This window comes from Candidatus Methylomirabilota bacterium, from assembly GCA_003104975.1.
Lineage (GTDB): Bacteria > Methylomirabilota > Methylomirabilia > Methylomirabilales > Methylomirabilaceae > Methylomirabilis.
In genome coordinates this window covers 1-230,686 of record PQAM01000010.1, presented here as the reverse complement: position 1 = coordinate 230,686, position 230,686 = coordinate 1, and the positions used below count along the sequence as shown (strand labels likewise).

Annotated in this window: 220 protein-coding genes, 3 tRNA genes, 9 pseudogenes and 2 riboswitches (1 of these 234 cut by a window edge); of the genes and pseudogenes, 113 read left to right on the top strand and 119 right to left on the bottom strand. The window is 59.7% G+C overall.

What is annotated here, in order from left to right; translation table 11 throughout:
* The 4 genes from C3F12_07990 to C3F12_07975 all read right to left on the bottom strand — a co-directional run.
* A protein-coding gene (locus C3F12_07990; protein ID PWB45998.1) for a hypothetical protein crosses the window boundary here: on the bottom strand, positions 1-555 show its 5' portion. The gene continues 57 nt to the left of window position 1, outside the view; the window shows 555 of its 612 coding nt (coding positions 1-555); it begins with the start codon at positions 553-555; its stop codon lies off the left edge, out of view.
* An 83-nt stretch (positions 556-638) separates the two neighbouring features.
* A complete protein-coding gene (locus tag C3F12_07985) occupies positions 639-986 on the bottom strand; it encodes a hypothetical protein (protein ID PWB45997.1) in 348 nt (115 codons plus the stop codon).
* A gap of 81 nt (positions 987-1,067) precedes the next feature.
* The gene (locus C3F12_07980) at positions 1,068-1,469 is read right to left on the bottom strand and encodes a VapC toxin family PIN domain ribonuclease (GenBank protein ID PWB45996.1); all 402 of its coding nucleotides are present in this window, start codon (positions 1,467-1,469) and stop codon (positions 1,068-1,070) included.
* Positions 1,469-1,726, bottom strand: coding sequence for a hypothetical protein (locus C3F12_07975; protein PWB45995.1), 258 nt, complete (start codon positions 1,724-1,726; stop codon positions 1,469-1,471). Before C3F12_07975 ends, C3F12_07980 begins: the two co-directional genes overlap by 1 nt.
* A 217-nt stretch (positions 1,727-1,943) precedes the next feature.
* On the opposite strand from C3F12_07975, the gene C3F12_07970 reads away from it, so the two are divergent.
* Both C3F12_07970 and C3F12_07965 read left to right on the top strand, forming a co-directional pair.
* Positions 1,944-2,171, top strand: coding sequence for a hypothetical protein (locus tag C3F12_07970; protein ID PWB45994.1), 228 nt, complete (start codon positions 1,944-1,946; stop codon positions 2,169-2,171).
* Positions 2,172-2,192: 21 nt separating this feature from the next.
* A complete protein-coding gene (locus C3F12_07965; GenBank protein ID PWB45993.1) occupies positions 2,193-2,450 on the top strand; it encodes a hypothetical protein in 258 nt (85 codons plus the stop codon).
* 86 nt (positions 2,451-2,536) lie between these two features.
* On the opposite strand, the gene C3F12_07960 is transcribed toward C3F12_07965, so the two are convergent.
* The 5 genes from C3F12_07960 to C3F12_07940 form a co-directional block, all read right to left on the bottom strand.
* Positions 2,537-2,752: a hypothetical protein gene (locus C3F12_07960; GenBank protein ID PWB45992.1), complete on the bottom strand. Its 216-nt coding sequence runs from the start codon at positions 2,750-2,752 to the stop codon at positions 2,537-2,539.
* 2 nt (positions 2,753-2,754) lie between these two features.
* A complete protein-coding gene (locus tag C3F12_07955; GenBank protein ID PWB46399.1) occupies positions 2,755-2,952 on the bottom strand; it encodes a HicB family protein in 198 nt (65 codons plus the stop codon).
* Between the two features lie 452 nt (positions 2,953-3,404).
* A complete protein-coding gene (locus C3F12_07950; protein PWB45991.1) occupies positions 3,405-3,977 on the bottom strand; it encodes a hypothetical protein in 573 nt (190 codons plus the stop codon).
* Positions 3,978-4,087: 110 nt separating this feature from the next.
* A complete protein-coding gene (locus tag C3F12_07945; GenBank protein PWB45990.1) occupies positions 4,088-4,642 on the bottom strand; it encodes a hypothetical protein in 555 nt (184 codons plus the stop codon).
* A 120-nt stretch (positions 4,643-4,762) separates the two neighbouring features.
* Positions 4,763-5,839: a hypothetical protein gene (locus C3F12_07940; GenBank protein ID PWB45989.1), complete on the bottom strand. Its 1,077-nt coding sequence runs from the start codon at positions 5,837-5,839 to the stop codon at positions 4,763-4,765.
* 376 nt (positions 5,840-6,215) lie between these two features.
* Between C3F12_07940 and C3F12_07935 the strand changes: the two genes are divergently transcribed.
* The 11 genes and pseudogenes from C3F12_07935 (at position 6,216) to narH (ending at position 18,024) form a co-directional block, all read left to right on the top strand.
* The gene (locus C3F12_07935; protein PWB46398.1) at positions 6,216-8,453 is read left to right on the top strand and encodes a DNA helicase II; all 2,238 of its coding nucleotides are present in this window, start codon (positions 6,216-6,218) and stop codon (positions 8,451-8,453) included.
* The gene (locus C3F12_07930; protein PWB45988.1) at positions 8,454-9,470 is read left to right on the top strand and encodes a hypothetical protein; all 1,017 of its coding nucleotides are present in this window, start codon (positions 8,454-8,456) and stop codon (positions 9,468-9,470) included. It abuts the gene before it with no gap.
* Positions 9,467-9,757: an Asp-tRNA(Asn)/Glu-tRNA(Gln) amidotransferase subunit GatB gene (locus tag C3F12_07925; protein ID PWB45987.1), complete on the top strand. Its 291-nt coding sequence runs from the start codon at positions 9,467-9,469 to the stop codon at positions 9,755-9,757. Before C3F12_07930 ends, C3F12_07925 begins: the two co-directional genes overlap by 4 nt.
* A 4-nt stretch (positions 9,758-9,761) precedes the next feature.
* Complete coding sequence (gene gatA / locus C3F12_07920; protein ID PWB45986.1) at positions 9,762-11,222, top strand: Asp-tRNA(Asn)/Glu-tRNA(Gln) amidotransferase GatCAB subunit A; 1,461 nt, start codon at positions 9,762-9,764, stop codon at positions 11,220-11,222.
* 31 nt (positions 11,223-11,253) lie between these two features.
* The gene (locus C3F12_07915) at positions 11,254-11,697 is read left to right on the top strand and encodes a hypothetical protein (GenBank protein ID PWB45985.1); all 444 of its coding nucleotides are present in this window, start codon (positions 11,254-11,256) and stop codon (positions 11,695-11,697) included.
* A gap of 14 nt (positions 11,698-11,711) precedes the next feature.
* A complete protein-coding gene (locus tag C3F12_07910) occupies positions 11,712-13,205 on the top strand; it encodes an Asp-tRNA(Asn)/Glu-tRNA(Gln) amidotransferase GatCAB subunit B (GenBank protein PWB45984.1) in 1,494 nt (497 codons plus the stop codon).
* A complete protein-coding gene (locus C3F12_07905) occupies positions 13,202-15,217 on the top strand; it encodes a hypothetical protein (protein PWB45983.1) in 2,016 nt (671 codons plus the stop codon). The genes C3F12_07910 and C3F12_07905 overlap by 4 nt, the downstream gene beginning before the upstream one ends.
* Positions 15,218-15,227: 10 nt before the next feature.
* Positions 15,228-16,274, top strand: coding sequence for a glycosyl transferase family 1 (locus C3F12_07900; protein ID PWB45982.1), 1,047 nt, complete (start codon positions 15,228-15,230; stop codon positions 16,272-16,274).
* A gap of 9 nt (positions 16,275-16,283) precedes the next feature.
* Positions 16,284-17,198 carry a LysR family transcriptional regulator gene (locus C3F12_07895; protein PWB45981.1) on the top strand — a complete coding sequence of 305 codons (915 nt, stop codon included), beginning with the start codon at positions 16,284-16,286 and terminating at the stop codon, positions 17,196-17,198.
* Positions 17,199-17,271: 73 nt separating this feature from the next.
* Positions 17,272-17,862 carry a hypothetical protein gene (locus tag C3F12_07890; protein PWB45980.1) on the top strand — a complete coding sequence of 197 codons (591 nt, stop codon included), beginning with the start codon at positions 17,272-17,274 and terminating at the stop codon, positions 17,860-17,862.
* A 6-nt stretch (positions 17,863-17,868) separates the two neighbouring features.
* Positions 17,869-18,024 (top strand): annotated as a pseudogene (gene narH, locus C3F12_07885) (nitrate reductase subunit beta).
* A gap of 100 nt (positions 18,025-18,124) precedes the next feature.
* Here narH and C3F12_07880 read toward each other — a convergent pair.
* Both C3F12_07880 and C3F12_07875 read right to left on the bottom strand, forming a co-directional pair.
* A complete protein-coding gene (locus C3F12_07880) occupies positions 18,125-18,943 on the bottom strand; it encodes a hypothetical protein (GenBank protein PWB45979.1) in 819 nt (272 codons plus the stop codon).
* Positions 18,944-19,042: 99 nt separating this feature from the next.
* The gene (locus C3F12_07875) at positions 19,043-19,456 is read right to left on the bottom strand and encodes a hypothetical protein (GenBank protein ID PWB45978.1); all 414 of its coding nucleotides are present in this window, start codon (positions 19,454-19,456) and stop codon (positions 19,043-19,045) included.
* Between the two features lie 221 nt (positions 19,457-19,677).
* Between C3F12_07875 and C3F12_07870 the strand changes: the two genes are divergently transcribed.
* Complete coding sequence (locus C3F12_07870; GenBank protein PWB45977.1) at positions 19,678-20,268, top strand: hypothetical protein; 591 nt, start codon at positions 19,678-19,680, stop codon at positions 20,266-20,268.
* Between the two features lie 36 nt (positions 20,269-20,304).
* Here the strand turns inward: C3F12_07870 and C3F12_07865 are convergent, their stop codons facing one another.
* From C3F12_07865 to C3F12_07840, 6 genes are all read right to left on the bottom strand, one after another.
* Entirely contained in the window at positions 20,305-21,210 is a 906-nt protein-coding gene (locus C3F12_07865; GenBank protein ID PWB45976.1) for a hypothetical protein, read from the bottom strand.
* Between the two features lie 20 nt (positions 21,211-21,230).
* Positions 21,231-22,142 (bottom strand): hypothetical protein, encoded by a 912-nt coding sequence (locus tag C3F12_07860; GenBank protein ID PWB45975.1) that lies wholly within the window; start codon positions 22,140-22,142, stop codon positions 21,231-21,233.
* 36 nt (positions 22,143-22,178) lie between these two features.
* Positions 22,179-23,000 carry a hypothetical protein gene (locus C3F12_07855; protein PWB45974.1) on the bottom strand — a complete coding sequence of 274 codons (822 nt, stop codon included), beginning with the start codon at positions 22,998-23,000 and terminating at the stop codon, positions 22,179-22,181.
* A 22-nt stretch (positions 23,001-23,022) separates the two neighbouring features.
* A complete protein-coding gene (locus tag C3F12_07850; protein ID PWB45973.1) occupies positions 23,023-23,931 on the bottom strand; it encodes a hypothetical protein in 909 nt (302 codons plus the stop codon).
* A gap of 188 nt (positions 23,932-24,119) precedes the next feature.
* Positions 24,120-25,034, bottom strand: a complete 915-nt coding sequence (locus C3F12_07845; protein ID PWB45972.1) for a hypothetical protein — start codon at positions 25,032-25,034, stop codon at positions 24,120-24,122.
* A gap of 140 nt (positions 25,035-25,174) precedes the next feature.
* Complete coding sequence (locus C3F12_07840) at positions 25,175-26,398, bottom strand: hypothetical protein (GenBank protein PWB45971.1); 1,224 nt, start codon at positions 26,396-26,398, stop codon at positions 25,175-25,177.
* Between the two features lie 140 nt (positions 26,399-26,538).
* On the opposite strand from C3F12_07840, the gene C3F12_07835 reads away from it, so the two are divergent.
* Entirely contained in the window at positions 26,539-26,769 is a 231-nt protein-coding gene (locus C3F12_07835) for an AsnC family transcriptional regulator (protein PWB45970.1), read from the top strand.
* A gap of 18 nt (positions 26,770-26,787) precedes the next feature.
* Here C3F12_07835 and C3F12_07830 read toward each other — a convergent pair whose 3' ends face one another.
* The 17 genes from C3F12_07830 to C3F12_07750 form a co-directional block, all read right to left on the bottom strand.
* Complete coding sequence (locus tag C3F12_07830) at positions 26,788-28,305, bottom strand: leucyl aminopeptidase (GenBank protein PWB45969.1); 1,518 nt, start codon at positions 28,303-28,305, stop codon at positions 26,788-26,790.
* Positions 28,306-28,499: 194 nt separating this feature from the next.
* Positions 28,500-29,858: a Pup--protein ligase gene (gene pafA / locus C3F12_07825; protein PWB45968.1), complete on the bottom strand. Its 1,359-nt coding sequence runs from the start codon at positions 29,856-29,858 to the stop codon at positions 28,500-28,502.
* 157 nt (positions 29,859-30,015) lie between these two features.
* Positions 30,016-30,417 (bottom strand): hypothetical protein, encoded by a 402-nt coding sequence (locus C3F12_07820; protein PWB45967.1) that lies wholly within the window; start codon positions 30,415-30,417, stop codon positions 30,016-30,018.
* Entirely contained in the window at positions 30,414-30,752 is a 339-nt protein-coding gene (locus tag C3F12_07815; protein PWB45966.1) for a hypothetical protein, read from the bottom strand. The genes C3F12_07820 and C3F12_07815 overlap by 4 nt, the downstream gene beginning before the upstream one ends.
* Complete coding sequence (locus tag C3F12_07810; protein ID PWB45965.1) at positions 30,749-31,063, bottom strand: hypothetical protein; 315 nt, start codon at positions 31,061-31,063, stop codon at positions 30,749-30,751. The genes C3F12_07815 and C3F12_07810 overlap by 4 nt, the downstream gene beginning before the upstream one ends.
* Positions 31,047-32,615, bottom strand: coding sequence for a hypothetical protein (locus C3F12_07805; GenBank protein PWB45964.1), 1,569 nt, complete (start codon positions 32,613-32,615; stop codon positions 31,047-31,049). The genes C3F12_07810 and C3F12_07805 overlap by 17 nt, the downstream gene beginning before the upstream one ends.
* Positions 32,616-32,633: 18 nt before the next feature.
* Positions 32,634-35,642, bottom strand: coding sequence for a restriction endonuclease subunit M (locus C3F12_07800; protein ID PWB45963.1), 3,009 nt, complete (start codon positions 35,640-35,642; stop codon positions 32,634-32,636).
* A 334-nt stretch (positions 35,643-35,976) separates the two neighbouring features.
* Positions 35,977-36,201: a hypothetical protein gene (locus C3F12_07795; GenBank protein ID PWB46397.1), complete on the bottom strand. Its 225-nt coding sequence runs from the start codon at positions 36,199-36,201 to the stop codon at positions 35,977-35,979.
* Between the two features lie 106 nt (positions 36,202-36,307).
* A complete protein-coding gene (locus tag C3F12_07790; GenBank protein PWB45962.1) occupies positions 36,308-36,709 on the bottom strand; it encodes a hypothetical protein in 402 nt (133 codons plus the stop codon).
* Positions 36,710-36,762: 53 nt separating this feature from the next.
* Positions 36,763-36,990: a hypothetical protein gene (locus C3F12_07785; GenBank protein PWB45961.1), complete on the bottom strand. Its 228-nt coding sequence runs from the start codon at positions 36,988-36,990 to the stop codon at positions 36,763-36,765.
* Positions 36,984-37,667: an RNA polymerase subunit sigma-70 gene (locus C3F12_07780; protein ID PWB45960.1), complete on the bottom strand. Its 684-nt coding sequence runs from the start codon at positions 37,665-37,667 to the stop codon at positions 36,984-36,986. Before C3F12_07780 ends, C3F12_07785 begins: the two co-directional genes overlap by 7 nt.
* A gap of 278 nt (positions 37,668-37,945) precedes the next feature.
* On the bottom strand, positions 37,946-38,635 hold the full coding sequence (prcA, locus tag C3F12_07775; GenBank protein PWB45959.1) for a proteasome subunit alpha: 690 nt from the start codon (positions 38,633-38,635) through the stop codon (positions 37,946-37,948).
* A 4-nt stretch (positions 38,636-38,639) separates the two neighbouring features.
* The gene (gene prcB, locus C3F12_07770) at positions 38,640-39,461 is read right to left on the bottom strand and encodes a proteasome subunit beta (protein PWB45958.1); all 822 of its coding nucleotides are present in this window, start codon (positions 39,459-39,461) and stop codon (positions 38,640-38,642) included.
* Positions 39,462-39,493: 32 nt separating this feature from the next.
* Complete coding sequence (locus C3F12_07765) at positions 39,494-40,978, bottom strand: proteasome accessory factor PafA2 (protein PWB45957.1); 1,485 nt, start codon at positions 40,976-40,978, stop codon at positions 39,494-39,496.
* A 153-nt stretch (positions 40,979-41,131) separates the two neighbouring features.
* Positions 41,132-42,910, bottom strand: coding sequence for a proteasome ATPase (gene arc, locus C3F12_07760; GenBank protein ID PWB46396.1), 1,779 nt, complete (start codon positions 42,908-42,910; stop codon positions 41,132-41,134).
* Between the two features lie 349 nt (positions 42,911-43,259).
* The gene (locus C3F12_07755) at positions 43,260-44,396 is read right to left on the bottom strand and encodes an aminotransferase (GenBank protein ID PWB45956.1); all 1,137 of its coding nucleotides are present in this window, start codon (positions 44,394-44,396) and stop codon (positions 43,260-43,262) included.
* Positions 44,374-45,201: a tryptophan 2,3-dioxygenase gene (locus C3F12_07750; protein PWB45955.1), complete on the bottom strand. Its 828-nt coding sequence runs from the start codon at positions 45,199-45,201 to the stop codon at positions 44,374-44,376. Before C3F12_07750 ends, C3F12_07755 begins: the two co-directional genes overlap by 23 nt.
* Before the next feature lie 809 nt (positions 45,202-46,010).
* Here C3F12_07750 and C3F12_07745 point away from each other — a divergent pair.
* From C3F12_07745 to higA, 12 genes and pseudogenes are all read left to right on the top strand, one after another.
* Positions 46,011-46,982 carry a pyruvate dehydrogenase gene (locus tag C3F12_07745; protein PWB45954.1) on the top strand — a complete coding sequence of 324 codons (972 nt, stop codon included), beginning with the start codon at positions 46,011-46,013 and terminating at the stop codon, positions 46,980-46,982.
* A gap of 188 nt (positions 46,983-47,170) precedes the next feature.
* Entirely contained in the window at positions 47,171-48,142 is a 972-nt protein-coding gene (locus C3F12_07740) for an alpha-ketoacid dehydrogenase subunit beta (protein PWB45953.1), read from the top strand.
* 9 nt (positions 48,143-48,151) lie between these two features.
* On the top strand, positions 48,152-49,345 hold the full coding sequence (locus C3F12_07735; protein PWB45952.1) for a hypothetical protein: 1,194 nt from the start codon (positions 48,152-48,154) through the stop codon (positions 49,343-49,345).
* The gene (locus tag C3F12_07730) at positions 49,251-50,795 is read left to right on the top strand and encodes a serine/threonine protein phosphatase (protein PWB45951.1); all 1,545 of its coding nucleotides are present in this window, start codon (positions 49,251-49,253) and stop codon (positions 50,793-50,795) included. The genes C3F12_07735 and C3F12_07730 overlap by 95 nt, the downstream gene beginning before the upstream one ends.
* Before the next feature lie 65 nt (positions 50,796-50,860).
* Positions 50,861-54,001, top strand: coding sequence for a hypothetical protein (locus C3F12_07725; GenBank protein ID PWB45950.1), 3,141 nt, complete (start codon positions 50,861-50,863; stop codon positions 53,999-54,001).
* Positions 53,973-54,329, top strand: a complete 357-nt coding sequence (locus C3F12_07720; GenBank protein ID PWB45949.1) for an Hpt domain-containing protein — start codon at positions 53,973-53,975, stop codon at positions 54,327-54,329. The genes C3F12_07725 and C3F12_07720 overlap by 29 nt, the downstream gene beginning before the upstream one ends.
* Before the next feature lie 17 nt (positions 54,330-54,346).
* Entirely contained in the window at positions 54,347-54,694 is a 348-nt protein-coding gene (locus tag C3F12_07715; protein PWB45948.1) for an anti-sigma factor antagonist, read from the top strand.
* A 3-nt stretch (positions 54,695-54,697) separates the two neighbouring features.
* Complete coding sequence (locus C3F12_07710) at positions 54,698-55,171, top strand: ATP-binding protein (protein ID PWB45947.1); 474 nt, start codon at positions 54,698-54,700, stop codon at positions 55,169-55,171.
* Positions 55,172-55,174: 3 nt separating this feature from the next.
* Entirely contained in the window at positions 55,175-57,670 is a 2,496-nt protein-coding gene (locus C3F12_07705) for a glycogen phosphorylase (protein PWB45946.1), read from the top strand.
* A 166-nt stretch (positions 57,671-57,836) separates the two neighbouring features.
* Positions 57,837-58,118, top strand: a complete 282-nt coding sequence (locus tag C3F12_07700) for a hypothetical protein (GenBank protein ID PWB45945.1) — start codon at positions 57,837-57,839, stop codon at positions 58,116-58,118.
* Entirely contained in the window at positions 58,115-58,549 is a 435-nt protein-coding gene (locus C3F12_07695; protein PWB45944.1) for a VapC toxin family PIN domain ribonuclease, read from the top strand. The genes C3F12_07700 and C3F12_07695 overlap by 4 nt, the downstream gene beginning before the upstream one ends.
* Positions 58,550-58,551: 2 nt before the next feature.
* Positions 58,552-58,760 (top strand): annotated as a pseudogene (gene higA / locus C3F12_07690) (addiction module antidote protein, HigA family).
* Between the two features lie 287 nt (positions 58,761-59,047).
* Here the strand turns inward: higA and C3F12_07685 are convergent.
* The 5 genes and pseudogenes from C3F12_07685 to C3F12_07665 form a co-directional block, all read right to left on the bottom strand.
* Positions 59,048-59,269 carry a hypothetical protein gene (locus C3F12_07685; protein PWB45943.1) on the bottom strand — a complete coding sequence of 74 codons (222 nt, stop codon included), beginning with the start codon at positions 59,267-59,269 and terminating at the stop codon, positions 59,048-59,050.
* 176 nt (positions 59,270-59,445) lie between these two features.
* On the bottom strand, positions 59,446-59,868 hold the full coding sequence (locus C3F12_07680) for a twitching motility protein PilT (GenBank protein PWB45942.1): 423 nt from the start codon (positions 59,866-59,868) through the stop codon (positions 59,446-59,448).
* Positions 59,865-60,119, bottom strand: coding sequence for a hypothetical protein (locus C3F12_07675; protein PWB46395.1), 255 nt, complete (start codon positions 60,117-60,119; stop codon positions 59,865-59,867). The genes C3F12_07680 and C3F12_07675 overlap by 4 nt, the downstream gene beginning before the upstream one ends.
* Positions 60,120-60,946: 827 nt before the next feature.
* Positions 60,947-63,459: pseudogene (locus C3F12_07670) on the bottom strand (N-6 DNA methylase).
* A 10-nt stretch (positions 63,460-63,469) separates the two neighbouring features.
* Positions 63,470-66,010 carry a restriction endonuclease subunit R gene (locus tag C3F12_07665; protein PWB45941.1) on the bottom strand — a complete coding sequence of 847 codons (2,541 nt, stop codon included), beginning with the start codon at positions 66,008-66,010 and terminating at the stop codon, positions 63,470-63,472.
* Between the two features lie 533 nt (positions 66,011-66,543).
* On the opposite strand from C3F12_07665, the gene C3F12_07660 reads away from it, so the two are divergent.
* A complete protein-coding gene (locus tag C3F12_07660; protein ID PWB45940.1) occupies positions 66,544-66,828 on the top strand; it encodes a hypothetical protein in 285 nt (94 codons plus the stop codon).
* A 3-nt stretch (positions 66,829-66,831) separates the two neighbouring features.
* Positions 66,832-67,059 (top strand): hypothetical protein, encoded by a 228-nt coding sequence (locus C3F12_07655; GenBank protein ID PWB45939.1) that lies wholly within the window; start codon positions 66,832-66,834, stop codon positions 67,057-67,059.
* 161 nt (positions 67,060-67,220) lie between these two features.
* On the opposite strand, the gene C3F12_07650 is transcribed toward C3F12_07655, so the two are convergent.
* Positions 67,221-68,027 (bottom strand): hypothetical protein, encoded by an 807-nt coding sequence (locus C3F12_07650; protein PWB45938.1) that lies wholly within the window; start codon positions 68,025-68,027, stop codon positions 67,221-67,223.
* A gap of 409 nt (positions 68,028-68,436) precedes the next feature.
* On the opposite strand from C3F12_07650, the gene C3F12_07645 reads away from it, so the two are divergent.
* Entirely contained in the window at positions 68,437-68,667 is a 231-nt protein-coding gene (locus C3F12_07645; GenBank protein ID PWB45937.1) for a hypothetical protein, read from the top strand.
* Positions 68,667-69,083: a VapC toxin family PIN domain ribonuclease gene (locus C3F12_07640; protein PWB45936.1), complete on the top strand. Its 417-nt coding sequence runs from the start codon at positions 68,667-68,669 to the stop codon at positions 69,081-69,083. The genes C3F12_07645 and C3F12_07640 overlap by 1 nt, the downstream gene beginning before the upstream one ends.
* Before the next feature lie 48 nt (positions 69,084-69,131).
* Here C3F12_07640 and C3F12_07635 read toward each other — a convergent pair whose 3' ends face one another.
* From C3F12_07635 to gcvT, 7 genes are all read right to left on the bottom strand, one after another.
* Positions 69,132-69,902 (bottom strand): short-chain dehydrogenase, encoded by a 771-nt coding sequence (locus C3F12_07635; protein ID PWB45935.1) that lies wholly within the window; start codon positions 69,900-69,902, stop codon positions 69,132-69,134.
* Between the two features lie 116 nt (positions 69,903-70,018).
* Positions 70,019-70,696, bottom strand: a complete 678-nt coding sequence (locus tag C3F12_07630; protein PWB45934.1) for an endonuclease V — start codon at positions 70,694-70,696, stop codon at positions 70,019-70,021.
* A complete protein-coding gene (gene thiD / locus C3F12_07625) occupies positions 70,696-71,493 on the bottom strand; it encodes a bifunctional hydroxymethylpyrimidine kinase/phosphomethylpyrimidine kinase (protein PWB45933.1) in 798 nt (265 codons plus the stop codon). Before thiD ends, C3F12_07630 begins: the two co-directional genes overlap by 1 nt.
* Before the next feature lie 257 nt (positions 71,494-71,750).
* The gene (locus C3F12_07620; GenBank protein ID PWB45932.1) at positions 71,751-73,298 is read right to left on the bottom strand and encodes a glycine dehydrogenase (aminomethyl-transferring); all 1,548 of its coding nucleotides are present in this window, start codon (positions 73,296-73,298) and stop codon (positions 71,751-71,753) included.
* Complete coding sequence (locus tag C3F12_07615; protein ID PWB45931.1) at positions 73,295-74,644, bottom strand: aminomethyl-transferring glycine dehydrogenase; 1,350 nt, start codon at positions 74,642-74,644, stop codon at positions 73,295-73,297. The genes C3F12_07620 and C3F12_07615 overlap by 4 nt, the downstream gene beginning before the upstream one ends.
* 1 nt (position 74,645) lies before the next feature.
* Entirely contained in the window at positions 74,646-75,032 is a 387-nt protein-coding gene (gene gcvH / locus C3F12_07610) for a glycine cleavage system protein H (GenBank protein ID PWB45930.1), read from the bottom strand.
* Between the two features lie 185 nt (positions 75,033-75,217).
* On the bottom strand, positions 75,218-76,327 hold the full coding sequence (gene gcvT, locus C3F12_07605) for a glycine cleavage system protein T (GenBank protein ID PWB46394.1): 1,110 nt from the start codon (positions 76,325-76,327) through the stop codon (positions 75,218-75,220).
* Between the two features lie 339 nt (positions 76,328-76,666).
* Between gcvT and C3F12_07600 the strand changes: the two genes are divergently transcribed.
* Positions 76,667-77,212 (top strand): hypothetical protein, encoded by a 546-nt coding sequence (locus C3F12_07600; GenBank protein PWB45929.1) that lies wholly within the window; start codon positions 76,667-76,669, stop codon positions 77,210-77,212.
* 45 nt (positions 77,213-77,257) lie between these two features.
* Here C3F12_07600 and C3F12_07595 read toward each other — a convergent pair whose 3' ends face one another.
* Together C3F12_07595 and C3F12_07590 are read right to left on the bottom strand one after the other, a co-directional pair.
* Positions 77,258-77,443: a hypothetical protein gene (locus C3F12_07595; GenBank protein ID PWB45928.1), complete on the bottom strand. Its 186-nt coding sequence runs from the start codon at positions 77,441-77,443 to the stop codon at positions 77,258-77,260.
* Between the two features lie 168 nt (positions 77,444-77,611).
* Positions 77,612-78,505, bottom strand: a complete 894-nt coding sequence (locus tag C3F12_07590; protein PWB45927.1) for a hypothetical protein — start codon at positions 78,503-78,505, stop codon at positions 77,612-77,614.
* A 207-nt stretch (positions 78,506-78,712) separates the two neighbouring features.
* Here C3F12_07590 and C3F12_07585 point away from each other — a divergent pair, with 207 nt between their 5' ends.
* The 3 genes from C3F12_07585 (at position 78,713) to C3F12_07575 (ending at position 81,828) form a co-directional block, all read left to right on the top strand.
* Complete coding sequence (locus C3F12_07585; GenBank protein ID PWB45926.1) at positions 78,713-79,738, top strand: hypothetical protein; 1,026 nt, start codon at positions 78,713-78,715, stop codon at positions 79,736-79,738.
* Positions 79,732-80,475 carry a hypothetical protein gene (locus C3F12_07580; protein ID PWB45925.1) on the top strand — a complete coding sequence of 248 codons (744 nt, stop codon included), beginning with the start codon at positions 79,732-79,734 and terminating at the stop codon, positions 80,473-80,475. Before C3F12_07585 ends, C3F12_07580 begins: the two co-directional genes overlap by 7 nt.
* A 99-nt stretch (positions 80,476-80,574) precedes the next feature.
* The gene (locus C3F12_07575) at positions 80,575-81,828 is read left to right on the top strand and encodes a hypothetical protein (GenBank protein PWB45924.1); all 1,254 of its coding nucleotides are present in this window, start codon (positions 80,575-80,577) and stop codon (positions 81,826-81,828) included.
* Here the strand turns inward: C3F12_07575 and C3F12_07570 are convergent.
* Positions 81,821-82,249 (bottom strand): hypothetical protein, encoded by a 429-nt coding sequence (locus C3F12_07570; GenBank protein PWB45923.1) that lies wholly within the window; start codon positions 82,247-82,249, stop codon positions 81,821-81,823. The two genes, C3F12_07575 and C3F12_07570, sit on opposite strands and share 8 nt — an antisense overlap.
* A gap of 132 nt (positions 82,250-82,381) precedes the next feature.
* Between C3F12_07570 and C3F12_07565 the strand changes: the two genes are divergently transcribed.
* Together C3F12_07565 and C3F12_07560 are read left to right on the top strand one after the other, a co-directional pair.
* Positions 82,382-83,764, top strand: coding sequence for a transcriptional regulator (locus tag C3F12_07565; GenBank protein PWB45922.1), 1,383 nt, complete (start codon positions 82,382-82,384; stop codon positions 83,762-83,764).
* A 6-nt stretch (positions 83,765-83,770) separates the two neighbouring features.
* Positions 83,771-85,576, top strand: coding sequence for a PAS domain-containing sensor histidine kinase (locus C3F12_07560; protein ID PWB45921.1), 1,806 nt, complete (start codon positions 83,771-83,773; stop codon positions 85,574-85,576).
* On the opposite strand, the gene C3F12_07555 is transcribed toward C3F12_07560, so the two are convergent.
* Positions 85,573-85,809, bottom strand: coding sequence for a hypothetical protein (locus C3F12_07555; GenBank protein ID PWB45920.1), 237 nt, complete (start codon positions 85,807-85,809; stop codon positions 85,573-85,575). The two genes, C3F12_07560 and C3F12_07555, sit on opposite strands and share 4 nt — an antisense overlap.
* Positions 85,810-85,873: 64 nt before the next feature.
* On the opposite strand from C3F12_07555, the gene C3F12_07550 reads away from it, so the two are divergent.
* The 7 genes and pseudogenes from C3F12_07550 to phnE all read left to right on the top strand — a co-directional run bounded on the left by C3F12_07550 (position 85,874) and on the right by phnE (position 90,049).
* Entirely contained in the window at positions 85,874-86,074 is a 201-nt protein-coding gene (locus C3F12_07550; GenBank protein PWB45919.1) for a hypothetical protein, read from the top strand.
* A 285-nt stretch (positions 86,075-86,359) separates the two neighbouring features.
* Positions 86,360-86,710 (top strand): annotated as a pseudogene (locus C3F12_07545) (response regulator).
* 81 nt (positions 86,711-86,791) lie between these two features.
* Complete coding sequence (locus C3F12_07540) at positions 86,792-87,031, top strand: hypothetical protein (GenBank protein ID PWB46393.1); 240 nt, start codon at positions 86,792-86,794, stop codon at positions 87,029-87,031.
* 340 nt (positions 87,032-87,371) lie between these two features.
* Positions 87,372-87,503 (top strand): annotated as a pseudogene (locus C3F12_07535) (putative selenate ABC transporter substrate-binding protein).
* Positions 87,504-87,515: 12 nt separating this feature from the next.
* Positions 87,516-88,334, top strand: a complete 819-nt coding sequence (locus tag C3F12_07530) for an ABC transporter ATP-binding protein (GenBank protein ID PWB45918.1) — start codon at positions 87,516-87,518, stop codon at positions 88,332-88,334.
* Positions 88,285-89,175, top strand: coding sequence for an ABC transporter permease (locus C3F12_07525; protein ID PWB45917.1), 891 nt, complete (start codon positions 88,285-88,287; stop codon positions 89,173-89,175). The genes C3F12_07530 and C3F12_07525 overlap by 50 nt, the downstream gene beginning before the upstream one ends.
* A complete protein-coding gene (gene phnE, locus C3F12_07520; GenBank protein ID PWB45916.1) occupies positions 89,168-90,049 on the top strand; it encodes a phosphonate ABC transporter, permease protein PhnE in 882 nt (293 codons plus the stop codon). Before C3F12_07525 ends, phnE begins: the two co-directional genes overlap by 8 nt.
* A gap of 12 nt (positions 90,050-90,061) precedes the next feature.
* On the opposite strand, the gene C3F12_07515 is transcribed toward phnE, so the two are convergent.
* From C3F12_07515 to C3F12_07485, 7 genes and pseudogenes are all read right to left on the bottom strand, one after another.
* Positions 90,062-90,595, bottom strand: coding sequence for a hypothetical protein (locus C3F12_07515; protein PWB45915.1), 534 nt, complete (start codon positions 90,593-90,595; stop codon positions 90,062-90,064).
* 171 nt (positions 90,596-90,766) lie between these two features.
* A complete protein-coding gene (locus C3F12_07510; GenBank protein PWB45914.1) occupies positions 90,767-92,998 on the bottom strand; it encodes a nitric-oxide reductase large subunit in 2,232 nt (743 codons plus the stop codon).
* Between the two features lie 422 nt (positions 92,999-93,420).
* Entirely contained in the window at positions 93,421-93,798 is a 378-nt protein-coding gene (locus tag C3F12_07505; GenBank protein ID PWB45913.1) for a hypothetical protein, read from the bottom strand.
* 777 nt (positions 93,799-94,575) lie between these two features.
* A complete protein-coding gene (locus C3F12_07500) occupies positions 94,576-95,241 on the bottom strand; it encodes a serine protease (GenBank protein PWB45912.1) in 666 nt (221 codons plus the stop codon).
* 197 nt (positions 95,242-95,438) lie between these two features.
* Entirely contained in the window at positions 95,439-95,786 is a 348-nt protein-coding gene (locus C3F12_07495) for a hypothetical protein (protein ID PWB45911.1), read from the bottom strand.
* Positions 95,787-96,113: 327 nt separating this feature from the next.
* Positions 96,114-96,521, bottom strand: a pseudogene (locus tag C3F12_07490) (methyltransferase).
* Positions 96,460-96,888 (bottom strand): hypothetical protein, encoded by a 429-nt coding sequence (locus C3F12_07485; GenBank protein ID PWB45910.1) that lies wholly within the window; start codon positions 96,886-96,888, stop codon positions 96,460-96,462. Before C3F12_07485 ends, C3F12_07490 begins: the two are co-directional and overlap by 62 nt.
* Positions 96,889-97,020: 132 nt before the next feature.
* Between C3F12_07485 and C3F12_07480 the strand changes: the two genes are divergently transcribed.
* The 17 genes from C3F12_07480 (at position 97,021) to C3F12_07400 (ending at position 115,460) form a co-directional block, all read left to right on the top strand.
* Positions 97,021-97,521: a hypothetical protein gene (locus C3F12_07480; GenBank protein PWB45909.1), complete on the top strand. Its 501-nt coding sequence runs from the start codon at positions 97,021-97,023 to the stop codon at positions 97,519-97,521.
* Positions 97,512-98,447: a methionyl-tRNA formyltransferase gene (locus tag C3F12_07475; GenBank protein ID PWB45908.1), complete on the top strand. Its 936-nt coding sequence runs from the start codon at positions 97,512-97,514 to the stop codon at positions 98,445-98,447. The genes C3F12_07480 and C3F12_07475 overlap by 10 nt, the downstream gene beginning before the upstream one ends.
* The gene (locus C3F12_07470) at positions 98,398-99,816 is read left to right on the top strand and encodes a 16S rRNA (cytosine(967)-C(5))-methyltransferase RsmB (GenBank protein PWB45907.1); all 1,419 of its coding nucleotides are present in this window, start codon (positions 98,398-98,400) and stop codon (positions 99,814-99,816) included. Before C3F12_07475 ends, C3F12_07470 begins: the two co-directional genes overlap by 50 nt.
* Positions 99,813-100,343 carry a hypothetical protein gene (locus C3F12_07465; protein ID PWB45906.1) on the top strand — a complete coding sequence of 177 codons (531 nt, stop codon included), beginning with the start codon at positions 99,813-99,815 and terminating at the stop codon, positions 100,341-100,343. Before C3F12_07470 ends, C3F12_07465 begins: the two co-directional genes overlap by 4 nt.
* 614 nt (positions 100,344-100,957) lie before the next feature.
* Positions 100,958-102,202 carry a hypothetical protein gene (locus tag C3F12_07460; protein PWB45905.1) on the top strand — a complete coding sequence of 415 codons (1,245 nt, stop codon included), beginning with the start codon at positions 100,958-100,960 and terminating at the stop codon, positions 102,200-102,202.
* Between the two features lie 81 nt (positions 102,203-102,283).
* On the top strand, positions 102,284-103,501 hold the full coding sequence (locus C3F12_07455) for a hypothetical protein (GenBank protein ID PWB45904.1): 1,218 nt from the start codon (positions 102,284-102,286) through the stop codon (positions 103,499-103,501).
* 18 nt (positions 103,502-103,519) lie between these two features.
* The gene (locus C3F12_07450) at positions 103,520-106,615 is read left to right on the top strand and encodes a CusA/CzcA family heavy metal efflux RND transporter (GenBank protein PWB45903.1); all 3,096 of its coding nucleotides are present in this window, start codon (positions 103,520-103,522) and stop codon (positions 106,613-106,615) included.
* Between the two features lie 83 nt (positions 106,616-106,698).
* Positions 106,699-107,031 carry a hypothetical protein gene (locus C3F12_07445; GenBank protein PWB45902.1) on the top strand — a complete coding sequence of 111 codons (333 nt, stop codon included), beginning with the start codon at positions 106,699-106,701 and terminating at the stop codon, positions 107,029-107,031.
* Between the two features lie 71 nt (positions 107,032-107,102).
* On the top strand, positions 107,103-107,342 hold the full coding sequence (locus tag C3F12_07440) for a hypothetical protein (GenBank protein PWB45901.1): 240 nt from the start codon (positions 107,103-107,105) through the stop codon (positions 107,340-107,342).
* A complete protein-coding gene (locus C3F12_07435) occupies positions 107,342-108,316 on the top strand; it encodes a hypothetical protein (protein ID PWB45900.1) in 975 nt (324 codons plus the stop codon). The genes C3F12_07440 and C3F12_07435 overlap by 1 nt, the downstream gene beginning before the upstream one ends.
* The gene (locus C3F12_07430; protein ID PWB45899.1) at positions 108,282-108,695 is read left to right on the top strand and encodes a copper resistance protein; all 414 of its coding nucleotides are present in this window, start codon (positions 108,282-108,284) and stop codon (positions 108,693-108,695) included. The genes C3F12_07435 and C3F12_07430 overlap by 35 nt, the downstream gene beginning before the upstream one ends.
* Positions 108,692-109,888: a hypothetical protein gene (locus C3F12_07425; GenBank protein ID PWB45898.1), complete on the top strand. Its 1,197-nt coding sequence runs from the start codon at positions 108,692-108,694 to the stop codon at positions 109,886-109,888. Before C3F12_07430 ends, C3F12_07425 begins: the two co-directional genes overlap by 4 nt.
* A 505-nt stretch (positions 109,889-110,393) precedes the next feature.
* A complete protein-coding gene (locus tag C3F12_07420) occupies positions 110,394-110,612 on the top strand; it encodes a DNA-binding protein (protein PWB45897.1) in 219 nt (72 codons plus the stop codon).
* 131 nt (positions 110,613-110,743) lie between these two features.
* Positions 110,744-111,127 carry a hypothetical protein gene (locus C3F12_07415; protein PWB45896.1) on the top strand — a complete coding sequence of 128 codons (384 nt, stop codon included), beginning with the start codon at positions 110,744-110,746 and terminating at the stop codon, positions 111,125-111,127.
* Between the two features lie 553 nt (positions 111,128-111,680).
* Positions 111,681-113,993: a TonB-dependent receptor gene (locus C3F12_07410; protein PWB45895.1), complete on the top strand. Its 2,313-nt coding sequence runs from the start codon at positions 111,681-111,683 to the stop codon at positions 113,991-113,993.
* Between the two features lie 65 nt (positions 113,994-114,058).
* The gene (locus C3F12_07405; protein ID PWB45894.1) at positions 114,059-114,928 is read left to right on the top strand and encodes a hypothetical protein; all 870 of its coding nucleotides are present in this window, start codon (positions 114,059-114,061) and stop codon (positions 114,926-114,928) included.
* Between the two features lie 193 nt (positions 114,929-115,121).
* A complete protein-coding gene (locus tag C3F12_07400; GenBank protein PWB45893.1) occupies positions 115,122-115,460 on the top strand; it encodes a metal-binding protein SmbP in 339 nt (112 codons plus the stop codon).
* A 54-nt stretch (positions 115,461-115,514) separates the two neighbouring features.
* On the opposite strand, the gene C3F12_07395 is transcribed toward C3F12_07400, so the two are convergent.
* Positions 115,515-119,249, bottom strand: a complete 3,735-nt coding sequence (locus C3F12_07395) for a methionine synthase (GenBank protein PWB45892.1) — start codon at positions 119,247-119,249, stop codon at positions 115,515-115,517.
* Between the two features lie 395 nt (positions 119,250-119,644).
* Here C3F12_07395 and C3F12_07390 point away from each other — a divergent pair, with 395 nt between their 5' ends.
* Both C3F12_07390 and C3F12_07385 read left to right on the top strand, forming a co-directional pair.
* Positions 119,645-120,487, top strand: a complete 843-nt coding sequence (locus tag C3F12_07390) for a putative selenate ABC transporter substrate-binding protein (protein PWB46392.1) — start codon at positions 119,645-119,647, stop codon at positions 120,485-120,487.
* Positions 120,488-120,703: 216 nt separating this feature from the next.
* The gene (locus C3F12_07385) at positions 120,704-122,230 is read left to right on the top strand and encodes a hypothetical protein (protein ID PWB45891.1); all 1,527 of its coding nucleotides are present in this window, start codon (positions 120,704-120,706) and stop codon (positions 122,228-122,230) included.
* Positions 122,231-122,304: 74 nt separating this feature from the next.
* Here the strand turns inward: C3F12_07385 and C3F12_07380 are convergent, their stop codons facing one another.
* From C3F12_07380 to C3F12_07355, 6 genes are all read right to left on the bottom strand, one after another.
* Positions 122,305-125,034, bottom strand: coding sequence for a hypothetical protein (locus tag C3F12_07380; GenBank protein PWB45890.1), 2,730 nt, complete (start codon positions 125,032-125,034; stop codon positions 122,305-122,307).
* 84 nt (positions 125,035-125,118) lie between these two features.
* A complete protein-coding gene (locus C3F12_07375) occupies positions 125,119-125,595 on the bottom strand; it encodes a hypothetical protein (protein PWB45889.1) in 477 nt (158 codons plus the stop codon).
* 19 nt (positions 125,596-125,614) lie between these two features.
* Entirely contained in the window at positions 125,615-126,076 is a 462-nt protein-coding gene (locus tag C3F12_07370) for a hypothetical protein (GenBank protein ID PWB45888.1), read from the bottom strand.
* A gap of 68 nt (positions 126,077-126,144) precedes the next feature.
* Positions 126,145-126,882, bottom strand: coding sequence for a hypothetical protein (locus C3F12_07365; protein ID PWB45887.1), 738 nt, complete (start codon positions 126,880-126,882; stop codon positions 126,145-126,147).
* 62 nt (positions 126,883-126,944) lie between these two features.
* The gene (locus tag C3F12_07360; GenBank protein PWB45886.1) at positions 126,945-127,367 is read right to left on the bottom strand and encodes a hypothetical protein; all 423 of its coding nucleotides are present in this window, start codon (positions 127,365-127,367) and stop codon (positions 126,945-126,947) included.
* Between the two features lie 426 nt (positions 127,368-127,793).
* Positions 127,794-128,081 (bottom strand): hypothetical protein, encoded by a 288-nt coding sequence (locus C3F12_07355; GenBank protein PWB45885.1) that lies wholly within the window; start codon positions 128,079-128,081, stop codon positions 127,794-127,796.
* 475 nt (positions 128,082-128,556) lie between these two features.
* Here C3F12_07355 and C3F12_07350 point away from each other — a divergent pair, with 475 nt between their 5' ends.
* The 10 genes from C3F12_07350 to glmS all read left to right on the top strand — a co-directional run bounded on the left by C3F12_07350 (position 128,557) and on the right by glmS (position 139,234).
* Positions 128,557-130,041 carry a hypothetical protein gene (locus tag C3F12_07350; protein ID PWB45884.1) on the top strand — a complete coding sequence of 495 codons (1,485 nt, stop codon included), beginning with the start codon at positions 128,557-128,559 and terminating at the stop codon, positions 130,039-130,041.
* A 17-nt stretch (positions 130,042-130,058) separates the two neighbouring features.
* The gene (locus C3F12_07345; protein ID PWB45883.1) at positions 130,059-131,126 is read left to right on the top strand and encodes a zinc ABC transporter substrate-binding protein; all 1,068 of its coding nucleotides are present in this window, start codon (positions 130,059-130,061) and stop codon (positions 131,124-131,126) included.
* A 7-nt stretch (positions 131,127-131,133) separates the two neighbouring features.
* A complete protein-coding gene (locus C3F12_07340; GenBank protein PWB45882.1) occupies positions 131,134-131,904 on the top strand; it encodes a metal ABC transporter ATP-binding protein in 771 nt (256 codons plus the stop codon).
* Entirely contained in the window at positions 131,880-132,767 is an 888-nt protein-coding gene (locus C3F12_07335) for a hypothetical protein (protein ID PWB45881.1), read from the top strand. Before C3F12_07340 ends, C3F12_07335 begins: the two co-directional genes overlap by 25 nt.
* Positions 132,768-132,926: 159 nt before the next feature.
* Positions 132,927-133,535 carry a peroxiredoxin gene (locus C3F12_07330; protein PWB46391.1) on the top strand — a complete coding sequence of 203 codons (609 nt, stop codon included), beginning with the start codon at positions 132,927-132,929 and terminating at the stop codon, positions 133,533-133,535.
* 39 nt (positions 133,536-133,574) lie between these two features.
* Entirely contained in the window at positions 133,575-133,862 is a 288-nt protein-coding gene (locus C3F12_07325; protein PWB45880.1) for a hypothetical protein, read from the top strand.
* Positions 133,843-134,325 carry a hypothetical protein gene (locus C3F12_07320; GenBank protein PWB45879.1) on the top strand — a complete coding sequence of 161 codons (483 nt, stop codon included), beginning with the start codon at positions 133,843-133,845 and terminating at the stop codon, positions 134,323-134,325. The genes C3F12_07325 and C3F12_07320 overlap by 20 nt, the downstream gene beginning before the upstream one ends.
* Positions 134,326-134,520: 195 nt before the next feature.
* On the top strand, positions 134,521-135,918 hold the full coding sequence (locus tag C3F12_07315; GenBank protein PWB45878.1) for a bifunctional folylpolyglutamate synthase/dihydrofolate synthase: 1,398 nt from the start codon (positions 134,521-134,523) through the stop codon (positions 135,916-135,918).
* A gap of 87 nt (positions 135,919-136,005) precedes the next feature.
* Positions 136,006-137,394 carry a bifunctional UDP-N-acetylglucosamine diphosphorylase/glucosamine-1-phosphate N-acetyltransferase GlmU gene (glmU, locus tag C3F12_07310; protein PWB45877.1) on the top strand — a complete coding sequence of 463 codons (1,389 nt, stop codon included), beginning with the start codon at positions 136,006-136,008 and terminating at the stop codon, positions 137,392-137,394.
* 4 nt (positions 137,395-137,398) lie between these two features.
* Positions 137,399-139,234 (top strand): glutamine--fructose-6-phosphate transaminase (isomerizing), encoded by a 1,836-nt coding sequence (gene glmS, locus C3F12_07305; protein PWB45876.1) that lies wholly within the window; start codon positions 137,399-137,401, stop codon positions 139,232-139,234.
* 55 nt (positions 139,235-139,289) lie between these two features.
* Here glmS and C3F12_07300 read toward each other — a convergent pair whose 3' ends face one another.
* The 6 genes from C3F12_07300 to C3F12_07275 are packed head-to-tail and all read right to left on the bottom strand — an operon-like array spanning position 139,290 to position 145,319.
* The gene (locus tag C3F12_07300) at positions 139,290-140,033 is read right to left on the bottom strand and encodes a succinate dehydrogenase/fumarate reductase iron-sulfur subunit (protein ID PWB45875.1); all 744 of its coding nucleotides are present in this window, start codon (positions 140,031-140,033) and stop codon (positions 139,290-139,292) included.
* Complete coding sequence (locus C3F12_07295) at positions 140,033-141,835, bottom strand: fumarate reductase/succinate dehydrogenase flavoprotein subunit (GenBank protein PWB45874.1); 1,803 nt, start codon at positions 141,833-141,835, stop codon at positions 140,033-140,035. The genes C3F12_07300 and C3F12_07295 overlap by 1 nt, the downstream gene beginning before the upstream one ends.
* Positions 141,835-142,578 (bottom strand): succinate dehydrogenase, encoded by a 744-nt coding sequence (locus C3F12_07290; GenBank protein PWB45873.1) that lies wholly within the window; start codon positions 142,576-142,578, stop codon positions 141,835-141,837. The genes C3F12_07295 and C3F12_07290 overlap by 1 nt, the downstream gene beginning before the upstream one ends.
* Positions 142,579-142,620: 42 nt before the next feature.
* A complete protein-coding gene (locus C3F12_07285; GenBank protein PWB45872.1) occupies positions 142,621-142,893 on the bottom strand; it encodes a hypothetical protein in 273 nt (90 codons plus the stop codon).
* Positions 142,894-142,938: 45 nt separating this feature from the next.
* On the bottom strand, positions 142,939-143,868 hold the full coding sequence (mdh, locus tag C3F12_07280; GenBank protein ID PWB46390.1) for a malate dehydrogenase: 930 nt from the start codon (positions 143,866-143,868) through the stop codon (positions 142,939-142,941).
* Positions 143,869-143,900: 32 nt separating this feature from the next.
* Positions 143,901-145,319: an NADP-dependent isocitrate dehydrogenase gene (locus C3F12_07275; GenBank protein PWB46389.1), complete on the bottom strand. Its 1,419-nt coding sequence runs from the start codon at positions 145,317-145,319 to the stop codon at positions 143,901-143,903.
* A 620-nt stretch (positions 145,320-145,939) separates the two neighbouring features.
* On the opposite strand from C3F12_07275, the gene C3F12_07270 reads away from it, so the two are divergent.
* The gene (locus C3F12_07270; protein PWB45871.1) at positions 145,940-146,221 is read left to right on the top strand and encodes a hypothetical protein; all 282 of its coding nucleotides are present in this window, start codon (positions 145,940-145,942) and stop codon (positions 146,219-146,221) included.
* Positions 146,221-148,488, top strand: a complete 2,268-nt coding sequence (locus C3F12_07265; GenBank protein PWB45870.1) for a hypothetical protein — start codon at positions 146,221-146,223, stop codon at positions 148,486-148,488. Before C3F12_07270 ends, C3F12_07265 begins: the two co-directional genes overlap by 1 nt.
* 255 nt (positions 148,489-148,743) lie before the next feature.
* Here the strand turns inward: C3F12_07265 and C3F12_07260 are convergent, their stop codons facing one another.
* From C3F12_07260 to egtD, 3 genes are read right to left on the bottom strand one after another with little or no spacing between them, the layout of a single operon-like run.
* Entirely contained in the window at positions 148,744-150,288 is a 1,545-nt protein-coding gene (locus tag C3F12_07260) for a glycine/betaine ABC transporter substrate-binding protein (GenBank protein PWB45869.1), read from the bottom strand.
* Positions 150,275-151,042, bottom strand: coding sequence for an ABC transporter ATP-binding protein (locus C3F12_07255; protein PWB45868.1), 768 nt, complete (start codon positions 151,040-151,042; stop codon positions 150,275-150,277). The genes C3F12_07260 and C3F12_07255 overlap by 14 nt, the downstream gene beginning before the upstream one ends.
* Positions 151,043-151,101: 59 nt before the next feature.
* Positions 151,102-152,073: an L-histidine N(alpha)-methyltransferase gene (gene egtD, locus C3F12_07250; protein PWB45867.1), complete on the bottom strand. Its 972-nt coding sequence runs from the start codon at positions 152,071-152,073 to the stop codon at positions 151,102-151,104.
* A 221-nt stretch (positions 152,074-152,294) separates the two neighbouring features.
* Here egtD and C3F12_07245 point away from each other — a divergent pair, with 221 nt between their 5' ends.
* The 3 genes from C3F12_07245 to C3F12_07235 all read left to right on the top strand — a co-directional run bounded on the left by C3F12_07245 (position 152,295) and on the right by C3F12_07235 (position 153,344).
* On the top strand, positions 152,295-152,783 hold the full coding sequence (locus C3F12_07245) for a hypothetical protein (GenBank protein PWB45866.1): 489 nt from the start codon (positions 152,295-152,297) through the stop codon (positions 152,781-152,783).
* A 13-nt stretch (positions 152,784-152,796) separates the two neighbouring features.
* A tRNA-Leu gene (locus C3F12_07240) sits at positions 152,797-152,883 on the top strand.
* 152 nt (positions 152,884-153,035) lie between these two features.
* A complete protein-coding gene (locus C3F12_07235) occupies positions 153,036-153,344 on the top strand; it encodes a hypothetical protein (protein PWB45865.1) in 309 nt (102 codons plus the stop codon).
* A 40-nt stretch (positions 153,345-153,384) separates the two neighbouring features.
* Here C3F12_07235 and C3F12_07230 read toward each other — a convergent pair.
* From C3F12_07230 to C3F12_07210, 5 genes are all read right to left on the bottom strand, one after another.
* A tRNA-Met gene (locus C3F12_07230) sits at positions 153,385-153,461 on the bottom strand.
* Positions 153,462-153,469: 8 nt separating this feature from the next.
* Positions 153,470-154,537: a 23S rRNA (adenine(2503)-C(2))-methyltransferase RlmN gene (gene rlmN / locus C3F12_07225; protein ID PWB45864.1), complete on the bottom strand. Its 1,068-nt coding sequence runs from the start codon at positions 154,535-154,537 to the stop codon at positions 153,470-153,472.
* A 31-nt stretch (positions 154,538-154,568) separates the two neighbouring features.
* A complete protein-coding gene (locus C3F12_07220) occupies positions 154,569-155,321 on the bottom strand; it encodes a hypothetical protein (protein PWB45863.1) in 753 nt (250 codons plus the stop codon).
* A complete protein-coding gene (gene mltG, locus C3F12_07215; protein ID PWB45862.1) occupies positions 155,318-156,331 on the bottom strand; it encodes an endolytic transglycosylase MltG in 1,014 nt (337 codons plus the stop codon). Before mltG ends, C3F12_07220 begins: the two co-directional genes overlap by 4 nt.
* A 2-nt stretch (positions 156,332-156,333) precedes the next feature.
* Positions 156,334-156,765: a Holliday junction resolvase RuvX gene (locus C3F12_07210; GenBank protein PWB46388.1), complete on the bottom strand. Its 432-nt coding sequence runs from the start codon at positions 156,763-156,765 to the stop codon at positions 156,334-156,336.
* Positions 156,766-156,822: 57 nt separating this feature from the next.
* On the opposite strand from C3F12_07210, the pseudogene C3F12_07205 reads away from it, so the two are divergent.
* A pseudogene (locus C3F12_07205) lies at positions 156,823-157,446 on the top strand (endonuclease).
* Between the two features lie 36 nt (positions 157,447-157,482).
* On the opposite strand, the gene C3F12_07200 reads toward C3F12_07205, so the two are convergent.
* From C3F12_07200 to C3F12_07170, 7 genes are all read right to left on the bottom strand, one after another.
* A complete protein-coding gene (locus tag C3F12_07200) occupies positions 157,483-159,342 on the bottom strand; it encodes a threonine synthase (GenBank protein ID PWB45861.1) in 1,860 nt (619 codons plus the stop codon).
* Between the two features lie 91 nt (positions 159,343-159,433).
* Entirely contained in the window at positions 159,434-159,865 is a 432-nt protein-coding gene (locus C3F12_07195) for a hypothetical protein (protein PWB45860.1), read from the bottom strand.
* Positions 159,826-160,521 (bottom strand): rhomboid family intramembrane serine protease, encoded by a 696-nt coding sequence (locus C3F12_07190; protein ID PWB45859.1) that lies wholly within the window; start codon positions 160,519-160,521, stop codon positions 159,826-159,828. The genes C3F12_07195 and C3F12_07190 overlap by 40 nt, the downstream gene beginning before the upstream one ends.
* Before the next feature lie 25 nt (positions 160,522-160,546).
* A complete protein-coding gene (locus C3F12_07185) occupies positions 160,547-161,182 on the bottom strand; it encodes a protein-L-isoaspartate O-methyltransferase (protein ID PWB46387.1) in 636 nt (211 codons plus the stop codon).
* 299 nt (positions 161,183-161,481) lie between these two features.
* Positions 161,482-162,342 carry an RNA polymerase subunit sigma gene (locus C3F12_07180; GenBank protein PWB45858.1) on the bottom strand — a complete coding sequence of 287 codons (861 nt, stop codon included), beginning with the start codon at positions 162,340-162,342 and terminating at the stop codon, positions 161,482-161,484.
* A gap of 92 nt (positions 162,343-162,434) precedes the next feature.
* The gene (locus C3F12_07175; GenBank protein ID PWB45857.1) at positions 162,435-163,262 is read right to left on the bottom strand and encodes a hypothetical protein; all 828 of its coding nucleotides are present in this window, start codon (positions 163,260-163,262) and stop codon (positions 162,435-162,437) included.
* An 8-nt stretch (positions 163,263-163,270) separates the two neighbouring features.
* Positions 163,271-163,663, bottom strand: a complete 393-nt coding sequence (locus tag C3F12_07170; GenBank protein ID PWB45856.1) for a thioesterase — start codon at positions 163,661-163,663, stop codon at positions 163,271-163,273.
* A gap of 82 nt (positions 163,664-163,745) precedes the next feature.
* Between C3F12_07170 and C3F12_07165 the strand changes: the two genes are divergently transcribed.
* The 3 genes from C3F12_07165 to msrB all read left to right on the top strand — a co-directional run bounded on the left by C3F12_07165 (position 163,746) and on the right by msrB (position 164,719).
* Positions 163,746-163,832: transfer RNA gene (locus C3F12_07165), tRNA-Leu, on the top strand.
* Between the two features lie 31 nt (positions 163,833-163,863).
* A complete protein-coding gene (locus C3F12_07160) occupies positions 163,864-164,310 on the top strand; it encodes a hypothetical protein (protein PWB45855.1) in 447 nt (148 codons plus the stop codon).
* Between the two features lie 13 nt (positions 164,311-164,323).
* Positions 164,324-164,719, top strand: a complete 396-nt coding sequence (gene msrB, locus C3F12_07155; protein ID PWB45854.1) for a peptide-methionine (R)-S-oxide reductase — start codon at positions 164,324-164,326, stop codon at positions 164,717-164,719.
* A gap of 52 nt (positions 164,720-164,771) precedes the next feature.
* Here msrB and C3F12_07150 read toward each other — a convergent pair whose 3' ends face one another.
* The 23 genes and pseudogenes from C3F12_07150 to C3F12_07040 form a co-directional block, all read right to left on the bottom strand.
* Positions 164,772-165,158, bottom strand: a complete 387-nt coding sequence (locus C3F12_07150; GenBank protein PWB45853.1) for an exosortase system-associated protein, TIGR04073 family — start codon at positions 165,156-165,158, stop codon at positions 164,772-164,774.
* A gap of 82 nt (positions 165,159-165,240) precedes the next feature.
* Positions 165,241-165,579, bottom strand: a complete 339-nt coding sequence (locus tag C3F12_07145) for a hypothetical protein (GenBank protein ID PWB45852.1) — start codon at positions 165,577-165,579, stop codon at positions 165,241-165,243.
* Positions 165,580-165,644: 65 nt separating this feature from the next.
* Entirely contained in the window at positions 165,645-166,421 is a 777-nt protein-coding gene (uppS, locus tag C3F12_07140; protein ID PWB45851.1) for a di-trans,poly-cis-decaprenylcistransferase, read from the bottom strand.
* Positions 166,422-166,428: 7 nt separating this feature from the next.
* The gene (locus C3F12_07135) at positions 166,429-167,517 is read right to left on the bottom strand and encodes a site-2 protease family protein (GenBank protein PWB46386.1); all 1,089 of its coding nucleotides are present in this window, start codon (positions 167,515-167,517) and stop codon (positions 166,429-166,431) included.
* A 114-nt stretch (positions 167,518-167,631) separates the two neighbouring features.
* A complete protein-coding gene (locus tag C3F12_07130; GenBank protein ID PWB45850.1) occupies positions 167,632-168,564 on the bottom strand; it encodes a hypothetical protein in 933 nt (310 codons plus the stop codon).
* 70 nt (positions 168,565-168,634) lie between these two features.
* Positions 168,635-169,471, bottom strand: a complete 837-nt coding sequence (locus tag C3F12_07125) for an iron dicitrate ABC transporter ATP-binding protein (GenBank protein PWB46385.1) — start codon at positions 169,469-169,471, stop codon at positions 168,635-168,637.
* Positions 169,468-170,520 (bottom strand): iron-dicitrate ABC transporter permease, encoded by a 1,053-nt coding sequence (locus tag C3F12_07120; GenBank protein ID PWB45849.1) that lies wholly within the window; start codon positions 170,518-170,520, stop codon positions 169,468-169,470. Before C3F12_07120 ends, C3F12_07125 begins: the two co-directional genes overlap by 4 nt.
* Entirely contained in the window at positions 170,517-171,410 is an 894-nt protein-coding gene (locus tag C3F12_07115; protein PWB45848.1) for an ABC transporter substrate-binding protein, read from the bottom strand. The genes C3F12_07120 and C3F12_07115 overlap by 4 nt, the downstream gene beginning before the upstream one ends.
* Positions 171,407-173,440 carry a hypothetical protein gene (locus C3F12_07110; GenBank protein ID PWB45847.1) on the bottom strand — a complete coding sequence of 678 codons (2,034 nt, stop codon included), beginning with the start codon at positions 173,438-173,440 and terminating at the stop codon, positions 171,407-171,409. Before C3F12_07110 ends, C3F12_07115 begins: the two co-directional genes overlap by 4 nt.
* A 26-nt stretch (positions 173,441-173,466) precedes the next feature.
* Positions 173,467-173,756, bottom strand: a riboswitch (cobalamin riboswitch).
* 32 nt (positions 173,757-173,788) lie between these two features.
* On the bottom strand, positions 173,789-175,360 hold the full coding sequence (locus tag C3F12_07105; GenBank protein ID PWB45846.1) for a cobyric acid synthase: 1,572 nt from the start codon (positions 175,358-175,360) through the stop codon (positions 173,789-173,791).
* Between the two features lie 170 nt (positions 175,361-175,530).
* A riboswitch (cobalamin riboswitch) is annotated at positions 175,531-175,797 on the bottom strand.
* Between the two features lie 99 nt (positions 175,798-175,896).
* Entirely contained in the window at positions 175,897-176,145 is a 249-nt protein-coding gene (locus tag C3F12_07100; protein ID PWB45845.1) for a histone, read from the bottom strand.
* Between the two features lie 55 nt (positions 176,146-176,200).
* On the bottom strand, positions 176,201-176,440 hold the full coding sequence (locus C3F12_07095) for a histone (protein PWB45844.1): 240 nt from the start codon (positions 176,438-176,440) through the stop codon (positions 176,201-176,203).
* 363 nt (positions 176,441-176,803) lie between these two features.
* Positions 176,804-176,896: pseudogene (locus tag C3F12_07090) on the bottom strand (histone).
* Positions 176,897-177,137: 241 nt separating this feature from the next.
* Positions 177,138-179,159 carry a transpeptidase-transglycosylase gene (locus C3F12_07085; protein PWB45843.1) on the bottom strand — a complete coding sequence of 674 codons (2,022 nt, stop codon included), beginning with the start codon at positions 179,157-179,159 and terminating at the stop codon, positions 177,138-177,140.
* Between the two features lie 560 nt (positions 179,160-179,719).
* Positions 179,720-180,556, bottom strand: coding sequence for an ABC transporter (locus C3F12_07080; protein ID PWB45842.1), 837 nt, complete (start codon positions 180,554-180,556; stop codon positions 179,720-179,722).
* A 266-nt stretch (positions 180,557-180,822) separates the two neighbouring features.
* Complete coding sequence (locus C3F12_07075; GenBank protein ID PWB45841.1) at positions 180,823-181,941, bottom strand: sorbosone dehydrogenase; 1,119 nt, start codon at positions 181,939-181,941, stop codon at positions 180,823-180,825.
* Entirely contained in the window at positions 181,941-182,909 is a 969-nt protein-coding gene (locus tag C3F12_07070) for an NADPH:quinone reductase (protein ID PWB45840.1), read from the bottom strand. The genes C3F12_07075 and C3F12_07070 overlap by 1 nt, the downstream gene beginning before the upstream one ends.
* Positions 182,910-183,046: 137 nt before the next feature.
* Positions 183,047-183,286: a hypothetical protein gene (locus C3F12_07065; GenBank protein PWB45839.1), complete on the bottom strand. Its 240-nt coding sequence runs from the start codon at positions 183,284-183,286 to the stop codon at positions 183,047-183,049.
* Complete coding sequence (locus C3F12_07060; protein PWB45838.1) at positions 183,286-183,702, bottom strand: VapC toxin family PIN domain ribonuclease; 417 nt, start codon at positions 183,700-183,702, stop codon at positions 183,286-183,288. The genes C3F12_07065 and C3F12_07060 overlap by 1 nt, the downstream gene beginning before the upstream one ends.
* The gene (locus C3F12_07055; GenBank protein ID PWB45837.1) at positions 183,699-183,962 is read right to left on the bottom strand and encodes a hypothetical protein; all 264 of its coding nucleotides are present in this window, start codon (positions 183,960-183,962) and stop codon (positions 183,699-183,701) included. The genes C3F12_07060 and C3F12_07055 overlap by 4 nt, the downstream gene beginning before the upstream one ends.
* A gap of 61 nt (positions 183,963-184,023) precedes the next feature.
* Positions 184,024-184,719 carry a hypothetical protein gene (locus C3F12_07050; GenBank protein ID PWB45836.1) on the bottom strand — a complete coding sequence of 232 codons (696 nt, stop codon included), beginning with the start codon at positions 184,717-184,719 and terminating at the stop codon, positions 184,024-184,026.
* A gap of 5 nt (positions 184,720-184,724) precedes the next feature.
* Positions 184,725-186,257: an Rne/Rng family ribonuclease gene (locus C3F12_07045; GenBank protein ID PWB45835.1), complete on the bottom strand. Its 1,533-nt coding sequence runs from the start codon at positions 186,255-186,257 to the stop codon at positions 184,725-184,727.
* Positions 186,254-188,806, bottom strand: a complete 2,553-nt coding sequence (locus C3F12_07040) for a B12-binding domain-containing radical SAM protein (protein PWB45834.1) — start codon at positions 188,804-188,806, stop codon at positions 186,254-186,256. The genes C3F12_07045 and C3F12_07040 overlap by 4 nt, the downstream gene beginning before the upstream one ends.
* Before the next feature lie 177 nt (positions 188,807-188,983).
* Here C3F12_07040 and C3F12_07035 point away from each other — a divergent pair, with 177 nt between their 5' ends.
* From C3F12_07035 to C3F12_07025, 3 genes are all read left to right on the top strand, one after another.
* Positions 188,984-189,490: an inorganic diphosphatase gene (locus C3F12_07035; protein ID PWB45833.1), complete on the top strand. Its 507-nt coding sequence runs from the start codon at positions 188,984-188,986 to the stop codon at positions 189,488-189,490.
* The gene (locus tag C3F12_07030) at positions 189,459-190,670 is read left to right on the top strand and encodes an MFS transporter (protein PWB45832.1); all 1,212 of its coding nucleotides are present in this window, start codon (positions 189,459-189,461) and stop codon (positions 190,668-190,670) included. The genes C3F12_07035 and C3F12_07030 overlap by 32 nt, the downstream gene beginning before the upstream one ends.
* A gap of 195 nt (positions 190,671-190,865) precedes the next feature.
* Positions 190,866-193,421: a hypothetical protein gene (locus tag C3F12_07025; GenBank protein PWB45831.1), complete on the top strand. Its 2,556-nt coding sequence runs from the start codon at positions 190,866-190,868 to the stop codon at positions 193,419-193,421.
* Here the strand turns inward: C3F12_07025 and C3F12_07020 are convergent.
* Together C3F12_07020 and C3F12_07015 are read right to left on the bottom strand one after the other, a co-directional pair.
* Positions 193,418-196,081: a hypothetical protein gene (locus C3F12_07020; GenBank protein ID PWB45830.1), complete on the bottom strand. Its 2,664-nt coding sequence runs from the start codon at positions 196,079-196,081 to the stop codon at positions 193,418-193,420. The two genes, C3F12_07025 and C3F12_07020, sit on opposite strands and share 4 nt — an antisense overlap.
* A 243-nt stretch (positions 196,082-196,324) precedes the next feature.
* On the bottom strand, positions 196,325-197,164 hold the full coding sequence (locus C3F12_07015) for an ABC transporter substrate-binding protein (protein ID PWB46384.1): 840 nt from the start codon (positions 197,162-197,164) through the stop codon (positions 196,325-196,327).
* Positions 197,165-197,469: 305 nt separating this feature from the next.
* Here C3F12_07015 and rpsU point away from each other — a divergent pair, with 305 nt between their 5' ends.
* Positions 197,470-197,751, top strand: coding sequence for a 30S ribosomal protein S21 (gene rpsU / locus C3F12_07010; GenBank protein ID PWB45829.1), 282 nt, complete (start codon positions 197,470-197,472; stop codon positions 197,749-197,751).
* Positions 197,752-197,799: 48 nt separating this feature from the next.
* Here rpsU and C3F12_07005 read toward each other — a convergent pair whose 3' ends face one another.
* From C3F12_07005 to C3F12_06970, 8 genes are all read right to left on the bottom strand, one after another.
* Positions 197,800-198,906 carry a hypothetical protein gene (locus C3F12_07005; GenBank protein ID PWB45828.1) on the bottom strand — a complete coding sequence of 369 codons (1,107 nt, stop codon included), beginning with the start codon at positions 198,904-198,906 and terminating at the stop codon, positions 197,800-197,802.
* 27 nt (positions 198,907-198,933) lie between these two features.
* Positions 198,934-199,824: a hypothetical protein gene (locus C3F12_07000; protein PWB45827.1), complete on the bottom strand. Its 891-nt coding sequence runs from the start codon at positions 199,822-199,824 to the stop codon at positions 198,934-198,936.
* Positions 199,825-199,837: 13 nt separating this feature from the next.
* Positions 199,838-201,106 carry a hypothetical protein gene (locus C3F12_06995; GenBank protein PWB45826.1) on the bottom strand — a complete coding sequence of 423 codons (1,269 nt, stop codon included), beginning with the start codon at positions 201,104-201,106 and terminating at the stop codon, positions 199,838-199,840.
* A 30-nt stretch (positions 201,107-201,136) separates the two neighbouring features.
* Entirely contained in the window at positions 201,137-201,622 is a 486-nt protein-coding gene (locus C3F12_06990) for a hypothetical protein (protein ID PWB46383.1), read from the bottom strand.
* Positions 201,623-201,878: 256 nt separating this feature from the next.
* Positions 201,879-203,009 (bottom strand): ABC transporter permease, encoded by a 1,131-nt coding sequence (locus C3F12_06985; protein PWB45825.1) that lies wholly within the window; start codon positions 203,007-203,009, stop codon positions 201,879-201,881.
* Positions 203,006-203,998 (bottom strand): multidrug ABC transporter ATP-binding protein, encoded by a 993-nt coding sequence (locus C3F12_06980; GenBank protein PWB45824.1) that lies wholly within the window; start codon positions 203,996-203,998, stop codon positions 203,006-203,008. The genes C3F12_06985 and C3F12_06980 overlap by 4 nt, the downstream gene beginning before the upstream one ends.
* The gene (locus C3F12_06975; GenBank protein PWB45823.1) at positions 203,991-205,019 is read right to left on the bottom strand and encodes a hypothetical protein; all 1,029 of its coding nucleotides are present in this window, start codon (positions 205,017-205,019) and stop codon (positions 203,991-203,993) included. Before C3F12_06975 ends, C3F12_06980 begins: the two co-directional genes overlap by 8 nt.
* Positions 205,020-205,077: 58 nt before the next feature.
* On the bottom strand, positions 205,078-207,129 hold the full coding sequence (locus C3F12_06970; protein PWB45822.1) for a DNA ligase (NAD(+)) LigA: 2,052 nt from the start codon (positions 207,127-207,129) through the stop codon (positions 205,078-205,080).
* A gap of 170 nt (positions 207,130-207,299) precedes the next feature.
* Here C3F12_06970 and C3F12_06965 point away from each other — a divergent pair, with 170 nt between their 5' ends.
* The 27 genes and pseudogenes from C3F12_06965 to C3F12_06835 form a co-directional block, all read left to right on the top strand.
* Positions 207,300-207,557: a hypothetical protein gene (locus tag C3F12_06965; protein ID PWB45821.1), complete on the top strand. Its 258-nt coding sequence runs from the start codon at positions 207,300-207,302 to the stop codon at positions 207,555-207,557.
* A 315-nt stretch (positions 207,558-207,872) separates the two neighbouring features.
* Positions 207,873-208,787, top strand: coding sequence for a hypothetical protein (locus tag C3F12_06960; GenBank protein PWB45820.1), 915 nt, complete (start codon positions 207,873-207,875; stop codon positions 208,785-208,787).
* 92 nt (positions 208,788-208,879) lie between these two features.
* Complete coding sequence (locus tag C3F12_06955; GenBank protein ID PWB45819.1) at positions 208,880-209,956, top strand: bifunctional UDP-4-keto-pentose/UDP-xylose synthase; 1,077 nt, start codon at positions 208,880-208,882, stop codon at positions 209,954-209,956.
* 29 nt (positions 209,957-209,985) lie between these two features.
* On the top strand, positions 209,986-210,726 hold the full coding sequence (locus C3F12_06950) for a glycosyl transferase family 2 (GenBank protein ID PWB45818.1): 741 nt from the start codon (positions 209,986-209,988) through the stop codon (positions 210,724-210,726).
* A 20-nt stretch (positions 210,727-210,746) separates the two neighbouring features.
* On the top strand, positions 210,747-212,258 hold the full coding sequence (locus C3F12_06945; protein PWB45817.1) for a hypothetical protein: 1,512 nt from the start codon (positions 210,747-210,749) through the stop codon (positions 212,256-212,258).
* Between the two features lie 175 nt (positions 212,259-212,433).
* Complete coding sequence (locus C3F12_06940; protein PWB45816.1) at positions 212,434-212,715, top strand: hypothetical protein; 282 nt, start codon at positions 212,434-212,436, stop codon at positions 212,713-212,715.
* A 17-nt stretch (positions 212,716-212,732) separates the two neighbouring features.
* Complete coding sequence (locus C3F12_06935) at positions 212,733-213,182, top strand: hypothetical protein (protein ID PWB45815.1); 450 nt, start codon at positions 212,733-212,735, stop codon at positions 213,180-213,182.
* Between the two features lie 172 nt (positions 213,183-213,354).
* Entirely contained in the window at positions 213,355-213,903 is a 549-nt protein-coding gene (locus tag C3F12_06930) for a bifunctional pyr operon transcriptional regulator/uracil phosphoribosyltransferase PyrR (GenBank protein PWB45814.1), read from the top strand.
* 11 nt (positions 213,904-213,914) lie between these two features.
* Positions 213,915-214,847 (top strand): aspartate carbamoyltransferase, encoded by a 933-nt coding sequence (locus tag C3F12_06925; GenBank protein ID PWB45813.1) that lies wholly within the window; start codon positions 213,915-213,917, stop codon positions 214,845-214,847.
* Positions 214,848-214,987: 140 nt separating this feature from the next.
* Positions 214,988-216,349: a dihydroorotase gene (locus tag C3F12_06920; GenBank protein PWB45812.1), complete on the top strand. Its 1,362-nt coding sequence runs from the start codon at positions 214,988-214,990 to the stop codon at positions 216,347-216,349.
* Positions 216,350-216,424: 75 nt separating this feature from the next.
* Positions 216,425-217,600: a carbamoyl phosphate synthase small subunit gene (locus C3F12_06915; protein ID PWB45811.1), complete on the top strand. Its 1,176-nt coding sequence runs from the start codon at positions 216,425-216,427 to the stop codon at positions 217,598-217,600.
* Positions 217,600-218,259 carry an O-methyltransferase gene (locus C3F12_06910; GenBank protein PWB45810.1) on the top strand — a complete coding sequence of 220 codons (660 nt, stop codon included), beginning with the start codon at positions 217,600-217,602 and terminating at the stop codon, positions 218,257-218,259. The genes C3F12_06915 and C3F12_06910 overlap by 1 nt, the downstream gene beginning before the upstream one ends.
* Positions 218,260-221,535 (top strand): carbamoyl phosphate synthase large subunit, encoded by a 3,276-nt coding sequence (carB, locus tag C3F12_06905; protein PWB45809.1) that lies wholly within the window; start codon positions 218,260-218,262, stop codon positions 221,533-221,535. It begins immediately after the preceding gene.
* 19 nt (positions 221,536-221,554) lie between these two features.
* Positions 221,555-222,442, top strand: coding sequence for a dihydroorotate dehydrogenase electron transfer subunit (locus tag C3F12_06900; GenBank protein PWB45808.1), 888 nt, complete (start codon positions 221,555-221,557; stop codon positions 222,440-222,442).
* Positions 222,439-223,905, top strand: a complete 1,467-nt coding sequence (pabB, locus tag C3F12_06895) for an aminodeoxychorismate synthase, component I (GenBank protein PWB45807.1) — start codon at positions 222,439-222,441, stop codon at positions 223,903-223,905. The genes C3F12_06900 and pabB overlap by 4 nt, the downstream gene beginning before the upstream one ends.
* A 9-nt stretch (positions 223,906-223,914) precedes the next feature.
* Positions 223,915-224,823, top strand: coding sequence for a branched-chain amino acid aminotransferase (locus tag C3F12_06890; protein ID PWB45806.1), 909 nt, complete (start codon positions 223,915-223,917; stop codon positions 224,821-224,823).
* Between the two features lie 5 nt (positions 224,824-224,828).
* Positions 224,829-225,800, top strand: coding sequence for a dihydroorotate dehydrogenase (locus tag C3F12_06885; protein PWB45805.1), 972 nt, complete (start codon positions 224,829-224,831; stop codon positions 225,798-225,800).
* A complete protein-coding gene (gene nth, locus C3F12_06880; protein ID PWB45804.1) occupies positions 225,788-226,462 on the top strand; it encodes an endonuclease III in 675 nt (224 codons plus the stop codon). Before C3F12_06885 ends, nth begins: the two co-directional genes overlap by 13 nt.
* A 55-nt stretch (positions 226,463-226,517) precedes the next feature.
* Positions 226,518-226,841, top strand: coding sequence for a hypothetical protein (locus C3F12_06875; protein ID PWB45803.1), 324 nt, complete (start codon positions 226,518-226,520; stop codon positions 226,839-226,841).
* Entirely contained in the window at positions 226,838-227,272 is a 435-nt protein-coding gene (locus C3F12_06870) for a VapC toxin family PIN domain ribonuclease (GenBank protein ID PWB45802.1), read from the top strand. Before C3F12_06875 ends, C3F12_06870 begins: the two co-directional genes overlap by 4 nt.
* A gap of 272 nt (positions 227,273-227,544) precedes the next feature.
* Positions 227,545-227,760 (top strand): HicB family protein, encoded by a 216-nt coding sequence (locus C3F12_06865; protein ID PWB45801.1) that lies wholly within the window; start codon positions 227,545-227,547, stop codon positions 227,758-227,760.
* A gap of 140 nt (positions 227,761-227,900) precedes the next feature.
* Positions 227,901-228,125: a HicB family protein gene (locus C3F12_06860; GenBank protein ID PWB45800.1), complete on the top strand. Its 225-nt coding sequence runs from the start codon at positions 227,901-227,903 to the stop codon at positions 228,123-228,125.
* Positions 228,122-228,310, top strand: a complete 189-nt coding sequence (locus tag C3F12_06855) for an addiction module toxin, HicA family (GenBank protein PWB45799.1) — start codon at positions 228,122-228,124, stop codon at positions 228,308-228,310. Before C3F12_06860 ends, C3F12_06855 begins: the two co-directional genes overlap by 4 nt.
* 23 nt (positions 228,311-228,333) lie before the next feature.
* Positions 228,334-228,606 (top strand): transcriptional regulator, encoded by a 273-nt coding sequence (locus tag C3F12_06850; protein PWB45798.1) that lies wholly within the window; start codon positions 228,334-228,336, stop codon positions 228,604-228,606.
* 27 nt (positions 228,607-228,633) lie between these two features.
* Positions 228,634-228,930 (top strand): annotated as a pseudogene (locus tag C3F12_06845) (hypothetical protein).
* 522 nt (positions 228,931-229,452) lie between these two features.
* On the top strand, positions 229,453-230,094 hold the full coding sequence (locus tag C3F12_06840) for an integrase (protein PWB45797.1): 642 nt from the start codon (positions 229,453-229,455) through the stop codon (positions 230,092-230,094).
* Positions 229,965-230,686, top strand: a 722-nt coding sequence (locus C3F12_06835; GenBank protein PWB46382.1) for a hypothetical protein, incomplete at its 3' end; no start/stop codon positions are given. The genes C3F12_06840 and C3F12_06835, both read left to right, overlap by 130 nt.

The window sequence follows — 230,686 nt, the reverse complement described above, 5'->3', positions numbered from 1 at the left end:
CTTCAGAACAAGCCCATAGTGGCCAGGCGGGAATTGACCGACGGTACGAATCGGATCGTTGTCTGCAGGGCCGACAATCCTGACCGTTGGGTCATCCGCACCCCACGTAGCCTCAATGATACCGCCCGCGACCGCATCACCACCCGCATTATACGTCGTCCACTGAGCCAGAAATTTAATGGGGCGGCCCGGCGCCGCACCAGACGTGAGTCGCGCGTCCCAGTACAGCCACTGGCGTGTTCCGCTCGGAAAACTGCCGGCGTATGAACGTTGCTTGTGAGGGGGAATCTCGGACAGAATTCTGCGAGGCGCCAGAGCGGTCCGGTCGAATGGCTTCACCTCCGGATACCACGCAAATACCTGTATCTCAGATTCGCCGATCCGAGAGATCGAGCAGAACATATTCATCCGGTGCTCATAGCACAGGTGATCCCTGACCGCCGGTACGGTCGCAAGTGCTGCCCCTGCTGCAATAAGGGAAACGACCGCTGCAACGCAGGCCACCGTCAATCGGTACCGGCGCTTCTGTGCGGGGTGAAGAAATTCGGTGTTCATTCAGGCTTTCCTGTACAGCCGCTGAAATGTCTCATGCCTTTTGCTCGTTCAGCCTTCCTCATGGACTCTCCGGGTAAGTCGCCCTAGAGCTGGACCCCAAGTTTTTGCAATACAAGCACCATCAGGAAGTAGCCGGCTACCGTCACGCCAATGGAGACGGAAAGGCTGACAAAGAAGTTGATGCCGCCTCGCAGCAGAATCGGGAAGCTGAAAAACAGCAGCAACGAGGGGATAACCAGCCAGAAGATGTTGCGCGCGAGCCCCGCCACTTTATCAACATCTCGCGTATCCAGGTACAGCCAGACCATGGCCAACACCGACACCAGCGGGAGTGAGGCCAAGACCGCCGCGACCAGGGAGCTTCGCTTGGCCACCTCGGAGATGGCGACGATCAGCGCGCAGGTCACAATCAGTTTTGTCAGATAGTACACCGCTCGGCCTCACATCACGCTCACTCTAATCGAATCTGACTGCACCGTCCTCGCGTGCCTCCACTTCAGCTTCGCATAGTATCAGTAGACCTCAAAATACTCCACGAGGATTTGGTCGACCTTCTGATAATGCGCATCCACAGTCAAAAGGCGACACCCGTGCTGCATGGCGCTGGCCGCGATCCAGATATCGTTGGTAGGTATCGGCGTGCCCGCCTTCCAGAGCGCATTGAGGATCACCGCGTACCTCTCGGCGGTTTCCTCATTGACATCCACGATGCTCACCCGTGGTGATGTCACGAACTGATCCAGCTCCATTTGGTTCTTTTTTCTGTGCCGTCCTCGCATAAAACCGGCGAGCAGTTCGCCTATAATAACGGGATTGAGATAGATTTCGTCGGCCTGCTGGAGTGCATGCGTGAGGTCCTGATGACCTCGCATAAACGCCGAGTAGGCCGATGTATCGACTATCACCCGCATCATCACCACAGATCCGGATCAATGGTACGCTGCTTAGCTAGGGCCTTGTTAAAGGCGGCTGCCTCTTCGCGCGACCATGATCCGGCTAGCGCATCCAGATCGTGGTGCAGGACCATTTCGTGCTTCTTGCCTCGGACACCCACGCTTTTTTCCAGAAGACTGATGACCACTTTGTTGATGCTCGCATGTTGCTCATCGGCCTTCCGGCGGATGATCCGGGTAAGCTCAGGCGGAAGGTTTCGTAATGTGATTGCCTTCATTGGCGCCTCCTACAATGTTGCAGATAGTGCATCGTTGTGATGCAATTCTAGCGGCATCTACCCGGTAGCGTCAAGGTGCTTGGTGACGCTTTTCTCGAAGGGTGCCTATTCCGGCTCAGCCTCCTATTTTTGTCACTTACGACGCCTTCGCTTCGCTCGATCATGCAGGCGTGCTATAATAGCGACGCTCGAGACACCAGCAGCCAGAAGATCAGCGATGCCAGTGGCTAACCATGCGGATCGGTACATTCGCGAAGCTTTGAAATACGCGGAAGAGCAAGGATGGACGATCAGAAAGTCCGGTCCGCGTGCCCATGCGTGGGGTGTTATCTTCTGCTCCTTGGGACATCGAGCGTGCTGGATGGCGATTTATTCTACCCCGAGGAACCCCGAAAAGCACGCGCGAGACATTCGACGCACGGTGGACCGGTGCGCTGGTGTATAAGCGTAACAGGAGACCTTAAGGATGACCGCGTATCAATTCTCCGTGATTATCAGAACGTCGGCCCTAACACCTGATGACATCCTCGATGCCACCGATGCGCTGGGCAACGCAGGGTGCACTGATGCGTCGATCCGTGGACATGCCGACGGCATCGAATTGCTGTTTGAGCGCACGGCGGAATCATTGCAGGCCGCTATCGCTTCGGCGATCTGCGATGTCGAACGCGCCGGATATCGGGTCTCAAAAATCGAAATGGACCGCGAAGCCATCTCGGTGTAGCGGGTAGCAAGCGTTATCGGGATAAAAGCGCCTCTCTGGCCCCTCTCCTGTTACACCGCCTTATTTGCAACGACGACTCTCTTATTTCACCGTAGTAGCTCTTTGAACTGATCGATCGTCAGGCCGGCGTCCACCACGAGCCCGCCCATGGTGTAGGCGTTTACCGGATTATGACGCGGGATGGTGAGGATGCGGATCCCATCGGACATCATGATGTGCTTGCCTCCACGAATGATCCGAAATCCTGCCTTCTCAAAGGCGCGCACCGCATGAAGGTGACTGATACCCGGCAGCTTCGGCACGGTTAAACGATCACCTCGACCTCGCGGGTCTCCTGGTCCTTCATCACCGCGTCACGGGCCTCCAAATACTCCCGAATGGCCTCGCGGATATTGGCAAGGGCCTCCTCCTCTGTTTTCCCCTGCGACCAGCACCCTGGTAAGCCAGGGCATGAAACGCTGAACCCCTCTTCAGATTCCCGAAGAACGACTTTGTACTTCATATACTCCCTCACTTTTCTGCGCATTGACTGTGGTCGCACTTCCTCTCAGATAGCATACCATACGGCCGCGAGACGTATGGCGATTTAGTCAATTCTCTAAGAGCGCCGCAGACAGGCTTCTGACTTATTTCTGACGACCTGCTTCTAGTTCTCTCGTATTCGCTAACGCCCAACCCCCCAACCTCTCCCCTCTCGACGCCGCCCTGCCGCCTCGGGCTGCTCGCGTATTGGCTTGAGACGATGCCGATCCAGCGCCGCGGTCGTCTCGATCCTTATTGCTTTGAAAGTCTCTCGTGTCATTGCGAGGCGAAGCCGAAGCAATCTCACAGTCCTTCAGGACAACCACGGTGAGATTGCCGCGCTCCCGCTGGTCGCTCGCAATGACGGAGGCAAAGGGACGTGTTTATGGCCATGGGTGCGCCACCCACGTATGGGTTATTGATTAGACGGTTCTATTTCCATCCGGGGTCAATGTTAGGCGACAGCAGCACCTCGTCAAGGGGGGCAAAGAAGTCGGCAGCCCTTTTGAGTGATGGACTAAGGCCGTCGGAGACAAACCACAGAACTACGCGCCGACCTTCGCCCTTAACAGCTTCGACCAAGGGCACGTAGTCTTCGTCGCCTGCTACGAGCACTGCAATCTCGTAATTCTTTCGAGCAGCATGCGTGAGCATGTCCGTAGCCAGCGAAATGTCTACTCGCTTGGACCCCTTGTTCTTTGTCTTCTTGAAGACGTTCGGAGCTTGGATGCCAGCGGCCTTTAGCATGTCAATGGTTTCTGTAATCTTGGCGGCGTCACCCCCTACTGAGGTGTAATAGTGGCGGCGTATAACGCCATTCCAGTAACATATATTATTGAGACCTGTGGACCATACATACACGCCAGGCTCGTAGATCACATGTGTTGGAGCGCTTTCAGACTTGGAGCGCAGGAGATTGCCGTACCGGACGGCAAGGTTCTCACCATCCACAAAGACCATCGAGGGTACCGCCTCCTTGTTTACCCTGGGGAAAAATCGTGCCATGAGTTAAGCCTCAAATCCTGACGGCGACTGTCCCGCGCACATGATAACCTGCGCGGCTCAGGAGCGAGAAGCTGCCGTCGCGTTCATTCAGGTTCGACAGTCCTGCATCTTCAGAGTTTGGCCCTTGCCTCGGTAATGAACCCTTGAAGGTCTTCCAGATCTCGCATCTCGATGAAGGCCTGCGTACGACCGATCGTCCCGCTTGTTATTGCCGCCGAAATCTTCCCACTTGTCTGGTTGTAAACCGTAATGCGGAGATCTCCTTTCGTTCTGTACTCTGCCTCGAAGTTTACATGCATCGTGGCGTCTCTGCTTATCTTTGCAATGTATTCGATACCCTTCAGCAGCGACTCGATCTCGTCCGCATCTACAAACGACGTATTTTCACGCTCCAGACGGCCGGTTTCTTTCACCGCTATCGAGATGCCGGTGGCGCGTGAGTTCGGGTTCCCAGCGTCGCGAAACTCTCTGGCGTCTACCGTGATGGTGGCACCAATACCACGGATCATTCCAACGGGTGTGTACCCACGGATCAACACCACACCGGTTCGCGCCTGGAACGCTTCGAGTTTTGTGGCCGGTCTCCTCGGCTGTTCGCTTTGTTCCTGAGCTGCAGCAACCGAGCATGTCAACAGGAACCAGAATGTAACGAGGAACAATCTCATGATTCGCCTCCCATGGGGAATGCGTTTACTGCAGCCGACACTAGCCCTCACTGCCACGCGTCTTTTTGCGCGTTAAGCCCATGGCCTTTGTTGGACCGTACCTTTCCCTTTAGTGAGCGTTCATTCCTCTTGTACAGGTGAGATGTCCCATAGCGGAGGATCCGGGTACCACAAGGACTTGGAAGGAACCTCGGATCCAAAGAGGCATACACGGTTCGGACGCGCGGGAAAGCGCCCGAAGGAGCAAACACCGGGAATCTCTACAGCCGCGGCTGAATCCAGCGTCTTCCGAGCCGCCTCGGCTCCGAACCAGCCAGTTAAATGCCGGAGCAGATACATGCAAAACCGGCCAATCGACACGCGAGCGCCAGTCGGATGCTGGCCGTACGCAGCAAACCCCGGAGCGTTGTAGGATCCGTGCTCGCACTCAACCATCACATGTGTTTGTTCCAAAGAGGGTCCGTCGGCAACGCATATTGCATCAACCATATTTATCCATCGCAAGTCCTCCCCGGAATGCTCTAACGCATTCTTGGCATCCTCGCCGAACCGCTCACGATAGAATTCCGTAAGCTCCGAAAATATGCTGCTAGTGGTACCCCCGCTGCCAAAATCACTGGTGAAAGCAAAGACTCCACGAAACGGAACATCGGGCACCTGTTGCACGAGGCCAGCACGAGAACTCTGCGAGGTGTATCGCCAATTCACCCACCATGGCGGGCTCAAGAGTGCGAGGGCGTCGCGTAGTTCCGCAGCGTTCAAGATCGATTTCACCTCGATGATCGCAGCGACGGATTCGACAGAAAGGATCGCGAGTTCGCCTTCTTCCAACAGCGCGGAGCATCTTTGCGCGTCCCAGACTACGATATCCAGTTGGCGGGTGGGCTGTTCGCTCCACCGATAGATAAACCCCGTCGAAACTCGGAACCGATCGGGTAGAACACGGCGAAGAAGTCTGCGAAGTAACGCTTCCCGGTAACTGCCCTTCGTAAGCTGATGGCGGTTGCCGATGAGATAGTGAATCCGGTCGGTCGCCGACAACAGTTCCTCCGACCAGGAATGGAGGAGGCGCAGCCAGCCGTCGTTAGGTGTTTCACTCATGAACTTGTCACTACCGAACGATTGAGTAGATTGGTCACCCTTGTGCCTTATTCGTAATAGTCTCTGACGGTTGCGGCGATTCTCCGGCGTTTCCATTGGCTTGTCAAGATTTTCAATGACATGCTATTGGCTGGTGAACGCTGCAGGGCCAGGCAAGCCGCTTCGCGCGCTTGACGTCCTGGCTCAGGCTGGTCTCTTCTTCCCTGGAACGCAATGCGATACATGACCACCTACGTCAAGGGCAGCGTATCATTCCGGGTTTGGCCCCGGATCGAGTCCGGGACAGGCTCTGGAATCCAGTGCGTTTCTGGATTCCCGCTTGCGCGGGAATGACGCCCAGTATTGTGAATTGCGACGCGATGATAGGCGAGGCTGCACGCGCGAAATTCGCTTGTCGCATGGGGCGGGTTCGCCTATGATGAGGACTGGATTACTGGCGTATATCGACCAGCCGAATGAGGGATATGTTGACGTGAACTCCCACGCGATCATCACCGATCTGAACCCGCGACAGGCGGAGGCGGTCCTGCATACCAAAGGACCGCTCCTGGTGCTGGCGGGGGCCGGTTCGGGGAAGACCCGGGTGATCACCCGGCGGATCGCCTATCTGATCGGCCACTGCGGGGTCCCGCCCTGGAACATCCTGGCGGTGACCTTTACGAACAAGGCCGCCGGCGAGATGAAGCGGCGGGTGGCGGATCTGTTGGGACACACCGATATGAGCCCTGCCCTGAGCAGTCCAGCCGCATCCTTCGACAGGCTCAGGACGAGCGGATGGGGCATCGATGGGGTCTGGGTCGGGACGTTTCATTCTACCTGCGTCCGGATTTTGCGGAAGCATGGCGCGGCGCTGGGCATCAAGGGTTCTTTTGTTATCTATGACGACGGCGATCAGTTGAGCCTCATGCGGGACTGTCTGCGAGCGCAGAATCTATCCGAGCGCTCTCTGAACCCTCGCGCCATCCTCTCCCGCATCAGCCGCGCGAAGAATGAACTCCTCTCCGCCGAGGAGTATGCCGTGCAGGCGAACGACCGAATGGAGGAGCGAACCGCCAAACTGTACCTTATGTATCAGGAGCGGCTGGATGGCCTTCAGGCGCTCGACTTCGACGATCTGCTGATGGCGACGGTACGCCTCTTCGAGCGCCATCCCGAGGTGTTGGCGGCCTATCAGGACCTGTGGCGCTACATCCTGGTGGACGAGTATCAGGATACCAACCACGCCCAATACCGCCTGATCCATCTGCTGGCGAGCCGATATGGCAATCTCTGCGTCGTGGGCGACGACGACCAGTCGATCTATCGGTGGCGCGGCGCAGATCTCAACAACATTCTAGACTTCGAACGGGACCATCCGGGTTGTACGGTGATCCGGATGGAGCAGAACTATCGATCGACCCAGCAGATCCTCCAAGGGGCGGGCGGCGTCGTCGCGCACAACTACGGTCGAAAGGGAAAGATCCTCTGGACCGAGAACGAGGTCGGCGAACCGATCGTCCTGTATCGGGCGCTCGACGAAACCGATGAGGCCCTGTTCGCTGCGCGCACCATCCAAAGCCGGGTCGCCGATGACGGATCAGGTTACGACGACTATGCCATCTTCTATCGAACCAACGCACAGTCCCGGGTCCTGGAGGAGGCGTTGCGGCAGGCCCTGATCCCGTACGTCATCGTGGGCGGGCTTCGCTTCTATGAACGGAAAGAGATCAAGGATCTGTTGGCCTACCTGCGTTGGGTTGTCAATCCGGCCGACAGCGTCAGCTTCAAACGACTGGTGAATGCGCCGGCCCGCGGGATCGGACCGGCGACGATCGCGAAGCTGGAACTGCTGGCGATGCAAGGGAAGACCACGATCTGGGAGGCGTGCGGACGCGCAGTACGGGAGAAGCTGCTCAACACCAAGCAGCAGGCGGCTATGGAGGGATTGCTGCGCCTGATTGGAGAGGTTCGGACACAATCGGCCGTCGTCCCGATTCCGGATCTGATCACGGAACTGATTACTCGGTCCGGGTACGCCGAGGAGTTGGCGCAGGAGCGGACGCCGGAGGCCGAGAACCGTCTGGAAAACCTGAAGGAGATGGTGACCGCTGCCCAGGAGTTTGCCGAGCGCAATGCAGACGGCGGGCTGGCGGCGTTCCTTGACTCGGTCGCCCTGATCAGCGACCTCGATGAGTACGCTGATGGCCGGGGCGCGGTGACGCTCATGACGCTTCATACGGCCAAGGGCCTGGAGTTTGACACGGTCCTGATAGTCGGACTGGAGGAGGGGATCTTCCCGCACGCCCTTGCTATGCCCGATGAGCGGGAACTGGAGGAGGAGCGGCGGCTCTGTTATGTCGGCATGACCAGGGCCAGGCGACGGCTGTATCTCGCGTCGGCGCGACAGCGCCGTCTGTACGGCAACCGGAGCTTTAACCTCCCGTCACGATTCCTGGATGAAATCCCGCCGGACGTCCTGCAGGTCCGCGATCCCTGGGAATCCCGATCGGCGGGTCCCCCACCCTCTATCGTTTCCCGTGTCCGACGTGACGACGACGAGCCGTTCGTCGATCGCCTCTACCCCGGCGCCCGTATCCGACATCCCGACTTCGGCGTCGGGGTGATCCGGGAGCGAACCGGCAGCGGCGACGATCTGAAGGTCGTCGTGAGGTTCAACGGCGCCGGTGATAAGAAGCTGATGGTCAAGTATGCTCAACTGGAGCAGGCGTAGGTGATCGTGGCCATGGTCGGCGCACATTCAGTGGGGGCCGGCAGCCATCCTGCCGGTTACCGATTGACGGACTCGGCGACGCTTGATGCCGGGATCAGGGCGCTGGTCATCTCCAGCGTGGGCCTGCTGGCGACCTGTATCGTGCAGATCGCGGTGGTGTGGGTCGGCCAAAGCGCGGCGCTCCTGGCCGATGCCCTTCACAATCTGGTCGATGTCTTTACCTCGATTCCGCTCTGGATCGCCTTCGCCCTCTCCCGCCGTCTGGCGACGCGACGGTTTACCTACGGCTACGCCCGCGCCGAGGACGTCGCCGGCGTGACCATCATTCTTTTTATCGCCGCCAGCGCGATCCTGGCGGGCTATGCCGCGCTACACAAGTGGTCCATCGGGACGCCGACGACCCACCTGGGGCTTGGAATGGCGGCGGCGCTGGTCGGCGCGGTCGGCAATGAGCTGGTGGCCATATACAAGATCCGGGTCGGAAGGACGATCGGCAGCGCCGCGTTGATCGCCGATGGTCAGCACTCCCGCGCCGACGCATTGACCTCGGTCGGGGCGTTCGTCGGTATCCTCGGGGTCTTTTGGGGGGCTCCATGGGCCGACCCGCTCATGGGTCTTCTGATCGGCGCAGCCATCCTGTATATCGCCTGGGAGGCCGGCCGTGACGTGTTCGCACGGATCATGGATGCCATCGAGCCGGAGACGGTCAGCCGGATCGAGCGGATCGCCGGCGGCGTCGGCGGCGTACACCGGGTTGATGAGGTGCGGGCCCGATGGATCGGACATCATGTGATGATCGAGCTCTCGATCGAGGTCGACCCTCGCTTGACCGTCGCCGAAGGACACCAGATCGCTGAAACCGTACGGCACGAACTGTTCCATCACATTCCTCGGCTGGCCGATGCCGTCGTACACGTCAACCCGGCGTGGGAAGGGACCGATCCCTATCACGCCTTGACAGCCGATCACCAATTGGAATCTCAGAGGCTTCCTGTTTCGGAGAGGGATACGCCATGAAGATTACGCCTGAAGAGGTTGAGCACGTCGCCCGCCTGGCCCGCCTGGAGCTGACCGTCGAAGAGAAGGAGCGGATGCGGGCCCAACTCGACTCCATCTTAAGCTATATCGACACACTGAATGAGCTCGATACGTCGGCCGTCGAGCCGACCTCTCATGTCCTGCCGATGACCAACGTCTTTCGTGAGGATAAGGTCACGCCGTCGCTGGTCCAGGAGGCGGTCCTGGCCAATGCGCCGGATCGCCACGACCTCTTCTTCCGCGTCCCGAGAATCCTGGAGGAATAACACGGTGGACCTCACCCGACTCACCATCCATGAGATGCAAGAGCTGCTGACACGGCGCGAGGTCAGCGCCGTCGAACTCGTCCGCTCGGCGCTGGATCGGATCGAGCGCGTCGATGAACAGGTCAAGGCGTACATCACCCTGACGGCGGAGGCGGCTCTGGCGCAGGCGGAGACGGTCGATCGGCTGCGCGCCGCCGGTACGCCGCTGCCGCCGTTGGCCGGTATCCCGCTGGCGATTAAGGATGTCATCTGTACGCAAGGGGTGCGGACCACCTGCGCCTCGCGGATCCTGGAACCATATGTGCCGCCCTACGACGCGACGGTGATCCGTCGGCTCAAGGCGCAAGAAACGGTCCTGCTGGGCAAAACCAATATGGACGAGTTCGCCATGGGCTCTTCGACGGAGAACTCAGCCTTCTTTCGAACGCGCAATCCCTGGGCGCTCGACTATGTCCCGGGCGGCTCTTCGGGTGGTTCTGCCGCCGCCGTGGCGGCCGACCTCTGCGCCGCCTCGCTCGGCAGCGACACAGGGGGATCGATCAGGCAACCCGCCAGTTTCTGCGGCATTGCAGGCCTCAAGCCGACCTATGGCCGCGTCTCCCGCTACGGGCTGGTCGCCTTCGCCTCATCCCTCGATCAGATCGGACCGTTTACCAAAGATATTCGCGATGCCGCCATGATGCTGCAGGCGATCGCCGGGCATGATCCGCACGATTCGACCTCGGCGGAGCTGCCGGTTCCCGATTACTGTGCCGCGCTGACCGGGGACGTTCGCGGGGTGCGCATCGGGATTCCCAATGAGTACTTCGTCGAGGGGATGGACCCGGAGGTCGAGGCGGCCGTCTGGACGGCCATCCGGACGCTGGAGGAGTTGGGCGGACGTCAGGAACAGGTGGCGCTTCCCAGCACCCCGTACGCCATCGCGACCTACTATCTGGTGGCAACCGCCGAGGCCAGCAGCAACCTGGCCCGCTACGACGGCGTCAAGTACGGCTATCGGACCTCAAGGCCGGCCGACCTGCTGGAGATGTACCAGCGCAGCCGTCGGGAGGGGTTCGGACCCGAGGTCAAGCGTCGGATCATGCTTGGGACCTATGCGCTGTCGGCCGGGTATTACGATGCCTACTATCTCAAGGCGCAAAAGGTCCGAACGCTGATCCGTCGCGACTTCGAGCGGGCATTCGAGGCGTGCGAGGTGATTGTGACCCCGACCTCGCCGACGCCGCCATTTAAATTCGGCGAGAAGATGGACGATCCGCTTCAGATGTACCTTTCGGACATCTTTACGATCTCCGTCAACCTGGCAGGTCTGCCGGGCATCTCGATCCCGTGCGGGTTCACCAAGGCGGGACTGCCGATCGGATTACAACTGATCGGCAAACCGTTCGATGAGGCGACGATCCTGAGGGTGGCGCATGCCTATGAGCAGGCGACCAACTGGCGCCGGCACACGCCCCCGTTGTGAGATGACGCACATACCGGAGGAGACCGGTCGAATGCTCTACTTCGCCTACGGTTCGAACATGGAGCGGTTCCAGCTTAAGCGGCTCTGTCCGAAGGCAAAGTTTGTCGCCGCGGTGGTGCTGGCAGACTACGAGCTCGCCTTCTCCGGCAACTCCCCGATGTGGGGCGGCGGGATTGCGGATATCCGCGAGCGGCTCGGCAAAACGGTCGAAGGGGTCGTGTGGGAGATCAGCGAGGCAGAGCGAAAGGTCCTGGATGAGTACGAAGGCTACCCTGCCCTTTACCTCCACAAAGAGGTTCAGGTACGGAACCGTGCCGGTAAGGTCATCACAGCGTTTGCCTACATCATGGCGAATCCGGGCCGAGAGATGGCGCCGTCGAAACGGTATAAGCAGTTGCTGATCAGCGGCGCCGAAGAGCACGGACTATCGGATGAGTATATTGAGTTTCTCGAATCCATCCGACCACTCACGTAATAAGGAATCGACCCATGAGCCCCAATCCCCAATCCCCAATCCCCAATCCCCAATTTGAGGCGGTCATCGGGCTGGAGGTGCATGCCCAGCTCTTGACCAGATCCAAGGTCTTCTGCGGCTGCAGCACCACCTTCGGCGCCTCGCCCAACAGCCAGACCTGTCCCGTCTGTCTGGGGATGCCCGGGTCGTTACCGGTCCTGAACAGACGGGCCATCGAGTTCGCCATCCGGACCGCGCTGGCCCTGGGATGTGATATTACCCCGACGTGCCGTTTCCACCGGAAGAACTACTTCTATCCCGACATGCCGAAGAACTATCAGATCTCGCAGTACGAGCTTCCGCTCGCCTGGCGCGGATCCATCGAATTTCCCGTCGATGGGATAACCCGGCGTGTCCGCATCCATCGCCTTCACCTCGAGGAGGACGTCGGCAAGCTGCTGCACGCCGGCACACTCCAGGAGGCGGACTACAGCCTGGTGGACTTTAACCGCAGCGGCGTCCCATTAATGGAGATCGTCAGCGAGCCCGATATCCGCACCCCCGAGGAGGCTGCGGAGTACCTCCGGCAGCTTCGGGCGATCCTGGTCTATCTGGGCGTCTGCGACGGCAACATGGAGGAAGGAAGCCTGCGTTGTGACGCCAATGTGTCGTTGCGCCACGCCGGAACCGAAGGACTCGGGGTCAAGGCCGAGGTCAAGAACATGAACTCCTTCAAGAGCGTACAGAAGGCCCTGGCCTATGAGATCCGGCGGCAGGCACAGGTCCTGACGGAAGGGGGAAAGGTCGTCCAGGAGACGCGGTTGTGGGACGCCGATCAGGAGTTGACCCTGTCGATGCGCAGCAAAGAGTACGCGCATGACTACCGCTATTTCCCCGAACCCGACCTGGTCCCGTTGACCGCCTTGCCGGAGTGGATTGACGAGATCCGCACCACGCTCCGGGAGCTGCCGCAACAACGACGCGCCCGGTTTGTTCAAGAGTACGGGATCCCAGACTATGATGCCACTGTGCTTACGGCTTCCAGGCCGCTGGCCGATTATTACGAGGCGGTCGCCATGCCCTCCGGGGAGCCGAAACTCGCCAGCAACTGGGTGATGGTCGAGCTCCTGGGCCATCTGAACAAAGATGGCCGGGACATTATCGACAGCCCGATTCCGCCCGCGGAACTCACTGCACTGCTGACGCTGTTGCAGCGTGGAACCATCAGCGGCAAGATCGCGAAAACGGTCTTTGAGCAGATGTATCAGACCGGAAAATCGGCCGAGCTGATCGTCAGGGAGCAGGGACTGACCCAGATCTCCGACCAGGACGAACTGCGCCGGATTGTCGAGGAGGTGCTTGCCGCGCACCCTGGGCCGGTCGCCGACTACCGAAAAGGGAAGGTGCAAAGCCTCACCTTCCTGGTCGGCATGGTCATGAAGGTCAGCCGCGGAAAAGCCAACCCGCGGGCGGTCAATGAGTTGCTGATCGCGCGGCTCAAGGGTGAAGAACCCGGAGGAGCGGGGTGACGAGACGCGGGCAGCGCCGGCTCCTTTGCTTGTTGCTGATCTTGGGTGGGATCGTCGCCATCCTTCTCGCCGGGCCGCTTTTGCTGGATCAGGAGCGCTATCGGGGCATCCTGATCGGCCGGGTCAGTCAACTACTGAACCGCAAGGTGACCGCAAGCAGCCTGCGCCTACACCTTTTGCCGTCGCCGGAGGTGACCATCCGGGACGTCGTCATCGCCGATCGTGCCCCCTGGTCCGAACCGTTCGTGGACGCCGAGCAACTTCATGTCGCGCTCGAACTGTTCCCGCTGCTCAAGGGCGACATTCAGGTCGGCAACATCCGGATCGACCGACCACGCATCAGACTGGCCAGGGGACCGGATGGATGGAATCTTGAGGACTTGATCTGGCCCTCTGCGCGAGCCGCATCGGCCGAACCCCACCGGGCTGACGGTGCGCGCGCGGCCAAGGGACAGCCTCCTGTTCTGCCGGCCTTGGCGGCAGGGACCCTGGCCATCCGCCATGGCACCCTTGTGCTTGATCACCCGCTGTACCCGCGTGGACCGGCCACCCTCGAACTGAAGGACATCGACCTCGATATCCCGGCCCCCCTTACCTCTGCCCCGTTTCGCGTCCGCGCCAGCGGACAGTTGCCGGGCAAGAGTTCCGGTTCGTTTGATATCGTTGGAAGCGTACAACGCGCTGACGGCGACCGGATGCCGACTGAGGTAGAGTTTCATGCGCGGGGCGTCGAGGTCGCACACCTGGCATCATTCATCGGTGTGCCACGAGCCTCCGCCGGCGCGGCGTTCACCGGCACCATCGATCTCACGGGAAAAGCGGTTGGCGAATGGCCGCGTCTCGACCTGGAGACGTACGTCGATCTGCAACGCCTCGGTGTCACACTCGCCAAGGATACCGGCAAAATCCCAAAAGAGAAGGCCTCGCTACAGGCTAAGGGGCGATGGGATGGCAGCGTGCTCGACCTTTCCGATATGAATCTGCTCTGGAAGGGACACACCATCACAGGGCGCTTACACCTCGCAACCCAGCAGTCCCCTCGTCTCCAGGTCTGGCTCCATGCCCCAGATTTGGCCGTCGAACCCCTTATGGCACTGGTTACAGCGACGAGCGACACGACCGATCCGGCTGATCCCCTACACCCTACACCCTACACCCCACACCCCACTGCCTCTACGCTCCCACCCTCGCCCTCCCCCCTCCGAGGGGGAGCAGGCGGTGGGCGGGATAACGGCCTTCAGATCGAGGTACACTTGCGCTCCGATACACTGCGTTGGGGGAAGCTGGTCCTGACCGCCGCCGAAAGCGACCTGGACTATTGTTGCCGGCTCCTTACGATCCGTCGACTCCGCGGCGGCCTGTACGGCGGAACCCTGTCAGGCGGCGGCGCCATCGATTGGCGCGGGTCGACCCCCCGCACCACGGTCGCAACGCATCTCGACGGGGTCCAGACCGAACCGTTGCTCAACGCCATTCAGGAGCCGCGATGGACGCTGCACGGCGTGATGACGCTGGACTCCAAGATAGAGATCGCCGGGCAACTCGGATCCGGGGCACTTGCCAGGACGTCGGGTCAAACCGATGTCGCCGTCACGAACGGCCGCGTGACCGGCTACACGCCCCTGGAGCGGCTTTCCAAAACTGCGGATCCTATCCTGAAGGGGTTAGGTCTCCCGCCCTTTGCCCTGAACGAGTTTGATCGACTCAGCGCCCACTTCACCCTCGACAGCGGGATCCTGCGAACCAGGGATCTGACGCTGCTTCGAAACGGGGGAAGGCTCTATGCCTCCGGAAGTTTTAATCTGCTCAGCCAGACCATGGACTTCGACGTAACCGCCAAGGCGGCGAAAACGACGATTGAAGCCAAGGTGGCGGGACCGTCGTCCGATCCAAAGGTGACCCCGCAGGCCGGCAGTATCGAGGGGCGGATCACAACAGAGGTCGGCAAACTTCTGGAGAAGGGCGGGAGCAAGGAACTGGGGAAGATGCTGCAACAACTCTTCAGCCGCTGAGGAGACCACGATGCGAGTGGGTATGATTACGCCCTCCTATTCTCCATCTGTGCGGGGGAACGCAATTACGGTCCAGCGGATCGAATCGGGGCTGCGCGAGCAAGGCATGATCGTTCGGGTGTGGTCCATGGAAGAGCGCCCATCGCCGGACGAGATCACGCAGGGATTGGAGGCATTCGCTCCCGATCTCGTCCATGGATTCCATATCAGTTCGTCGGGATCAATCGTGACCGAGGTTGCGTCTCGCTTGAGTATCCCGTCGATTCTCAGCGTGACCGGAACCGACGTCAATACGGACCCCTTCAACCCTCATCGGAGGACAGAGGTCATCGACGCCCTTCGGCACGCCACGCGTATCGTCGTCTTTCACGACTGTATGCGGGTCAAACTCATCGGCGAACTCCCCGAGGTCGAACACCGAATCCGGATTATCGCCCAGACGGTCCGCTGTCGAGAGGTCCCCTTCGATCTGCGACACCATCTGGGTCTCGCACATGATGACCTGATCTTTCTGATCCCCGCAGGGATCCGCCGCGTCAAAAATGTCACCTTCTGTCTGAAACCGCTCGATGCGCTGAGGCTACAGTACCCCAATATTAAGGCCGTCTTCGTCGGACCGATCATCGAGGAGGCCGAAGGGACCCGTTTGCAGGAACTGTTACAAGACTACCCATGGGCCACCTACCTGGGCGCTGTCCCTCATGAGCAGGTCTGCGCCATCCTCAAATCTGTCGATGTCGTCATCAACTCGTCGCTCTCCGAAGGGGGAATGGCCAACAGCATCCTGGAGGCGATGCATTGCGGACGACCCGTCCTGGCCTCGGACATCGAGGGCAACCGATCGGTGGTGCGAGACGGGGTCGAAGGGCTGCTTTTCGCCTCAGAGTCGGAGTTTGCCCAGAAGGCCGAGCGGCTGATTGCGGAGCCGAGCCTCCGCCGTCAGCTCGGGCAACACGGCAAGGAGAAGATTGCGCGGGAGTTCTCTTCAGAACGGGAAATTCACCACTATCTCCGACTCTATCAGGAGGCGGTCGACGCCTGCACCCGGCGATTATAAGACCTCCATATGGATCTTCACGTCCTGCAACTGTTCTGTCGAATTGTTGAATCCGGCAGCTTCTCTAAGGCGGCCGACGCGATGTATCTGACCCAGCCTACGGTCAGCGGCCACATCAAGAAGCTGGAGAAGGATGTGGGGGTCCGGCTCCTCGATCGCCTGGGACATCGAGCGACACCGACGAAGGCCGGCGAGCTTCTGTATCGCTATGCCAAGCGGATCCTGACACTCCGTCAGGAGGCCCAGCAGGCCCTCGATGAGTTCAAGGGAGGACTGAAGGGAGAACTGATACTGGGCGCCAGCAGCATCCCTGGCGGCTATCTGCTCCCGCCTCTGATCGGACCGTTCAGGACGAGCTATCCGGACATCTCGATTGTCCTCAAGGTCTCAGATTCCAAGGCGATCATCGAGGCGGTCATCGACGGCGCCTATGAACTGGGCGCCGTCGGCGCCCAGTTCGATGACGGCAGGATCGAGTATCGGAAATTCGCAGAGGATGAGATGGTCCTGGTCGTGCCGCCTACGCACTCCTGGGCATCCCGTAAGAGCGTCACAGCCAAGGAACTACCCGGTCAGCCGTTTCTCATCCGGGAGCGCGGCTCGGGAACCCGCAAAATTCTGGAGCAGGCCCTGACACGACGCCGTTTATCCATCGGCAACCTGAAGATTGTCGGAGAGATGGGCAGCAACGAGGCAATTCGACAGGCGGTCAAGACGGGCGGCGGAATTGCCATTATCTCCAGGCTCGCCGTAGCGAGCGATATCAATTGCCGTGAACTCTACGCCATCCCCGTCGCCGGCCTCACCCTGACTCGATCCTTCTACCTCATCACCCACCGCCACCGTTCGCGGTCACCCATCTGCAGCGCCTTTCTCACGTTTATCGGCGCCGCCACCCGCCCACACGAGTCTGATCATCCCTGATTCTGCTTTCAATGGGCACATCCCTTGACGTACGTATCGTATCATCTTACTCTGTGTCTGAAGGAGAACGAGCATGGTAGAGCAGCTTGTCATCAATGTAGGGAAGAACATCAGGGAACTGCGCCGGCAACGAGGCCTTTCCCTGCGTCAGCTCGGCCAGCGGATCGAGGTCTCGCCCAGCGCGATTCACAAGGTCGAGCAGAACCTCATCTCGCCGACCCTCGGGACCGTCCTCAAGATCGTCAAGGGTCTGGGGACCACCCTCCAATCACTCCTGAACGAGCATACCGAAACACGAGAGGTCGCGTATGTCGCAGCGGCCAAGCGACGAAATACCTTCGTTCCCGACCTCGCACTGAACATTCAGTCGTTGACGGGCGGATTGCCTGATGAAGCGTTCAGCGCGGTGTTGCTGACCATCCCCAAGGGCGCCAAAATGAAAGAACGGGAGTTCCACCATCGCGGGGAGGAGCTTCAGTTCTGCATCAAAGGGAAAGTACGGTTCACGATCCAGGATGACACGTATCTCCTGAGACGAGGCGACGTCCTTCACTTTAAGAGCTATCTTCGACACTTCTGGGAAAACGTAGGAAGCTCGGAGGCTCAACTGCTTATGATCTGCTCTCCGCCGATGCATCTGGGGAGGGGTTCACACAACGGTTAGGCGCCCACAGCGACCGGCGCCCCGAACGAGCGTCTGGTGGACGCCCAACGGGAGATGGTGCTCGATCCGCACGATGAACAGGTCGTCGCCGCCGCAAAGCGAAACGGCATCGGCGACGACATGATCGAGGCGGCGCGCAACTCCCCTGTCTATAAATTCTTCGGGGAGACCTGCAAGCGCAGTTACTTTCTGGTTACGTTGAACGTGCATGACGCTGAGCACGGATACGACTGCGCACCGGAACTTCCCGGACATCGTTTTCCTAATGTTGGCGAGCGCTGTGCTTCTCTAACAACTCGATAACGCGAGACTGCCTATTCCAAAACGCGTGCTTCAGGGCTGTTCCACCGTCTTTGGTGCTCGCGTTGATATCGGCACCGCTGTTGAGGAGTATCTTCGCAACCCTGGCGCGACCCGTCTCAGATGCACGCATTAACGCCGTCACGCCATCCGTGGTGCTCGCGTTGATATCGGCACCTTGTCTGAGAAGGACCTCAACGACGCCCGCCTGACCCCTCTCAGACGCACGCATTAACGCCGTCACGCCATCCGTGGTGCTCGCGTTGATATCAGCACCGCTGCTGAGAAGCCACTCTGCGACTGCGACATGCCCTCGCCATGATGCACGCATCAGGGCTGTCCACCCGTCTTTATCCTTCGCGTTCACATCAGCGCCGGCATTCAGAAGGATTTCGACGACTCTCGTACGCCCATTCCAAGACGCGTACGTCAGGGCCATCCCACCGTCCGTGCTCCTCGCGTTCACATCAGCGCCTCTATTGATAAGTAGCTCCACGACCTCGGCATGGCCTCGCCACGATGCACGCATCAGGACCATGAAGCCGTTATTGTCTCTCAGGTTCACATCAGCGCCGTGATTGAGAAGCCACTCCACGACCTCGGCATGGCCTCGCCACGACGCATGCATCAGAGCGGTCCAACCATCTCTGTCGCGCGCGTTGACGCCTGCACCTGCAGCCAGCAGTTGCTTAACTATTTCGGTCTCTCCGGATTGAGACGCCTCAACAAGCCTTTCGCTCAGCTTCCCATTGCCCCGAAATAATGAATTGAGCAAACTCATATGACCTCCTCTCCACTCGTGCCCTACCAAAGGGTCACTTATGGGACCATCGCTCCGGTAGGGCGGCATACCTGTCCACCCGACAGCCTGGAAGCAGGTTCATTGGAAGGCGCTCTCCTTAAACTCAGCAATCTTCCAGGCACCATCAATCAGATCTACGGAGAGATGGACCCGTTTTCGAACGGACCCGGCCGCCTTCGAGGTGATAGTCGCCTCGTAGATGGCATAGGAGTGCGTTCCATTCCGGTTCGTCTCTTTCAAGGTATACGCAATTTCGCGTGTCCCGCCGATGTTGCCAGAGGTAGCCCCGGCGGATGATCTAAAGGTCTCGTCGATCTTCTCAGCCAGCGCCGGGATGGCCAACGTTTTCGCCTCCCCGAGGTCGGCTCGGTTATAGTATCGATCCATGAACTGCTCCGCGACGGCAGTCGGATCTCCCCCTCCGGCCTGGCAGCCGAATAGGCTCAACAGGGTGATGGCGACCGCTCCCATGACCACATTGCGCAGCTTCACGTTGCCCTCCACCTAACGAAGACGACTCTTCGCTGGGAGAAATCAATCGGTTTTGCAAGCCCTAGCCCATGAGGGGCAACTCTCGATTACGTTATGTGAAGGCCCTGGTCGCACAATCTGTGTCCTATATGATACACTATATCGTATTGTAGACATCTGTCAAGTATAAAGCTTGACGTACGTATCATACACTCCTATAGTGTATCGTAAAGAGGACAATTATGGTTGAGCAGCTTGTCATCAACGTAGGGAAAACAATCAGAGAGCTTCGCCAGCAAAGAGGTTTCTCGCTACGACAGCTTAGTGAGCAGATCGAGGTCTCACCAAGCGCCATCCACAAGATCGAGCAGAACCTCATCTCTCCAACCCTTGGGACCGTTCTCAAGATCGCAAAGGGTCTGAGGACGACCCTCCAATCTCTCCTGGATGAGCAAGGCGCCACGAGAGAGGTCGTCTATCTCCCGAAGGCTAACCGGTGGCGCACCCCCGTTCCTGATCTCAAAATCAGTATTGAGTCGGCAACAGGCGGGTTACCCAACGAAGCATTCAGCGCAGTGTTGTTGACGATTCCGAAAGGTGCCAAGATGAAAGAGCGGGAGTTTCATCATCATGGCGAGGAGCTCCAACTGTGCGTGAAGGGAAAGGTACAGTTCACGGTTGGAGACGACACCTACCTTTTGGGACGTGGAGACAGCCTTCATTTCAAGAGCTATCTTCGACATTACTGGGAAAATGCAGGACAGGCGGAAGCCCAGCTTCTGATGATCTGTTGTCCACCGATTCATCTGAGCAGGGGATCCAACGAAGGCTAGACGTCCACTGCGCGGGAACCGGCAGGGCTACTTTTCTTAGTCCTCGCGGGCGCCGTGCTTCTCCAGCAGCTCGGCAACCTCTGGGTGTCCATGCCACAAGGCGAACTTCAGGGCTGTCCCGCCGTCTCTCGCCTTGACATTCACCTCGGCGCCTTTCGCGAGCAACGCCTCCACTATCCCGGTATGCCCCTTATCTGACGCATACATCAGCGCCGTCACGTTATTACTATCCCTGACGTTCACCTCGGCGCCTCGATCGAGCAATACCTGCGCTGTCGTGAAGCGTCCGTGTGAGGCTGCGCGCATGATGGCGGTTCCACCGTCCTTATTGCATGCGTTGACGTCGGCGCCGTTCCCGAGCAACAGTTCGGCCACCGCGGCATGCCCCCTCTCGGACGCGCGAATCAGGGCGGTCGCGCCGACCTTGTCACGCGCATCAACCTCGGCACCCTTAGCGAGTAACCGTTCGACAGCTCCGGCGTGTCCTTCGGTAGATGCCATAATCAGGACCGTAGCGCCATTCACGGCCCTTGCGTTGACGTCGGCGCCGCGATGCAGCAGCAGTTCCACAACCGCAATATGCCCGTTTTCAGCCGCATACATCAGGGACGTGAACCCGTCTCTATCCTTCGCGTTGACATCCGCGCCCTTGTCGACCAACGCCTCCGCAATCACGGCATGCCCATGCCAGGAGGCGCGTATCAACGCGGTGAGGTCATTATGATCCCTCGCGTTCACGTCGGCGCCGTGACCAAGCAGTTGCTCCGCTACCTTAGTATGGCCATTCCACGCCGCATGCATCAACGCTGTCCAACCCTCTCTATCCTTCACATTGACGTCTGCACCGGCAGTCAGCAGACCCCTGACCTTTTCCGTGTCACCGGATGCAGCCGCCTCTACAAGCCTCCCACTCCCCCCCAAAAATGAGCCAAACAATCCCATCGAACCTCCTTGCAGCCGTTTCAGCGTGCCCCGTGCTTCTCCAGCAGTTCAGCTATCCTGGAATGCCCATTTGAGGATGTATACATCAAGGCGGTTACGCCGTCATTGTCTCTCGTGTTGACGTCGGCGCCGTGATGCAGCAGCAGTTCCACCACCTTCGCGTGTCCGTTCTTCGAGGCCCGCATCAGGGCTGTGCCACCGTCGCTCGCCCTGGCATTGACGTCGGCGCCGTGATACAGCAGGACCTCAACTACCCCCGCATGCCCATTCAAAGAGGCTCGTATCAGGGCGGTCCCCCCGTCATCAGGCCTGACATTGACATCGGCGCCGTGACGAAGCAGAACCTCGGCCACCTCAGTGTGGCCGGTCAAGGAGGCCCGTACCAGAGCGGTCCCCCCGTTGAGGTCTTTTATATCCACATCGGCCCCACCACGAAGCAGCACCTCTGCAACCTTCGCGTGGCCGTTCCACGCCCCCCGCACCAGGGCAGTCCAACCCCATTTATCCTTCGCGTTCACATCCACGCCATGATTGAGCAGCATCTGGACGGCATCGGCATGCCCATGCCAGGAACCCCGCATCAGCGCGGTAAAGCTGTCTTTATCGTGGGCGTTCACGTCGGCGCCTCGAGTCAGCAGCAACTCGGCAACCGTCGTATGTCCGCGCCATGCCGCCCGCATCAGGGCCGTCCCGCCGTTATTGTCCCGCTCGTTGACCTCGGCGTGGTGACCGAGCAGCGCCTCCGCAACGCCGAAATGCCCCAAAAAGGACGCATGTATCAAGGGCGTCCAGCCGAATTTGTCCTTGGTATTGACATCGGCGCCTCGGGTCAGCAGCTCTTTGATCTGTTCGGTATTCCCAGATTTGGAGGCCTCGATAAGCTGGTCGCCAAGCTTCCCGCCACCCCCAAATAATGAGCTCAGGAAACCCATTGTCTCTCCTTCGAATAATCCGTACGGCCCGGCATCTTACCTGATAAGCTCCTTATGTCGCTCCAGCATCTCGGCAATCTTCGAAGCCCTATCGCGCGATGCATACATCCACGCCGTCGCATTCATGTTGTCCTTCATATTAATATCGGCGCCCTTGTTGAGCAGGAGCTCCGCAACCCTGGTATGCCCGTGCCACGCCGCGCGGATGAGGGCGGTGGCGTTGTTGTTGTCCCGCGCGTTGACATCCGCCCCGTGATTGAGCAGCAACCCCACAATCCCGGCCTGGCCATGCCACGCCGCGCGGATGAGGGCGGTGGCGCCGTCTTTCGCCCTCGCATCAATATCCACGCCGCGGGTGAGCAGCAACCCCACAACCCCGCCATGCCCTTTTTCAGCCGCGCGGATCAGGGCCGTCGCGCCGTTCAACGCCTGTGCGTTGACCTCGGCGCCGTGCTGCAGCAGCAGCTCCACCGCCTTACTGTGACCGCGCCAGGCGGCGTGGATCAGGGCCGTCCAGCCGTCATTGTCCTTCACATTGACTTCGGCGCCTTTGGCGAGCAGCAGTTCGAGTACTCCCGCATGGCCGTGCCCGGCCGCGTGCATCAGGGTCGTGACGCCCTCGTTGTCCTTCGCGTTGACGCCGGCGCCTTTGGCGAGCAGTATCTCCACCACCCCCGCATGGCCGTGCCCGGCCGCGTGCATCAGGGCCGTTACACCGTTTCTATTGCAGGCGTTGACGTTAATGCCTCCAGCCAGCAGACTCTCCACCTTTTCGATGTTGCCGGACTTAGACGCCTCAATGAGGCCCTTTCCCAGCTTATCCTCACTCTCAAAGAATGAGCTGAAAAACCCTACCATGTAACCTCCTGCGTTTCAATTCTTAGCGCGTCATATGTTTTTCCAGTAATTCGACAATATTCTGATGCCCGTTTCCGGACGCATAAAATGCGGCCGTCCCGCCCTTGGCGTCCCTGGCATTGACATCGGCGCCGCTATTGACAAGCAGTTCAATAACCTTTAGACGCCCATACCATGCTGCGTTCATCATGGCCGTACTGCCGTCTTTCGCCTGCGCGTTCATATCGGCGCCTCGATCGATCAGCAGCTTGAGGATCCCGTATTGGTTTTCCGCGGCCGTCCGCATTAACGCTGTCCAGCCCTTTTTATCCTGCATATTGACATTGGCCCCTCGATCAAGCAGCAGTTTGACGATCTCGGTGTGCCCTTTGCCGGATGCGTTGATCAGGGCGGTCCCATCGTCATTCGCCCGCGCGTTCACCTCGGCCCCTCGATCAAGCAGCATCTTGACGATCTCGGTGTGCCCTTCCGTGGACGCGATGATCAGGGCGGTGCTGCCGTTGCTCGCCCTGGCCTCCATATCGGCGTTATTGCCAAGCAGCAGTTTGACGAAGTCGATATGCCCCTTATCAGATGCATACATCAGGGCGGTCCAGTCATGCTTATCAGCCACGTTGATATCGGCGCCCTTATTCAGTAACGACTCCGCAATTCCGGTATGTCCGAGCCATGACGCATGCGTCAGGGCCGTCCAGCCATTATGATCCCTGACATTGACATCGGCGCCCTTATTAAGCAGCAGGTCCACAACCCCTGCGTGCCCATTCCGTGAGGCGTGCATCAGGGCCGTCCAGCCCTCCCTGTCCGGTGCGTTTACGTCAGCGCCAGAAGACAACAGGCTTCCGACCTGTTCGGTATTACCGGAACCCGACGCCTCGATAAGCTGTCCACCCTTCCCGCTGCCCCCAAATAGTGAACCAAGGAAACCCATAGAACCTCCTTTCATGTCCCATATGTCAGTCCCATTATCATATTCGATAGAGGCGGCCGTGACCAGTCCTGCGTATACACGCCGAATCCAAGACGACCGCTGTACACCCTCGGACCTCAAGAAGGGTTCGGACCACTCAAGTATACAATTTCATGCAAGATTTCCAATTAAAATTGGGTGGTACGCCCTCAGTGTGCGCTGTGCCGATCCAGCAGTTCAGCCACCTTGGGATGTTCCAGCGCAGACACATACAATCTCGCCGTCTGGCGGTCATGATCTCTGGCGTTCGGATCAGCGCCTTGATTCAGCAGCAGTCCGACAATCCGGGAACGCCCCCGCTCGGCTGCGCGCATCAGGGCGGTCCTCCCTCGATTATCCTTCGCGTTCACATCCGCGCCCCGCTTGACTACTTGCTCGACCACTCCGAAATGCCCTCTCCAGGACGCGCGCATCAGGGCGGTCGTTCCACTGTGGTCCTGTGCATTCACATCGGCGCCCTGCTTGAGCAAGAGATCTACGATACTCCCATGTCCGTTCCACGCCGCGCGCATCAGGGCCGTCCAGCCGTCCTTGTCTCGCACATCGATCTCGGCGCCGTGATCGAGTAATTGTTCGACCACTGCGGTCCGCCCGTGCCCGGACGCGTGCATCAGGATGGTCCAGCCATCCTTGTCTTTCACATTGACCTTGGCGCCCTGCTTGAGCAAGAGCTCGACCGCGCCGGAATGGCCGTTCCATGACGCGCGCATGAGGGCCGTCCAGTCGTTGTGATCCTTCGCGTTGACGTCGGCGCCGTGCGTGAGCAGCAGCTCCACAATCTTCGGATATCCCTTCGCGGACGCGCGCATGAGGGCCGTCCAGTCGTTGTGATCCTTCGCGTTGACGTCGGCGCCGTGCTTAAGCAGCAGTTCTACCACCTTGAAACGTCCATGCCAACAGGCATGCATCAGAGCCGTCCAGCCATGCCTGTCGCTCGCGTTCGTGTCAGCGCTGTCGGCCAACTGCCGCTTCACCTGCTCGATGGTGCCGGTTTTGGATACCTCAATAAGCCTCTTGCCCGATTTCCCCCCGCCACCCTCAAATAATGTACCAAAAAGCCCCATGGACCTCCCCCTTTCACACCCGACACGCGATACGCTTGCCCGTCCATTCGGTCGTTACGACATCAGCACGATGCCGGCTTCCGGCAGATACCGACTTCGCGAGCGCGGTGAGATCCGCCTGCCGCCCTCAATTCTGTATACTACCGTTGCATCCGTGCGCTGTTTTGAGTACGGAATAATACCACGACCGCGGTGATCACGATCACCGACGCCAAGAAATAAATCAGCCGGTAACCGAACCGCTCTGCGATCACGCCAAATATGAACGACGCAAGCGCATGGCCCAGCAACATGGCGGTACTGAATGCGCCCAGCGAGCGCCCGCGTCCCTCAGAATCCGCCAGGTCTATCGTATAGGCACTCAAGGCCGGAAACAGTAAACCATGTGCCATCCCGGTCAGCGTTCCGACCACCAGCAGACCGACCGGGGAGACAAGCCCAATCAGACCCAGGGTGCCTGATCCCATGAGCAGCAGGGCCGGAAGGATCACGCGCTGCCGCCCCCATCGATCAGACAGCCTGCCGCATGTCAACCGAATGCCGATCGCCGCCACACTGTACGCAATATAGAACGCGCCGATACGCGACAACCCCACCTGCGTCGCATAGGTCGGCAGGAAGACGAACACTGCGCCGGAGGCCAGTCCGAACACCAGCGCAAGGAGAATCGGTGGGAGGATACGTGTCGGCGGGATGAAGAACGCGAGACCGGACGCCACGGCGTCTCGTGGCGCAGACGACACGTTACGCAACGCAAGGCTGGTCATCAGACAGCCCGCAGCGGCAGCGGCAGCGGCGAAGAAAAACATTGAGTAACCCGCACGGTAGATCATCTGCTCCCCGATGGCAGGAGACAGCGCGATCGTAATAAGACCGGAGATTCCAAAGAGGCCCACCGCCTCTCCGCGACGGCTCGACGGAACCATCTCGGACACCAGCGTGAGATTCGCGATATAGAATGTGGAGTAAGCAATCCCCTGCAGGATGCGAAAGAGTATGAATCGCGCATCCAATTGATTCGACAACGCAAAGCCGAGCGCCGCCACGATCCCCGATGCCGCTCCGATCAACAGGAATCGCTTGCGCCCGAAGCGGTCGGCAAGGGCTCCGGCCAGCGGCTGCCCAAGAATGGCCGTCACGCTGTAGCTCCCCATGATCCAGCCGATCTGCGACTCGGTTCCTCCAAGCGTCTTGATGTACAGCGGGAGCAGGCTGAAGGCATTGAGACTCGCGAAAAAGAAAAAATTGGACAAAGAGGCAATGAAGAAATTAAAGCTGGGAATCGTGTCGCCAACAGCGCTGTCCCGCGCCTCACGGGTTGACCTCGACAATATTGCCAGTTGACTCTTGCCTGATCGGTCCATCGGTCTACGGCCGGCCCCCCATCTTTCTTCTTGTCTGCCGTTGCAATATATCGTATACCTTGATCGAGTCAAGGTCGTTCATCCGCCGGGTTGCACAACTGACCGGACTATCGAAATCACCCCACAAGGAGGGATGCGCGATGACCACCACTGCGTATGTCCTGATCGAAGGCGCGTCGGATCAGACGGCCAACATTGTCAAGGCGTTACAGAAGATCAAAGGGGTAAAATCGGCCCACGCCGTGACCGGCCCCTATGACGTGATCGCATGCGTTGAAGCGACCGACGTCGGAACGGTCGGATCGGTCGTCCTGTCGAAAATCCGCACCTTGAAGGGCGTTACGCGAACGGTGACCTGCGTGGCCGTGTAAGACGGCCGCTCGCGCCCATCACTTCTTCGATCCGGCAAAGTTCATCGCCAGATGAATCAGGGTGCGGACCATTGCTCCCGTTGCACCCTTGACCTGGTATCCGAACTCCTTGTCGGCCTGGGCGGTTCCGGCAATATCCAGGTGAACCCACGGGGTCTTTCCGACAAAGTTGGCCAGGAGCTTTGCGCCGGTGATCGGCCCGGCCTTCCGGCCGCCGATGTTCTTCATATCGGCACAGTCGCTCTTGATCTGCTCGCCGTACTCCTCATCCATCGGCAGCTCCCAGATCTTCTCATCGGCCGCCTCACTGGCCCGCTTCAACTGCTGCATGAGTTCCGCGTTGTTGGTAAAGGCCCCCGTCCGAATCGATCCCAATGCGATGATGACGGCTCCCGTTAACGTCGCTACATCGACGAGATGCGTAAGGCCCTTGTCGCATGCGTAACAGAGAGCGTCTGCCAGGATCAATCGCCCTTCAGCGTCGGTGTTGATCACCTCAATCGTCTTCCCGTTCATGACGGTCACAATATCACCTGGGCGCTGTGCCGTCCCACTGGGCAGGTTTTCAGTCGCCGGCACAATCGCCGTCACGTCCACCGGCAGCCTCAGTTCTGCGATCCCTTTAATCGCCGCGAGGACGACTGCGCCCCCGGCCATGTCGCCCTTCATCGCCTCCATCCCCTCGCTCGGCTTGATGGAGATACCTCCGGAATCGAATGTGAGCCCTTTGCCCACCAACCCAAGACGCGGACCGACCCCCTTTCCTTTTCTCCCTTTGTAGCTCACCTCGATGAGTTTCGGCGGCTCCTGGCTGCCCTGCGCAACCCCCAACAGCGCCCCCATGCCGAGCCGCTTCATGTCGGCGCGCTCCAGGATCTTGACGGTGAGGCTCGATCCGCTCGCCATCTTCCTGACCCGTACTGCCATCTCCGACGGCGTGAGCATATTCGCCGGCTCGTTCACCAGGTCGCGGGCAAAGCTGACGGCCTCAGCCATGATCCGGCCTCGGCGTATCCCCTCCTTCATTGCAGCCACCTTTGCGTCGTTGCGCTCCAACAGCGTCAGCGTTCTGATTATCTTCGGCCCGTTCTCTTCCAACTTTTTATATTTATCAAACCGATAGAGACCCAGCAATGCGCCCTCGGTGAGCGCGCAGGCCGCCTGATCGGCTGCCAGCCCCCCGATGCCCGCACCGTGAACGATGGATCCGACCATCTGCGCCCCCGCGCCTCGCAGATGGCGCATCGCCTCCGCCGAAGCCGAGCGCACACGCTCAAGGGTCAGCTCCTCCGACTTACCCAGCCCGATCACCAGGACCCTGGCGACCGGAAGCTGTCCGGTCGTATGTAGCAGCAGCCGCTCATGCAGTTTCCCCTTGAACTCCTTCCTTTGGATCGCCGCGGCGATCGACCCGCCGAGCGCCCGATCCACTGCCCCGGTCGCACCGCCCGGCTGCCCCACCCCCTCAAAGAGATTAACGATCAGCGCATCTCCTGCATAGGAGAGCAGATCCTGTGCCCTGATCTCTACTTTCACTCGCTCACTCCTTTCGCACGCTGCGCCTTTCTCTCGGGCGCAAAAATAGGAGGGATGGCGACCGCCACCCCTCTCTGTCCATTCGCATCACCGTCTGTATGGCGATCTCGTCAGCGATTCCGCATGACTCCATCCTTATCCTTACGCCGGCATCTCACGATTGTGTCTTGGAGTGTGTTGGGACCTCGACCACATTACGACAAACCGATCAGTTCATCGACACGCGGATCCCAGGGCTTGAACGGATCCTTACAGAGGATGGTACGCTGATACCGGTCGTTCAGCTTAAGATAGCTCCAGCCCACATCGTACGACTTGTTCCGCTCATTCGCGTATTTGATGAAGTCGCTTCGCACCTTGGCCCGCGTCGTCTGCGGCGGCGTGGTCATGGCCGTCTCAATCTCATCCTCCGTGATCACCCGATCGATCAGGTCGTCCTGCAACATCAGGTAGTACAGCCCGCGAGTCCGCTTGATATCATGATACTGCAGATCCAGCATGAAGACGCGCTGGTCGTCGAAGGAGCAGCCCTTGCGCCCGATGTAGGAGGTGATGAGCCCGTGCTTGATGACCCAGTCCAGCTCGCGGTTGAGCGTCAGGGGGTCCTCCGCCAGCTTGTCCAGGACGTACTGCCACTTCTCGAGCAGATCGGCGATCTGGGGCGAGCGTTCGCGGCCCTGGTAGTACTCGAGGGCGAGGTCGAGGTACTCGCGCTGGATCTCGACGGCGGAGAACTCTTTGCCGCGTTTGAGGCGGATGCGGCGGCGGCAGGTGATGTCGTGGGAGATCTCCTTGATGGCGCGGACGGGATCCTCGATGGCGAGATCGCGTTTGATCACCCCGTCCTCGACCATGGCGAGGATGATGGCGGTCGTCCCGACCTTCAGGTAGGTTGCGAGCTCCGACATGTTGGAGTCGCCCACAATGACATGCAGGCGGCGGTACTTCTCCTCGTCGGCGTGCGGCTCGTCGCGGGTGTTGATGATTCCGCGCGAGCTGGTCGTCGCACCCGAGATCTCCTGGTAGATGTGCTGCGCCCGCTGCGAGATATAGTAATGGTTCCCCATCCGCGTCCGAAGGACCTTGCCGGCGCCCGCAAACACTTGTCGCGTCACGAAGAAGGGGATCAACTGCTCGGCCAGCTTGTGGAAGTTCACACCGCGCTGCACCAGGTAGTTCTCATGACAGCCGTATGTGTTTCCCACAGAATCGGTGTTGTTCTTGAAGATGTAGATTTCGCAGCAGATGCCGTTCTCTTGCAACTTTTGCTCGGCGCTCAGTAACAGCTCCTCCACGATCCGCTCGCCCGCCTTGTCGTGGATCACCAGGTCCCGCGGGTTGTCGCACTCAGGGGTGGCATACTCGGGATGACAGCCGGTGTCCTGATAGAGCCGCGCACCGTTGCGCAGGAAATCGTTGGTCCCGCGCTGGCGCGAGACCACCTTTTCAAAGAGATAGCCCAACGCACTCTCAACCGACAGGTTCACCCGCCCGCCGACCGAGGACGAGATCAGACCGTATTCGCTTTCCAGCCCAAGGATGCGCTCCTGCATGACAGCAACTCCATAATTATCGTACCGGAAGGCCATATGGGGGTCAATGGAATTCATCGGGAGAGTACGGGGGAATTTGAAGAGAGAGTTATAGAAGGGGTGCTAAGGGATGTTAAGAGTCCCTATTGCGGAAATGAGCACCTAAGGCATTGCGTGTCTATCCGTCCAAGTTAATCCCAATACTCTTCAGGTACACCCGAATGCGTTGAACAAACGCACCGGCCTCTTCCACAAGACGCAACGACTCTGCCGATTCCCACGAAGCGGTTATTCCGTAATCGGCCGCGATCCGGCGTCGGTGTTCTCTGGCAAGCACATCTGCCCATTCCGCTTCGATGATTCCAGGGCGAACCAGGACCGAACCAAAGAGGCGTCCGACGGCGGCGTGCGATTCAGCGACGGCATCATGGAATAGCAGGGCCGCCTTGGCGGCGTGCATGACGGCGTAGTAGCTGCGCGAGACCGCATCCTCATACAATCCATCCTCGTACAGGTTTCTTGCCGCCTGCAATGCCCGTTTCGCACGCTCGAACTCCGCCAATATATTGTCGGGATTCACGGCACGGCTACCCCATCACGAGTGACCGTCAGCCAAAACGGAGCCTGTCGCTTTCGGTGTGTTTCCCATTCCTCCCTCGTAAGGACGATGATCGACGGCACCACGTCTGTCCCTATAGCTAGATGGTCACCGGATTGTGCAACGGCGTCCTTCAGCCGCCAGTCCCCCTCTCGAATCACCACCAAGAGATCAAGGTCTGAATCGGCTGTCGCCGTTCCTCTCGCCTTTGACCCAAAGACAATGATCTCTTCGACGAGGGCTGGAAACCGCTCCGCCAACGTCCGGCGATAGGCATCTAGCCAGGCCTGCTCTGCAGGGCTTAGCTTCATCATCATATCTCGTCCACCGCGCACGTCTGTAGCGCGTCCTCCTTGAAGAGGTTACTCACTTTGACCGCAACCAGCTTAGACCAAGCCTGCCATCGTGTGCAACGTGCTCTAGTGTCCTGAATCAGAAATCCTATGAAGAAGTCGATACTCCATGTGTCGTCATTCCCGCGCAAGCGGGAATCCAGAACCCCCGTTATTTCCTGGATTCCGGCTCGCGCCCGCGATGCGGGCTTGGCCGGAATGACGGCTACAAATCTGGAAAAGCACAATAATGAAGCCAGACCGAACGCTTCGAGGATTTCACCGCTTCCAGTCATCGTCCCATGTATCCAGCCGCATGGGCATAACCATGTTGTTAAAATCACGACCCTTTGCTCTGTGATGTTCCTCAGTATGAACCCCAAGAGATAAATAGATCAATGCTGCCCGCGCCAATCTCATGATAGAGATGGCGCTCATTTCAAAGTCACGTCTGTAAACCGAAAAAGCCAGTGAATCCGTCATCGCTTTGCCAACGGTGTCTTGGAAGGCGAGGGGTCCCGCCCACTCATCCATGTGAAGCTTGAGGTACTTATGCTCCAAATGGTTACGATACTCGTTCAGGGCGCGTGCATCCGGCTCTATTGCCTCTCGAAACCCTTCGTCGTCGCAGAACAAATCTTTACTGAGCCAATACAGTCCTCTCATGGGCCAATTTTCTTTCGATTTGAACCGTGAAAGCAGGTCTCCGTTTTTCTTCCCATTGTTGAACCAAATAGTCTTTAGATAAATCTGGCGCTCCGGAATTTGAAGCCCCAAATAATGGTTCAGGAAAAAAGCAACCTTATCAAAGATCGAATACGCCATACGAAATGCAATCTTCACCTGCTCTGTGGCCAGTCCATAAGCAGGGTAATCAAGCGTATTGTACAGAAGCACGTCACGATCAGAAAAATGAGGGCCAGCCGCTTCTATACCGGCATAGAGTAAAAACCGAGCCGACACGTACTCCTGTTTGAGAGCATTGAATAGTGCGGGATAGTAGGGCCCTTCGTTAAGCCCGACTACAATGGATGGTGCTGTGAGGATATCTCGATTCGCAATTGGGTAATTCCCCAGGTCATTGAGGGGATTCAGGAATAGCCGTTCTCGCAGACACCAGGCCCGATAAGCCTTTTCCTCCTCGTTCTTTCCCATGGGGAAATTGTCCAGGTCCGTTGGTGTCGATAGAAAATCTGGTCGGAGAAAAGACTCGATCCGATTTTTTCCTCGGGTGAACGCCTCCCTGGCGTCCGGTTCCAGCGGGTGCTCCACCGCAGATTTCAGCAGACTGTGCGCTTCTCTTAGAAATATGCTCGTATGTCCATTATCGTAGAGTGTCCGCGCATAATCCGATAACGTGATGGCCTTATTGCCCTGGGCCATTCCAAAATCTGGAACGATACCCAGCGCCTTATCGTAATACCATAGCGCCTCTACGAAACGCCCAATGTGAGAGAAACAGTTGCCGAGATTCGTGTATATTTGGCAAAGGCGCTCTGGAGGGAAGTCGACGACTCCCACGGCCTTCGCTGCAAGACGCAGACAAATGATTTCTTTCTCGAACTCTATTTGCTCCCATTCCCAGACATCGCCCCCATCCTTGTGGCGCAATTGGCGAATAGCTGACCATGCATTGCCTTCAAAATAGCAAAGCGTGGCTTGTTGGCCGGGGGACAGGGCACTTGTCTTCAACTGCTCACACCAGTCTATCGCCCTATGCAGGCCATCTTCTCGTCCTAGGTCGGTAGAAAGATCGACCAAATCCCCGATACGACTTATGGCGTCATCCGGCTCAAGTTGCAAAATATCGCTCGCCGCTAGAAGTTCATTGTAGGTCTTCTCATGCATCAGAGTCCTCTGGTCACATTATTGATCAGTTTGGATGGCCTGCTTGTGGACCTTTCTGTTAATGGACGCCACTCGCTGTCCCGTAGTTGCCTCCTCGACCAGCCGAACCTCTTCTTCTGTCAGGCCGTAGAGGTCGTAGACGAGCTGATCAATCAGCCGGTCGGTCGCACCAATCTGACGATGCAGTCGCGTCTTCTCATCCGGCGTCTTCGCTGCCGCCAATTGCTTGTGCAGGCCCAGCATCTGCTCGACCAAGCCGGATAATCGGGTATGTCTTAAAAGGCTTGGGTTCACCGGCAGCTTGTTCATATGCTGATTGGAAAGCCGATAAGCATCACCTCGATTGGCCGGGCAGTGCTGAGTGATCCAGTACCACGCCAGTTGTGAGTTCAGATAGCCCAGAAGAGCAAGACTGTCACTTGGGATACAAAACACCGTGTTATTTGGATACATGCCGTCGACATTAAGAGCGAACCGTGACTTGGAACAGAGGTCAGGGTAAACCAGCTTTGGATTATCATAAACCTCGGTGTTGGCCACCTGACGAATAACCCACCAATCGTAGTCTCCACGTTGGACCTCATATCTTGCACGAAGGCGGGCTTCGAACTGTTTCAAATACTCCTTGACTGACGGATAATTTTCGATGTTCAAAGATTCCCGTGCACAGATTAGAAAATCTCCATTAGTAGTTGAAAACCAATTCCGAATATCCCTGCCCCGGCCATAAGGCTTCAATACTTCACGCGCCCCACTGTGAGATCGAACCAGGGCATGAGCAACGTCGGGTTTAACAACAAACGCTTCATTAAGACTTGTCTTGATCCCAATCTGTGCAGGTCCGCCTACTTGAGACAACGGTGACGACTGGTCTGTCATCTTTGTGACGATTCGTTGTCCTCGCTTGGTCGTAAAAATCCATGGACCTGAAGTGAGGGACTTGCACGATACGGATTTTCCGTAATCGAGGATCGTCTCCGGCAGTACACCAGTTTCACTGGCAGCACGACCATACCGAAAGTCCCTCGCAACACTTCCATGAGTTTTCTCGCCAATCACAACAATAGGGTAGGTGGTAGCCCCCTTAAAAATTTGTACGTCCCCATAGTCCACCACGCTCAACGGGCGTAGGTGTTGGGAAAGCAGATCCCGCAACCCGGTACCGTAACCCGTATGCAAAAACTTACTTGAGCTGATGTAACCAAGCAATCCACCGTCTCTCGCAAGCTGCAGACCGCGTTCGTAAAAATACACGTAAAGATCGGCCAGTCCGTGATAAGCATTATAAGAAACTGAAAAATAGTGCTTATAGTCTGAAACTCCCTCTTGCCGCACATACGGCGGGTTGCCGATGACGGCGTCGAAGCCGCCTGCTTGCATGATTGATGGAAACTCCGCCTGCCAGTCGAAGACGTTGATGTGATAGCGCTCGTCTTCATCGAGCAGGCTCATCTGCTGGTGCTCGTAAAAGTCCGGACCGATGAGGCTGTTGCCGCACTTGATGTTGTTGCCGAGGTCAGGCAGGGCGCGCTCGCGCCACATCTGCAACTGGCGGGTCAGCGAATCCTGGTTTTCCCCTTCCAGTACCTTGAGCAAGAGGCTCAGCTTGGTCACCTCGACCGCCTGGCTGTCGATATCCACGCCGTAGATATTATTCAGCAGGATCCGCTTTTTCTCCTGGGTGGTTAAGAACCACTGTCCGCCGATCCCTTGATAGATCTCCTTGGTGTGCCGTTTGGGGTCATCCTTCACATACCAATCGCGGTGATAGTTCAGAAGGGAGGAATACGCGCTGATCAGGAACGAGCCGGAGCCGCAGGCCGGATCGAGGATTCTGAGCTTGGCGACCTGCTTGGGCGTTTTCCCCTCGCAGAGCTTGCCGACGGTGTGGGTGACGATGTAGTCCACGATGTAGGCAGGGGTGTAATAGACGCCCCCGGCCTTCTTGACCTCGGGCTTGTCCTCTACGACGGCGCGGTGGCCGGGGGTCAGACGGATCACCTTGCCGAGGAACTGCTCATAGACGTTGCCGAGGATGTCGGCCCCAAGGACAGAGAACTCGTAGGGACTCTCAGGATAGTAGAGGCGGCGAATGATCTCTTTCAGGACCTTGTCGTCGATGGTCAACGTGTAGGCCAAGGCATCCGGCGCTTCAGCCCGTCCCTTCTCCGGCTTGAAATGAAAGAGGCCAGAGTTGTACCGATCATCCGCGATCCCATACAGGTAGCGCAGCCGCTCATAGGTATGCTCGCCGTTCAGCAACGTCTGGAGCTGGCCGTAGGGCTCGATGCCCCGATCTTCGCACATCCGGAGGAAGATGATCCGGTCGATGGTCCGCTGGACGGCGAAGTTGAGTTCCTGTTGGGTGAGGTCGGGATTGCGAAGGGCCAGATTGCGGGCGAGCGATTCCCGCCAGGCTTCAATCTCCTTCAGGAAGGCCGCGTCAACGGCGGCGGTCCCTTTCTTCCCCCTGCTCGACTCGGCATATCGGTCGAACGAGCCTTTCAGAACGGCATCGCGGGAGAAGATAGCGGCAATCTCGTCCCACCGCCGGACATACTCGGAGTAGGTCAGGTACAGGACGCGGGCGGTGGAGGCGCGATCGGCCTGGTCCGGTTTGATCCGGCAGTCATAGACGGCGAACTCCTCAAAGTCCGTCAGGATACTGAGCGGGAGTTTGGCCGACCAGGCATAGCGGCGCAACTGAAAGGCGGGGTTGGTGTCGCCCTTGATGTTAGTCGCGGGTTTCTTGGCTTCCAGGAAGAACTTGCGCGTACCGCCGATACGAAAACAGTAATCGGGGGCCTTGGTGGCGCCGCCGATCTTGATGGCGTCCTCGTGGATGACGTCCTTGTAGGCTTCGGCGTAGCCGGTCCGATTGGCAACATCCCAGCCGAGCGCCTCAAAGAACGGGTTGATAAATTCCACCCGTACCTCGGTCTCACCGTAGGTGGCGGCGTGATACGCATCGAGGTGCTGGTCGAACTTCGCGATCAGCTCCGCTATCTGTTTCGGAACCTCGGCCATGGTACGCCTGTCCAGAGTCGTGCGTTTGAAATTGGCAGCCTATCCACGGACGTCATTCCGGCCAAGCCCGCGCAGCGGGCGCGAGCCGGAATCCAGGAAATGGCGGGGGGTTCTGGATTCCTGCTTTCGCAGGAATGACGATTCGCGGGGGGGCGCCGATCCCTTCGTCGAACTTCTCTTCGGGACTCTAGCCGAGATGTGACTTTTCAGGCAAGGAGAATCTTCGGCGAGGATTTTACCAGATTGTCGGAGCAAATCGTCGCAGTTGCAATTCATTAGCGAGAGGCGCCCGATCATCGAGCGCCTCATCCCGGCCATTGTACTCTCGAGCGAGTTAAGACTTGCCCTCGAGTTGCGGCTCTGCCTTGTAGCCTTGCGTCTCGATGACCTTGACGATCCGATCGGGTGTGACCTTGGCATCGTCGTAGATCACAGTAGCCGAGCCGTTACTGAGACTGACCGTTGCGCTTCTGACCCCGTCCGTCTTTTTCAGTGCCTGTCTGATCTTGGTTTCACAGGCATTGCAGTACATTCCTGTCACCTTAAAGGTTGTTGTCATGTCGGCCGCCAACGCAACGCTGGCCAGCAACAGCATCATGACTGCCGCTATCGTGACTTTCGTAGTGCGTGATCTTGTCATTCTTTTCCTCCTTGGAAATACCAGACTATCCAATAGCCTCTAGAACCGGTCCAAGCAGATACGCCGAAAACAGACCGATGAAATAGATCCCTGTCGAGGTCCATAAAATCGTCCGACTGACGCGGCTTGCCGTAGTGCAGGCGCTCGGCTGATCGACAGGGCAGCTTCGTCCGGTCTGCTGAAGTCCGGGCGCGATGCGATAGATATAGACGGAATTAACGGCGATCAGCAGGCCCGCAAGCGCAAACGTCAAGTTCTTGTACCGTGACAGGGCAATAAGCCAGGGTAACGTTGAGACGAGCGATGCGACTGTCGCGCCCATCCCAACCAGTACCATCAACGATGGCAATGCACAGCACAGCAGTGTGCCCAGTGATGTGAACAATGAAATATAACCCAATGATCGGGTTTTCCATGTGGCGCTCATACTCCGACTCCTATCTACACGATGCGCGACGGCGGCAAGGGTTACCGTAGCCGTCAGAGGTGCCGATCGATGAAGGCATGCAGCCGTTCGCTGTATCCGGCTGGGATCTCAAACGTCCGCTCGTCGGCCACAATCACCAGCATCTTGCGCAGGCTGTCATACAGCACCGAACAGCGACGGCACCTTACCAGATGCGCCTCGATCTCGGCGCGCAGGGCAGGATCGACATCCCGGTCGATGAAATTCGACAGCTCTTGCAGTACCTGTTCGCAGGTCACCATGGTCTTTTGCCCTTGAATGAAAGCACACGGTCGAGCCACCCGCGGCGCAGCACCGATGCAAGCTGTTCACGCATCATCAGCCGCGCCCGGTGAAGGCGCACCTTTACGGCCGCCACGGTAATCTCTAACGCTGCCGCTGTATCGGCCGCGCTCAGTTGTTCCACATCGCGCAGAATGAAGGTCTCTCGATAAATATCGGGCAATGCATCTAAAGCCCTGGCAATCTGATCCCTGAGCTCCTTCCGTTCAGCGATGTCGGAAGGGAGTTCGCGCCAGTCGGCGAAGTCGCGCGGCGTAAAGGGTTCTCTCGAACTCGATTGGGCCTTATCGAGCGGCTCGAAGAGATGTGCATGTTTGTTGCGCCACTTGAGCCGAGCTTCGTTGACAGCGATCCGCAACAACCACGCCTTAAATTTCTCCGGCGCCGTAAGCTGATCCAGGCGCATGAGCGCCTTCAGTATGGTGTCCTGTGCCACCTCTTCAGCATCGGCATAGTCGCGCAGGATTCCATAAGCCGTAGTGAAGACAGCGCGCTCATACGGACGGACCAGCTCGTGGAAGAGGCGGCGCTCTCCAGCCAGGACCCGTCTTAGCAGTTCAGATTCACATTGTGATGGGGACGGAATCGATTCGATAACCACCGGCCACGCCTCCCCTTTATTTATAAGATACCGCAGGCTGACCGGAGGTTACCAACTTTGGGCAGCGTTACGGCAAAGGCGGGAGCTTCAGCGATTGTCTATCTGGGGTCACAGAGGGATTCCGAATCCCGGACATGGCCAAAAGAGGGAGGACTGGGGGGGCGAATGAAGGGCGTTGATGACTGGTCGAACATTGCGATTAGCTCCGTGATCTGCTTCAGGACTTCGGGCATGATCCGCAAGTCCAGGCCAAGGCGTGATTTTTCAGGTAAGAATAATTTTTGACGGGAACGAGAAGAAAAAACGATGATAGGTTACTCGGTCTCGGTGAGCATCGTTGCGAGGTCATCCTGGGACAGGCGGCGGAATTTACGGCCGGTACGATGGCGCTCCAGGACCGCCACCTCCAGGCTTCGCGGTTCGATCTTGGCGTTGCTCACGGCCTCCAGCGCACGGACGGCCAGCCTCAGCGCAGCTTTTTGATCAAGCCCGGTTTGATAACTATCCTTCAAGTACTGCCTCAACTCGTCGGCCTGTCCGCCGATGGCGGCAAACCCCTTTTCGTCGCCGATGCTGCCGTCAAAGGCGATCCGGTATAACTCATTCGGTATCTCCCCATCGGCGACCTCAACCACCAGGATCTCCACCTCCAACGGCTTCATCGCCTCGCTGAAGATGTTGCCGATGGTCTGCGAGTAGGCGTTAGCCAGCGACTTGGCCGTCACATCTTCCCGATCGTACGCAAACCCCTTCAGGTCGGCATACCGAATCCCCGCCTTACGCAGGTTCTCGAACTCGCTGTATCGCCCGGCACCGGCAAAGGCGATCCGGTCATAGATCTCCGAAATCTTGTTGAGCGAGGCGCTGGGATTTTCCGCCACCAGCAACATCCCGTCGGCGTACTCCAGAACAATGATCGATTTTCCGCGGGCGATCCCCTTTCGGGCGTACTCCGCCTTATCCTGCATCATCTGTTCCGGCGATACATAATATGGAAGCGCCATCAGCCTATGCTCCTCGCTCGACCGACTTGCGGCGATCGATAATGGCCTGGCAGACCTCTTTGATACGGGTCTCCGGCACATCCTGCAGGCCGGATCTGACCGCGATCTTCACCGTCGGGAAGAGCCCGCGAACGAAGTCGGGACCCCCGGTCCCCACATCCTCTTCTGCCGCGTCGATCAATGCCTCCAGCCCCACCGCGATCGCCTCGTCCTCGGTCATACCGTCCCGATACAACTTTTTCATAGTCGAGCGGGCATCCTTCCCGCCGGAACCCGTGGCGTAGTAATCGGTCTCCTCATACCGACCGCCCGTCACGTCGTATTTGAAGATCTTCCCCTCCCGACCCCTGACATCGTAGCCGACAAAGATTGGGATCACCACTAACCCCTGCATCGCCATCGGTAGATTGGCCTTGACCATCTGCGACAACTTATTCGCCTTTCCCTCCAGCGAAAGCGGCATCCCTTCCAGCTTTTCGTAGTGGGTCAGCTCGACCTCAAACAGCTTGGCCAGTTCGATGCACGGACCGGCAACACCCGCAATGGCAATGGCCGAGTAGGCATCCGCCTTGTACACCTTCTCGATCCGCCTCGACGAGACCTGAAACCCCTCGGTCGCCTGCCGGTCCCCTGCAATCAGCGACCCGTCCCGGAATCTCAGGGCCAGAATCGTAGTTCCGTGAGGCGTCTCTTTCAACTCCCGGATCTCAGCCGGCGACAACCCGTCCGGCTTGATCTGCATCTGGGGCAATAGGTCAGACCGAACCTGCCGCAGCAGGTCAAAAAAACTCGAACCTGGAACCATCGAATCGAACAACAAGCGCATGGGTAGAATGTCCCGAATGGAGCGCGTCTGTGCTAGACCGCGATGTTGTCCAACAGCTCCACGGCGGTGTCGGATCGGTCCAGCAGTTCGGCCGCCAACTTCCGCGTCCCCCTCAACGGATCGACCATGGGAACCCGTTTCACCGTTGCCTCGCCGGTATCGAAGATCACCGAACTCCAGCTTGCCCCATAGACCTCATCGGGGTACTTCTGTAGACATGTCCCGCGGAAATAGGCCCGGGTATCCGCGGGAGGGGTAGTGATGGCGAGCAGAATTTCCTCGTCCGTGACGATTCGTTCGACGTATCCCTGGCGCTCCAGGGTGAAGTACAGGCCCTTGTCCCGTCGAAGATCATGATACTGCAGATCCAGCATGAAGACGCGCTGGTCGTCGAAGGAGCAGCCCTTGCGCCCGATGTAGGAGGTGATGAGCCCGTGCTTGATGACCCAGTCCAGCTCGCGGTTGAGCGTCAGGGGGTCCTCCGCCAGCTTGTCCAGGACGTACTGCCACTTCTCGAGCAGATCGGCGATCTGGGGCGAGCGTTCGCGGCCCTGGTAGTACTCGAGGGCGAGGTCGAGGTACTCGCGCTGGATCTCGACGGCGGAGAACTCTTTGCCGCGTTTGAGGCGGATGCGGCGGCGACAGGTGATGTCGTGGGAGATCTCCTTGATGGCGCGGACGGGATCCTCGATGGCGAGATCGCGTTTGATCACCCCGTCCTCGACCATGGCGAGGATGATGGCGGTCGTCCCGACCTTCAGGTAGGTCGCGAGCTCCGACATGTTGGAGTCGCCCACAATGACATGCAGGCGGCGGTACTTCTCCTCGTCGGCGTGCGGCTCGTCGCGGGTGTTGATGATCGGTCGCTTCGCCATCGTGTCGAGGCCGATAAAGGTTTCAAAGAAGTCGGCCCGCTGCGAGATCTGAAAGTCGCAGCGCTCGGCGCCATTTTCCGCCCCGACCTTGCCCGCGCCCGCAAAGATCACGCGGGTAACCAGAAACGGCGCAAGCCCCTGGACAATCTGGTCGAATGGGATCCGCCGTTCCATCAGGTAGTTTTCATGGTGGCCGTAGCTGTTCCCTTTCCCGTCGCTGTTGTTCTTGTAGATAAAGATCCGCTGCCGCTCCGGCAGGGTCAGGTTGGCGGCGGCCAGACACAGTTCGAAGATCCGCTCGCCGGCCTTCTCATAACAGACGACATCCCGGGCATTGGTACATTCCGGCGTGGAGTATTCGGGGTGGGCGCCGTCGACATAGAGCCGGCCGCCGTTTCGAAGGAGCTTGTTGATCGTGCGGTTATCCTGCTGGCTTGGCCGCTCGCGCTCCCCGCTTATCTCGAATCCTCTGGCATCCAGGAGCGGGTTCTCACCCGCGTAATCCCAGATCGACTTGACCTCGGCGATGGGGCGATGGGCGTTGATCAACAGGATGGAGCCGGATACCGGATCGAACCCGCGGGGATCCCTGGCGCTGATCCCCAACTCGGTCTCGGTCCCCATGATCTTTTCGATCGCCATGTATCCTTGCGGTGAAGCAGCAATCAGTCGTCGGCACTCAGCAGGTCAAGACCGATCAACATGCTCCACTCACATCCTCATCTCAAGAGCTTGCAAGCCGTTTCTCGCGTCGACAGTCTCGCTGAAGGTGACGGCTGATTGCCGAAGAGAGCATCACAGATAGTGGCCGGTAGAGATAGTCTCGACCTTACGAGACTTCTTCTCTTTCTCTTCACGGTCGAAGACGGTCCGCACATTGACGATGCGCTCGCTTCGGCGGCCGGCAATCTTGGCCCAGTCGTCCGGATTGGTCGTATTCGGCAGATCCTCATTCTCTCTGAACTCAGTCCGGACCGCATCAAGCAGGTCTTCAACCGTCAGGCCCTTGACGCCGGTCGCGATCATCCGTTTTACCGCCCGCTTCTTGGCCCTTGTGCAGATCGATTCAATCATGGCCCCCGAGGCAAAATCTTTGAAGTAGAGTGTTTCCTGCTGGCCGGAGGCGTAGGTCACCTCCAGGAAACGATGCTCCGGAACCGTCGCGTACAGCAGGTCGATGGCCGCCGCGGTCATGGCCGCCGCTACCTTTTCCGGCGTCCCATGCGCCTTGATCTCCGTCGCCGCGAACGGCAGTGCCGGCGTCAAGTACTTTGCGAAGATCTCACAGGCTGCGCTCCGGTCTGGGCGGTCGATCTTGATCTTGACATCGAACCGCCCCGGCCGCAGGACAGCCGGATCGATGAGGTCCTGACGGTTCGAGGCCCCGATTACGATCACATGCCTAAGCCCTTCGACGCCGTCCAGTTCCGCCAGGAACTGGGGGACGATGGTCGACTCCATGTCCGACGAGATGCCCGACCCGCGCGTCCGGAAGAGCGAATCCATTTCATCAAAAAAGATGACCACCGGCGATCCCTCGGTCGCCTTCTCCCTGGCCCGGCCGAAGATCTCCCGGATCTGCCGTTCCGTCTCGCCGACATACTTGTTCAGCAACTCGGGACCCTTCACATTCAGGAAGTAACCCTTGACGGCCTGCCCGGTCTTCTTGGCCAGTTGCTCGGCCAGTGAGTGCGCCACCGCCTTCGCGATCAACGTCTTCCCGCAACCCGGCGGCCCATAGAGCAATACGCCCTTTGGAGGCTGAAGCTGATGTTCCCGGAAGTAGTCGACATAGAGATGCGGCAGCTCGATCGCGTCCCTGATCATCTCGATCTGGGGACCAAGCCCGCCGATGGCCTCATAGCCGATACTCGGAACCTCCTCGAGGAACAGCTCCTGGACATCGGTCTTCGGCAGCTTTTCCAGAATGTGCCCGGACCGCGAGTCGAGCAGCAGACGATCGCCCGCCTTAAGGGGTTGCTGCCGCAGCGGATCGGCCAGTTCGACGACCCGCACCTCATCGGCGCGCAGCGTGACCACGGCCCGACCCTCATCGAGCATGTCTTTCAGTGTCACAACCTCGCCCTGCTCGTCGAAGCCTGCCGCCTCAATCACATTGAACGCCTCATTCAGGATCAACTCCTGGCCCTTGCGCAACGACTCCGGCCGAATCGAAGGATGGAGGTTCACCTTCATCTTTCGACCGCCCATAAAGATATTGGCGGTCTTATCGGGGTTCATCGATGCGAAGATCCCGTACGGACTCGGCGGGGCCGAAAGCTTCTCCACCTCTTCCCGAAGGCCTTCGATCTGCTCTTTGGCCTGCTGCAAGGCCTCGACCATCCGTTGATTCTGATTGTGCGCCTGGCCCAACTGTTCACGCGACTGGTCGAGTTTGGATCGGAGGAATTCGAACTCTTTCGGCGTCTGATCCAGCCGTCGCTGGAGGTGATAAATCTCCTCTTCGAGTGTCTTTACCTGTGCCTGAAGAGACTCGATTTCCTCCTCGTACCGGGTCAGCTTACGGCTGTACGTTGTCTCGTTCCCCGGAAGCTGTTCGGAAAGCTTCCGCATCGTCTTTCTGAAAGAACTTAACCGGGCCGAGCCTTTTTCCGGGTCGCTCATCGTCGTCTGACCTCCTTGCACCCCTGGTCATGACCACCACATCATCTTATACGATCCAAGGGCTGCACATCGCACTATCTGACTTTTATATTAGCGACGATTCTAAGGCTGTCAAGTCTTTTTCCTGAACACTACATCGGCGAAATCCGCTCTCCTAGCCCGTTTTCGACCTCGAGACACGTAGCATATCGCTGAGCGTCTCGACGTCCTGTCATCAATCTGTTTTCGATTGCCTGAGAACAGAAATTGATCGCGCCAGCCGTGGCGGGAAGCGCCGTCGAACCCGAAAACGAGCGCCTTAATGCTTGCTGACCACTGCGCCGATCAGACGCGCAGCTCGCTCGAGCTCCGCCTCGGAGTTAAGCATATCGGGGCAGACGCGCAAGTACTCGCCGCGCGCGTCGACCTTTACCCCTTTCTCGTGCAGTTGCTTCGCGATCGTACCTGACTCGGGATGTACGACGGTGAGGAAGGCGCCGTATGCGTCGCCGACGCCAGCGACCGTGACGCCTTGTTCGGCGAGGAGCGAGGCGAGGTGGCTCTTCTGAGCGAGGTTGTGCGCGCGTACACCCTCGACGCCGAGTTCGAGGGTAAGCTCGAGACCGGCAAGCGCCTGCACCGGCGCCAGCACTGGCGGCGTAGACTCGAGCCACGCGTCCCCGCCGCGCCCGTACTTCGGGGGGTCGGGCCGCGCGTAGGAGAAGGCGTCCTGTTTCGAGAACCAGCCGGTGTCGAGCGTGCGCAGAGTCTCGACGAGCCCCGGGCGCACATAGAGCCAGCCCGCGCCAGGCCCGCCGCGCGTGTACTTGTACGAGCCGCCGACTGCAAAATCGACGTCGAGCGCGTCGAGATCGAGCGGCAGCGCGCCGACGTGGTGGTAGACGTCGAGCAGCACCAGCGCGCCCGCGACGTGCGCGCGGTGGACAATGTTCGGCAGGTCCTCGACGATCTCGCCGGTACGGAACATGACGCTCGAGAGGACGATCAGATCCGCGCCTGCGATGCTGAGCTCACGCCAGGGCGCGAGGTCGAGATCGATTCGCCCCTGCTCGCGGTAGACGCGCAGGATAAAGTCCAGTGAGTCGAACTCGCCGTCGCTGGTCGCGACGCGCGGCTTGCCCGGCAGCGCGTTCAGCACTGCCCGCAAACCCTGGCCGGCACTGGTCTTGGGGACGATACAGTCGGCGCGTGGCGCGCCCACCAGGGTCGCCGTGAGTTCTCGAAATCGTTCTTGCTGCTGAAGCCAGAACTGCCAGGCGCCCTCCATGTCGCGATACCACACGTCGAGCGCCGCGCGTACGTCTTCGGCCATCCGGTCGGGCGGCCGGCCGAGCGAGTGATTCGCGAGGTAGATCTCCTCTCTGGCGAGTACGCGCGAAAAGCGCGGCCACACTGCGTGCCGCAAGTACTCCTCAGTGAATCTCGGTGCGGACATCGACCAGCTCCGGGAAGAGCGACGTCTCCAGCGTCCGGCGCAGGAAGGCAACGCCGGACGTGCCGCCGGTGCCCGGTTTGAAGCCGATGATGCGCTCGACCGTCTTCACGTGGCGGAAGCGCCAGAGCTGAAAGTTCTCCTCAACGTCGACCAGCTTTTCGCACATATCGTATTCGGCCCAGAACTGCTGTGTGTTTTGATAAATGGTCCTGAAGACGGCAGTCACGCCCCGATGCCCCTCGTAGGGTTGCGACCAGTCGCGCTCGACGCGCTCGAGCGGAATCGGCATACCGCGGCGCGCGAGGTAGCGCAGGAACTCATCGTACAGGCTCGGTGAGGCGAGCAGCTTCGCGAGCCGCTCATAGACCGGCGCATCGTGGCGATGTACCTCCATAAAGCGCGCGTTCTTGTTGCCGAGCAGGAACTCGACAGCTCGGAACTGGTAGGACTGCAGCCCCGAGGCGGGCCCCAGCACGTCGCGAAACTCAACGTATTCCGAAGGCGTAAGCGTCTCGAGCACCGACCACTGCTCGAAGAGCTGGCGCTGTACCTGCTTCACGCGCGCAAGGATCTTGAAGCACGGCTCGAGGCGGTCGGCGCGGACGTGCACGATCGCAGCCTCAAGCTCGTGGATCATCAGCTTCATCCACAACTCGGATACCTGATGCTGGATGATGAAGAGCATCTCGTCGTGGTGCGAGGAGCGCGGGCGCTGCGCCGCGAGCAGCTCGTCGAGGCAGAGGTAGCCGCTGTAGGAAGTCTGAGCGGTGAGGCCTGTAATAAACTTATCGTCGTCCTCTCGCATAGCTCCTATAATACCACACAGGTGATCCCGGCCTTTTCACACTCTTCGTCCAGAATATCTGCGATCGTCCTCCCGCTGAGCCGGTAAGTGGTCTGCCGCAACACGCTCATTTGTTCGTCATTGCGAGCGACCGAAGAGAGCGTGGCAATCTCATCGCACTTGAGGTGACGAACAACGGTGGGATTGCTTCGGTCGCAGCGCTCCCTCGCAATGACGCGGGTTGGTGGCTTTGTGGGCAAGAATGGATCGCCATCCCTCTTTTTGAGGAGTGATCTGCTGTGGCGGAGGCCAAGCGCCGTATGCTATGGTGAGAGTAGATTCGGGGCGGGTTGTAAGAAACGAACCATGCTGCGATGGAGGAAGAGGTGTCACACCGACGGGTAGACAAATACGCACGAAGCGCCACCCGTCTGCTCCTGATCGTGGCGGCGGTCGTGACCGCGCTTGTCGTCCTGATGATGTTCGCCATGGGGCGCTGAGAACAATCCAGTGGAGTACCCCAGAAATGATTCGACACTGAATCCGTTCGAGCGGAGCCCTTCGACACCGTTCGTCCTGAGCCTGTCGAAGGAACGAACGGTGCTCAGGACAGGCCTGTCGAAGCCCTATTTACGCACCCTTCGACTAGCTCAGGGTGAACGGAATGTGTAAACGCATCCAAGAATCAGTGCGCCAGGATAGCCTGGTTAGCAGACGGCGGAAGATGTTCGTGTGCGTGATGAAATGATTTACAAATTTGGTTTGTGCGGATTATACTACGACCTATTGAGGCGAAGCCGCTTGACACAACGGAGGGGAGAAACGGCGTAATGGGGATTCGGCAGCCTGCACCGGCTGAGCTACTGAATATCTATTATCACCTCACGCTCGCTCGCGGGCTGGAACAGCGGGTGATTACCCTCTACCGACAGGGTAAGATCGTCGGGGGCGTCTACCTCGGAACCGGCGAGGAGGCTATTGCAGTGGGAAGCGCCGCCGCACTCGAGCCCGACGATGTGATCGCCCCTACTCATCGGGACCTCGGCGCGAATCTCATGAAGGGGATTACGCCGAAAGAGTATATGGCTCAGTACCTGGCCAGGCAGACCGGACTGACCCATGGACGGGACGGGAATGTCCATTTCGGCGATATCACCCGGGGGATCATCGGCTTTATCAGTCCGATGGCCGACCTGCTTCCAGTAGCGGCAGGTGTCGCCCTGACCTTTAAGCTTCGGCGCGAGCGGCGGGTGGTGGCGGGATTTTTCGGCGACGGCGCGTCAAGCCGCGGTGATTTCCACGAGGCGCTGAACTTTGCAGCGGTACTGAAACTGCCCGTCGTCTTCATCTGTCACAATAATCAGTACGCCTACTCCACCCCGCTCTCCCGCCAGATGGCGATCGAACATGTGGCTGACCGCGCCACGGCCTACGGAATGCCGGGCGTCATCGTCGACGGCAACGATGTGCTTGCCGTCCGCGATGCTGTAGCCCAGGCGGCCGCCCGTGCAAGGACAGGCGAAGGCCCCTCCCTCATAGAGGGTAAAACCATGCGGATGCGGGGACATGCGGAGCATGACGACGCCTCGTATGTTCCGCCTGGCCTGCTCGAAGAGTGGCGAGCGCGGGATCCCATCGATCGATTTGCAGCGTACCTGCGGGCCCAGCACGTGCTTGACGACGCATCCGCGAAGGCAATTGAGGATCGTATTGCGCGGGAGATCGAGGAGGCGGTCCAATTTGCGGAATCCAGCCCGCCTCCGGATCCGAAAGAGTTGCTTGAAGGCGTTTACGCCGCTTAACCAAGTGAATAGTGGATAGTTGCTAGTATTTAGTTGCGAGAGTTCGCGCACATAAGCCGTCATACCCGCGACAGCGGGTATCCAGTCAAATCAATGGATTCTCGCTTAAGGACTGCGGGAATGACGGCACGGGTATTATTGCAACCAGGTACTAGTGACGAGTGACTCGTTCAGAGTTCAGAGGGAAGATGGAAATCACCTATCTCGAAGCGATCCGTCAGGCCTTGTGGGAAGAGATGGACCGAGACGAGCGCGTCTTCTTACTCGGCGAGGACATCGGGGTCTACGGCGGTGCCTTCAAGGTCACCAAAGGTTTCCTGGATAAGTTCGGACCGGAACGGGTCATCGATACGCCGCTCTCCGAGTCGGCATTCGTCGGGGCTGCCATCGGCGCAGCCCTTATGGGGATGCGGCCGATCGTCGAGATGCAGTTCTCCGACTTCATCGCCTGCGCCTTCGATCAGATCGTCAATATGGCGGCCAAGCACCACTACCGCATCGGCGAATCAATCCCCCTGGTAATCCGGGCCCCATATGGCGGCGGCATTCATGCGGGGCCGTTCCATTCCCAGTGCCCGGAGGCGTGGTTCTTTCATGTCGCCGGTCTGAAACTGGTGGCCCCCTCCACACCAGCCGATGCGAAGGGCCTGCTCAAGGCCGCAATCCGCGATCCCAACCCGGTCATCTATTTCGAACATAAGTACCTGTACCGGCACATTAAAGGCGAGGTACCTGAGGGAGACTCCATCGTACCGATCGGCCAGGCCGAGATAAAAAGACCTGGGCGCACCATCAGCGTCATCACCTACGGCGCGATGCTCCAGCATTCACTGACAGCGGCGGAGCGACTCCTCCCAGACGGGATCGATCTGGAGGTGGTCGATCTCCGGACCCTTCAGCCCCTGGATATGGCTACCATCTCTACCTCGGTCAAGAAGACCGGACGGGCGATGGTGGTCCATGAGGCGCCGAAGACCGGCGGTATCGGAGGCGAAATCGCCGCCCGAATCGCCGAAGACCTGTTCCAGCATCTGGATGCCCCAATTATCCGCGTGGCGGCCCCCCATACCCCCGTTCCTTTCAGTCCTGTGCTGGAGGAGGCGTATCTGCCGAATCCCGACACGATCGCCGATAAGGCGCGAGAGCTGGCCGGCTTCTGAGCCTTGACCATGTCCACCCCAGTCGTCATGCCCCAGATGGGTGAGAGCGTTGCGGAAGGAACGATCGTCACCTGGCTCAAGAAGGTCGGGGAACCGGTGGCCAAGGATGAGCCGCTGGTGGCTATCTCGACCGATAAGGTCGACGTCGAGATCCCATCAGCCGCTGCCGGGGTATTGGCAGAGATCGTCGTGCAGGAAGGACGCACCGCGCCGGTCGGGGCCGTCCTGGCTTATATCGACGAAGGCTCTACAATCGCCGCTGTTCCGACAGGAAGTCCCCCGCAGGAAGATCTGCGAGAGGGCATCCGGAAAGCGGCCTTGGCTGCACGCTGGTACTCCCCCGCCGTCCTCGACCTGGCAAAGACGCACAACATAGACCTGACCCAGGTGAGAGGAACCGGCGCAAAGGGTCGAATTACCAGAAAGGATCTGCTGGACGTCATCGCACAGCGGTCGCAAACGGCCGATATTACGGCCCAAGTCCCCCCGCAGCCTCCGGTTTCGCTCGCCGAAGACCAGATCCTCCCGATCAGCCCCATGCGGAAGGCCATCGCCGAGCATATGGTCCGGAGCAAGCGGACCGCTGCCCACGTCACGCAGATCCATGAGGCCGACATGACGGCCATCGACCGATACCGGCAGGCCAATCACGAGACCTTCATCGAGCAGACCGGGATCGCGCTCACCTTCCTCCCCTTTGTCGTAAAGGCCGCCGCCGATGGGCTGAAGGCATATCCGCTGATGAACGCCTCGTTTACCCGTGAGGGGATCATCGTCAAAAAGGCCGTCAACATCGGGATCGCCGTCGCCCTCGAGGAGGGTCTCATCGTCCCGGTGCTGCGGGATGCGGACAAGAAGAGCTTCCTGACCCTGGCGAGGCAATTGGCCGACTTGGCCGCGCGAGCGCGCGACAAACGGCTCGGCCTGGAGGAGGTTCACGAGGGCACCTTTACCGTCAACAACTTCGGCGCACTGGGAACCATGATCGGCACACCGATTATTGTTCAGCCGCAGGCGGCCATCCTGGGATTGGGCAAGGTGGTCAAACGACCGGTCGTGATTGAGGATGCCATTGCCATCCGCTCGATGGCTTACCTCTGTCTCTCGTATGACCATCGCCTCATCGACGGCGCCTACGCCAGCGCCTTTCTCACCCACGTGCAGACCACGCTCCAGGGGTTCGATTTTTCGATCATCCGGTAAGATCCCGGCGGCTTCGGCAACACACGGGGGGCGACGCCATGATGCATCCAGCCAATCTTCTTACGTAGTCGCGTCCTGGCCCGTCTCGCCCCAGAACATTCCGACAGTCCCCTCTTGTGAAAAGAGAAGCGAGGGAGGATGTGGCGCTGACCCCACGACCGGCGTCATTATCTCATTCCGGATACTCCCGTACTCCTCGAAGCGGTTGCGCGCGAACATCCATCGTCATACACTAGTATTGTTACAGGAGCACCCAATGCGGATTCTGATTGTTGACGATGATGTGGACATGCGGAGACTCCTTTTGGGAATCCTCCAGCGATGGGGATACGATGTCGTCCCGGCATCCGACGGGGCCGAAGCATGGGACATTCTCCAGAACCAATCGATCAGTTTCGTGATTACCGACTGGATCATGCCGAATCTGGACGGCCTGAAGCTCTGTCGGCGGATCAGGGAAGGGCGGCTCGACCGATACATCTACATCATCCTCCTGACTGCCAAGAACTCCAAAGACGAATTGATTAAGGGGATGGAAGCCGGTGCCGATGATTTTCTGATCAAACCCTTCAACGTCGGAGAGTTAAAGGTCCGCATCCGGGCCGGGGAACGGATCGTCTCGCTGGAGCATAATCTGGAGGAGCAGAACAGAAAGCTGCAGGAGGCCTATTCCAGGATTCGCGAGGACCTCGATGCGGCCGTGGCGATGCAGCGATCGCTCCTGCCCAACCACACGCTCGTGGTCCCCGGATTTGCCTTTGAGTGGATGTTTGCGCCCTGTCATTTCGTTGCAGGCGATATCTTCAATGTCTTTCAGCTCGACGACCACCGGGTCGGCTTTTACATCCTTGATGTGGCCGGTCACGGGATTCCCGCGGCGATGTTGTCGGTCACGCTCAGCACACTACTCTCACCTGCCGTCAGGCAGGGCAGCCCACTGATGCACTTTATCCCAACCCCCCCTCACTATGCGGTCGCGATGCCTGCTGACGCCGTGCAAACACTGAATCAAGAGTTCCAGTCCGAAGACGGCGCGATGCAGTATTTCACAATGATCTACGGTATCATCGACACCCATACTGCCCGACTGCGCCTGACTCAGGCCGGCCATCCATCCCCGATCTATCAATCCAAGGGGGCCACAGCCAGGCTGCTGGGAACGGGAGGGTTCCCTGTGGGGCTGTGGCCGAATGCCGAGTATTATGAGGAAGAGGTAGACCTGCTGCACGGCGACAGGCTCTTGTTCTACTCCGACGGCATTCCGGAGTGCACGGGAAAAGAGGGGGAGCGTTTTTCGGTCCAGCGTCTTATGACCCTCGTCGATGAGTCGCGGGATCGTCCATTGCGCGACGTCATGGCGAGCATTCAACAGACAATCGAACGCTGGAGGGGCAGCGAAGAGTTTGAGGACGATATCACCATACTGGCGATCGAAAGGGAAGTGACGTAGCGTTCAGCGGTCGGCCTTCACGCTGTGCGCTGATAGCCGACCGCTTCAATCACGTGAGAACATCGATGCAACCGAGTTCACCCACAGCAGCGGTTATTGACGAACTCAAACGACTGGCCGGCAGTCTGAATGAGTGTGCCGTAAGCAAGTGTCCCGCGGCGCCGCGAGTGATTGACGAACTTGGCCGTCTGGCCGCCAGTCTGAATGAGATACTCAACACGCTTGCCGAAAGCGAGGCCAAGTTTCGCGGGCTGGTCAAGGATGCGCCGGATGCGATGTTGCTCGTCGACAAGACGGGACGTATCATGCTCGCCAACGATGAAGCGGAGCGGCTGTTCGGCTATACGCAGCAGGAGCTGGTTGGCGCGCCCCTTGAGATGCTGGTGCCCGAGCGTCTTCGCACCCAACACGCCGCGCATCGCGCCACCTACCTCACGCACCCCGTGACGCGGCCCATGGGGACGGGACTGGACTTACACGCCGTGCGCAAAGATGGGCGTGAATTCCCCGTCGACATCAAGCTGAGCTACTATCCCACCAAGGATGGCGGCATCTCCATGGCCGCGATTCGTGACACCACCTTTCGCAAGCAGGCGGAGGTCCAACTCCGCCTGCAAACCACCGCGTTGGAGGCTGCCGCCAACGGCATCGTCATCACCGACCGGGACGGGACCATCGTCTGGGTCAATCCCGCTGCCACCCCGCTGACCGGCTATACGGCACAGGAGCTGCTCGGGCAGAATCTCCGCCTTCTCAAGTCCGATCGCCATGACACCGCCTTCTTCCAAGATCTATGGCGGACGATTCTCACCGGGCAGACGTGGCACGGCGAGATGATCAACCGACGGAAAGATGGAAGTCTGTACACCGAAGAGCAGACCATCGCCCCCGTCCGGGACCACCGAGGCGAGATCACCCATTTCATCGCGATTAAGCAGGACGTGACCGCCCGCAAACAGGCGGATGCCGAGTTGGCCGCCGCTCACTCCGAACTGGCCGGGCTGTACGAAACGACGAAGGACCTTGCCGCACGATGGGAGGCGCTCTTTACACTGAGCCGGCTGGTCAACCGTTCGCTCCAACTCGACGAGGTCTTCGACACGTTCGCCCGGGCGGTAGAGTCGTATGTCCCATACGATCGTCTGGGGGTCGTCCTGCCTGAGGGCGACCGGCTCGTCGTCGCGTACTCCGTCGCTCACCCTCCCCTGGCGTCTCACCAGGGGCAGAGCTGGCCGAAGACGAACGATACGGCCGTAGAGTGGATACTCACCCATAGGGAGCCTCGACTTATACGCGATCTTGACACACCGACCGGCTTCCGTGACGACACCTATCTGGCGCAGGAGGGGGTCCGGTCGGTCCTGGGTCTGCCGCTGCTGGCGGGCGGAAAGGCGCTCGGGGTCTTTTTCCTCGATAGTCTGGTGACCCAGGCCTACTCCTCACGCGATATTGAGCGGCTGCTTCCGTTGGCCGATCAGGTGGCCATTGTGGTCGAGCACAGTCGGCTGTACAGTTCGGTGCAGCGTCAGGCCGAAGAGCTGAAGCAAGAGGTCGAGGAGCGCAAACGGGCGGAGGCGGCCATGCAGCAGGCGAAATCGGTCGCCGAAGCGGCCAACCGGGCCAAGGGTGACTTTTTGGCCAAGATGAGCCATGAGATCCGGACGCCCCTGAACGCCATCATCGGGATGACCGAACTCACGCTTGACACTACCCTCACCGCAGAGCAGCAGGAGTTCTTGCACGTCGTTCACTCCTCCTCGGAGGCGCTGCTGACGGTCATCAACGATATCCTCGATCTCTCCAAGCTCGAGGCCGGCCAGATGACGATCGAGGAGGTAGACTTTGATCTGCGGGACGTCGTTGAAGGTGTGGCCGAGATCCTAAGCGTCCGGGCCCAGAAAAAGGGTCTGGAGTTGACCTGTGATGTCGATCCCTCGCTCCCCTCGAGCGTACGCGGCGATCCCACCCGGCTGAGACAGGTGTTGGTCAATCTGGTGGGCAACGCGATCAAGTTTACAGAGCATGGGGAGGTCACCATCCAGGTTGAGCAGACCACGGTTGATGCCCCGGGACGGATCGGTCTACATATTGCGGTGACCGATACCGGCATCGGCATTCCCAGCCATCAGCAGACCAGAATCTTCGATCCGTTTGCTCAGGCTGATGCGACCACCACGCGACGGTTCGGGGGGAGCGGCTTGGGCTTGAGCATCTCGAAGGCCATCATCGAACTGATGGGCGGGCGGATATGGGTGGAGAGCGAGGTCGGCAAAGGCTCGACGTTCCATTGTGATCTTGTCGCGGACGCCGCTGCGCCTGAGAAGCAGACCCGCGAGCGAGGGGAGGAGGCGTATCCTGATCTGCGCGATGTCGCCGTACTGATCGTCGACGACAATACGACCAATCGCCTGATCGTGCGCCGAACGCTCCAGACCTGGGGGATGTCGGCCGACGAAGCGACCAGCGGTGAGGAGGCCCTGGCGCTGCTGCGGGCGCCGCACGCCGACTATCGGATCGTCATCCTGGACCATCAGATGCCCGACATGGACGGGGCGGCCGTCGCAGACGCCATCCGACAAGATCCACGACTACGGCAGATCAAGGTGATCATGCTCTCATCTTGGGAAGGGTTGTCCGCCGCCAAGCGAGAAGAGCTCGGCATTGCCGTCGTTCTGACGAAGCCGGTCAAGCAGTCCAAGCTCTTGGATGTCCTGCTGTGGCTCCTTCGAAGCACAACGGAGGTCGAGGCGCCCGCTGGGCCGATCGCGCCTGAGGCGGAACGCGCCGCGCTTCAACGACACATCCTCCTGGTCGAGGATAACGTCGACAATCAGTACCTGGTCAGCCGGATTCTGACGAATGCCGGGTACTGGGTCGTGACCGCCGACAACGGAGTCGCAGCCGTGAATGCGGTACGGCGGACCCGCTACAACCTCATCCTGATGGACGTACAGATGCCGGAAATGGATGGGTTCGAGGCGACGCGCGCGATCAGATCATGGGAGCGCGAGCATGATGTCGGGCGGACGCCGATCATCGCCATGACGGCCTATGCGGCCACAGGATACCGGGAGCAATGTCTGCAACAGGGAATGGATGATTATCTCGCAAAGCCGCTCAAGAGGGATCTCTTGCTTCAGACGGTCAGACGCTATCTGAACGATACGTCGGGACCCGATGACGCAACCGTCGCGGCGACCCCGTAAGGAGGAGCGGAGGATGGCAGAACAGACGACCATCGTCTATATCGACGAGGAGATTGCAGACCTGGTCCCGGAGTTTTTGGCGAATCGACGTCGGGATGTCGAGCAGATCCAGCAATTGTTGCAGGCGGGCAAGTACGGGGAACTCACGCGATTAGGCCATACCATGAAAGGGACGGGGGGCGGCTATGGGTTCGCTGAAATCAGCGCCATCGGTAAGGAGATTGAAGAGGCCGGCATACGCGGCGATCATGAGGCCATCACAAGGCTGGGTCAGCGGCTGTCCGCGTACCTTGCGACGGTTACCGTTGAGGTCCGGCAGGCCGAATAGGCAAAGGAGCCCACACGATGCAGCTTGACCAGCGGACAGTAGACCATACGCTGATTGTCACACCACTGGAGGATCGGCTGGATGCCAGGATTGCCGCCGATTTTAAGGAACGGATGATCGAACTGATCGCGTCGGGCCATACCAAGATTGTGCTGGACCTGTCACAGATCGAGTTTATCGACAGCAGCGGCCTGGGGGCAATCGTCTCCAGCCTGAAGCGAATGGGAGGGCAGGGGGAACTGGTCGTCTGCGGGTTGCAGGAAACCACCATGACGCTATTTAAGCTGACGCGAATGGATCGTGTGTTTCAGGTCTTTGAAAGCGAGCAACAGGCCCTATCGGCCCTAGGCGACGATAAAGGGTAGTATATGGCGAGCACGCGACGGATCACATTGGCCATCAGCAGCGATCTGCAGAATGTACCGCTGATCGGTCAGACGATACGGGAGCTCTGTTCGCTTGTTCCACTGTCCGATATTGAATCACATCAGATCGCGTTGTGTGTCGTCGAGGCGGTCAATAATGCCATCGTCCATGCGTATGATCGCGAGGCCGAACACGAGGTTGAGGTGATCTTTGACCAACATGCCGACCGATTGATCGTGCAGATCTGCGACGCGGGAAGGACCATGGACTCCACATGCCTGACACCTCAGGCCGGGTCACCCTTCGATTTCGACCCCAAGTGCGTAGAACGCCTGCCCGAGCGGGGGTTGGGGCTTGCGATTATCAGGCATACCATGGATGAGGTCACGTATACCACCTCGCAAGGAAAGAATATCCTGACGCTCACGAGATTTCTGAGATCCTGTCAATCCAGACAAGGGCGACTAAAGGAGTGACCGATGTCGACCGGCAGGCTTGAGCAGGATCCGCGTCCGGAGTCGGGAACGTATCGCCATGTCGCCCTCACGGTCTCCGCCTTTCAGGACGCCATTCGCCATCATGCCCGGTATTCGCTGGGGAAAAAATGGGAGCGCTGCTCCAGCCGTGAGCTGTTTATGGCCGTGGCGTTTGCCGTCCGCGACGTCCTCATCGATCGGATGCTGGCCACCGAGGATCGGTATCAGCAGGCCGATCCCAAGCGGCTGCATTATCTCTCTATGGAGTTTCTGCTGGGTCAATCCCTGAGAAACAACCTGAGCAATCTGGGAATGCTGGATCCGTGCCGGGAGGCGCTCCGTACGATGGGCGTCGATCTCGACGAAGTGCTGGAGGGCGAGGCCGAAGCGGCGCTGGGAAACGGCGGTCTCGGTCGCCTGGCGGCCTGCTTTCTCGATTCGCTGGCCACCATGGGAATACCGGGATACGGATACGGCATCAACTATGAGTACGGGCTGTTCAAACAGGCTATCGACGGCGGGTATCAGAAAGAAAAGCCGGACAACTGGATGGCCCACGGCAACCCCTGGCAGATCGAGCGTCCCGATGAGGCCTGCATCGTACCGGTCTATGGGCGCGTCGAACACGGCATCGACCGGACCGGGGGGTACAACCCCATGTGGATGGATTGGAAGATCATCATCGGCGTTCCGCACGATATGCCGATTGTCGGATACGGTGGGCACACGGTCAACGTTTTGCGACTCTACTCGGCGCGATCATCCGAAGAGTTTGATATGCAGATCTTTAATGAGGGGGACTACCTGAAGGCGGTCGAGCAGCAGATCGCGTCGGAGACGATCTCCAAGGTCCTCTACCCCGCCGACTCGATCGAGGCGGGCCGGGAGCTGCGGCTGCTTCAGGAATACCTCCTCGTGGCCTGCACCCTGCGGGATATCATGCGACGGTACAGTAAGAGCCACACCAGCTTTGATCAGTTCCCTTCCAAGGTCGCCATACAGCTCAACGACACCCATCCCGCCCTGGCCGTTGCGGAACTGATGCGGATGCTCGTCGACGAACACGCCCAACCGTGGGAAGCCGCTTGGGAGATCACCCAGGCGACACTGTCGTACACCAACCACACCCTGATGCCGGAGGCGCTGGAGAGATGGTCGGTCTCACTCCTCGAATCCGTTCTGCCGCGTCACCTGCAGATCATGTACGAGATCAATCGCCGCTTCCTGGCGCAGGTGGCCTCGATGTGGCCGCGCGACCACGAGCGACTCCGCCGTATGTCCCTGATTGAGGAGGGCGAGCCAAAGCAGGTGCGGATGGTCAACCTCGCCCTGGTCGGCAGCCATGCCGTCAACGGCGTCTCGACGCTTCACACCCAACTGGTCACAACCTATTTGGCGCCCGATTTCGCTCAACTCTGGCCGGACAAATTCAGCACCAAGACGAACGGCGTGACACCGCGACGCTGGCTGCTTCAAGCCAACCCGCTGCTGGCCGATCTGATCACGAATACCATCGGCAGCAACGGATGGATTGGCGACCTGGGGAAGCTGAGGGCGCTCGAGTCCCATATTCAGGATAGAGACTTCCGGCACGCATTTATGGCCATCAAGCGGGTCAACAAGGTGCGATTGGCGCGGCTTATCTACGACGTCAGCCGGGTCGTCGTCAGTCCCGACGCGCTATTCGATGTCCACGTCAAACGGATCCACGAGTACAAACGGCAACTGCTCAATGTCATGCAGATCGTCCACCAGTACCTGCGCATCGTGGAGGACGGTCTTGAGCCGTCGAGCCCTCGCGTCTATATCTTTGCCGGGAAGGCAGCGCCGGGGTACTGGACCGCCAAGCAGATCATTAAACTGATCACCAGCGTCGGCCAGGTCATCAATAACGATCCCCGCGTGAAAGGGCTGATCAAGGTGGTCTTCCTGCCCGACTATCGCGTCTCCCTGGCGGAACAGATCGTTCCCGCCGCAGATGTCAACCAGCAGATCTCCATGGCCGGGACCGAGGCGTCGGGAACCGGCAGCATGAAGTTCGCGATGAACGGGGCCCCCATCGTGGGCACCTACGACGGGGCCAATGTCGAGATCATGCAGGAGGTGGGCGAGGAGAATATCTTTCTGTTCGGACTCCAGGTCGACGCGGCCAGGCAGATGCGGGAGCGCGGCTCGCACCATCCTCGAGACCATTATCATCGCAACCCCCATATCCGACGCCTCATGGACGTATTGGGCTCCACCCTGTTTTGCCCGAACCAGCCCGGTCTGTTCCGCTGGGTTGGGGAGTCGGTGCTGGATCGCGGTGATCCGTACTTCCACCTGGCCGATCTGGAGTCGTATATCGACACCCAGAACCGGGTGGCTCAGGCATTCGAAGATCCTGCCGGTTGGGCCTCAAAGGCGATCCTGAACGTGGCGCGTATCGGAAAGTTCTCCAGCGACCGCGCCATCACCGAATACGCCCGGGAGATCTGGAATATCCAACCCGTCCTCTAGGATATCAGCGGAGCAGCCCCGTCAGGCTCGAACACCCGCGCATGATGACACGCACACACCTGATTACGATTCAGTCGCAAACCGCTGAAATACAGTATGCTGCTTTTCGCTTGCATCGTCATCATAATGTGGATACAATGGCTACATTATATCAAGAGGAGGTCTGATGCCGTTCGTAGGAATTCGTGAATTGAAGAATCGTCTGACGTACCATCTGCGCCTGATCAAACAGGGGAAAGAGGTCGTCGTGACCGATCGTGGAACACCGGTCGCCGTACTGAAACCGATCGAGGGACTGGAGAAGCATCCGGGATTGGAGGAGCGTTTGGCCTTTTATGCCGAACAGGGACTGATCACCTTACCCCGAGGCAAGTTCGATTTCACAACGCCTCCGCTCTCACTGAAAGGCAGACCCCTGTCGCAAACCGTCCTTGAGGACCGGGGATGATCTATCTCGATACCAGCGCCCTCGTAAAAAAATACGTAAGAGAACCGGGAACCAGCCACATACGTCAGCTCATAGAGAGCGCTACCCACAGTTTTACCTCGAAGATCGCTTATGCAGAGATCCAGGCAGCCTTGGCCCGCCGCTACCGGGAAGGAGACCTGTCGAGAGATCGCCTGGCCAAGATCGTGAAAAGTTTTGAGCAGGATTGGCAGGCCGTTGCGCAGGTCGAGGTCAGCAATGAGATCCTGGCGCACACGCGGCATCTGGTTCGCCGGCATCCACTTCGAGGTGCGGATGCCATCCACCTCTCATCCGCCCTCTGGGTAGCCAAGGCATTGAAACATCCTCTTCAGTTCATCTCCTCCGACGACCGACTTCTCGAGGCAGCCGCCAGGGAACGATTGGATACCCTGGTACCTCGAGAACCGTAAGAGTTCTTGGCGCCTGCCGCGCCACCCTGTCCGATGTTACCAACGGCAAGGCGGCTGTTTCGGCGGAAATGGCCCTGCGGCTGGGAAAGGCGTTCGGCGTCAACATGGACTGCTGCTGAAGATGCAGGCCGGATACGATGCCGCCCAGGCCCGCCTGCACAGCGGCCGCATCAAGGTCAAGCGCTTTCACCCGGTCGGCACAGGGGCGTGATAGCGACTTAGATTGCGTCCTGAGAATTGTTTCAATCTGCCATTGCGCCACCGAGAGAGATGACCAACCCGCATACGCCAATCCAGGAGTCTTGCTCTCAACCGGCAGCCGTTAGGCATCGTGGAGGTGATCATCGGAGAATGGATCGAAACAGCGCGAGAGCTTGGGCGTGCGATTCCGGAACCGAAGGGACGGCTGCTGTACGCCTGACGCGCAGGCTTCGGATTCTGCAGCTTCGCGACTACCTTCCAACCGCATGACCGCGAAGCTTGGCTTTGACCCGTCTATTATGCCGCACTGCTCGCATCGTCCGATCCGTACTTCGCGCGCAGCGCCTCGTGCAGCTCGAACATCGGCTTGTGCTCGGGCCGAGTGGCGACGGATTCGATGTCGAAGCCCAGGCAGATCTCGATGTCCCTGCCGAAGCCGATCAGGCCCATCGCGAAGTCCTTGGGCTCCGTCTGCTTGATCTGCCAGATGTTGAAGTAGACGAAGCTCATGGTGAGCATGTGGTAGGCGAGGAACGCGAACTGGTACTTGCCGTGCGTGTAGTTCGTCTCGAAGGCGTCCCAGAGGAATTCGATGTACTCCTGCTCCTTCGGACTCTTGAAGGAGAGCGGCAGGTAGTTGCCCAGTTCGGCGGCTTCATCAATTAGGGATACATAGAAACGGAAAACCCTTGTAACTACGATTGGTCACGTTCCTCCTTTGCCGTAATGACCTCTAGAGACGTGATACCCTCGAAGTCCTTTGCATTATGCGTAACAAGTGGCACAGTGTGGCGTGCGGCACAGGCGGCAATCCAAGCATCATTGGGACTGATAGGCTGCCCGTTGTGCTTTCGCTCCGCCATCAGGCGCCCATAGCAACGGGCGATTTCATGGTCGTAAGGAATCACAACAAAATTACGGAGCGTAGTTTCAAGTTCCCTACGCTTCTTTTCGCCCCAGTTATTACTCTCCGCACCAAAGTACATCTCGCCTACTGTGATAAAGGCAATCGCAAGCAATTTCCCCTGGACATGCGGCGCATAGGCCTCTGCCAACGGGCCGCCCTTCATCAGGTAAGAGACGACATTCGTGTCAAGGATGATCTTGGCGTCGCTCATGACAATCCGCTTTTTCCCATTTGCGAATGCCGCAGTTCGTCAATAGCCTCCTCGAAGCCGTCGTTCATCTCACCAGGCCACGTACCGAAGAGCGCCTTCACATCCGCCATCGGTCTCACGTTCTGAGCCTGAGCCAATTCATCCAACGTCGGTGATTCCCAGAAATCCCGGGAGAGCGGAGTGCCCTGCGGGAGCAAATCGGCAGCCTCGCCTTCTCGATCCTCCAACCGCTCGATGTCGTGAATCTTGATACTGGCGATTCTGCCGGTCATGGGGTCCTCCTTCGCCTCGCCCACGATACGAACGTAGCGCAGGATGTCTTCAAGCACTTCGTCCTTCTGGTCTTCGTCGAACAGGCACAGCACCGGTTCGCCAACAGATGGATGCACACGGCAGCGCGTTCCATGTTCCTTGAAATCCGCCATGAGCAAACGGCCTTCGATGGTACGGATATTTGTCTGCGGTCCCTTAATGCGTTCCTGTATCCGCGTGAAGCCCTCCGGGGTGAAGGTTGTTGTCAGTGGCGTTTTCCTGTGGTTCAGGGTGAAATCGATTTTCGTGATCCCCTGACTGAAGAGCGTTCCTGCGTCTCGCCACGCCATCAGAACGCCTGCATCGTAACCTGCCGGAAGTTTATCGTCCGCCTCCTGTACAGCAGACAGCCCACTTAGCGCCTTCTCCAAAATTTCAAGGCCCCGGTCCAAAGTCGGTAATGCTTGCATCTGCCGCCGCTCGAAGCCCAGTACTGCCGCCGGACTGCCGTGTGTCAACAACACCAAGTCGAGGGCCACCTCCTCCTTGATGCTGCGTGGCTGCGGTCCCCGGCGCACACTTTCGGCATTGCCCGTCAGGACGCGCCCCGTCCGTTGAAGCGCCTTGTTCATATTAATCAGAAAGCGCAACAGATGTGCCACCGGTATCTTGCCCGGTCCAACGGCTTGACCGTCGAAACGAATCTTCAGCAATGGACCGTTTCTATTCATGGTTTAACCTCCTATTGCGCCAGCTCTGAGGGACATGTGTACACAAGTCAGCATTATCGGCGCGAGCTATGTCAATAATCTTACTACGGGTATCTCTACCTTGTACATACGCTTGGTTCCTCCCCCCATACCCGCGCGAGGGTGGCTTGGATCTTCTTCTCGAAGCGGGCCATCAGCTCGCGGTTGGCGGCGACAAGGGCTTGTTCGGCTTCGATCTCGGCCACGATTTGTTGCTGCGTAGCAAGGGGTGGGAGCGGGATTTCTACCGTCTTCAGAATCTCGATGTTGATGTTTTTTTGGGCGGCTTGCGGTGCGATGTCGTTCAGGTGCTGTTTCTTCGTTCGCATGGCCAATTCCAAGTAGTGGGCATCGGTTCCTTGCTTCGGGATGAGGCCAACGACGCTGTCTGGAAAGCAGGACGGAAAATCGAGAACGGCAGTGTCGCCGATATTTGCGGCAATCGTAATCACCACAAGTGGCGGCTGGAATAACTTGCTCACGGACAGCCCCTCCTCATTCAAAGTCTGGGTGTAGGTGATCTTCCTTCCGCCGGCGCGGACGATGTCACCTGTTTGAATGAAGGGATACTTCCCACCGTAAAATCGAGGCTCGTTTCGTGGACGATGAGAGAATTTCCCGCGCTGGATTTCGCACGTTTCTTCGAGCGGCACCATCGGCCAGTCGGGGTGGATGGGGATGTGGGGGCGGTAGTGGTCGAGGACGGCGCGGGCGCCGTCGATGACTTTCTGGTAGCCCTCGATCTCCGCCACGATCTCCTTCTGCACCTCCAGCGGCGGCAGGGGAATCTGAAACTGCTCGACATAGCCTTTGGGTACCCGCTGAAGTCCTCCCGTCCCAGTCATCTGCGCAATGGCCGGCTCGCGAAAAGCTCTGCTTGTTACGCAGAAGTAGACGTACTCGGCTAGAATCCGATCGCTTGGGCGCAGGATGTAGAACTCGCTTGATCCGAATCCCGCGCCGTTGGTCAGGCCCCTGGCGACTCCAGCCTTTCCATTCTCGAAGCACGGGGTGACCTTTGCAACGAGCACGTCGCCGTCCGCGAAGTACGTGTAGCTCGTTCCCAGTTCGTCAATCCGCTTGGTCTCTTTTGCAATAAAGGCGAGTCGATTCTCGCCAAGGTCAGACATTGGGACAAACGAGACGAGGGTGTCGGGCGGCAACGCGAGCGCTTCGCGCTTTGCTGGGTTGATGGTGCACACATCTCCGAGTGGTACGAGCGGGAAAGCGTGACTTCTCGCTCCATTCTCCCGATACCGCTCTCCGCCAGGTTGTACTCGCCATTCCCCGCGATCCTCTCCTTCGATACGACGAGGCCGAACGTGGGCTGGAAGTCCTCGATCGACTCGCGGGCGCGCAGGCGGCGCAGGTACTCGGCGATCTCGGCGCGGGCCTGGGGCAGGTCGTCCCTATCGATCGGGCGGCGCTGGGCGCCGAGGCCGAAGCCGTCGTTCTCGATCTTGAAGAAGGCGATGGTCTGTGCCTGCCGGGCGAGCGACTTGTCCAGGATCAGGATAGAGGTCTTGACGCCGGAGTAGGGATTGAAAACGCCGGCGGGCAGGGAGACGACGGCGACGAGGTACTCCTCCACCAGCATCTTGCGCAGTTGGGTATAGGCGGTCTGGCTCTGGAAAATGATACCCTCGGGCACGATGATGCCGGCGCGGCCCTGTGGCATGAGGTGCTCGGCCATGTAATCTACGAATAGCACTTCGCTGCGCTTGGACTGCACCGAGAAACGGTTGTGCGGCTTAATGCCGCCCTTCGGCGACATGAAGGGTGGATTCGCAAGGATGACGTCGGCGTGCTCTTTCCAGCGCTCCTGGCTGGTGAGCGTGTCGTACTCGAAGATGTGCGGATCGGTGAAGCCGTGCAGGTAAAGGTTCACCAGCGACAGGCGCACCATATCCGGCGAGATGTCGTAGCCCTTGAAGTTCTGCGCGAGACGGCCCTTGTCATCTGGCGTCAGCGTGTTGTGCCCCTCAGCGTCCGTGTTAGCCTTGAGGATGTGTTTGTAGGAGGAGATCAGGAACCCGGCGGTCCCGCAGGCGGGGTCGAGGACAGTCTCATGCTTCTTCGGGTCGACGATGGCAACGATGAAGTCGATGATGTGCCGCGGGGTGCGAAACTGCCCGGCGTCGCCCTGCGAGCCGAGCACCGAGAGCAGATACTCGAAGGCGTCGCCCAGCCGTTCGGAATGGTCGTAGGTGAACTCGTCGATGATCTTGAGAAACGCGCGCAGCGTCTCGGGGTCGCGATAGGGCAGGTAGGCGTTCTTGAAGATGTCGCGGAAGAGCGGCGGGATGCCGGGATTCTCCGGCATCTTGGCGATGGCCTCGGCGTAGAGGTTCAGGGTCTCGAAGCCGCCCAGTCCGGAGCGCATCAGCTTGGCCCAGCCGTAGCGGGCGAAGTCGCCGGCGAAGAACTTGCGCTTGCCGCCCAGCTCCTCGGCCTCGGCGTCCATGTCGTCCATGAACTTGTAGATGAGCGCAATGGTGATCTGCTCGACCTGGCTCTTAGGGTCGGGAACCTTACCCACGAGGATGTCGCGGGCGGTATCGATGCGGCGTTTGGTGTCGGTATCGAGCACGCGGTCTCCTTCAGGCGGCGAACTGGTTTAAGGACACGTAGTCCTTGACGTATTCCGGGATGAGCGCCCGGTACTTGGCCGGCACGGCCTTGAAGTCGCGGGTGGAAAACACCGGATTGGTCGCCAGATCGGTGAACTGCTTGCTCTCGATGATGTCGCGGATGCGGCCACTGGTGACATAGGCCTTGAAGTAGGTCTTGATGGCCGGGATGGCCGTAGCCTCTTCGGGCTTGTAGTCGGCGACGAACTTGGCGAACTCCTCTTCCAGCAGCTCATCCTTGGACTTAAAGCGCGGGATGAGGCCGAAGATCTTCTCCAGGATCTCGCGCAGGGTCAGGCGGCGGTCCACGGCGGCGGCTTTACGCAGCTTGTCGAGGGTGTAATACTCCTCGGGCTTGTCGAAGACCTCGCGATTCACATAGTCGATCACCCGGTCCCACTGCCCGGCCTCGACGGCGGCAGCGATAGTGTTATCGGCGCGCACAGTGTCCTCGAACTTCTCGAAGAACATACGATCGATCTTCATGCCCTCGGCGCCGATGATCTCTTCCCTGACCGAGGCCAGGATGTCGGCGCCGAGGTGCTCGTAGGCGCCTTCGTAGACCACAGGGCCTTCGCCCCCGCCATCGTCAGTCGGCTTACCGGTTGGCCGCGGGAGCTTGAGCACCTCGTCGTAGTTGAACTCCTCCTCGAAGTATTCGCAGTTGGCGAAGAAGTCGAAGAGCTTGAAGGCGGTCTTTATTGGAGCTTGCACGCCGTCCTTGCGGCTGTCGTCGAAGAGCTGCTCCAGGAAGTTGTGCTTGCGGGTGCCGCGCCCCTTGATCTGGATGAAGTCGGTGGGTGAAAAGATCGGGCGGAACAGGCCAAGGTTGAGAATGTCCGTACAGTCATAGCCGGTGGTCATCATGCCGACCGTCACGCAAACGCGCGCCTTGCTGGTCTTGTAGGCGGGAATGAAGTTGCCCGAGCCGAGCAGGTTGTTGTTGCTGAAATTGACGGTGAACTGCTGGGCGTCGGGAACCTGAGAGGTGACCTGCACGGCAAAGTCGGACTGGTACTTGCCCGGGTACATGCGGTCGGCCATCTGATTGAGTATCTGCGTCAGCTTGGCGGCGTGGTTCTGGCTGACGGCAAAGATGATCGACTTACCGACCTCGCCGCTGACGGGGTCGCGCAGGGCATTCTCGAGGAACGTCTTGCAGAAGAGCCGGTTGGTGGCGTCGGCAAAGAAGCGCTTCTCGAATTCGCGTTGTTTGAATGCCTGCTGCTGATCCTCGCCGGTGTCGTCTGTAAACGAGACGACGAAACCCTTGTCGGACAGCAGCTCGGTGGTAATCTCAGTGCGGGCGTCTACCACTGTGGGATTGATCAGGTAGCCCTCCTTCACGCCGTCTAGCAGGGAGTAGCGGAAGGTCGGCTGGCTGTTGTCGCAGCCGAAGGTGCGGTAGGTGTCGAGCAGCAAGCGACGCTCGGCCTCGCGCGGGTCGCGTGTTCCCGGGTTCGTGCTGTCGAACCGCCGGAGGTAGTCGCGGGGCGTCGCGGTGAGGCCGAGTTTGTAACCGATAAAGTAGTCGAACACGGCGCGCGCGTTGCCGCCGATGGAGCGGTGCGCTTCATCGGAGATCACGAGATCGAAGTCGGTCGGCGAGAAGAGCCGCTGGTACTTGTTGTTGAAGAGCAGGGACTGCACCGTGGTGACAACGATCTCCGCGCGCCGCCAGTCGTCCCGGTTTTCCTTGTAGATGACCGTCTGAAAGTCGGCGGACAGCAGCGCAGCGAAAGCCTTCTTGGCCTGGTCTTCCAGTTCGAGGCGGTCCACAAGGAAAAGCACGCGCCGAGCGTTGCCCGAGCGAAGAAAGAGCTTAACGACGGCGGCAGCGGTCAGGGTCTTGCCGGTGCCAGTGGCCATCTCGAAGAGGAAGCGGTCCTTACCGTCTCCGACCGCGGCCTGAAGGCTGTGAATGGCCTTGAGTTGATAGGGCCGGAGGAAATGGAGCTTGTTGGCTTGGATGTAGCCGTGGCGTTCTGCTTCATTCCGCCACGCAGCCTCGGATTGGTAGTTCGGGCGCCGGGTGAGAACGATATAGTCCTCCCCCACTTGCTCTGCGGTCAGCCGCTGCGGGTTAGGAGTGACCTTCTGGTAGCCGATGACGGAGTCGGGCGTCGGAAACGAGGTGATGATGTAGGGGTTGCCTCGCTCGAGGTCCCAGAAATAGTGCAGGTTGCCATTTGAGAGGATAACGAATCGGCAGTTCTGCGAGCGGGCGTACTTGCGAGCCTGTTCCTTGGCGGCCAGCGGATTCTTGTTCTCGGCCTTGGCCTCGAGGACGATGAGCGGAAAGCCCTTGGCGTCGAGCAGCAGGAAATCGACGAAGCCTCTTCCGGTCTTCTCGAAGTTGTCGCCGAGCGCGTCCAGGTCGGTAGACGTGACGGCAACAGTCGGTTCGAGCCGGATGTTGGCAGGCTGGTCGCCATTCGGAAAGAAGCGCCAGCCGGCAGCTTCGAGCAGCTTGTTGATCTTGATGCGGGCTGTGGCCTCCTTCTCGGACACTCAGGCTCCTGTCTCAGCGATGGTGGTCAGAGGGCATAACTATTATGTAACCTGATCAACCTATCCCAACCAGCCGTCCCGGAAGCTGGTTCCAACTCTATAATCTTTTCCGCCAGTTAACAAGGAAGTTGCATGAATTCTGACCACGGCAAACGCGCCGGCACGTCAGCCTATTCAGCCTTTCGGTAGCGAACCGCTCGAACCACATCTGACGCTCTCAAACGAGCTGCAGACGCCCGCGCCTAGTCGGTTCACCGGAAGGCATCGATCATCGTCGCGCTGAGATCGGTGTGGCCCCAAAGGTTGCTGTTATACGTAGCGCCATCAACTGCAACAATAGCCGTCATTTTTGTGAAAGCGTGAATCCCGAAAGGCACTGGATTCCGGGTCAAGCCCGGAATGACAAACGTTCGAGACAGGGATCGTCTAAAAGGAAACATGAGCCAAGCATAGACTGGCTCCCTTTCTTTCGCCCGCTTGTTTTCCTTCTCCTTTTCTGATACAAACGAGAAAAGAGGGAGGGAGGAAGACCGATGGCCATTATCCTCAAAGAGCGCGCCACTGCCTTGACGGCTATTGTTGAGCCTTCTGATGGCAAGTACGTCATTGTCTGTCCGGAACTTGATCTGGCCGCAGAAGGGGATACGCCTGAGGCCGCTTTCGAGGATCTCATCGAGATGGCGATCGATTATGCGGAACAATATATGGAAGAGTATGAACTATTCAGCAAAAGCCCCAATCGAGCGGTCCATGCTCCCTTTATTCAGGCGATCCATGCCATGGGATCGAAGGAAAACGTCAAGACCCTCTTCACCTGACGGATGCCACCTACCTATGCTGATTTTCGAAGGGTCCTACACGCGGCCGGATTTCTGTTAGTTCGAACGAAGAAACACGAAACCTGGCAGAAGGTTCTCGCGGATGGAACGATTCTTCAGGTGCGGGTAAGCCATCAGCATGGTCGAGACATCCCGACCGCCCTGTTCCATCGAATGCTCCGACAAGCCAATCTCACCGACGCTGAATTCACCAGACTCCTGAAATCGTAATGCCAATCCGCCTGATGGCACGCGATTTCAGTGTCCCACCGACTCAGCACCACGAAGCACGCCAGCGGTCCAGCCTATAATGCAGCCTCTTACCCGAAACCCGCTTTGTTACCAGATCGGAATTCGGTATCGTGTCCCAGGAGTCCCGGCTATTAGGCGCTCTAATGCTGCCAGCACATCTGTCCTGCTCCCCTCACGGGGCGATCGCAGAAGCCATAATTCTTGAAGTCCTTGCATGCGGCGCCGCAAAGATGCTTGCCGTCAGCCTCCCGCTGCTTCTTGTGAAAAATATCCCGCTTATCGAGACTGTCACGCACTTGGCGGAGGGTCAACTGGGAGTTCCCAATGATGGAGATCATCTCTTTGAAGGGTACGGGACTCTCCTTCTTCTTGATGACATCGTATCCACGTCTGCAGGCCTCATCGACAGTACATCCTGAACCAAAAGCCTCAAAAAAGGCCTCCTGGAAGGAATCAGATCCGAACCCGGCCATGGTGGCATCAAAGTTGAAACCAACAAACACCTTGGTTCTGCTTTGAGGCAAGATGCCGAAACCTGCTGCGTACTTTTCCTTCCCTGTCTGGCAACCGACATACAGGATGACGCTGGGGCCTGTGTGCTCGTCTTTGGGAAACCCTAAGCCAGCAACGCGAATATCTACCCGGTCGCTATGTACGCCAGTCGTCAGCACACCGCCGTGGTTATGTATGTAGCCGACTGTACAGTTTTCGAGTTTGCTAAGACTTTCCGTGTCCGGAAAGAGATGCACCTCCTCTGTGTCCCCTGCACATTGCCGCAGCTTGCCCTGATTGTCCCAAATGTCCAACTTGGCGGTTCGACCACCGATCCACGTGAAGATGCTTATTGGATGCCCCTTCCCGATGAACCCGATCTTGATGGTTCCGCCGGCAATGTCCGGTTCAGATTGGCTGACGCCCTCATATCCTGTAACCAGCTTGCTGTTCATATGCGTCCTTCCGATATATGTCGATAGTGCGGCCTAACCATTAGGTAAGCTGATCAGCCTAGCCCGACCAGCCGTCCTGGAAGCTGGCACCAACTCTATAATCTTTTCCGGCAGTTAACAAGGAATTTGCACGAATCGAGACTACGGCAAACGCGCAACTACGTCAGCCTATTCAGCCTTTCGGTAGCGAAACCGCTCGAACCGCATCTGACGCTCTCAAAACGAGTTGCTGACCTACGCGCCTCGTCGGTTCACCAAGAAGGCATCGATCATTGTGGTGCTGAGATCGGTGCGGCTCAGGTTAGTCGGTTGTAAGACGACCGAACTCGTCGAAGGGTATTTCCACGCACAGTTGAATTCATTCACGATGATATGCTAGCATACGTATGCGTGACAACAAGGAGGCAACATGAAACGAACAACGATTTTTGCGGACGAAGACGTACTGAGAAAGTTACGCGAGATTGCACAGCGTGAGCACGTCACCTTGTCGGAAATCATCCGCACCGCACTCGAAGGCTACGTCTCGCGGCGACGACCCAGGCGTTCCAGTCTCTCATTGATAGCAATTGGTCGAAGCGGACGAAAGGATGTCGCCGAGCGCGCTGAGGAACTGCTCGGTAAGGGGTTCGGCCGCTGATGCCGTCGATCCTCGTTGATACTGGCCCCCTTTATGCGATGGCCGATCAGGATGACGACTGGCATGCTCGTGTTGTCGGCTTTATCAAGCATTCAGATGGTGAGCTTATCGTCCCGGTCGCCGTACTGCCGGAAGCTGCCTATCTACTCACCACTCACCTTGGACCAGAGGCCGAGCGGAAGCTGGTTCAGTCCCTCATCAACGGAGAGATGGCGTTGGAACAGCTTACACTCCAAGACCTTCGACGCACCCTCGAACTCCTTACTCGCTATGCGGCTGCGCGAATCGGCTTTGTTGACGCATCCGTCGTAGCGACGGCCGAGCGTCTGAGAATCTCGCGCATTCTGACGACCGACCGGCGTGATTTTTCACTCATACGTCCACGCCACTGTAAGGCGTTTGAGTTACTCCCGTAAATCCTTGCCTGCCAACTGGTACACTCGCGCACATTTGGGCGCGAGCGGTCAGATGAGCGAGCGCGACTGACAGCCGTCGACGGTGACGCACGCGCCGGTCACCAGGCTGGCCTTTTGGGATGCCAGGAAGACGACGACAGCAGCGACCTCCTCGGGACGACCGAATCGGCCCAGCGGCAATTCATTCTTGACAAACTCGGCGATCTGCTCCGGATTCTCACGTTGCCGCCGGTCCCACGAGCCACCCGGAAAGAGCGTCGAGCCCGGCGCGACACTATTGACCAGGATATTGTGGGGGGCCAGCTCCCTGGCCAACGCCTTGGAGAGGCTGATCACCGCCGCCTTAGATGCGTTATAGGTCATCGCCCCGCCCGCCTCCCGCCCCCAGATCGAGGCGATGTTGATGATCCGTCCTCCCCCTTGTCGCTTCATGACCGGTACCGCCAATCGAGCCGTCCGGAGCGTCGAAAAGAAGTTCAGGTCGTACATGTCACGCCAATCCTGCTCCGAGAGGGCCTCCAACTCCCCGCGACGCGACCCGCCGACGTTGTTCACCAACACATCGATCCGGCCATACCGATCCAGCGTCGCCTGCACCAACTGCTCGGCCCCGTGCGATTCGGTGAGATCGGCGCGGACCGTCAGGAGTTCCACCCCCGAGGGCTTGATGACGTCTGCGACGTCGTCCAGCGTTGCCTGACTGCGACCACAGAGGCTGAGCCGGCACCCCTCCTCGGCAAACCCCATCGCAATCGCCTTGCCGATCCCCCGGCTTCCGCCGGTGACTATTACGACCTTCCCACGCAGTCCCAACTCCATATGATCTCCTCCTTTACGCTCGAATGTTCCCAGAAACAAGCTTTCAGCGGTTAGGAGTTTAAACTGAAGTCTTTTAGTAAGAGGCCCACTGCTCCTTCAGCCTTCAGTCTATCTACCTAAGCTTGGGCGGCTAGCCGCATCTTCGTCACCAGCAGATGGGCGCGCCGCTGAGGCTCTGGGAGTCGATAGCCACAGCAGGTGGCGAGTATCGTCTGGACGGCGGCATCCAGACTGATTCGATCGCCCTGTGAAACAAAGACCGGCGTCACACCATCCTTCGTCCGAAGGACCACGCCGATCTGCTCGTCCTGATCCATCAGCGGCGCCATACTCCCGCGTCGTTTCCGCGGTTCCTGGTAGGTCCCCACCAAACGGCTCTTGGCACATCCGATTGAGGGACGCTCCAGCAAAAGCCCCAGATGGCAGGCAAGTCCGAAGCGGCGGGGATGGGCGAGGCCGTGACCATCGCAGATCAGGCAGTCCGGCCTTGTCCTGAGCTGTTTCCAGGCCTTGACCACCGTCGGGATCTCCCGAAACGAGAGCAGACCGGGAATGTACGGAAACTCTGCGGTCGCTGTCGCTGTCGCACAATCCAGCTCTTCACGACCATCACCGTTCATGACGACGATGCCGGCAAACATCAGCTTCGAACGCTTGTCATAGGCCACATCGATCCCAGCAACCGTCGCGAACGGTCCGGACCCGTACAGACGAAGTTGGGAGCGTAGCGTAAGCTGGATTGCCATCGCCTCTTGCGGCGTGACGGTCCAGGGATGAAGGGTTCGGACGCGCATCAGGGCGATGCGAGGCCTTTCGCAGCCGCTATCGGATCGGTCGGACCGAATCCCTTGCCAAGCGGAAACCCGTGGCGGATGGCGGCAGTAACGAACCGCTTAGCGGTTGCAATCGCTTCCGGAACCGGACGCCCCTTGGCCAGCTCAGCAGTGATGGCCGCGGAGAAGACGCACCCGGTCCCGTGGGTGTGCGGCGTATCGATTCGCTCGGCATCAAGCAGGGTGAAACTGCTGCCGTCGTACACAAGATCGATCGCGCGGATACCGAGGTGCCCACCCTTCACGACGACATACTGTGGACCGAAACTGTGGATCCGCCGCGCCGCCTCGTGCATCTCATTCAACCCCTCGATCCTCCCACCCCAGAGGGTCTCGGTCTCCGGCACGTTCGGCGTGACGACGAGGGCGAGCGGCAGCAGATGCTTGATGAGTGCCTCTACGGCATCAGGTTGCAACAGCGCTGCCCCACCCTTGGCCACCATGACCGGGTCGACCACCAGGCGCTCAATCGCATACGCCTTGACCTTCGCTGCGACCATTTCAACAATCGCGGCGTTCGACAGCATCCCGGTCTTGGCTGCGTCGATGGCGATATCTTCCAGAATCGAGTCGATCTGGCGGCCGATGAACTGCGGCGGCAGATCGTACACCCCCTGCACCCCGACCGTGTTCTGGGCCGTCACGGAGGTGACGGCCGACGTCCCGAAGACCCCCAGCGCTGCGAAGGTTTTCAGATCGGCCTGGATCCCTGCGCCCCCGCCGGAATCGGAGCCCGCAATGGTCAACGCCCGCCGCATCGCCTTCACTCCTTCCATGTTACACCGCAAATCCCTCTGTTGCCCCCCTTCATGAAGGGGGGCAACAGAGGGATTCCGCGGGGTGGACGGCGGGTGGCGACGCGTCGTCGCTGGCAGGCGAAGCACGGACAGTGCAGCCTGCCAGCGCCGATTTGAGCCGTACAGGGACGTACGGCGAGATTAAGCGGAGTCACTCACCGTCCTCCTCGCGGACCCATAGGCCCCATACCCCGCACGGGGCGCAGCAAGCGGCGCCCCTACCCGCTTGCGGATGATTTCCCTTTCCAACGCAGATTCGGCTGCCGGGCGGCTTTGACCTCGTCGAGGCGTGAGACCTTCGTCTTATGGGGAGCGGACCGGACCAGATCCGGATCGTCCTTGGCCTCTCGGGCGATCCGCTGCATGGCGGCGATGAACTGATCGAGGGTCTCCTTGCTTTCGGTCTCGGTCGGCTCGATCATCATGGCGCCCCTGATGATAAGGGGGAAGTAGATGGTCGGCGGATGGAAGCCGTAATCCATCAGCCGCTTGGCAATATCCAGGGTCTGGATACCGTGCGGAAGTTGATGCGCGTCGGAAAAGACGCACTCGTGCTTGCAGAACTTATCGTAGGGCAGATGGTAGGTATCCTTGAGCTGATGCATGATGTAGTTGGCATTGAGGACAGCCACCTCGGCCACCCGGCGCAGTCCCGATGGGCCCAGCGAACGGATGTAGGCGTAGGCCCGCACCAGCGCCGCAAAATTGCCGTAGAAGGCCCGCACCCTGCCGATACTCGACGGCAGGTCCTCATTGAGAACGAATCGCTTCCCCCTCTTCTCAATGACCGGAACCGGCATGAAAGGCGCAAGATGCGCCTTGAGACCCACCGGTCCCGCGCCAGGACCGCCGCCTCCGTGCGGGACCGCAAATGTCTTGTGCATGTTGAAGTGCAGGACATCTACCCCCGTGTCGCCCGGTCTCGAAATGCCGACGATGGCATTCAGGTTGGCCCCGTCGCAATAGACCTGCCCCCCCCTGGCATGGACGATCTTCGCGATGTCGGCAATCTGGTCTTCAAACAACCCGAGGGTATTGGGGTTGGTGATCATGATGGCGGCGACATTTTCGTCCATCGCATCGGCCACCGTCTGCGACTCGATCCTGCCCCTCGGACCGGACTTGATCTGGACACACTGATAGCCACAGATCGCGGCGCTGGCCGGGTTGGTCCCGTGGGAGGAGTCGGGGACCAGGACCCGCTTCCGTGGGTTTCCTTTCGACGCCAGGTACGCTCGGATCAGCATCATGCCCAAGATCTCGCCCTGGGCGCCGGCGGCCGGCTGAAGCGACACCCGGTCCATCCCGCTGATCTCGGCCAGAAGCGCCTCCAGTTCATACATCAGCTCCAGAGTGCCTTGAATCAGGCTCTCCGGCTGATACGGGTGGACCTGACTGAAGCCTGGCAGTTGCCAGACCTCCTCATTGATCTTCGGATTATATTTCATCGTACACGAGCCGAGCGGATAGAACCCGAGATCAACCCCGTAGTTATGCTGCGACAACCGGGTGAAGTGCCGGACCACCTCGACCTCCGACAGCTCCGGAAAACCGGGGATATCGTGCCGGAGCAGCTTTCTGGGCAGCAACCGCTCCGGTTTCAGCTCCGGGACATCACACTCCGGAAGCGTGCAACCCGTTCGGCCGGCAGACCCTTGATCAAACAGCAGCGGCTCGTCAAAGACGAGTCCCCGCACACCGACCCCCTCCTCCTGGACCTGTACACCCTCCACCCTACACCCTCCACCCTGCGCTTCATCCGTCATCGCCCACTCCCCATCATCTTGCACAGCGCGTCGATCACCTCTCGGCTGTTCTGTTCCGTCACGCAGAGGAGCAGACAATCCGAAAGCTCCGGATAGAATCGACCCAACTCCAGGCCCCCGATGATACCCTTGGCGAGCAGCGCGCGATTCACCTGAGCGGGGGTTCCTTTTTTGACCCGCACGACGAACTCATTGAAGGTCGCACCTGTAAAGCGAAGCTCACAGGTGCGGAGCGTGGAGATCGCCTTTTTGGCATACGCCGCCTTGCGCAGGTTCAGCAGGGCCAGCTCCCTCAGTCCGGATCGCCCCAACAGGGCCAACTGAACCGTCGCAGCCAGGGCGCAGAGCCCCTCGTTCGTGCAGATGTTGGATGTCGCCCGCTCCCGTCTGATATGCTGCTCTCTGGTGGCCAGCGTCAGCACGTAGCCCGGTCGACCGGCTGTATCCGTCGTCTGGCCGACCAGGCGACCCGGCATGTTACGCAGATAGGCCTCTCTGGAGGCAAACATACCAAGGTAGGGTCCGCCGAAGTTCAGGTGGTTCCCGAACCCCTGGCCCTCACCCACCACGATATCCGTCCCGTACTCGCCGGGGGATCGGACAATACCGAACGACACCGGCTCGGCCACAGCCACGATCAGGAGTGCCCCGGCGCGGTGAGCGGCCTCGGCCAGCTCATCCAACGATTCCAGGACGCCGAAAAAGTTCGGGCTCTGGACGACAACGGCGCAGGTACGGTCCGACAGCGCCGCCTTCACCCGTTTCAGGTCGGTCGTTCCGCGACTCGTGTAAGGAACCTCGTGCAACTGCAGGCCGAGGTTACTTACATAGGTGCGGCATACCATCCGGTACTCGGGATGGACGGCCACGGGAAGCACAACCTCCGGTCGTCCGTTGATCCTGTAGGCCATCAGGATCGCCTCTGCCAGGGCGCTGGAGCCGTCATACATCGAGGCGTTCGCCACGTCCATACCGGTGAGCTGGCAGACCAGCGTCTGGTACTCGTAGATCGCCTGCAGCGTCCCCTGGGACAGCTCCGGCTGGTACGGCGTATACGCGGTGTAGAACTCGGCTCTGAACACCAGGTGTGAGACGGCGGCAGGGATGAAGTGATGATAGGCGCCGGCCCCCAGGAACGAGGCGTATTGCTCCACGTCCGCATTCCTGCCGGCCAACTCCTTCATATGCCGTCGTAATCCGGCCTCAGACAGCGGCGGCGCCAGGTTCAGTCCCCGTTTCAGCCTGAGCTTCGAGGGAATGTCGGCGAACAGCTCGTCGCTCGACCGGACGCCGATGGCGTCCAACATGGCGCGGCAATCGGCCTCCGTATTCGGGATGTACTGCATCTCAATGATCCTCCGCCGCCAGATAGGTCTTATACGCCTCAGCGCTCATCAGACTGCCCAGTTCGTTCGGATCGGCGATCCTGGCCACAATCATCCACCCCTCGCCGTACGGGTCGGTGTTGATCTGTTCAGGATGCGACTCAAGCGTGCCGTTGACCTCGATCACCTCACCGGTCAACGGGCAGTACAGATCGGAGACCGCCTTGACCGACTCGACGACGCCGAACGCCTCCATCTGGCGCAGGACCCGCCCCACCGGCGGCAACTCGGCAAACACGATGTCGCCGAGCTGACTCTGAGCAAAGTGGGTAATCCCGATCCGTCCACGATCCCCCTCGACCTTGATCCATTCATGCGCCTTCGTATAATACAGCCCCTCTGGGATCATCGCACCTCCCTATACGGTTCACAGCTCCCATTTGACAGCTAATGTAGTAAGTCTAACGCTTCTTTGCATTTGCCGTTCACCCTGAGCCTGTCGAAGGGTGAAGCATGTCGGCCATTTCCGTTCATGGTTCGACAAGCTCACCACGAACGGAATGTAATCCGAAACACTGAACGTTGAACTCTGAACTATGAACGCCATTGCCGCTTATAGAACGGGGTCCGAACAACCCTTGCGGTCACAGGCTGGCCGCGAATCACGATGTCAAACTCGGTTCCGATAGCTGCGTGCGGCACCGCCACGTATCCCAGTCCGATGTTCTTCCCGAGTGAGGGTGCGGGGCCGCCGCTGGTCACCTCGCCGATCGACCTGCCATCCTTGACAATCGCATAGTGGGGTCTGGCAATCCCCCGACCGACCATCTCGAACCCAACCAGTTTTCGGCTGATCCCCTCTGCCTTCTGTCGCGCCAGCGCCTCACGGCCGATAAACTCCCCCTTGTCCAGCTTCACGATCCAGCCGAGATCCGCCTCCAGGACCGTGTGCCGGTCATCAATATCCTGACCGTACAGGGCCATCTTGGCCTCGAGGCGCAAGGTATCGCGGGCGCCAAGTCCGCACGGTTGAAGGCCAGCCGGCGCCCCGACCTCCAGAAGCCTATTCCAGAGGGTCGCCGCGTGTTGTGGGGGAATATACATCTCAAAGCCGTCCTCCCCGGTATACCCTGTCCGGGAGATACAGCAGTCGATGCCCGCAATCTTCCCCTCAACGAAGCGGTAGTACGGGAGCCTTGCCAACTCGACAGGCGTCAGCTTCTCCAGGATCTCCTGCGCCCGCGGTCCCTGGATGGCCAACAGCGCGAGGTCATCGCTGGCATCCCTGACCGCAGCGGATGTGATCTGCTTGCGAATCCAGGCGAGGTCCTTCTCGATATTGGCGGCGTTAACCGTCAACCAGTAGCGATCATCGGCAAACTTATAGACGGTCATGTCGTCCACAAATGTCCCCTGGGGGGTGGTGAGGGCGGAGTATTGGATCTCCCCGACGGACAGACGGGACGCATCATTTGACGTCAGGCGCTGAACCGCCTCCAGGGCGGCGGAACCGGAGATCTCGATCTCCCCCATATGTGAGACATCGAAGAGGCCCGCGCGCTCCCTCACCGCCCGGTGCTCCTCCAGGATCCCGGCATACTGCACCGGCATCTCCCAGCCGCCAAAGGCCACCATCTTGGCGCCGAGTCGGTGATGGACCTCAAACAGCGGGGTGCGTTTCAAGGGTCTCTCAACCGGGTTCATCGGCCGACCCTCACTGTCGCCCGCATTGACGGACACGTGCGCAAGGCATGGCAGACATCGATCACCGTATGTGGCATCATCGAATCAGCGTGTATTGGTGTTATCGGCGGGAGATCGCGAGGCGCCTCACCTCAAAAATACGCGGCGATCTTCAAATATGAGGTCATCCTTGTCAAGTGAAATATGCGAGTCCTGAGAGAAGCCCCTTTCCCGGATTAATTCCTTGACAGTCGCCTGCGAGAAGATAAGACTATTTGTAGAGCCTCTCGGGCAGAGGTTCGACAGTAAGGGAGCAGGCAAATGGCAAGACAATGGTTACGAAGATGGGGACCGATCGGTGTGGCGGCCGCCATACTTTGGACGGGTCTCACGGTGATTGACCTTGCGTCTGCTGAAGCGGGTAGGGGCGGATCCCGCGGCGGTGGGTTTGGAGGCGGATTTCGAAGCGGCTCCCACGGAGGTATCGGGCACGGGTTCCGTGGCGGCGTTTCGCATGGGTTCCGTGGTGGTGTTGGGCATGGGTTTCATGGTGGCCTCCACGGAGGTATCGGGCACACATTCGACCATGGGCTTCACCACCATGGACACAACCATTTCTTCTTTAGTGTAGGGGTCGGCGCGTTCTACCCGTTCTACTCCTACCCCTACTATCCCGTCGCCTATCCGTACCCGGTGTATTACCCAGCCTATACCCCGGTTTACCAGTACCAGCAGTACTCGCCGTGCGGGTACTACGACCCGAACGGCGTGTGGGTTGACGCCCCCTGCCCGCAGTATACGCCGCCGGTTTCAACACCCCAGCCGGAGAACTCGTCGCAGGGTGTCTCGGCCGCGCCCGCACAGCAGAGCAGTGAAGGGGCAGTGGGACCGCCGTCACCATATTAGCAATACCTGATACGCGAGCGCGACCGGCAGGTGGCGAAGCTTCACTCATCGGTCCGCTTGCCACCGTACACACTCGATTTCGTCGGCAGAGAGATGGCTGTTCTGCACGACGGCGATGGTGCCGTCGTACGCTTCGAGCCGCTCGTTGACGATCAGGCGTTGCCGGCGAAACCCCTGGGTCATCGGTGTGCGCAGATACGGGGTCGGGTGCCGGATGAACGGCCAGTCCACATACGCTCCGGCAAACTCGAGCTTGGCCTCGAGGGAAGCGCGAGCGACGTGAGCACGGCATTCGGCATCCGAACGGCCACTGCCGGCATGTGCTCGAATGAATCGGGCATGGAGAGCAGCAGGACGTTCATGACAGACGGTCGGGGCTTCGCTCCTGCAGGGGCAGTTTTATTGCTTCTCTACCAGGAAGTAGACATAGCGAAGAAAGCCTGTATCATAGCCGACCTTGATGTAGAGGGCTGCCGGAAACTGCTCTTTGATGAGCCTGATCCCCTCGCTCCCGAGTGCCAAACGTTTCCAGATAAGGCGCCGAAAATCTTTGCGGGAGAGTGTCTTGATACCCCGCAACGCGGACACATACCCAAACTCCCAGTTTCGCCTGACCTGATCGTTAAGATCGGTCATCTCAAGTATGTTGAAATGGCCTTGCTCAAAATATTTCCTGTAATTGTCCGCCGTTTCAAGACTTGGGATGGCCCAGTATTTCATAAAAGGATATAAGACCAGTTCCTCCTGAATACGGTTCAGCCCGCCCTGTTTGCACCATCCAAGCAGAAGAAGGCGAGCGCCCGGCTCCATCACGCGTGAGATTTTTTTTACGGCAACTCTTTTATCCGGCAAATAGCATTCGGCGTCCATGCACACGACCGCATCGAACATCTGTCCCAGTTCGTCAACCTTCATGATGTCGTGGTGCTTGAAACGCAGGTTCGGGCGCTTGAATCGACCGGCGTGTGACAGTTGCGCGCGAGAAATATCAATTCCCAACACCTGGCCGGACGTATGTTCGGCGAGGAGATTGGTAAAACTGCCTCTCCCGCAGGCCAGTTCGAGCACAGAACGCGCGTCGCGTATCCGAAGCGCTTCCAGGTATTTGTTGTGGGTATTGGCGAAAGCGGATTCCCAACTTTCCTGTTCATCCTGGAACAGTGCAAAATGAAAAAAGTCGTTCCAATATTCGGCGTAGAGATCGCTGACCGCCGCAAACATGCGTTCCATGCTCTCGTCGTATTTTTCCTCAAAATATCGAAACTCTTTTGTATAATTCTTTGTGGTCAACATTGAACCGATTCCACGGTGAGTTGAGTTCCGCAAAGTACGCGCGCCGTCATAAGATCAACCAACACGGTCCCGTTCGAGCCGATTGACTGATACGCCTCACTATGGCACACCTTCGTTGTGGGATCAATCCATGTAACGGCGAAAGCCGAATAATTGCTTGACAGCTCCCTGCGACGGGACAACAATGAAAAAATAGGAGGCGTACCCATGGCCAACCCCAGGATCGTCGCGCTTGAAACCGCTAATCCCGTCACGTCCTTTTCCCAAGAAGAACTCCTGGCCTTCACACCTTACACCGATGGGCGACGGCGAGGCTTCTTCCTCAACAGCGGAATCGAATCCCGTCATCTCTACCTGGACCCGGCGACCTTTCGCCCCACTGAGACCACCGACGAACTCAACGCCCGGTACCGCAAGGGGAGTGTTGAGATCGGCTGTCAGGCTATTCAACGCGCCCTGGACAAGGCGGGATGCTCCGGGCGGGACATCGACTTTGTGGTGACCACCACCTGCACGGGCCGCCTCTGTCCCCACCTGGATGCGCAGTTCGTTCGCGAATTTAAAATGAAGGAGCAGGTCCAGCGCGTGCACGTCGGCGACATGGGCTGCGCCAGCGGGATGATCGCGCTGCAGCAGGCGTACAACCATCTGCGGGCCTTTCCCGACCATCGGGCACTGCTCGTCTCCGTGGAGATCTGTTCCTCAACCTATTACTTTGACGACTCGCTTGAGACCGCGGTGGCCAATGCCATCTTCGCGGATGGGGCCGCTGCGGCCGTCCTGACATCCGATGGGGGCGGGGTTGAGATCATGGGCCACATGAGCCTGGTTCGCTCAGAGCACCTTGATCTGATGGGGTTTACGTACCCGAACGGACGGCCGCGCATCCTGTTGTCCAAGGAGATCCGGGGGATCGGCGGCACTATGATGAAGGGGCTGACGCAGGCGATACTCGACCGCTACCACCTCAAACAGGAGGATATCCGCTTCTGGGTTCTGCACTCGGCCGGCCGTGGCGTCCTCGAACGGGCGCAACGGACGATGGAGCTTGGTGATGCCGACCTGGCCTTCTCCCGCCGGGTGCTCCGACGATTCGGAAACATGTCGTCGGCTACGGTGCTGTTCGTGCTGAACGAGGTCATCAACTCAGGACAGACATCCGCGGGAGACCTCGGTGTCATGATGGCGCTTGGCCCGGGCTTCTGCGCAGAGGGGGCGCTGTTGCGATGGTAACGACCTTGCTGCCTCCCCCCCGTTTGCAAGGGGCGGCAGAATTACTGGACCGCCTGGACAACACCGATGAGGAGATCCGCGGGAACCTGCGCGACCTGCAACGGCTGAACCGATATTTCGGCGGTGTGCGTACCGTCCTGTCGCATCTCGGTCGAATGATGGGTACGCATCCGCCCGATCCGATCACCGTCCTGGACATCGCGACGGGTGGGGCCGATATTCCTCGAGCCATCTGTCGATGGGCCAGTAGGCGTCAACTGGCCGTCGCTCTCGAAGCCGTGGACCAGGGCGACCAGGTACTGGCGGCCGCGGCCGAATGGTCGACCGACTTTCCGGAGATCCGACTGCGACGGGCGCATGTGCCTCCCCTACCGTACCCAGATCGCAGTTTCGACTACGTCATCTCCTCCCTGTTCTTTCACCACTTAAACGAGGCGCAAGGAATTGTCCTACTGCGGGAGATGGCGCGGGTGGCGCGACGCGGGTTACTGGTGAGCGACCTGCTGCGCAGTCGCGTCGCCTGCCTGCTGACCGCGATCACCACACGGCTGCTGTCGGGCAACCGCCTGACGCGCCACGACGGCCCCATATCCGTCCTTCGCGGCTTCAGAACGGAGGAGTTGCGTCGGATGGCGGCTAAGGCCGGTCTTACCGATGCGCACGTGAGTCACCATCTGTGGTTCCGCATCGCCCTTGTATCCACTCAGACAGATAGCCTGAAGACCGAAGGCTCTTAGGAGTAGGAACCAAGAAGATCGTACATGGCTTGATTCGGGCCTTGCGAGATAATGTATCACCTTCAACCTTCAGCCTAAACACCTCAGTGGTTACAAATTATGGCGCAGATCCAGGTCATCGTCGTCGGGGCCGGTCCGGCCGGCTCCGTCCTGGCCGGTCTCCTGGCCCGGCACAGGATTGAAACGATACTGCTCGACAAGGCACATTTTCCCCGCGAGAAGGTCTGCGGCGACTATCTGAGTCCGGGAACCGTCAGTGTCCTGGATCAACTCAACCTGCTCGACCTCGTATGCTCGGCCGGCGCGAGACGCCTGCGGGGAATGATGGTCGTCTCCCCGGACGGCACAACGTTCACGGCCAGGTTTCCCGCCTCCATGAAGAACACGAAGGATCGCCCCTTCGCGCTTGCCATACCACGGGCAACGCTCGACAGTCTGTTGCTGAGATGGGCCAGAGACTTCGGTGTAAAGTGCGTCGAAGGATTCCGTGTCACCGATCTGACTTGGGAGAACGGGCGTGTCCGCGGCGTGACGGGAATGGGACCGGCCGGCCCGGAGACATACTATGGACAGATCGTTGTAGGAGCGGATGGACGGGACTCGGTGGTGGCCCGACGACTCGACCTGCATCAGCCCCACCCTGCGCTCCATCGGATGGCGCTGGTCGCCCACTATGAGGTGGTAGGGGCACGTGGCAACGTGCCCCTAGAGGATCACGGCCTGATCTCGGTCGGCGATCGGTCATATTGCATCCTCAACCCGATCGGCGAACGGCTGATCAACGTCAGCCTTGTGATGGACCAAAGGATTGTCCAGGACTGGAGGGGACAACGTGACGAGTTGTTCGACCGAACACTGCAATCGTTTCTCCAGGCGCTGAATGCGCTCCGCGGGACGAGACGACGCGGGTCGGTTCGTTGTCTTGGTCCTTTGGCATTTCGATCACGTCGTACCGCCATGGCCGGGACGTTATTGATTGGAGATGCGGCCGGCTTTTACGATCCTTTTACCGGCGAAGGGGTCGGTCACGCGCTGTACAGCGCCCGGCTTGCAGCCCATGCCATCGTCTCAGCCTTTGCCGAGGGCGATGAGGGTCTCACCGAGGCTCGCCTTGCGCAGTGTGATCGGCAGCAGCGTCAGGCACAGAAGGGCAGGGAACGGTTGGGCGTCGCACTACAGGCTGTCATCCGCCGACCGCACACCGCCAATGCCGTCGCGCGGTTGCTGCGCCGGCGTCAACCGCTTGCGAACCTGCTGCTCGGCGTCATCGGCGACCTGCTCCCGCCCCGCGCCCTCTTTTCGGTACATGCTCTGAGCCGCATCTTCTATCACACCCAATCTGATGCTACTTGATGGCGAGCTTGCCCTTGTGGTCGAACGGGCTGATCCACGGAAACCTGGTACAGCCGAACGCAAAGACGCCGGAGCGCTCCGCCAGGAACTCGACGGTAGTGTCCTCCCCCGGCTCGATATACCGCCTGACCTCCAGGTTGGGGATCGAGAAGATATGTCTGGCGCCTTCGCTGTGAATCGTCACCTCAACCAGCGCCGATCTTCCCTCCCGGTCTACCGCTATCACCGAGGGCTCACAGCGATAGCCCCGCGCCACCATCGTAAAGGAGATCCGCTTCGCTTCGGTTGGAATACCGGCAGGAGGAGAAATCTCGGGGAAAAAGGTCGTGCAGCCGGTCAGGATCATGGCGGAGATCACCAATGGCCCGATCTGGAATCGTGCTGACAGCTTGCCGATTGTGAGAGTTCTCAGGCTACGCATCCAGTCTCGCACATTACCATAGGGCGAGGAGGGTTTTCAAGTACGGGAGCAGTGGCTACTTCACAAAATCCGAGAAAGCCCTTATGATAAATATAAATAAGATTGGCGTAGACTTCATCTGTGAGGATCACCATGACAAAAGCAAAGATCTTAGTTGCCGAGGATGAACTTGCTTCCAGAACGGGGCTACAGGAGCTACTCGCGGGCTGGGGGTATGAGGTCGCCGTGGCAGCCGACGGTCAAGAGGCGCTGGAGAAGACGAGCGAACTCCAGCCGTCCCTTATCATCGCCGACCTCGTCATGCCGAAGATGGACGGAATCGCCCTCCTCCGTACGCTTAAGGCAGATACAGCCCTCCCCTCGCTGATCATTCTGACCGGACAGGGAACGATTGAGACCGCAGTCCAGGCGATGCAAGAAGGGGCCTACGACTACCTCACCAAACCGGTCGACGTGGGGCGGCTCCGCGTCCTTGTGGAGAAAGCCATCGAGCGTGGGGCGGTCTTGAAGGAGGTCAGCCTGCTGCGCCACCAGGTCCGTCATCTGGGCCGGTTCAGCCGATTGGTGGGCAACACGCCGGCCATGCAAGAGGTCTACCGGCTGCTGGAGCTGGCCGCACCCAGTACGGCACCGGTCTTCATCTGTGGGGGGAGCGGCACCGGAAAAGAGTTGGCGGCTCGGACGATTCACGATCTCTCTCCTCGTAAGCACGGTCCCTTCGTTCCGATCAACTGTGCGGCTATTCCGGAGACGCTGCTGGAGAGTGAGATATTCGGCCACGAGAAAGGGGCCTTCACCGGCGCGACCGAACGGAGGATGGGATGCTTTGAACTGGCGGACGGCGGGACCATCTTTCTTGATGAGGTCGCAGAGATGAAGGTCGCGACTCAGGCCAAGTTTCTCAGGATCCTTCAGGAGGGAACGTTTCGCCGCCTCAGTGGAAGTAAAGAGATCCACGTGGATGTCCGGGTGGTGGCCGCAACGAACAAGAATCCCGCTCAAGCGGTCGAAGACGGCCTTATTCGCGAGGACCTCTACTATCGTCTAAATGTGTTCAACATCTATCTTCCCCCTCTTAGAGAACGGCCCGAAGATATCCCCCTCCTTATTCGAGCGTTCCTTGAGGAGTTCAACGACAAATACGATAAAGCGGTCCGGAGCGTGGATGCCGGGGCGCTCGCCCTCTTGACCGAGCACGATTGGCCCGGCAATGTCCGTGAGCTTCGGAACGTACTGGAACGCGCCGTCCTCGTGGCTCCGGAATCCTTAATCACCTCAGCCGACCTGCCGACCCATTTTTCTACCCCACGTCGTGGGCCGGCTGCGGGCTTCAATATCCCCGCGGGGACGACGATCGATGCCGCCGAAAAGGCACTGATTTTCACAACGCTGGAGCGGACCAACCAGAATAAGACCCGGGCCGCGGAGATGCTGGGGATCAGCCTGAAGACACTGCACAACAAGTTAGCCCGCTATCGAGAAGAGGCCTCCTCTTCACCAACCGTACAGGAATAAGGGGAGATGACGCTCGGCATCCGAGGCAAGGAAATCCTCGGCATCAGTCTGCTGGTTTTTTTGATCGTCTCGGTCGCTTCGATTGTCCACCTTTCTACGACGACCCGCCTGGTACTGAAGGACGCCGCGGAGAAAGGGACGTTCCAGGCGCAGCAGATCTTCTCCGGCGCCACTCGGGCCGTCGCCAGGGCGCGTCGAGCCCGTCCCGAGGCGACGCTGCAACGCGACCGGGAACTCCGCGCGCTTCTCGATGCCAGCATCGGCTATTCGCCGCACCTCGTCTATGCGATGATCACCGATCGCTCCGGTACGATTCTGGTGCACAGCGAGCGCTCCCGCGAAGGGCAACCTGCGATCCCTCGGCAACAGATCGAGCAACTGCTGGAGATGAACCCGCTGCGGCAACTCGGGGTGCTGGCCCACCAGCACCAGGTATTCGAGACAACCTTCCCGCTCAGCCTAAACGACCGGCCTTTCGGAGCGATCCGGCTCGGGCTGGCCGGGAGCCTCATCTGGCGCGAGCTCTCCGCTGCGGTTCGGCGGAGTGTCCTGCTGGCGGTGCTTGCGTTCCCGCTTGCTTGGGTTGTCGCCTTCACCCTCTCAAACCTCGTCGTAGTCCCCTTGCGTCAAATCGCCCAAGACGTTGATCGGATGGCACGCGGCGAGTTTGACACAACCTTTGCATCCCATCGGGACGACGAGGTGGGACAGATTGCGGCAAAGCTCAACCTCCTGGGACGCCAAATCCAGCAGGATCGATCCTCGCTCATGAGCGAAAAGACCAGACTTGAGGGGATCATGCACTGCCTGGAAGACGCCATCATTCTGCTGAACCGGGAGCAGGCGGTCATTTTCGCCAATCCGGTCGCCGAGGCCCTCTTGGCCTGTCCTCTTATGCACGCCGCCGGTCAACCGTTGCATACCATCCTTGGCGGCACCCATCCCCTAGCTGCAGCAGTGGAGGAAGTCTTCCGACGACGGTCACCGGTCAAACACCTCTCCCTTCAGGTGCCGGGCGACCGCGATACCCCGCTGGATGTCTTGGCCTCCGCCTACCCTGTGCTGGATCATGGCGATGTGGTGGGAGGTATGGTGATCCTCACGAATACCGAACCGCTTCGGCAGATTCAATCGCTTGTTGACTACTCCCAGAAACTTGCGGAACTGGGAAAGCTCACGTCGGGTGTTGCACACGAAGTCAAGAACCCGTTGAATGCGATGATCATCCATTTGGAGTTGTTGAAGCAGAAGCTCAACGATCCGTCTGAGGAGGTCAGCAAGGGCCTGGAACTGCTTGGAGGACAGGTCCATCGCCTGGATCGTGTCGTGCAAGGCTTTCTCCGTTTTGTCCGTCCACAGACGCTTCAACTGAAGCCGATGGACCTCAACGGGCTCCTCCGAGAGATTACGCAAACGGTTGATGCGCAAGGCGCAGCAAATCGGATCACCTTCGCCTTTCGGCTTTACGACGGACTCCCCCCCATCAATGGTGATTCGGAGTTGCTTCAGCAGGTCTTCCTCAACTTGATCCTGAATGCGTGTCAGGCGATGCCCGATGGCGGAACGGTGACGCTTGCAACAGATCGGACCGCCGAGGGGATCATCCGCGCACATGTCAGCGATCAGGGGATAGGTATCCCTGTCGAAGACCTCGACAAAATCTTTCGACTCTACTACACTACAAAGTCGGAGGGGAATGGAATTGGACTGTCGTTGGTGTATCGGATCGTCCAGATGCATGGGGGAAGGATCGAGGTCGACTCGAAGGTAGGACAAGGGACGACCATGACGGTCTCTTTTACACCGGCCTAGCGGAGGAGACAGGATAGTCTCGTGATTGCGCCACGTGTCATCGTTCTGTTGCTGGGCCTTGTTGTCACGGCCGGCTGCGCCGAGATTGAGGGGTACTTCAAATCGATTCCTCCACCCCCAGCCTCCGTACGTCCGGCGCCGCCCTCTACCCCTGCCGCACGTCCGGCGCCGCCCTCTACCCCTGCCGCACATCCGGCGCCGCCCCCAGCCTCCGTACGTCCCGAGGCACCCACACCGCGACTGTCCCCTCAGGTGGACGCTGATCGTGAGACACGGCTGACCGACGAGGTTCATACCATGATCCAGGGCGTCGAGCGGACACTCCTCTCGATCGATCAACAGAAGCTGAAGGTTGATCAATCGGAGACTTATCAAACCATTAAAAGCTTTCTCGCACAGGCAAAAGAAGCGGTCACGAACAAGGACTTCCAGCAAGCGAAAAATTTGGCCCAGAAGGCTCACGTGTTGTCCGACGAACTTTCCAGCGTAGTTCGCTGACAAGTAACAATTACCCTCTCGCACGGGCCCAATCGATTCCCTCGTTCCCGAGGCGATACCATGTAAAATTGGGCCATTTAACCTCCGTTCTCCTACCCATCAAGAAAAAATTACTCATCGATCTTCCAGTTCTGACATGCCGCCGGAATCGATAGAAATCAGCGAATGTACGAGACATACGTGTAACTTACCGTATTGATTGTGTTCACGGGCTATCCGAATCGAGATGAGATTTGTGGCATGCCGCTTGCTCAACGACTCCTTCAGAGAGAAGGAGAAAGCACAATGAGTACGCAGCCGTTACCCAATACTGGAGGAAAGGTTCTCGTCGTTGATGACGATCCGGTCTTCAGGGACCTCCTTACCGATCTGCTTAAAACAACAGGCTACTACGTCTGGAGTGCGCATGACGGTTTGGCCGGCTTGGATGCGCTGCACAATGGTCCTTTCGACCTCATCTTAGTAGACTATCGAATGCCCGGGATGACCGGTCTTGAAATGGCGGCGTTTATACGGCGGTCCGATACGATCACCCCTATCATCCTGATCACCGGCGACTGCTATAGCCTGGACCCTGAGATCGTGGCACAGGCGGGTGTCACCAGGCTACTGCCAAAACCGCTCAAGATTAATGAGTTTTTGAATATATGCTCCACGGAGAGTCAGAAGAAAAAGGTCAACGACATCTCGATGCGTCGACAAAAGGAGACCATACGGATGAGCAGGGCAATATCCAAACCGATCGCGCTGGGGCTGGTGGTGGTCGCCCTTACCACGGGATGTGCCGGGATGTCGCCACGACAGCAGCGCGCCTTAAGTGGAGGCGCCATCGGTGCAGCCGGCGGTGCGGCGATTGGGGCCATGGCCGGCAGTCCGACCACCGGCGCCATCGTGGGCGGTGCGGTAGGCACAGCCACCGGCGCCCTATGGGATGATCTTAAGAAATCGCTGAAGTGACCGTCCGATACTGACCCTGCCACCCCCCCCGGCAGGTCAGTCCTCACGACCTTTCCGATCGGCCTCTCCTGTCCGCATCGGAAAGGTCGTCTTATTTGTTCCTCAACCCGATCTTCCTTTCGATCGCCGGATCAGGGCGTTCAATATCGGCTTATCAGTGCGAGACGAACGATACCGCAATCGCCGGCCGATAGACCGATGCGTTGAGTTGAGTATATCGGATTTTCCTATTTGACTTATAGTAACGAAGCCTCTACTGTCCGTAAAAGGAGTAGATCGTTTTGCAACCGACTGTAGAGGCAGCCATCGGAAGGGTGTTTTGTCGGGTTACCCGGTTATGAAGCTGGACTACACGAATTCGACCGATCGGGCGCTTATGGATCTTCAACGTACAAAAAAATATGTCCGCGTACAGGTCGGGCAGTTTAAGGCGGCCGAGGAAGCCGCAATTGCCGCCGGACTGCTCCAGTAGGGCGATCGCCCCATGTACCTCCTTGATCGCATTTGTAAGGTCTTCGATGGTCGAACGGTCGCTGTGCGCGAACTCAGCTTGGAGATCCAACGGGGCGATCGAGTAGCCCTGATCGGTCCAAGCGGGGCCGGCAAGACGACGCTGTTTCGTATGTTGAACCTGACAATCCCCCCGACCTCCGGCACCATCCTGTTCGACGGATTGGACAGCAGGCACCTGTCCGGAGGGCACCTCCGCGAGGTCCGACGCCGGATCGGCACGATCTATCAGCAACACAACCTGGTTCCGCGCCTGCAGGTCGTTCATAACGTACTGTCCGGCAAACTCGGGTCCTGGCCGATGTGGCGAGCCATACAATCGTTGATCCGACCTACGGAGATCGAACTGGCCTCGAACGCACTCAGTCAGGTCGGTATCGCCGGCAAGCTGTACGAGCGGACCGACACTCTCTCCGGCGGCCAACAGCAGCGGGTTGCTATTGCCCGCCTGCTGGTCCAAGATCCCGAGGTCATCCTGGCCGATGAGCCGGTCTCTTCCGTCGATCCGGCATTGGCAACCGGCATCGTCAAGTTGCTGATCGATCTGAGCCGGACCTGCCGTAAGACGTTACTCATGAATCTTCACAGTGTCGATCTGGCCCTGGCCTACTTCCCCCGCGTGATCGGACTGAGGGACGGAACGATCCTGTTCGATCTGCCGGCTGCGGCGGTAACGGATGAACACCTGGCAGCCCTCTACGTCGGAGTTCAGGCGGAGGCCGCCGAAGAGGAGATCCTTGGCCGTGCAGAGCAATCGTTCGCCCGTTCCTGCCAGCCTTATCTTACCGGCTAGACGCTTTTCCACTCTTCAGATTGTCTGGTCCGTCCTGTTCATTCTGACGTTTCTGGGAAGCTACAGGCTCGCGCAGGTCAAGCCCTTGCTGCTGTTTGAGCCCGAGGGACGTCGACATATCCGGACATTCGTTGCCGGCATGTTCCCGCCCGACCTGTCCTGGGACTTCCTGAGCCTCCTGGGTCGCCCGATCATCGAAACGATCCAGCTTTCCGTGATGGGCACCTTCATGGCCGTCGTCATCGGATTGCCTCTCGGCCTTGCGGCGACTCGGTCGCTGACCTTCACCGGTATTCTCAACGCGCGCAAGGGGGAGGACGGCCGTCGCCGTATCGTCCTTATCCGTAAAGGTGGTTATCTGCTGGCCAGGGCGACCCTCAGTCTGTTCCGGACCATCCCTGAATTCGTGTGGGCCTTCATGTTTGTCCGAGCCGTCGGCCTGGGACCGTTCCCGGGTGTCCTGGCCATTGGGATTTCGTATGCGGGGATGCTCGGGAAGGTCTACTCGGAGATCCTGGAGCATGCCAATCCAGGACCTCTGGAGGCGCTGCAGGCGACCGGCGCCTCGCGGTCCGCCATTCTCCTGTACGGCCTGTTGCCGCAGGCACTGCCGAATCTGGTCTCCTATACCCTCTATCGGTGGGAATGCGCCATTCGCGCATCAACGATTCTCGGCTTTGTGGGCGCAGGGGGGATCGGCCAGCAACTCGAGATCTCGATGCGAATGTTCAATTTCAACCAGGTCCTGACCCTGGTCGCGATCCTGTTCGTCATGGTGGCCGGTGTGGATACCTTGAGCGCGAAAATCCGCAGTGCGATTCTGGGTCGATCGAATGTCTGAAAGGATGGAGCGTTCTTCCCTGGCGGCGATACCGGCAGGGACTCACAGGCGCGATCACCCCTTCGCCCGGAGCCTCATGATCCTTGTCGGGCTCCTTATCCTCATCGCCTGGAGCTATATAGGAACGGAGTTCTCGCTGCGCAGCCTCTTAGGCGGTGAGAGTGTCATTCAGATCCTCGCCTATGTCAGCAAGCTCTTCCCGCCGGATCTGTCTGCCCGGTTCCTGTGGAATACCGGTTATTGGGCGCTCGAGACCTTTGCCATGTCGTTTCTGGGGACGATCCTGGCGGTCCTGATCGCCTGCTCCCTGGTCGTTCTTTCCAGCCGTAATCTGATGTTCACCGGGCTCTTGTTTGAAATGGGCCAGAGCCGTCCATGGATGCGCGGGCTCCGGACCGCTCTGTATCTTTGCGCCAAGGCCGTGCTCAATCTCCTGCGGACTGTTCCCCACCTGGTCTGGGCGTTGATTCTTGTCTTTGCGGTCGGCCTCGGCCCGTTCCCGGGGATGCTTGCGCTCGGGATTCACACCGGAGGCGTCCTGGGACGGCTGTTTGGCGAGGTAATGGAAAACGTCGAGGTCCAGCCGATCGAGGCATTACAGGCGACCGGCGCCGGCCGTCTGCAGATTCTGTTCTACGGTATCCTGCCCCAGGTCTTGCCGGAATGTGTCGCGTATACCCTGTACCGCTGGGAGGTCAACATCCGGGAGGCGGTCATCCTCGGCTACGTGGGGGCCGGGGGCCTGGGCCAGCAGATCCAGATCGCCATCAGCCTCTTCCTGGAGCACCGGCTGCTGACCCTGATTCTTGCCATCTACCTGATCGTCACCGCCGTCGATGCCCTCAGCGCCCACCTCAGAAGCCGCCTCATCTGATGCGCTCCGAGCCTACTTTTTCTCCTCCGGCAGACAGTTGAATTGGAAGATATGAACGTTTCCGCCATCCCAGTGCGTGACCGGCGCATTTTTCCGGCCATCGGCCGGCTTTTCAGGGAGGATCGGATGGCCCTTGCCGAACTCAACGGTGGGCGTCTCGCTTAGCAGCGTAAGTTGTTTCTCGTTAGCCCGAACCTGAAAGGAGGCCTTCCAGGGATTATCGCCCATTTTTTCGACGCGCAATTTCAGTCTGGAGCAGTCGTCGGTTGTAATGGGAACGATGATTCTGGAACCGGCCCAAGGCGCCCTCCTGTAGTTGTAGGCGTCCGGCTTTAAGACCCAGTTGCCGAAGTGCCAGCCGGAATCATAGACCACGATCTTGTCGTCTTTCAGGATTTGAAAATTAATCGGTTCGCCTTTATCTTTGTCGTCATCTTTAGTATTGATCTCAAAAAGCAAATCGATGATATTCGCCGCTAAGGCCGCTTGAAATGGCCCCAGCACAAGAACGCCGGCGACGGCGCCCGCGGTGAGGTGTCTCAGCATCAATGTCTACTCCTTGTTCAAGTCGTTGCCATTCGGTAGTTGGTCGGTATCTCGTCAGTCAACAGTGTCGGGGATCCGGGTAATTGTGCTGTCTTTTTCAGAACTTGTCAAGCGCTCGCAGCATTGTTGTGACCGACAATGAATAGGATCGATCGACCGGTTTTCTGCCTGTCACGACGAAGACCACGACGACAGCGAATCGATATTATTCCGTGAGTGACGCCTTCTGCCGACGAGGACGGACCTCCAGGTCAGAACCGCCGCCCACGCCATCGGCGCAGCGCCGAACACGATAAACACGGCATCCCCGGGAAGGCGCAGCCATTCCAGCAGGCGCACGAACGGCCGGTTCATAAACTCAGGACCGCGCGCATGCCAATAACCGTTGGTCAATACATCCCACAGTTGCAGGATGCCTCCGGGAAAGAGGCTCAGAATGACCATCATCGCCAGACCGACATTCAGTCCCCAGAATGACACGCGCACAAGTTTCTCTATCCGCTGCCACTGCGGTTCATCCAGCACCTGCCGGAAGGCAATCACCATCAGCGCGAGCGCGAGCATCCCGAATACGCCCATCATCGCCGTATGCCCGTGGTTTGATGTCAGGATCGTCCCGACCTCATAGAAACTGACGACCGGCAGGTTGATGAGGAAACCGAACACGCCCGCGCCGACGAAATTCCAGAAGCCGACCGCCATCAGGAAATAAAAGGTCCACTTGTGCGGAAACGACACCGGCAACTCGCACACCCCGCACTGACTTCGGGTGAGCTTGATGAAGTCCCACGCATCCAACGTCAACAGGGTCAGCGGGACCACCTCCATGGCCGAGAAAACAGCCGACAGGGCCATCGTGATGGTCGTCTGGCCGGTCCAGTACCAATGGTGTCCGGTGCCGATGATGCCGCTACCCAGATAGAGGATGGCGTCAAGATAGACGACCCGTGCCACGTTCGTCTGCGACATCACGCCCAACTCCAGAAAGATCAGCGCCACCATGACCGTCACGAACAGTTCCAGAAATCCTTCGACCCAGAGGTGGACGATCCAGAACCGCCAGTTATCCACAACCGATAGGTGGGTGGTGCTGTCGAAGAACATCGCCGGCAGGTAAAAGAGGGGGATCGCGAGGGCGGCATACAGAAACAGCGAGGCGATCTGACGCTGTTTCGGGTTCTGCCGCGCCGACGCCGTAGCGCGTACCAGCAGCATCAGCCACAGCAGCAGCCCGACGACCAACAGGATCTGCCACAGCCGCCCCAGGTCCAGATACTCCCAGCCCTGATGCCCCAGCCAGAACCACAGCGAGCCGAACACCTGCTGCACCCCCAGCCACTCGCCCAGGGAACTGCCGACCACAACCACCAGCAGAGCGGCCCCCAACAGATTGATGCCCAGGACCTGCCCGCGCGGCTCGCTGTTGCCCAGCGTCGCAGCCAGGAACAGCCCGCCTGCCACGTAGGCGGTTGCGATCCAGAAGATCGCGAACTGCAGGTGCCATGTCCGCATGATGTGGCTCGGCGCGATCTGTGCCAGATCGATCCCGTAGAACTTGCCGGGCTCCGCCCGGTAATGCGCGGTGGCGGCGCCGACAATCACCTGCGCCAGAAAGAGCAACGCGACAATGACAAACAGCTTGATTGTTGCTCGCTGGCTCTCCGACGCCATACCGGGCAGCATCATCGGGTGCACATGTCCGCTCCCCCCCTTCCAGCCCAGGAAATCGAACTTGCCGAATGCGACCAGCACCCCCGCGATCCCCGCCAACAGCGCAATCAGACTCAGCGCGCTCCACAGAATTGCGTCAGCCGTCAGTGTATTCCCGGCCAGCGGTTCGTACGGAAAGTTGTTCGTATAGGAGTAGGGCTTGCCAGGTCGATTCGCAACCGACGCCCAGGCCGTCCATGCGAAAAAGGCCGTAAGCTGCCGCAACTCCGTGGGGTCAACGATGTATTTGGCCGGCAACCCAACATTCCCCGCCGGCTCTGCGAAGTAGTCCGTCCACTGGGCTACCTGCTTCTCGAATACGGCTACCTCGGTCTCCGTAAACGTTAAGGCGCCAGTCTGCGGATCATAGCGATTCTGTTTCAACGCCGGTCCCGCCTGTACCGCCAATGCGTGCAGATACGCCGCCGAAAAATCCGGTCCCAGGTACGCCCCATGTCCCCAGACGGAGCCGTTCTCCATCAGGCCGTACTTCAAGAACACTTCCTGTCCGGCGCGGATGTCATCGGCTGTCAAGATGACCGCGCCGCCCGGTCCAACGACCCTCTCTGGAATCGGCGGCGCGTACTGATAGGTGCGTACCGCCAGCCAGATCAAGACCGTCAACCCGACCAGCAAGACGATAGCGAGCGCGTACCGCCACCACGGGGACAGCCCATTAGGGTGTGCCATCATGAATTGCTCCTTTGGCTTATGTCGCGGTTTTTCGGATTCAGCGGGCCAACCCGGACGTGCTCCTCCCAGACTCTGCGCAGCTTCTCGCGAGAGACCTTCCCGACCATACTCTCGGCTCCTTTCGTTTCTCCAGACGGCTCGAGCCCGATTTGTCCGCAAGCACCCGTCCGGCGACATTACAGGGCCTTCCTCTCCTCGCCATGTTTTCGGATGCGATTTTCAGACTCGCTTCGTTCTTACCTGGCTAATGGACCATTATACGGTAAAGAAGTAATACGGCAATACCGTAACAATGCTAAATTGACGGGTGTTAACGCTCGCGCTCAGCGGCGCCGAGCGAAGTGAGGAAATCTTCGGGAAGCAGGGGGTCGGAAGGCGCGTTGTTGGGCCAGAACCCACTCTCCATCAGAATTGAGCCACCTCTATCCCTCTTTTTCTCGGTACGAAAGGATAAGTAACGAGAGCGCAGACCCCAGAAGGCCTGCGTTGCGAAACGTCACAGCATCGACCCCGACAAAGATGAAAATGAGTGTCATTTCGAGAGCAAGCAGCGATGATGCCGCACGTACACACCAGCGTGGGAAAAACCATCCAAAGAGGCAGATTGCGATCATGATCTCTCCAAGTCCCTGCAGTCGCAGGTAGATATCAACTGAAGCGATCGCGTTGGCAACGTGGCTCAGCCAGCTGGGCACGTACTTGTGGAAGACTGCAGGATCAGTCAGCAGGAAGAAGCCCGCGTAGAGGTTTGCAAAGCCGCAACCCAGTCGTAAAGGCCATTCTGGATGTATCCTCATCATGGCCCTCCAGAAGAGCACGTGCCAAACAACACCTTACGCTCTATCTCGTTGCCGGGCACAACCTTCCACTCAACGCCGCCTACCCACCAGGTCCACCACCTGGATCTTTTCCGGATGCCGGGTCAGCCTCAGCCGTCCCAGAACACCCGTCATGCGCTTTCGTCCCGCACTTCCAGAGTCCTCGCACCTTCCATGTCCTTCGCGATCGCTGACATGCTCGGCCCTCCTTGACTCCCCTTGCGGGGGCTACGAGGTCGGCGCCAACGGATTCCCTTCGCGGTACAGCCTACTCGGCTTGCACCTCCTTCTTACTTAGAGAGGAATGTTTCGCTTCACCACACCCGGTTGCCCAGATGCCGTGGTGCTTGCGGAAAGGGTCTGGTCTCTTCCCTCAGCTTTGTAGCGGAACCGGCGGCACGGTTGTGGTTAGGTTAGACACTCGACATTCAGTCCACATGCGTGTCTCCTTCCGCACTGCAGGACTATCCGGTTCATTCTACCTCTCCGATGTCCGCATGTCTAACGCGGCTGCGGATCAGCGACAGGCAGATGCGCGAGAGTACCCGCGTGGACAACCGGCCACCGCGGCCGCTTGATGACCAGTACGAGGGCACCGTACAGAAAGCGGATGGCAAGCCGCAGCCGCGATGGCACGGCGCGAAGCGCTCGCGTCATCGCTCCGGTTCAGCGGCCCGAGCAGCGGCTTTGCAGCGACGCTTCATCAGACCCTGACGCCCATTTTGCTCCTGCCATAATGATGGCGCGATTCCGGCGGCGTCAGCATGGTTTCTTGTCAATGAGATTCCCAGGCGGGTTGTAGTTGCAGACGATGACCAACCAGCCTTTCCTCTCGCCCGTCTGGATGATCGCCTTGCCGGCTCCGATTTCGGTCGTGTCCTTCCAAACCATTTGGGTGTAATGCCCTGCCTTGAAGTTCCCGAACGAGTCCGGAATCGGAGTTCCGGGAGTGTAGAACTTGATTGCGGCGTACCAGCGTTCGGCACCAGACAGTACATCATGAGCGCCGCCGAATCCCCACGCGATATTCTCACCGTATTTCTGCTTCCACTTACCCTCTCGTGGCCGATGTCTCACCTCTCCGGTCCTAGCCACTTCATTTGCCCACTGCTGCGCAAATGTGGCCACTATCGGCGACCATTTGACAGGTCCAACACCCACCTCCACGCGAACCTTGTTGTGATACTGGACTAACTTGTTGGCTTCTTTGGTGGTGAGCGTAGAACCGGTATCGGTCTGTGCCGCGCTACTGGCGATCGCCGGCAGGTTAAGCGACGCCATCCCAAGCAGGATTACGATCCAGCGAATCCCGGTCCTGCTGATATCGGGGCAGCTAAACCGATTGTGCACAGCGCGAACGCCCGTCTGTAGGTCGCACGGAGACAGGTCCCCTCGCATCTTTGAATTGGACTTCTCCTTCGGCATCCTCCCTCACGGTGACGCTCGTACCCCTCTGCTCGCCTCCTGCCTGCCAGCAGGCAGGTCAGCTCAGCGATCACTTGGCGCGAGGACTCTCACCTCGCTCCTTTATGTCATACGTGGCACACACGTTGGACGTCTCCCATTTTGTGATGCGAAGTCGGCTGGACACTGTCTGTAGGCGGCCAGGCCAAAAAGAACACCTACACGGGCAAGCCTTTTATGTCGTCGAGCAGCTCGCTGAGAATCCGGTTACTTTTGCCCCAGTCATATAACTGACCCTTAATAACCGTGGCAGCTTCAACAGACGTGCCCCGCCCCTGTCGTTCAATGGTAATCACAAGATCGCCCGCGAAGCTCCATATATCCGAAGGGAGATCCGCCTTGAGCAAACAACCGTCTTGACCTTGCTGAACTTTATTGAGCGGCTGTCCATGACGGGCAAGCGAGCAAATTGTTGCGACGAGTACCTTACCGGAGGGCCCGCCAACAAGTTCCTTGCGCGTCTTACCTGTTTTGATGCCAAGAGCGGCATAGAATAGGTTGCACAATCGCTCCGATCTTGGCTAAAGACACACCCGCAATGGGAACAAACGCCTTGTCGCACAGTTCAAGAAAATCCTCCGCAGACATACGCTTCTGGGATTGTGAGGCGTGACGCGCAATTAAATCTCGCACCTCAGGTTGGCGCAGAAGAACCTCATATCGAATTTCGTCAGCCCAATCTTGCGAGAGTGGTTCAGGATCGTTATCAGCAATGATTAGCTTCGTCCCGCAGTGAGAGCAGTAGGCGCCGTAAGCTGTTGCACCACATTGATGGCAATACATCTCCTCATCCTCCCCACCCTTGCGGGGTTGTCGAGCCGTCTAACGGAACTAAGGAACTTCGACCCGTTCTCGACCTCGTAGGATGCATTAGCAATCTTGTGCCAGATGATCGGGTTGAGGTTATCGAATCCGATACGCCGGCACATGACGCAGATGTCGGCGTGCAACGGGAAAACCAGGTGGCGTCCGAAATCCCGCCTTGCGACGCACACATCCCCGACAACGCACACCATACGACCACCGGGAACAAGTATTCGGTAGACGTGTCGCCAGACCTTCTCCAACTCAAAGAGGAATCCTTCATAGTCCTGGATATGGCCGAGTTGGTCAGGGTTCTCATTGTACCGCTTGAGATTCCAGTACGGGGGCGAAGTCACGACAAGGTGAACCGAAGCGTCACTGAGAAAGGACAGGTCGCGCGAATCGGCATTGAGCAGTCTGTGAACAGTCTTTTCCATGTAGCCATCCAAGCCCGCCCAGATGGGCCGCGAGAACCCTGGCAAAACGTTCAAGAGAAAGGTCTTCCGCCGGCGTCGAGAAATGTCCCAGGATCCCCCCGTCAGCTGTTGAGGCAATGAAGGCCGCCGTGGTGTAGTGTCGCTCAAGCACGAGCTTCCGACAGAAGAGTTCATACCGACGCAGATACGACGCGCCCATGAATTCCGGGAATACCGTGAAATGCGGCTCCTGCACCTTGACCGGTCGGTTGGACGCCTCGCAGTCTTCCAGCCGGTGGCGAATGATGGACTGCACCGTTCGGATTCTGATCCCATCCTGACCCTGACACAACTGATCTTCGAGGAAGATTAGCACAAACTTTTCCATTTCCCAATCCAAGTCTGTGTTGTGGTAGAGGCTGGGAGGGTCAAGGATCGTGTGCGTGTGCTATAGTGACAGTGACGCGGCGCATCTTCCGGGCGTCAAGGACGTAGAAGATCGGGGAAGGACGGTACAACAATGCGGTTTGTGGCCGATGCGATGTTGGGGCGGTTGGCCAAGTGGCTTCGCCTGGTGGGATATGACACGCTGTATTGGCGAGGCGACGATGCCAGGCTGGTGCGCCTGGCCCTGGCGGAGAACCGGGTGGTGCTGACCCGCGACACCCGTATCGCACCACGGCTGCCGCCCCACCTGACGCTATTGATCACCAGCGACCACTACGATGAGCAGATTCGCCAGGTTATTGTTCACTTTGGGTTACCGCCTCGGGTCGGCCGTCTGTGCCTGCGCTGCAACCTACTCATTGAAACGGTCGATAAGACCGAGCTGCAGGGCGAAGTTCCCGAGTTCGTCTGGCGCACACAGGAACGGTTTACGCGGTGTCCCGGGTGCCGCCGGATCTATTGGGAAGGAACGCATTACGTTCGGATGCGGGAAACCATCGAGCGGATAGCAGCCCACGGGACAATACGATCTTCGATGGAACCATACATGAAAGGGAATGGACGATGCGCCTAAGCTTCATGGGGACGCCGATCTTCGCCCTACCGTCACTCAAAGCGCTCATGGCTGCCGGGCACGAGATCTGCCTGGTCGTCACCCAACCCGATCGACCGGCCGGACGCGGCCGCGTCTCTACCCCGCCGCCGATCAAACTCGCCGCCCAGGAACTCGGCCTGCCACTACTGCAGCCCGAAAAGGTGGGCGAGCCGACAGTCATTGCCGCGCTGCAGGCGGCCCGGCCTGAGGCGATCATCGTCGTCGCCTATGGCCAGCTTCTCCCGAAGTCGATCCTCACACTGCCGCCCCATGGCTGTCTGAACGTTCATGCGTCGCTTCTACCTAAATACCGCGGCGCGGCGCCGATTTCGTGGGCGATCATCAGAGGCGAGACCGTAACGGGGGTGACGATGATGCAGATCGAAGCGCGAATGGACGCCGGGCCTCTATTGCTGCAGCGGGCCGAGCCGATTCGACCGCACGATACGACCGCAACCCTGTCCGAGCGACTGGCCGTGCTGGGAGCGAAACTGTTGTGCCAGACCCTTGATCAGGTAGCGCGCGATACCGTCCACTTGGTCCCACAGGATGAGTGCAGAGCGACCTATGCGCCGAAGCTGCTTCCCACCGATACACACCTGGACTGGGCCCGCGATGCCTGGACGCTCGATTGCCTGATTCGGGGTCTCTGCCCGGCACCGGGCGCGGTAACGAATTTTGGCGAACGGCACATCAAGGTCCTGCAAGCCGACGTCGAGGCGGCGGTCGACTCTCTCCCAGGTACCGTGTGTGCAGTGGATCAGAAAAAAGGGATACTGGTGGCCGCCAAGTCCGGAGGGTTGTGGCTGACGCAGGTCCAGCCGGAGAACCGCCGCGCCATGGCCGCGACGGAGTTTGCGAGAGGATATCGTGTCCGTGTCGGTGACGGCTTTGGCACGTTCTAGCGCCCCGCCATTCCACGCAAGGCGGCTTGCGTACGAGGTATTGACCCGGGTAGAGGAACAGCGGGCATACGCCGGCCTGCTGCTGGACGCAAAGCTCGACAAGGCCGGTCTTTCGCCACAGGACCGGGCGCTGGCGACTGAACTGACGTACGGCGTCCTCCGCTGGCAGGGGCGTCTCGACTATCTGCTGGCCGCCATCGTCGATCGGCCATGGGAGCAGGTCGATCCGGTGCTCCGCCGTCTCCTGCGTCTCGGCGCCTATCAGATCCTGTTTCTTACGCGCATCCCCGCCTATGCCGCCGTTCACGCGACGGTCGCCTTGACTCACGACATGATCCGCAGTCCGGTCAAGCGGGGCGCCACAGGCTTCACCAATGCGATCTTGCGCCGATTGCTGGCGCAATACGATACCATCGCGTTCCCGGACCCCTCCGCCGATCCGGTCGGCGCCCTCGCAACGCGCTGGTCGCATCCGGCTTGGCTGGTCAGACGGTGGCTCGTTCGCCTGGGGCCGACGGAGACCGAGGCCCTGCTCAGGGCCGACAACGACGCCCCGGCACTATCCGTCGTCGTGAACCGGCTCAAGAGTCGCCCGGAGGCGGTCGAGGCCCGTCTGACCACAATTGCAGGATCGGTGACGCCTGGTCGGTTCGTCCAGGGGACCTTTCACCTGACCGATGGCGCCGAGGTCCTGCGCGATCCGGCCTTCGCCGACGGGTGGTATTTCCCCATGGATGAGGCAGCCGCCCTACCGGTCGTCCTGCTGGATCCTCGACCGGGCGACGTCGTATTGGACGCCTGCGCAGGAGGCGGCGGGAAGACGGCTCTGATTCTCGGACAGCTTGCCGGGATCGGGCGGGTCATCGCGCTCGATCCGAGCGCTCGCGCCCATCGACGCCTCCGAGCCGCCGCGGCGCGCCTGGGCCTTAATCGGGTGATCCAGATTCAAGCCGATGCCCGACAGGCGTCTCGGTTGTTGACCTGTCAGATCGATAAGGCATTGGTGGATGCGCCGTGCAGCGGTCTCGGTACGCTGCGGCGCCATCCTGAGCGGAAGTGGCAGCAATCAGAGGCGGGTCTGGCATCCCTGGCACACCTGCAACTGGAGTTGCTTCACGGCGTGGCGCCGCTGATCAGACCCGGAGGCATCCTGGTCTACAGCACCTGTTCCCTTGAGTCCGAGGAGACCGACGCCGTCATTGAAGGCTGCCTGCACGACTTCCCGGATTTTGCCGTGGATGAGGCCCCCGCCGGCCTTCCCGCCACCGTTGCCACACTGATCGATTCACAGGGTGTGCTTCGCACCTGGCCGCACCGCTGCGGACTCGACGGCTTCTTCGCCATCCGACTCCGCAGGCGTAACAGATGAGATTGCTCCGTCTCCTCGCCAAGGGACTTACCGCTGCCCTCGTCCTGATCGCCGTCGCCGTCGTCAGCGGCGCCATCACGGTGTGGCTGATGACAGACAAGGATAAGGTCCAGCTCCCGCGGGTCATTGGCATGGACTCGACGGCCGCGATGGAGCTGCTGCGTGAACAGGGGCTTCAGCCGAAGGTCAGCGGGCGGGAGCACAACGAAGAGGTCCCACAAGACGCCGTCCTGTTCCAGCGACCCGCCAGCGGCTCATGGGTGCGGAAAAACAGCGAGGTCCGTCTGGTGGTCAGCCAAGGGAGCGATGCGGTCGCGCTCCCGAACCTGTCGGGCCTGGCCTTGCCGCAGGCCGAGCAACTCCTCCAGCGATACGGCTTCACACTTGGCCGGGTGGCGCGGGTTCACTCGTTCGAGCGCCAGAGCGGAGAGATCATCGCCCAGGATCCTGAGGCCGGCGCCGTGATCCGGAGGGGTAGCTCGGTCGCCGTCCTGCTCAGCCTTGGCCAGTTTGACACTATGCCGTGACCCAGTGGAACTTGACACAGCAGCAGATCGACTGATAGACTGCGTGCTATGTTGAAAGATGCCCCGAATCGCGAAGGCCGTTCACAGAGGTCACCAAGTCCTCGGGGATTGCGTTCCGTGCAAGTCCGACGATTCGTTGCCCGTATGCTCGTGATCGTATGCGTCAGCCTTCTGCCCCTGCACAGCGGGGCGATCGGGGTTGATGGCTACTCTTTGTGGACCCTCAGTCAGGTTTCGCTCCTCACTAGTGATCAGCCGGACAATTTATTCGCCCAAGCCCCAGTCATGAAAGCCCCGTCGGACGGTAGGCATGCTCCCACTACGACAGCGATCCCGCACTGTGATTTTGAGGTCAGTCCGATTGATCATCCGCCTCTCTGTCTCTTCGCCCCGCCGGAATCCGTCAGGACGCGCGACCGGCAATCTTTCCCCACCCCCCGCTTTTTTACGAGTGATCCAACGTCCCCGCCGCCTCGCCACGCGTAATCTTCCTTCCAGCTTCGAGACCCCTTTTCAGTTTTGAAGCTGTCAGTTTTTCGTGAGAGTGAGGAGTGGTCTCAGTATTACCCAACCTCACCACTCAAAACTTCTCTTTTTTTGAGGAGAACGGACAGATGAAACAAAAGGACCTTTGCAGGATAATGATCCCTTTTCTGGTCGGGTGCAGCATACCGCTGTCCGCCGGCGCCCAACTTCAAGAGGTCCCGCGAATGCTTTCGCTGACCGATGCCCTACAGATTGCAGGGCGGCACAACCCCGGACTTCAGACAGAGGCAACGGCCACACAGATCGCGCGTGGAGACGCAACCACCGCCGCGCTGCTCCCCAACCCTGAACTTCAGCTCAGGTCGGAAGGGTTTCGCGGGGGATCGTTTAAAGATCGACAGGAGCTGTTCGTTGAAGTCAGCCAGGAGATTCAGACAGCCGGCAAGCGTTCCCAGCAGATCGCTGTCGCGGGTGCGAACCTGCGCGCGATCGAGGCCGACGTCGACAATACGGCACGTCTACTCCGGTTTGCGGTCAAGCAGGCGTATTACCAGATCGTGCTGGCCAAAACCGATCTCGCAGCAGCCCGCGGCCTGCTGGCCGACGTTGACCGGACCATCCGCGCCAAGGAGGAGCAGTTTCAACTCGGCGAGATCTCCGGTGCGGAACTACGGCGGGTACAGGTCGAGCGCTTCAGGGTCTTTGACGACGTCGTCGCCGGAGAGTTGAACCTCAAGCAGGCCAGGGCCGCGCTCCTGGCGCTGCTCGGCCATCCCGACTCCGCAGCCGAATTTGATGTGACAGAAGAACTGGTGAAGGGCGAACCGATCGGCGGTTTGGCAACGTTGCATGCCGAGGCCCTGCAGGCCCGCCCCGACCTGAAAGCCCAGCGTCAGCGGATCGTCCGGGCGCATGAACAGAGGGGACTCGAGCAGGCGAGGCGCTTCCCGAATCTGTTCCCATTTGTCGGCTACAAACGGGACTTCAGTGAAGACAGCGTCGTATTCGGCGTGACGGCGCCGCTCCCCCTGTTTAATCGCAACCAGGGGGGTATCGTTCGGGCCCAGGCAGAACAAGAGCGGGAATCGTTCCAATCCAGGCGGCTCGAGACCCAGGTGCTTTTGGAGGTCGATCAGGCATTCAACCGATTTGAGAGCGAACGACGGCGCCTCGAGGGACTGGAGACCGAATACCTGCCGAAGGCCCGCGAATCGCGAGAGATCGCCGAGGCTGCCCATAAGCTGGGAGCCATCGATCTCACCGCGTTTCTGGATGCACAACGGACCTTCCGTGAGGTCCAGCGGCTTTACAACCGCTCCTTATACGAACTGAGCATTGCGAGATTTCAAGTCGAGGCGGCCGTCGGCCGTTAGGGGTACATCGTGATCGCACATTTATTTTCTAGCTTCAGCCGTCAGCCGTCAGCCGTCAGCCTTCGGAACCTTGCATTGCCAATGATATTCATTGCGGCGGTCTTGGCGCTGGTCGCTTGCAGCCGCGCCCCCGAACAAAAACCGGTGAAGCCCACGAGTAAGCCTGACCCGGACACGGTCACGATTTCGGCCGAGACTCAGGCCAGGTTCGGCTTTGCCGTCGCCCGGCCGCAGCGTATCACGCCGGTCCGGCTCATTGAAGCCACAGCGGCCATCGCGCCGGATCCTGCCCGTGTCGCCCACATCGCCCCACTGGCCAAAGGACGGCTGGAGCGCGTTCATGTACAGGTTGGGGATTCGGTGAATCAGGGTACCCCGCTTTTCGAGTACGACAACATCGAACTGGGCGAGGCCATTGGGGACTACCGCAGTGAGTTGGCTGAACTGCGGAAGGATCGCGCGCACCTGGAGCACGCGCAGCGAACATTGGAGCGAGGCCGGTTGTTGCTCGAAAAGGAGGCCGTCGCTGCAAAGGAGGTTCACATACGGGAGGCTGAGTATCGGGCTGCCGAGGCAACAGTGGAAAATCGGAATGCCAGGATCGCACGAATTCAGGAGAAGCTTGTTCGCTTCGGGATGACGACTCAGCAGATCGAGGACCTCGCATCCAGACAAGAGGGCGGTCTTCCCCCTGAAACTTCGCACACGATGGTCAGGGCACCGATCGCCGGAGTCGTGATCGAGCGCGAGGGGGCACCCGGCGAGGTGGTCGGTTCCGAGAAACAACTGTTGGCGCTCGCCGACCTCTCCAATGTCTGGACGCTGGTGGATATTTATGAGAAGGACCTGGGTCAGGTTCGACGCGGGACACCTGCTGAAATCAACGTCGAGGCCTATCCGGGGGAAACCTTTCGCGGCACCATCAGCTATATCAGCGATCTGCTCGACCCCGACACGCGGACAGCCAAGGCGAGAGTGGAGATCCCCAACCCTCAACGCAAATTGAAGCTCGGAATGTTCGCAACCGTCCGACTTCGAGCCCGGGTTGCCGATGGGGCTGCGACGGTAACGGCCATTCCCTTAGCGGCCATCCAGCAGATCGATGGACAGCCGTCGGTGTTTGTCAAGCTCGACGCGGTCAGGTTTGCGCGGCGAAGGGTGAAGCTTGGCCCCGCGTCAGGAGACCTCGTTGAGATCGCCGAAGGCCTGAAAGGGGACGAACAACTCGTGACCACGGGCAGCTTCACACTGAAATCCGAGTTTCTGAAGGAACAACTCGCCCAGGGGCAGGGTCAATAACCCCCAGAAGGATCTTTCATGCTTCAGCGTATCTTTGAGCTGTCTCTGGAAAACCGATTTCTTGTCCTGATCCTGACCGGTCTCGTTATCCTCGGGGGCATTATCGCCTTGCGCGACCTGCCGATCGACGCCGTCCCGGACATTACGACGGTGCAGGTACAGGTCCTGACCAAAACAGCGCCCATGGGTCCGGTAGAGGTAGAGCGATATGTCACCTTCCCGATCGAAGCGGCCATGAGCGGCCTGCCGGACCTGGAAGAGCTTCGCTCGGTGAGTCGATTCGGTCTCTCGGCCGTCACCGCGGTGTTCAAGGACCACGTTAACCCCTACTTTGCCAGACAACTGGTGGCCGAACGGCTCGCGACGGCCAAAGAACAGATCCCCCCCGGCTTCGGAACGCCGGAACTCGCGCCGGTCACGACGGGGCTGGGCGAGGTGTACCAGTTCGTGGTCAAGGGCGAAGGGTTCACGCCGATGCAACTGCGCGAGATCCTCGATTGGCAGATCGCCTACAGGCTGCGCGCGGTCCCCGGCGTCGTAGAGGTCTCGCAATGGGGCGGGTACGCGAAGCAGTACCACGTGGTTGTAGACCAGAGAAAACTTGTCTCGTATCGAATTCCTATCGGTCGGGTGTTTGAGGAGCTTGAGAAGAATAACGCCATCGCCGGAGGCGGTTATATCGAGCACAACAGCGAGGCCTATGTGATTCGAGGTGAGGGACTGGTCGAAACTCAGGAGGACCTCTCCCGCATCTTGGTGGGCACCGGACCGGGCGGCACACCGATTACAATGGCGCAACTGGGTCAGGTGAGAATCGATGCCATGCCCCGCATCGGCGCTGCAACGCAAGACGGCGTCGGTGAAACGGTTGTCGCCATGGCGCTGATGCTTCGCGGCGGCAACGGTCGTGTCGTAGCCGAACGGATTAAAGACGCGGTCGAGCGGATGAAGCCGAGTCTGCCGCCCGGGGTCTCCATTGAGCCATACTACGACCGATCAGACCTTGTCAACAAGGTCATCCGAACCGTCACCATCAATCTGACCGAGGGCGCGCTCCTCGTGATCGCAGTGTTGCTCCTCTTACTCGGTAATCTGCGCGGTGGTCTGATCGTCGCCGCAGCGATCCCCCTCTCCATGCTGGTGGCCTTCACGGGAATGGTCCGGACAGGGATCTCCGGCAACCTTATGAGCCTGGGCGCGATCGATTTCGGACTGATCGTGGACGGCGCCGTCGTGATGATTGAAAATATCGTCCGGCATCTGGCGGAAGCGCGAGGGGTGCGGAAAGCGGAGCGTCCCCTCATTATCCTCCGAGCCGGGCGGGAGGTCCTGCGGCCAATCTTCTTCGCGGTCAGCATTATCGTCATCGTCTACCTGCCGATCCTCACATTACAGGGCGTCGAGGGGAAGATGTTCAAGCCGATGGCGTTCACGGTCATTTTCGCCCTTCTCGGATCGCTCATCTTATCGTTTACCCTGATGCCGGTCCTGGCGTCTCTCTTTCTGCGGGGGACAATCAGCGAGGGCGATTCGTGGGTGCTGCGCCGCGTCAAGATCCTGTACCTGCCGCGACTCGCGTGGAGCGTCCATCACCCGAAGATGACGGCCCTCATCGCGGGATCGGCCTTCGCGCTCAGCCTGATATTGGTGCCCTTCCTCGGCGGGGAGTTTATCCCGCAGCTCGATGAGGGTGACCTGGTGTTGCAGACCTGGCGTCTACCGAGCACTGCATTGAACCAATCCATCAAGGACTCTCTTGAAATTGAACGTGCCCTCCTCCGCTTCCCTGAGGTGCGGCAGGTCGTGTCGAGGATCGGGTCGCCGGAAATCGCGACCGACGTCATGGGAATGGACATGTCCGATGTCTTCGTGGCCCTCCGACCGCCGCGGGAGTGGAAGACCGGCATGACCAAAGAGCAGTTGATCGACCAGCTTGCCGCAGCCCTCGCGTCTGAGGTTCCCGGCGTGGGGATCAGCTTTACCCAGCCGATCGAGATGCGTTTCAATGAATTGATCGCCGGCATCAAATCCGACATTGGGCTCAAGATTTTCGGGGACGATCTCAAGATTCTCAAGGCAAAAGGGGACCAGGCGGCCCACATTCTGCGACAGATCCGTGGGGGCGAGGATGTCCGGGCCGAGCAGGTGGCCGGTCTCCCGGCGCTGCGGATCCAGGTAGACCGACGACGGATCGCCAGATACGGGATCAACACAGCCGATGTCCTGGCCGCTGTGGAGGCTGCCGGCGCCGGGCGGGTGGTGGGAACGGTCTTTGAAGGGCAGCGACGGTTTGCCCTGGTTGTCCGAGCGGTCGGCGGCAGTCCGACCGATCTCCCCTCCTTTCAGAACTTACCGGTCGCGGCGCCGAACGGCGCCCTCATCCCCCTGGCCCAACTGGCCTCTGTCAGTATCGAAGAGGGTCCCGCCCAGGTCAGCCGGGAGGATATCAGCCGGCGGATTGTCGTGGAAGCCAATGTGAGGGGCCGCGACCTCAGCTCGTTCGTGCGCGAAGCGCAGGACCGAATCGCCAAAGAGCTCACATTGCCGCCGGGCTATCATGTCAAGTGGGGCGGACAATTTGAAAACCTGGCGCGGGCAACAAGTCGCCTGGCCATCGTCGTTCCGCTCTCGCTGTGCCTGATCTTTGTCCTGCTGTATACCACTTTCAATGCGGTCCGACCTGCGCTGTTGATCTTTCTGAACGTTCCGCTGGCGGTAACCGGTGGAGTACTTGCGTTGGCCGTTCGCAGTTTACCGTTCAGCATCTCGGCAGGGGTCGGCTTTATTGCGCTATTTGGCGTGGCCGTCCTGAACGGCGTGGTGTTGATGAGTTATATCCTGCACCTTCGCGAAGAGGGGCTATCCGCGCGTGATGCGGCGTTGAGGGCCGCTGAGATCCGTCTGCGACCGGTCCTGATGACGGCTTTGGTAGCCGGTCTCGGCTTCATCCCGATGGCGCTGTCCCACGGCGTCGGCGCCGAAGTGCAGCGTCCGCTGGCCACGGTCGTCATCGGCGGCCTTATTACCTCGACACTACTGACACTCCTCGTCCTCCCGAGCCTCTACTACTGGTTCGAGCGTGAGCCCGGAAACGACGTGTCGTTTTCTGCTTGACAGCGGTAATCCGGCTTCGATAATTTAGTTGCACCTAGTAAAGAGAATTTCGAGACCGCACGGCAACCGGAAGTAGAGTTTTCATGCAAAGATCAGATCAAAGGTCCCCGGTTCGCTTACGCCTTACATCTTTTGTGGCGGCATCTATCAGCCTGTACCTGCTCCTCAACGCGTTCCTCATTCTCTGTCTCATCCATCCGCACAACAGGCACGTGCAACACCAGGCCAATGGTCACCTCGCCTCGATCTGTGCATGGATTCATAAGACCGTTGCCCCTCACGCGCCATCAACGGGAGTGATGCTCCCTGTCGTTGCGGCAACACTACTGATCCTGATACCGCTTCTCCCGCGCTTTTCCCAAATCCGGATTATTCGGTGCACCGGACGTTCCCCACCCCAACTCTGTCTCGCCTGATTGTAACTCGACAGTTTCGGCATCCACCAACTACTGATAACAGTAGAACATGCTTTGCGGGCGGCGCGTGAATGCGTTTGTCACGCAAGTCCGTTTTCTTAATTGGTTGGAAAGTCCCCCGTGCCATTGCGAGGCGAAGCCGAAGCAATCTCATAGTCCTTGAGGACAACGACGGTGAGATTACCACGCTCGCGCTGGACGCTCGCAATGACGAGCCAGTGGTTGGCGTGGTCTCGCGACACACGCCCATGCTCATGGGCGCGCCATCGGCGCATGGGGTATCGCAAGTCTATTTTCAGGAGGGAAGATGATGCATCAACTGACCGGTTGGCTCAGTATTCGCTCATTGCTGTTGGGCATGGCTGTGGTGATCGCGTTACCGACCACCGGCTGGACCCACGGCGTCGTGGGTAAGCGGTGGTTTCCATCGACATTGGCGGTTGAAGACCCGTTCGTCTCCGACGAGTTGAGTACGGTGGTCGAGCACATCAGGGAGCCAGAAGCTTTAGAGACCGAGATCGAGATGGAGCTGACCAAGCGGTTGACCCCGAACCTGGCCATCGGGGTGGGCGGGACGCGCAGCATCATCAGGCCTCGCGGTGAAGAGGGCGAAGAACACAACCATGGTGAGGCGACCGGCACGGCCCACGGCTGGCAAAATCCGGAGTTTATGCTCCGTTATCAGTTTATTCGCGATCCGAAGCGCGAAATCGCCGCGACTGCCGCCCTGAACGTTTCGCCGGGCGGCGTCGGCAACAGGTCGGTCGGCAGGCTCTCCGGGACGACCGTCAGCCCGGTTGTACAGATCGGTAAGGGGTTCGGCGATCTCCCAGACTGGGCCGACTGGTTTAAACCGGTAGCGGTCACAACGTCGCTCGGCTTTGACCTGCGCACCAACCGGAATAATAGAGAAGAAGACGCCCAGCATGCTTTCGCCTGGGGAGCAACCGTGATGTACAGTGTGCCGTATCTGCAGTCGTTTGTAAGAGACGTGGGGCTCCCATGGCCGTTTAACCGCTTATTCCCCATCGTGGAGTTCGATGGGGAAACCCTGGTCAGCGGGCATGAGAAAGGCAGCCACACCGCCTTTGCGAACCCCGGCCTGATCTGGGCCGGGCGATATATGCAACTGGGCGTCGAGGCCAGAATTCCCCTCAACAGTACATCGGGCAAGAGCGTCGGAATCTTAGGGATGGTGCACTTCTTCCTCGACGATATTGCGCCTGATATCTTTACCTGGACACCGTTCCATGGCGTACTGGGACCGCAAACACTTCCACGATAACCGTTCGTGGGGATCATGGTGCAGCGCGACAGCGCTTGCGATAGGGCTGATTCTGACGGCCGTATCGTCCTGGGGTCATTCGTTTCCCGACCACTCGGAGCCTCGCGTGGGCTGGGCGGTAGACACGCCCCCGGCTCAGGTCAGGATCTGGTTTGACGTTCCTATCGAGTCGATCTTCAGCACCATCAAGGTGGTCGATGCCAACGGGCAACAGGTGGATAAACTCGACGGACGCGTCAATCCGGCGGACCACACGCTCCTGGAGGTGAGTCTCCCGACGCTGCCGCCGGGACGATATCGAGTATTCTGGAACGTGATCTCCATCGACACGCACCGCACCGAAGGCGACTATCCGTTCACCATCAGGCCGAAGCCATGATCGATCTGCAGCTCCTTCCACCGATCATTGTCCGCTACCTGGGGTTTGTCAGCCTCACGATGCTGGTCGGCGGCTTCGGCTTTGTATGTCTGATCCTTCCGCCTGGTCTGTTATCGCGCGAGGGCTATCAGATCCTGGATCGACATCTTGGACGGGTTCAAGCCGGCTCAATTATATTGCTGGCGCTGACGAGCGTGGCGGACTTGATTCTCAGAACCTTGACGATGAGCGGCGGGAGCCTGTCCACATTGGGCGTCACCCTTCCGATGGTTCTTCGGCACACCCACTTCGGGACCATATGGATGGTCAGGATAGCACTGCTGGCGTTGCTGGCCGCAGCCTGGTGGCTCCGCATGCAGGGGGCATCCGCTCCCTCGCGGTTCGCCTGGATCGCCGCGGTCCCCCGCGTGGGACTGTCAGGCATGACGTGGTGGCTCAGACTGCTGGGGACGACAGCCGGCCAGAGTTTCGCGTGGGTGTCCTTCTTCGGCGCCTGCTGCGTCGCGCTGACCACGACCCTCTCAGGCCATGCGGCCGACTGGGGTATCGTGGCAGTGCCCGTACTGGTCGACTGGGTCCATCTCATCGCCATTTCGATCTGGATCGGCGGGTTGTTCGCCTTCGGGTTCGTCCTCAAGCGTTCTCTGGCAGCGCCGGGTATGGAGGAGATGGTGCGCGTGCTGTCGTCCATTGCCAGGCTCTTTTCGAGAATAGCAGCCGGCTGCGTTGCCGTCTTTCTGACGACCGGTTTTTACAGCTCCTGGCTGCAGGTCGGCTCCCTCTCCTCTCTCGTCACCAGTCCATACGGGTGGACCCTGCTGGCGAAACTCTCGGTCGTGGCGCTCATCCTGATGATCGCCATGGTCAATCGGGTCTACTTTCTCACCCGGTTGGGACCGAGCACAACCAGGCACGGCCGACCGGTCCTCAGAGCGGTTCGTCATGCCGAGAGCAATCCACAAGCGGTCAATGAAGTTGGGGACGACCGGCGTATGCGTTACCGATTCTCCCGGTTTGTCCGATTGGAGTGGGTCATGGTGATGATCACGCTGGCCTGTTCGGCCTTCCTCACCCAACTGATGCCGGGCCGCCATGTACGTCACCTTGAACATCTCAAACTGCATCAGCATCATAGCAGCCATTCCCCGACGCACGACCAGGATGCGGCGATACCGCCGTTAGCGCAAAGGTAGGCGAGCATGAAGACAGTCGACTGGTCCCGCATACGATATGCCACAGTGCCGGCCCTGGCCCTGGTCCTGTCGTTACTTACATTCGAGACGGTGCGGTACTCGGCTCACCACCTCGGTCATCTGAACCGGCCGAACCAGTGTGCGGTTGCCTCAGCCGCCGCACACTTAGCCGGCACCGTCGTCGAGTCCGTGGCCGTCGAGCAACCTGGTGTACTCTGTGAAATCATCTCAGAAGCCCGATCGACTGATCCTTCTACCACCTCTCTCGGTCCTGCCAAAGGACGCGCTCCTCCTCCTCCTTTCGCTGCCTGAACCTCACGCCATTAGTTCGCAACTCCCCTCACCCGCGCCCTCTCCCCAAAGGGCGAGGGACACGTACACATCTCCTCTCCTCCACTGGGGGAGAGGATGAAGGTGAGGGGGCACGAGGCCCGACATTCCATGATGCATGAGTGAGCCGAAGGGGGATGGCAACCTGCAACGAATCTTGGGAGGAGTCACCGCTATGAACAAGTGTTTGTTGCGCGTCGATGAAGCGGCAACGCTGCTGAGCGTCAGTCGTTGGACCATTTATCGGTGGGTGCAGGAAGGCCGCCTGGAAGCGACGAAAGTTGGAAAAGGCAGTCTCCGTATCTTTCAGACCTCTGTGGCTGAACTGATCGAGCAGAACCGGATCTGGGACGCCACACTCAGCGAAGACCGACTGAACCTTCCGGTGCGCTAGCGTAGGAAAGGTTGTCACGGACGGTTTTCCTCGCCAGAGGAGGGGGATGGGCGTGAGTGAGAAATATTTTGTAGCAATCGTGAGCAGGCGTCTGTAGACATCCCCGTACGAAGCACGTAGAAGGTTATTGAATGAGGATTGCGACTTCGGCATATAAGACTATGAGGAGTTCGGTATTTGCCATGGCGCTCGTAAGGAGACCTTTCCACGAACCTCGGCCTCTCAGACCCCTTGCGGTATCGGCGCTCGGGCTGTATCTGCTGGTTCATGCGTTCCTTATCCTGTGTCTGGTCCACCCCCACAATACCCACCTTCAAGGGCAGGCGGATAGTCATCCCGTCTCTGTCTGTAACTGGGTTCACAAAACCGTCGCCTCTCATGTCCCATCGTCAGGGATTGTCCTACCCCTGATCGCGGCTACGCCGCTCGTCCTCCGACCGTTGTTGCAGCGCATTCCCGAGAGCTGCCTTATCAGGCTGACCGGCCGCTCTCCTCCCCTGCTCGTCCTCGCATAACTCTTTCCAATCACGCACTCAAGCAGCAGACACCACGATCATCTCGTTGCGCTTCGACCTCTGAGTCCGCTCCAGGGCTGAGGCGGGTCCTGCGAACGATGAACGCTGTGTAGGCAGCCATCGGGCTTCGGCCCGCGTGTGCGCCCCAGCGTCGCAACAGCTCTTACTCGCTATCCTCCTGCATTGGGCTTAAGGATAACGAACATTGGAGGTGCCATCGTGAACATCACACACGTGGGAAGACCGCGTCGAGTCACGAGCCGACGCCTATCCGGAGAAAAGCAAGCCTACTCGTCGCGTGACTACTTCGGTGAAGCGCTCCGTATCCTCGACAACGATTTGACAATCGTGCCTCAACGCGAGCATCTGGCGGCACTTTGGGGGTTGGTGGTCGGCCTGACGCGCAGGCTGACGCAGACCCTGGTCGAATACCGGGATTATCAGTCTCCTGCTATATCAGAGATACCCGTGGCAGAGCGAGACGCGAGCGTTGTGAGGCGTAACGGGAATCACTGCAAATAGGTCATCCTGCACATTCGTACTGGAGAAAACGATGGGACGACGCAAATGTAACCGTACGTACAAGCGTGTAGCAGCCCTTGTCGGCCTGATCACGCTCCTGACATGGGGCGCCCGCGCAACAGCAGAAGAGGAAAAAAAGGAAGAGGTGACAACACTCAAGGAGGTGGTTGTTACTTCCACCGCTATCGACAGTGTCTTTGTGCCGCTGAACGCATCCATTGTCGACGGGCCAAAGCTACAGTCCCTGTCGTCCGCCACCAACGATACGGCCAGCCTGCTGAAAGAGCTCCCTGGCGTCAGCCTCTACGGCGCAGGCGGGATCTCCAGCCTGCCGGTCGTGCACGGTCTCGCCGACGATCGTCTGCGCATCAAAGTTGACGGCATGGACCTGATTTCAGCCTGTCCGAACCACATGACCCCGCCGCTTTCGTACGTCGATCCTTCCGACATCGGCAGCCTCAAGGTATTCGCGGGTATCACGCCGGTGAGCGTCGGCGGCGACAGCATCGGCGGCACGATCCTGCTGGATTCCCCGATGCCGATCTTTGCGGCCCCCGGCGAGACCTACAGGCTGAGCGGTCATCTGAGTTCGTTTTATCGCAGCAACAATAAGGCCCGCGGCGGCGACTATTCGGCGTCCTTTGCCACAGAGATCTTCAGCGCCACCTACAGCGGGTCGGTCGTCCACGCCGATAACTACACGGCGAGCGGCACCTTCAAGCCGGCAGGACCGGCTGCGGTCGATAAACCCGGAAATATTCTCGACGGCGATGAGGTCGGCTCCAGCTCGTATAAGGCCGAAAACCACAATCTGGCCTTTGCGTTGAGACAGGCCAACCATCTGTTCGAAGTGAAATTAGGCTATCAGTATATTCCGGAGCAGGGCTTCCCCAACCAGCGCATGGACATCATCAGCAACACCCAGTGGCGGCAGAACCTGCGCTATCTCGGCCAGTTCGACTGGGGCTCGCTGGAGGCCCGCGCCTACCATGAGACCGTACGGCACGATATGGATTTCGGCGATGACAAACAGTTCATCTACGGGGCGCCTCCCGGCATCGTCTCGCCGGGTATGCCGATGAATGCCGACAGCCGGAATCTTGGCGGCGCCCTCAAGACCAGCATCGATCTGACCAGGCAGCACACCCTCCGTCTTGGAGGTGAATATCAGTATTACCGGCTGCACGACTTTTGGCCGCCGTCCCCCCGTACCTTACCGCCAGGCTTTACGTTCGGAGGCATGGCGCCGAACACGTTTCTGAATATCAACGACGGTACGTGCGTGCGACAGGCGCTGTTCACCGAATGGGAAACGCGTCTGCATCCGCAGTGGCTGACGCTGCTCGGCGCCCGTTACGAGCGGGTCAAGATGGACACCGGCGACGTACAGGGTTACAACAACGTGGCCCAGGGATTTGAGTTTGCGGCCGATGTCTTCAATGCCCGCGATCACGACCGCACCGACCATAACTGGGACCTCACGGCGCTCACCCGTTTCACGCCGACCCCGATGCTGAGCCTCGAATTCGGCTACGCGCACAAGACGCGCTCGCCGAACCTGTATGAGCGATACACTTGGTCGACCAATTCCATGGCCATGGTCATGAACAACTTCAAGGGCGACGGCAACGGCTATGTCGGCAATCTGGATCTGGATCCGGAAAAAGCGCATACCATCAGCGGTACCGTTGACGTGCACGCCGCCGACCGGACATGGGAATTCAAAGTGACGCCGTACTATACCCACGTCACCGACTATATCGATGCCCGACGGTGCCTGCAAAGCGGAGCGAATGTCATCTGTGGGGTGCCGGTCAGCAACACCCCGACCAATCAATTCGTACTTCTGCAGTACGTGAACCAGACGGCCAGGCTCTGGGGCGTTGACGTGTCGACCCATATGCCGCTCGCCAGGATCGATCGTGTGGGTGAATTCAACCTCGCCGGCCTCTTCAACTACACGAACGGAAAGAACCGCGCCACCGGCGATGATCTGTACAACATCATGCCGCTGAACGGCAAGGTAGCGCTGCGACACCGACTCGGCAGCTTCGACAGCAGCGTCGAGATGGTGATGGCAAAGGGAAAAAATAATATCTCCGATGTACGAAACGAGATCAAGACATCGGGCTACATCCTGGCCAATCTGCATGCGGCCTACAACTGGAAGACGATGCGGCTCGATTTCGGCATCGACAACCTGTTCGATAAGTTCTACTCGTTGCCGCTTGGTGGCGCCTATACCGGCCAAGGCATGACCATGGGCCTCAACTCGATCCCGTGGGGGATTGCCGTTCCCGGGATGGGGCGGTCGTTTAATACCAGACTGACCTACAGATTCTAATTCACATTCTCACACCACAACGCGAATTTTTGAACATGCACGACCCACACACAAGGAGAACACAAATGCACCGAGCAAGAACGGTCCTTTTCTTGTCCCTTCTGGCGGCCTCTTTGATCGCCACCCAGGCATGGGCATTTCCACATGCCAATGTCCAATCCAAAGATACCCTCGATGCCTATACCGGCAGGAACTACCAGGAAGGGACGAGTGCTGTCTTGAGTATTTCCATAGGCCACGGATGTACCATGTCCGGGGAGTCGTATTCCACGCGGATGGTCACAGCGCTCTTCCCCAACGGTCTTGACCCCGATCTCGGCGGTATCGCGTATACCACCGATGGAACGACCAACTATGAAGGTAATGCGGTATATGGGATCAAGCCGGTCGTCGATTACGATTGGAAAGAGATCATACCGATTACCGGTGATGTCCCGCATTATTACAACCATGGCGTGAAGACCACGGACGTCCGCGCGGTACATTGGCGCTGGGGCTACATCCCGGATAACTTCGTAGGGTATGCGGACGTCAGTGTCAGTTTCCCGAAATTTCTGCCGAATACATGCTACAACAAGATCGTCGTCGATATCCCGGTGGCGCAGTACTGCTCGGCAGACTCCAAGCATCAGCAAGATCACGAGTGGAGACGGGACCGCCTGAAGAAGAAGGATCTGCATCGGACCTATGTCTGGATGAAGGAACCGACCGCCATGTTTCCCACCGAGACGATTGTTGCCCCAGGTTACGTCGCCTCTTTGACCGTCGTCAGAAATCTGACCGCCAATCCGCTCCCGGTCTCCTGTAATGGCGTAGGGCAAACAATCGAGTTGTATCCGACAGCGGCCGATATAGATATGTATCTGCCACCACTCGATGGGAACGCGCCCGGCAGCAGCAGTGGTGGTAGCGGGGGCGGCGAACACGTGCATTAAGAGCGGGTTGCGTTGCCTCTCATAAGGGAATCAGCCGACCTGACGCTGTTACGCACCTTCGTCCTTATCTTGACACCTGAAAAAAAATCGTGATACAGTCGTTTCCCCTACCTCAGGCTGAAAGCGGCTTCGAGGGAAGGACAGCGCGTCGAGAGAGGGACGGTCGGCAACTTATTACGAGGAGGAAGGAAGGATGAGGCGAAAGCTCGCAGCAACGGTACTGGCTCTTGGGATGATCACATTTGTCGGTAGCGGCATGGCTTGGGCAGCGAAGACGCATATGGTCGAGGCGACCGAGCATACCCAGGCAGCCGTCGACCACGGTAAGGCTGGACATGCGAATGTCGTGGTAGAACATGCGACAGCAGCCCTTGCGCACACTGAGGCCGCACAGAAGGAGAAGGCCGATCCGCATAAGGAGGCGGCCATCAAGGGATTGAAAGAGGCCATCGAGCATGGGAAGGCCGGGCACGCCGATGTCGCGGGTAAGGCTGCGGCCGGAGCCCTCGAACACCTCAAGGCCGTAAAGTAAGGGCAATCAAAGATACGTAATGGGCAAGAGGCTGGCCCTCTTGCCCATTTTCTTTTACCGGCCGGGAGAATCCGGATCATAATTCAGGTGGGGCGAAAGCCACCGCTCTATCATCCGCACATCCATCCCCTTTCGCCGCGCATAATCCGACACCTGGTCCCGTCCGATTGTGCCCACCGCAAAATAGGTCGCTTGAGGGTGCGCAAAATAGAGTCCGCTCACCGAGCTGGCCGGCACCATCATACAGGTCTCCGTCAGAGAGATGCCGGCGTTGCGCTCCGCCTGCAGCAGATCGAAGAGCGCGCGTTTCTCAGAGTGATCCGGACAGGCCGGATAGCCGTGAGCAGGACGGATCCCGCGATACCGCTCCCGGATCAGATCCTCATTGGTAAGCTGTTCTCCGATCCCGTACCCCCACTCCGCCCGAACCCGCCGATGCAGGCATTCGGCAAAGGCCTCGGCCAGACGATCGGCCAACGCCTTGGCCATAATCGAGGAATAGTCGTCATGGGAGGCTTCATATCGTTGACAGAGATCGTCAAGACCATGGCCGGTCGTGACGGCAAATGCGCCGAGGTAGTCCGGACGCCCGGTCGATCTGGGCGCAATAAAATCGGCCAGCGCCAGATTGACTTGCCCTTCGCCCTTCTGCAATTGTTGGCGGAGCGTGTGAAAGGTCGCCAGCACCTGTGACCGCGAGTCATCGGTGTACAGTTCAACGTCGTCATCCACGCTGTTCGCCGGGAAGAACCCATAGACTGCCCGGGCGATGAGCGAACGCCGGCTGACGATCTGCTCCAGCAGATGTTGACCGTCCTCGAACAGTTCCTTGGCTTTAGGATTCTGCATGACCTCAGGATACCGGCCCCGCATCTCCCACGCATGGAAGAACGGGGTCCAATCGATATACGGCACGATCTCATCGAGCGGAAACCCGTCCAGCGCGCGGACACCGGTGAAGGATGGCGCGGGGAGGTCCGACGCCGCCCAATCAAGCTGAAGTCGCCGACGACGCGCCTCGGGCAGCGTCAGCAGCGCCCTCGGCTCACGCTCCTCATGTGCCAGCCTCACCCGCTCCTGATCCAATCGATTGCGTTCGACAAATGCCGTCCGCTGGTCCTGACTCACGAGGTTTCCGGCAACCACCACGGCCCGTGAGGCATCCGCAACATGGATCACCGGCTGGCTATACAGAGGGGCGATCTTTACGGCCGTGTGGGTTCGACTGGTGGTCGCACCGCCGATCAGGAGCGGAATCTGCAGTCCTTCGCGCTTCATCTCTCGTGCCACATGCATCATCTCATTGAGCGACGGCGTGATCAGGCCGCTCAGCCCGATCATGTCCACCTGGCGGTCCCGAGCGGTCCTCAGGATCGTCTCGCACGGCACCATCACCCCCAGGTCGATCACCTCATAGTCGTTGCAGCCGAGCACCACCCCGACAATATTCTTGCCGATATCATGCACATCCCCCTTCACCGTCGCCAGCAGGACCTTTCGCTGCGCGTGCGTACGATCGGATGCCCGCCGCTCGGCTTCAATAAAGGGCAGGAGGTAGGAGACCGCCCGTTTCATCACGCGCGCGGTCTTCACGACCTGCGGCAGGAACATCTTTCCAGATCCAAAGAGGTCACCGACCAGATTCATGCCGGCCATCAGCGGGCCCTCAATGACAGTCAGCGGCCTGCCGTACTTCTGTCGCGCCTCCTCCACATCCGACTCGATATAGTCGCCGATTCCCTTCACCAGCGCATGCGTGAGCCGCTCCTCGACTGTCCCCTGTCGCCAGGCCTCATCTTTTGCGGCCGCTCGCCCCTCCGCCTTCACGCCTTTCGAAAATTCCACCAGGCCGTCGGTCGCGTCAGGGCGCCGGTTCAGCAGGACGTCCTCAACCAGCTCAAGCAACTCCTTGGGAATCTCCTCGTAGACCGTCAGTTGCCCGGCATTGACGATCCCCATATCCAGACCGGCCCGGATGGCATGATAGAGGAACGCCGAGTGCATCGCCTCACGGACCGGGTTATTCCCACGGAACGCGAACGAGACGTTACTGACACCGCCGCTCACCTTGCAGTGCGGTAGATTGGCCTTGATCCAACGCGTCGCCTCGATGAAGTCGACTGCATAGCGGTTATGCTCCTCGAGCCCGGTCCCAACCGTCAGAATGTTTGGATCAAAGATAATGTCTTGCGGCGGCAACCCGACCGTCTCGGTCAGCATTCGGTAGGCGCGGGCGCAGATCTCGATCTTGCGCTCCAGCGTATCGGCCTGCCCGCGTTCATCAAACGCCATCACGATGACGGCAGCCCCATACCGTTGGACGAGCTTGGCGCGTCGGATAAAGATTTCTTCGCCCTCTTTCAGGCTGATGGAGTTGACTACCGGTTTCCCCTGCACACACTTCAGGCCCGCCTCAATCACCGACCAGTCGGAGCTGTCGATCATGATGGGGACCCGAGCGATATCGGGCTCGCAGGCTATCAGGTTCAAAAACTGCACCATCGCCGCCTTCGCGTCGAGCATCCCCTCATCCATGTTGATATCGATGATCTGCGCCCCGCCCTCCACCTGCTGCCGTGCGATGGCGACGGCAGCCTCGTAGTCGCCGCTCCGGATCAGCTTGGCAAACGCCGCCGATCCGGCGATGTTGGTTCTTTCCCCGACATTGACGAACCCAACCTCGGGACAGATCGTCAGCGGCTCCAGTCCGCTCAATCGGGTATGTGGCTGACGACGAGGAGGAACGCGCGGTTGGAACTCCTGCATCGCATTTGCAATCGCCCGAATGTGAGCGGGGGTTGTTCCGCAGCAGCCGCCGACGATGTTCAGCCAGCCGCTCTTTGCAAAGTCGCTGAGATCGTCCGCCATCATCGCCGGCGTCTCATCGAAGCCCCCGAAGGCGTTGGGCAGACCGGCGTTGGGATAGCAACTAAGACGTACCGGAACAAGCTGCGCGAGCTCCTCAACGTAGGGGCGCATCTGTTTGGCCCCGAACGCGCAGTTGATGCCCACGCTCAACAAAGGCATATGAGCAACAGAATTCCAAAAGGCTTCTACCGTCTGTCCGGATAGCGTGCGTCCGCTCTTGTCCGCAATCGTCACTGAGACCATGAGCGGTACGCGCCGTCCGATTACCTCGAAATACTGATCGATTGCAAACAGGGCGGCCTTGCAGTTCAGCGTATCGAAGACCGTCTCGACCAGCAGCAGGTCCACGCCGCCGTCCAGCAGCCCGCGGACCTGCTCGGTGTAGGCCGCGACTAACTGATCGAAGGTGATCGCGCGGCTGGCGGGATTATGGATATCGGAGGGAATCGACGCGGTACGATTGGTTGGGCCGATCGACCCGGCTACGAAGCGCGGATGACTCGGATCGTTGACCATCGCCGCCTCAACGGCGTTGCGCGCGGCCCGTGCACCAGCGACGTTCAGGTTGTAGGCCAGCGACTGCAGCCGATAATCGGCCATCGAGATCGTCGTCGAATTGAAGGTGTTGGTCTCGATGATATCAGCCCCGGCGTCCAGGTACTGGCGATGAATCGCCTCGATAATGGCCGGCTGCGTGATCGACAATAGATCGTTGCACCCTTTCAGATCGCAGGGGTGGTCGGCGAACGCCTGCCCACGGAAGTCGGCCTCCGAAAGGTTGTACGTCTGGATCATCGTGCCCATCGCACCGTCAAGGACAATAATGCGACGCTGCAAGATCTGCTCAAGCGCCGTCGCCTGATGCACCCCTTCAGCTACGATGTCACGTACCTCGCGTCTGTTTTGCGTTCCGTCGCCCATCCCGCCCCCAATGGCGATCTACATCCTTGCGATTTCACTCTGTCCACTATACTGGAATCTCCACGTCCTCGCAAGGTACGCCCTGTGACTCCGACCACGTATCTGGTTCACGTACGAACACCGTGCAGCACTACAGGAACGGTATCCGACACCACCGATACTCGGCCCGCCGAACCGCATCAGTCGATACCGTCGCCCGCGGACGACGCACAGGCGACGCTTCATCGATGCGGCTCGTTTACGGCATAGTTATTTCCTATTTGACCTATTGGATATCATCGACTACTTTTACACACATTGAAATGCATACGTGAAGTCTGCGCTGCGGCTGACCCGTCACCCGCCGGTCCCACAACTACGCTGGAGGAGCGGTTATGAACATGACTCGATTCGTTATGACGTGCGTTGCCGTCGCCCTGGTGAGTATTCACGCCTCAGCCTGGTCTGAGATGCCAAAGGAGCTGCGGATCTCGGCCATCCCGGATGAGAATCCTACCGAGCTGATGCGGATCTACACACCCTTCGCCGAATATCTGAGTCGAGAGATCGGCATTCCTGTCAAATTTTATCCAGTCGTAGACTACGCGGCCACCGTCGAGGGGCTGGCAGCGAAAAAGCTGGATATGGTCTGGTACGGGGGATTCACCTTCGTTCAGGCTCGACGGCGGACAGGCAACGCGATCCCCCTGGTCAGCCGAGAGGAGGACTTGCAGTTCCATAGTAAGTTCATCACCAGGCCGGATACGGGAATCAAGACGTTGGCCGACTTAAAAGGCAAGACCTTTTCGTTCGGCAGTGTCAGTTCGACGTCCGGCCATCTGATGCCGCGCTATTTCCTCCTGCAGAACGGGATCAATCCGGAGCGGGACTTTACGACATTCAGCTTCAGCGGGGCGCATGATGCGACGGCCCTATGGGTCGAAAGCGGCAAAGTGGATGCCGGCGCTTTAAATGAGGCGGTGTGGGATAAGCTGGTCGACCGCAAGAAGGTCGATCCCAACAAAGTGAAGGTCTTTTGGACGACCCCCCCGTATATCGACTATGTCTGGACCGTGCGGGGCGATCTGGACCGTGCGCTGGTGGACAAAATTGCCGCAGCCTTCATCCGGCTGAACTATACGAATCCTACGGACAGGGCGTTAATGGACCTACAGCGAACCAAGGGATACGTCCGCGTCACCGTTGAACAGTTTAAGCCGGCTGAAGACGCCGCCATTGCTGCGGGACTTCTGCAGTAGCGCGAGCAGACCGCTCGATTCACCCGATCGAGCTTGAAAGGTTTTGCCCGCCGCAACCTATCCGTACAAGCGTTTGGCCTGACGATTCAATAAGACGAGCCGGACCGTCTCGCGTCATAGCTTGGCAGATCGGCAGTGTCGGTGATACAATGCGCACCTGCTAACCTCCCGCCTTGGAGCATAGCGGTTCACCTAAAAAGTAGGGGGAAAAGAATCATGGCTCAAAGATGGCGATGGATTCGTAGTGTCGTTTTGGGCAGCGCCCTGCTGCTCGCCCCGGTAGGGGCGTGGGCCGACAAGCTCACCGAGCTGGAGCAGGCCTTTGAGGCGCAGCAGCGGTCGTTGCAGCAGTTACGGCAGGAGATGCAGCGGCTGCGGCAGGAGCGCACCACGCAACAGGACGAGGTGACCCGACGTATGATGGAGGTGGAGAAGCAGGCCGCGGAGGCTGCGGCGCCCTCCCTCCAGACCGGATATGACCCCGTGCCCGGAAAGGGGTTCTTTCTGAAATCGGCTGATGGCCAGTTCAGCCTCAGCCTGCGTGGGTTCATGCAGAACTGGTTCATCGTTGAAGGGGCGCGGAAAGAGGAAGGATTCCCGGGCGTCGTCGATGGACAAGACCTGACGAAAGCCGGGCTGGCGCGACACGATCCGAGCACCTTTCGGATCCGCCGCACCCGGCTGATCATCAGCGGCCAGGTCTTCAGGGACTTCGGCTTTCTGATCGAGCCGGAGATTACGGGCGGCTCCATCGGTACGCGGCTTGAGGAGGCCTACGCCAACTATACATACGCCCCGTGGGCGAAGGTGACCCTTGGACAGTACAAGGCCCGATTCGGCCTCGAGATGCTCACCTCGTCACGGGACCTGGACTTTGCCGAGCGGGCGGTGATTTCACGGGCATTGTCCCCGGAATATCAAGTCGGCGCCACCGTCGAGGGCAACCTGAAGCTTGCTGCCGTACCGGTCTACTACGGGGTGGGGATCTATAACGGCTGCGGCCGGGTCGACCAGTGCCCCAACAGCATCGACAACGACGGCGATAAGGAGTTCACCGGCCGCGTGACCTTTGCACCGCCGGTCCCCGTTGGGACGCTCACCATCGGTCTGAATGCCGATCACCGCACCTTTCGGGTCGTACGAGGCAATGGCGCCACCGATCCCGCGGGGGTGACGAGACCGGTCGGGGGCGGTTCGCCGTTTCACCGCTTCAATCCGGTCGGCCCGACGAATGTCAGGCTGGCCGGCAACGGCGAAGGCGGGACGCAGAACGGCTTCTTGATCAACGGCAATCGGGTCACCGGCGGCGGCGATATCGTCTTCGACCTCTACCCGTTCGTCATCAAGGGCGAGTACGCCTACGCCTCCCAGGAACGTGACGGCCTGGGCGCCGGAGACGGAAACCTCGATAACCTCATCATGCAGGGCGGGTATGGGTCGATCGGCTACTGGGTCTTCGGCAACAAGCTGAAGGGCCTGCTGGTCAACGGCCGCTATGAGCATGTCCGCATCGATGATAACAAGGGTACATTTACGTCGCCGGTGACGGCCGCTAACGAGCGACCGATGGAGTTGCGCTCCGGTACCATCGGTCTGAACTGGTATATCAACCACAACGTCCGCCTGCGGGGCAACTATATCGTCACCAACCTCAGCCCGCACAGCAATGCGGTCGGATTGAGCAATGCCGAGGACGGCGGTGTCGCCCATCAAGGGATCGCCGAACTGCAAGTCCAGTTCTAAGCCCATCATGAAAGTACGCGGATCAGCTTTCGACACACTCAGGTTGGTCAGGTGGTGGTGTACCGCGGCTCCCCTTACGTATGCACAGATCCCCGATATCCCCTTTTGCCCGGCGTCACGCCGAATTGGATGCGGTGGACAAATCCTGCCTCATTGATCGATACGGTTGTGGGCCAACAATTCACGCCGAATAACCGGGCGATGCGCCGGTCTGTATCCGCAACAAAATTGAAGGTGAAACCGTTTTCCTTCAACAGCTCCCGAGTGCGGTGTGAATCTTTTTCATCGTTGATGGCCAGAATAACCCAACCATCGCGAGCGAATCGATCATACAGTTTCTGAAGATGCCGCAGCTCGGCCAGGCATGGCTCAGACCAGGATTTCCAGAAGTTCAGGAGCACGGGTCGTCGGCGTAACCTACGAAGCGCGATCCACTGACCCTTCAGATACTCAAAGATGAAGTCGGGAGCGGGCTGGCCGACTCGCACCTTCAAATGACGTTGCTGCCAGCGGAGCGGCCTTCCCGCCACGAGGTGTTCGTCGAAGACGGCTTTGAGAGAAGCGACCTCTAATGGGCCGACCTGCTGCCATACGGTCTTGCCCTGGGGATTCACCAGGAACGTCACTGGCGTCTCCGTCACGCGAAAGGCCTTCGCCCAACCCCCCTCAGCATCCTCAGTTCTGGCCCACCCTACGTTGGCATCCGCCCTCAACGGCTGTACACGCAGCCCCCGCGGCACGACTGCGATCACAAACACGGCGGAGTCCTTCCGTCTCCGCGCAACCAAGGCATCGCGCAATACCGGCCAGGTTGAGGTCGACGGAGAGCCTGAGAAGTGCACGAGTAGATGTGCTCCGAAGGGATGTCGCGGTCGAGGCCCACCTGGCCGCAACTTCGGCGGCCACACCTCGATGTGTGCAACGACGCCGCCTTCGGAGTCCGGGACCTCGACGACAAACCCACCGCCTCCGACTTCCTCAAGCAGTCCAGGGCCCACCGCCGGTGCACCGATACCACACGACCAGCCCGACACGTCCCTTGGCGGAGCGCCTTGAACCCCCGACACTTCCAGGCACCACCGTAGCGGCTGGAGTCCATTTTCCCCAATCTCTCCACCTAAGCGACCGATAAATCGAGCGATGAACTGGTGTGCCTTTACGATCTCTTGTTCAACTCGCTCCTCACTCCCATGCACCCATCGAAATCGCCGGACGGTACCGCCGGGGATCCAACTGTTAAGGGCGTTGAACTCATAATCGATCGCGCTTGGATCAACTGAATTGTATAGGTTGAGCGCTTCACCTGCCCTGATGACAAGGTATGTCTTACCGAGATCATCTATCCGCCATCGATTGCCTTCCTCCTCTGTGATAATGGCAGGGTGATCTGAAGGGGGAAAGCCCTGGAGTTCCTCTAGTACTCTCCGGAACTCTTGCGAAAGAACTCCCTGTTCCAGATCATCCTGGAACGTCAACCCAATGCGAATCAACAATACTGGTGTCCGAGAGGGCCAGGTGGATATCGTTTCAAAGGTGGCAACTACGTCCTGCCACGGCCCAAAGTCCAGCGCGCCCCGCACGATTACGCCCTCAGATTGGATCTCAGTCGCCATATAGATCACAGTGGGGTCGGGGGTTCGCAAGCCTGGAAGAATATCGCGAAATGCCGCCGGCGGGCCCCCCACCAAAGGGCCGGCATCCCGAAGGATCTGATCGCGTGCCGTGCGCACTCTCCCCACCATTTCGTCAGTAACGCGTCCCTCAGCGAATTCCAAAAAGAAAGGGAGGTTGAGGTCCAGGTCCACATGCGGGTCGTCGGGCGCATCAAGACTGATGTTGTCTCCGTCCGCGTTCAGCCTGAAATCTTGGGTCACCGTAAATGTGCCGCCACGGTTGTTAACCGTCAGCTCGCCGCCAACGCTCAGCCGAATTCGTCCCTCGCCCAGTTCCACGCGCACGCTGTCCAGGTCTAAGCTCACAGAGTAGTTGACCGTTACACCAAATATCCAGAACCCTATCCTTGCGGTACCTATGATGCTGCGCGGCAGCCTGTCTCGCATGACGTCAAGCAGGGTTGCGACGAGGAAATCCCGGCCAATAGCGATGGCGAAGTCATCCGCCTCCTGTAGAAACACCTCGGTAACCCCGGCGAGGTCTTCCGGGGAAGGCGCCTGATCCGTCACATTCAGCAGTACAGCAACCGCCGGTTGCTGATCGTCGGGCATCGTCCTGAACCGCCAATGATGAACGCGGAGCGGCTCCCCCCGTGCCGGCAACCTCACAACGGCATTCACGGGCTCGAAGCCGGTCCTCACAATCTCACGGATGATTTGATTGACGAGATTCGTCTCCTCGTCAGATAAGGCAACGCCATCACCCTCTTCCGAGCCGGCACCAGGATCCGGGGTGAATGTGACTTCCAGGTCGTCAGCGCCAAAATCGATCGCAATGACGTTCTCCGTCTCAGAGGTGGTCTGTACCACGTCAAGCGTCACCGCTATCTCGCCGTGGACAAATTCTGGCACGGCAGCACTGTCGTGACTTGCCGCCATGTACGCCATAAGCTGACAGTGGATCGTGATCTTCGACGCATTCTCGCCCGCCGGGAGTGTTACTGTGGGAGTCGACACTTGAATCTGCGCGGTCCCCCGCACCGCCGTTTCAGCATCGTCAATTCTTATAGCAAAGGTGTGGAAATACACCTGGGGATCCTGACCCTGGTGCTGAACGGCAAGGACACGATTCACGGCCTGCATGCCGAACTCGGCAACGACATCAAATTCGCCCGTTAATGCATTAGCCATCTCAACCGTCCCCTTTCACGTGCCCGCCCTTCTAATGTCGCGCTTTCAGCACTGGACTTGTCTGGCAGTCTTGATGCCAGTCGCTTATGAATCGGGGCACCCCCCAACACTCGACCGAACTTCAAATCCACCATCATCAAGCCGGCCAAGCTCGAATGAAACCTTGTACTCTTTGATTCCCTCAACTGGAAATGGGCAAATCGCTTCTCCCCACCCTTGCCAAGTTCCGTCCTGCGCAAGGGTCAAAAAACGGCACCGCACTACCCACTCCCCTGGCCTCGCTCCTTCGATAGCGTGTCGAAACAGGTTCACTCCCGCTGATTCCGGATCTGGTGCTGGGTCCATCAGGGGAACCGGGTCCGCAGCCTCCTCATCAATGGTCCAACTGAAAACCACCTGCGGTTGTTCAGCAATATCCGCAATTTCATATCTGAAATTCATGGTCACCTTTGGAAGGGGACTAACGGCCCCTCCCAATTGGGCCGTACAACCGACAAAGCTGAAGAGCAACACAATAGGCACCAACAAAAATGGTGTGAGCAGCACGAACCAGTCGATCATTATTTCGGCTCCTTGTCACTCACTCGCATCCGGTTACAGTCAACATTTCGGCTCCTGCCGCGGCATCAAAAGAGACTTGGCGATCGCCGTCAACCATCAGAGTGCAAGGCCCGGACCCAATGATTTGGCCTACAGCGTTGCCGGGTAATACGGTGCACTGGACTGTGTATATTCCAGTACTCAATTCCGTCTCGAGCTCGTATAGGTACCATTGATCCTCTTGGGTATCGTCTGGGGCACCATCCTTATACAATGGGATTACGTCTCCATCCTCTGGAGTGATGTTTATGAGTACAATGAACTCAGTGACGCCCGGTTCAGCGAGCGAGGGATGAAATCTGACGACGAAAGAGACTTGATACGGTACAGGCACGGGAGGAACCCCAAGCAGTGGAGATTCGTTTAAGGTACAGCCGATAAAAACGAAAAGGATCACGATAGGCAGTACGAGCAGAGGTGTCAATATTGTAAACCAATCCATTAGGTGTATTCCTCATGTCTGCAATAGCAACCAATTCATCATGATTCCCTTTTCAGGTGATATCGCTTCTATCTGTACCACACCACCACAAAAGCTGTTGCGGCCAGTCCGACTATGGCCGCCGAGATCACGTGATTGATAGACAGTGTCCCCACTTTATTCTGTTGCTCACGGGTAGACTCCAAACCTAAGCGCCCGATGCCATAACCGGCCAGACAGTACAGGAACAGCGCACCGGGAAAGGGCAGCCGACTCGATAACCCAACGGCCCCGACCAGGAGCAACATTGCCCATCCCGCATCCAACACTTGAGTTGGGATGCGCCGTTTCCATATGCCGCGATGATCGGGGAGATAGAGGGCCAAGCGTCCTTCGGTCGGTCGGCCACTACAGCAGCCGTTCAATAGACACCCAATGCGGCCACAGATCATCCCGATCAAAATGGTGAAGGTCGCCACGTCCCAGAAGGCTCCGAAGGACAGTCGAAGGAAGCTGAGCAGCGGCACGGAGGTCAACAAGGCGAACGGCAAACCACCATACATCGCCATGCCGCCTTCTGAGCGACGCCAGATCCGCGCGGGTGCCCGACGGTAGGTTTTCCAATGTAAGGCCACATGCCACAGCCTCGCTCCAACCAGAGCCGGAACAAGCAATAAGAACGTCGCCAAAAAGATGGCAGCCGAGTTCAACCCAGCCCGATTAGCCGCATAATTTCCCCCAACAATCCCGAAGACCAGTCCAAGATACTGCATTGCGGGGTAACTATAAATCGTAATTGTCCGCCAGCGCCATAGAACGCGTCGCATTCCAGCCTCCCGATTGCCTCATCAGAGCGATTGACCCCTCGATACCAGTCTAAGGGAAGCGATTAACGCATGAACCAGAAGGCGATTGTCACGCCCGAGACGATAGCAATATCCGCCAGGTTGAATACACGCCGGAAGCCAATGTCAATGAAGTCAATCACGGCCCCGCGGCTAAGTCTGTCAAGGACGTTGCTGGTTGCACCGCCGAGAGCTGCGCCGAGACCCACGCGAGCAACGTGATTCCCGAAGAATGGCCCATACTGAACCAGAATCATAAGGCTGAGAGCAGTCAGTCCCCACAGCAGCAACCACGCAAGCCGGTTTCTTATAATTCCCGCGCTCCCTCTCGAATTTGTGACGCACCTGAGCCGCAGCAGTGGTCCTAGCGAGAGGAACTGCCCTTTCACAAGAAGCCTCACAATCATCTTCTTGCTCGACTGATCAATCGCTATAACCGAACCCGCGGATAATAGCACTTCTATCACGTGATCATCGCCCTCGAGCCGAACCCCAACTCCGTATGCTGATCAGTACATTCGAATTGCTGAACTTCCTGCGCATAGGCGGACGTTCCGGGCTTTCTAAGGATCAGACTGTAGCTCCTGAAAATACGACGGCCCTTCAGGGCTCACTTGCCCCAAAGGGCCGTACATACGTATTCCTTCACCTGAACGCTGATCTGGCTCGGATGCGGAACCCCGCCGACCGCCATCTCCGTATCCTCCTCTTGCGCAGCACAGGAGGCACCGTTGAAGCAGCACGATGGTAATGCCCTGATCGGGTGGAGGTCAAGCCCAAAGTGCAGCCGGCTGTTTCGTGGGAGTCAGTTTTACCTGTCAGTTTTACCTTGACAGGGCTGAAGTGCCTTGGTATGAGTTGCCCGAATTCTGGAGGCTAGGAGGCGCAAGCCGTTAAGCCATGCGTGGCGGCAGGCAGGCATGCAAACCAATCTCGGATGGGGGAAGGTGAAAAGACGCTGGCAGGGCGAGGGGCGGCGCAGAAACGAACGTTTGGCGGCGGCCCTTGTAGTGTTGGCCATCGGCTTTCTGCTGTTGGCCCCTGATCCCCATGATCATGGGGATGCCGGCTCGCTCGGCGGGCTGCTTCGGCTGCTGCTGCCCAGTTCCACTCAGACCCATGATACTCATCACTCCGAAGACGAACCTCAGCCGGAAGCGAACGGGTCTTGCCCGATCCATTTCTGGCATCAGGTCGCCGCAACCGGCCTTCTTGTTGCACTTCTACTACAGTTTTTCTTTGGTTCACTTCCACACAATCCTCCATTCGTTACACTTCTCTACGTCACCGATCTCGGATCGTCTCACAGCCGCGCCCCGCCCGTTTTCCTCTCATAGTGAAATCATTCTAGAGTCCTGTTTCTGAAATTCGTTGCCTATTTTCGGACGTCATTCTGCCCCCGATCAGGTCGGGGGCCGCATCGCGGGCGCGAGCCGGAATCCAGGAAATAACGGGAGTTTTGGATTCCCGCTTTTGCGGGAATGACGGCCTCGGAAATGAAGTCAAGAAGTGTTTGGGATACTACACTGGCCTTCGGTCAGTAAGTCAGTTGCCCTGACGTTCAAATCGGTCGGGATAGCTCTGCTTCCCCGAGTGACCCTGCGTGTTGGGGTGTCCCGATCGGGTCGGACTATCCTCTTTGAGGAGGAACACTCGATGCGTACCCTCTCCATCACACAGCTATGCCTGATGACGATCACGTGCCTCGCCGCACTGATTGTCGGAACGGGAGTGACGTGGGCACAGGGCAAGAACCCGGAGCTGGAGGCCCTCAAGAAGGAGGTACAAGAGCTTCGGCGGCGCGACGTCGAAAAGGATAAGAAGTTGGAGGAGCTTCAGCGTCAGATCGAAGTGATGCGATCTCAGTTGCCGGCAGCGGAGAAACCCGTAACCCCTGAAACGGCGCTTGAGCAGGCGCTAAAGGAGATCGAGGCGCCGACGCAGCTACCCGCAACGACCGATCTCCTCTCCCGCCAGATCGGCGGGAGTACCTTCCGCCTGATCGATATCTCGCTGGATGGCTTGTTCGCAGCGGGAACCTCTACCAAACGGGAAGCTACGATTCGGGATCTTGAGGGTGGCGATCATGATCCGCGCAAGCGCGGCTTCACGGTCCAGAATGTTGAGCTGTCATTCACAGGCGCCGTTGACCCGTACCTGACGGGTGAGGCCCACATCATCTATCTCATCGATCCTGAAGTCGGCGACACCCGTATCGAGCTGGAGGAGGCGTTCCTGACGACGCAGGCGCTGCCATATGGACTGCAACTGAAGGCCGGGCATTTCTTCACCGAGTTCGGCCAGATCAATCCCCAGCATCCCCATCAATGGCACTGGCTGGATCAGCCGGTCATCAATACACGCCTGTTCGGACCTGATGGCCTGCGGCAGACCGGCGTTCGGTTGGGGTGGCTCACGTCGCTTCCCTGGTACTCTCAACTGTACGTCGGCGTCCAGAATGCGACCGGCGAGATCGCGGCCAGTTTCCTGTCGAACGACGAATTCTTTGAGGAGCGGCCGATCGGCGGACGACCGTTTGTCGACCGAGACGTAAGAAACCTTGGCGACCTGCTCTATCTGCTCCGTTGGGAAAACTCCTGGAACGTCAGCAACACAGTGACAACCAAATTCGGCCTTTCAGGCCTGTTCGGTCCGAATGCGACGGGCCGCAACGGCGATACGCGCATCTATGGGACGGATCTCAAGTTGACCTGGCGTCCCGCCACCCACTTCCGCGGATGGCCGTTCTTTCTCTGGCAGTCAGAGGCGATGGGCCGGGACTATGTGGCGGACCGGTTCTCTGACGGAACGATCGATCTGCCGCGCAAGACATTGCGGGACTGGGGCTTCTATACCCAGGCGCTGTATGGGTTCACCTATGGGTGGGCGGCCGGGCTGCGCTACGAATATGCGAGCGGAACCGGGGCCAGCGTGCTGACCTACAACGGTCGAGCGAACGACCCATTCCGGGACGACCGGCATCGGATTTCGCCGCTGCTCGTCTGGCATCCCTCTGAGTTCTCGCGGCTTCGCCTGCAGTATAACTATGACCGAGCGGATCATCTGGAACACCAGAACGCACATTCGGTCTGGTTGGGGGTGGAATTCCTCTACGGCGCTCACCCTGCACATAGGTACTAACGACGGGGGCATTGCATATGCTGAAAACACTTTCAAACCTGTCTACGCTGTGCGTGTTAGGTTGTGCTTTAGGCGCTTTCGTCCTGACCGATTCGCGTGCCTCTTTTGCGCGACAAGAGGATGCGAAGTCGATTGCTGTGTGCGCCACGGTGCCGGACTTGGGGAGTCTTACCCGTGAGGTGGGCGGGGACCGGGTCTCGGTCACCGTGTTCGCCAAGGGAACGGAAGATGCGCATTTCATTGAGGCCAAGCCCAGCTTCATCAAGGCGTTGAGCCAGTGCGATCTCTACCTCCAGGCGGGAATGGACCTGGAGATCGGTTGGGCCCCGGCTCTCCTGCAGAACGCGCGGAATGCGGCAGTCCTGCCCGGCGGTCGCGGGTATCTTGATGCCTCCATGGCTATCCAGCGCCTGGAGGTGCCCACCGGTCCGGTCGATCGTTCGATGGGCGACGTGCATCCCCTTGGTAACCCCCACTATCTGCTGGATCCGTTGAATGGCCTCAAGGTCGCCGGACTGATCCGCGATAAGCTTGGAGAACTGCGACCGGACAGCAAGCCCTATTTCGACAATCGTTACGCCGCCTTCCACCTGAGACTGGGCACCGCTCTGGTGGGTGAGGCGCTCGCCAGAAAGTACGATATTGAAAAGCTCGCGCTGCTGTACGAACACGGTAAGCTTGCTCCCTTTCTGAAGGGGCAGGGCGAGGCACCCCTGCTTGGAGGATGGTTGGGGAAGATGCTTCCCCATTTCGGAACGAAGATCGTTGCCGATCACAACCTGTGGCCTTACTTCGCTCGTCGGTTTGGGATCACAGTCATCGGCTTCATGGAACCGAAACCAGGTATCCCTCCGACGACCAGACACCTGAGCGAGCTGGTGGATCGGATGAAAGCTGAAAAGGTACAGATCGTCCTTGCCGCACCGTATTACAACCTGCGCCACGCCCAGTTCATTGCACAACACACGGGCGCCCGGGTCGTGAACCTGACCCACCAGGTAGGAGGTCGCGACGGGACCGATGACTACCTTACAATGATTGACTATAATGTGAGAGAGATAGCCGCGACCTTAGGAGGCCCATAGGTACGAGATGGAACAGGATGACGTCGTTCTGAAAGCGACGGGGCTGACCGTGGGCTACGCGCGCCGGACTGTGCTGGACCGCGTCACCGTCGAGTGCCGAAAAGGCGAGTTCTGGTTCTTCATCGGACCGAACGGCTCCGGCAAGACGACGCTGATTCGCGCCATACTTGGGATTGTGCGTCCATGGGACGGCCAACTATGGCTTCATCCTAATCTCGCTCGACGGGAAGGGATCGGATTTGTTCCGCAGCGGTGCGATCTGAATCCGGCCCTCCCCACGACGGTCCGAGAATTTGTCATACTCGGGCTTGTGGGCATTCGACTGAGTAAAACCGAAGAAACAGAGCGGCTTCAATGGACGCTTGACAAGGTTGATCTGGGAGGGATGGCGGGGCGCGACTACTGGTCCCTTTCCGGCGGGCAACGGCAACGGGCGCTGGTGGCTCGAGCGCTGATACGACGACCCGATCTGCTGATCCTCGACGAACCGACGAACGGCCTGGACCTCTCGACGGAAGACGCCTTCCTGCGACTGCTCGCCGACCTGAATCGGACGGAACACCTGACGCTCGTCTTCGTCACCCACGAAATCGCTATCGCCGCCCGATATGCCACACACCTGGCGTTCTTCCGGTCGGGCGGCGTCGAGTCCGGACCGCGCGAGCAACTGCTCACCCGAGCCGTCCTTGAACGGGTGTATGGGGTGGACGTAGAGGTCACACGCGATCCCTCAGGCGCTGTCGCAGTCCGGGTCTGTCCCTCTGGAGCACGCCCGTGATCGAGGAGTTCCTCTCGTCATGGCCGCTATTCCAGAATACCTACCTCGTCGGTTGGTCGATCGCCCTCCTGCTCTCGCTGGTGGGGGTGCTGGCGGTTGCCCGCGATCAGATATTCATCGGCGCGGCCATGTCGCAGGCTGGGGCGCTGGGCATCGCCTTGGCGATGTGGATCGGGGCGTGGGTCGCCCCGACGACGCTTCCCTGGTTCCACTCGGATGAATTCCTGTCCGCCATGGCCGTGGCGTTCTCACTGGTCGCCGCGCTCATGACAGGCGGCTGGGCGGAAACCGATCGGGAGAGCCACGAGGCGATCACCGGATGGGTATTTCTGCTGTCGGCCAGCCTCTCTATCCTCATCGTCTCCCACAGCCCGCACGGTCTGGAAGAGATCCATCGGCTGCTTGCCTCGAGCATCATCGGCGCCACTCGCGCCGACGTCTGGGCTTTCAGCGCGCTCGCCGGTCTGACCGCACTCTTCCTGACGGCCGCCCATCGGCGCACCTTACTCTTCCTGATGGACCCCGCCATGGCCGCTGCCGTGGGAATGCATACCGGTCGATGGGCTGCGATCATCTCCACCCTGCTTGGTCTCGCCGTGGGGTTATCCATCCGATCGTCCGGGATGTTGTATACGTTCGGATGCCTGGTGCTTCCCGCCCTGATCGCAAAGAACCTCTGCCGCGAGGTCGGCCCCATGTTTCTGGTCGCCCCCCTCGTCGCGATCCTTACAAGCATCATCACATTTGTACTTGCGAACCATTACGATTATCCCCCGGCGCCGATGACGGTTGCGCTGTTGAGCCTGCTGCTCACCCTCGCGTGGCTGTTCCGGCGGCTACGCCGGACGAACGGCATGTTCTGATCGGCCTGAAAAATCCTTGTTCGCTGGGGACAGACTATAGATTACAATAGTAGTGGTAATACATGGGCGTCTGGAGATATGATCCAGGGGCTTCCCGACACCAAGACCGGAAGGCTTGACCCCGATAATACCGTCAACGTCGCTTCACAGGAGGTTACCATGGTCAAGATTGGCTCAAAGGCGCCGGATTTTACGGCCAATACCACCAAGGGCCCCATTACGCTGTCACAGTTCCGCGGTAAATGGGTCCTGCTCTTCGCCCATCCAGCCGACTTCACACCGGTCTGTACGACGGAGTTTGTTGAGTTTGCCCGACGACACAAGGAGTTCAAGGACCTGAACTGCGAGGTGATCGGTCTGAGCGTCGACAGTATCTACTCGCATATCGAATGGCTCCGCCACATGGAGGAGAGCGCCAAGGTGAAGATGGATTTCCCGGTGATCGCCGACCCGGAGAAGACCGTGGCCAACCTCTTCGATCTGATCAATCCCGATGTCCAGCTCACCGTCCGTGGCGTCTTCTTTATCGACCCGGAGGGGGTCGTCCGTTTCGCCATGTACTATCCGATCCCGTTCGGGCGCAACATCGACGAGATCCTGCGGAGCCTCAAGGCGCTGCAGACCGTAGACAAGTACGGGGTCGCCTGCCCGGTCGACTGGCAGCCCGGTCAGGAGGTCATTGTGCCGCCGCCCCAGACCATTGATGAGGCCGACAAGCGCGCCAAGGCGGGCGCCGACCGCTGGTACATGATGCGGAAGAAGATCTAGCGTACATCTCTAAGTCGGAATCGAAGTGAGGACAGGTCGATGCGGCGTATCGTAATCCGCGCGCTGACGTGTAGCGCGGATGTCATCGCCTATTTGAGGGGGACGCTCCGACTGCATGCCGAGGAACTTCAACCCGGTGAGCAGGTAGCGCTCGCCTTCGACGCGGAGAAGTTTCCATTTGCCGATGCGATCTTCGAATCGTTGCTGGCCGGCGTCGGTCTGGCCCTCGTCTCCAAACGCGAGGAGGACGGTATCCGGATTTTTGAGGTCGAAAGGTTGCCGGGTGAACACGTAAGCGGGAGCATCGGTGGCCAGGTCAACGCGTAACTGGCAGATACATACGAAGCTTTGGCAGGTCGCAATCCTGCGCATCTTTTTCGGCTATTACTTTTTCCAGGATGGTCTCGGCAAACTGACCGGCGGATTTACCGGTCCGGGTGTGTTGGAAAAGTGGCTGACGACCAAAACCGCCGATGCGTTCGGTTGGTATACGCCGTTTCTGACGGATGTGGTGATGCCGCATCATCAGCTCTTCGCCGGACTGGTCACCTGGGGGATGATCCTGGCCGGGCTCGCACTGCTGGCCGGATTTCTGACGCGTCCGGCAGCGCTGGCGGGGATCTTCATGGCGTTGAATTTCTATCTGGCCAAAGGGGGCGGGTCACCCGCGACGACCTCGGACCAGGCATTTATGGCCGGCCTGCTGGTCGTCTTCTTGACACGCGCCGGACGCTCGATCGGGCTCGACAGTTGGCTGGCTCGACGCTATCCAGGCTCCCCGCTCTGGTAGCACATCCGGGCATCTACTTGAGTAAGTACTCATCATATTCCAACAACGCTATCGTCATTTCGGCGAAAGCCGGAATCCAGTTGTCATAAGCTTCTGGACCCCGGCTTTCGCCGGGGTGACGGCTTTGTGTTGTATCGCTGACTTTTACAATCAGACATTAGCGCATCCTGACGTATCCTTCCCTAAGGGCGGTGTATGACCTATTCTCAGGCAATTGCCTATCTGTACGGGCTCCAGCGATACGGCATAAAGCTGGGTCTCGACAATATCCGACGGCTGCTTGCAGCAGTGGGTGATCCGCACCAACGGTTTCCGTCTATTCTGATAGGCGGAACGAACGGGAAGGGGTCTACCGCTGCGTTTCTGTCATCGATCCTGAAAGCGGCCGGCTATCGGATCGGATTATACACCTCGCCGCATCTGCTTGGGTTTACCGAGCGGATCCAGGTGGACGGCCGACCCATCGCCGAAACCGAGGTTGCTGCCATCGTCGACGAACTTCGTCCCGTTATTGCCTATCTGTTCCCTACACCCGGCACGCCAAATCCCCCCGTACCCCCCTTTTGTAAAGGGGGGGTGGGGGGATTTCACGCCACGCACCCGACGTTTTTTGAAGTCACGACCGCCATGGCCTTTCTCCACTTCGTTCGGAGCGACGTAGACTACGCGGTGGTGGAGGTCGGACTTGGGGGTCGGTTCGACGCGACCAATGTCCTCACCCCCCAGGTGGCAGTGATCACCAATATCGCTTTGGAGCATGAGGACTATCTGGGAAAGACGCTAGGGGCAATCGCCGCAGAGAAGGCAGGAATCATCAAGGAGACGACAACACGTGTCGTCACCGCCGTCGATGCCCCCGAGGCTCTGCCCGTCATCAGCGACGCATGCCGCAAGCGCGGCGTCGCCCTGGTCGATGTCCGGAGCGCATACGACTGGCGGATTCACCGGTCGGATCTGTTCGGTCAGCAATTCAGCGCGGGCGAAAAGGGGCAGCCCGCCGAACGCTTCGACATCCCCCTGCTCGGCCGACATCAGGTCGTCAATGCGGTTGTTGCCCTTGCAGCGTCCCGGCTCCTCCGGAGCGCCGGTGCCGCGATTTCCGAGCGTTCAATTCACGACGGCTTGAGCCGGACACGATGGCCCGGCCGTCTCCAACTCCTGCCGGGCCGACCCCTCGTGATCCTGGACGGCGCCCACAACCCGGCGGGCGCGAGGGCGCTGCGGGCATTTCTGGAGGAGCAACAGTTCATCGGTCGTCTGACCCTGGTATTCGGCGTCCTGCAGGACAAAAACTGGACCGCGATGCTGCAAGAGCTGGCGCCGCTGGCAACACGGGTTGTTCTCACCAGACCGGAGAGCGAACGCGCCGCCGACCCGCGTCATCTGCAGGAGGCTGAACGCATCTGCTCAAAGCTGGAGATTGTGGAGGATGTCGCCGAGGCGATCTCGCTGGCCAGGGCCGTCACCGATCCGGAGGAGGCCGTTGTCGTCACCGGATCGCTTTTCGTCGTCTCGGCAGCCCTGCGCGCGCTCGGGACTCAAGAAGTTCGAACCGGAGACGACTCGTCTGCGCAATCGATTGTACGGCCGTAAGGAGGTATGGTAGCATCGCCATGAGGCGAGCGATGGCTGATGCTCCGGAGGGGATATGGTCCATCGTCTGAAGATGGGTATCCGCACATGAACGATCTCTGTACCGTGATCCTGGCGGCAGGCCAGGGAACCAGGATGCGCTCGAAGCTGCCGAAGGTCTTGCATCCGGTGGCCGGTCTGCCGATGATCGCCTATGTGATCGAAGCCTGCCGCCCCCTCCAGGCGAAACGAACCCTCGTCATCGGCGGCCACCAGGCCGAGCGGGTCAAACAGGCGCTGGCCGGCGAGGCGGTCGAATTCGTCTATCAACCGGAGCAGCGCGGGACGGCCCACGCGCTGCTGCACACGCAGGACGCCCTCGCCGGCTTCAACGGCGATCTTTTGGTTGTGTCCGGGGATACGCCCCTGCTTGCCACCCAGACCCTCGATGTTCTGCTGCGGGCGCACCGCGAGGCTCGCGCGCTGGCGACCGTGCTCACGACCGACCTGTCCGACCCGACCGGCTATGGGCGGGTGGTACGATCCGCGACAGGCGGCCTTCTGCGAATCGTGGAGGAGTTGGAGGCGACGCCGCAGGAGCGGCAGATCCACGAGATCAACGCAGGGGTTTACTGTTTTGCCGCACAGCCGCTCTTTGAGGCGCTCCAGGCGATCCGCCCTTCCGCCGTCAAGCGCGAACTGTATCTCCCCGACGCCATCGAGCTGCTGCGCGATCGCGCCGGCGGCGTACGGGCCTGCCGAACGGCCGATCCCGACGAGGTCCGGGGGGTCAACACCCGCGCCGAATTGGCGGAGGTCCATCGACTCCTCTGGCGAAGGGCCGCGCAGCGTCTGCTGGCCGAAGGGGTCACCCTCCTCGACCCAGAGCGGACCTATATCGGACCGCTCGCCCGCATCGGTCCCGATTCGATCCTCTACCCGAACGTGATTCTTGAAGGGCAGACGCAGATCGGGGAGGGGACCACGATCTATGCGGGCTGTCGGATACGCAATTCGATCATCGGCGACGATACCGTGATTCTGGATGGGTGTATCATCCAAGAGAGTCAGATCGGCGACGGATGTCAGGTTGGACCCTACGCGCACCTGAGACCCGAGGCCCGGCTTCAACAGCATGCCAAGGTCGGGAATTTCGTCGAGGTCAAGAAGTCGGTGGTCGGCGAAGGCTCCAAGGTCCCGCACCTCAGTTACATCGGCGACACCACCATCGGGGAACGGGTCAACGTCGGCGCCGGGACGATTACCTGTAACTACGACGGGTTTGCCAAGCATCGGACGGTAATCGAAGACGACGTCTTTGTGGGCAGCAATGCGATCCTGGTCGCGCCGGTCTCGGTAGGCCGTGGCGCCATCATCGCCGCCGGATCGACGATCACCGAGGACGTGCCGCCCGATGCGCTGGCGTTCGGCCGGGCACGGCAGGTCAACAAGAGCGGCTCCGCTGAGGCATTTCGGTCCACACGCCGAAAGGGGTAATGCGATGTGCGGAATCGTCGGGTACGTCGGACACAAGAAGGTCGTTCCGGTCCTCCTCGAGGGATTGAAGCGACTGGAGTATCGAGGCTATGACTCGGCGGGGCTCGCGATCCTCCAACAGGACCGGGTCGTCGTCCATCGCAGCGTCGGAAAGATCAAAGAGTTGGAGAATGCGCTGTGGGGGCGCGATCTCGCCGGCGAGATCGGACTCGGCCATACGCGCTGGGCCACGCACGGTCGGCCTACTGAAAACAATGCGCATCCCCACAGCGACTGCACCGGCGATCTTGTGGTCGTCCACAACGGGATCATCGAGAACTATCTGGCGCTTAAAGAGCAGCTCCGGCAGGAGGGACACCATTTCAAGTCCGACACCGACACCGAGGTCATCGCCCACCTGATCGAGACGCACCTGAAAGAGACGGGGGACCTGGAGCTGGCCGTACGCCGGGCCCTGGCGGGCATCGTTGGAACCTATGCCCTGGGCATCCTCTGGCGCGGTGATCCGCACCGGCTGATAGCGGCCAGAAACGGCAGTCCCCTCGTGGTGGGGCTGGGTGATGGGGAGTTCCTTATCGCCTCCGACCTCCCCGCCATCCTCTCCCACACACGCGATGTCCTGTTCTTAGACGACGAGGAGGTGGTCGTTCTTTCTCACGACGGCGTCAACGTCACCACCCTGGTCGGAGAACCGGTGGAGAAGAAGGTCCAGAAGATCCTCTGGACGCCGCTTATGGCGGAGAAGAGCGGCTATAAGCACTTTATGCTGAAGGAAATCTATGAGCAACCGCGCGCGATCCGCGATACCATTCGCGGTCGATTTTCGCTGGAGAGCGGCCAGCTCTACCTGGAGGGACTCGAGGCGGTTCATGACGCCCTGCAGACGATCGATCGGATCGTCGTCGTCGCCTGCGGGACCTCCTGGCACGCCGGGCTGGTCGGGAAGTTTCTCATTGAGGATCTGGCACGGATTCCGGTCGAGGTTGACTACGGCTCGGAATTCCGGTACCGCGACCCCATTCTGAATGAGCGAACGCTGGTCATCACCATCAGTCAATCCGGTGAGACGCTGGACACCCTGGTTTCGCTGCGTGAGGCCCGACGCCGCGGCTGCAAGTCCCTGGCCATCTGTAACGTGGTCGGCTCCACGCTCAGCCGAGAAAGTGACGGCGTACTGTACACCCACGCCGGCCCGGAGATCGGTGTCGCCTCGACGAAGGCCTTCACCACCCAACTGGCCGCCCTCTACCTGCTGGCATTAGCCCTGGGTCGGGCGAGAGGACGCCTTGACGGCTCGAGAACGCAGGAATTGCTCAGCGAATTGATCCGCCTGCCGCAACGGATGGAGCAGGCGCTCTCGCTCGGACCCACCATAGAAGAGCTGGCGACTCGCTTTCACGCGGCCTCGAATTTCCTCTACCTGGGACGCGGGATCAACTATCCCATTGCACTGGAGGGGGCGCTGAAGCTGAAGGAGATCTCCTACATCCACGCCGAGGGGTATCCGGCCGGCGAGATGAAACATGGACCGATCGCGCTGATTACGGAAGAGATGCCGGTCGTCTTTCTGGCCCCCAACGACAAGACTATCGAAAAGGTCGTCAGCAATATCGAGGAGGTCAAGACACGCAACGGGATCGTCATCGCCATCTCCGACGAGACCGACTCCCGCTTATTGGCCAAGGCCGATCATCTGGTCGGTGTCCCGCATACCTCTCCCCATCTGATGCCCCTGCTCCTCGTTGTTCCACTCCAGCTTCTCGCCTACCATATCGCCGTACGGAATGGATGCGACGTTGACCAGCCCCGCAACCTCGCCAAGAGCGTTACGGTCGAGTAGGTGATAGCTCGTATCGGCAAATACGAATAACTGAACGATGCTGAGTGGGTAACGATTACCTGCCGGTGAGCTTGCGGAGTAACCTCATGATGGGGTCGTAACAGTCGTCCATGACCCGCTCCTTCAGCGGGATGATGGCGTTGTCGGTGATCCGGATCTGCTCCGGGCAGACCTCGGTGCAACACTTGGTGATGTTGCAGTAGCCGATCCCGGCCTCAGTCCGGAGCAACTCGATGCGCGAGCCGGTGTCCAAAGGATGCATCTCGAGCTCCGCAAATCGAACGAAGAAGCGCGGTCCCGCGTAGTGCGGCTTGTTCTCTTCGTGGTCACGGATCACGTGACACACGTTCTGGCACAGGAAGCACTCGATGCACTTGTGGAATTCCTGAATCCGTTCGACTTCCGCCTGCATCATCCGATAGGTACCGTCGGTCTCGGGCGGTCGCGGTCTGAAGGCAGGAATGGTCTTGGCGACCTCGTAGTTGAAGGAGACGTCGCTGACCAGGTCACGAACGGTCGGAAAGGTCTTGACGGGAGCAACCGTAATCGGTTTGCCTGCAGGAAAGAGGCTCATCTGGGTCATGCATAAGAGCCGCGGCCGGCCGTTGACCTCGGCGCTGCACGACCCGCATTTGCCGGCCTTACAGTTCCAGCGAACCGCCAGGTCGGGCGTCTGGGTTGCTTGCAGCCGATGGAGCACATCGAGGAGCACCATCCCCTCCTCGGCCTCAACCCGGTATTCCCTGAAATCGCCCTCTCTCCCGTCGCCCCGGAAGAGCCGCAGTGTACACACCGCCATTATCGCTTCTCCTCGAAGAGCTGCTTCAGCTCCGTGGGCATCTCGCGGATCGGCTCCAGGGTAGGGGTAATCGCTCCGTCCCGTTTGCGGATGACCACGTTTACCGAGGCGAATCGCGGGTCCGCCGACGGGTAGTCCCCCCGCGCATGCCCGCCGCGACTCTCCTTGCGTTCCAGCGCCGATCGCGTGACACATTCCGCCACCGTCAGCAGCGCGCGCAGGTCCAGGGCCGTATGCCACGCGGGATTATAGGCGCGGCCGCCCTCGACGCGTACCTGCGGCAGGCGCTGTCGATACGCGCCGAGGCGCGCCAGCGCCTCTTGCAGCTCGCTTTCCGTCCGGATGATCCCGACCAGGGACTGCATGGTCTCCTGCAACTCAGATTGAAAGGCATGGGGATTCTCAGCGCCCGTGCTCTCAAACGGCAGCAGCGCCTCGCGCGCACAGGCGTCAAGATAACCCGGATCGACCGACGGCGCCCCGGAGAGACCCTTCGCGTAAAGTGCCGCATGCTCACCGGCGCGTCGGCCAAAGACCAGGAGATCGGAGAGCGCATTGCCGCCAAGGCGGTTGCTGCCGTGCAGTCCGCCCGCGACCTCGCCGGCCGCGTGCAAGCCGGGCACCGTTGTCGCGGTGGTATCGGCATCGACCCGAATCCCCCCGTTCATGTAGTGGGCGGTCGGGCCGACCTCCATCGGCTCTTTCGTAATATCCACGCCGGCCAGTTCCTTGAATTGATGGTACATTGACGGCAGACGCCGCGTGATATAGTCGGCCGACCGCCGCGACGCAATATCGAGAAAGACCCCGCCATGCGGACTCCCGCGCCCGGCCTTTACCTCGGCGTTGATCGCGCGCGCCACCTCGTCGCGCGGCAGCAGATCGGGTGTGCGCCGGTTATTCTTCTTGTCGGTATACCACCGGTCGGCCTCGGCCTCATTGTCGGCGGTCTCGGCCCTGAAGAACTCAGGGATGTAGCGGAACATGAAGCGCTCGCCTGTGTTGTTGCGCAGGGTCCCGCCGTCGCCGCGCACCCCCTCGGTCACCAGGGTCCCCCGCACCGAAGGCGGCCAGACCATCCCGGTCGGGTGAAACTGGTATGACTCCATGTCGATCAGGTCGGCGCCCGCCTCCAGCGCCAACATGACGCCGTTGCCGGTGCACTCCCAGGAGTTGGACGTGAATTTCCACAGTTTGCCGACCCCGCCGGTCGCCAGGATGACCGCCTTTGCCCTGAAGACGACGAACTGACCGGTGCCGCGTCGATAGCCGAATGCGCCGACGATACGGTCGCCCTCTTTGAGCAGGCGCGTGACGGTATACTCCATGTGTACTTCAATCCCCTGGGCCACTGCGTGGTGCTGCAGCGTCCGGATCATCTCCAGGCCCGTCCGGTCGCCGACGTGAGCCAGACGCGCGTAGCGGTGGCCGCCGAAGTCGCGCTGCAGGATCAGCCCGTCCCCGGTCCGGTCGAACACCGCGCCCCACCGCTCCAGTTCCAAGACCCGCTCGGGCGCCTCCTGGGCGTGCAGTTGGGCCATCCGCCAGTTGTTCAGCATCTTGCCGCCCCGCATAGTGTCGCGGAAATGTACCCGCCAGTTGTCGTCCGGATAGACGTTCCCCAACGCGGCGGCGATCCCGCCCTCGGCCATGACCGTGTGGGCCTTCCCGAGGAGCGACTTCGTGATGAGACCGACGGAGACACCCAGCGCCCGCGCTTCGATGGCGGCTCGCAGTCCTGCGCCGCCGGCGCCGATGATCAGCACATCGTGCTCATAGGTCTCGTAGGACTCGCGCGCCATCAGAACAGTCTCATGTCGTTGATGAGGCCCATCGAGAGGAGACGGATATACAGATCGGTCAGTCCGACGGACAAGAGGCTGAGCCAGAACCAGAGCCCGTGACGCTCGTTAAGACGACTGACCTGTCCCCAGAGGGCATGTCGGGTGGGGCAGCCTGAGAAACAGTCAAGCCGTCCGCCGATGAGATGTCGAAAGGAGTGACAGGAGGTCAGGTAGAGACTGAGGAGGGCAACGTTGGCCACCATCACCACCGAACCCATCCCGGCGCCGAGGCGCCCGTCGAAGACCAGGCTGCGGGCGGCGTGATACCACAAGATCACTAACTCGACCGTGGCCAGGTAGAGAAAGTAGCGGTGAAGGTTCATGAAGATCAGGGGGAATCGGGATTCGCCCGTATAGCCGGCCCGCGCGTCGGCTACCGCGCAGGCCGGCGGAGACAGCAGGAACGAACGATAGAATGTCTTTCGAAAGTAGTAGCAGCTAAACCGAAAGCCCGCCGGGGCCCAGAGGACCAGAAAGGCTGGTGAGAGCGGCCACCATTCGGGTTTGGCGAACGCAGGATAGAACGGCGAGAAGTAGTTCTTGTACTCATAGTGGGTTCCCTGCAGGGCCGCCCAGGCCGTATAGGCCATGAACCCGACCAGCGCCAGGACGATCAACACCGGCTGCAGCCACCAGATCTCTCTTTCCAAGACCGGTGCTGCGGCCTGTCCGGATCGGTTGCTCAACCGCTCTTCGGTCATGCGTTTGTCAGGAACCAACGGTTGGATGGTCGACCGGACCGACTATTTCTTCTTTGCGGGTCGGCCCTTGGCCTTCATCTGCTGTTCCATCTGCTCCATCTTGGCCTTTATCTCCTCCAGTTCACTCTTCATAGCCTCATTCTCACCCTTCAGCGTCACCGTCTCAGCCTTAAGATCGGTGTTTTCCTTTTGCAGGTTGGCTACCTGCGTTTTCAATTGCTCATTTTCCTTCTTCATCTCCTGACCGCAGCCGGCGACCAACAACCCCACGGCCAGCACCAAGGAACCCAGATATTTGCTTCTCAGATGCTTCACGATGTGTCCTCCTTCTGTTAAGCGTTTGCAGTGGGCGTCTACAATTCAGAGCTTCAGGATGTCGACCAGCTCTTTGACGGCGGCAGCCGATCGGTTCAAGGCGGCCGTCTCATCAGGCGTCAGTGGGATTTCTACGATCTGCTCAACACCGGCCGCGCCCAACTTCACCGGGACACCGACGCACAACCCGTGTATCCCGTATTCCTCGTCCAGATAGACACAGCACGGCAGGATCTTCTTCTTATCCTTCAGTATCGCCTCCACCATCTCTGCGACGGAGGCGCCTGGCGCGTAGTAGGCGCTTCCCGTTCCAAGTAGCGCGAGGATCTCGCCTCCGCCCCCGGCGGTTCGCTTCACCAACGCCTCCACCCGCTCCGGGGTCAGCAACTCGGTGATGGGGATGCCGGCTACCGTAGAATACCGCGGCAACGGAACCATCGTATCGCCGTGGCCGCCGAGCACGCAAGCGTGAACATTCTCCACCGACACCTGCAGCTCTTGCGCAATAAAGGTTCGAAATCGCGCCGCATCCAGGACGCCCGCCATGCCGATCACCCGCTCCCTGGCAAAGCCGCTTCGCTTGAGCGCCAGTTGGGTCATCGCATCAAGCGGGTTGCTGACGATGATCAGGATACAGCTCGGCGAATGGACGGCGATCTGCCCGATCACCTCGCCGACGATCCGGGCGTTCGTGTGGAGCAGGTCATCCCGACTCATCCCCGGCTTTCTCGGGATCCCGGCCGTTACCACCACGATGTCGGAGTCTGCCGTGTCCCGGTAATCCTTTGTCCCGACGATCCGGCTGTCGGATCCCAGCAACGGACCCGTCTGAAGCAGGTCCAGCGCCCGCCCATGTTGGGCACCCTCCAGGATATCGATCAACACGACATCGGCCAACCCTTTCGCAATGAGATATTGGCCGACGGTGGCGCCGACATTCCCCGCGCCGCCGACAACGGTGACCTTTGGCCGCATCGATCTTACCATGCGTTCACATCCCGACCCGTCTAGCCCATGTTCTCAATGACGGCCGAGGCAAATTCGGAGCACTTCAGCTCCGTGACGTCCGTGGCGCCCTCGGCACGTAGCAGCCTGGCAAAGTCGTAGGTGACCTGCCTCCGGGCAATCGTCTCCTCCAGCCCACGGATCACCAGATCCGCCGCCTCATTCCAGCCGAGGTGTCGCAGCATCATCTCACCTGAGAGGATCACCGAGCCCGGATTGACCCGATCCATGTCGGCGTATTTCGGCGCCGTCCCGTGGGTCGCCTCAAAGATGGCATGACCGGTCTGATAGTTGATATTCCCGCCCGGCGCAATCCCGATTCCGCCGATCTGGGCGGCAAGGGCGTCCGACAGGTAGTCACCGTTCAGGTTGAGCGTTGCAATCACGTCGAACTCATCGGCCCGGGTCAGGGTCTGCTGCAGCGTGATGTCCGCAATCGTATCCTTGATCAACAGCTTGCGTCTCCACTGCCCGTCCCCGTGCGTGGGCCACAGCGCAAGGGCCGTCTCAACCTCCTGACGAACCTTGGTCTGCCGGTCAGGCGTCATATCCTTGTAGCCCGGATCGACGGCCAATGCATTTTCCTCAACCGTCAGGCTCGGCGTCTTTTCCCTGTTCTCGAGGATCCAGCTCTCCCGCAGGCTGACCGTCTCGTGGCGGTACTTGCCGGCCGCCAGTGCGTAACCCCAGTCCCGAAACGCGCCCTCCGTGAACTTCATGATGTTCCCTTTGTGGACCAGCGTCACAGACCTGCGCTTATGCCGGAGGGCGTACTGAATGGCCGCCTCGATCAACCGCTCGCTCCCTTCCCGACTGACCGGTTTGATCCCGATGGCCGAGCTCTCGGGGAAACGGATCTTCTTGACCCCCATCTCATCCTGCAGGAAGCGGATGACCTTATCGACCTCGGGCGATCGCGCCTCCCACTCGATCCCGGCGTAGATATCTTCGGTGTTCTCTCGGAAGATCACCGTATCGACCTGCTCGGGGCGCTTGACGGGGCTGGGAACACCCCGGATGTACCGGACCGGTCTCAGGCAGACGTACAGGTCCAGAAGCTGACGGAGCGCCACGTTCAGGCTGCGGATCCCGCCGCCGATCGGCGTCGTGAGCGGTCCCTTGATTCCGACTACATAGATACGGAAGGCCTGAATCGTCTCATCCGGCAGCCAGGTCTTGAGGGTGTTGAATGCCTTCTCGCCCGCGTAGACCTCCAACCAGGCGATGCGGCGCTGCCCGCCATAGGCGCGCTTCACCGCCGCATCGAATACGCGGACCGAGGCGCGCCAGATATCCCGCCCGGTCCCGTCACCTTCAATAAAGGGGATGATCGGATGATCCGGGACGACCAACCGACCGTCTTGCACGGTGATCGCGCAGCCCGCTTGCTCCAGCCCTTCACGCCGCTCCATTCTCAATATCTCCTTCACCCAAATCTCTTCCCGCCTGTCGGCCTCTCTTATGAACAGGCGCAACAGGCCCCGCCCCCGCAAGTGTTACGAACAGATGATTATGTCTGACCCGTGCAGAGAGAGGACGTACGAAGAACTTCCGGCTCTTGACAGGCGCACGCTACCACGAACGCCGGGGGGTGTCAAGCCATAGCGTTCAGCCACAGCGTTCGGCACGCAAAAGGGAGATCGGCGAACGTGCCGTATATCGGCTCCCCACTATCGTCAATGTGGAACCACAAAATATCCCGATGTTCGCCGTTATGAGCCAGATATTCATTCATCCACATAGTCGTATTTTATTGTCATGTACACTAATATGCTGTATGGTACTTTTCGCTGTCAATCGCAGCATAAGATGTGATATCGATGCCGGGAGATCTATCATGATCAACGCCCAGGATCGGTTTGCTTGCTGGAGGTTATCCGGATGGCGCAAGCGATTTCCGAACCGCATAGCGGGGGTGATGCTTGCCATCGTATTGCTGTCCTGCCGAATCGCCATAGCAGGAAGTGCTGCAGATACGGCCACGCGGGCAGTTCCGTTTCCAAAACGGATCGGTGTCCGTATCGGATCATCGCCGTCCGCAATGGCTGGCTCGTTACTTGCTGAAACCTTATCGTATCCGGATGCGCCGTTAAACATCTCGGGATGGTTCCACATTATTTGGAACGGTGAGCCGCGCTATACACTGGTGGACGACGATGGAGAGTGGATAGAGCTTCTCATCGACGAGCAGGTGTTGCGTAATACCGGTGGACCGCGTTTTCTGGATCGGAAGCGCGTCCGCGTCTCAGGCTTCCCGTTGGAGACAAGACCTGAAGTAATTCAAGTCATTACGATCAACCCGGAGGACAAAAGGGGCGAATAATGAGAGACACACCGGGCAATGCTTATTGTAGTCTGATGTCCAGGTTCCAGGTGCCGCGGTCCAGGCTGACTGAGGCACAAACACGTCTCTACCCTCGTCGTCGCATCGGACCCCAGGCTGTGCAAGGGGCAGCGGGAAAGGGATGGATCGTAGCCCTGCTATCGTTTATATTGTTGGGTGGACTGACACAAACGGCTGCTTCTCAGCCGCTTGATGGACAAATTTCGTCACTGTCGGGTTGGTTCCATACTATCTGGGGCGACCGCCCGCCTCAGGTAAATGAACCGGAATCATCTGCGACGCAGGTGCGCTACGGATTGGTTGATCATAACGGTGAATGGACCGATCTTGCGATGGATGAAACAACTCAACGGCTCTCAGGGGGGCTTTTGGCTCTTAACCGCCGACCGGTAGTACTTGAGGGTACCTGGCAGCGTCTGTTTGCGACATCGGATCCCTCCCGAGAGGGCGGGCAACCCGGATTCCGAGTCGGGGCGATTCGGCGGCTGTCGAAATTTTCAACTCAAGCGGATGAATCGGCCGTTCTGGAAGAGGCGGCTGTCAGCGGGTCGCAACGGTGGGCAACCATCCTTTGTCGTTTCGCCGATTCCACTGGAATCACTCCCCATCCCAAGACGTGGTTCGAAACGCTGATGCTGGGAGGGACCTATCCGGGAATGGAGCACTACTGGCAGGAACTGTCGTACGGCCAGATTAACCTGGGCGGTAGCCTGGTCGTCGGCTGGTATAACCTCCCACAACCGCGGTCCTACTACATCTATGACAGAGACGGCAATGGATCGGTCGAATTAGATCACGGGAGGGCGGCTCGAGATTGCACCACGGTCGCCAACGACGACCTCTACTTCCCCGATCTCATTGGGGTTAATCTTGTCTTCAACCAGAATCTGGACTGCTGCGCCTGGGGTGGAAGCCTGACCCTCACATTGGACGGGCAAACGAAGAGCTACAATGTCACCTGGCTCCCGCCATGGGGGTACGAGAACCATGGTGTGATCGGCCACGAGATGGGCCACGGGTTCGGGCTACCGCACTCCTCCGGGCCATACAGCGCAACCTACGACTCCCGTTGGGATGTGATGAGTGACGTATGGGATAACTGCTGGCCGGAGCACCCCGAATACGGATGTATCGGGGTCCATACCATCGCGTATCATAAGGACTTCTTAGGATGGGTCCCCTCTGTTCGGCGATACGTAGCCCTTCCCGGCTCCAATACGACCATTGAACTTGAGCGACTGGGTCAACCCTCGACTACGGGATACCTGATGGCCAAGATTCCGCTCGGAGGCTCAGCGACACAGTTCTACACTGTCGAGGCGCGACAGAAGGTCGGGTATGACGGCCCGCTCCCGGATAGCGCCGTCGTGATCCATTTTGTCGATACAACCAGGTGGGACCGGGATGCGCAGGTCGTTGACACCGACAACAACGGCAATCCGAATGATGCCGGGGCGATGTGGTTGCCCGGCGATACCTTCGCCGATACGGCGAACGGGATCACGGTGTCGGTGCTATCGACCACTACCAGCGGCTTTCTTGTGGCCATCAACTACGGCGGGTCAAATCTGCAGCACACGCTTTCGGTAACGAAAAGCGGAAATGGCACTGTAAGGACCGATCTGCCGGGAATCGACTGCGGGCCTGACTGCGAAGAACACTACGAGAGTGGGACCGTTGTGAACCTGACCGCAGTTGCGGATACCGGGTGGCTCTTCGCCGGATGGGGCGGAGAAGCGGACTGTACTGACGGACACGTCACAATGACCCGAGATCTTACCTGTACGGCAATTTTTACCAGTGGGCCTGATCTGACCGGTCAATTTACGTCGCTATCAACCACGATCTCCAAGGGGCAAGAACGGGTCAATTTCGGTCTCACAGTTCAGAATCTCGGGAATCAGACGGCTGTCGGACGTTTCAGGGTCGCCTTCTATCTTTCGGCCGATAGTGGGCTTGATGGTACAGATCGCCTTCTCACAACGCAAACCGTGCGGTCCCGGAGCCTGGCGCCGGGAAGGGGGACAAGTCTGAGTGGTCGGATTATGCTCCCGTCGCCCGGTGAAGGACAATATCTGTTGGCCGTCATCGACTCAAGCAACCTTGTGATCGAGTCGGACGAGGGGAATAATCTCGCCGCGGCTTCAATTCCATCGGCATCTCGCAGGCGTATCGGCAGAGGGGCAACCGATCTGGCTCTAAGGTCCCCACTCCGTCAATTGACCTCGAAATCCGGCGCTCGATAAACGGTACCGCAGTAACGGACGGATATTCTTCACGAGACCTCGCGTGTCTGACGGCTGACGGGGCGATTGACGGAACATCAGACCTGACCCGCCACATTCGGAGCCGCCTTAGTCAATATTCACGGCAGAGCCGTTTTCCACGCGGCGTCTGCCGGTGATCAGGTCAACGATCACCCGGACCACATCATCAGACTGCAGGAATGAACGAAGGTCAACCTCCGGCAAGACAACCGCCTTACCCGGCAGACTGCTCATCTAAGGCGTTTGAAGAAGTGTATCGAGGAACTCCCGCGCGACGACCGCGACATCGCGGTGGCTCACATCCACATCGTAATTCATCTGTCGCATCGCCTCCTCCGAGATCCGTCCGGCAAGCCGCTCGATGGCCGTTCGAAGCTGTGGGTGGGCGGCCAATGTCTCTGTTCGTATAACAGGAATGGCGTGATAGGGCGGGAAATAGTGCCGATCATCCTCGAGCATGAACAGATCGAGTCCCTTGATCAACCCATTGGTCGCCTCGCCGGCGATCAGATCGACGGAGCCGCCCGCGAGCGCCCGATAGCTTAATGTCAGATCCATCACATGCGGCGTCTCGGCAAATCGCAGTCCGTAGGTCCGCACCAGTCCTTTATAGCCGTCCTCGCGTTCCAGGAATTCGTATCCGAAGGCGGCCTTCCATCTCGGCGCGTGCGGCGCCGCATCGCTGATCGTTTTGAGGTTGAGTCGGCGCGCCTTGTCACCTCGAATGAGGATCGCGAAGGTGTTATTGAAGCCAAGGGACGGCAGGACGGTACGACCGGTCGCCGCGTACGCGGCAGTCACACGCGACAGCACGTCCGCATGATCACGCGGCACCGGCTGATGAAAGATCGCGGTGAGGGCCGTTCCCGTATACTCGACGTAGGCGTCGATGGCGCCCGAGCGAAGCGCCTGATCGCTGATGAACGTCCCGCCGAGATTGAGACGGCGCTCGACCCTGAGATCGGTCGTCCGTTCGATCGTCTGGGCCAGCAGTTCGCCGAGGATGACCTGCTCCGAAAAATTCTTCGAGCCGATGATCACCCGAACACCCCAGCGCCCTGAGACCGCGAAGCTGCCCATGAGAATCAGCATCAGCGCGATGCCGGCAGCCGCCAGCACGCGGGCCGTCACTCGCCCCGCTCGTGCGGCTCCCGGCGTCATGACGCGCTCCAGCCGGCCGAGCGACGCATCCACCGTCAGAGCCAGGAGGGCAGCCGGCACGGCGCCCGCCAGAATCAGGGTCGGCTCGGTCATCGAGAGGCCTCGGAAGATATAGTCGCCGAGCCCTCCGGCTCCGATGGCGGCCGCAATCGTGGCCGCCCCCACACCGACGACCGCCGCCACCCGCACCCCCGCCACCATCGTCGGCATCGCCAGCGGCAGCTCGACCTGCAGCAGCAACTGTCGCGGCGTCATCCCCAGCGCCACACCGGCATCCCGCGCAGCCCGGTCGATCCCCTGAATCCCGGCAACCGTATTGCGCATGACCGGCAGGAGCGCGTAGAGGATCAGCACAAGCAGCGCGCTTCTGGCGCCGACCCCCCCAATCAGCGGCAGCGCCACCAGAAACCCGAACATGGCGAGGCTGGGCACTGTCTGCGCGATGTTGGCGAAGGCCAGCAGTGCGGCGCCGAGTCGGGGCCGGCGCGCTGCGACGATCCCGAGCGGTACCCCGATGACGATGGCCGCGACGGTCGCGACCAGCGTCAGCAGCAGATGCTGAGCGACGGCGCCCAGCATGTCGGCGCCATGGGCAATCCAGAAGTTAATCAGCGTCACGGGCAATGGCCGGTACCGGCGGCATGGCGTCCAGAAACATCCGGATCCTTGGATCGCGCGTACGGGCAACCATCTCCGGCGTGTCGAGGGCGACGAGGCGTCCCTGATCCAGGACGCCAATCCGGGTGGCGAGCGCAAACGCCTCGCCCATATCGTGCGACACCATGACCACGGTCTTATGGAGCTGTTCCTGAATACGGCGGAATTCCCGGTGCAACTCGGCTCGCGTCAGCGGATCGAGCGCGCCGAACGGCTCATCCATCAGAATGACGGGGGGATCGGCGGCCAGCGCCCTGGCGAATCCGACGCGTTGCCGTTGCCCACCTGAGAGCTGGTGGGGGAATCGTTCCTCAAAGGTCGATGGATCCAGCCCGACCAGCTCGAGCAACTCCCGGCAACGCGCCTCGATACGGGGCTCCGGCCACCCGTTGAGGCGCGGGACGATCCCGACGTTGCGGCCGATCGTCATATGCGGAAACAGGCCGACCTCCTGCAGGACATAGCCGATGCGGCGACGCAAGGCGATCGGGTCCCACTCGCAGGTCGCCCGCCCCTCGACTCGGACCTCACCGGCGGTCGGAACAAGCAGATGATTAATCAACCGCAGGATGGTCGTCTTGCCGACACCGCTGCGGCCTACAAGGACGAGTATCGTACCGCGCTCTATGACAAAGCTGACATCATCGAGAATGACCGCACCACCAGGGGTATGGTAGTGTACGCGCTCAAACTCAATCGCAGCCGATTCATCCATGAGTGACATGATTGAAGGACAAGGCGATCCGGATCATCCCAGGCGGAATGATCACATGATCAGGAGACCAAAAAGAGGCAAAATTGATCCTGAGGATCGGTAAAGCAACCACGTACCCGAAATCCATGGTCGGTCAATAACGATTCCATATGCTCCAGAGAGTACTTGTGACAGTTTTCCGTGTGGATAGTCTCACCCCGACGACACTCGATATCGAGGTCAAGCGCCGCGATCCGTACGCGCTGAGGACGCAGGCTGACCAGGTGCATTTCGATCCGGCTCCTTTCACTATTCCATACCGCCTGATGTCGAAACGCCGAGGGTTCGAAATTCGCGGACAGCTCTCGGTTCAGCCGCGCTAGAATGTTGAGGTTGAACTGAGCGGTAACGCCTTGGGCATCATCATAGGCGGCTTCAAGGGCGGCTTGATCTTTGATCAGGTCAACACCAAGCAGGAATCGGTCCGTTGGGCGAAGCTGATCACGCAACATCGTAAAAAATCGGCCGATCTCGTCTTCCGTGAAGTTACCGATGGTCGAGCCGAGAAACACCACCAATCGAGGTTCGCCGCCCCTGCTCACCAGGTAGCGCAACCCGTCTCCAAATTCGGCGACAACCCCCCGGACCTGCAAGCGAGGGTAGTCATACAAGAGCTGGCGGGTCCCGTTCTCCAATCCGGTCGGTGAGATATCGACAGCATAGTAAGTAAGTTCTCGCTGGCGAGCCAGACAGGCATCAATCAGATATCGAACCTTCGTGGAGCTGCCGCTGCCAAGTTCTACCAATGCCAGGTCCAAAGGGCAGCGCTCGATAATGGTCGCGGCGTAGCGCTGGAGAATAGCCGTCTCGGTTCGCGTCAGGTAATACTCCGGCAGCTCACTGATCCGCTCAAACAGCTCGCTGCCTTCAGGATCATAGAAGTATTTGCATGGAAGCCACTTTTGGGAGGCGGTCAGTCCCTGCCGAACGTCTTCGGCCAGCGTATTCTGTGCATGCCTCAGCACAATGCCTGTATATCGTTCTGTAGCCATCGCACTCCCTCGTTGCTGCTGCTCGGGTGATACCGTTCTTTCGTCCCACTGTCAAGAGGAAAGAAAGGAACGGCAAGAGAACGCTATGGTGATCATGCAGCTTTTATGCTACAACTACGATGCTGAACAAGATAGAATCAGCTCCGGTAAGGGTGGGCTTCAATGTATAGGTGGGATAGTCGTCTGCGTTGTCGGCTGTTCGATCCGGTAGGGAGTGTCCCATGCATAAGATCTGTCACGCCCTGATCAGGGGGTACGAGTCCATGAACCGACACAGGTTGTGGCTTGTCGGTCTGTCATTGACAATGGCCGTCGGCTGTACGGCGATTCAGTCTTCTGCTCCATTCGATGACCAGCCATCGGGTCCACTCGCCATGGAGCAGGTGCCCCTCATTACGTTGATGCTGTGGCACGCAAAAGACCTCTCGCTCGCTCCGGCGCAGATCCAGGCACTTGACCGCCTTCGCGGCGATTTCCAGCGACAAACCGAGTTGCAGGCCGCCGAACTGCAGCGACGGGAACTGGACCTGCGGCGTCTGTTGAGTGCGGAGAAGATCGACCTTGCACAGGTGGAGACCGGGTTGCGGAAGATAGAAGCGCTCCGAACCGACCTCCGCATGAGTCGAATCAGGACCATCGAACAAGGTAAGGCAACCCTGACACCGGAGCAGTGGCGAAAGCTTCAGCCGCTGGTTCGCGGCGGTCTTTAGCAGCAAGAGCCCTGCCGGGGTGGCGGAACAGGGAGACGCACGAGACTTAAAATCTTGCGGGCTTCGGCTCATGCGGGTTCGACTCCCGCCCCCGGCACCAACTACTTGTCAATCGCTATCTTGCGCTATCCCAACAGCCTTTAAGGATCGCTCTCCACGATGGTCGCGGTTTCATCACAATACCGACCTTGCCCTTCGATACGAATCATACGACGGTCCGGATGACACAGTTCCATGAGGAAGGAGATTAGGATGAAGAAGAGATTCTTCGCCGTAGCAGCGCTATTCGTATTAGGCGCAACGGTCCCGGCATTTGAGCTCCGGGCGGAGGAAGCGGCTTTTACGCTCAAAGCGGGCGCAACAATGAGGGAGGTCCTTGCCGAGCAGACCGGGAAGAAGGTCGCGCTGAGACTCCAGTCCGGCGATGAGATCGAGGGGACCGTGACGATGGTCGGCAACGCCCTGCTGCATCTCTCAAGGTTGTCGGGCAGGGAGTTCTACGATGCGGTGGTCAGCATCGACAGGATTAGCGCGGTGCGGATAAGGACGAGGGACAAATAGCAAAGCCAGGCTAAATCGCCTGGCCTATTGATTATCTTATTGGTTGCGGGGGCAGGATTTGAACCTGCGACCTTTGGGTTATGAGCCCAACGAGCTACCAGGCTGCTCCACCCCGCGAATGTATCTTAGGCAAGACACGCTGTAGTGTCAAGGCTTTTCTGGTTGGTTTCTGTCGCCAGCAAGCCGCAAGCGGCCGAGATGTCCAGGCCGCGGCTCTCGCGGATGGTAGTGAGGATACCGGCCGACCTCAGGATGTGTTGGAATGTTTCGACGCGCTCCCGCGAGGGTCGCCGAAACGGAATGGCGGAGGCCTCGTTTAAGGGGAGGAGATTGACCTTACAGTGAAGGCCGCGCAGCAGCCGAACCAGTTCCCGAGCGTCCTCCGGCCGGTCGTTGACCCTGTCGATCAGCACGTACTCGAATGTGATCCGCCGCCGAGGTGGAAGCGGATAGGCCCTGAGCGCAGCCATCAGCTCCTTCACTGGATAGCGGCGGTTGATCGGAACCAGGCGGTCGCGCAGTTCATCGGTGGCGGCGTGGAGCGATACGGCCAGGTTGACCCCAAGTCCGCTCTGGCCGAGTCGGATAATCTCCGGAACCAGGCCGACGGTCGAGAGGGTAATCCGGCGCGTCGGATAGGCGAGGCCCAATGGATGGGTGAGGATAGCAAGCGCCTTGACGGTGGCCTCGTAGTTGTGCAGCGGCTCGCCCATCCCCATCAACACCAGATTGCCGATCCGCTCCCCCGGATGCAGATCGTGCTGAATGGCGAGCACCTGATCGACGATCTCACCAGACTGCAAGTGTCTGACGAACCCCATCTTCCCCGTGAGACAGAACGCGCAGGCCAGCGCGCACCCGACCTGGGTAGAGAGACAGACCGTCAGCCGCTCCTCATCGGGGATCAGTACCGTCTCGATCGCTCGCCCATCCGCGCAGCCGAACAGGTATTTCCGTGTACCGTCGCGGGCGACCTCTCTCGCGAGCAACGCGAGGGCGCCGACCGACGTGTGCTCGGCCAGCCTCGTCCGAAACGCGGTCGGCAGATCGGTCATCGCCGTGAAGGTACGTGCGCCCCGTCCGTAGATCCAGTGGAAGAGCTGGCGGCCACGGTAGGTCGGCTCGCCCTGATCGGCGGCCAATTGTTCCATCTCCTCGAGGCTCAGCCCCTTCAGGTCGATCCCGGTAAGCATGTTATCGATAACGGATAGGGCGGGACAGAGGCTACTGGTTGAGCCGTTTGAGTTGGCGCATCGCCTCGGCCGCCATCTCGCTGGCAGGGCTCAATTCCACGACCTTCTGGAATGCCTGTCTGGCCCGGTCTTTCTCATTGATCGACAGGTAGGCAAAACCGAGGCTCTGATGGGCAGTGGCGAGGTCTGGCGCCTGTTTCACGGCCAGCGTCAGTTCGGCGATAGCGAGCTCCCACTGCCCTTGCACCAGGTAGGCGTAGCCGAGTCGGTTGTGGACCTCGGTGAAATCAGGGGCAATGTCCAGAGTGCGTTTGAACTCCGCTATCGCGTCGGCCGTCCGTCCCTGGACCATATACACATTTCCCAGATTGAGGTAGGCCTGTTCCGGGGAGAGATAGGCTGGGTTGGAAAGCGCTTGCCTGAAGGCCTTCACGGCCTTGTCATACTTGGCCTGCTGGACATAGGCCGAACCAAGATTGTTGTAGGCATCAGAAAAGTGCGGGTCGAGGTGAACGGCCTTCTGAAACGAGGTGATGGCCAGATCGGGCCGGCGATCCAACAGGTAGGCGAGTCCCAACGCGTTGTAATAGGTCGGTTTGTCCGAGACATCCGCGATCGCCTGATTGAGCTCCGCAATCGCCTGCTTGGCGTCTCCGCCGGCCAGATGCGCGACACCCATATTGTAATGGGCGTCGGCCCTTTCCGCCTGGATCGCCATCTGTTCGGTGGCACAGGCGGTCAGCATCCAGCCCAGCACAACGACGACAACCCGGCCGCGCGTCACCCGGCCCTCCCGATCTGATAGCGCCTGACCATCGCATCGTGCTCCCGTAACGTGACCGAGAAGACATGCGTCCCGTCATTTTTTGAGACAAAGTACAGATACCGGGAGGTGGCGGGATACAGGGCGGCCATGAGAGATGCCCGTCCGGGGCTCGCAATCGGACCCGGTGGTAACCCTCGGTGCAGATAAGTGTTGTATGGCGAGGGCGCCTGCAGATTCGCCCTGGTGAGCTTGCCGCTGAACCGAGAGAGGCCATAGAGGACCGTAGGATCGGATTGCAGCGGCATACCCAATCGGAGCCTGTTATGGAAGACCGACGAGATGAGCGGTCGTTCTTCGTCCGCCATCGCTTCCCGCTCGATCAGCGACGCGATCGTGACGACGTCATCAATCGACATCTTCAACTCTTTGGCGCGCGCCCGCTCCGCGGAACCGAACACCTCGGTAAATCGTTCGGTCATTAACCCGATAATCGCCTCCTCGCGCAGCCCCTTGACCAGGCGATAGGTATCAGGAAACAGGTAGCCCTCGAGCGACGGACCGTCCACACCGTACTGCCGGACCACTTGTCGATCCTGCAAGAGCGCCATAAACCGCTTCTGATCGATCAGTCCCTTTTCCTCGAGGAGTTCGGCGATCTGCCGCGCAGCATATCCCTCGGGGATCGTTACCTGATGGACGAACCCCTTTCCCTGCTCGATCCGGCGGATCACCTCCAGCAGACTGAGGCCGGGGGCGAACTCGTACTCCCCGGCCAGCAGGCGCCGTTGCGTCCCCCGGGCGACGGCAACGACCAGAAAGGCGAGACGGCTGCGGATGACGCGCGCCTCCTGAAGTGTCCGCGCGATATCCAGGGCCCCCGTCTGAGGCCTGATGACGACCGCCCGTGCGGCCTCATTCGCGGATGGCGCGGGGCCGGTCAGCCCGTACCACATGAGACCAACCCCGACCAACAGACCGCAGGCCAGGACAAGCGCCCGGTGTGGCAGTGATAGAACAGAGGGCGCCATGCTCACGAACGTTGCTCCTGCTGACGATGGCGACGATCAAGAAAGCCCTGCAGGATGAGTGCGGCGGCCATCCGATCAACGCGCCCCTTCCGCTTGGCCCGTGACAGATCGGCCTCAATCAACAGGCGTTCGGCCGCCCTGCTGGTCAGCCGCTCGTCCCACATGGTTACCTTCACGGCCGCGTGCTCCTCCAGCCGTCCGGCAAACGCCATGGCCTGCTCTGCCGCTGGCCCGAGCGTGCCGTTCATATTCTTCGGCAGGCCCACAACAACCTCGAGCACACCATACTGTTCGATGAAGGCTCGAATGGCGCTGAGCGCCTCCTCTTCCGACGACGGTTCCAGCGACGGCAGCGACTGGGCTGTCAGGCCCAGCTCGTCACTGACGGCCACACCGATCCGCCTCGTCCCGTAATCGATTCCCAGGTATCGCACCACAGTCCGTCGACTCTCCTCTTGACCTTTGAGAAAAACCGGTCACAATACTATACTATGCCGCAGACACCAACCGGACGACGACTTCTCTCCCTTTACCGGCAGCTTTTCCGATATTTCGGACCGCAGCACTGGTGGCCGGCCCGCTCCCCATTCGAGGTGATGGTCGGCGCCATCCTGACCCAGAATACCGCCTGGACCAATGTTGAAAAGGCGATCACGGCGTTGCGAGCCGCGCGACTGCTCAGCCCCCGCGCGATTGATGGCGAGCCGCATGAGCGGCTCGCCCAGATGATCCGCCCGGCAGGATATTATAACATGAAGGCCGAACGGCTGAAGCATCTAACACACTTCGTGTTGACACGGTATGGCGGGAGCATCCGGCGGATGTTTCGAGGGGCGCGGGATGGATTACGCGAAGAGCTGCTGGGGATTTCAGGGATCGGCGAGGAGACGGCCGACTCGATCCTGCTGTATGCCGGCGGACGACCGATCTTTGTCGTGGATGCCTACACCCGTCGAGTGCTGGAACGGCACGAGCTGATTGCGGCGAAGCTTTCCTATGGTGAGATCCAGCGCCTCTTCATGACCCACCTGCCGACCGATCCGGCGCTTTTCAACGAGTATCACGCCCTGCTGGTCGCCGTCGGGAAAACCTACTGTCGGAAAATACCGCGCTGCGAGGCTTGCCCCCTCCGCGACGACCTGCCGGACGGATCACCCCTTCTGCCGCGCCCACAGCAGGTTGTAGCCTTCGACGAAGGCGTTCACCGAGGCAACGATAATGTCGGGGGAGGTTCCGATGGCGACGATCCGGCTGCCTTCAGCGTCCTTCATGACGATCGTCGTCTCGACTGAGGCATCGGTCCCGGGTGAGCTGATCTCCACATTGTAGTCGATCAGCTCAAAGAAGAGCTTCCCGCGGGTCAAGGCGGCCTGTTTCAGGGCGTTAATGACCGCATCTACCGGCCCGACACCGACCGCGGTCGCCTCGACCTTTTCCCCCTCGAACAGCACGCGGACGGCTGCCTCTGCCTGGCCGTGGAGCGACGTCGAGACCCTGAAGTCCTCTACGGTAAGGATCGGTTCATGGACCGACAGACCCTTCAGGACATTCTCTACGATGTACTGCAGGTCCGCCTTCATGATCGGCTTCCCCTTCTTGACAAACTCCTCAATCAACGCCCGCACCTTGCTGCCGTATTCCGTCGTCAGCTTGACCCCCAGTTCCTGCCGCACTCGCGCGGTGACGTCGGCGACGGACGGAACCTGCTCAAACAGATTCTTGTCGCCGTTCTTGGCCCCGGCGGCCCGGATCTCGTAGAGGCGCAGCTTCAGGAACTTCTCAACCTCCTGCAACGAGGGATCGATCGTCGCCGGCGACGGGAGGACCCGTAATGCCGCCTTGGGGTCCTTCAGCCCATTCCCCGTGGCCAGGCAGACGACCGTTTCATCGGCCCTCACACGGGCGCTGGTCAGCAACAGCGAGAGCGCCCCGACAGGGATCGCCCCGGACGGCTCCACGAAGATCGACTCCTGGCGCGCGAGCTGTTGCTGGGCCTGCAGGATCTCGGTATCGTTGAGCGACAGGGCGCATCCGCCCGATTCGCGCAACGCGGCCAGTGCCTTCAGCCCGTCCAGCGGATCGCCCGCCATCAGCGCCGAGGCGACCGATTCCGGCTTCTTCACGGGAATGATCTCATCGCTTCCCTGGTTGAATGCGGCCACGATCGGCGAACAGCCGACCGGCTGGACACCGATCATGCGCGGCAGGGACGAGATCAACCCCAGCTCGTAAAACTCTTTGAAACCTTTCCATAAGGCGGCGATGTTGGTCCCGCACCCCATCGGGACAATGACGACGGCCGGTGCCCGCCAGTCCAACTGCTCTACGATCTCGAACGCCTGTGACTTCTGGCCCTCGACGCGAAAGGCGTAATCCCCCGCCAGATAATACCCGTAACGCCGGCTCATCTGCTCCGCGATGGAGGCCGCGTCGTTATACGTCCCTCGAATCTGAAGGACCCGGGCGCCATACGACAGCGACTGAGCCATCTTGCCGATCGGAGTCCCCTCCGGTACCGCCACATAGCAGGGGAGATTGGCAATCGAGGCATAGGCCGCGACGGAGCCGGCCATGTTGCCGGTGGAGGCCACGCAGATCGCCTTCGCGCCCTGCTCTTTGGCCTTGGTGATCTCGACGAGTGTGCCGCGATCCTTAAAGACCCCGGTCGGATTCATCCCCTCGTTCTTGATATAGAGCTGCTTGATCCCCAGCTCCTCGGCCAACCGATGACACCGGTACAGCGGCGTTCCGCCCTCATCCAGCGAGACCACCAGATCGAGGTTTAGGATGGGATAGAAATCGAGGTATTTCAGCGCCTTGATCGGAGAGGTCTTGAGCGAGTAACGATTCAGGCGGGCCCGGATGTAGGCGTAGTCATAGCGGACGCCCAGCGGCTTACCGCAACTGACGCAACGCGAACTGCTCTCCTGCTCGGTGCAGGTGGCGCCGCATACGACACAGTACAGCTCGTAAAATCTGGTCTCCGACCGCCGTCGTCCCCTCGGGGCCATTGCTCCTCCTGAACGTTGTGACTCAACGCAAAACCCGATCAATCTAGCGGGATTTACCCCAGCCTGTCAAGCGTTTTGGCTCTTCCCGGCACTATGTGTATCCGGCCTCTCCCAACTCGTCCTCAGACAGACCGAAATGATGACCGATCTCATGCAGCAAGGTGGTGCGGATCTGCGCCTGGATCTCCTGTTTGGTTCGGCATCCCTCCTCAATCGATCGCTGGTACAGGACAATCCTGTCGGGGAGAACCATCCCGTACGAACTGCTCCGCTCGGTGAGCGGGATGCCGGTGTACAGACCCAAGAGGGTGTGCGCCGGATCGGTTCCGGCCAACGCCAGATCCCGAGACGTCGGGCGGTCCTCCACCACGATCTCCACGTTTGTGAGGCGCTCCCCCACACCCGACGGCAGAGAGGCGATCGCCTGCGCCACCAATTGACGGAACTCCTCGCGACTCAGAGGTGCTATCCGCTTTGTCCCGCTCACAAAAGCTGATCCCTCCACTGGGGCCGTCGGCGCCATCCGGCAAAGGGGATCACCATGACAAGACCCGCCACAAACCCACCGACGTGGGCAAGCCACGCCACACCTCCCGCCTGCCCCCCCAGCGTCATGAGACCGTTCAGCACCTGGATGACGATCCAGAATCCCAGGACCACCAACGCCGGGATCTCGGCAACCTGCAAGAACAAGCCGAGCGGAATCAGCGTGAGCACCCGGGCGCGGGGAAAGAGGAAGAGATAGGCCGCAAGAACACCGGAGATCGCCCCGCTGGCGCCGATCATCGGAATTTTAGATCCGGGATCGGCCCAGACCTGGGCAGCGGCGGCCCCAAGGCCGGAGAGCAGATAAAACATGATAAATTTGAGCCGCCCCATCCTGTCTTCGACGTTATCGCCGAAGATCCACAGATAGAGCATATTGCCGCCAAGATGGAACAGGCCACCGTGCACAAACATCGACGTCACGATGGTGGCATACAGGGGGACCGGATGCGAGGCCAACGAATCGCCGCTGCTGATCTCCAATGGGGTGAGACCATAGAGGCGGATAAACGCGACTACCTCCTGTGGCGTACGCATCATCTGATTGATGTATACAAGGATATTCGCACCGATAAGCGCAAGCGTCACCACCGGGGCGCGAGAGGACGGGATGTTATCTTTGAGCGGAATCATGCAGGCTCACGGAAGTTCTTCAACCTCACCAATCAGCCTTCCGCCATGAGTCGGCGCCCCCCTTACCCGTCAGCGGCACGAAGAGGACGGGCGCAATGGAACGGATCTGCAACTTTCCGCTACGCTTCTCCCCGAGGATCAGATCTTGCGTTGCCCCGGCAATCCCAACCGGGATCGCGATTCGCCCCCCTTCGCATAGCTGTTGGATCAGGGGAAGGGGGATCTCGGGAGCGCCGGCTGCGACAACAATCCCGTCGAAGGGAGCGGCCTCCAGCCAGCCCTCGTACCCGTCTCCCTGACGGGTACGCACATTCCGGTATCCGAGCGCCTCGAGTCGCGCGCCGGCGCTCTCGGCCAGCGACGGGATGATCTCCACGGTATAGACCTCGGCCGCCAACTCGGCCAGGATCGCGGCCTGGTAGCCCGAACCGGTCCCTACCTCAAGGACTCGATATGACGGCAGTACCCGGAGGAGTTGGACCATGAGCGCAACAATGTACGGCTGAGAGATCGTTTGACCGGCGCCGATGGAAAGCGGACGGTCTTCATACGCATAATATTGCAGGGTCGGCTCGACGAACAGATGACGCGGAACCCTCTCCATAGCAGTAAGCACCCGCTCATCGATGATATCCCGGGCTCGGAGCTGCTCCTCTATCATGCGCCATCGCGCTATCCGCGCACTTTCATCTTCGTGTTGTAAGTCGGCCACGTCGCCTCCTGATCCGATCTGTCTCTGGAGCCACGCGAAGGCACGGCAACGTAACAATGACGTGATGATGGAGAAGCTCACACGATCTCGCTATTCACGACCGAGCCATGAGGCGTGAGCTATACAGAACAAAAACAACAGCCCTGATCTCCGGCCACAGATCAGGGCTTACTGATTCGACCATCATCAGCAGGCGACCGGCTGTCCGCCCGTGTTGTCATGCACACCGATGCGGGAGGGCAAGCGGCTTAATTCAAATAGTCTTTCAGGTGTCTGGACTTGGCCCATACGCGCAATTTCGCCTTGGCGCGTTCCTCGATCTGTCGAACCCGCTCTCGCGAGAGCTTGAGTCGCTTGCCCACCTCTTTCAGGGTCATCGCCTCTTCCCTCCCCAAACCGAAGCGCAGTTCCACAATGAGCCGCTCTCGGGAGGTGAGGCTGCCGAGCATCCGCTCCACCTCTTCACGGAGCGATCGGCGAATCAGTTCGTAATCGGCGGGGGGAAGCTGCTTCGCGTCATACAGCTCCATCCCGATCCGTTGTTCAAGACCGATGTCATCGCTCAGAAACGCCAACTGACCCGCCCGGTGCAACGCCCCCTCCAGGTCGCTTGCGCTCAGGTCCAGCTCCTCCGTGACCTCAGCGTCCGTCGGTGTCGCCTGCAACTGCTGGGAGAGATCGGCGCGGATGTCGTCAAGTTGCGAGGCGAGGCGAGCCTTTCGAAGCGGCAGCCGCACCGCCCCACCACCGGCAGCCAAGGCCTGCATAATGGCTTGCCGGATCCACCAGACCGCATAGGTAATGAATTTGACATTATAGTCCGGGGAGTAGCGACGTGCGGCCTCCAGCAGGCCGATGTTGCCTTCGTTGATCAGGTCCGGCAGCGACAGACCGCACCCGCGATAGCGGAGCGCCACCTTGACAACGAAGCGGAGGTTGGCCTCGACCAGTTGCTTGAGGGCCTTCTCATCCCCCCGTTGACTCGCCCTTCCCAGCCTGAGCTCCTCCTCCTTCTTCAGAAGGGGAACCTGGGCAATCCGCTTCAGATAGGCGCCAAGGGCGTCGTCGGAGACCCCTTTATAAAAATTTGCAAACGATCCCTTCGACACGCTGTTTCACTCGTCCGTCAAGTCGATGACCGCCGATGCGATGGATACGTCGCGCAATAGCATTTCAGGGTAACACACTGTTTTATACATTGTCAAAGACGCGGCGGTTCAGTGTCCTGCCTGTCGACCACCACTTCGGATCCACGCTCAATGCCGAAGCGCCTGGACGCGTCGCCCTGATTCACAAAGATTTCCAGATAGTCGGCGCTGCCAATGATGGCGCCGGGTGCAGCGGGGGCGACCTGACCGTAGAACGAGACAATCGGGATCCTCATACCGGCGACATACACCGCGTAGTCGGTCGACGAACCGCGCTTCGCTAGGCGCTCCAAATCAGCCCGAGCGATGTTTGTCACCAGGTTGCCGAACCGATCGACATGCAGGATGGTCCCCTTGATTGATGAGGTCCCGCACAGGGTCGCGCGCGGCAGTACCAGGCGGACATAATCATCGATGAGTTCGCCCAACTCGGCGGGATCGACCCCGCGCGCAAGATAGCCCGCGACGGGCGCAAAGATGTCGCGTCCGTGAAAGGTGGTGCTGACCGGTTGGAGGAAATATCGCGTCGCCGTCATGATCCTGACCGTCGACCCGGTCTTTTCGGCCAGTGGGGCCAGGAGTCCGTTGTCCGGACCGATGAACAGACGGCCATCACAGCTCACCAGGATCGGCCGACGAGACCCGCCGACCCCTGGGTCAACCACCGCAACGTGGATGGAGCCGATGGGGAAATAGCGGTACGACGTGAGGAGCAGAAACGCAGCCTCACTAGCGTCATACGTCTTGCCGGTATGGCATAGATCAACAAGCGCCACATGAGGACTGATCCCAAGGATGACCCCCTTCATAATCCCGACAAACGGGTCGCTCAACCCGAAATCGGTCAGCAGCGTAATGACCCGGCGCACATTCTCTCCCATGCGATCCCTCAGATCTTCATCAGCAGACCGTTGGCCTCGGCGACAATGGTCCCGTCCTCCTGCTCGGCCCAGGCCCTTGTCGTAACCGTCCTGCGATCCTGCTTCACGATCTGCCCGTAGAAGATCAGGCGCGCGCCGATGGCGGCGGGACGCCTCAGCCGCATCTCAATCTTTGTCGTGACGGCCATGATCTGTCGCAGGTAGGCGTTGTTGACCATCACCTCGTCCAGAATCGTGGCGATGATCCCCCCATGCAGGATATCTTTCCAGCCTTGAAACCGCTTGGGAGGGGTAAACTCCGTCCGGATCCGATCCTCACCGATCAGCTCAAAGTGGAGATGGAGGCCGTCGGGATTGCGCTTGCCGCAGACAAAACACATCTGATCGTCTTCGTAATTCATGGACGCGTCCTACGCTTTTCCGTTGACTTTTCCGGGTTGAGCCTTTACAAGTATTGGGCGTGGGCCGTATGCCGCAGGCCGTGCCGAAGTGGCGGAATTGGTAGACGCGCTGCGTTCAGGGCGCAGTGAGCGTTCGCTCATCGGGGTTCGAGTCCCCGCTTCGGCACCACATCATATCACAGGGAGGCCCCCCATCCTTTATGAAAGCCGGGACCATAATCGTCATAACGCTCTCATTGTGGTTTCTGGTGCTTCCAACGGTCTACACCTTCGCTACTGAGAGTGCGACTCACGTCGACATCGTTCAGGCCCGCTTTCAGCAGCTCCTTGATCAGTGGGGTTATCGGGAATGGTGGTCGATGTGGGAACAGGGCACACGTCAGAGCCGCTCCGTCATCTCGAAGGACGAATTCGCTCAGAAGATGGCTGGCAGTCGGTGGCAGCTTGCATGCTGCGATAAGCGGCTTCGTCATGTCGAGATCAGACCGGTATCGTCCGGTCACGTCGTCGTGTCGGCTACACTACTTTTCGAGACCAAGAGCCTCCCCGGATCCGCCACGGAGCAGTCGTATCGGATCAACCTTCACTTCTACCTCGAAGAGGAGCAGTGGCGCGTTGATCTCTCCGGTCTGCGTCACCCGACATAAACGACATGTACCGATGAATGACACGCTGCCAAAGAGTGACGAGGAGTGGAAGGCGCGGCTGACGCCGGAGCAGTTTTATGTCTGTCGGCAGAAGGGGACGGAACGACCGTTTTCTGGGGAATACTACGACTGTACGGAAGACGGGATCTATCAGTGCGTCTGCTGCGGCAGTGAACTGTTCGATGCCCAGGCCAAGTTCGACTCAGGGACCGGGTGGCCGAGCTTTGCGGCTCCCCTTGCGCCTGAGCGGATCAGCGCCGAGGAAGACACCAGTCTTTCCATGCGACGCACCGAGGTCCGATGTCGACGGTGCGGGGCACACTTGGGTCATGTGTTTCCGGACGGACCGCCGCCCACATATCTGCGCTACTGCATCAATTCGATCGCGTTGAGGCTGGTTAAGAGATAGCGTCGCGTTCCGTAGACCCTGGAGGCGTGTAGGGGCGATTCACGAATCGCCCCTACTGTTGCGGTCGCGCGATGAGCGCGGGCGATACCACCGTCCGCCCCGGCTCAAAGGGATAGCGCGGGCTCAAGAGCGGCTTGTAGTCGGCCGGGATCGGGATCGGAAAGGTCGCGAGTTCCCATATCCCGGCACCTGTCCGCATCAATCCAAGACCAAAACCTGCCAGGAAACCGGTCGGAATCCCGAGTAATGGACCCTGCTCTCGCGCCTCATAGCAGATCGCCTTGGGCCATTCCGTGATCAACCCAAGGAAGAGATTTGCCGTCCCCCGTAACGCCTTCTGACCCGGCGAGGACGCGGCGAGTTCTCCCGCCACAGCCTGGGTGGTGAGGGCCGTCGATATCACCAACGCAAGCGCAACAGCTCGTAAGGACATTTTCATTGGCGCCTCCAACAGGTTCGGGGAGCCGCTCTGCCACCTCGAAAGCGCGTTGCACGGCTGCCCCATAGATTATTGATGACGACTACCTGTATAGTTCTGACTCTGTCGCAAGTTGCTTGACCTGCTGCGGCGACACATAGTATCGCCCCCCGCAGGTGTAGTTGGTCCCGGCCACCAGCTCTTCCCGAATGGTCTCGCTGGTCCCCATGGTAATCCCATAGGCCGTTCCGCCAAGGGCCACAGTCAGCGCGCACGTGACCAGCTTGAGCGGTACCGTGATCACGGTGGCAATCACGCTGATCGCGCCGGCGGACAGATCCGCCCCTATCGTCGTCTCCTCAGCCCTTGCCCAGGACGCCGCCGCCGTCTGCACCAAGAGGCACAGCGCAAGGAGTGCTGACGTTCGTCTGATAGTTTTCATGCTGGTATCCTCCTGACGCCGACGCCATCCGAACCTCGAAGCTCAAACGTGGAACGACTCTTTCCTCATACCCCAAACCGGCGTTCGCGCTGCTGAAAACTTCGAATGGCTCGGAGAAAGTCGATCTTTCTGAAGACCGGCCAGTAGGCATCACAAAAGTAATACTCGCTGTACGCGCTCTGCCAGAGCAGAAACCCACTCAGCCGTACCTCGCCGCTGGTCCGGATGATGAGATCCGGATCGGGGAGGTCATAAGTATACAGGTATTTGCCGATTTCATCGATAGAGATCTCATCGATGATCGTCTCTATCGGGATTCTTCTTGCCGATTTGTCGCGGAGCATGGTCGCGACGGCATCCGCGATCTCCTGTCGTCCGCCGTACCCCACGGCGACATTCAGGTAGAAGGCGTCATAGTCCCGCGTCGCATCCTCGGCCTCCTGGATCGCCTGCACCGTGGACTGAGGCAGAAGATCCATCTTACCGATAGCCCTGATCCGCATCCGCTTCCGGTGCACCTTGGGGTCCCGAGCAATGTCGCGCATCTTTTTCTCGATCAGTGCGAGGAGGTCGTCCACCTCCTCCTGACTCCTGGACACATTCTCGGTGGAAAAGATCCACACCGTGACCATACTGATCGCAAGTTCTTCGCACCAGTTCAGCACCTCCTCCAACTTCTCCGCCCCTCTTCGGTGGCCCTCAAGAAGCGTCGAATAGCCTCTCTCGCGCGCGTATCGCCGGTTGCCGTCGAGGATCAGACCGATGTGCCGGGGCAACTCCCCGTCTCGAACCTCCTGCAACAGCCGCCCTTCGTACAGACGATACAGCAGATGCTTCAACATGAGGGGTCTACGACTCTGAGAAATTGAAGGGGGATGGGGTGATCACGCTCACCAACAGCAGGAGCGCCGCAAGGCCCACCAGCCTCCGGCGGTCGTCCAGCCTGGTCACATCATCAAGCGGCGGCGGATGCCTCAGCCCAAGGATCAGAGAGAGCGACGCCCAGAACAGCCACCCAGGCCAATACACAATCCCCATGATACAGAGCGCAAGCAGGGCGACGATCGCCACCTTCCGATGATGCCTGCCGACCAATGCATATGCGATATGGCCGCCATCCAATTGACCGATAGGAAGCAGATTCAGCGCCGTCACGAACAGGCCGATCCAGCCGGCAAACGCCACCGGGTGCAACAGGACGTCGCCTCCTTCCGGTATCGGCCCCAGCGTCAACCACTGGAGAAGCGAAAACAGAAGCGGCGACCCCAGCGCAATGCCGACATGTCCCGTCGAATCGGTCGTAATCAGCTCAGACCAGTGCAGTCCCACAACGATGGCCGGCAGCGCCACACACAGCCCTGCCAGCGGTCCCGCAATCCCGACGTCAAAAAGGGCCCGACGATCGGTCACCGGCGACTTCATCTTGATGAAGGCCCCGAAGGTCCCGAGTCCGACCGGAGCGGGGATAAAATAGGGAAGTGTGACGGTAATCCCGTAGCGTCGAGCGGTGAAGTAGTGTCCCAGTTCATGTACGCCAAGGATCAACAGCAGGCTGATCGCAAAAGGCAGTCCCCGCATCAGCGACCACGGATCCGTAAAGGGATCGACGCCGCGATTGACCGCCCCTACAAACACCGTCGTGACAAGGGTCGTCAACAGCAGGACGACGTTGACCCACGGACCCGTTCGAAACAGACGCGTCACGGGCCTCGTTCGGAGGATTGTCAGGTCCTCCTCGCTTCGGAGCAGGGGATAATAGCCGTGGGGCGCCAGTCGCTGCGTCAACTCGGCCACCGCCTGGCCGGGGTCGATCAGTAGTTTTCCCTGGAAACGGACGGTTCCGTCAAACAGGCGTCCCTCGCTGATGGCAAACACACCTGCCATCTCCCGCTCAAGGAAAAAGAGCACTTCCTCTTCCGGATCGAGCCAGCTTGCCATGTCTTTTTTATACCATGGAGCCGGTGAGCCGTCAAAACCTTCCATTGCCCGCTCCAGAGGGTCGGATACTACGCCACCGCGGGTAGATCGGTCATGCTGCGATAGGCGTACGTACTATTGATTTCTGAGGGTGGTCCGACTGACATGGTAGTAGAATGCTGCTCGGATATTGAGTCGCTCGAAGCGCATCTGCTCAGGAAAGGGCATAAAGGGGTTGGCCTCTCGAATCGCTCGAATCGCCTCATTGTCCAGCGGGGCGATACCGGACGTCTGGGTAAGCCGCAGATCACCCAAGCGTCCATCGCGGGTAATCCCGAAGGTCACGATCAGGTTCCCGGTGAGGCCTCGCGCCTCCCGAGGATAGCTCCACACACTTTCAATTCGCCGTTTCACCCCAAGCAGATAGGAGGCAAACCGAGAATCCTGGCTGTCCAACGAGACCGTCGGTCCCCCGTTTGAGCCGGTATCGCCCTCCTCGCCCGTATCGGCCCCCTGACCAGGATATTGACCGACATCGAGGCTTTTCCAGAGTGTGGCCAGTTGGCCCCTGAGATTCGACGAGCGGCCGGATCCTCCGGTACCCTCACCCTCAAGCGGCTCTACCTGGACGGTCTTCGGCCCGGTAGGGACGGCCGACCCTTGCAGCGTCCGCAACGGGGGCGGCGTCCACGGCGTGAGGGCAGCGCGATGGGCAGACGCGGTACCCGGTCCCGCTGCCGCAGTCGATGCGGCAGGTGGGGTCGCGACCGCTCGACGAGGGGACGCCGATGCAAGATGCGGGATACGTGAACTTCTGGGCGTTCTTGGTAGGCCGGCCTTTTTCGCACGCCGGTGTGCGCGCGCGGTGACCTTCCCGAGCGTTCTGCGATCAGTCGAGGGCGACGGCGACGTTCGAACCGACTGGTCGACAATCCGGACCTGAAGCGGTCGATCGGCGGGAAGCTGGACGGACTGCCGCAATATGCTGAACAGGCCAAGCAACAGCAGATGCGCCAGCAGCGAAAAGACAAGAAAGTTGCGGATCTGCGGATGCGTCGCCGTGAACATTCGCAACCCGCTATCGTGAATCCTGACTCTCAACACTGGCCGTTACAATAGTCTGCAGCCGTCGTATTTGTCAAGGGTTGATCGCCTCTGTCGAGGCGTCTCCACGAGCAGCACTCGTATCGCGGAGGTCCGACTGAAGGGTCACCCAGGGTCTATCGACTTCGGGATGCCGCCGTACCAGCACCGGTACATCAAAAACCTCTCGAATCGTATCCGGACGGATGACCTTTTCCGGGGGGCCATCCGCCACAATATGACCGGATGACAGAAGAACCAGCCGACTGAAGTAGAGCGATGCCAGATTCAGGTCATGCATGGACGCGATGACCGTCGGCCCTCCACGGAGACTCAAATCCCGGATCAACGAGAGGATTCGGATCTGGTGATGCAGGTCAAGGGAACGGGTCGGTTCATCAAGCAGCAGCAGACGCGGTTGCTGAGCCATGGCCATTGCCAGGATCGCCCGTTGCCGTTCTCCACCGGATAGCTCGTTGTACGGCCGTTCGGCAGTAGAGACGAGGTCGACGGCGGCTATGGCCGACCGGACCGCATCCAGGTCTTCGCGCGCGGGACCGCGGTAGCGATGCAGATACGGTGTACGCCCAAGCAGGACGACCTCCCTGACCGTAAGGGCGTAAGGCAGCAGCAGCTCCTGGGGAACCATGGCCATCGCCCGCGCCAGCTCTGCCCGGCTCATCCGGCTCAGGTCCTGACCCTCAAAAGAGACCGTGCCCTCCTGTGGGTGCAACAGACCCAGCATCACCTTCAGGAGCGTCGTTTTACCGGCGCCGTTCGGACCCAGAATCGCGATCCGTTCGCCACGTTCCGCACTCAGATCGATCCGGGTGAGCCCGGATCCGCTCGAGTAGGTGAAACGAACGCCGTCGAGCCGGATCTCCGGTCTCATCGCCACCCTGACTCCCTTCCGTCCCGCCGGAGCAGGACAAGAAAAAGGGGACCGCCGAGCAGAGCCGTAAAGATTCCCACAGGGAGTTCGGCCGGGGCCGCAATGGAGCGCGCCGCCGTATCCGCCAATACCAAAAGGGTCGCACCGGCCAAGGCCGAAGTCGGTAAGAGCCGTCGGTGATCGGATCCGACCAGCAGGCGCAGAATGTGCGGAACAGCCAGCCCAAGGAATCCGATCAGGCCGCCGACGCTGACCGCAGCACCTGTCAGCAACGCGCCAAGGGCGATGATTCGGCCGACCTCTCGGTCCAGATCGACCCCCAGGGCCTGCGCCCCTTCCTCTCCTATCGTCAGAGCATTGAGCGACGCCGCAAATCCGTACGCTACAATAATCGCTGCGACAATGATCGGCCCCACCGCCAACAGTTGTCGCAGATCGTGAACGGCGATCCCACCCATGAGCCAGGTAAAGACGTGACGGAGTCGAAACTCGCTTCCCTCGAAGAGCACGATGCTCAACGAACCCAGATAGCCAAGGACGGTGTTGACAACGACTCCGGCGAGCAGCAGGGTGACCGGCGAAACGCGTCCATCTACCCGCGCAAGCCGGTAGACCAGCAGCACCGCCAGCAGGCCGCCCGCAAAGGCTGAAAGCGCAACCGATCCGAAGCCGAGGATGGAGGCCGGAGGCAGGATAAGCATGGCCACTGTCGCGGCGAAGCCTGCGCCGGCCGATGTGCCGATGATATACGGATCGGCGAGCGGGTTGCGGAGTAATCCCTGGAACAGTACACCGGCGGTCGCCAACGCCGCACCCACCAATGCCCCACCCAGGACCCTTGGCAGCCGAAGCTCCAACAGGATTGTCTCGTCCGCGCCCTCCCAAGTGACCGGGCCAAGCGAAATGCCGATCGATCGAAGCAGGATGCGGAGAATGGTGACCGGCGATAAGGCAACCGCGCCCTGCATCACACCGATAAGCAGCGCCAACAGGAGCAAGACCGACAAGGCAACATAGATGCGGGGCGCGGGGCGCGAGTGCTGTTTCATCGAAACCGGTCCGAGTGAACCAGCCCGGCCAACCGCTCGAGACCCTCAACAATCCTTGGCCCTGGCCGACTGATCAGGTTCGCATCGATCGCAGCGACCGCTCCAAGACGTACTGCCCGCAAGCGTCCCCATCCCGGGCGTCGAGCCGCCAGTCCCGGCGCGTCGGGGTTTACAGGCGCAAGAGGGTCAGCCAGGATGATCAGGTCGGGATCCGCCTTGACAAGCTCTTCAAGACTGAACTGTGGCCACGCCGTCCGCGAATGCGCAGCAACGTTGACCCCGCCTGCAAGTCGCACAAGGACATCGATAAATGATCCGGGACCGGCTGTGAAGGGACGGTCCGGATCGGTGCCATCAACCTCGATGAAGAGTGTGGGCCTGGGGGCGTCTCGCACCTTCGCCACCACCGCGGCTACCCGCTGCCGCATGGCGCCGACCAAGCTCTCGGCTCGCGCCTCAGCGTCCGCGATCCGTCCGATCAGAAGGATATTTCGGTAAAGGTGTTCGAGTGTTCGCGGTGCAAAGATCATCACCCTGATCCCGTGCCGCTCGAGGGGCAGCAGCAGGTCGGCGCCCCCATGAGTTGAGAGAATCAGGTCGGGATGGAGACGCAGGACCTGCTCCAGGTTGGGGGTGAAGGGAGCAATCTGTGGTTTGACCTTCGCCGCGGCTGGAAAGTCGCTCCATTGATCGACGGCGACGATGCGGTCCCCGGCACCCAAGGCGAACAGGATCTCGGTATGGCCCGGCGTGAGCGTCATGATCCGCTTGGGCGGCCCGCTCAATGTCACGGACCGCCCTGCGTCATCGACAATCGTGAGGGGAGATGCGTCGGCAACTCCCCACAGCAACAGTGCAATCCAGCCCAGCAGAATCGCCCGGCACGTCATAGGCTGCCCTTCAGGCCGAACAACCAGGTGATGCCCGGCGCCGAAAAGCCGGCGACCTGCTGGTAATTCCGATTGAAGAGATTCTGGATTCTTCCGAACAGTGTGAGCTCCCGCAGATGGCGGGCGTCCTTCAACAGGAGATACGAGCCTGCCAGGTCCACAGTCGTGTAGCCCTCTGCGGTCACCCGCCTGGTGACAAAGGTAGCCGGATCGGTGAAGATATCCGGCCGGTCACCGACAAACGTGGTCGTCAGGCTCGTATGCAGGCGATCCCATACGTAGTCAATGGAAAGATTCCCGGCGTGCCTGGGTCGGCGGAGCAGCCGCTTACCCTCCCGCAGCGCGACGGAGTCGATGCCGCCATCGTCGAGTACTTTCGTATCCAGGAAGGTGTAGGCGCCGCCGATAGTCAGGCCGTACCCTGGGCGGATGGTCGCAGCCAACTCGACCCCTTCCGCCTTCGCTTTCTGGACGTTACAGAAGCTGGCCGCACAGCCGGGCGTGGGGCTGAAAATGAAGGCGATCAGGTCGCTGAAACGGTTGTGAAAGTACGTCACTGAGACATCGGCCAGACCCTGAAGCAGCGGCTGGTCCAGCCCGACCTCCCAGCTCCTGGAGCGCTCCGGTTGCAAGTCGGGATTGCCGACGACAAACTGACTCCCGTCGCCGAAATTCTCAATGAAACTCGGCTCCTTGATCCCCTCTCCGTACCCACCCCTCAGCTTGGTCCCCACATACGGCATAATCCACGCTACCGAAACTCTTGGCGTCACCTCAGTCCCGAAGGTGCTGTTGCCGTCAACCCGGAATCCCGCCGTCAGGAAAAGCTGCTTCCTCCAGTCGAGCTGGCCCTGGAGATAGCCGGCTTTATTGTCCCGCGTGGCCTCGTTCGCGCTTGCAAAAGGAAAATCGGTCTCGGTAGCGGCGGCCCGCTGATCGAACTCCTCGCGCTCGAAGGCAAAGCCGACGGTCAGGAGGCTGGAGACATCCAGCACGGTGGGAGCAGTCAGATTCCAGGAGTAATCGAGGGAGAACCGACGCTCTTCGCTCTTGCTGTGGAAGGCAGAGAAATCGACGAGTTCCCCAGTGCGGGGATCCACTGGATCGAACTGATCATCGAACGCAAAGTTGCGCCGGTACCAGCCGAGTTGCAGCGTCTGCTGCCACCATGGTGTCAGCGAGTGGCCGGCTTTGCCGCTGACAACCAGCCGTTGCTGGTGGCTGGATTGGTTTGGATCAAGCACGCCGAACCGATCGCCACCGGTCTGGGTGGGAAAATTGAGATCGCTGTCTGTGTATCGGACGGTAAGACCCAGATCCAACGTTTTCTCAAGCGTAAAACCGACACGGCTGGTTACCGTTGTGACGCCAAAGTGATTATTGAGGCGGAGGTGCCCATCAGTATCGCTTCGTCCCACCCCTAACGAGTAGTCCAGCTGCCCCGCCCCCCCGCTGAGATTCAGTTTCTCTTCAAACGTCTTCAGATTCCCGCCCCCAAACGAGGCCTCGACCCGTGGCGTCCCTTTGCCTCGCTTGGTAAAGATCTGGATCACCGACCCCATAGCATCGGAGCCGTAGAGCCCGCTGTGGGGACCTCGGACAATTTCGATGCGCTCGATGTTATCGGTGCTGAAGTCACCAAAGTCGTAGGCGCCGCCAGCATCGTTGACCTTCACCCCATCAATCAACACCAGATTGAAATTGGAGTTGCCGCCTCTTGGAAAAATACTCACGATGCTGCCGCGGCTGCTTTGCTGCCTGACGCTCAAGCCCGGAACATCCCGGAGCAGATCCGACACCTGGGTCACCTGACGCGCTTCGATCTCCTCCTTTGTAATCACGGTAACCGACGCCGCCACCTGTTTCACGGGGACTTCGGTCTTGGTCGCCGTCACCACCACCGGCCCCAGCTCTACCGCCTCTTCAGAAACCAATCCGAGCATCTGTCCCGACGCACTCCCCTGTCCACAGAACCACAAGATCGCCACACACAGCCATGCCGTGACTACACCGCTCCAACGTATCATCATTCGTCCCCTTATCCGCGAAGGTGGTACGTTCTCGTTTTCCCCTGGATAGGTCTCCTGACTCGTGGATCGTTGCCGGCCCTGCGCCTTCCCAGTGAAAAGCAGGGGATGGGCGATGGGGGTTGGGGGCCGGGAAAAGCTTATATCCTCTTCCTGTTCCCTAAACCCTAACCCCTAATCCCTAATCCCTGCTTTTACGCCAGTGGCATTGTGCAGAGCGACTCCCCACTTACAGTGGCGGGACCGTGCTGGCTTTGTCCAACCGCGCTATGCGGTATGACCCACCAGCTTCCCTTACATCCAGGGGCGCTCAATTCACTCCGAATAGATCTCTGATCGTGCGGTCTCCTCTCACCCCCTTTCAAGCGCCTTGCCCACCCCCACCGCAGCGAAGATCCGACCCACATCTACGTGCTGCGCCATGTGGTCGGCCCAGCAATCGAGCGCGGAGGCCAGCCGTGCCGCGACGGCCTCTGACACCACAGTGTCAAGCTGCGGCAGGCCCTTTCGCTCACGAAGCCGGTTGAGCCACAGGCGGCGAAAGCCCGGTCGGTCGAAGAGGCCGTGGATATAGGTTCCCCACACGAGTCGGTCCTGACGGATCGCGCCATCCAGAGCCTCTTGCTCCTCCTGCCAAGCGGGATCTCCTCCCGGACCCGCCTGCCCAATGCGGCGCAGAATACGGAAGCAGGGCATGGCGGTCTCGCGGCGGGTCACACCCATGTGGATCTCGTACCCCGAAACTATGCTGTCCGGCAACGCTTCTACGTGAAGTGCAAGCGCCTCGATCTGCACTGTCCGCTTGTGCGGCCGCAGTTCAGTGATTACGTCCAGTAACCCCAGACCCTGCATCCGCCCACCTGCCTCCACACCATGCGGGTCAGCGATCACACGGCCGAGCATCTGATAGCCGCCGCAGATCCCCACCAGCTCCCCTCCACGATCCACATGCGCCATCAGGGCCTCGTCAAAACCGGCACGGCGCAGGTGCTCCAAGTCGGCGATCGTGTTCTTACTCCCGGGAAGCACCACAACGTCTGCCCCTTGGATATCCCGAGGTGAAGCCGCGTAGCGCAAGGCCACGTCGCCCTCGGCGGCGAGGGCATTGAAATCGGTGAAGTTGCTCATCCGTGGCAGCAGCGTCACCGCTACGTTCACGCCTTGGGAGGTAAAGCGTGTGTGCCTGTACCGCTCCACTTCAACGCTATCCTCCTGATCCAGCTCCAGATCGCGCAGGAAGGGGAGGACTCCCAGGACTGGGAGATCCGTGCGGGCTTCCAGAAAGGCAACCCCGTCCGCGAACAGGCGAGTGTCACCTCGGAACTTGTTCACGATCACCCCCACCAGCCGCTCACGCTCGTCGGCGGAGAGTAGATCCAGGGTGCCGATCACCTGGGCGAAGACCCCACCCCGGTCGATGTCAGCCACCAGCACGACCCCCGCGTCTGCCAGTTCGGCCACCGGCCAGTTGACCAGATCCCGGTCGCGGAGGTTCATCTCGGCGGCACTCCCCGCCCCCTCGACCACGATGACTTCGTACTGGCTGGCCAGGCGCTCATAGCTCGCCCTCACGAAGCGGAACAACTCCCTGGTGCGGGTAAAGTAGCCTCCGGCGTCATGGCTGCCCAGGACCTTCCCATACAGGATGACCTGCGAGCGATCGTCCGCCTCGGGCTTGAGGAGGATCGGGTTCATGTCCACATGCGGAACCAGGCCACAGGCATAGGCCTGCAGGACCTGCGCCCGCCCCATCTCCCCTCCCTCGACGGTGACGAAGGAGTTCAAGGACATGTTCTGGGCTTTGAAGGGAGCCACTCGAACCCCTGCTCGATGCAGCAGACGGCAGAGGCCGGCGACGATAACACTCTTGCCGACGTCAGACCCGGTTCCCAACACTGCAATCGCCTGAGCACGTCTACCCATGGCTGCTGAGCGCGAATGGATGGAAGGCTGATCGCATGTAGACCTCTCCTCCACAACAAACAACCCCAATCCTCCGAAGAGGATTGGGGTTGTTATACCCACACCGAGCGCTATACCTGCGCCGCAATCAAACCGATACGCGACAAGGCCGCCCTTCCCCTCGGAAGGTGATCAGCACCTCAGGGCTGGGCAGGTCTCCTGACTCGCGGCTTAGCTTACTCTCTGCGCCTTCCCAGTGAAAAGCAGGGTGTAGGGGGGTTAAAGCTGTTTTATGGCTACACCCTCCACCCTGTTTTTTCACCAGTGGCGTTCAGCAGATTTCAACACCGCTTACAGTTGCGGGGCAGCAACGGCCTGGCCCTACACCGACCAAGTTGAGGGCTTCACCGTTTTCCCTGTTTTCCGCCGTTCGGCGGACCCAGATCCCATCCGATTTCAGCAGACGGGCCTTATCTAATCCTACACACTACCTCGATGTCAAGAAAATAAAAGGCACCCCGCTATGCGCGGGGTGCCTTCTGGCACGCAGTAATATCTTACTTCTTCGCAGGAGCCGCCGCAGGCGCAGGGGCTGGAGCCGCCGCTGGAGCGGGGGCTGGAGCCTCTTCCTTCTTCGCCGCCTTCTTCTTTCCTGCCTTCTTGGCGGGAGCAGCCTTTTCCTGCATCTCTTCCTTGGCAGCCGCCGCAGGCGCCGCGGCATGCGGCTTCTCGTCGGCAAAGCTGAGACCGGCCACGGAGAACGTGAAGAGGCCTGCCATCACTACGATACCCAGTTTCTTCATCATCGCGTCAAATCACCTCCTTCCAGACTGTCACATTCTCTCGTCCAAAGACGAGTGATTACTTCTTCTCTGTTGCGGGGGCTGCCGCCGGGGCAGCCGGGGTCTCGGCGGCCTTCTTGTCCGCCTTCTTGGCCGCCCGCTTCTTCTTCTCGTCCTTCTTCATCTCCTTGCCGGCACAGGGGTTGGCAGCGGCTGGTGCAGGTGCCGCACTATACCCCTTCTCATCGGCAAAGCTCAGACCGGCCACGGAGACGGTAAAGAGGCCTGCCATCACAACAATACCCAGTTTCTTCATCATTGTTCACATCACCTCCTTCCTGGTTTCGACGTCAGATCGTCCGAAGACGAGCGATTACTTCTTCTCTCCAGAAGCTGGAGGTATAGGGGTCGGAACCGGCCCCACGATGGGGGGTGTCACAGCCGTCGTCGCCTGCTCCTTCATCTGCTTCGCCTTGCCCTTGATGCTCTTCATCTCCTCTTTTACTTCCTTGCGCACATCAGGCAGGGCGGGCGTTTCAGTCGGAACCGGCCCCACGATGGGGGGTGTCACAGCCGTCGTCGCCTGCTCCTTCATCTGCTTCGCCTTGCCCTTGATGCTCTTCATCTCCTCTTTTACTTCCTTGCGCACATCAGGCAGGGCGGGCGTCCCGATCACCGCGGGCGACGGTGCCGCCTTCTCGTCGGCAAAACTGAGACCGGCCACGGAGACGGTAAAGAGGCCTGCCATCATAACAATACCCAGTTTCTTCATCATCGCTTTCATTGCCTCCTTCCCATTACTGGGATCACAAGCTCGATTGTGACTACGCCCGAATTCCATGCATAGGGGATACCAAATCTCACGGCCATGGCAACAAATGATCCTTCAGAATATTTCCGATATGTTACACGCCACCTCAGCCAGAAATGAACGATATCGCCAACTGTCGCACCTCCTTGTCCACCCGATTTAGGGGGTAGGCTATCCCAATTGGGGTAGCCCCGTTTCTGAAGGATCAGCGGGAAAAGAGACGACGGAACCACTGGAGGAGCGCAAACTCGCCCTCCGGACAGTTTGCTGTGGGTTCGGTCCCCTGAATGAATACCTCCTCTACCCCGCCCTCGCAATCCGGTGTCAGGCGGAGACCGGAGACGGGATCGATCTTGGTTGTGACAATCCCTGGCGGGGACTGAAAACTTCGTGGAGGATAGCGAGCCGATGCCTGCTCTATAAACTGTGTCCAGATCGGCAGCGCAGCCTGAGCTCCCGTTCGCCGGAGGGGTGCTCCGGAATCGATGCCGACCCATACGCCGGCAATCAGATCGGGCGTATAACCGACAAACCAGGCATCGCGCATCCCATTGCTGGTCCCGGTCTTACCGGCCGCCTCCCTGGTGAGTCCCAGACGGCGAGCCGAGGCAGCGGTGCCCCGTTCAACTGTGCCACGAAGAATCGACGTCACCAGGAAGGCGGCCTGGGGTGAAGCCGCTCGCCGTACCTCGCGCTTCTCTTCGAACACCACCTGCCCGTACCCATCCTCCACCTTGTTAATGGCGTAGGGTCTGCGCCACTCCCCACCCCTGGCGAGCGTACCATACGCTGCGGTAATTTCCAGAACGGTGACCTCGGAGGCCCCCAATAGTGTGGCCGGGGTCGGCTGAAGCGGACTTTCGATGCCGGATACCTTGGCCTGCTCCACCACACGATCCAGCCCGATCCGCTCCCCGAGTGTCACAGTGGCGCTGTTGAGGGACTGCTCAAGCGCCTCACGCAGCCGCACCGAATCGTGATACCGATCATTGAAATTCTTCGGCGCCCATCGCTCATTCCCGATAACGTGCGTCAGAGGTCGATCGGGAACGAGCGTTGCAGGGGTCAGCGTCTCGCGACCATCCCCGCGTCCTGTTTCAAAGGCCGCCAGATAGATGAAGGGCTTAAACAGCGAGCCGGGCTGTCGGCGTGCCTGAACGGCGCGGTTAAACTGGCTGCGTTGATAGTTCCTCCCGCCAACCATCGCCTTGATGGCGCCATGTTGTACATCCAGGGCAACCAGCGCGCCCTCGACCGGGTGCTCCGGTCCCGTGCGTCGCCCCTTGTCCAGCTTTACCAGCCCCCGCACAACCGCCTGATGAGCCGCCCGTTGGGTTGCCATGTTAAGGGTGGTGTAGACCTTCAGCATCCTGCCGCCCGAGACGCCAGGAAGTTTAGCCCCCAGCTCTTTCCGGATAAAATCCAAAAAAAATGACGTCTCTACCGTCGAATCCCGCCCCACCCGTACCGGTTCCCGCAGAGCACGGCGATAGTCTGTGTCGCGTAATCGCCGCTCCTCCCACAGCCGTCGGAGGACCAGGTCGCGACGCTCGGCGGCGCGTCGTGGCGAGACGAGAGGCGAAACCGTATTGGGCGACCGGATCAGACCGACCAGCAGCGACAACTCGGCCGGACGAAGTGTACTCGGTTCTTTGCTCAGATAGTAGCGTGAGGCGGCCGCCATCCCATGTATCTCGTAGCCCCCGTACTGGCCAAGATAGACCTCATTGAGATATCGCTCCAGGATCTCCTGCTTCGACAGGGTGATTTCCAGACCGAGGGCCAGGACGGCCTCCTTGATCTTCCGCCAGAGTGTGCGCTCATGATTCAGATATTGCAGGCGGGCCAGTTGTTGAGTCAGCGTGCTTCCGCCTTGTACAATGGTGCCACGCCTCACATTGGCCCATGCGGCCCGTATAACGGCCCGCAGGTCGACGCCATGATGCTCGTAGAATCGCCGATCTTCCATGAGCAATACCGCATCGATCAGGAGGGGAGGATAGGCGCTCAAGGGACGCTCGTCGCGCAGTTCGTATGCCGACCCGTTAAAGGTGGCCATCGGCCGTTGAGCGCCGTCGGCGTAAATCAGCAACGTAGGACCGGATACTCGGCCCGCCGCCAGATGCCAAACCACCCAAATGACCGCACCACCCGCGAGTACGAGCAGTAACCGGGGGATCTTCGGATGCATTGGTGTCCGATCAACAGAAGGTGCCTGTTCGTCCATGACCTTTGAACTTGATCGGTCGAGGAAATCATGTGGACTCGGTAAAAGGCGGATTCGAACCGCAGTGAATATATCTGTACACTGGCAACTATCGTGCCATGCTCAACTGTGGTATGACGCCTCGAAAGGTGTTGGTACGACGCATAGTTGACCATGTTGCGGTGAAAGCGGCTCAATCCGGAATGGTTGGAATTGCATTTGGGTGAGTAAATTTTTCGTACTGTCCGGAGAGACAAACGTAGAGCGGTGACGCGCCGGTATGGATCATTAAGGGCAGGGATATACAGCATCAAACGGACGGAGAGTCATCAGGTCACCGTCCAGTCCGGTGTGGGGAAGAAGACGGCAGACACCTCGTGAGGTCGTACCCGAATCTCCGGACACGGCTACCCCGGCCGGGTCCTACGAGGCTTGATCCGGAACGTACTGAATCGGTAACGGCCCTTTTTCCTGAGAACAGTTCAGCACGCTACTTAATTCACAGCACATCCGTCGGAAGAGGCGTCGCATGAACCACCGCTTCACATTACAGAACAAGAATAGGGGCGCGGCAGTTACGATTATTGCTCGATCGCGTTTTGCCTCCGCTGAAGGTACGCATTTCGCACCGCACTGTACAGGTCGACCGTCGATTCTTCAACACTCTCGTATAATTCCAGGTTCTGCGACCGAGTATTGACAGTTTCTCCACCCCTTCTCCCGAACGATGCGGCCAACGGGACGAAGTAATTAATCGGATCCATCGCCACGTCCGCCACCAGGCCGAAGGCGTCACGAACCGTCAGCGGGGGCAAGAAGGGGAGGACGAAATACGGACCGGGACCCACCCCCCATTTACCCAGCGTCTGACCGGTATCCGCATCCTGCTTTTCAAATCCCCACTTCTTCGCCACATCAAAAAGTCCGACGACGCCAACCGTTGTATTGATACCGAATCGGGTCAGCTCGGTGCCGGCCCCCTTAAATTTCGCCTGCAGCAGATTATTGACGACGCGGCGAGGCATCGCGACGTTGTCGAAGGCGTTACCGAGACTTTCCTGCACAGGGTCAGGCAGATAATCCCACACCGTCCCCACAGGTTTGAGGACATATTGATCGACCACATCGTGATTGAAGCTGAACATCTTCTCGTTGTACGGCTCCCACGGGTCGTACTCCTCGATCACCTGCTCTTTCTCTAACGACACCGCCCCTTCCACCTGCTGAACAGTCCCTCCATCGCTCGATGACGGATCGGCGGCCATGACGTCCGACGCAACAACCAAGCCTGCACATGCCATTGCAACGGTCATAGCCCCTACCCACGACAATGATCTCCCGGCCCTGTGTCCCACCCTCTCTCTCCTTTCTTTGATCACAGCCGATGTTGACGATCGCTTATCGATACCCTTCATCATGACACTATCTGCCCGGGCCCCCAAAAGAGCCTAACATCTTTACCACGAATTTTTCTTCTTGTCGCGCAAAATGTATAATTCCTGCCCTGGTATCGTGAACCAGAGATTCGATAAAGGCATCGGCGCCCTCGGTCTCGTCATTCCTGCGGAAGCAGGAATCCAGGCCCCAGACTATTTCCTGGATTCCGGCTCCGCCCGCTATGCGGGCTTGGCTGGAACGACGTCGAGAAATATACAACAAATTCCAGGAACAGAACACTGGACACCTATTTTCTATAGCTGATCCGATAGATGACGTCCGCCTCGTCGTCCGATACCAGCATGGCCCCATCCGGCATGACCAGTAGGTCGACGGGGCGTCCCCAGGCATGGCTGCCCTGCAACCACCCCTCGGCAAACACCGTATATTCCGGTACGTGTCGGGTCGTCACCCGCGCCAGCATCACACGATAGCCGATCCGCCGACTGCGATTCCACGACCCGTGTTCCGCGATAAATATCTGATCCCGAAACGCATCCGGAAACATCGTCCCCGTATAAAAGCGTATACCGAGCGCCGCCACATGGGGCCCCAGATCGAGTATGGGCGGGGTAAACTCTTCACACCTCCGCTCCTTCCCGAATCCTGGATCGGGAACAACCCGCCCGTAGCAATAAGGAAAACCGAAATGCAGGCCCGGCCGCGGCGCGCGGTTCAGCTCATCCGGCGGCAGGTCATCGCCCATCCAGTCCCGTCCGTTGTCCGTAAACCACAGCTCGCGCGTCTTTGGATGCCAATCGAAGCCGACCGTGTTGCGGACGCCCCGCGCAAAGATCTCCAGCCCGGTCCCGTCCGGTCTCATGCGCATGATCGATGCGTAGCGCGCATCGTCGCGCTCGCACACGTTACATGGCGCGCCGACCGGGACGTACAGCCGGTCGTCCGGCCCGAATGCGATAAACTTCCAGCCGTGATGACGATCTTTAGGGAAGCCGTCATGCACGACCGCCGGCGCAGAAGGGTCGTTCAGATGGGCCTCGATATCGTCGTATCGCAGGACCCGGTCGACCTCGGCCACGTACAGCGCGCCATCTCGAAAGGCGACGCCATTCGGCATATTCAGCCCTTGCGCGATCGTAACGACTTCATCAGCCTGCCCGTCTTTGTCGCGGTCGACGACGGCATAGACATTCCCTGCCGTACGCGTCCCGACAAACAGCGTTCCGTTCGGACTCAGGGTCATTGATCGGGCGTTGGGAACCGGGCTCGCGTAAACGTCGATCTCAAACCCGGGCGGTAGCGTGATCTGATGGAGCGGCAGCCCCTGTGCGTTGTCTGCACCCGCACACGATGTCAGCCCCATCAGCAACAGGAGTGTGGACGAAAGAAACCGAACCGCGCGCATCACGGGATCAGCAACAGTTTCCCTATGGTCTCGCGCCCTTCAAGGCGGCGATGGGCAAGCGGGGCCTCAGCCAGCGGGAAGAACGCGTCGATCCGGACGATCAGGACGCCGGCAAGGATCCATCCGAACAGATCCTCAGCCCGCTGCAGCAGCTCTGCGCGATCGAGGGCATAGTGCATCAGGTTGGGGCGGGTGAGAAAGAGGGAACCTTTGGCGCTCAGTACCTGGGGGTTAAACGGCGGGACCGGTCCGCTGGACTGCCCGTAAAGAACCATGTAGCCGCGCGGTCTCAGACAGTTCAGGCTCTTATCGAAGGTACTCTGCCCCACCGAGTCGTAGACCACCTGGACGCCCTCACCGTCGGTCAGGCGCCTGGTCTCCGCTTCGAAGTCGGCCTGCGTGTAAAGGATAATGTCGTCTGCCCCGGCCTCCATAGCCAGACGCGCCTTCTCCTCCGTCGAGACGGTCCCGATGACCCGGGCGCCACGCCGCTTGGCTATCTGGACCAAAAGCAGGCCGACGCCGCCCGCCGCCGCATGAACCAGCGCGGTGTCTCCCGGCTTCAGCGGATAGGTGCTGTGGGCCAGATAGTGGGCGGTGAGTCCCTGCAGCATCATGGCCGCCGCCAGTCGCGTATCCATGGCATCCGGGATCGGCACCAACCGCCGGGCCGGGACCACTGCATACTCCGCGTAGGAGCCCACGTGCATCGCATAGACCACGCGGGTCCCCGGCGCAAGATCGGACACGCCGGGGCCGACGGCATCGACCACGCCGGCCGCCTCCCGACCGGGGATGACCGGCAGCGAGTCGGGGTATTGGCCCTTCCGCTGATAGACGTCGATATAGTTGATCCCGATGGCCTCGATCCTGACCCGCGCCTCGCCGGCACCCGGTTCGGGAAGCGGGACCTCCTCGTAGCGAAGGACGTCAGGACCGCCGAATTCATGTATACGAATCGCGCGCATTGTGGTGTCTCCTAATACGTGACCGATCGATCGTATTCTACCAGTAGTTGGGCGTATCGCTTGATGTCGATCTTCACGATACCCGGTACATGCTTGAGGTCTGCATCCAAGACCCCACGGGTCTGGGCTCACCCCCCTCAGAGATAGATCGGGACCTGATGGTCGACGGCAAATTGGAACAGCTCGTCAAGGGGCGGAAGTCCGTAGGGCTTGACGTGCTGTCGCAGTTCCGGCTTGATCAGCACCGTGGCATCGAGCGCCAGGACGATGCCGACATCGATCCCCGACTCCTTCGCCCCCTTCGCCACAAAAAACGGCATCGCCGCCCGCGTGGAGTTATCGTACCCATGGGTTGCCGTAATCAGTAATCTCACCATCACCCTCTCTCCGTATATTTCCCTCCGGGGAATACCTGAAAGCCTTCTCGCTCAAAGTCTTGGTCAAAGGCCAGCGCCGTCCGGACGCCTCGCCGCCGCATCACCAAAAAGCTGACCTGATCTACCAGACTTACGCGCCGCTTAGCAGATTCGGTTAAGCAACGAACAGCCTCCCCATGAGTCGCCTCGTCTATCCAATCGATATCAAAGACACGACAGTCGTGGGCCAGCTTCAGGGCCGCCGTCATGCCGAGCCGACTCTGGATCAGGGCCATGGTCTCGACCAGTACGTAGTTGTGCGTGAGAATCCTCTCGCCCATGTCGAGGAGTGCTTCGAACCGTTCCTTAGCGCGCTCATGTTGAGGGTCCGCCTGGTCGGCCATGGCGTAGATCGCCGACGTATCCAGAAAGATCATCGACGATGCTCTTCCTTCAGGGCCTCAGCCAGCGCCTCGTCGTGACGTTCCGAAACCGGCGACAATCGGCCTTGACGGGAGCGCCCCGCGCCGATGAAGGTGAAGTCTTTAATGGTAGGCTGCTGTGTGGTTGTGCTCGTTCCGAGCGATCGGGCCATCAACTCACGGGCGAGAGAGGACATGGAACACCCTTTTTCAAAGGCCCGTCTTCGTAGGGCCTCATAGGTCCGCTCGTCGAGTTGAATTTGGGTCCGCTTCATCACGCTCCTCCGCAAGGATCAATCCAACAACAGTATGTCAGCATGCCGGCATGATGTCAATTCACAGGTTTAACCGCGGGGTTGACTCCCACTCCCGGACGGCATTAGTCCAATGACAGAAGCCGCATGTCGATGAGGCGGCCGGTGCGGGGCCGCGAAGCGTCGCGACGGCGTCTTTCACAAGCGCCTCGGCGGCGGCGGGATCGGTCGGTACCTCCTGGACGTCGACCTGAAACTGAATGAGACCGTGCGCTTTGACCTCGACCGGATGATAGTAGATCAGATATGCAAGCCGTTTGGTCTGATGGCCATTGTCTTCCAACAGGAGCGTGTAGAGGTTCATCTGGTCCTGATAGAAGGTATGGCTATCGGCCTTCGGGGCATACCCACGGGTCTTGTAGTCCAGCGGATAGTAGAGGCCGGCCACATCGACCAGGCACTCATCCAATGCGCCCATCACCTCAACATCCGTCCAGGCCGTCGCAGCGCGGATCCCGCGTCGCCAGTCGCGCCATTGATCGATGGTTCGTGAATCCGGAAGTAATCTCCCAGGGAGCCTCCCTGTGACTTCAGGCGGCAGCTCGCCGCGCTCCCTGAACCGGTCGAAGTAGCGTTTGAACAGGAGGTCCAGCCCGCCGGGAAGACTGGGAAAGATCGTATCTGGGCGCTTGATCCCGGCGTTCAGCTCCAGCCAGAAACAGCGGGGGCATTCGCGATATAATCCGAGGCGGCTGTTAGAGAGGATCAGGCGCCTCATGCGCCCTACCCCTCCAGCAACTGGTATTTCCCTGGCGTCAACGTTTCTTCCGGCACCAGGACGATCTCTCCGGCATAGGTCTGCTGCAGCGCCTCGATCACCTCGCCGTCCTCCGCCTGGAACCAGCCGATCAGGTCGGGATGGGCCCGTACCCGGATCAGGGGGATCCGCTTGCGGGAGAGCCGCCACTCCACCTCCCGCAGGACCTGATGGGCGATGGATGGCGTTGAACGGATATAGCCGAGACCGCCGCAGACAGGACAGGAGGCGCTTAATGCCTTGTTCAATCCCTGGCGGACCCGCTTCCGCGTCATCTCGACCAGCCCCAGTTCCGACAACAGCGAGACATTAGTGGGAGAACGGTCCGGCTTCAGTACCTCCTTCAGCTCCTGCAGTACCCGATCCCGACTCTCCTGCCGGGCCATGTCGATGAAGTCGATGATGATGATCCCGCCCAGGTCCCGCAGGCGCACCTGCCGCGCGATCTCTCTTGCCGCCTCCAGGTTGGTCTTGAGGACCGTCTCCTCAAAATCGTGCTTGCCGACATATTTGCCGGTATTGACATCGATGGAGACCAGCGCCTCGGTCTCCTCCAGGACGATGTAGCCCCCGGATTTGAGCCAGACCTTGTGGCGCAGCGCCTTCTCGACCTCTCGCTCGATACCGAACGATTTGAAGATCGGCTCGTCCTCTGTGTACAGGAACAGGTGGGACTTCAGGTCCGGGTGGAGCGACTCGGCATACTCCAGGCACCGGTCGTATTCGGTCGGACTATCCACCACCAGGCGAACGACCTCTTTTGTAAAGAGGTCGCGGAAGATCCGGAAGATCAGGTCCAGATCCTTCTGCACCAACGCCGGGGCAGCGAGGGTCTCGGCCCGGCTCTTGATCTTTTTCCATAACGATCGAAGAAACTCGAGATCGGCCTCGATCTCCGCCTTCCCCTTCCCGACCCCGGCCGTTCTGACAATGACTCCCTCGCGTTCGGGGTTGATCTCTTCAATGATGGCCTTCAGTCGGGAGCGTTCCGCCTCATTTTCAATCTTCCGCGAGACCCCGACGTGCTGTTCGGTCGGCATGTAGACCAGGTAGCGGCCGGGCAGGGTGATGTGCGACGTAATCCGCGCACCCTTGGTCCCAAGCGGCTCTCTGGCCACCTGCGCGACGATCTCCTGCCCCTCCTTCAGCAGCTCCTCGATGCTGGCCTGCTGACGGCGGCCTCGGGTGAAGGTCGGCCTCGGCTCCTCGGCAGCAGCCTCCGCCGGCTCCCCCTCCTCTCCCATGGTCAGCAACTGCTCATACTCCTCCACGTCCTCAAAGATGTCCCGGACATACAGAAAGGCGTCCTTGGCCAGACCCAGATCGACAAAGGCCGCCTGCATCCCAGGCAGGATCTTCAGCACACGCCCTTTATAGATATTGCCGGCGATGCTCTTATTCTTTGAGTCGTCGATCAGCAGTTCGACCAGGACACCGTCCTCCAGGACCGCTACCCGGGTTTCTACGATAGACGAGTTGACAATAATCTCACGTTTCATCGGTTGTCATCCAGAATCAGGGCGGTCCGCGCCACGCGTAACCGCGTCTCCCATCCCTCACACATCCCGTTCGGCGCCTCCCGCAGCAGGCTGGTCATGATCGCCTGTGGCCGCACGCCGACGCCCTGGCCCGTTTGCAGACGAAGCGCCCAACAGAGCGCCCCATCCTCTTCGGGGAGCACCGTCAACCCCAGGATCTGCGGCCGGGCATCGACCTCCCTTCGCCCCTCCTTCCGCTCGACACTCACCACGATGCTGGGCCGATCCAGCCACGCATCACAGAGCGCCTGGGCGCTCAACTGCTCAGCGATCTCTGTGCTCATGCCGTCGAGTGGCAGCGACACACGATAGGCGCCCTCCCGCACCGACGTTGTGAGCGACGGCGCCGTTAACGGCACCTCCCAGGCGCGCACCAGTTGCAGGCCGTCCACAAGACAGCGATTGACCCGCGTCGACAACTCCTCCGGGGCCATCGTTGTGCGCAACTCGAGATCCCCCAACTCCGCCAGCCCCTCGACCCCCACCGGCAGCGCCAGCGCGAGCGACAGCTTCGGCTGAGGGTTGAATCCCTGCGAGTAGGCTACGGCGATCCCGGCCCGCCGCAACGCTCGACTCAGCGCCCGCATCACCTCCAGGTGCGACAGAAACCGCAGCATCCCGACCTTCTGAAAGACGAACCGGAGGCGCTGGATGGGCTGGGGGTTGGGGGTTGGGGGCTGGGGGTTAGCCCCACACCTTCCGCCTGCCGCCTGCCGCCTGCCGATGTCCATTCCCACCTGCTCCGCCCAGGCGGGCCAGTTGGGCATACAGATCTCGCCGCAGGCGGTACAGGTCGAGGTGTGGCAATCGACCGTTGTGCGGGCCTCCAACGCCTTCTTGTACTCGCGCTGCAGAAACGCCTTGGTGACGCCGGTGTCGATGTGATCCCACGGTAGCGGCTCATCCGGGTTGCGCGGCCGATTGGCAATCGCCTTCGGATCGATTCCGGTCTCGTCAAATGCCTGCATCCACCGGTCGAACTTGAGATGCTCGGTCCAGCCGTCAAGGCGGCAGCCCAGCTCATAACCGCGCCGGATGGCCGGACCGAGCGACCGGTCGCCCAGCGAAAAGACCGCCTCCAGAAACGAGGATCGGACGTTGTGCCACTTGTACGAGACCCGCACCTCCCGTAATTTCCGCTTCAGGAACTCCTGCTTTTCCTGAAGCAGCTCCATCGGGTCCTGGGCAAACCACTGAAAGGGGGTATGGGGCTTCGGCACAAATGGCGAGGTGCTGACGGTCAGGCCAAACCCTCGCGCAGACTCGGCCCGCGCGATCCGCGCCGATTCCCGCGTGATGCGCACCAGCTCGTCCAGATCCTCTTGCGTTTCGGTGGGGAGCCCGATCATGAAATAGAACTTGACCGATTCCCAGCCTGATTTCGCGGCGTTCCGCACCGCCGTAAAGATCTGCTCCTCGTCGAACCCCTCCTTATTGATGACCTTCCGCAGCCGACGGCTGCCGGCCTCCGGCGCAATGGTAAAACCGGTCTTGCGGACCCGACTGATCTCCTCGGCCACCTGTGGGAATCGGTTGAGGGTTTCCACCCGCAGGGAGGGGAGCGACAGCGAGATCTTCTCCGGCGTAAGCTGATCCATCAGCGACGGCACCACGTCCGGAAGGACTGTCAGATCGGCGATGCTCAATGAGGCGAGCGATACCTCCTCGTAGCCGGTCTGCCGGACCGCCTGCGCGGCCAGCGCCCGGATCTCCTCGGCCGACCGTTCCCGCAGCGGCCGATACAGATACCCTGCCTGACAGAACCGGCACCCCTGCGTACAGCCCCGCATCACCTCGATGCTTACGCGGTCGTGGACGATCTCCATGAAGGGGACCGGGAAGGCGCCGTAGTCGATCCCATCGAGATGGATCGCCGTCCGCTTCCGGATCGTCTCACCCTGGTGGAGCGCCGGGACATAGCAGCCCGGGATTCGCGCCCATGCCTCCAGGAGCGCCTCACGCCGCCCGCCCGACCCCTTCCACGCAGCCGCCGCCTCGCAGATCTCAAGAACCACCTCCTCGCCGTCGCCCAGGACGAACAGGTCGAAAAACTCGGCGATCGGCTCGGGATTGAAGCCGACCGAGCCGCCCCCGATGACGAACGGATCGCCCTCTCGCCGCTCGGCACTCGTCAACGGGATACCGGCCAGGTCCAGCATGTTCAGGATGTTGGTGTACGACAGTTCGTACTGGAGTGTAAAGCCGATCAGATCAAAGTCGGCCAGGCTATAGCCGGACTCGAGGCTGCACAGCGGGATCCGATGCTGCCGCAGGAGCGCCTCCGCATCGGTCCAGGGGGCATAGACCCGTTCGGCCATGAACTCCGGCCGCCGGTTGAGGATCTGGTACAGGATCTTCAGGCCCAGATGGGACATCCCGATTTCGTAGGTATCGGGGAAGGCGAGCGCGATCCTGACGGATGCCGTGGCGGGGTCTTTCGTGACGGCGTTCCACTCCATTCCGATATAGCGGGACGGTTTACTGACCTTGGGCAGAATCTCATCCACCATCGCCTGTCGGAAGCTACGCACCAGCACTCTCCTTTGTCTCGTGCATTCACGCCGTATCGCACAAAATCATACACGAAGGCGGTCTGAAAGGCAATCTTCGGACGTGATCACCGTGAAATCGCTTTCGCAACATGCTGTCACGTGCAATAATGAGCCGCATTGACGGGAGGATCAAGGATGAACTACAAGGGGTTGCCGATCGGCGAGGGCGCGCCGGTCATCGTGAATACGGTTGTGGAGATCCCCTCGGGATCGAGCAACAAGTACGAGTACGACGTCGATCTGGGTGTCTTCAAGCTGGATCGCGTCCTGTACTCGCCGGTCCACTATCCGGCCGACTACGGGTTCATCCCCGGCACGCTTGGTCGCGACGGCGATCCGCTTGATATCCTGATCCTGATCTCGCGGCCGACCTTTCCCGGATGTCTGGTGGAGGCCCGCCCCGTCGGAATGCTGGACATGATCGACGACAAGGGGATCGACGAAAAGATCCTCGCCGTGGCCCATGGCGATCCGCGCTATCAACGGATCGAGGACCTCGCCGGCGTAGAACCGCATGTCCTGAAGGAGATCGAACACTTCTTCAATGTCTATAAAAACCTGGAAGGGCGAACGAGCCTGACATCCGGTTGGCTGGGTCGAGGCGCAGCCCATGAGCGCATCGAAACCTACCGGCTCAGATAGTCGGGGGACTGGTCCGTTCGGCCTCACCCGGAATGTCGTTGCGCTCGGGCTGGTCAGTCTGCTGACCGACGTCAGCTCCGAGATGATCTATCCGCTGCTGCCGCTGTTTCTCACCAGCGTGCTCGGGGCCGGTCAGACCTTTGTCGGACTGGTGGAGGGGATCGCTGAGAGCGCGGCCAGCCTGACCAAGCTGGGTTCCGGCTGGTTATCCGACCGCTTGGGGCGGCGTAAGGGACTAGTCGTCGTCGGCTACGCGCTGTCCTCGGTGGCGCGTCCGCTTGTCGCATTGGCGTTGGCGCCTTGGCACGTCCTGATGGTGCGGTTCACGGACCGTCTAGGCAAAGGGTTGCGAACTCCGCCACGGGACGCCCTGATCGCCGCCTCCACCGATGTGGCCATCCGGGGCAGGGCCTATGGCTTTCACCGCTCGATGGACCATCTGGGGGCGGTCGGCGGCCCAGCCCTGGCCTATGGGCTGCTCCTACTCCTGGACGATCGGCTCCGGATACTCTTCCTGCTCGCCGCAATCCCCGGCATCCTGTCGGTGCTGATCCTGATGCTCCGGGTGAGTGAGGCTCAGGCTGCCTCAGCAACGGCGCCCAAAGCTATGCCGAGGACCGGTCGCCCGGATGGACAACTCACGCGCTTCCTGCTGGTCGTGACGCTGTTCACGCTCGGCAACTCCAGTGACGCCTTTCTATTGCTGCGGGCCCAGGAGGTTGGCGTCGCAGCCATCCACCTTCCGCTGCTCTGGATGTTCTTCAGTCTGGTGAAGGCGGCGACGGGACTGCCGGGCGGGATACTCTCGGACCTTCGAGGGCCGCGCGGCGCGATCATCGCCGGATGGCTGGTCTACGCCCTCGCCTACCTGGGATTCGGCGTCGCCGATCAGCCGTGGCAGATCTGGGTGCTCTTGGGCTTCTATGGTCTGTATTTCGGGTTGACCGAAGGGGGCGAGCGGGCGCTGATCGCCGACTTGGTTCCTCCGGAGCGTCGGGCCTCCGCCTTCGGCCTCTTTCACGCCTGCATCGGGATCGCGGCCCTGCCCAGCAGCCTGCTCATGGGTTATCTCTACCAGACCTTCGGCGCCGGGCCGGCGTTTACCGTCGGCGCCGCCCTGGCGGGTCTGTCGGCCCCCCTGCTCCTGTTGCTGTTGAGGCCTGTAACTCCTCGCGCCTGAAAGAGTGGGGGGACTCTTGTGACCTATTGCAAGCCTAGCGGTTTCATGCTAGAGTAGCTGTATTACATCTATACGGGTTAATTATAGCATATTATGATTAGTATTACTGTTTATTTAGTATCGCTATCTGATCATAACATCAATGATTTGATCACGTTTAATGTGCAGCAACTTGTCTGATCCGGTGAACGTCTGATGGAACGGCTCTTCAAAGGTCTCGCCGCTGTGATGAACAGTTCGACGGCGCGGTCCTCCACCCCGGACCGACTGCTTGGAACCGTGCTGGAGGAGACCTTGCGGGCCATCGACGGCGCGGTCCTTGGCTGGATCTGCCTGACCCGAGGGCTGGCGGGCGCTCTACACTGGTCATCCGTCACCGCGGTGCCTCAGGACTCGGTCTACCTGGCGATCGTCAGACACATCGATAAGGAGATCCCGGCGCCCGCCGCTATTGCCTGCGCCGACTGTGCCTGTCGTCGCTTTCTGACCGGCGACGGCCCGCCCCCCACGTATACGGTTATCGATCACTGCCCGCATCTGACCCTGTTCGAGCCGTCGATCGGCGGTCACGCATGCGTACCCCTCTTTGCGCAAGACCGCCCGATCGGGGTGTTGAGCCTGGCTAAGGCAGGCTCGGCGCCCTTTTCACCCGTCGAACGACTGTTCCTCCAGACCGTCGCCGGCCAACTGAGCGCCGTCTTGGAGAATGCGGTTCTGATGGGCGAGACCCGGGCCAGGCTCAAAGAGACCCAGACTCTGCTCGAGGTGAGCCGTTCCGTCAATTCCACCCTCGACCTGCAAGAGGCTGTCCGACGTATTGCGCGGGCGGTCGCCCGCGTCCTCTCGGCGGACACGGCCGGCGCCTATCTGTTGAACAGCGACGGCGGACAGCTCCTGCCGTTTGCCGGGTATCACCTGCCGACAGCGCTCCTCGATCGCCTGAAATGGACACCGATCCCGGTCAAAGGATTTCAGTTTGTGGAAGAGGCGCTCAGTGCAAAGGCGGCGGTCTACACCAGCGATACTGCCAGGGACAGCCGGGTCGACCACCCGGTGTTTCGCGCCTTTACCTGTAAATCGGCGCTGTTTGTCCCGATGCTGGCGAAACATACGGTCGTCGGCGGCCTCTTCACCATCTGGTGGACGAAGGAGCACCACTTCGCCCAGGAAGAGGTACGGCTGGTCGATGCCATTGCCCGTCAGACGGCTGTCGCCATTGAGAACGCCAAACTGTTTGAAGAGGTTCACACGTATGCTCAGGCGGCCAAGGCGTCGGAGGAGAAATATCGATTGCTGGCCGAACACGTCCGCGACATCATTTACGCGCTGGACGCCGACGGTCGATTTACCTACGTCAACCCCGGGATAGAGGCGATACTCGGCTACGCACCGAATGAACTGACGGATCGCGACTTCATCGATATCCTCACACCAGCCAGCCGCCACCACGTCCTGGAGATCTTTGCCAAGGCGGCCGAGGGGACGGACCCGTTCAACTTCTACGAGCTCGATATGGTAAAAAGAGCGGATGCCGTCTCGGTTCCGTTCGAGATCGGGATGCTCACCACTCGAGATGCCGCGGGTCGGGTGACCGGCTGGCACGGGATTGCGCGGGATCTGACCGAGCGGAAGCGGCTGGAACAGCAGCTTCTTCGGACCGAACGGCTTCGGGGCCTGGGTGAACTGGCGTCCGGGGTCGCCCACAACTTCAACAATGTGCTGGGCGCCATCCTGGGGCGAGCGCAGATCCTGCGTCGGGTCGCCAGGGATGTGGAGGCGCAACGAGGGCTCGAGACGATCGAGAAGGCGGCGCTCGATGGCGCCAACATGGTCCGCCGCCTGCAGCGCTTCACACGGCAGCAACCGGAGGAGGAGTTCTTTCCGGTCGATCTCAATCAGGTGGTCAAGGATGTCCTGGCCATCACCGAGGCCAAGTGGAAAGACGAGGCTAATCTTGACGGCAAGACGATCGAGGTGGCGACCAGCTACGGTCGTATCGCTCCCATTATGGGAAACATCTCCGAACTCCGCGAGGTCCTCACCAATCTGATCATCAACGCCGTGGAGGCCATGCCGAACGGCGGCGTACTCACCGTGAAGACTGAAGAGGTCGACGGGTGGGTCTGTGCCAGCGTATCCGATACCGGAATCGGGATGAGTGAGGAGGTGAAAAGCAGAATCTTTGACCCCTTTTTCACGACGAAGGGGATAAAGGGGACCGGGCTCGGCCTGAACGTGTCGTACGGGATTATCAAAGGACACCGCGGCGAGGTCACCGTGCAGAGTCAACTCGCGCAGGGGACCACCGTCTCGATCAGGCTGCCTATAACCTCCGAATCGGCAGCACCCTCCCAGTCAAAACAGGCGTCGGTTGCCACACCGGGACATATCCTGGTCATCGATGATGATGAGATGGTCCGTGAACTGCTCTCCGAACTCCTCCGTACGGTTGGTCATACCGTCGTTCAAGCCGGTGGCGGCCGGGAGGGGCTTCGTCTATTCCAACAGGCCAGCTTCGATCTTGTCCTGACCGATCTGGGCATGCCGGAGTGTACAGGTTGGGAGGTGGCGTCGGCGATCAAACGGACGGCCCCCCGCACCCCCGTCGCCCTTATTACCGGATGGGCGCTGACGCTTGATCGGACGAAGCTGAAAGAGGCCGGCGTCGATCTGGTCTTAAACAAGCCGTTCCAGGTGGCCGAGGTCATGGCGCTTGTCGCGGAGGGGTTGGACCTCCGCGACAAGATCTAGCCGACACAGACGCGATGCATACCCCGTTCGATGTCTGCCGCACTACGCTGATTCGCCCGCTTGACCAGCCATTCTGAGATGATGGGCCAGATCTCCTGCTGAGCCCGACGGCTCGCGATGATCCGCGCATGACTGTAATCCTCGCCATACCCCTCGGACTTGGCACACAACATCATCTGCTTATCCCGGCCCCCTAACGCATTGTAGAGCCGACGACAGCCTTGATAGGGAGCGATAAACCGATCGCCTCCCCCCGCGAGACAGAGCACGGGCACCCCTATCCTGCTGAGCCCCTCGAGATAGTCGAATCCATCGGTTCCGGTCCATCGACCCTTCCAATTCCAACGAAACCACTGGTTCATCACATCACGAAATTCGTTCTCCGGACCCAGTTTCAATAACGGCCCCGGCGCATACCCGATCAGGTTATTGGCCGCCGCACTGAGGGCGATCTTCGCCCAACCCGACCAGGTAACGCCCGCATCGGTTGCCTGGCTGGCCAGCGTCACGATCCCCTTAATTTGTACGCAGGCTTCGGGGTGTCGCGCCAGGTACATCAGCGGGACAAGGCCGCCCCCGCTGTGTCCGACCCAGAACAGCGGCTTGTCCTGCGTTCGCTCTCGTACGGCACGGAGCGCCGCCGGGACGTCAAACTCGCTGAATCGCTCGAAGTTCGGGCGAGCCGGTCCGATCTCGCTCCGACCGTGACCCCTGAGTTCCAGAATCCAGCAGTCAAAGCCACTTTCGGCAAGATAGGTGGCCAGTTTGGTGCAGGTCTGGGCGTTTGAAAAGGTCCCGTGGGTAAGCAGGACAGGGGTTTCGTGCCAGACCTCGCCGTATATCCTCAACAGCGAGAGTTCGACGCGGTCGCTGGTCAGCTCCCGATACCATAACTGTTCAACCGATTCGCGTCGCCGCAGTGTCATAAACCGATCATCCGTATCGAGGCGTTCGGACATACGCTGCAGTTCCGTGCTGGAAATAGGTGTTGCGGTCAGCCGTTCGGACTTGGCGGCTGGAGTTGCAGGTTGCGACTGAGCCGACGACAACGCCTCTTCCTGAACGGTGGGCGTCTGGCTTTTGTCCTTTCGCATCTCCTCTGTCCGCTCGTGCGCCAGGAGACCCTGGATCAACGGAGTGTAGAATACCCCATCGCTTACCAGCGTGACCTTCTCGTCATCGATCTCAACCCATTGTTTCTCGGCGAGCACCTGCCAGATATCGGCATACTCTTCAAGCAAATTCAGACCAAAAATTTTTTTGTACAGGCGCAGGTCCGCGCTCATCCCCTGAAGCGACTGAAACAGCCAGGCAAGCCGGAGATCCTTGTTGGTATAACGAAACCCTCGCTCAACCGGAAATCGACTCTCGTCGAGTTTCCCAAAGTAGTCTCCCACCTTCAGAGAATTCATATAGGTCCAACCCGGCATCTCGGGGGTCCCAAGAAAGTATGAGACGCCGGCAAACCCCCAGCCCCACATGTCGTACCCGATGAGCCCGTGCGTGTCGTCATAGGCGAAGAATTGACGCATATGTTCTTCAAACCGAAGGTCGCCGGGCTGGTCGTCAGTCGACTTCTCCCAGTCGTAGGCGGTCACCTGTCGGTAACCATGGCTCTCAAGGAACTGCTTGGATGCGTGATAGAACTCAAGGTTCTGTTCGGTAGACGGGAGTTCGTCCCGTCGATGGCGCGCAAAATCGGTCCGGCCGGCCACATTCAGTTCGTAGTGTGTAATGTGTTGCACCCCGGACCGCACGATCGCGTCGAGATCCTTCAGCATCAACGCCATGGTCTGTCTCGGCCACCCGAAGATCAGATCGACGCTGCTCCGGAGCCCCAATTCCTCACACCACTCAAGTGTCTGGAAGGCGTGCTTCGCCTTCTGCTTCCGTCCGCTCAGCTTGATCATCTCGTCGTCGAGTTGCTGGACGCCCATGCTGATCCGGTTGATTCCCGCGGCCTTCATAGCGGCCAGCTTCTCTCTGGTGAACAGTTGGGGAATCCCCTCCAGCGTCACCTCGATGTCCGGAGCCATCGCGGGAAACACGGCCCGCACAATCTCCATCAGTCTATAGTAGTCGTCCGGCCTGTAGAGGTTCGAGGTCCCGCCTCCAAAGTAGATGGTAGCGGGTTGCTCGTCTTCGAAGAAATGCTGGTATCGTCGTCCCTCCCACTCGAGATACTTCAAATAGCGCTCCAGTTGCTCCTGCCCCTGATACACCTCGCTGGGAAACAGGCAGTAACCGCACCGCTCGGGGTTCGTAGGCAGGCAGTAGGGCGTACCGATATACAGGTTGAGCCGCTTCGGTATAGCCGCATTGGCCAACCTTCGCTCGACCATGACCTCCTTTATCGGCACATCCCGCTCCAGCCAAAAGAGCGGGGAGGGATGGGCGTGCAGAACCCTGTTGCTCTGTCGTCTCTTTCGCTGCTTTTCAATGTAGATTCGTATCTCTGTGACTCGATCATCGTGCGCGATATGACCGTTTGCGCTGCTCATGGTGCATCCTCCTTCTGTGTAGCCCACCCTCCGAGCGGAGGGTGGGGATGGCTGGCCGAGATTTGTCCGAATGCGGAACGGAATGGTCCAGCGTTGATCGAGTGAGTGACGTTTTTGGTTGCGAGATGTCGTAATGTGACCACGCGGAGATGCCAACATAATGTAAATGGTCTATTGATGTGGATAGAATGCGCCATTATTTCACCCTATAATATTTATATAGCAATGTTATCATATGCAAAAATAGTGCTAGATCTAATGTGATAGATCGTACCCATCGATTTGATGATTCCAGCGTGGAATGTGATGTGGGAAGAACGGAAAGAGTTGTCGACAGCTATCGGAAGTTAGTGCGGGTCGATCGGATTGATTGAAAAACGACGAGAGGGGGTGTCGTAACGTCTAATCCGGCAGGAACTCGGGGTGGATTCGCCTGGCAATCACCCCCTGCTCCCATGCCAGATTCAAGAGATGTTCGAGGCCGCGTCGGCATTCCTCATTCCAGGCGCGGGTGTCCTCATTGACATACATGCCGACGAATCGGTCGGCCAGTCTCGCGTCCAGACCGCGTCCGAACTGCATGGCGTATTGCAAGGCCTCCTGTCGGTGGGCCAAGCCGTAGTCGATACTGGCCCGAAGATAGCCGGACACCTCCAGACAACATGGTTCGCCAAGATCCTTCCGGATGGCGTTGGCGCCCAGCGGCAGCGGGAGACCGGTCCGGTCGTGCCACCAGCCTCCGAGGTCAACCAGCTTAGTCAGGCCGTGAGTCTCGAAGGTCAGTTGCCCCTCGTGGATGACAAGCGCAGCATCCGCCTTGTCGCTGTCAATGGCGTCGAATACCTGATCAAATGGGACCTCAACGGCCTGGAACTCATCCAGATAAAGCCGCAGCACGAGAAATGCCGTCGTAAATTTACCGGGGATGGCAATACGCTTACCGCGAAGATCGGCCGGATCGAACCGGCGCTTTGCCACAACGATCGGCCCGTAGTTCCGTCCAATACTGGCGCCATGGGGCAACAGAATGTAGCGGTCGGCCACATAGGTGTAGGCGTGGACTGAGAGCGCCGTGACCTCCAGTTTACCCTCAATCGCCCAACCGTTCAGTGTGTCGATGGCTTCGAGGATGTGCTGAAAGCGAAATCGACCCGTCTGGAGTCGCTCCTTGGCCAAGGCGTAAAACATAAATGCATCGTCCGGATCGGGGCTGTGCCCGATTCGGATCAGGCGTGTATTCATACGCTGTCCGTTCTCCAACATCGGCAATTTCGTCAATCGTCCGTATTACGTCGACCCCTTTTATACATCGGGATCGTAGTGGGCGCAAGGACTCATTAAGGTTGGCGACTCCACCGTAGACGATTGTCCTCGGGCCGATTATCCTTGACAATAGTATCGTGGATATCCATAATAAGTTGTTTAGTGGTCTGAGGGCTTCGTTGACGTTTTACTTACAGTACCGCGAGGACCAGGGGCTCGCGGTTTTTCCGTTTCTAAGACCCTGATCATATCAGCGGAATATAGCGCTGTGATGAAGAGGGATAATGGCTCTTGACGATGGAACTGAGGACACAGGCGGGGGTTCGAGGCCCGATAAAGGGGCCCGGCATCGCCCCCTTGAGGTCAAAGTAGACGGCCGCGGGGTCGAGTCGGCCATCCGGCTCTTCAAAAAGCTTGTTTTGCGCGATGGCATCCTGAAAGAACTGAAACGACGGGCGCATTACGAAAAGCCGGGAGAGAAGCGGCGTCGAAAGGTCCGAGAGGCCGCGCGCAGGCTTCGCCGCCAGGCGGCCCGTGCGGTGCGTCGCGACCAATCGGAATTCTAAATCTCTCGGAAAGGTCCGTGTACCAGGCATTGCGCCACTGCTGCTGAGTCAATCGGCCGGAGGCGGTGACAGCTCTTTGTAGATTTCGAGAAAGATCGAAAGCGTCACGAGCAGGGCCGGTCCAAGGATGAATCCGAGAATACCGAATACCTGAAGACCGCCAAGCATACCAAAAAACAATACAAGCGTCGACAGATTCGTCTCGCCGGAGATAAGGGCGGGCTTCAACAGATTATCGACGGTACTGACGATGGCCACCGACCAGCCGAGCAACAGCAGACCGCGAATCCAGCCCTCCTCCAGGAACAGATAGAGCACAGCTGGGACCCAGATCAACCCCGAACCGCCAATCGGGAGCAACGAGAATAGGGCGGTCGCCAGTCCCAGAAAAACCGGGTACGGGACCCCCACCACCCAGTACCCGATGCCCCCAAGGATGCCTTGCGCCAGCGCAGTGAGGATGGTTCCGCGCACGACGGCCGATACCGCATCGTAGAGGCGTGAAAACAGCGCCTCCGCATGCTTGCGCTCCAACGGTAACAGTCCCTGGAGGTTGCGAACGATTGCCTCGCCGTCCCGAAGCAGAAAGAACAGAGTAAACACGGTCAGAGCGAAATTGATGGTGAAGCTTAAGATATTGACGGCGATCCCTTTCAGGTGATCGACGATAAAGCCACTGAACGCACTCAAACCGCCAAGCAGCAGTGCGTTCAAGTCGAGACCGAGACTTTTGAAAGGCGAGTTGACGCGATCCCATACCGCCCTGGCGGCGGTGACCGCCGGATGGGACGCAATTCCCGCCAGCCCCTCCTGCTGGTAGATCCGTTCTACCGTCTGATAGACACTGACGGCTTCCTGGGTCAGTACCCATCCGCACAGTACAGCCGGGATCATCACAGCCGCAATCACCATGACTGTCAGTAACAGCGCCGTCAGTCCGGGCTTGCCGCCGACCCGCCCCAGGAGATTACGATAGACCGGCTGAAAGATGATGACCAGAACGGTGGCCCACAAAATCGGAGATGCGAAAGGCACGACGATCAAGTAGGTCAGATAAAGGAGTAGGAGCAGGAAACCATAAAAGAATACGACGGAGATCTTGGGACCGTCTCCATCCCGTCGAGCATGTATCCCGTCATCGTTCTTCAAGACCATGCTCTCCGCCTCGGTTGTTCGTATAGCTTAATCAAAGAGTTCAGGATCGGTATTATTGTTCCGGATGCAAGCGCTGGCCATCTGCGCGGTATTCCGCGCTACACCGATGCGACCGAATCGATCCAACAGAATGACGCCGACCTCAGCGCTGGTCCTGGCGGTCAATTCGCCGACGGCAAGTCTGGCGGCCGCCATCGGATCTTCGCCGTTTCGCAGAAACTCGAGAACCGTCTTGGCGAGCGCAAGCTTCATAATCGCCTCCCCGTTACCCGTGCAACTGACCGCGCCAAGCCGATCGTCCGCATACGTCCCGCAGCCGATCAATGCCGAGTCGCCCACGCGGCCGGGCGCCTTGAGCGGCAGGCCGCCCGTTGAGGTGGCGGCCGCCACGTGTCCCGATCGGTCGAGGGCGACAGCGCCGACCGTGCCGACCCCTGCGGCGGTCTCCTCTCGCAGCGCGGTCCATCGGGCGCGCTGCCGATCGGTGACCAGCGTGTCGACCCCGCACTCCTGAATTCCGGCCACAGCCGCGAACTGCCGAGCCCCTTCACCCACCAGGAGGATCGGTCCCCCCGCCTCCATCACGGCCCTCGCCAGCGTCACCGGGTTGGCGATTCGTTTCACGGCGCCGACGGCCCCAGCCGCCAGGCTTCGACCGTCCATAATCGAGGCATCAAGCTCGATCTCGCCATCCCGATTCAGACAGGCGCCTCGGCCGGCGTTGAAGGCCGGATCGTCCTCCAACGTCTTGACAGCTTGTTCGACAGCCTCCACTGCGGAGCCACCGGCTGTAAGGACCTGCCACCCGCTGACCGCGGCCGCGCGGATGCCTGCCTGCCGAACCTCGAGCAGGTCGGGGGTGATCGTCCCCGCTCCACCATGTACCAAGATCACAGGACCGAACGATCTGACGACCATCACTGCGACCTCCTCACTGTCGCTGTTGCGCGAGATATGCCTCTGCCATGGCAATCCGCTCAAGGATCGGGGGATGGGTATACAAGAGCCAGACCACAGCGCGCGGCGGGTCGACGTCCGAGAGATTCGATCTGGCCAGCACGACCTCCGAGTCGATGAAGGCCCTGGGGTTCGCGGTGAGACGGAGCGATTCGCGATCGGCCTCGCGCTCGAAGGCGCGTGAAATCGCCATCCGGATCGGCGTCGTCAGGATGGCAAGGACGAGCAGGAGCAACAGTACGAACGGTAGCGAACGGGGATCGGCCGGATGAATGAAGCCGAAGCGTCCCGAGTCGGCCGCCATACGAAGAAGGCGGGCGATCAGCCAGAGGGTCCCCAGCGCCGAGACAGCGCTCAGCGCCATCCCCTTCCAGATGTGGTGCCGCCTCCAGTGGCCCAGCTCGTGTGCGACAATTAACTCCACCTCCTCCGGGGTCGAGGCCGCAAGCAACGTGTCGTACAGCACGATCCGTCTCGCTCGTCCAAACCCTGTAAAGTACGCATTGGTCTTCGTCGTCTTGCGGCCGGCATCGATCTCCAGGATCGGCCCGACCGTCAGACCCGCCCGATCGCTCAGTATACGGAGTCGGTTCACCAATTGCTGATCCTGCACCGGTCGGAACGTATGGAAAAGCGGATCGAAGAGGATCGGCGACAGCTCGGCCAGCACGGTCATGACAAGTACGACAACAATCCACACCGGCAGATACCAGCGCACGGGATCCCGCCGGATGAACGCATAGAGTACGATCAGCAGCGGGAGTAGGATCACCGTGTTGACCAGCATCGCCTTAAGATAATCCCCTGACCACGCCGCAAGCGTCTGGCGGGAGAGACCGAACAGGTGCTCGCGAACGAAGCCGCCGTAGAGGCTGACGGGAAAGGTCACCACATGATACAACGCGGCCACCATGAGGCCGTACAATCCGACCGTCAGCCAGACGCGTCCGCCAGTCATCGAGACGCTGAGATCGCCGATCTTTGCGGACAGCGGAGTCAGGGTCAGGAGCCCGAAGAGGCCGAGGGTTACTATCATTCGCACGCCGTACAACAGATATCGCCCGCGCGCGTAGGCTCGTCCCCTCGCCAACTCATCAGTCGTAAAATAGTGTCGGGCCTTCTCCGCCAACGACGCGCGCGACTCTGCGGGCGGCGCATTATCCCCACGCGCCTGCCTGTCAATCGACATCGTCACACCGGCAAGCGCCAGCAACATCAGCAGACCTGACCATTGCGATGCCATATCCTACAAGCCTGAAAGCAGGTCGGCCGGTCAATTCAACAGGCCGAGCACCTTGTGCAGTTCGACGCGGGCCGCCGTATAATTCGGCTCGATGTCCAGCGCCTTCTTGAGCTCTCTGATCGCCTCTTCGTATCTCCCTTTCCGTATCAACACCCGACCCATATTCATATAGGGGTAGTGGCGCGGCTCGTACCGCCTGGCCGCTATGGCCTTTTCCAGCCATACCATCGCTTCATCATAGTCCCCCTTCTCAATCAGATAGACACCGATATCGTTGTACGGATTCCCGAACTCCGGATCGATCCGGATGGCAACCTTGCACTCCCGAATGGCCTCGTCGATCTCTCCGCGCAGGCTGTAGGCCCACCCCAGGAAGGTATGCGCCTCGGCCGTCGGGTAGAGTTCGATCGATCGTCTGTAGGCCGCGATGGCACCCTCCAGATCACCGTCCGCCTGCAATCGGTATCCCTCTTTAAAGTAGAATTCCGCCAACTCAAGTCGTCCCGGATCAGGCATGGTTTTCACCGCTTTCTACCTTGTCGGCGCTGAGACGGCCAGCCTTACGGTGGTGTAGTATCCCATAAGTCCCTTCACAGTGATCGTCATTCCGGGCTTGACCCGGAATCCAGTCTGTCTGTGCTGGATTCCCGCTTTCGCGGGAATGACGGCTTCGGAAATGATGTCAGGAGCGTAAGCGACATTACACCAGCATGTACGATTTCATTCTACCACGTGAACAGGCAGTGCTGCGTGTTGAAAAGAGGCCCTGTACTCAGGCCAGTTTCTTGTGGAATCGAAGAATACTTGTAGTGATCAGCACAACCCCGATGGCGGTCAGGATCAACAGATGGGTCCAGAGATAGGAGATCCCGATCCCCTTCAGCATGATCCCCCGGACAATCTCGACGTAATAGGTGAGAGGAATCACATAGGCAATACTTTTGGCGAGAGGCGGCATCCCCTCAATCGGAAAGAGGACGCCGGAGAGATAGACCGATGGGACAAAGATGAAATACGCCATCTGCATCGCTTGCTGTTGGCTTTTGGCAATGGTGGAGAGGAGGATACCGAGACCCAGGGTCCCCATAATAAAAAAGAGCGACAGAAAGTAGAGGAGGATGAGGCTGCCGCGTATCGGGATTTCAAAGAACCAGACGCCGAACACCAGGGCGAAGGTCATCTGCGCGTAGCCGATAACAACATTCGGAACAATCTTGCCGATCATCAGCTCCCAGCGGCGCAGCGGGCTCACGATCAGCGCCTCGAGCGTGCCGCGCTCCCGCTCGCGCACGACGACCATCGCGACGATGGTGATGGTGGTCTGCATCAGGATGAAGCTCAACAGACCGGGAATGATAAAGATGGCGCTGACAAGGTCGGGGTTGTACCAGGCCCGGACCCGGACATTCAGGGGGGCGGGCGGTGGGATCCGGCCGGTACTCCGTTGCAGCGTCTCCGATGCGATCCTGAGCGAGCCGACCTGGCCGATGGCGTTGGCCGCATTGATGGCCGAGGTCGCCACCAGCGGGTCCGAGGCGTCGACGATCACCTGGATCTGGGCGACGCGCTGCTGCTTGAGGGCACGGGCGTAGTCCGGCGGCAGGACGATCCCCACCTTCGCGCGTCCGCCATCGATCAGTCGGGTCATCGCGTCATAACTGTCCACACGATAGTCGAGGTTGAAATATTGAGAGTTGGTAAAGGCGTCAAGGAGTTCCCGACTCTCCGGCGTCCGGGACTGGTCGAGCACCGCGGTCACCATATGCTTGACGTCGGTGTTGATGGCCCACCCGATGATGCCGAGAACCATCATCGGCATGAACAGCATCATCCCCAGCGTGAAGCGGTCGCGCCACATCTGGATGAACTCTTTACGGATGAGGCCGAGCAGGCGCGATCTCATATCCCCCCTTCCCGCATTCGCCTCAGTTGTGCCCGAAGCGAGCGGCGGTCGGCCAGGCCGACGAACGAGACAAAGATATCCTCAATGGAGGGGATCGTCGCCTCCACCCGGTTGACCTTCAGCCCTTCGCCGTTCAGGCGAGCCTCGACATCGGCGGGCACCAGGCTTTTGTCCTCGGTCACGACGTGGATGGTGTTGCCGAATCGAACGACCTCCGCCACACCGGGCAGCGTTTCGAGGAAGAGCGTCGCCTCCCGCATCGGCCGGCATTCGATCTCGAAGACCTGGCCTTTCAGGGCATTCGCCTTAATCTCGTCACGGGTCCCCTGGGCCGTCATCCGGCCCTGATAGATAAACCCCAGACTGTCGCAGTGCTCCGCCTCGTCCATGTAGTGGGTGGTGGCCACGATGGTGATCCCCTCCTCAGAGAGTCGGTAGATCAGGTCCCAGAAGTTTCGGCGGGAGACCGGATCGACCCCGGCGGTCGGCTCGTCCAGAAAGAGCAGCTCCGGCTTATGGATGATACTGCACCCCAAGGCCAGACGTTGCTTCCAGCCGCCAGATAAATGGGCCGCCAGCGCCCCCTCGCGTCCGGTCAGGTCCGCCATCTGGACCATCCGCTCGATCCTGGCCCGCTTGATCCCGTTGGGGACCGAGTAGAGGCTGGCGTAAAAGTCGAGGTTTTCCCGGACGGTCAGGTCCTCATACAGGCTGAACCGTTGGGACATATAACCGATCCGCTCCTTGATCCGCTCCGGCTCTCGCGTAATATCATAGCCGAGCACATACCCGGACCCCTCGGTCGGATCCAACAGCCCACAGAGCATCCGGATGGTCGTGGACTTGCCGGCCCCGTTGGGACCCAGAAACCCATAGATCTCGCCGCGCTTGATCTGCAGGTCCACATGATCTACGGCGACGATCGATCCGAATCGCCTGGTCAGCCCTCGGGTGATGACAGTGTAGACGTCAGGGTCAAGTTCAGCCATTGAGAGGACCCCCGTGAGCGGATGGGCGACGACTGCTCGGCTGCGCCCCTCCGCCATCCGTCCTGATCTCGGTATCGGCCGGCATCCCCGGCTTGAGCAGCCGCTCGTGATTGTCCAGGCGGATCTTGACCCCGAACACCAGGTTCACACGCTCCTTCTTGGTCTGGACCGTACGAGGGGTAAATTCGGCCTTGGAGCTGATCTCGACGACCTTCCCCCCAAAACGCCGGCTCGGGAACGAATCGACCGTGATCGCCGCCTCCTGGCCGATCTTGACCAATCCGATCTCCGACTCCGGAATGTAGACGCGCAACCAGAGATCATCCGGATCGATGAGGATCACGATGGGAAAACCGGGATTGACGACCTCCCCCTGTTCGGCACGCTTGGTCAGCACAATCGCGGAGAGGGGCGCCGACATTGCGGCATCGCGCAGTCGGACCTCGGCCATTGCGAGCGCTGCCCTGGCGCGATCGCGTTCGTGACGGGCCGCCTCGATCACCTCCGGTCGAGGCCCGACCCGGACCAGGTCGTACCGCTCACGGGCGGCCTTGACCTGGCTCATGGCTACCTCCATCCGATTGGTGGCGCGGTCGCGCTCCTGCACCGAGATCGCACCCTCCTTCAACAGGTTGTCGAATCGCTCCCAGTCGTCCCGCGCGAGCCTCAGATTATCCTCCGCCTGCTGCAGATTGGCGCGCGCCTCCTCGATCTCCTGCGTACGCGAGCCGGCCAACAGCTCTTTGAGCTGCGCCTCGGCCCTGGCCAGCGCCGCCCGCGCCTGTGCCGCCTCCGCCTCAAACTCTGCGGTGTCGAGACGCGCAATGACCTGACCTGTCCGGACCTGATCGCCCTCGTCAACCAAAAGCTGGGCGAGGCGGCCCGGAAGCTTCGAGCTCACCTCGACCTCGGTCGCCTCGATGGTCCCGTTCGCCACCAGGCTGTTGCCGCCCCCCTTGTCGCGCACCAACCCCCATCCGGCAATAGCCGCCGCGCCAGTCAAGGCCAGCAACGCAATCATCAGTCCTATCCTACGGTTTTGTAACGTCACACACCATCTCGCTGTACTGTCTCAACAGTTACTCATCGTGAAGCAGCTTCTTAAAAGCAGTCTCGTCGAGGGTGGGGATGTCGAGGCACTTGGCATCGTCAAACTTGCTGCCGGGATCCTTGCCCACGACGACGTAGTCGGTCTTCGAGCTGACCGATGAGGTAACGCGACCGCCGGCCTGCGCGATCAGCTCTTTCGCCTCGTCGCGCGTCAGTGTCTCCAACCCGCCCGTCAAGACGAACGTTTTACCTGCCAGCGGGCGAGGTCCCGCCGTGACTCCTGCTTCCGTCATGCTCACACCCACCTCTCGCAACTGGTCGATCTGGCGGCGGTTCTCCGGCTGGCAAAAATAGAGCGCTAGGCTTTGAGCGATGCGGGGGCCGATGCCGTAGATCCCGGCCAGCTCCGCCTCCGGCGCCTGCTCCAGCCGATCCATCGAGCCGTACTGCCGGGCCACAGTCGCCGCCACATGCTCGCCCACATATCGAATGCCCAACGCGAACAACAGGCGACTCAGCCCGCGGTCCTTACTGCCCTGGATGGCGTTGTACAGGTTGGTGGCGGACTTGTGTGCCAGCCGTTCGAGCCCAGCCAGCGTCTCCACGTCGAGACGGTACAGATCGGCAAACCCCGTGACCAGCGTCCGATCCACAAGCTGCTCCACCACGGCCTCGCCCAGATGTTCGATATCCATGGCCCGCCGGGAGCCGAAATGCAGCAACGACTCCTTCAACCGGGCTGTGCAGGCGGAGTTCGTACAACGGCTGACAACCTCTCCCTCCGGTCGGAAGGCCGCGGCGCCGCAGACCGGACACCGGGTGGGGAAACGAAACGGCCGACTGTGAGACGGCCGCTTGTCCTGAATGACTCTGAGAATGTGCGGGATCACATCTCCGGCCCGCTCGACCAGGATCGTGTCCCCCTCCCGGACGTCCAGCCGCTCGATCTCATCGGCGTTGTGCAGCGTGGCCCGGCTGATCGTGGCACCGGCGATCTCCACCGGATCGAGCAGGGCGGTCGGCGTCATGGCCCCCGTCCGTCCGACGCTGATATCGATCTGTCGGATCACGCTGGTCGCCTGTCGCGCCGGAAATTTGTAGGCAATCGCCCACCGGGGGTGATGGGTGGTCGAGCCAAGTCCCCGTTGCTGTTCGATCGCATCAACCTTGACTACGACCCCGTCGCAGTCGCACCCGATCTCGTCACGGGCAGCCTCGACCTCAAGGCAGGCCACGATGGCTTCCTCAATATCGGCGCAACGCCGACGATACCGCTCCAGCGTCTGTTTTCGGTCTTTGGGATCGAGCAGGAATCCGGACTCCAGCAATTGCTCTATCGCCTGCCAATGGCGTATGAACGGATCGGGATCGGCGTAGCTGACACCGTAGATAAAGATATCAAGGGGACGACTTGCGGTAATCCGCGGGTCTTTCTGCCGGACCGACCCGGCTGCGGCATTCCTGGGGTTGGCGAATGGCTCTTCACCTGCCGCCTCAAGCCCCCGATTCAATTTCTCAAACGCCTGGCGCCACATGAAGATCTCGCCGCGCACCTCCACGGCGGCGAACGCGACTAACGATCCGTGCAGACGGTGGGGCAGATTTCTGACCGTCATCAGGTTTTGCGTCACATCCTCACCGTATCGCCCGTCCCCCCTCGTGGCTCCCCGTACGAGCCACCCATCCTCATAGAGCAGGGCTACGCCCAGCCCATCGACCTTCGGTTCGACGACATACGTAAACTGCTCGCCGGGAAGCGCCCGCCGGATCCGGGCCTCGAACTCTCGAAGTTCGCCGGCATTGTAGGCGTTGTCCAGTGAGAGCATCGCAGCCTTGTGCTGGACCGAGGCGAATCCCTCGACCGGCCGGCCACCGACGCGCTGGGTCGGCGAGTCGGGGGTGATCAGTTCGGGATGGGCCTGTTCAAGCTGCCGCAGTCGCTGAAACAGCGTATCGAACTCGGCATCGGTAATCTCGGGCCGGTCCAACACATAGTACAGGTATTCATGGCGGCGAATGAGCCGTCGAAGCTCCTCGGCCTGCGCGCGAAGTGTAACGGTATCCGGACCCTTTCTCGACATGATATACAGAGCGACTCCTTGTAAGTAGCTGGATTTACAGTTGTTACCTCCAGCCTATTGGTAGCAGAGTTCGTATAGTGAGGCAAGGTAAATCGGTCCTTAAACCCTCTCCACGGTCGGCTGTCTAATGAGGCAAACAGTCACAATAACCCCAACAGGAGGGAACGATCATGAAGCAGGCTCTATCGAAACTGGCGGTCGTCGCGCTCATCACGGGTGGATTGGTGGCTATTACGCAGCCGGCTCTGGCATGGGTCAGGGTCGCCGTCAATGTTGGTATCCCCGGCCCGGTCGTCATTGCCCGCGCTCCCGTTGTCGTACCGGCCCCGATTCGATATGTACGACCCGCGCCGGCCCATTATCGGCCTGTCTGGATTCCCGGACATTACAACCATTGGGGCGCTTGGATCCCCAGCCACTGGCGATAAACCCATTCTGCTCCTCCTGCCCCCTCCCCCTCCCTCCGACCGCTGAGGGACTGGCCGCCCGGCCGGTCCCTCAGTGTTTTTTATTGCTCTTTGGGGTTCCGGGTAGCATCCAGACTTTTGTATCAACGGAATGGTACACTACCTGCTACAAATTCCATTGACTTCTGATTCTCCAACCCCTTAGAATGCCGCCGTTACGAGTGGAACCTATCTCCCACCCACCTCGAAGGACTGACTGACTTCTCTGAGACTGGCGATCTCTGTTGAGAGTGGACGCAGGCCCTCACGATCCCAACAGAGAAGGATGACTCGATAATGACGGACACTCACATATTAATTACCGGTGCTGGCGGATTTGTCGGAACGCACATGTGTCGCTTTGCCGCAGTAGGAAACGTTCGGTTTCGCGCCTTTGATTTCAGCTCCGAGCGGCTGAAGGTAATTGAAGCAATGGGAGGGGAAATCTACCGCGGTGATATCACAAACTATGAGGAGGTGACCGAAGCGGTCAAGGGCGCTCGGGCTGTGCTTCACCTAGTCACGGCCCACGAACACATGCTTCAGACGGCTCACGAGCGGATCACCCTCGGGGGGGTTCGCAACATCATCCGCGCCTGCGCGGAGCATGGAACCAGGCGTTTCCTCTTTGTGAGTTCGATCAAGGCCGCGCGCAACTACCCAGGTTATTATGGCACAACCAAGAAGAAAGCGGAGGAGATACTCCAGCAGGCCGATCTGGACCTCACCGTCTTTCGACCGGCCCTGCTCTATGGACCCGGCGAAGTGCGGCTCCGAACGATCGGGGACATCATGCAGAAATGGCGCGTCGTGCCGATCATCGGAGACGGTTCCTATGTCATCTACCCCATCTTCGTAGGCGACCTCGTGGCGGCCATGTTCAAGGCTATCGATGTCCCCGAGACGATCGGCAAGACCTACGATATAGGTGGGCCGGAGGCGTTGACGTACGACCAGATCGTGGACTATTTGATGGACCGTCTTGGCATCAAGGCAGTGAAGATCCATGTACCACTTGGTGTGTGCGCGCTGATCGCCCGGTTGGTTCAGGCCGGCTCTACGCACCCGATCGTCTTTATGGACCAAGTCCTGGCGCAGAAAGCCCCCGTGAACTGCAATATTGATCCTGCCCGACGCGATCTTGGCTTTGATCCGATCTATTTTTGCGATGGGCTTTCGAAGTACTATCCGGAGACCGTTCACAAAGGATGAGAATGTGGGGACCACGGCTCTAACTGCGCACACGCCGTTCCAAGCGTCGGAAGACAGGGCAGGCTTCCTCTAGAACACAGAGGTCTCATACGATGCGCGTTCTGGTTCTTGGAGTTGGAGGGTTTATTGGATCACATCTGGCTCACCGACTGCTCCGCACGACGGAGCACGAGGTAGCGGGCTTCGACCTCACCGATAAGAAGCTAGAGGAGGTGTTGGAGCTCCCACGATTCACCTTCAGGCGGGGCGATGTCCGCCACGAGCGCGACACGATCAGTGAGATGATCGACGGGACAGACATTGTGGTCGACCTCATCGCCCACGCCAACCCCAGCCTCTATGTGCAGAAGCCCCTGGAGGTCTTCGAGCTGAATTTTCTCGAGAACCTGCGTATTGCCCAACTGTGTATGGCAAAGAAAAAGCACCTGGTCCAGTTTTCTTCATGCGAGGTGTACGGCAAGACGGTGGCGAGCGTGTGCGCGGATGAGCTCCAGGATCCCGCGAACCTCCGACATGCGCTCTTCACTGAGGACACCACCAATTTCATTCTCGGTCCGGTCGGGAAGCACCGGTGGATTTATAGTTGTGCCAAGCAACTCCTGGAACGTGTTCTTCACGCCTACGGAATGTCGTACGGCCTCAACTGGACGGTAGTCCGCCCCTTTAACTTCATCGGGCCCAAGATCGACTTTCTCACGTTTGAACAGGAAGGGAACCCACGGGTATTCTCGAACTTCATGTCCGCCCTACTGGAGAGCTCTCCAATGAAACTCGTCAATGGGGGTCATCACAAACGATGCTACACGTATATCGACGATGCCATCGACTGCATCACACGGATTCTTGAGAATCCTGGAGGCGTATGCGATCGCCAGATCTTTAATGTCGGCTCCCCGGCTAATGAGATCTCCATCCGAGATCTCGCCTACCGAATGCGTGACATCTACGCTGCGAAGTTTATCAAGCCTGGCGAGAGGCTTCCCGAGATACTGGACGTAGACAGCACTGAATTCTACGGTGAGGGATACGAGGATTCCGACCGTCGCATCCCGGACATCACCAAGGCACAGACGCTCCTGGGTTGGCAGCCCAGGTACGATCTCGATCGGACCATCGAGTTGAGCATAGCGGGATATGCCAATTACGCCCCCGGTGCAACTATCGCCTGAAGCCAGGGATAGCGACAACCCGCGACCTCATGCCTAACCCCGCCCTTGTCATCGCCATTCCCGCGTACAACGCAGCCCTCACCCTCGAGAGCGTCTTTGATCGGATCCCAAAGGAGATCATCGGGCGAACCGCTCACTACGTTGTCGTCAATGATGGCAGCACCGACGGCACGTCCGACGTGGCCCGTCGGCTCCACGAGCGCCTCCAGAACCTCACACTGATCGAGCACCCGACAAACCGGGGCTACGGGGAAGCCGCCAAAACCGGGCTTACCAAATCCCTGGAACTCGGGGCGGGCTTTATCGTGTGGCTTCATGCCGACGGCCAGTACGCTCCTGAGTCCATTCCCGAGCTGCTTGCGCCGCTGGAGAGGAGCGAAGCCGACATCGTTCAGGGGTCTCGCCTGAAAGGCGGAGGGGCCCTGCAGGGCGGCATGCCGCTGTACAAGTTTGTCGCAAACAAGGCGCTAACATGGCTGGAAAACCGCGTCTTTGGTTTGCATCTTGCCGAATATCATAGTGGGTACATGCTGTATCGGCGCGAGGCCTTGGCAGCTATCCCCTTCCAGCACTTCACCGGCCGCGGCTTCGTGTTTGACCAGGAGATGATTGTCGTAGCCAAGATCCTCAGACTGCGGGTCGTCGACGTGCCCGTCCCCACGCGTTATGCCGGTGAGAAGTCGCACCTCAAACCGATCCCTTACGGAATCGACGTCCTCACGCTCATGGGTCGTTACCTGCGGGGCGACTATCACCGGCTGGTCAAATAGCCGCACGCGGCTGGCTTGTCATGCGGCTCGGAAGGAGTGAGATGCGTGTATCTGCCCTGTGGCTGACGGTCTTCTTCCTCACGGCATTTCTCTCGGTCTCCAGCGGGATCATCGCTTCCACCGACGGGCTCTATGTCTTCAAAGTCACCCAGGCGCTTGTGGAGCGCGGCGAGATTACCATCAGTGGAGAAAATATCCCGACCGGGCATGAAGAGCAATCCGTTTCGCGATTTGGGCTTGGACTCTCGCTGGCTGCCATCCCGTCATACCTTTTGGGCAGACTGGTCTCCGTCTTCGCCCCGGAGTCCTTTCAGAGCCTCGTTCTGAAAGGAAGCGTTTCCCTGACGAATGTGGTCGTGAGCGCGCTCGTCTGTTTGCTCCTCTTCTTGACGGGGAGGCAGCTTGGCTACTCGGATCGCGTGTCCCTGCTGCTTACCGTGTGTTTCGCATTTACGACGTTCTTCATCGTATACGCCACCAAGTCGTTCCTCACTCAACCCCTGGAGACCCTTTGTCTCGTCGGCACCCTCTACTGCCTCATCAAATACAGTCGCGCCCCTGACACGATGGCGGCGTTGTACGCCGGAGGCTTTTGCGGGATAGGAATCCTGACAAAGTGGGTGTTCCTCATCAACCTTCCGATAGTGATCGCATACCTGCTTGCTGCCTCAGGTAGGAACCGCCGAGCGCGCGACCTCTCCAGCTTCGCCCTCCCGGTGATGCTATTCCTTGCCCTCGCGCTAGGATACAACTATATGCGGTTTGGCTCCATCGTGCGGACTGGGTACGGGGGAGTCGCGGTCTTTTCAACCCCCCTGTTGGTGGGGCTGTATGGGCTCTTGTTCAGTGCCGGCAAAAGTCTATTCCTCTACGCGCCCATCGCCGTGTTGGGGTGTGTCGCGATGAGACCATTCGGAAAGAGTCACAGGCGAGAGATGTTGCTCTTGCTTGGGCTCTTCAGCGCAAATCTCATGATCTCTTCCACATACCACACATGGGCCGGCGAAGGGAGCTGGGGACCCCGCTACTTGACGGTGGTGCTCCCCTGTCTGGTTCTACCGTTCGGAACTATGCTGGAAGGTGCGTCCCGTCAGATCAGGCGGGGAGTTCTCGCGCTCTCGCTGGTGGGTCTGTTGGTACAGTTCGGTGGCGTCTCAATCTACTACGGGACCTACTACCGGGTGATCGGAGAGTATCCGTATCAGAGTGTTCCCTCGGACCCGCTGTTTATGTACAAGGCTCACTTTGTCCCCAACTACTCACCAGCCTGGAGGCACATGAAAATAGCGGTACGAAACTGGGGTCGATTTCTGAGAGGCGAAAAACCGGCATTCACTATTAAGGCCGGCAGCGAGCGCATTCCTCTCTCGGATGCGGACCTTGCGAAACTTCCCGAGACCCTGGACCTATGGTTTGCCTACGCCTACTACGCGGGCGTCCCGTTCGGCCTCTGCCTGCTCGGGATGACCAGCCTGATTGGCGCTGCCGCAGTCATGGGGTGGCGGCTCTATCGGCAGTGCGGGGAATCGTAATGGTGCAGCACCGTAGTGAGTGAACGATTGCGGCTGCGACAACTCTTCCACCACAGGAGGGGTATTACCCATGCATGACAGCTCTACTCCGGGTCCCGCTCATCGCCTTGACATCCGTGCGCTTCTTCGGTAGGGTGACCCTAACGCTCGGAGTCATGCGGTATCGGGACGCGTGATGGTGGACGCTACGGTTCTGCAACAACTTGAACAGTTGGCTGACCAGCTTGGCGTGAAGGTCCTCTACGAGAACCTGGACCAGCAGGAATTCGTCGTGAGAAGCGGGACCTGTACGTTGCGGGGCCGGCTAGTGGTGATCATCGATCATCACCTTACTCCGGGCGATCGAATACAGGTCCTGGCCGATTGCCTGTCACGTTTCGATCTTTCCGCAATCTATCTGATCCCGGCTGTTCGCGAGTTGATCGACGCGCGACGGACCGCGCCGCCTGCGGCATAGGAGGGAGGAGGACGGATATGGGAGCACACATGAGTCAACAGGCTATGAAGGTATTCTTGGGGCAGCAGAAGGTCTGCCGACTGGCGACGGTGGATCGACACGGCCAGCCGCATGTTGTGCCCGTGTGGCACATCCTGCTGGACGGTGAACTCTATCTCGAGACCTCGCCGCGATCCAAAAAGGGCCGGAACCTGCAGGCCAACCAGAAGGTCGCCCTCGTGGTCGATGGTGGCGATCGTTTTGAGGACTACAAAGGGGTGATGATTCAGGGAACGGTGGAGTTCGTCAACGATCCGCAGAGGCTCCAGCAGTTCCGTGATGCGATGGCGCAGCGCTACTTCGGTACCGCCGAGCACCCGGGCTACACGTATCTGGTGAGCGGTCCTGACCCGCTCCTGATGAAGGTCATCCCCAAAAAGGTCGTGACGTGGGATTACAGTCAAAAGGCTCTGAAGTCTGACTCCTAAAGATTGAACTTGACAGTCGCGGGTATTCCGTTACACTAAATTAGCCTTTTAATCGAACTCAGAGAGGTTCGAAAAGGAGTTGAAGTGGAAAGTTCGCAGTTCATTCTAATCAGCGTGTCTCGAATAACCTCCTCGCCGGGCGGTGAGGGGGTTTTTTTATGCCCTGACCTTCATGGCCACTGAGTTGAACGAAAAGGCCCAGATCCTCGATCCGCCGGCAATCCAGCGGGCCGTCACCAGGATTGCCCACGAGATCGTCGAGCGGAACAACGGGACGGAGAACCTGGTCCTGATCGGCCTGCGCAGCCGTGGGGTTGATCTGGCACGGCGGATCGCCAGGGAGCTGATGCTGATTGCCGGAACCGAGACGCCGGTCGGGACTCTGGATGTGACTCTCTACCGGGATGATCTGGGCAAGGTCGGGCCACAGCCGGTCGTTCGTAAAACCGAGATCCTGTTCTCGATCAACGAAAAGCGAGTGGTGCTGGTTGACGATGTCTTGTACACCGGCCGGACCATTCGAGCGGCCCTGGACGGACTGATCGACCTTGGCCGGCCTCGTCTCATTCAGCTTGCCGTTCTCGTCGATCGGGGTCACCGCGAGCTGCCGATTCGAGCCGACTATGTCGGCAAGAACGTCCCCACCTCGCGTGAGGAGCAGATTCAGGTTCTGCTGACTGAAGAGGATGGGGAGGACCGAGTCGTGATCGTAACACCGTAGGGAAAGACACGATGGGCCTCGCACGCAAAGATCTGTTGGGCATGCAGGAGCTGACGTCGGACGAGATCCGGCTGATCCTGGATACCGCCGAGTCGATGAAAGAGGTGGCCCGGCGCGATATCAAAAAGGTGCCGACCCTGCGCGGCAAGACCGTCATTAATCTGTTTTACGAGCCCAGCACGCGGACCCGTACGTCCTTTGAGATTGCCGGCAAGTGGCTTAGCGCCGACGTCATCAATATCTCCACCTCGGCCAGTTCGGTGACCAAGGGCGAGAGCCTGAAGGACACGGGCCTCACGTTGCAGGCGATGTACCCGGATATCGTCGTCATCCGTCATCCGGCTCCGGGCGCGGCAGTATTCTTGGCCACGCGGTTGGCCGCATCGATCATCAATGCCGGCGATGGCGCCCACCAGCACCCCAGCCAGGCCCTCCTCGATCTCTTTACGATCAGGGAGAAGATCGGGCGGCTGGAGGGGATGAAGGTGGCTATTGTCGGCGACATTGCCCACAGCCGGGTTGCCAGAAGCAACATCCAGGGAATGCAACGGATGGGAATGGAGGTGCGAGTCGCAGGACCCCGGACGATGCTGCCCCGTTTCATCGAACGATTGGGCGTTGAGGTCTTTACCAACCTGGAACGAGCGGTCGCCGAGGTCGATGTCATCATGATGCTCAGGCTGCAGACCGAACGTCAACAGGCCGGACTGTTCCCCTCGCTGCGGGAGTATTCGCGCCTGTTCGGCCTGACCGCGGAACGGCTGAAGGCCGCCAAACCCGACGTCCTGATTATGCACCCCGGCCCGATCAATCGGGGCATTGAGATCGCGCCCGACGTCGCCGATGGACCCTATTCGTTGATCCTCAATCAGGTGGAAAACGGCCTGGCGGTGCGGATGGCCCTCCTCTACCTGTGCGCCGGCGGCGGGCAGACTAGTGCTTGATTGGATTAATACCCGGACGTCATTCCCGCAGTCTTTAAATGGGAATCCATTGATTTGACTGGATACCCGCTTTCGCGGGCATGACGGCTTATGTGCGCGAACTTTCGCAATGAAGCATTAGTTCGAGGGATGAAGCGGTCATGCGGATTCTGATCAGAGGTGGGCGAGTCATCGATCCGGCAGCCGGATTGGACGATCTCCTCGATCTGTTCATTGAGGACGGAAAGATTGTCCGGATCGACAAAAATACGGGAGGCGGGAGGCGGGAGGCGGGAGGCGCTGATACCAAGGAACCCCGTACGGGCAAAGAGGCGAAAGCGTCAAGAAATGCGGAGTCCGCCCTTGGCGTTGATCGGGTGATGGATGCGACGGGGCTGGTGATCTGTCCCGGCCTGATCGACATGCATGTCCATCTGCGCCAGCCGGGACGTGAGGACAAGGAGACCATCGCGAGTGGAACGATGGCAGCCGCGAGGGGAGGCTTTACGGCGGTTTGCTGTATGCCGAACACCGATCCTGTCAACGATACGCGCTCAGTCGCCAAGTTTATCCTGGATACGGCCAAGCGCGAGGGGGCGGTTCAGGTCTATCCCGTCGGCGCCATCACGAAAGGGTTGAAAGGGGAGGAGTTGGCAGAGATCGGAGAGCTGTTCGAGGCCGGCTGCGTGGCCATCTCCGACGATGGCCGTCCGGTCATGAACGCCGAACTGATGCGGCGGGCCATGGAATACGCGACGATGTTCGATCTGCCGACGATTCAGCACAGCGAGGATCTGCATCTGAGCGGTAAAGGGGTCGTTCATGAAGGGCTGGTCTCGACCGAACTGGGGCTTCGAGGCATCCCGTCCGTGTCGGAGGCCGTGTTGGTCGCGCGCGACCTGTTGCTGGCCGAGTCGACCGGGGCGCGGCTCCACATCGCCCACGTCAGCGCGGCCGAATCGGTCCGCCTGATTCGCGAGGCTAAGGCCCGCGGGGTCCGGGTAAGCTGCGAGGTCACCCCGCATCATCTGACGCTCACGGAGGATGCCGTCCGCGACTTTGACGCGAACGCAAAGATGAATCCACCGCTTCGGTCCGAGGCCGACCGACAGGCGCTTATAGAAGGGCTGCAGGACGGCACCATCGACGTCATTGCCACCGATCACGCCCCGCATACGGTCCAGGAAAAGGAGCGCGAGTTTGACCTGGCCCCCAATGGCGTGATCGGCCTGGAAACCGCGCTTGCCGTGATACTGACGACGCTGGTGGCGCCGGGCATATTGAGCCTGCCGCAGGCGATCGCCAAGCTCACCAGCGAGCCGGCGCGGATCCTGAAGCTTTCGAAAGAGCGGATCGCCGAGGGCGCCGATGCCGATCTGACGATCTTTGATCTGCATCGTGAATGGATCGTCGACCCTACCACCTTTGCCTCCAAGAGCCGGAATACGCCCTTTGCCGGACGGCGGCTGACCGGTGCAACGGTCGCGACGTTGGTCGGAGGCAAGGTGGTGTGGGAGGCATGATAGAAGTGCGAGGGCAACGTTCAACGTGCAAGGTTCGATGTTAGAGGCTAGAGGTTGCCGGAACGGGGTATAGGGATGAAGAGGGCATTGCTGGCACTGGCTGACGGCACCATCTTTGAAGGGCGCGCGTTCGGCGCAGAGGGGGAGGCCGTCGGCGAGGTGGTCTTCAATACCAGTATGACCGGCTACCAGGAGGTCCTGACTGATCCCTCCTACAAGGGCCAGATGGTCGTGATGACCTATCCGCTGATCGGCAACTACGGGATCAATCCTGAAGATGTTGAGTCGCGCGCCCTGGCGGTCGAGGGGTTCATTGTGAAGGAGGCCAGTCCCTACCCGAGCAATTGGCGCAGCGCTCAAACCCTCGACAGCTATCTCACCGAACAGGGGATCGTCGGTATTCAGGGGATCGACACCCGCGCCTTGACCAGGCATCTCCGGGACCATGGGGCGATGGAGGGGGTCATCTCAACGCAAGACCTTGATCCCGAGCGCCTGATTGCCAAAGCGAAAGGCTCGCCTGGCCTGATCGGGCGCGACCTGGTGAAGGAGGTCGCCTGTACGTCGCCGTACACCTGGCACGAGGGGCCATGGCAGTTGAGCAAGAGCGACAAAGAGAGTGGCGAGTCAGTCAATCAGCTCAAGCTCTTCCCCTCACGCCTCACGCCTTACGCATCACGCTACAAGGTGGTGGCCTACGATTGCGGAATCAAGTTGAATATCCTGCGAAAGCTGATCGAGGCCGGGTGCGACGTCTCAGTGGTCCCGCCGGATACCCCGACATCTATGATCCTCGGGCTCAAACCGGATGGGATCTTCCTGAGCAATGGTCCCGGCGACCCCGAGGGTGTGCCGTATCTGATCGACAACGTTAGGAAGCTCATCGGCACAAAGCCGATCTTCGGTATCTGTCTTGGCCATCAGATCCTGGGTCTTGCCCTCGGAGGACGGACCTATAAGCTGAAGTTCGGCCATCACGGCGGGAACCAACCGGTCAAGGATCTGACGACGGGGAAGGTGGAGATCACCACCCAGAACCACGGCTTTGCCGTCGATATTGCGTCAATCCCGGACCCGGAGGTCGAGTTGACCCATATCAACCTCAACGACCACACCGTGGAGGGGATGCGTCATCGCCGCCTGCCGATCTTTTCGGTGCAATATCACCCGGAGGCCTCCCCCGGTCCCCACGACGCGAGCTATCTGTTTGAGCGTTTTGTAGGGTTGATGGCGCAGGCAGGTGCACGCTGATGAAGGCGCAGAGCGGGCTGATCATCTACCAGGCGCAAGAGGAATACCTGGAACGGCTGCTCCCCGAGAGGGACCTGCTGCTGCAGGAGATGGAACGCGTGGCGGATGCACATGGCATCCCCATCGCCGATCCTGAGGTGGCGACGTTTCTGGAGATCACGATCCGTGCGATCCGCGCAGAGCGGGTCCTGGAGGTTGGGACCGCCATCGGGTATGCCGATATCTTCATGGCGCGGGCCATGTCGCCTCACGGCAAGGTTGTCACGATCGATACGAAGGCCGGGATGATTGAAAAGGCTCGGGAATATGTCAAGCGGGCCAGGCTGGGGAAGCAGGTGGAGTTTCACCTGGGTCCGGCCCTGAAAGTGATCCCGACGCTTCCCGGGCTGTTCGACCTCGTCTATCTTGATGCGGTGAAGGCAGAGTACCGGGACTACCTGGATTTGGCCCTGCCGCTGATGCGGATCGGCGGTGTTGTCGTGTGCGACAATGTCCTCTGGCGAGGGCAGGTTGCAAGCGGACAGTCGGTTGACGAGCAGTATCGGCAGTCAACAGAGGCGCTGCGCGACTTCAACGACTACTTCGTTCATCACCCCCAATTACTTGCTCAGATTCTACCGGTAGGCGATGGCCTCGCCTACGGCGTGAAGGTGGAATAGGTGCCCAAGCGAACCGACATCGAAAAGATTTTAATCATTGGGTCAGGGCCGATTGTGATCGGGCAGGCGTGTGAGTTCGACTACTCGGGAACGCAGGCCTGCAAGGCCCTCCGTGAGGAAGGGTACCAGGTGATTCTGGTCAACTCGAATCCGGCCACCATCATGACCGACCCGGAGACGGCCGACCGGACCTACGTGGAGCCGCTGACCGTACCCGTGATGGAGCAGATCATCGCGCGGGAGCGGCCCGATGCGCTGCTGCCCACCCTCGGAGGGCAGACCGGCCTCAACCTGGCCGTCGCGCTGGCTGAGGCAGGGATTCTCGACCGGTACGGGGTCGAGATGATCGGGGCGAAGCTCCACGCCATCAAAAAGGCCGAAGACCGCGAGCTGTTCAAGCAGGCGATGCACAAGGTCGGGGTCGACGTGCCCGAGAGCGGCTATGCCGAGTCCTTCGAGCAGGCGCGCGCCATCGTCGAACGGATCGGCTACCCGGCCATTATCCGTCCGTCGTTCACGCTTGGCGGTACCGGTGGGAGCGTCGCCTACAACCGTGACGAATTCGACGAGCAGGTCCAGTGGGGCCTCAACATGAGCCCCATCCGCCAGATCCTGATTGAAGCCTCCGTCATCGGGTGGAAGGAGTTTGAGCTGGAGGTGATGCGCGACCTGAAGGACAACGTGGTCATCATCTGCTCCATCGAAAACTTCGATCCGATGGGGGTCCACACCGGCGATTCGATCACGGTGGCGCCCGCACAGACCCTGTCCGACAAAGAGTATCAGCTTATGCGGGATGCCTCCATCGCCATCATCCGCGAGATCGGCGTCGAGACCGGCGGCAGCAACATCCAGTTCGCCGTCAGTCCCGAGAACGGGCGGATGCTGGCGATTGAGATGAATCCGCGGGTCTCACGATCCTCGGCATTGGCCAGCAAGGCCACCGGCTTCCCCATCGCCAAGATCGCCGCCAAGCTAGCAGTGGGCTATACGCTGGACGAGATCAGCAACGACATCACGAAGGAGACGACGGCCTGCTTTGAGCCGACCATCGACTACTGCGTCGTCAAGTTCCCGCGATTCTCGTTTGAGAAGTTTGCCGGCGCCGACGAGACCCTGACGACGCAGATGAAATCGGTCGGAGAGGCGATGGCGATCGGTCGGACCTTTAAGGAGGCATTACAGAAGGTCATCCGCTCGCTTGAGATCGACGCGTATGGACTGAAGAGCCGGATCTTCGGAGACCCATCTGCACACGGGTCGGAGGTCAGCGAGACCGACCTGATGCGGGTGCGGGATCGCCTCAGCACGGCCAATTGGGAGCGGGTCTTTTACCTGGCCGATGCGCTCCGACTGGGGATAACGGTGCAGGAGATCTACAGGCTGACCGCCATCGATCCCTGGTTCCTGGAGAACATCAAGGAGATCGTTGACTTTGAGAACGAACTGCTCGGTCAACGTGGACATAAGGAAGACCTGCCCTTGGTCGGTCTATCGGCCCCGATTCTGCGGCAGGCCAAGGCATTAGGTTTTTCTGATCGGCGGCTGGCCGAACTGATCGGCTCTCAGGAGTCCGCTGTCCGAGACGCCAGAAAGCGGATGGGGATCGAGGCTACCTTCAAGATGGTCGATACCTGCGGCGCCGAGTTTGTGGCCCATACGCCCTACCTGTACTCGACCTATGAGCAGGAGTGCGAGGCCAACCCGACCAATCGCCGAAAGATCATGATCCTCGGTTCCGGCCCGAACCGGATCGGTCAGGGGATCGAATTCGACTACTGCTGCGTGCACGCGGCCTTTGCCCTGAAGGAGATCGGCTACGAGACGATCATGGTCAATTGCAATCCCGAGACGGTCTCGACCGACTACGATACCTCCGACCGCCTCTACTTCGAACCGCTCTGTCTGGAGGATGTCCTGAACATTGCAGAGCGGGAACGGCCGGATGGGGTGATCGTCCAGTTCGGCGGACAGACCCCGCTGAAACTGGCCATCCCGCTCGAACGGGCCGGTCTCAAGATCCTGGGCACCCCACCCGATGCCATCGACCGGGCAGAGGACCGGGAACGATTCAAGCAGATGTTGCAGCGCCTCGGCCTGAATCAGCCGCCAAATGGGACCGCCGTCTCGGTGGATCAGGCGCTTACCGTCGCGCGGCAGATCGGCTATCCGGTCCTGGTGCGACCGTCGTATGTCCTCGGCGGCCGCGCGATGGAGATCGTCTACACCGAGACGAGCCTACAGGCGTACATGACCCGCGCCGTCCAGGCCTCATTGGAGCATCCCGTGCTGGTGGATAAGTTCCTGGAGGACGCCATCGAGATGGACGTCGATGCCCTGTGCGACGGCCGGGAGGTCGTCATCGGGGGGATCATGGAGCATATCGAGGCAGCGGGTGTCCATTCCGGCGACTCAGCCTGCTCATTGCCGCCCCGGTCGGTGCCGCAACCGCTACTCGATCAGATCCGCATCCACACACGGGCGATGGCGCTGGAGCTTGGGGTCGTCGGACTGATCAACATCCAGTTTGCGATCAAAGATGACGTCGTCTATGTCCTGGAGGTCAATCCCCGCGCCTCGCGGACCGTCCCCTTTGTCAGTAAGGCGGCGGGCGTTCCCCTGGCCAAGCTGGCGGCGAAGGTCATGGCCGGAATGAGCCTCAACGAGTTGGGCGTTACCGAAGAGCCGAGGCTTCACCACGTCGCGGTCAAGGAGGCGGTCCTGCCTTTTGTGAAGTTCCCAGGTGTGGATGCCGTGTTAGGACCCGAGATGAAATCGACCGGCGAGGTCATGGGAATCGATCGCGAATTCGGACTAGCCTTTGCCAAGTCCCAGGTGGGTGCAAGCGGCGCCCTTCCCTTGGATGGTACGGCCTTTCTGAGCGTGCGCGGCAGCGACAAACCGCATATCGTACCCCTGGCAAGGCGGCTCGCGGAGATGGGCTTTCACCTCGTCGCCACGGCCGGGACCGCAGCCGTGCTGCGAGGCGGCGGGGTGAACGTCGAGCCGGTGGCGAAGGTCATTGACGGCGTACGCCCGCACATCGTGGACAAGATGAAGAATGGGGAGATCGGCCTGGTCATCAATACCCCGGAGGGCCATCACGCGCGGCTCGACTCTTACTCCATCCGACGAACGGCGGTGACGATGGGCATCCCCTACTTTACGACTATGGCGGCGGCGTGCGCAGCGGTCGAGGCGATTGCCGCGATGCGACACGGGAAGCTCGGGGTCAAGGCGTTGCAGGAGTACCATCAGGTCCAGGGTGGAGGGTAGAGGGTGCAGGGTATAGGGAATGGTGGTGTCGTCCGAGTTCCACGTTGAGATCGTGGCCAACAAACAGATCGCGCCGGAATACTTTTCGATGCGCTTGGCCGGTCCTGTACGCCTGGCACGATTTCTCCCCGGACAGTTTCTGATGCTCGGATGGACCGACGGACTCGATCCGTTGCTGCCTCGGGCCATGAGCATCCGCCGCGCGAGACGTGGAGAGGGGTTTGCCGAGGTGGAAATCCTTTACAAAGTCTGTGGCCGAGGCACCGCACGTCTCGCTGCGATGCGACCGGGTAGGTCGCTCCGGGCAACCGGTCCGCTTGGAAATGGCTTTGAGGTTCCGCGAAAAGTAGCGCACGTTATCCTGGTTGCCGGCGGCGTTGGGGTCCCACCGATCGCTGCCCTTGTCGATGCTCTCGCCGGACGGATGGCTGACCGTCGGATCGCGGTGACGGTCCTGCTCGGCGGGCGATCCAAGGTCGATCTGCTGTGCGTCTCAGACCTTCGACGGGCCGGCGCCGCCGTCCACGTGGCCACCGAAGACGGCAGTGCCGGCCATGAAGGTTTGGTCACCGACCTGCTCAAGCACTACCTCTACACCCAACACCCAACACCCAACACCCGCCTCTATGCCTGCGGTCCCTACCCCATGCTGGCAGCACTGGCGCCGATTGCCGAACAGTACGACCTGCCCTATCACGCCTCTATGGAGGCGAATATGGCCTGTGGGTTCGGAGCCTGTATGGGCTGTGTTGTGCCGGTAACGGCACATAAACAGGAGCGCGCTTATCGTCTGGTCTGCAAAGATGGGCCGGTCTTTGACGGCCATAAGATCCTCTGGGATGAACATAAGACGGGGGTTGGGGGTTGGGGGTTGGGGGTTGGGAAGTTGGAGGGCCGCAAGGGATGATCCTATCGTTTCCGGCCGCTCTACGCGGGACCTCGCAGACCGATCCGCATGTTCTCATAGAGGAGGTCCCCAATCCGCCGCCCTTTGCGGATCTCTGGAGTCTGGTCGCTGCGCAGCCGGGCTTCAGCCTTCTGGACGCCGATCCCTGGGCTGTGAATCACTGGCAGGCCGCCTGTTTCGGCTACGATCCATTCCTCACCTTTTCGGCAAAGGGCAACGAGATCACCATTTCACGTCGTGGCGAATGCCACCGGGTCACAGGCGATCCGTTTCAACATCTTCAGGCGACCCTCAGGCAATATAGCAACCTGGCGCCCGTCGAAGACGTTCCAACGGCCGGCGCCATCGGCTACTTCGGCTACGACCTCCGACACCACCTCGAACGGCTGCCGGCGCGCGCGGTGGACGACCTGAGGCTACCCGACTGCGTGATCCATTTTTACGACCGGCTCTTCTGGTTCGAACCGGCGAAGCGCGAGATGCTGATCACCTCCACCGGCCTGCCGCTGCCGCCGGGCGTCGCGCGCGAGCAACGGGCCCTGGAGCGGCTGCACGAGGGTCGCGACCTGATCGCGCATGCGCGGCTGACAGGCGGTGGCAGGTCGCCCGAGTTGTCGCCCATCGCGGCCCCGCTCGACAGCAATATGTCGAAGGCGCAGTACTGTCAGGCATTGGACAGGGTCCTGGACTATATCGCAGCCGGCGATATCTATCAGGCCAACATCTCGCAGCGCTTCGTCACACAGTTTGGCGGCGATCCCTGGGCCCTGTACCGGCGTCTTCAGAAACGTTTCCCGGCGCCATTCGGGGCCTATCTTCACTGTGGCCCGTTCCAGGTCCTGTCCAACTCCCCGGAACGGTTCCTGCTGGTTGAGGGGAACCGCATCTCGACCTGCCCGATCAAGGGGACGCGCCCGCGAGGGATGACCGTGGAGGACGATGCGCGGATCATCGGGAGCCTTCGTTACGATCCGAAAGAGCGTGCCGAGCATGTCATGATCGTGGACCTGGAACGAAACGATCTGGGGCGGATCTGCCGGGTCGGCTCTGTGCATGTCGAGCGATTCGAGACGATCGAGACCTACCATACCCTTCATCACATGGTCTCGATCGTCGCGGGGACCCTGGAGGATGGGACAGACCCGATCGACTGCCTGCGCGCCACCTTCCCAGGCGGGTCGATCACCGGCGCCCCCAAGATCCGTGCGATGGAAATCATCGACGAGGTGGAGCCGACCCCCCGCGGCCTCTATACCGGCGCAATCGGGTTTATCGGGTTTTCCGGCGGGATGGAACTGAACATCGCCATTCGAACGGCCGTCGTCACGGGCGGACAGATCTACTTTCAGACCGGCGGAGGGATCGTCGCCGATTCCTCGCCGGCCAAAGAGTACGACGAGACGCTGCTCAAGGCCGAAACCTTCTTTCGGACGCTTGGGATCGGCGCCGGTTTCGGGAGGTAGAGAAGGCGAATGGCTGTCGTCTATCTGAACGGACGCTACATACAGGCCGAGCGGGCAAAGGTGTCGGCCTTTGACCGCGGGTTCATCTATGGCGACGGCCTCTTCGAGACCATCCGGACATATGCCGGATGGGTCTTTGCGCTGGATCGACACCTGGGACGCCTCAAGAAAGGCGCCGACCAGATCGGGATCCCGTTTACGGGCGACGCGGGCAAGTGGCGGCCGGTGATGGATGCGCTGCTCCGGCGCAATCACCTTCAGGACACGGATGCGTCGTTGCGGTTGACGGTGACGAGAGGTCCGGACGTGCTGGGCCCTCTGCTGCCTCCCGACGCGCCCCCGTCACCCACGCTGCTGCTGGTCGCCAAGCCGGTGGATGCCGGAATCGCCCAACGTCAGCAGGTGGGGGTCGGCGTCATAACGGTTCACTGGGGAGATCCGTTTAACCCGCTCCAGATCAAGTCGCTGGATTATCTCTATAATATACTCGCGACGGCGCAGGCGCAACGCGAGGGCGCGCTGGAGGCGTTGTTTGTGGGCACTGATAACTGTATCATTGAGGGCGCCACAAGCAACGTCTTTTCGATCTCACACGGCGTACTGACGACCCCTTCTGAGAGTTCAGGGCTTCTACCAGGGATTACCAGGGAGGTGGTGATTGAGCTGGCAAAGCGGGAGGGCCTGACGGTTCATGAAACCCCACTTCCCCTTGATACGCTCCTGTCGGCAGACGAGGTGTTCCTCACCGGTTCCCTCAAGGAGATCACGCCGGTTATCGCGGTCGACGGTCGCACAATCGGAACCGGCCGCCCAGGTCCGGTCACGCAACAGCTCCAGCAGCGATACCGGACGGCCGTCGAAGAGGAACGGGTACGAGGCAAATGCAGGGGCGCACTGCGTGCGCCTATACAAGAGTAGAATACGTGAAGTCTGTCGCCGGTCGCACCAAACGGCCCGATCTGCGCGTCACCGTCGCAGGCATCCCCATGCAGAACCCGGTGATGACGGCGTCCGGGACCTTCGGCTATGCTCAGGAGTTCGAGCCGTTCCTGGACCTCGGTCGCCTGGGCGCCATCGCTGTGAAAACCATCACCCGTTCACCGCGCGCCGGGAATCCACCGACGAGAATCGTCGAGACCCCCGCCGGGATGTTGAACGCGATCGGCCTGCAGAATGTCGGGGTAGAGGCGTTCATCAAAGAGAAACTCCCCTACCTGCGCCGATTGGGTCCGCCGGTGATTGTCAATATCGCCGGTGAGTCGATCGAAGACTATGTTGAACTGGCTAAACGGCTGAGTGATCGTGAAGGGATCAGCGGATTAGAGCTGAATATCTCCTGTCCCAACGTGGCCGATGGCCTGATCTTCGGCTGTAATGCGGCATTGGCCCACACGCTGATATCGAAGGTCCGGCGGGCGACGGCGCTCCCGCTCATCCCCAAGCTCTCCCCGAATGTCACCGACGTGGCGGAGATCGCCAGGGCGCTGGCGGATGCCGGGGCCGACGCCCTCTCTCTCATCAATACGCTGATCGGTATGGCCGTCGACGTGCGAACCCGGCGCCCGAAACTTGGCAACGTCACCGGCGGCCTCTCCGGACCGGCCATCCGACCCGTCGCGATCCGAATGGTCTGGGAGGTAGCCCAGGCGGTCAAGCTCCCGCTGATCGGGATGGGCGGGATCATGACGGCTGAGGACGCGCTGGAGTTCCTGATCGCCGGCGCGACGGCCGTCGCGGTCGGGACGGCCAACTTCACGTCGCCGAGCAGTGCTGAACGGGTCATTGACGGGATCAGCGCGTATTTGATCGACCATAAGCTCGCGCGCGTCACCGATCTTGTCGGGTCGTTGGATCTGACGGGCACTACGCGAGAGGCGACTGAATGGCCACGTTGAGACCGGTGAAGGGCGATCTCCATACCGCTACTCCCGCTGCCGCCAAAAAGATCCTGGCCATCCTGGAGGAGACCTACCCGGACGCCTGTGTGACGCTCGATTTCAAGAACCCGTTCGAGCTGCTGATCGCGACGATCCTGGCGGCCCAATGCACCGACGAGCGGGTCAACCAAGTCACCAAGGGCCTGTTTAAGCGATATGCGACCCCCAAAGCGTTCGCCGAGGCCGATCCGATCGATCTGGAAGAGGCGATTCGGTCTACAGGTTTCTATCGGAACAAGGCCAAAAGCATCATCGGCTGCTGCAGGAAGATCCTGGAGGAGTTTGGCGGGCAGGTACCGCGGACGATGCAGGAGCTGATTACGCTCCCCGGCGTCTGGCGCAAAACCGCCAACATCGTCCTGAGCAACGCCCTGGGCATCACCGCCGGGATCGCGGTAGACACTCACGTCATACGTGTAGCCAACCGCCTGGGCCTGGCACACAGCGACAAGCCGGATGAGATCGAGCAGCAGCTCTGCCGGATCATCCCCAAAGCGCAGTGGACCCGCCTGACCCACCTGCTGGTCTTCCACGGCCGCGGCGCCTGTACCGCCAAGCGCCCCGACTGCCCCCGCTGCCACGTCCGCCACCTCTGCCCCTGGCCGGACAAGACCGTCTGACCCTTCCCTCTATCTTGCCCCCTATTCCCGCCTTGCCGGCCCCGACGATGACTGCATGGCATTGTTAATTGCCATGTGGCAATGTATAATGCCAATTAAAGAGGAGGATTGTGTTATGAACACGCTCTTGGATCGATTCGGCCGGGTGGTGATCCCAAAAGAAATCCGCGATAGTCTTGGCCTTAAACCAGGGGAACTGTTAAAGGTGGAGCAATCGGACGATGAGGTTGTTTTGAAGCCGTTGCGTGAAGAACCCCCAATCAAGGTGAAGGATGGCGTATTGGTCTATACAGGCACAGCAACGGGCAATCTGATGGAGCGCGTGAAGGCTCATCGCGAAGAACGCCTCAGGACGGTGTCTTCACCACGGAAATCATGAAAATCCTTTTTGATACCTCCGTCCTCACAGCCGCAATCGTAGAACCGCACCCTCTGCACGCCTCTGCTTTCCGATGGCTCAAACAGGCAAGAGCAAAAGAGTTCGACATGTTGATCGCGGGTCACACTTTGGCTGAATTGTATGCAGTGTTGACCACGTTGCCTATACGCCCGAAGATTACACCTGGGATCGCCGGGCGTCTGATTCGCAGTAATGTTGAGGCCACGGCAAAGGTGGTTTCCCTTTCACCTTCGGAGTACAGCTCCGTCGTCAAGCGGATGGCTGATCTTGGACTATCCGGAGGGGTAATTTATGATGCCATCATCGCGAAGGTGGCGACAAAATCACAGGTTGATCACGTGTTAACATTCAATACCGACGACTTCAAACGAGTGTGGCCCGAAGGCGCAAACCGTCTCATCGCGCCATAAAACATGCGGTCATGCATGTGCGAAATCACTAGAAACACCTTCAGCCCCTCAAGACGTTTCGCGGGATTCCGATTGTCTCGCCGCGAGAATACTTCGATCGGCTTCGCTGAGGCCGATCTGGTCTCCCAGTTGCGGCGCCCGAAGAGCTTTATCCCACCACCACAGCCTCAGTGGTTCACTTCCTATTTATATTTGGGCAAATACCACTTGGGAGGTAGAATCAACCCGGCACTCCCAGAGCGGGAAGGAGAGCAGGACGGAGGTGCGCTGTTATGAGGAACGAATTCACAGCAGTTTTCGAGCGAGACGGAGAGTGGTGGATCGCCTACTGTCCGGAGATTCCTGGAGCAAACGGGCTCGGGAAAACGAAGGAAGAGGCCCGTCAAAGTCTTGCGGATGCCATTGCACTCATCTTGCAGGACCGCCGGGAGAATGGGCTGCGAGGGGTGCCGCCGAATGCTGAGCGTGAGACGGTGATCGTGACGTGAAGCGAAGCGCGCTGTTGCAGCACCTTCGCAGACACGGCTGCCACTTCAAGCGGGAAGAACGCTCCCAGTTGAGTAGATATTGAATGTTGGATTCCTGGCGTGGCTGGGAGAGGGTGCTAAGGAAACTCGGAGGAGTCGAAATGACTATCACACTGACCGCGGTGTTTCAGAAAGTACCGGAAGGATATATCGGCTTCGTTGAGGAGTTGCCCGGGGCGAACACCCAAGGCGCGACCTTAGGGGAGACACGCGCCAATCTGCAGGAGGCTATCACTCTTGTCCTGGAGGCCAACCGCACACTGGCTGAGGAGTCGTTGAAGGGGAAGGACGTAATTCGCGAACCGCTGCCCATATCTGAGGCATGAAGCGCCGCGACCTGATCCGGCACTTAGAGGCACACGGGTGCGAATTCCTGCGCGAGGGCAGTAACCATACCGTGTATGTGAATCGGGTAGCGCAAAAGACATCGGTAATCCCCAGGCACCGCGAAATCAACGAGTTTCTCGCTCGAAAGATCTGCCGTGACCTCCAGGTTTCCGAGCCTGTCTAACCCTGCTCGGAAGGAGATCGAAGATGACTAAGGATACGCGTAACATTGGCCGCGAGATTCTCGAGGGCCTGCGGGAAATCAAGCAGGGCGACTACGGGCGCGTTATCACGATTCCGAGCATTACAGGCGTTCGCGAGAAGACGGGCCTGTCCCAGGCACGGTTTGCCCAGCTACTCGGCGTCTCCGTGCGGACCCTGCAGGATTGGGAGCAGGACCGCCGGGCCCCGTCTGGTGCGGCCCGAACCCTGCTGATGGTAGCGGCGAAGAACCCGCGTGCGCTCCTAGAAGTCGCGTGACGGTTGGCGCGAAATCTCACTCGCCGCATGCAGCCGACGGCGAACACTGAACCCCTAAGAGTCGAGGAGGCCGATATGCTTCCCGAATACGACGTTAGGGGCAAGAAAGGTGTGCGCGGCAAGTATTATCGCGCCTACCGGCAAGGGCATACGGTCAAGGTTTATAAAGCCGATGGAACGGTGAGTATTCGTTACTTCACGCTGGCAGATGGCGCGGTGATGCTGGAGCCAGATGTGCGTCAGTATTTCCCGAACGCTGACACCGTAAATGCTGCCCTGCGCTCTCTGATTGCACTGATACCGGCTAAGTCTGCCAGGCGCAAGACCGTTACCAAATCTCGTCGACTGCAGCAGGCCCATGTGGGGGCGTGCAATCACGGGGCGCGGGCTAACCCCGGCATGAACCCGCCGCGCTCGCGCGTCTGCCCACCGCGCCGGGTACGCCCCGCGACCGCACCCACAAACCCCTTCCCCCGCATCCACGTAGCCGAAACACTCGATGATGCGGTCGGGAGCGTAGGAATATAGAGATTGTGTTGCTTCGAATTTTTTTCTTGACGGTCTTAGTCATATGTATAATCTTATATCCGAGGACGAAAAGGTGGTGAAAAGGGGGAGGCAGGGGATGCGATGGACCTAACCGCGCCTGTTGTGCGGTTATCTGATCGAGACGGGCTGCTGGATGCCCTGATCGCCGCGGCCGATACGGTCGTCAAACTGGAAGCCTCTGTCCTCTCCCTCGAAAAGCCAGTTCCAGTTCCTGTGTCGCCACCAAAAAGACTTGACCGCCTCTCAGGTTTGGAGTATGCATCATAACTAGGCCTTCCTCTCGGAAAGGAGGACTGCATGGGGATTTCCACTGAAACAGGGGTCATCCAACACCGCTCTCCTCAGAGGGCTGGCAAGTGGACACCTGCCGTGCTCACCCCTTCGCCACGGCCTCCAGCCAAGCCGAAGCTCCTTGACCAGGTTCGCCAGGCCATTCGCACTCGCCATTACAGTTGCCGGACAGAGGATGCCTACATCGGGTGGATCAAGCGGTACATCTTCTTCCACGGGAAGCGCCATCCGGTCGAGATGGGCGAACAGGAGGTAACCCGGTTCCTGTCCTCCCTCGCCGTGGACTGCCAGGTGAGCGCCTCAACACAGAATCAGGCGATGAGCGCCCTCCTGTTTCTCTACCGGGAGGTCCTGCAGCACCCATTGCCATGGCTCGACAACATCATCCCTGCGAAACGACCACTGCACTTGCCCGTCGTCTTGAGCCGTGATGAGGTCCAGGCGATCTTCGCCCATCTGCATGGAGCACCCCACCTGATGGCCCCCCTCCTGTACGGGGCTGGCCTCCGGGTGATCGAGTGCTGCAGGCTCCGAATCAAGGACGTAGATTTCGCCGCGAACCAGATCATCGTGCGCGAGGGCAAAGGCGACAAGGACCGCGTCACGCTGCTCCCCATACCGCCAAAGCGGACCTCGCCCGTCACCTAGAGATTGTTCGGTTGCAACACCAGCGGGATCTAGAGCGGGGTGCCGGCTGGGCGGAACTTCCAGCGGCGCTCGGCCGAAAATATCCGAACACAGGCCGCGAACTGGCCTGGCAATGGGTTTTCCCGGCCACGAGGTATTATGTGCACGTCGAGACCGGGCAGCGACGCCGGCATCACTTGCATGAGTCGGTGCTGCAAAAGGCCGTGAGGGAGGCAACCAGGCGGGCGAGCGTGTCTAAGCCGGCGTCCTGTCATACATTCCGCCACTCTTTCGCGACTCACCTGCTCGAGGATGGGTACGACATCCGCACGGTGCAGGAGCTGCTGGGCCACACTGATGTGAGCACGACCATGATCTACACCCATGTGCTCAATCGAGGGTGGGGTGGCGTCCGCAGTCCGGCGGATCGTCTTCCCGGGTCCGCTACCCACATCGCTTTTGGGATCGCGGCTAATGGTCGCCGACTGATGCTCCAAGCCGGTCTCGATAACAAGGCTGCCGGCGCTGCTGCTGTGCTGCCAACACCCCCACAGTCACGCGGCGACAGGCGTCCAGGGGAGAAGGGACCCCTGACCTTCCCCCGGTTTCCTGG

Excerpts from the sequence above, each read along its gene's own strand:
- C3F12_07980 (PWB45996.1), bottom strand. The coding sequence starts at position 1,469 with ATGATGCGGGTGATAGTCGATACATCGGCCTACTCGGCGTTTATGCGA.
- C3F12_07975 (PWB45995.1), bottom strand. The coding sequence starts at position 1,726 with ATGAAGGCAATCACATTACGAAACCTTCCGCCTGAGCTTACCCGGATC.
- C3F12_07970 (PWB45994.1), top strand. The coding sequence starts at position 1,944 with ATGCCAGTGGCTAACCATGCGGATCGGTACATTCGCGAAGCTTTGAAA.
- C3F12_07965 (PWB45993.1), top strand. The coding sequence starts at position 2,193 with ATGACCGCGTATCAATTCTCCGTGATTATCAGAACGTCGGCCCTAACA.
- C3F12_07955 (PWB46399.1), bottom strand. The coding sequence starts at position 2,952 with ATGAAGTACAAAGTCGTTCTTCGGGAATCTGAAGAGGGGTTCAGCGTT.
- C3F12_07950 (PWB45991.1), bottom strand. The coding sequence starts at position 3,977 with ATGGCACGATTTTTCCCCAGGGTAAACAAGGAGGCGGTACCCTCGATG.
- C3F12_07945 (PWB45990.1), bottom strand. The coding sequence starts at position 4,642 with ATGAGATTGTTCCTCGTTACATTCTGGTTCCTGTTGACATGCTCGGTT.
- C3F12_07940 (PWB45989.1), bottom strand. The coding sequence starts at position 5,839 with ATGGAAACGCCGGAGAATCGCCGCAACCGTCAGAGACTATTACGAATA.
- C3F12_07925 (PWB45987.1), top strand. The coding sequence starts at position 9,467 with ATGAAGATTACGCCTGAAGAGGTTGAGCACGTCGCCCGCCTGGCCCGC.
- C3F12_07915 (PWB45985.1), top strand. The coding sequence starts at position 11,254 with ATGCTCTACTTCGCCTACGGTTCGAACATGGAGCGGTTCCAGCTTAAG.
- C3F12_07910 (PWB45984.1), top strand. The coding sequence starts at position 11,712 with ATGAGCCCCAATCCCCAATCCCCAATCCCCAATCCCCAATTTGAGGCG.
- C3F12_07900 (PWB45982.1), top strand. The coding sequence starts at position 15,228 with ATGCGAGTGGGTATGATTACGCCCTCCTATTCTCCATCTGTGCGGGGG.
- C3F12_07895 (PWB45981.1), top strand. The coding sequence starts at position 16,284 with ATGGATCTTCACGTCCTGCAACTGTTCTGTCGAATTGTTGAATCCGGC.
- C3F12_07890 (PWB45980.1), top strand. The coding sequence starts at position 17,272 with ATGGTAGAGCAGCTTGTCATCAATGTAGGGAAGAACATCAGGGAACTG.
- C3F12_07880 (PWB45979.1), bottom strand. The coding sequence starts at position 18,943 with ATGAGTTTGCTCAATTCATTATTTCGGGGCAATGGGAAGCTGAGCGAA.
- C3F12_07870 (PWB45977.1), top strand. The coding sequence starts at position 19,678 with ATGGTTGAGCAGCTTGTCATCAACGTAGGGAAAACAATCAGAGAGCTT.
- C3F12_07865 (PWB45976.1), bottom strand. The coding sequence starts at position 21,210 with ATGGGATTGTTTGGCTCATTTTTGGGGGGGAGTGGGAGGCTTGTAGAG.
- C3F12_07860 (PWB45975.1), bottom strand. The coding sequence starts at position 22,142 with ATGGGTTTCCTGAGCTCATTATTTGGGGGTGGCGGGAAGCTTGGCGAC.
- C3F12_07855 (PWB45974.1), bottom strand. The coding sequence starts at position 23,000 with ATGGTAGGGTTTTTCAGCTCATTCTTTGAGAGTGAGGATAAGCTGGGA.
- C3F12_07850 (PWB45973.1), bottom strand. The coding sequence starts at position 23,931 with ATGGGTTTCCTTGGTTCACTATTTGGGGGCAGCGGGAAGGGTGGACAG.
- C3F12_07845 (PWB45972.1), bottom strand. The coding sequence starts at position 25,034 with ATGGGGCTTTTTGGTACATTATTTGAGGGTGGCGGGGGGAAATCGGGC.
- C3F12_07840 (PWB45971.1), bottom strand. The coding sequence starts at position 26,398 with ATGGACCGATCAGGCAAGAGTCAACTGGCAATATTGTCGAGGTCAACC.
- C3F12_07835 (PWB45970.1), top strand. The coding sequence starts at position 26,539 with ATGACCACCACTGCGTATGTCCTGATCGAAGGCGCGTCGGATCAGACG.
- pafA (PWB45968.1), bottom strand. The coding sequence starts at position 29,858 with ATGCAGGAGCGCATCCTTGGGCTGGAAAGCGAATACGGTCTGATCTCG.
- C3F12_07815 (PWB45966.1), bottom strand. The coding sequence starts at position 30,752 with ATGATGATGAAGCTAAGCCCTGCAGAGCAGGCCTGGCTAGATGCCTAT.
- C3F12_07810 (PWB45965.1), bottom strand. The coding sequence starts at position 31,063 with ATGACTGGAAGCGGTGAAATCCTCGAAGCGTTCGGTCTGGCTTCATTA.
- C3F12_07805 (PWB45964.1), bottom strand. The coding sequence starts at position 32,615 with ATGCATGAGAAGACCTACAATGAACTTCTAGCGGCGAGCGATATTTTG.
- C3F12_07800 (PWB45963.1), bottom strand. The coding sequence starts at position 35,642 with ATGGCCGAGGTTCCGAAACAGATAGCGGAGCTGATCGCGAAGTTCGAC.
- C3F12_07795 (PWB46397.1), bottom strand. The coding sequence starts at position 36,201 with ATGACAACAACCTTTAAGGTGACAGGAATGTACTGCAATGCCTGTGAA.
- C3F12_07790 (PWB45962.1), bottom strand. The coding sequence starts at position 36,709 with ATGAGCGCCACATGGAAAACCCGATCATTGGGTTATATTTCATTGTTC.
- C3F12_07785 (PWB45961.1), bottom strand. The coding sequence starts at position 36,990 with ATGGTGACCTGCGAACAGGTACTGCAAGAGCTGTCGAATTTCATCGAC.
- prcA (PWB45959.1), bottom strand. The coding sequence starts at position 38,635 with ATGGCGCTTCCATATTATGTATCGCCGGAACAGATGATGCAGGATAAG.
- prcB (PWB45958.1), bottom strand. The coding sequence starts at position 39,461 with ATGCGCTTGTTGTTCGATTCGATGGTTCCAGGTTCGAGTTTTTTTGAC.
- C3F12_07765 (PWB45957.1), bottom strand. The coding sequence starts at position 40,978 with ATGGCGATCGAAAAGATCATGGGGACCGAGACCGAGTTGGGGATCAGC.
- arc (PWB46396.1), bottom strand. The coding sequence starts at position 42,910 with ATGCGGAAGCTTTCCGAACAGCTTCCGGGGAACGAGACAACGTACAGC.
- C3F12_07755 (PWB45956.1), bottom strand. The coding sequence starts at position 44,396 with ATGTCCGCACCGAGATTCACTGAGGAGTACTTGCGGCACGCAGTGTGG.
- C3F12_07750 (PWB45955.1), bottom strand. The coding sequence starts at position 45,201 with ATGCGAGAGGACGACGATAAGTTTATTACAGGCCTCACCGCTCAGACT.
- C3F12_07745 (PWB45954.1), top strand. The coding sequence starts at position 46,011 with ATGGGGATTCGGCAGCCTGCACCGGCTGAGCTACTGAATATCTATTAT.
- C3F12_07740 (PWB45953.1), top strand. The coding sequence starts at position 47,171 with ATGGAAATCACCTATCTCGAAGCGATCCGTCAGGCCTTGTGGGAAGAG.
- C3F12_07735 (PWB45952.1), top strand. The coding sequence starts at position 48,152 with ATGTCCACCCCAGTCGTCATGCCCCAGATGGGTGAGAGCGTTGCGGAA.
- C3F12_07730 (PWB45951.1), top strand. The coding sequence starts at position 49,251 with ATGACCATCGCCTCATCGACGGCGCCTACGCCAGCGCCTTTCTCACCC.
- C3F12_07725 (PWB45950.1), top strand. The coding sequence starts at position 50,861 with ATGCAACCGAGTTCACCCACAGCAGCGGTTATTGACGAACTCAAACGA.
- C3F12_07720 (PWB45949.1), top strand. The coding sequence starts at position 53,973 with ATGACGCAACCGTCGCGGCGACCCCGTAAGGAGGAGCGGAGGATGGCA.
- C3F12_07715 (PWB45948.1), top strand. The coding sequence starts at position 54,347 with ATGCAGCTTGACCAGCGGACAGTAGACCATACGCTGATTGTCACACCA.
- C3F12_07710 (PWB45947.1), top strand. The coding sequence starts at position 54,698 with ATGGCGAGCACGCGACGGATCACATTGGCCATCAGCAGCGATCTGCAG.
- C3F12_07705 (PWB45946.1), top strand. The coding sequence starts at position 55,175 with ATGTCGACCGGCAGGCTTGAGCAGGATCCGCGTCCGGAGTCGGGAACG.
- C3F12_07700 (PWB45945.1), top strand. The coding sequence starts at position 57,837 with ATGCCGTTCGTAGGAATTCGTGAATTGAAGAATCGTCTGACGTACCAT.
- C3F12_07695 (PWB45944.1), top strand. The coding sequence starts at position 58,115 with ATGATCTATCTCGATACCAGCGCCCTCGTAAAAAAATACGTAAGAGAA.
- C3F12_07685 (PWB45943.1), bottom strand. The coding sequence starts at position 59,269 with ATGCTCACCATGAGCTTCGTCTACTTCAACATCTGGCAGATCAAGCAG.
- C3F12_07680 (PWB45942.1), bottom strand. The coding sequence starts at position 59,868 with ATGAGCGACGCCAAGATCATCCTTGACACGAATGTCGTCTCTTACCTG.
- C3F12_07660 (PWB45940.1), top strand. The coding sequence starts at position 66,544 with ATGGCCATTATCCTCAAAGAGCGCGCCACTGCCTTGACGGCTATTGTT.
- C3F12_07655 (PWB45939.1), top strand. The coding sequence starts at position 66,832 with ATGCCACCTACCTATGCTGATTTTCGAAGGGTCCTACACGCGGCCGGA.
- C3F12_07650 (PWB45938.1), bottom strand. The coding sequence starts at position 68,027 with ATGAACAGCAAGCTGGTTACAGGATATGAGGGCGTCAGCCAATCTGAA.
- C3F12_07645 (PWB45937.1), top strand. The coding sequence starts at position 68,437 with ATGAAACGAACAACGATTTTTGCGGACGAAGACGTACTGAGAAAGTTA.
- C3F12_07640 (PWB45936.1), top strand. The coding sequence starts at position 68,667 with ATGCCGTCGATCCTCGTTGATACTGGCCCCCTTTATGCGATGGCCGAT.
- C3F12_07635 (PWB45935.1), bottom strand. The coding sequence starts at position 69,902 with ATGGAGTTGGGACTGCGTGGGAAGGTCGTAATAGTCACCGGCGGAAGC.
- C3F12_07630 (PWB45934.1), bottom strand. The coding sequence starts at position 70,696 with ATGCGCGTCCGAACCCTTCATCCCTGGACCGTCACGCCGCAAGAGGCG.
- thiD (PWB45933.1), bottom strand. The coding sequence starts at position 71,493 with ATGCGGCGGGCGTTGACCATTGCGGGCTCCGATTCCGGCGGGGGCGCA.
- C3F12_07620 (PWB45932.1), bottom strand. The coding sequence starts at position 73,298 with ATGACGGATGAAGCGCAGGGTGGAGGGTGTAGGGTGGAGGGTGTACAG.
- C3F12_07615 (PWB45931.1), bottom strand. The coding sequence starts at position 74,644 with ATGCAGTACATCCCGAATACGGAGGCCGATTGCCGCGCCATGTTGGAC.
- gcvH (PWB45930.1), bottom strand. The coding sequence starts at position 75,032 with ATGATCCCAGAGGGGCTGTATTATACGAAGGCGCATGAATGGATCAAG.
- gcvT (PWB46394.1), bottom strand. The coding sequence starts at position 76,327 with ATGAACCCGGTTGAGAGACCCTTGAAACGCACCCCGCTGTTTGAGGTC.
- C3F12_07590 (PWB45927.1), bottom strand. The coding sequence starts at position 78,505 with ATGTTGACCACAAAGAATTATACAAAAGAGTTTCGATATTTTGAGGAA.
- C3F12_07585 (PWB45926.1), top strand. The coding sequence starts at position 78,713 with ATGGCCAACCCCAGGATCGTCGCGCTTGAAACCGCTAATCCCGTCACG.
- C3F12_07580 (PWB45925.1), top strand. The coding sequence starts at position 79,732 with ATGGTAACGACCTTGCTGCCTCCCCCCCGTTTGCAAGGGGCGGCAGAA.
- C3F12_07575 (PWB45924.1), top strand. The coding sequence starts at position 80,575 with ATGGCGCAGATCCAGGTCATCGTCGTCGGGGCCGGTCCGGCCGGCTCC.
- C3F12_07570 (PWB45923.1), bottom strand. The coding sequence starts at position 82,249 with ATGCGTAGCCTGAGAACTCTCACAATCGGCAAGCTGTCAGCACGATTC.
- C3F12_07565 (PWB45922.1), top strand. The coding sequence starts at position 82,382 with ATGACAAAAGCAAAGATCTTAGTTGCCGAGGATGAACTTGCTTCCAGA.
- C3F12_07560 (PWB45921.1), top strand. The coding sequence starts at position 83,771 with ATGACGCTCGGCATCCGAGGCAAGGAAATCCTCGGCATCAGTCTGCTG.
- C3F12_07550 (PWB45919.1), top strand. The coding sequence starts at position 85,874 with ATGATCCAGGGCGTCGAGCGGACACTCCTCTCGATCGATCAACAGAAG.
- C3F12_07540 (PWB46393.1), top strand. The coding sequence starts at position 86,792 with ATGAGCAGGGCAATATCCAAACCGATCGCGCTGGGGCTGGTGGTGGTC.
- C3F12_07530 (PWB45918.1), top strand. The coding sequence starts at position 87,516 with ATGTACCTCCTTGATCGCATTTGTAAGGTCTTCGATGGTCGAACGGTC.
- phnE (PWB45916.1), top strand. The coding sequence starts at position 89,168 with ATGTCTGAAAGGATGGAGCGTTCTTCCCTGGCGGCGATACCGGCAGGG.
- C3F12_07515 (PWB45915.1), bottom strand. The coding sequence starts at position 90,595 with ATGCTGAGACACCTCACCGCGGGCGCCGTCGCCGGCGTTCTTGTGCTG.
- C3F12_07510 (PWB45914.1), bottom strand. The coding sequence starts at position 92,998 with ATGATGGCACACCCTAATGGGCTGTCCCCGTGGTGGCGGTACGCGCTC.
- C3F12_07505 (PWB45913.1), bottom strand. The coding sequence starts at position 93,798 with ATGATGAGGATACATCCAGAATGGCCTTTACGACTGGGTTGCGGCTTT.
- C3F12_07500 (PWB45912.1), bottom strand. The coding sequence starts at position 95,241 with ATGCCGAAGGAGAAGTCCAATTCAAAGATGCGAGGGGACCTGTCTCCG.
- C3F12_07485 (PWB45910.1), bottom strand. The coding sequence starts at position 96,888 with ATGGAAAAGTTTGTGCTAATCTTCCTCGAAGATCAGTTGTGTCAGGGT.
- C3F12_07480 (PWB45909.1), top strand. The coding sequence starts at position 97,021 with ATGCGGTTTGTGGCCGATGCGATGTTGGGGCGGTTGGCCAAGTGGCTT.
- C3F12_07475 (PWB45908.1), top strand. The coding sequence starts at position 97,512 with ATGCGCCTAAGCTTCATGGGGACGCCGATCTTCGCCCTACCGTCACTC.
- C3F12_07465 (PWB45906.1), top strand. The coding sequence starts at position 99,813 with ATGAGATTGCTCCGTCTCCTCGCCAAGGGACTTACCGCTGCCCTCGTC.
- C3F12_07460 (PWB45905.1), top strand. The coding sequence starts at position 100,958 with ATGAAACAAAAGGACCTTTGCAGGATAATGATCCCTTTTCTGGTCGGG.
- C3F12_07455 (PWB45904.1), top strand. The coding sequence starts at position 102,284 with ATGATATTCATTGCGGCGGTCTTGGCGCTGGTCGCTTGCAGCCGCGCC.
- C3F12_07450 (PWB45903.1), top strand. The coding sequence starts at position 103,520 with ATGCTTCAGCGTATCTTTGAGCTGTCTCTGGAAAACCGATTTCTTGTC.
- C3F12_07445 (PWB45902.1), top strand. The coding sequence starts at position 106,699 with ATGCAAAGATCAGATCAAAGGTCCCCGGTTCGCTTACGCCTTACATCT.
- C3F12_07440 (PWB45901.1), top strand. The coding sequence starts at position 107,103 with ATGCGTTTGTCACGCAAGTCCGTTTTCTTAATTGGTTGGAAAGTCCCC.
- C3F12_07435 (PWB45900.1), top strand. The coding sequence starts at position 107,342 with ATGCATCAACTGACCGGTTGGCTCAGTATTCGCTCATTGCTGTTGGGC.
- C3F12_07430 (PWB45899.1), top strand. The coding sequence starts at position 108,282 with ATGGCGTACTGGGACCGCAAACACTTCCACGATAACCGTTCGTGGGGA.
- C3F12_07425 (PWB45898.1), top strand. The coding sequence starts at position 108,692 with ATGATCGATCTGCAGCTCCTTCCACCGATCATTGTCCGCTACCTGGGG.
- C3F12_07420 (PWB45897.1), top strand. The coding sequence starts at position 110,394 with ATGAACAAGTGTTTGTTGCGCGTCGATGAAGCGGCAACGCTGCTGAGC.
- C3F12_07415 (PWB45896.1), top strand. The coding sequence starts at position 110,744 with ATGAGGATTGCGACTTCGGCATATAAGACTATGAGGAGTTCGGTATTT.
- C3F12_07410 (PWB45895.1), top strand. The coding sequence starts at position 111,681 with ATGGGACGACGCAAATGTAACCGTACGTACAAGCGTGTAGCAGCCCTT.
- C3F12_07405 (PWB45894.1), top strand. The coding sequence starts at position 114,059 with ATGCACCGAGCAAGAACGGTCCTTTTCTTGTCCCTTCTGGCGGCCTCT.
- C3F12_07400 (PWB45893.1), top strand. The coding sequence starts at position 115,122 with ATGAGGCGAAAGCTCGCAGCAACGGTACTGGCTCTTGGGATGATCACA.
- C3F12_07395 (PWB45892.1), bottom strand. The coding sequence starts at position 119,249 with ATGGGCGACGGAACGCAAAACAGACGCGAGGTACGTGACATCGTAGCT.
- C3F12_07390 (PWB46392.1), top strand. The coding sequence starts at position 119,645 with ATGACGTGCGTTGCCGTCGCCCTGGTGAGTATTCACGCCTCAGCCTGG.
- C3F12_07385 (PWB45891.1), top strand. The coding sequence starts at position 120,704 with ATGGCTCAAAGATGGCGATGGATTCGTAGTGTCGTTTTGGGCAGCGCC.
- C3F12_07380 (PWB45890.1), bottom strand. The coding sequence starts at position 125,034 with ATGGCTAATGCATTAACGGGCGAATTTGATGTCGTTGCCGAGTTCGGC.
- C3F12_07375 (PWB45889.1), bottom strand. The coding sequence starts at position 125,595 with ATGATCGACTGGTTCGTGCTGCTCACACCATTTTTGTTGGTGCCTATT.
- C3F12_07370 (PWB45888.1), bottom strand. The coding sequence starts at position 126,076 with ATGGATTGGTTTACAATATTGACACCTCTGCTCGTACTGCCTATCGTG.
- C3F12_07365 (PWB45887.1), bottom strand. The coding sequence starts at position 126,882 with ATGCGACGCGTTCTATGGCGCTGGCGGACAATTACGATTTATAGTTAC.
- C3F12_07355 (PWB45885.1), bottom strand. The coding sequence starts at position 128,081 with ATGGATCGGGCAAGACCCGTTCGCTTCCGGCTGAGGTTCGTCTTCGGA.
- C3F12_07350 (PWB45884.1), top strand. The coding sequence starts at position 128,557 with ATGCGTACCCTCTCCATCACACAGCTATGCCTGATGACGATCACGTGC.
- C3F12_07345 (PWB45883.1), top strand. The coding sequence starts at position 130,059 with ATGCTGAAAACACTTTCAAACCTGTCTACGCTGTGCGTGTTAGGTTGT.
- C3F12_07340 (PWB45882.1), top strand. The coding sequence starts at position 131,134 with ATGGAACAGGATGACGTCGTTCTGAAAGCGACGGGGCTGACCGTGGGC.
- C3F12_07330 (PWB46391.1), top strand. The coding sequence starts at position 132,927 with ATGGTCAAGATTGGCTCAAAGGCGCCGGATTTTACGGCCAATACCACC.
- C3F12_07325 (PWB45880.1), top strand. The coding sequence starts at position 133,575 with ATGCGGCGTATCGTAATCCGCGCGCTGACGTGTAGCGCGGATGTCATC.
- C3F12_07315 (PWB45878.1), top strand. The coding sequence starts at position 134,521 with ATGACCTATTCTCAGGCAATTGCCTATCTGTACGGGCTCCAGCGATAC.
- glmU (PWB45877.1), top strand. The coding sequence starts at position 136,006 with ATGAACGATCTCTGTACCGTGATCCTGGCGGCAGGCCAGGGAACCAGG.
- glmS (PWB45876.1), top strand. The coding sequence starts at position 137,399 with ATGTGCGGAATCGTCGGGTACGTCGGACACAAGAAGGTCGTTCCGGTC.
- C3F12_07300 (PWB45875.1), bottom strand. The coding sequence starts at position 140,033 with ATGGCGGTGTGTACACTGCGGCTCTTCCGGGGCGACGGGAGAGAGGGC.
- C3F12_07295 (PWB45874.1), bottom strand. The coding sequence starts at position 141,835 with ATGGCGCGCGAGTCCTACGAGACCTATGAGCACGATGTGCTGATCATC.
- C3F12_07290 (PWB45873.1), bottom strand. The coding sequence starts at position 142,578 with ATGACCGAAGAGCGGTTGAGCAACCGATCCGGACAGGCCGCAGCACCG.
- mdh (PWB46390.1), bottom strand. The coding sequence starts at position 143,868 with ATGCGGCCAAAGGTCACCGTTGTCGGCGGCGCGGGGAATGTCGGCGCC.
- C3F12_07270 (PWB45871.1), top strand. The coding sequence starts at position 145,940 with ATGGCTGGCTCGTTACTTGCTGAAACCTTATCGTATCCGGATGCGCCG.
- C3F12_07265 (PWB45870.1), top strand. The coding sequence starts at position 146,221 with ATGAGAGACACACCGGGCAATGCTTATTGTAGTCTGATGTCCAGGTTC.
- C3F12_07255 (PWB45868.1), bottom strand. The coding sequence starts at position 151,042 with ATGGATGAATCGGCTGCGATTGAGTTTGAGCGCGTACACTACCATACC.
- egtD (PWB45867.1), bottom strand. The coding sequence starts at position 152,073 with ATGGCTACAGAACGATATACAGGCATTGTGCTGAGGCATGCACAGAAT.
- C3F12_07245 (PWB45866.1), top strand. The coding sequence starts at position 152,295 with ATGCATAAGATCTGTCACGCCCTGATCAGGGGGTACGAGTCCATGAAC.
- C3F12_07235 (PWB45865.1), top strand. The coding sequence starts at position 153,036 with ATGAAGAAGAGATTCTTCGCCGTAGCAGCGCTATTCGTATTAGGCGCA.
- rlmN (PWB45864.1), bottom strand. The coding sequence starts at position 154,537 with ATGCTTACCGGGATCGACCTGAAGGGGCTGAGCCTCGAGGAGATGGAA.
- mltG (PWB45862.1), bottom strand. The coding sequence starts at position 156,331 with ATGGCGCCCTCTGTTCTATCACTGCCACACCGGGCGCTTGTCCTGGCC.
- C3F12_07200 (PWB45861.1), bottom strand. The coding sequence starts at position 159,342 with ATGGCCCCGAGGGGACGACGGCGGTCGGAGACCAGATTTTACGAGCTG.
- C3F12_07195 (PWB45860.1), bottom strand. The coding sequence starts at position 159,865 with ATGGCGCCGACGGCCCCAGTGGAGGGATCAGCTTTTGTGAGCGGGACA.
- C3F12_07190 (PWB45859.1), bottom strand. The coding sequence starts at position 160,521 with ATGATTCCGCTCAAAGATAACATCCCGTCCTCTCGCGCCCCGGTGGTG.
- C3F12_07185 (PWB46387.1), bottom strand. The coding sequence starts at position 161,182 with ATGATAGAGGAGCAGCTCCGAGCCCGGGATATCATCGATGAGCGGGTG.
- C3F12_07175 (PWB45857.1), bottom strand. The coding sequence starts at position 163,262 with ATGGGAGAGAATGTGCGCCGGGTCATTACGCTGCTGACCGATTTCGGG.
- C3F12_07170 (PWB45856.1), bottom strand. The coding sequence starts at position 163,663 with ATGAATTACGAAGACGATCAGATGTGTTTTGTCTGCGGCAAGCGCAAT.
- C3F12_07160 (PWB45855.1), top strand. The coding sequence starts at position 163,864 with ATGAAAGCCGGGACCATAATCGTCATAACGCTCTCATTGTGGTTTCTG.
- msrB (PWB45854.1), top strand. The coding sequence starts at position 164,324 with ATGAATGACACGCTGCCAAAGAGTGACGAGGAGTGGAAGGCGCGGCTG.
- C3F12_07150 (PWB45853.1), bottom strand. The coding sequence starts at position 165,158 with ATGAAAATGTCCTTACGAGCTGTTGCGCTTGCGTTGGTGATATCGACG.
- C3F12_07145 (PWB45852.1), bottom strand. The coding sequence starts at position 165,579 with ATGAAAACTATCAGACGAACGTCAGCACTCCTTGCGCTGTGCCTCTTG.
- uppS (PWB45851.1), bottom strand. The coding sequence starts at position 166,421 with ATGTTGAAGCATCTGCTGTATCGTCTGTACGAAGGGCGGCTGTTGCAG.
- C3F12_07135 (PWB46386.1), bottom strand. The coding sequence starts at position 167,517 with ATGGCAAGCTGGCTCGATCCGGAAGAGGAAGTGCTCTTTTTCCTTGAG.
- C3F12_07130 (PWB45850.1), bottom strand. The coding sequence starts at position 168,564 with ATGTTCACGGCGACGCATCCGCAGATCCGCAACTTTCTTGTCTTTTCG.
- C3F12_07125 (PWB46385.1), bottom strand. The coding sequence starts at position 169,471 with ATGAGACCGGAGATCCGGCTCGACGGCGTTCGTTTCACCTACTCGAGC.
- C3F12_07120 (PWB45849.1), bottom strand. The coding sequence starts at position 170,520 with ATGAAACAGCACTCGCGCCCCGCGCCCCGCATCTATGTTGCCTTGTCG.
- C3F12_07115 (PWB45848.1), bottom strand. The coding sequence starts at position 171,410 with ATGACGTGCCGGGCGATTCTGCTGGGCTGGATTGCACTGTTGCTGTGG.
- C3F12_07110 (PWB45847.1), bottom strand. The coding sequence starts at position 173,440 with ATGATGATACGTTGGAGCGGTGTAGTCACGGCATGGCTGTGTGTGGCG.
- C3F12_07105 (PWB45846.1), bottom strand. The coding sequence starts at position 175,360 with ATGGGTAGACGTGCTCAGGCGATTGCAGTGTTGGGAACCGGGTCTGAC.
- C3F12_07100 (PWB45845.1), bottom strand. The coding sequence starts at position 176,145 with ATGATGAAGAAACTGGGTATCGTAGTGATGGCAGGCCTCTTCACGTTC.
- C3F12_07095 (PWB45844.1), bottom strand. The coding sequence starts at position 176,440 with ATGATGAAGAAACTGGGTATTGTTGTGATGGCAGGCCTCTTTACCGTC.
- C3F12_07085 (PWB45843.1), bottom strand. The coding sequence starts at position 179,159 with ATGGACGAACAGGCACCTTCTGTTGATCGGACACCAATGCATCCGAAG.
- C3F12_07080 (PWB45842.1), bottom strand. The coding sequence starts at position 180,556 with ATGATGAAGGGTATCGATAAGCGATCGTCAACATCGGCTGTGATCAAA.
- C3F12_07075 (PWB45841.1), bottom strand. The coding sequence starts at position 181,941 with ATGCGCGCGGTTCGGTTTCTTTCGTCCACACTCCTGTTGCTGATGGGG.
- C3F12_07070 (PWB45840.1), bottom strand. The coding sequence starts at position 182,909 with ATGCGCGCGATTCGTATACATGAATTCGGCGGTCCTGACGTCCTTCGC.
- C3F12_07065 (PWB45839.1), bottom strand. The coding sequence starts at position 183,286 with ATGGTGAGATTACTGATTACGGCAACCCATGGGTACGATAACTCCACG.
- C3F12_07060 (PWB45838.1), bottom strand. The coding sequence starts at position 183,702 with ATGATCTTTCTGGATACGTCGGCGATCTACGCCATGGCCGACCAGGCG.
- C3F12_07055 (PWB45837.1), bottom strand. The coding sequence starts at position 183,962 with ATGAAGCGGACCCAAATTCAACTCGACGAGCGGACCTATGAGGCCCTA.
- C3F12_07050 (PWB45836.1), bottom strand. The coding sequence starts at position 184,719 with ATGAGGCGCCTGATCCTCTCTAACAGCCGCCTCGGATTATATCGCGAA.
- C3F12_07045 (PWB45835.1), bottom strand. The coding sequence starts at position 186,257 with ATGAAACGTGAGATTATTGTCAACTCGTCTATCGTAGAAACCCGGGTA.
- C3F12_07040 (PWB45834.1), bottom strand. The coding sequence starts at position 188,806 with ATGGTGGATGAGATTCTGCCCAAGGTCAGTAAACCGTCCCGCTATATC.
- C3F12_07035 (PWB45833.1), top strand. The coding sequence starts at position 188,984 with ATGAACTACAAGGGGTTGCCGATCGGCGAGGGCGCGCCGGTCATCGTG.
- C3F12_07030 (PWB45832.1), top strand. The coding sequence starts at position 189,459 with ATGAGCGCATCGAAACCTACCGGCTCAGATAGTCGGGGGACTGGTCCG.
- C3F12_07025 (PWB45831.1), top strand. The coding sequence starts at position 190,866 with ATGGAACGGCTCTTCAAAGGTCTCGCCGCTGTGATGAACAGTTCGACG.
- C3F12_07020 (PWB45830.1), bottom strand. The coding sequence starts at position 196,081 with ATGTTGGCATCTCCGCGTGGTCACATTACGACATCTCGCAACCAAAAA.
- C3F12_07015 (PWB46384.1), bottom strand. The coding sequence starts at position 197,164 with ATGAATACACGCCTGATCCGAATCGGGCACAGCCCCGATCCGGACGAT.
- rpsU (PWB45829.1), top strand. The coding sequence starts at position 197,470 with ATGGCTCTTGACGATGGAACTGAGGACACAGGCGGGGGTTCGAGGCCC.
- C3F12_07005 (PWB45828.1), bottom strand. The coding sequence starts at position 198,906 with ATGGTCTTGAAGAACGATGACGGGATACATGCTCGACGGGATGGAGAC.
- C3F12_07000 (PWB45827.1), bottom strand. The coding sequence starts at position 199,824 with ATGGTCGTCAGATCGTTCGGTCCTGTGATCTTGGTACATGGTGGAGCG.
- C3F12_06995 (PWB45826.1), bottom strand. The coding sequence starts at position 201,106 with ATGGCATCGCAATGGTCAGGTCTGCTGATGTTGCTGGCGCTTGCCGGT.
- C3F12_06990 (PWB46383.1), bottom strand. The coding sequence starts at position 201,622 with ATGCCTGATCCGGGACGACTTGAGTTGGCGGAATTCTACTTTAAAGAG.
- C3F12_06985 (PWB45825.1), bottom strand. The coding sequence starts at position 203,009 with ATGAGATCGCGCCTGCTCGGCCTCATCCGTAAAGAGTTCATCCAGATG.
- C3F12_06980 (PWB45824.1), bottom strand. The coding sequence starts at position 203,998 with ATGGCTGAACTTGACCCTGACGTCTACACTGTCATCACCCGAGGGCTG.
- C3F12_06975 (PWB45823.1), bottom strand. The coding sequence starts at position 205,019 with ATGATTGCGTTGCTGGCCTTGACTGGCGCGGCGGCTATTGCCGGATGG.
- C3F12_06970 (PWB45822.1), bottom strand. The coding sequence starts at position 207,129 with ATGTCGAGAAAGGGTCCGGATACCGTTACACTTCGCGCGCAGGCCGAG.
- C3F12_06965 (PWB45821.1), top strand. The coding sequence starts at position 207,300 with ATGAAGCAGGCTCTATCGAAACTGGCGGTCGTCGCGCTCATCACGGGT.
- C3F12_06960 (PWB45820.1), top strand. The coding sequence starts at position 207,873 with ATGACGGACACTCACATATTAATTACCGGTGCTGGCGGATTTGTCGGA.
- C3F12_06955 (PWB45819.1), top strand. The coding sequence starts at position 208,880 with ATGCGCGTTCTGGTTCTTGGAGTTGGAGGGTTTATTGGATCACATCTG.
- C3F12_06950 (PWB45818.1), top strand. The coding sequence starts at position 209,986 with ATGCCTAACCCCGCCCTTGTCATCGCCATTCCCGCGTACAACGCAGCC.
- C3F12_06945 (PWB45817.1), top strand. The coding sequence starts at position 210,747 with ATGCGGCTCGGAAGGAGTGAGATGCGTGTATCTGCCCTGTGGCTGACG.
- C3F12_06940 (PWB45816.1), top strand. The coding sequence starts at position 212,434 with ATGGTGGACGCTACGGTTCTGCAACAACTTGAACAGTTGGCTGACCAG.
- C3F12_06935 (PWB45815.1), top strand. The coding sequence starts at position 212,733 with ATGGGAGCACACATGAGTCAACAGGCTATGAAGGTATTCTTGGGGCAG.
- C3F12_06930 (PWB45814.1), top strand. The coding sequence starts at position 213,355 with ATGGCCACTGAGTTGAACGAAAAGGCCCAGATCCTCGATCCGCCGGCA.
- C3F12_06925 (PWB45813.1), top strand. The coding sequence starts at position 213,915 with ATGGGCCTCGCACGCAAAGATCTGTTGGGCATGCAGGAGCTGACGTCG.
- C3F12_06920 (PWB45812.1), top strand. The coding sequence starts at position 214,988 with ATGCGGATTCTGATCAGAGGTGGGCGAGTCATCGATCCGGCAGCCGGA.
- C3F12_06915 (PWB45811.1), top strand. The coding sequence starts at position 216,425 with ATGAAGAGGGCATTGCTGGCACTGGCTGACGGCACCATCTTTGAAGGG.
- C3F12_06910 (PWB45810.1), top strand. The coding sequence starts at position 217,600 with ATGAAGGCGCAGAGCGGGCTGATCATCTACCAGGCGCAAGAGGAATAC.
- C3F12_06900 (PWB45808.1), top strand. The coding sequence starts at position 221,555 with ATGGTGGTGTCGTCCGAGTTCCACGTTGAGATCGTGGCCAACAAACAG.
- pabB (PWB45807.1), top strand. The coding sequence starts at position 222,439 with ATGATCCTATCGTTTCCGGCCGCTCTACGCGGGACCTCGCAGACCGAT.
- C3F12_06890 (PWB45806.1), top strand. The coding sequence starts at position 223,915 with ATGGCTGTCGTCTATCTGAACGGACGCTACATACAGGCCGAGCGGGCA.
- nth (PWB45804.1), top strand. The coding sequence starts at position 225,788 with ATGGCCACGTTGAGACCGGTGAAGGGCGATCTCCATACCGCTACTCCC.
- C3F12_06875 (PWB45803.1), top strand. The coding sequence starts at position 226,518 with ATGGCATTGTTAATTGCCATGTGGCAATGTATAATGCCAATTAAAGAG.
- C3F12_06870 (PWB45802.1), top strand. The coding sequence starts at position 226,838 with ATGAAAATCCTTTTTGATACCTCCGTCCTCACAGCCGCAATCGTAGAA.
- C3F12_06865 (PWB45801.1), top strand. The coding sequence starts at position 227,545 with ATGAGGAACGAATTCACAGCAGTTTTCGAGCGAGACGGAGAGTGGTGG.
- C3F12_06860 (PWB45800.1), top strand. The coding sequence starts at position 227,901 with ATGACTATCACACTGACCGCGGTGTTTCAGAAAGTACCGGAAGGATAT.
- C3F12_06855 (PWB45799.1), top strand. The coding sequence starts at position 228,122 with ATGAAGCGCCGCGACCTGATCCGGCACTTAGAGGCACACGGGTGCGAA.
- C3F12_06850 (PWB45798.1), top strand. The coding sequence starts at position 228,334 with ATGACTAAGGATACGCGTAACATTGGCCGCGAGATTCTCGAGGGCCTG.
- C3F12_06840 (PWB45797.1), top strand. The coding sequence starts at position 229,453 with ATGGGGATTTCCACTGAAACAGGGGTCATCCAACACCGCTCTCCTCAG.